Origin of the sequence: Serratia sp. BNK-23 (genome assembly GCF_047456145.1) — a bacterium.
GTDB lineage: Bacteria > Pseudomonadota > Gammaproteobacteria > Enterobacterales > Enterobacteriaceae > Serratia > Serratia nematodiphila.
The window spans coordinates 173015-403700 of sequence record NZ_CP179900.1; the positions used below are offsets into that span (position 1 = coordinate 173015).

Annotated in this window: 211 protein-coding genes, 3 tRNA genes, 4 rRNA genes, 3 pseudogenes and 1 riboswitch (2 of these 222 cut by a window edge); of the genes and pseudogenes, 142 read left to right on the forward strand and 79 right to left on the reverse strand. The window is 57.9% G+C overall.

From position 1 onward, the window contains the following. From aroB to trpS, 6 genes are all read left to right on the forward strand, one after another. Positions 1-692: the 3' portion of a 3-dehydroquinate synthase gene (aroB, locus tag ACMGF9_RS00745; protein ID WP_015379297.1), read on the forward strand. Its footprint begins 409 nt before the window's first position; only the last 692 of its 1101 coding nucleotides appear in the window; its start codon lies off the left edge, out of view; its stop codon occupies positions 690-692. A 156-nt stretch (positions 693-848) separates the two neighbouring features. Beyond that, complete coding sequence (locus tag ACMGF9_RS00750; RefSeq protein WP_021504768.1) at positions 849-1862, forward strand: SPOR domain-containing protein; 1014 nt, start codon at positions 849-851, stop codon at positions 1860-1862. Positions 1863-1946: 84 nt separating this feature from the next. Beyond that, positions 1947-2759 (forward strand): adenine-specific DNA-methyltransferase, encoded by an 813-nt coding sequence (gene dam / locus ACMGF9_RS00755; RefSeq protein ID WP_004930319.1) that lies wholly within the window; start codon positions 1947-1949, stop codon positions 2757-2759. A 51-nt stretch (positions 2760-2810) separates the two neighbouring features. Beyond that, positions 2811-3488, forward strand: a complete 678-nt coding sequence (gene rpe, locus ACMGF9_RS00760; RefSeq protein ID WP_004930320.1) for a ribulose-phosphate 3-epimerase — start codon at positions 2811-2813, stop codon at positions 3486-3488. Next, the gene (locus ACMGF9_RS00765) at positions 3481-4179 is read left to right on the forward strand and encodes a phosphoglycolate phosphatase (protein ID WP_015379295.1); all 699 of its coding nucleotides are present in this window, start codon (positions 3481-3483) and stop codon (positions 4177-4179) included. Before rpe ends, ACMGF9_RS00765 begins: the two co-directional genes overlap by 8 nt. A 2-nt stretch (positions 4180-4181) precedes the next feature. Continuing rightward, positions 4182-5189, forward strand: coding sequence for a tryptophan--tRNA ligase (trpS, locus tag ACMGF9_RS00770; RefSeq protein WP_004930324.1), 1008 nt, complete (start codon positions 4182-4184; stop codon positions 5187-5189). 51 nt (positions 5190-5240) lie between these two features. Here the strand turns inward: trpS and cysG are convergent, their stop codons facing one another. Genes cysG through nirB form a run of 4 tightly spaced genes read right to left on the reverse strand, consistent with a single transcriptional unit; the run spans position 5241 to position 10384 of the window. Further along, positions 5241-6644, reverse strand: coding sequence for a siroheme synthase CysG (gene cysG / locus ACMGF9_RS00775; RefSeq protein WP_414160480.1), 1404 nt, complete (start codon positions 6642-6644; stop codon positions 5241-5243). A 50-nt stretch (positions 6645-6694) separates the two neighbouring features. Beyond that, positions 6695-7495: a nitrite transporter NirC gene (gene nirC / locus ACMGF9_RS00780; RefSeq protein WP_021504771.1), complete on the reverse strand. Its 801-nt coding sequence runs from the start codon at positions 7493-7495 to the stop codon at positions 6695-6697. A gap of 16 nt (positions 7496-7511) precedes the next feature. After that, entirely contained in the window at positions 7512-7838 is a 327-nt protein-coding gene (nirD, locus tag ACMGF9_RS00785) for a nitrite reductase small subunit NirD (protein ID WP_015379293.1), read from the reverse strand. Then, complete coding sequence (nirB, locus tag ACMGF9_RS00790) at positions 7835-10384, reverse strand: nitrite reductase large subunit NirB (protein ID WP_075684671.1); 2550 nt, start codon at positions 10382-10384, stop codon at positions 7835-7837. The genes nirD and nirB overlap by 4 nt, the downstream gene beginning before the upstream one ends. Positions 10385-10687: 303 nt before the next feature. Here nirB and ACMGF9_RS00795 point away from each other — a divergent pair, with 303 nt between their 5' ends. Continuing rightward, positions 10688-11956 (forward strand): cytosine deaminase, encoded by a 1269-nt coding sequence (locus ACMGF9_RS00795; protein WP_033631922.1) that lies wholly within the window; start codon positions 10688-10690, stop codon positions 11954-11956. 54 nt (positions 11957-12010) lie between these two features. On the opposite strand, the gene tsgA is transcribed toward ACMGF9_RS00795, so the two are convergent. The 4 genes from tsgA to ACMGF9_RS00815 all read right to left on the reverse strand — a co-directional run bounded on the left by tsgA (position 12011) and on the right by ACMGF9_RS00815 (position 16082). Further along, entirely contained in the window at positions 12011-13195 is a 1185-nt protein-coding gene (gene tsgA, locus ACMGF9_RS00800) for an MFS transporter TsgA (protein WP_004930336.1), read from the reverse strand. Positions 13196-13386: 191 nt separating this feature from the next. Beyond that, positions 13387-14367: a LacI family DNA-binding transcriptional regulator gene (locus ACMGF9_RS00805; RefSeq protein WP_021504774.1), complete on the reverse strand. Its 981-nt coding sequence runs from the start codon at positions 14365-14367 to the stop codon at positions 13387-13389. Between the two features lie 72 nt (positions 14368-14439). Continuing rightward, a complete protein-coding gene (locus tag ACMGF9_RS00810) occupies positions 14440-15747 on the reverse strand; it encodes a 6-phospho-beta-glucosidase (RefSeq protein WP_414160481.1) in 1308 nt (435 codons plus the stop codon). Further along, positions 15744-16082, reverse strand: coding sequence for a PTS lactose/cellobiose transporter subunit IIA (locus ACMGF9_RS00815; protein ID WP_004930342.1), 339 nt, complete (start codon positions 16080-16082; stop codon positions 15744-15746). The genes ACMGF9_RS00810 and ACMGF9_RS00815 overlap by 4 nt, the downstream gene beginning before the upstream one ends. Before the next feature lie 353 nt (positions 16083-16435). Between ACMGF9_RS00815 and ppiA the strand changes: the two genes are divergently transcribed. From ppiA to btsR, 3 genes are all read left to right on the forward strand, one after another. Then, on the forward strand, positions 16436-17005 hold the full coding sequence (gene ppiA, locus ACMGF9_RS00820) for a peptidylprolyl isomerase A (protein ID WP_015379288.1): 570 nt from the start codon (positions 16436-16438) through the stop codon (positions 17003-17005). Positions 17006-17160: 155 nt separating this feature from the next. Then, positions 17161-18846, forward strand: coding sequence for a sensor histidine kinase (locus ACMGF9_RS00825; protein ID WP_004930349.1), 1686 nt, complete (start codon positions 17161-17163; stop codon positions 18844-18846). Then, complete coding sequence (btsR, locus tag ACMGF9_RS00830) at positions 18846-19571, forward strand: two-component system response regulator BtsR (RefSeq protein ID WP_004930351.1); 726 nt, start codon at positions 18846-18848, stop codon at positions 19569-19571. Before ACMGF9_RS00825 ends, btsR begins: the two co-directional genes overlap by 1 nt. On the opposite strand, the gene ACMGF9_RS00835 is transcribed toward btsR, so the two are convergent. Both ACMGF9_RS00835 and ACMGF9_RS00840 read right to left on the reverse strand, forming a co-directional pair. Beyond that, positions 19519-19848, reverse strand: a complete 330-nt coding sequence (locus ACMGF9_RS00835) for a type II toxin-antitoxin system RelE/ParE family toxin (RefSeq protein ID WP_254842465.1) — start codon at positions 19846-19848, stop codon at positions 19519-19521. The genes btsR and ACMGF9_RS00835 overlap by 53 nt on opposite strands. A 17-nt stretch (positions 19849-19865) precedes the next feature. Next, positions 19866-20135, reverse strand: a complete 270-nt coding sequence (locus ACMGF9_RS00840) for a hypothetical protein (protein WP_004930356.1) — start codon at positions 20133-20135, stop codon at positions 19866-19868. Positions 20136-20346: 211 nt separating this feature from the next. Here ACMGF9_RS00840 and ACMGF9_RS00845 point away from each other — a divergent pair. From ACMGF9_RS00845 to argD, 3 genes and pseudogenes are all read left to right on the forward strand, one after another. Then, positions 20347-21872 (forward strand): annotated as a pseudogene (locus tag ACMGF9_RS00845) (helicase HerA-like domain-containing protein). 72 nt (positions 21873-21944) lie between these two features. Continuing rightward, on the forward strand, positions 21945-22520 hold the full coding sequence (locus ACMGF9_RS00850) for an aminodeoxychorismate synthase component II (RefSeq protein WP_414160482.1): 576 nt from the start codon (positions 21945-21947) through the stop codon (positions 22518-22520). 133 nt (positions 22521-22653) lie between these two features. Then, positions 22654-23871 (forward strand): bifunctional acetylornithine/succinyldiaminopimelate transaminase, encoded by a 1218-nt coding sequence (gene argD / locus ACMGF9_RS00855; RefSeq protein WP_088381973.1) that lies wholly within the window; start codon positions 22654-22656, stop codon positions 23869-23871. Between the two features lie 40 nt (positions 23872-23911). Here argD and ACMGF9_RS00860 read toward each other — a convergent pair whose 3' ends face one another. Continuing rightward, the gene (locus tag ACMGF9_RS00860) at positions 23912-25990 is read right to left on the reverse strand and encodes a YccS/YhfK family putative transporter (RefSeq protein WP_044029976.1); all 2079 of its coding nucleotides are present in this window, start codon (positions 25988-25990) and stop codon (positions 23912-23914) included. A 50-nt stretch (positions 25991-26040) separates the two neighbouring features. Further along, on the reverse strand, positions 26041-26673 hold the full coding sequence (crp, locus tag ACMGF9_RS00865) for a cAMP-activated global transcriptional regulator CRP (RefSeq protein ID WP_004090925.1): 633 nt from the start codon (positions 26671-26673) through the stop codon (positions 26041-26043). Positions 26674-27055: 382 nt separating this feature from the next. On the opposite strand from crp, the gene ACMGF9_RS00870 reads away from it, so the two are divergent. Then, positions 27056-27463: an OsmC family protein gene (locus ACMGF9_RS00870; protein ID WP_004930372.1), complete on the forward strand. Its 408-nt coding sequence runs from the start codon at positions 27056-27058 to the stop codon at positions 27461-27463. Between the two features lie 37 nt (positions 27464-27500). On the opposite strand, the gene ACMGF9_RS00875 is transcribed toward ACMGF9_RS00870, so the two are convergent. The 3 genes from ACMGF9_RS00875 to ACMGF9_RS00885 form a co-directional block, all read right to left on the reverse strand. Beyond that, positions 27501-28370, reverse strand: a complete 870-nt coding sequence (locus ACMGF9_RS00875) for a phosphoribulokinase (protein WP_414160483.1) — start codon at positions 28368-28370, stop codon at positions 27501-27503. Positions 28371-28521: 151 nt separating this feature from the next. Then, positions 28522-28755 (reverse strand): YheU family protein, encoded by a 234-nt coding sequence (locus tag ACMGF9_RS00880; RefSeq protein WP_004930376.1) that lies wholly within the window; start codon positions 28753-28755, stop codon positions 28522-28524. Continuing rightward, entirely contained in the window at positions 28752-29732 is a 981-nt protein-coding gene (locus ACMGF9_RS00885; RefSeq protein ID WP_414160484.1) for a hydrolase, read from the reverse strand. The genes ACMGF9_RS00880 and ACMGF9_RS00885 overlap by 4 nt, the downstream gene beginning before the upstream one ends. Positions 29733-29850: 118 nt before the next feature. Between ACMGF9_RS00885 and ACMGF9_RS00890 the strand changes: the two genes are divergently transcribed. The 6 genes from ACMGF9_RS00890 to tauD all read left to right on the forward strand — a co-directional run bounded on the left by ACMGF9_RS00890 (position 29851) and on the right by tauD (position 34812). Further along, positions 29851-30453, forward strand: coding sequence for a LysE family translocator (locus ACMGF9_RS00890; protein ID WP_171404490.1), 603 nt, complete (start codon positions 29851-29853; stop codon positions 30451-30453). Positions 30454-30464: 11 nt separating this feature from the next. Continuing rightward, positions 30465-31247 carry a PhzF family phenazine biosynthesis protein gene (locus ACMGF9_RS00895; protein ID WP_411749360.1) on the forward strand — a complete coding sequence of 261 codons (783 nt, stop codon included), beginning with the start codon at positions 30465-30467 and terminating at the stop codon, positions 31245-31247. Positions 31248-31361: 114 nt separating this feature from the next. Further along, on the forward strand, positions 31362-32357 hold the full coding sequence (gene tauA / locus ACMGF9_RS00900) for a taurine ABC transporter substrate-binding protein (RefSeq protein ID WP_004930383.1): 996 nt from the start codon (positions 31362-31364) through the stop codon (positions 32355-32357). Between the two features lie 9 nt (positions 32358-32366). After that, positions 32367-33134 carry a taurine ABC transporter ATP-binding subunit gene (gene tauB / locus ACMGF9_RS00905; RefSeq protein WP_015379279.1) on the forward strand — a complete coding sequence of 256 codons (768 nt, stop codon included), beginning with the start codon at positions 32367-32369 and terminating at the stop codon, positions 33132-33134. Next, on the forward strand, positions 33131-33967 hold the full coding sequence (gene tauC, locus ACMGF9_RS00910) for a taurine ABC transporter permease TauC (protein WP_414160485.1): 837 nt from the start codon (positions 33131-33133) through the stop codon (positions 33965-33967). Before tauB ends, tauC begins: the two co-directional genes overlap by 4 nt. Continuing rightward, complete coding sequence (gene tauD / locus ACMGF9_RS00915) at positions 33964-34812, forward strand: taurine dioxygenase (RefSeq protein WP_015379277.1); 849 nt, start codon at positions 33964-33966, stop codon at positions 34810-34812. The genes tauC and tauD overlap by 4 nt, the downstream gene beginning before the upstream one ends. A 3-nt stretch (positions 34813-34815) precedes the next feature. Here the strand turns inward: tauD and ACMGF9_RS00920 are convergent, their stop codons facing one another. After that, positions 34816-36729, reverse strand: coding sequence for an ABC transporter ATP-binding protein (locus ACMGF9_RS00920; protein ID WP_414160487.1), 1914 nt, complete (start codon positions 36727-36729; stop codon positions 34816-34818). Between the two features lie 129 nt (positions 36730-36858). Between ACMGF9_RS00920 and kefG the strand changes: the two genes are divergently transcribed. The 7 genes from kefG (at position 36859) to ACMGF9_RS00955 (ending at position 43996) form a co-directional block, all read left to right on the forward strand. Continuing rightward, the gene (gene kefG, locus ACMGF9_RS00925; protein WP_004930395.1) at positions 36859-37410 is read left to right on the forward strand and encodes a glutathione-regulated potassium-efflux system ancillary protein KefG; all 552 of its coding nucleotides are present in this window, start codon (positions 36859-36861) and stop codon (positions 37408-37410) included. A gap of 2 nt (positions 37411-37412) precedes the next feature. Then, entirely contained in the window at positions 37413-39221 is a 1809-nt protein-coding gene (kefB, locus tag ACMGF9_RS00930; RefSeq protein WP_015379275.1) for a glutathione-regulated potassium-efflux system protein KefB, read from the forward strand. A gap of 14 nt (positions 39222-39235) precedes the next feature. Continuing rightward, positions 39236-39439, forward strand: coding sequence for a YheV family putative zinc ribbon protein (locus ACMGF9_RS00935; protein ID WP_015379274.1), 204 nt, complete (start codon positions 39236-39238; stop codon positions 39437-39439). Between the two features lie 112 nt (positions 39440-39551). Beyond that, positions 39552-40139: a peptidylprolyl isomerase gene (gene slyD / locus ACMGF9_RS00940; protein ID WP_004930407.1), complete on the forward strand. Its 588-nt coding sequence runs from the start codon at positions 39552-39554 to the stop codon at positions 40137-40139. Between the two features lie 92 nt (positions 40140-40231). Beyond that, positions 40232-41260: a LacI family DNA-binding transcriptional regulator gene (locus tag ACMGF9_RS00945; RefSeq protein WP_015379273.1), complete on the forward strand. Its 1029-nt coding sequence runs from the start codon at positions 40232-40234 to the stop codon at positions 41258-41260. 122 nt (positions 41261-41382) lie between these two features. Continuing rightward, on the forward strand, positions 41383-42822 hold the full coding sequence (gene nhaC, locus ACMGF9_RS00950) for a Na+/H+ antiporter NhaC (RefSeq protein WP_044029964.1): 1440 nt from the start codon (positions 41383-41385) through the stop codon (positions 42820-42822). A gap of 1 nt (position 42823) precedes the next feature. Next, positions 42824-43996, forward strand: a complete 1173-nt coding sequence (locus ACMGF9_RS00955) for a MalY/PatB family protein (RefSeq protein ID WP_413713805.1) — start codon at positions 42824-42826, stop codon at positions 43994-43996. 15 nt (positions 43997-44011) lie between these two features. Here ACMGF9_RS00955 and ACMGF9_RS00960 read toward each other — a convergent pair whose 3' ends face one another. Next, positions 44012-44239 carry a SlyX family protein gene (locus tag ACMGF9_RS00960; protein WP_004930414.1) on the reverse strand — a complete coding sequence of 76 codons (228 nt, stop codon included), beginning with the start codon at positions 44237-44239 and terminating at the stop codon, positions 44012-44014. A 356-nt stretch (positions 44240-44595) separates the two neighbouring features. Between ACMGF9_RS00960 and fkpA the strand changes: the two genes are divergently transcribed. From fkpA to ACMGF9_RS01170, 42 genes are all read left to right on the forward strand, one after another. After that, positions 44596-45435, forward strand: coding sequence for an FKBP-type peptidyl-prolyl cis-trans isomerase (gene fkpA / locus ACMGF9_RS00965; protein ID WP_015379270.1), 840 nt, complete (start codon positions 44596-44598; stop codon positions 45433-45435). A 372-nt stretch (positions 45436-45807) separates the two neighbouring features. Next, positions 45808-46530: a transcriptional regulator gene (locus tag ACMGF9_RS00970; RefSeq protein ID WP_004930418.1), complete on the forward strand. Its 723-nt coding sequence runs from the start codon at positions 45808-45810 to the stop codon at positions 46528-46530. Further along, the gene (tusD, locus tag ACMGF9_RS00975; RefSeq protein ID WP_015379269.1) at positions 46530-46919 is read left to right on the forward strand and encodes a sulfurtransferase complex subunit TusD; all 390 of its coding nucleotides are present in this window, start codon (positions 46530-46532) and stop codon (positions 46917-46919) included. Before ACMGF9_RS00970 ends, tusD begins: the two co-directional genes overlap by 1 nt. A gap of 7 nt (positions 46920-46926) precedes the next feature. Further along, the gene (gene tusC, locus ACMGF9_RS00980) at positions 46927-47286 is read left to right on the forward strand and encodes a sulfurtransferase complex subunit TusC (RefSeq protein WP_044029960.1); all 360 of its coding nucleotides are present in this window, start codon (positions 46927-46929) and stop codon (positions 47284-47286) included. A 9-nt stretch (positions 47287-47295) separates the two neighbouring features. Then, positions 47296-47583, forward strand: a complete 288-nt coding sequence (tusB, locus tag ACMGF9_RS00985) for a sulfurtransferase complex subunit TusB (RefSeq protein ID WP_004930424.1) — start codon at positions 47296-47298, stop codon at positions 47581-47583. A gap of 143 nt (positions 47584-47726) precedes the next feature. Continuing rightward, positions 47727-48101, forward strand: a complete 375-nt coding sequence (gene rpsL, locus ACMGF9_RS00990) for a 30S ribosomal protein S12 (RefSeq protein WP_004930426.1) — start codon at positions 47727-47729, stop codon at positions 48099-48101. A 96-nt stretch (positions 48102-48197) separates the two neighbouring features. Further along, positions 48198-48668 carry a 30S ribosomal protein S7 gene (rpsG, locus tag ACMGF9_RS00995; protein WP_004956203.1) on the forward strand — a complete coding sequence of 157 codons (471 nt, stop codon included), beginning with the start codon at positions 48198-48200 and terminating at the stop codon, positions 48666-48668. Positions 48669-48761: 93 nt separating this feature from the next. After that, entirely contained in the window at positions 48762-50876 is a 2115-nt protein-coding gene (gene fusA / locus ACMGF9_RS01000) for an elongation factor G (protein ID WP_004930429.1), read from the forward strand. A gap of 70 nt (positions 50877-50946) precedes the next feature. Then, entirely contained in the window at positions 50947-52131 is a 1185-nt protein-coding gene (gene tuf, locus ACMGF9_RS01005) for an elongation factor Tu (RefSeq protein ID WP_015376315.1), read from the forward strand. Between the two features lie 131 nt (positions 52132-52262). Beyond that, positions 52263-52457: a bacterioferritin-associated ferredoxin gene (bfd, locus tag ACMGF9_RS01010; RefSeq protein ID WP_015379266.1), complete on the forward strand. Its 195-nt coding sequence runs from the start codon at positions 52263-52265 to the stop codon at positions 52455-52457. A 73-nt stretch (positions 52458-52530) separates the two neighbouring features. Continuing rightward, positions 52531-53010 carry a bacterioferritin gene (gene bfr, locus ACMGF9_RS01015; protein ID WP_004929784.1) on the forward strand — a complete coding sequence of 160 codons (480 nt, stop codon included), beginning with the start codon at positions 52531-52533 and terminating at the stop codon, positions 53008-53010. 378 nt (positions 53011-53388) lie between these two features. After that, positions 53389-53700 (forward strand): 30S ribosomal protein S10, encoded by a 312-nt coding sequence (rpsJ, locus tag ACMGF9_RS01020; RefSeq protein WP_001181005.1) that lies wholly within the window; start codon positions 53389-53391, stop codon positions 53698-53700. 32 nt (positions 53701-53732) lie between these two features. Continuing rightward, positions 53733-54362 carry a 50S ribosomal protein L3 gene (rplC, locus tag ACMGF9_RS01025; protein WP_015379265.1) on the forward strand — a complete coding sequence of 210 codons (630 nt, stop codon included), beginning with the start codon at positions 53733-53735 and terminating at the stop codon, positions 54360-54362. A gap of 10 nt (positions 54363-54372) precedes the next feature. Further along, complete coding sequence (rplD, locus tag ACMGF9_RS01030) at positions 54373-54978, forward strand: 50S ribosomal protein L4 (RefSeq protein WP_004929779.1); 606 nt, start codon at positions 54373-54375, stop codon at positions 54976-54978. Further along, on the forward strand, positions 54975-55277 hold the full coding sequence (gene rplW, locus ACMGF9_RS01035; RefSeq protein ID WP_004929776.1) for a 50S ribosomal protein L23: 303 nt from the start codon (positions 54975-54977) through the stop codon (positions 55275-55277). The genes rplD and rplW overlap by 4 nt, the downstream gene beginning before the upstream one ends. Before the next feature lie 18 nt (positions 55278-55295). Further along, positions 55296-56120, forward strand: coding sequence for a 50S ribosomal protein L2 (gene rplB / locus ACMGF9_RS01040; protein WP_004929775.1), 825 nt, complete (start codon positions 55296-55298; stop codon positions 56118-56120). A 14-nt stretch (positions 56121-56134) separates the two neighbouring features. After that, a complete protein-coding gene (rpsS, locus tag ACMGF9_RS01045; protein ID WP_004929772.1) occupies positions 56135-56413 on the forward strand; it encodes a 30S ribosomal protein S19 in 279 nt (92 codons plus the stop codon). Positions 56414-56427: 14 nt separating this feature from the next. Beyond that, a complete protein-coding gene (rplV, locus tag ACMGF9_RS01050) occupies positions 56428-56760 on the forward strand; it encodes a 50S ribosomal protein L22 (RefSeq protein WP_002223844.1) in 333 nt (110 codons plus the stop codon). Positions 56761-56777: 17 nt separating this feature from the next. Further along, on the forward strand, positions 56778-57476 hold the full coding sequence (gene rpsC, locus ACMGF9_RS01055; RefSeq protein ID WP_004929766.1) for a 30S ribosomal protein S3: 699 nt from the start codon (positions 56778-56780) through the stop codon (positions 57474-57476). 12 nt (positions 57477-57488) lie between these two features. Continuing rightward, the gene (gene rplP / locus ACMGF9_RS01060) at positions 57489-57899 is read left to right on the forward strand and encodes a 50S ribosomal protein L16 (RefSeq protein WP_004929764.1); all 411 of its coding nucleotides are present in this window, start codon (positions 57489-57491) and stop codon (positions 57897-57899) included. After that, on the forward strand, positions 57899-58090 hold the full coding sequence (gene rpmC / locus ACMGF9_RS01065) for a 50S ribosomal protein L29 (RefSeq protein WP_004929762.1): 192 nt from the start codon (positions 57899-57901) through the stop codon (positions 58088-58090). The genes rplP and rpmC overlap by 1 nt, the downstream gene beginning before the upstream one ends. After that, the gene (gene rpsQ, locus ACMGF9_RS01070; protein WP_004929760.1) at positions 58091-58345 is read left to right on the forward strand and encodes a 30S ribosomal protein S17; all 255 of its coding nucleotides are present in this window, start codon (positions 58091-58093) and stop codon (positions 58343-58345) included. A 172-nt stretch (positions 58346-58517) separates the two neighbouring features. Further along, positions 58518-58889, forward strand: a complete 372-nt coding sequence (gene rplN, locus ACMGF9_RS01075) for a 50S ribosomal protein L14 (RefSeq protein WP_000613954.1) — start codon at positions 58518-58520, stop codon at positions 58887-58889. A gap of 9 nt (positions 58890-58898) precedes the next feature. Next, entirely contained in the window at positions 58899-59213 is a 315-nt protein-coding gene (rplX, locus tag ACMGF9_RS01080) for a 50S ribosomal protein L24 (RefSeq protein WP_004929758.1), read from the forward strand. 14 nt (positions 59214-59227) lie between these two features. Continuing rightward, positions 59228-59767, forward strand: a complete 540-nt coding sequence (gene rplE, locus ACMGF9_RS01085) for a 50S ribosomal protein L5 (RefSeq protein ID WP_004929756.1) — start codon at positions 59228-59230, stop codon at positions 59765-59767. 13 nt (positions 59768-59780) lie between these two features. Continuing rightward, entirely contained in the window at positions 59781-60086 is a 306-nt protein-coding gene (rpsN, locus tag ACMGF9_RS01090; protein ID WP_004929754.1) for a 30S ribosomal protein S14, read from the forward strand. A 30-nt stretch (positions 60087-60116) separates the two neighbouring features. Then, positions 60117-60509 carry a 30S ribosomal protein S8 gene (rpsH, locus tag ACMGF9_RS01095; RefSeq protein WP_004929753.1) on the forward strand — a complete coding sequence of 131 codons (393 nt, stop codon included), beginning with the start codon at positions 60117-60119 and terminating at the stop codon, positions 60507-60509. Between the two features lie 14 nt (positions 60510-60523). Next, complete coding sequence (gene rplF / locus ACMGF9_RS01100) at positions 60524-61057, forward strand: 50S ribosomal protein L6 (RefSeq protein ID WP_004929751.1); 534 nt, start codon at positions 60524-60526, stop codon at positions 61055-61057. 9 nt (positions 61058-61066) lie between these two features. Next, positions 61067-61420 carry a 50S ribosomal protein L18 gene (rplR, locus tag ACMGF9_RS01105; RefSeq protein ID WP_004929748.1) on the forward strand — a complete coding sequence of 118 codons (354 nt, stop codon included), beginning with the start codon at positions 61067-61069 and terminating at the stop codon, positions 61418-61420. A 14-nt stretch (positions 61421-61434) separates the two neighbouring features. Beyond that, the gene (gene rpsE / locus ACMGF9_RS01110) at positions 61435-61935 is read left to right on the forward strand and encodes a 30S ribosomal protein S5 (RefSeq protein ID WP_004929747.1); all 501 of its coding nucleotides are present in this window, start codon (positions 61435-61437) and stop codon (positions 61933-61935) included. A 6-nt stretch (positions 61936-61941) separates the two neighbouring features. Continuing rightward, positions 61942-62121, forward strand: a complete 180-nt coding sequence (gene rpmD, locus ACMGF9_RS01115) for a 50S ribosomal protein L30 (RefSeq protein WP_048232028.1) — start codon at positions 61942-61944, stop codon at positions 62119-62121. Between the two features lie 3 nt (positions 62122-62124). Next, entirely contained in the window at positions 62125-62559 is a 435-nt protein-coding gene (rplO, locus tag ACMGF9_RS01120; RefSeq protein WP_004929742.1) for a 50S ribosomal protein L15, read from the forward strand. A 7-nt stretch (positions 62560-62566) separates the two neighbouring features. Continuing rightward, positions 62567-63898 (forward strand): preprotein translocase subunit SecY, encoded by a 1332-nt coding sequence (gene secY / locus ACMGF9_RS01125; RefSeq protein ID WP_004929740.1) that lies wholly within the window; start codon positions 62567-62569, stop codon positions 63896-63898. Between the two features lie 33 nt (positions 63899-63931). Then, positions 63932-64048, forward strand: coding sequence for a 50S ribosomal protein L36 (gene rpmJ, locus ACMGF9_RS01130; RefSeq protein ID WP_002227352.1), 117 nt, complete (start codon positions 63932-63934; stop codon positions 64046-64048). Between the two features lie 148 nt (positions 64049-64196). Then, entirely contained in the window at positions 64197-64553 is a 357-nt protein-coding gene (gene rpsM, locus ACMGF9_RS01135) for a 30S ribosomal protein S13 (protein WP_004929734.1), read from the forward strand. Positions 64554-64569: 16 nt separating this feature from the next. Beyond that, complete coding sequence (rpsK, locus tag ACMGF9_RS01140) at positions 64570-64959, forward strand: 30S ribosomal protein S11 (RefSeq protein WP_004929731.1); 390 nt, start codon at positions 64570-64572, stop codon at positions 64957-64959. Between the two features lie 30 nt (positions 64960-64989). Next, on the forward strand, positions 64990-65610 hold the full coding sequence (rpsD, locus tag ACMGF9_RS01145) for a 30S ribosomal protein S4 (protein ID WP_004929729.1): 621 nt from the start codon (positions 64990-64992) through the stop codon (positions 65608-65610). Between the two features lie 25 nt (positions 65611-65635). Next, positions 65636-66625 (forward strand): DNA-directed RNA polymerase subunit alpha, encoded by a 990-nt coding sequence (locus ACMGF9_RS01150; protein ID WP_002919219.1) that lies wholly within the window; start codon positions 65636-65638, stop codon positions 66623-66625. A 40-nt stretch (positions 66626-66665) separates the two neighbouring features. Beyond that, positions 66666-67055 (forward strand): 50S ribosomal protein L17, encoded by a 390-nt coding sequence (gene rplQ, locus ACMGF9_RS01155; protein WP_004929726.1) that lies wholly within the window; start codon positions 66666-66668, stop codon positions 67053-67055. Positions 67056-67203: 148 nt separating this feature from the next. Next, positions 67204-67578 carry a DUF1992 domain-containing protein gene (locus tag ACMGF9_RS01160; RefSeq protein WP_088381967.1) on the forward strand — a complete coding sequence of 125 codons (375 nt, stop codon included), beginning with the start codon at positions 67204-67206 and terminating at the stop codon, positions 67576-67578. Continuing rightward, complete coding sequence (gene zntR / locus ACMGF9_RS01165) at positions 67578-68009, forward strand: Zn(2+)-responsive transcriptional regulator (RefSeq protein WP_004929722.1); 432 nt, start codon at positions 67578-67580, stop codon at positions 68007-68009. The genes ACMGF9_RS01160 and zntR overlap by 1 nt, the downstream gene beginning before the upstream one ends. Positions 68010-68084: 75 nt before the next feature. Continuing rightward, positions 68085-68291 (forward strand): alternative ribosome-rescue factor A, encoded by a 207-nt coding sequence (locus ACMGF9_RS01170; RefSeq protein WP_004929720.1) that lies wholly within the window; start codon positions 68085-68087, stop codon positions 68289-68291. A gap of 57 nt (positions 68292-68348) precedes the next feature. Here the strand turns inward: ACMGF9_RS01170 and mscL are convergent, their stop codons facing one another. The 5 genes from mscL to def all read right to left on the reverse strand — a co-directional run bounded on the left by mscL (position 68349) and on the right by def (position 73168). Next, on the reverse strand, positions 68349-68765 hold the full coding sequence (mscL, locus tag ACMGF9_RS01175) for a large-conductance mechanosensitive channel protein MscL (RefSeq protein ID WP_004929718.1): 417 nt from the start codon (positions 68763-68765) through the stop codon (positions 68349-68351). Between the two features lie 137 nt (positions 68766-68902). Beyond that, positions 68903-70279 (reverse strand): Trk system potassium transporter TrkA, encoded by a 1377-nt coding sequence (gene trkA / locus ACMGF9_RS01180; RefSeq protein WP_021505260.1) that lies wholly within the window; start codon positions 70277-70279, stop codon positions 68903-68905. 55 nt (positions 70280-70334) lie between these two features. After that, a complete protein-coding gene (rsmB, locus tag ACMGF9_RS01185; protein WP_015379262.1) occupies positions 70335-71624 on the reverse strand; it encodes a 16S rRNA (cytosine(967)-C(5))-methyltransferase RsmB in 1290 nt (429 codons plus the stop codon). 72 nt (positions 71625-71696) lie between these two features. Beyond that, positions 71697-72641, reverse strand: a complete 945-nt coding sequence (fmt, locus tag ACMGF9_RS01190; RefSeq protein ID WP_031300343.1) for a methionyl-tRNA formyltransferase — start codon at positions 72639-72641, stop codon at positions 71697-71699. 17 nt (positions 72642-72658) lie between these two features. Beyond that, on the reverse strand, positions 72659-73168 hold the full coding sequence (def, locus tag ACMGF9_RS01195) for a peptide deformylase (RefSeq protein WP_004929710.1): 510 nt from the start codon (positions 73166-73168) through the stop codon (positions 72659-72661). A gap of 133 nt (positions 73169-73301) precedes the next feature. Here def and dprA point away from each other — a divergent pair, with 133 nt between their 5' ends. From dprA to aroE, 5 genes are read left to right on the forward strand one after another with little or no spacing between them, the layout of a single operon-like run. Then, the gene (dprA, locus tag ACMGF9_RS01200; RefSeq protein WP_118892673.1) at positions 73302-74423 is read left to right on the forward strand and encodes a DNA-protecting protein DprA; all 1122 of its coding nucleotides are present in this window, start codon (positions 73302-73304) and stop codon (positions 74421-74423) included. After that, positions 74395-74868 (forward strand): DUF494 family protein Smg, encoded by a 474-nt coding sequence (gene smg / locus ACMGF9_RS01205; protein ID WP_004929707.1) that lies wholly within the window; start codon positions 74395-74397, stop codon positions 74866-74868. Before dprA ends, smg begins: the two co-directional genes overlap by 29 nt. Before the next feature lie 25 nt (positions 74869-74893). Then, positions 74894-75439, forward strand: a complete 546-nt coding sequence (locus ACMGF9_RS01210) for a type I DNA topoisomerase (protein ID WP_019456195.1) — start codon at positions 74894-74896, stop codon at positions 75437-75439. Positions 75440-75446: 7 nt separating this feature from the next. Next, positions 75447-76016 carry an L-threonylcarbamoyladenylate synthase type 1 TsaC gene (gene tsaC, locus ACMGF9_RS01215; RefSeq protein WP_015379258.1) on the forward strand — a complete coding sequence of 190 codons (570 nt, stop codon included), beginning with the start codon at positions 75447-75449 and terminating at the stop codon, positions 76014-76016. A gap of 11 nt (positions 76017-76027) precedes the next feature. Continuing rightward, positions 76028-76846, forward strand: coding sequence for a shikimate dehydrogenase (aroE, locus tag ACMGF9_RS01220; RefSeq protein ID WP_031300344.1), 819 nt, complete (start codon positions 76028-76030; stop codon positions 76844-76846). Between the two features lie 38 nt (positions 76847-76884). Here the strand turns inward: aroE and ACMGF9_RS01225 are convergent, their stop codons facing one another. Then, on the reverse strand, positions 76885-77427 hold the full coding sequence (locus ACMGF9_RS01225; RefSeq protein ID WP_118892674.1) for a gamma carbonic anhydrase family protein: 543 nt from the start codon (positions 77425-77427) through the stop codon (positions 76885-76887). Positions 77428-77934: 507 nt separating this feature from the next. Here ACMGF9_RS01225 and ACMGF9_RS01230 point away from each other — a divergent pair. The 10 genes from ACMGF9_RS01230 to aceK all read left to right on the forward strand — a co-directional run bounded on the left by ACMGF9_RS01230 (position 77935) and on the right by aceK (position 89708). After that, positions 77935-79476 (forward strand): 16S ribosomal RNA (locus ACMGF9_RS01230). 88 nt (positions 79477-79564) lie between these two features. Further along, positions 79565-79640 (forward strand) — tRNA-Glu (locus ACMGF9_RS01235). A 239-nt stretch (positions 79641-79879) separates the two neighbouring features. Further along, positions 79880-82786 (forward strand): 23S ribosomal RNA (locus tag ACMGF9_RS01240). A gap of 98 nt (positions 82787-82884) precedes the next feature. Next, positions 82885-83000: ribosomal RNA gene (rrf, locus tag ACMGF9_RS01245) — 5S ribosomal RNA — on the forward strand. A gap of 14 nt (positions 83001-83014) precedes the next feature. Then, positions 83015-83090: transfer RNA gene (locus ACMGF9_RS01250), tRNA-Thr, on the forward strand. 45 nt (positions 83091-83135) lie between these two features. Further along, positions 83136-83251 (forward strand): 5S ribosomal RNA (gene rrf, locus ACMGF9_RS01255). The 16S, 23S and 5S rRNA genes sit together here with 2 tRNA genes alongside, the layout of an rRNA operon. 381 nt (positions 83252-83632) lie before the next feature. Beyond that, positions 83633-84562: a homoserine O-acetyltransferase MetA gene (gene metA / locus ACMGF9_RS01260; protein ID WP_004936623.1), complete on the forward strand. Its 930-nt coding sequence runs from the start codon at positions 83633-83635 to the stop codon at positions 84560-84562. A gap of 374 nt (positions 84563-84936) precedes the next feature. Continuing rightward, complete coding sequence (gene aceB, locus ACMGF9_RS01265; RefSeq protein WP_414160494.1) at positions 84937-86535, forward strand: malate synthase A; 1599 nt, start codon at positions 84937-84939, stop codon at positions 86533-86535. Between the two features lie 41 nt (positions 86536-86576). Further along, on the forward strand, positions 86577-87884 hold the full coding sequence (aceA, locus tag ACMGF9_RS01270; protein WP_004936630.1) for an isocitrate lyase: 1308 nt from the start codon (positions 86577-86579) through the stop codon (positions 87882-87884). Between the two features lie 69 nt (positions 87885-87953). Further along, a complete protein-coding gene (aceK, locus tag ACMGF9_RS01275) occupies positions 87954-89708 on the forward strand; it encodes a bifunctional isocitrate dehydrogenase kinase/phosphatase (RefSeq protein WP_033631950.1) in 1755 nt (584 codons plus the stop codon). Position 89709: 1 nt separating this feature from the next. Here aceK and ACMGF9_RS01280 read toward each other — a convergent pair whose 3' ends face one another. The 5 genes from ACMGF9_RS01280 to iclR form a co-directional block, all read right to left on the reverse strand. Then, on the reverse strand, positions 89710-90351 hold the full coding sequence (locus tag ACMGF9_RS01280; protein WP_004936635.1) for a bifunctional 4-hydroxy-2-oxoglutarate aldolase/2-dehydro-3-deoxy-phosphogluconate aldolase: 642 nt from the start codon (positions 90349-90351) through the stop codon (positions 89710-89712). Between the two features lie 54 nt (positions 90352-90405). After that, positions 90406-92220, reverse strand: a complete 1815-nt coding sequence (gene edd / locus ACMGF9_RS01285; protein WP_015379254.1) for a phosphogluconate dehydratase — start codon at positions 92218-92220, stop codon at positions 90406-90408. Positions 92221-92318: 98 nt separating this feature from the next. After that, on the reverse strand, positions 92319-93656 hold the full coding sequence (gene gntU / locus ACMGF9_RS01290; RefSeq protein ID WP_197784031.1) for a gluconate transporter: 1338 nt from the start codon (positions 93654-93656) through the stop codon (positions 92319-92321). Continuing rightward, positions 93653-94192, reverse strand: coding sequence for a gluconokinase (gntK, locus tag ACMGF9_RS01295; RefSeq protein ID WP_015379252.1), 540 nt, complete (start codon positions 94190-94192; stop codon positions 93653-93655). The genes gntU and gntK overlap by 4 nt, the downstream gene beginning before the upstream one ends. A 251-nt stretch (positions 94193-94443) precedes the next feature. Then, positions 94444-95274, reverse strand: coding sequence for a glyoxylate bypass operon transcriptional repressor IclR (gene iclR, locus ACMGF9_RS01300; protein WP_004936648.1), 831 nt, complete (start codon positions 95272-95274; stop codon positions 94444-94446). A gap of 196 nt (positions 95275-95470) precedes the next feature. On the opposite strand from iclR, the gene metH reads away from it, so the two are divergent. Continuing rightward, positions 95471-99166 (forward strand): methionine synthase, encoded by a 3696-nt coding sequence (gene metH, locus ACMGF9_RS01305; protein WP_414160495.1) that lies wholly within the window; start codon positions 95471-95473, stop codon positions 99164-99166. Between the two features lie 38 nt (positions 99167-99204). Here the strand turns inward: metH and ACMGF9_RS01310 are convergent, their stop codons facing one another. Then, positions 99205-99915, reverse strand: a complete 711-nt coding sequence (locus ACMGF9_RS01310) for a UTRA domain-containing protein (protein WP_015379250.1) — start codon at positions 99913-99915, stop codon at positions 99205-99207. Positions 99916-100108: 193 nt separating this feature from the next. Here ACMGF9_RS01310 and ACMGF9_RS01315 point away from each other — a divergent pair, with 193 nt between their 5' ends. The 6 genes from ACMGF9_RS01315 (at position 100109) to ACMGF9_RS01340 (ending at position 106490) form a co-directional block, all read left to right on the forward strand. Further along, positions 100109-101170: an ABC transporter substrate-binding protein gene (locus ACMGF9_RS01315; protein WP_015379249.1), complete on the forward strand. Its 1062-nt coding sequence runs from the start codon at positions 100109-100111 to the stop codon at positions 101168-101170. An 11-nt stretch (positions 101171-101181) separates the two neighbouring features. Further along, the gene (locus ACMGF9_RS01320) at positions 101182-101991 is read left to right on the forward strand and encodes an alkaline phosphatase family protein (protein ID WP_021505156.1); all 810 of its coding nucleotides are present in this window, start codon (positions 101182-101184) and stop codon (positions 101989-101991) included. Further along, entirely contained in the window at positions 101988-102833 is an 846-nt protein-coding gene (locus tag ACMGF9_RS01325; protein WP_015379247.1) for an ABC transporter permease, read from the forward strand. Before ACMGF9_RS01320 ends, ACMGF9_RS01325 begins: the two co-directional genes overlap by 4 nt. Positions 102834-102850: 17 nt before the next feature. Then, a complete protein-coding gene (locus ACMGF9_RS01330; protein ID WP_015379246.1) occupies positions 102851-103636 on the forward strand; it encodes an ABC transporter permease in 786 nt (261 codons plus the stop codon). 4 nt (positions 103637-103640) lie between these two features. Beyond that, complete coding sequence (locus tag ACMGF9_RS01335; protein WP_414160496.1) at positions 103641-104633, forward strand: ABC transporter ATP-binding protein; 993 nt, start codon at positions 103641-103643, stop codon at positions 104631-104633. 207 nt (positions 104634-104840) lie between these two features. Continuing rightward, positions 104841-106490 (forward strand): Na/Pi cotransporter family protein, encoded by a 1650-nt coding sequence (locus ACMGF9_RS01340; RefSeq protein WP_004936675.1) that lies wholly within the window; start codon positions 104841-104843, stop codon positions 106488-106490. Between the two features lie 45 nt (positions 106491-106535). Here the strand turns inward: ACMGF9_RS01340 and ACMGF9_RS01345 are convergent, their stop codons facing one another. From ACMGF9_RS01345 to ACMGF9_RS01365, 5 genes are all read right to left on the reverse strand, one after another. After that, positions 106536-111359 (reverse strand): hemagglutinin repeat-containing protein, encoded by a 4824-nt coding sequence (locus tag ACMGF9_RS01345; protein WP_350982014.1) that lies wholly within the window; start codon positions 111357-111359, stop codon positions 106536-106538. Between the two features lie 45 nt (positions 111360-111404). Continuing rightward, positions 111405-113084, reverse strand: a complete 1680-nt coding sequence (locus ACMGF9_RS01350; protein ID WP_021505153.1) for a ShlB/FhaC/HecB family hemolysin secretion/activation protein — start codon at positions 113082-113084, stop codon at positions 111405-111407. A 385-nt stretch (positions 113085-113469) separates the two neighbouring features. Continuing rightward, positions 113470-114387 (reverse strand): ketopantoate/pantoate/pantothenate transporter PanS, encoded by a 918-nt coding sequence (gene panS, locus ACMGF9_RS01355; protein WP_021505152.1) that lies wholly within the window; start codon positions 114385-114387, stop codon positions 113470-113472. A gap of 144 nt (positions 114388-114531) precedes the next feature. Beyond that, a complete protein-coding gene (gene lysC / locus ACMGF9_RS01360) occupies positions 114532-115899 on the reverse strand; it encodes a lysine-sensitive aspartokinase 3 (RefSeq protein WP_004936686.1) in 1368 nt (455 codons plus the stop codon). A gap of 107 nt (positions 115900-116006) precedes the next feature. Continuing rightward, positions 116007-116201, reverse strand: a riboswitch (Lysine riboswitch). 52 nt (positions 116202-116253) lie between these two features. Next, positions 116254-118062: a cation:proton antiporter gene (locus tag ACMGF9_RS01365; protein ID WP_004936687.1), complete on the reverse strand. Its 1809-nt coding sequence runs from the start codon at positions 118060-118062 to the stop codon at positions 116254-116256. 229 nt (positions 118063-118291) lie between these two features. Here ACMGF9_RS01365 and pgi point away from each other — a divergent pair, with 229 nt between their 5' ends. Beyond that, positions 118292-119938 (forward strand): glucose-6-phosphate isomerase, encoded by a 1647-nt coding sequence (pgi, locus tag ACMGF9_RS01370; RefSeq protein ID WP_015379240.1) that lies wholly within the window; start codon positions 118292-118294, stop codon positions 119936-119938. Positions 119939-119999: 61 nt separating this feature from the next. Here pgi and ACMGF9_RS01375 read toward each other — a convergent pair whose 3' ends face one another. Then, complete coding sequence (locus tag ACMGF9_RS01375; RefSeq protein WP_075684494.1) at positions 120000-121436, reverse strand: capsule assembly Wzi family protein; 1437 nt, start codon at positions 121434-121436, stop codon at positions 120000-120002. 224 nt (positions 121437-121660) lie between these two features. Between ACMGF9_RS01375 and psiE the strand changes: the two genes are divergently transcribed. Then, a complete protein-coding gene (gene psiE / locus ACMGF9_RS01380) occupies positions 121661-122068 on the forward strand; it encodes a phosphate-starvation-inducible protein PsiE (RefSeq protein WP_015379238.1) in 408 nt (135 codons plus the stop codon). Between the two features lie 88 nt (positions 122069-122156). On the opposite strand, the gene malG is transcribed toward psiE, so the two are convergent. From malG to malE, 3 genes are read right to left on the reverse strand one after another with little or no spacing between them, the layout of a single operon-like run. After that, positions 122157-123047, reverse strand: a complete 891-nt coding sequence (gene malG, locus ACMGF9_RS01385) for a maltose ABC transporter permease MalG (protein ID WP_021505147.1) — start codon at positions 123045-123047, stop codon at positions 122157-122159. 11 nt (positions 123048-123058) lie between these two features. Further along, positions 123059-124636, reverse strand: a complete 1578-nt coding sequence (gene malF / locus ACMGF9_RS01390; protein ID WP_049241399.1) for a maltose ABC transporter permease MalF — start codon at positions 124634-124636, stop codon at positions 123059-123061. A gap of 57 nt (positions 124637-124693) precedes the next feature. Next, entirely contained in the window at positions 124694-125887 is a 1194-nt protein-coding gene (gene malE / locus ACMGF9_RS01395; protein ID WP_414160497.1) for a maltose/maltodextrin ABC transporter substrate-binding protein MalE, read from the reverse strand. A 358-nt stretch (positions 125888-126245) separates the two neighbouring features. Between malE and ACMGF9_RS01400 the strand changes: the two genes are divergently transcribed. The 4 genes from ACMGF9_RS01400 to malM all read left to right on the forward strand — a co-directional run bounded on the left by ACMGF9_RS01400 (position 126246) and on the right by malM (position 130644). Further along, positions 126246-127217 (forward strand): alpha-amylase family glycosyl hydrolase, encoded by a 972-nt coding sequence (locus ACMGF9_RS01400; protein WP_015379234.1) that lies wholly within the window; start codon positions 126246-126248, stop codon positions 127215-127217. After that, a complete protein-coding gene (gene malK / locus ACMGF9_RS01405) occupies positions 127210-128319 on the forward strand; it encodes a maltose/maltodextrin ABC transporter ATP-binding protein MalK (protein WP_004936708.1) in 1110 nt (369 codons plus the stop codon). The genes ACMGF9_RS01400 and malK overlap by 8 nt, the downstream gene beginning before the upstream one ends. Positions 128320-128351: 32 nt before the next feature. Continuing rightward, positions 128352-129641 carry a maltoporin gene (locus tag ACMGF9_RS01410; protein ID WP_015379233.1) on the forward strand — a complete coding sequence of 430 codons (1290 nt, stop codon included), beginning with the start codon at positions 128352-128354 and terminating at the stop codon, positions 129639-129641. A 97-nt stretch (positions 129642-129738) separates the two neighbouring features. Next, positions 129739-130644: a maltose operon protein MalM gene (malM, locus tag ACMGF9_RS01415; RefSeq protein WP_021505144.1), complete on the forward strand. Its 906-nt coding sequence runs from the start codon at positions 129739-129741 to the stop codon at positions 130642-130644. Between the two features lie 55 nt (positions 130645-130699). Here the strand turns inward: malM and ACMGF9_RS01420 are convergent, their stop codons facing one another. From ACMGF9_RS01420 to ACMGF9_RS01430, 3 genes are read right to left on the reverse strand one after another with little or no spacing between them, the layout of a single operon-like run. Continuing rightward, the gene (locus tag ACMGF9_RS01420; RefSeq protein ID WP_021505143.1) at positions 130700-131683 is read right to left on the reverse strand and encodes a nucleoside hydrolase; all 984 of its coding nucleotides are present in this window, start codon (positions 131681-131683) and stop codon (positions 130700-130702) included. Positions 131684-131705: 22 nt separating this feature from the next. Then, positions 131706-132707, reverse strand: coding sequence for a LacI family DNA-binding transcriptional regulator (locus ACMGF9_RS01425; protein WP_015379230.1), 1002 nt, complete (start codon positions 132705-132707; stop codon positions 131706-131708). Positions 132708-132731: 24 nt separating this feature from the next. Then, positions 132732-134114 (reverse strand): MFS transporter, encoded by a 1383-nt coding sequence (locus tag ACMGF9_RS01430; RefSeq protein WP_015379229.1) that lies wholly within the window; start codon positions 134112-134114, stop codon positions 132732-132734. A 392-nt stretch (positions 134115-134506) separates the two neighbouring features. On the opposite strand from ACMGF9_RS01430, the gene ubiC reads away from it, so the two are divergent. Together ubiC and ubiA are read left to right on the forward strand one after the other, a co-directional pair. Next, a complete protein-coding gene (ubiC, locus tag ACMGF9_RS01435) occupies positions 134507-135022 on the forward strand; it encodes a chorismate lyase (RefSeq protein WP_015379228.1) in 516 nt (171 codons plus the stop codon). Positions 135023-135039: 17 nt separating this feature from the next. Next, on the forward strand, positions 135040-135912 hold the full coding sequence (ubiA, locus tag ACMGF9_RS01440; protein ID WP_004936728.1) for a 4-hydroxybenzoate octaprenyltransferase: 873 nt from the start codon (positions 135040-135042) through the stop codon (positions 135910-135912). Between the two features lie 66 nt (positions 135913-135978). Here the strand turns inward: ubiA and plsB are convergent, their stop codons facing one another. After that, positions 135979-138444, reverse strand: coding sequence for a glycerol-3-phosphate 1-O-acyltransferase PlsB (plsB, locus tag ACMGF9_RS01445; protein WP_031300261.1), 2466 nt, complete (start codon positions 138442-138444; stop codon positions 135979-135981). Between the two features lie 148 nt (positions 138445-138592). Between plsB and ACMGF9_RS01450 the strand changes: the two genes are divergently transcribed. The 4 genes from ACMGF9_RS01450 to ACMGF9_RS01465 all read left to right on the forward strand — a co-directional run bounded on the left by ACMGF9_RS01450 (position 138593) and on the right by ACMGF9_RS01465 (position 141637). Beyond that, entirely contained in the window at positions 138593-138961 is a 369-nt protein-coding gene (locus ACMGF9_RS01450; protein WP_015379225.1) for a diacylglycerol kinase, read from the forward strand. A gap of 102 nt (positions 138962-139063) precedes the next feature. Further along, entirely contained in the window at positions 139064-139672 is a 609-nt protein-coding gene (gene lexA, locus ACMGF9_RS01455) for a transcriptional repressor LexA (RefSeq protein ID WP_004936736.1), read from the forward strand. A gap of 103 nt (positions 139673-139775) precedes the next feature. Beyond that, entirely contained in the window at positions 139776-141113 is a 1338-nt protein-coding gene (gene dinF / locus ACMGF9_RS01460; protein ID WP_118891644.1) for an MATE family efflux transporter DinF, read from the forward strand. Between the two features lie 314 nt (positions 141114-141427). Further along, the gene (locus tag ACMGF9_RS01465; RefSeq protein ID WP_004936743.1) at positions 141428-141637 is read left to right on the forward strand and encodes a CsbD family protein; all 210 of its coding nucleotides are present in this window, start codon (positions 141428-141430) and stop codon (positions 141635-141637) included. 102 nt (positions 141638-141739) lie between these two features. On the opposite strand, the gene zur is transcribed toward ACMGF9_RS01465, so the two are convergent. After that, complete coding sequence (zur, locus tag ACMGF9_RS01470; protein WP_015379223.1) at positions 141740-142252, reverse strand: zinc uptake transcriptional repressor Zur; 513 nt, start codon at positions 142250-142252, stop codon at positions 141740-141742. 245 nt (positions 142253-142497) lie between these two features. On the opposite strand from zur, the gene ACMGF9_RS01475 reads away from it, so the two are divergent. After that, complete coding sequence (locus tag ACMGF9_RS01475; protein ID WP_004936750.1) at positions 142498-143070, forward strand: sugar O-acetyltransferase; 573 nt, start codon at positions 142498-142500, stop codon at positions 143068-143070. Between the two features lie 30 nt (positions 143071-143100). On the opposite strand, the gene ACMGF9_RS01480 is transcribed toward ACMGF9_RS01475, so the two are convergent. Both ACMGF9_RS01480 and ACMGF9_RS01485 read right to left on the reverse strand, forming a co-directional pair. Next, positions 143101-143646 (reverse strand): RNA polymerase sigma factor, encoded by a 546-nt coding sequence (locus ACMGF9_RS01480; protein ID WP_021505140.1) that lies wholly within the window; start codon positions 143644-143646, stop codon positions 143101-143103. 18 nt (positions 143647-143664) lie between these two features. Next, positions 143665-144198 carry a tetratricopeptide repeat protein gene (locus ACMGF9_RS01485; protein ID WP_021505139.1) on the reverse strand — a complete coding sequence of 178 codons (534 nt, stop codon included), beginning with the start codon at positions 144196-144198 and terminating at the stop codon, positions 143665-143667. A gap of 202 nt (positions 144199-144400) precedes the next feature. Here ACMGF9_RS01485 and dusA point away from each other — a divergent pair, with 202 nt between their 5' ends. Together dusA and pspG are read left to right on the forward strand one after the other, a co-directional pair. Next, positions 144401-145411, forward strand: a complete 1011-nt coding sequence (gene dusA, locus ACMGF9_RS01490; RefSeq protein ID WP_019453217.1) for a tRNA dihydrouridine(20/20a) synthase DusA — start codon at positions 144401-144403, stop codon at positions 145409-145411. 155 nt (positions 145412-145566) lie between these two features. Continuing rightward, on the forward strand, positions 145567-145785 hold the full coding sequence (gene pspG, locus ACMGF9_RS01495) for an envelope stress response protein PspG (RefSeq protein ID WP_004936761.1): 219 nt from the start codon (positions 145567-145569) through the stop codon (positions 145783-145785). 300 nt (positions 145786-146085) lie between these two features. On the opposite strand, the gene ACMGF9_RS01500 is transcribed toward pspG, so the two are convergent. Beyond that, positions 146086-147069, reverse strand: a complete 984-nt coding sequence (locus tag ACMGF9_RS01500; RefSeq protein WP_015379219.1) for a quinone oxidoreductase — start codon at positions 147067-147069, stop codon at positions 146086-146088. Between the two features lie 167 nt (positions 147070-147236). Between ACMGF9_RS01500 and dnaB the strand changes: the two genes are divergently transcribed. Together dnaB and alr are read left to right on the forward strand one after the other, a co-directional pair. Then, positions 147237-148661, forward strand: coding sequence for a replicative DNA helicase (gene dnaB / locus ACMGF9_RS01505; protein WP_025160134.1), 1425 nt, complete (start codon positions 147237-147239; stop codon positions 148659-148661). A 17-nt stretch (positions 148662-148678) separates the two neighbouring features. After that, entirely contained in the window at positions 148679-149758 is a 1080-nt protein-coding gene (alr, locus tag ACMGF9_RS01510) for an alanine racemase (protein WP_414160498.1), read from the forward strand. A gap of 44 nt (positions 149759-149802) precedes the next feature. Here alr and ACMGF9_RS01515 read toward each other — a convergent pair whose 3' ends face one another. Further along, on the reverse strand, positions 149803-150570 hold the full coding sequence (locus ACMGF9_RS01515; protein ID WP_015379217.1) for a transporter substrate-binding domain-containing protein: 768 nt from the start codon (positions 150568-150570) through the stop codon (positions 149803-149805). Between the two features lie 215 nt (positions 150571-150785). Between ACMGF9_RS01515 and ACMGF9_RS01520 the strand changes: the two genes are divergently transcribed. The 5 genes from ACMGF9_RS01520 (at position 150786) to maa (ending at position 154136) form a co-directional block, all read left to right on the forward strand. Next, a complete protein-coding gene (locus ACMGF9_RS01520) occupies positions 150786-151253 on the forward strand; it encodes an Lrp/AsnC family transcriptional regulator (RefSeq protein WP_004936775.1) in 468 nt (155 codons plus the stop codon). A gap of 83 nt (positions 151254-151336) precedes the next feature. After that, positions 151337-152530: an amino acid aminotransferase gene (locus tag ACMGF9_RS01525; protein ID WP_041922290.1), complete on the forward strand. Its 1194-nt coding sequence runs from the start codon at positions 151337-151339 to the stop codon at positions 152528-152530. A gap of 125 nt (positions 152531-152655) precedes the next feature. Then, a complete protein-coding gene (locus ACMGF9_RS01530; protein WP_015379215.1) occupies positions 152656-153072 on the forward strand; it encodes a secondary thiamine-phosphate synthase enzyme YjbQ in 417 nt (138 codons plus the stop codon). A gap of 4 nt (positions 153073-153076) precedes the next feature. Beyond that, positions 153077-153430, forward strand: coding sequence for an MmcQ/YjbR family DNA-binding protein (locus ACMGF9_RS01535; protein WP_021505135.1), 354 nt, complete (start codon positions 153077-153079; stop codon positions 153428-153430). 148 nt (positions 153431-153578) lie between these two features. Continuing rightward, complete coding sequence (gene maa / locus ACMGF9_RS01540; RefSeq protein WP_053091215.1) at positions 153579-154136, forward strand: maltose O-acetyltransferase; 558 nt, start codon at positions 153579-153581, stop codon at positions 154134-154136. 31 nt (positions 154137-154167) lie between these two features. Here maa and ACMGF9_RS01545 read toward each other — a convergent pair whose 3' ends face one another. Beyond that, entirely contained in the window at positions 154168-155220 is a 1053-nt protein-coding gene (locus tag ACMGF9_RS01545) for an NAD(P)-dependent alcohol dehydrogenase (RefSeq protein ID WP_004936787.1), read from the reverse strand. A gap of 229 nt (positions 155221-155449) precedes the next feature. After that, complete coding sequence (gene uvrA, locus ACMGF9_RS01550) at positions 155450-158278, reverse strand: excinuclease ABC subunit UvrA (protein ID WP_015379213.1); 2829 nt, start codon at positions 158276-158278, stop codon at positions 155450-155452. A gap of 277 nt (positions 158279-158555) precedes the next feature. On the opposite strand from uvrA, the gene ssb1 reads away from it, so the two are divergent. The 6 genes from ssb1 to avs4 all read left to right on the forward strand — a co-directional run bounded on the left by ssb1 (position 158556) and on the right by avs4 (position 169318). Continuing rightward, positions 158556-159086 (forward strand): single-stranded DNA-binding protein SSB1, encoded by a 531-nt coding sequence (gene ssb1, locus ACMGF9_RS01555; protein WP_004936793.1) that lies wholly within the window; start codon positions 158556-158558, stop codon positions 159084-159086. 158 nt (positions 159087-159244) lie between these two features. After that, positions 159245-160492, forward strand: a complete 1248-nt coding sequence (locus ACMGF9_RS01560; protein ID WP_414160499.1) for a tyrosine-type recombinase/integrase — start codon at positions 159245-159247, stop codon at positions 160490-160492. Beyond that, on the forward strand, positions 160479-162017 hold the full coding sequence (locus ACMGF9_RS01565; RefSeq protein WP_333031554.1) for a site-specific integrase: 1539 nt from the start codon (positions 160479-160481) through the stop codon (positions 162015-162017). Before ACMGF9_RS01560 ends, ACMGF9_RS01565 begins: the two co-directional genes overlap by 14 nt. A 16-nt stretch (positions 162018-162033) precedes the next feature. Beyond that, on the forward strand, positions 162034-164067 hold the full coding sequence (locus ACMGF9_RS01570) for an integrase (protein ID WP_414160500.1): 2034 nt from the start codon (positions 162034-162036) through the stop codon (positions 164065-164067). Next, positions 164060-164479 carry a hypothetical protein gene (locus tag ACMGF9_RS01575; RefSeq protein ID WP_333031557.1) on the forward strand — a complete coding sequence of 140 codons (420 nt, stop codon included), beginning with the start codon at positions 164060-164062 and terminating at the stop codon, positions 164477-164479. Before ACMGF9_RS01570 ends, ACMGF9_RS01575 begins: the two co-directional genes overlap by 8 nt. Positions 164480-164554: 75 nt before the next feature. Beyond that, positions 164555-169318, forward strand: a complete 4764-nt coding sequence (gene avs4 / locus ACMGF9_RS01580) for an AVAST type 4 anti-phage nuclease Avs4 (protein ID WP_414160501.1) — start codon at positions 164555-164557, stop codon at positions 169316-169318. A 555-nt stretch (positions 169319-169873) separates the two neighbouring features. On the opposite strand, the gene ACMGF9_RS01585 is transcribed toward avs4, so the two are convergent. Together ACMGF9_RS01585 and ACMGF9_RS01590 are read right to left on the reverse strand one after the other, a co-directional pair. After that, complete coding sequence (locus tag ACMGF9_RS01585; protein WP_414160503.1) at positions 169874-170695, reverse strand: abortive infection system antitoxin AbiGi family protein; 822 nt, start codon at positions 170693-170695, stop codon at positions 169874-169876. A gap of 145 nt (positions 170696-170840) precedes the next feature. Beyond that, positions 170841-171926, reverse strand: a pseudogene (locus ACMGF9_RS01590) (IS3 family transposase). An 83-nt stretch (positions 171927-172009) separates the two neighbouring features. Here ACMGF9_RS01590 and ACMGF9_RS01595 point away from each other — a divergent pair. Beyond that, positions 172010-172351: pseudogene (locus ACMGF9_RS01595) on the forward strand (tyrosine-type recombinase/integrase); the annotation flags it as partial. A gap of 223 nt (positions 172352-172574) precedes the next feature. After that, a complete protein-coding gene (locus tag ACMGF9_RS01600; RefSeq protein ID WP_414160504.1) occupies positions 172575-174344 on the forward strand; it encodes a caspase family protein in 1770 nt (589 codons plus the stop codon). An 18-nt stretch (positions 174345-174362) separates the two neighbouring features. Here ACMGF9_RS01600 and ACMGF9_RS01605 read toward each other — a convergent pair whose 3' ends face one another. Continuing rightward, a complete protein-coding gene (locus ACMGF9_RS01605; protein WP_333031563.1) occupies positions 174363-174593 on the reverse strand; it encodes a hypothetical protein in 231 nt (76 codons plus the stop codon). 457 nt (positions 174594-175050) lie between these two features. Here ACMGF9_RS01605 and ACMGF9_RS01610 point away from each other — a divergent pair, with 457 nt between their 5' ends. Further along, the gene (locus ACMGF9_RS01610; RefSeq protein ID WP_414160505.1) at positions 175051-176340 is read left to right on the forward strand and encodes a putative phage abortive infection protein; all 1290 of its coding nucleotides are present in this window, start codon (positions 175051-175053) and stop codon (positions 176338-176340) included. Between the two features lie 759 nt (positions 176341-177099). On the opposite strand, the gene ACMGF9_RS01615 is transcribed toward ACMGF9_RS01610, so the two are convergent. The 3 genes from ACMGF9_RS01615 to ACMGF9_RS01625 all read right to left on the reverse strand — a co-directional run bounded on the left by ACMGF9_RS01615 (position 177100) and on the right by ACMGF9_RS01625 (position 179472). Next, on the reverse strand, positions 177100-178056 hold the full coding sequence (locus ACMGF9_RS01615) for a cyclase family protein (protein ID WP_049189118.1): 957 nt from the start codon (positions 178054-178056) through the stop codon (positions 177100-177102). 219 nt (positions 178057-178275) lie between these two features. Beyond that, entirely contained in the window at positions 178276-178488 is a 213-nt protein-coding gene (locus ACMGF9_RS01620; protein ID WP_004936800.1) for a DUF1471 domain-containing protein, read from the reverse strand. A 234-nt stretch (positions 178489-178722) separates the two neighbouring features. Then, positions 178723-179472, reverse strand: a complete 750-nt coding sequence (locus tag ACMGF9_RS01625) for a 3-oxoacyl-ACP reductase family protein (RefSeq protein ID WP_088381956.1) — start codon at positions 179470-179472, stop codon at positions 178723-178725. A gap of 127 nt (positions 179473-179599) precedes the next feature. On the opposite strand from ACMGF9_RS01625, the gene ACMGF9_RS01630 reads away from it, so the two are divergent. Continuing rightward, positions 179600-180517, forward strand: coding sequence for a LysR family transcriptional regulator (locus ACMGF9_RS01630; protein ID WP_075684486.1), 918 nt, complete (start codon positions 179600-179602; stop codon positions 180515-180517). A 55-nt stretch (positions 180518-180572) separates the two neighbouring features. Here the strand turns inward: ACMGF9_RS01630 and bhsA are convergent, their stop codons facing one another. After that, positions 180573-180833 (reverse strand): multiple stress resistance protein BhsA, encoded by a 261-nt coding sequence (bhsA, locus tag ACMGF9_RS01635; RefSeq protein ID WP_015379209.1) that lies wholly within the window; start codon positions 180831-180833, stop codon positions 180573-180575. Positions 180834-181028: 195 nt separating this feature from the next. Here bhsA and ACMGF9_RS01640 point away from each other — a divergent pair, with 195 nt between their 5' ends. The 5 genes from ACMGF9_RS01640 (at position 181029) to ACMGF9_RS01660 (ending at position 186134) form a co-directional block, all read left to right on the forward strand. Then, positions 181029-181472, forward strand: coding sequence for a lipocalin-like domain-containing protein (locus ACMGF9_RS01640; protein WP_015379208.1), 444 nt, complete (start codon positions 181029-181031; stop codon positions 181470-181472). Continuing rightward, positions 181469-182137, forward strand: coding sequence for a glutathione S-transferase family protein (locus ACMGF9_RS01645; RefSeq protein ID WP_004936814.1), 669 nt, complete (start codon positions 181469-181471; stop codon positions 182135-182137). Before ACMGF9_RS01640 ends, ACMGF9_RS01645 begins: the two co-directional genes overlap by 4 nt. 47 nt (positions 182138-182184) lie before the next feature. Continuing rightward, on the forward strand, positions 182185-182592 hold the full coding sequence (locus ACMGF9_RS01650) for a VOC family protein (RefSeq protein ID WP_015379207.1): 408 nt from the start codon (positions 182185-182187) through the stop codon (positions 182590-182592). A 333-nt stretch (positions 182593-182925) separates the two neighbouring features. Next, entirely contained in the window at positions 182926-184287 is a 1362-nt protein-coding gene (locus ACMGF9_RS01655) for an NCS2 family permease (protein ID WP_004936819.1), read from the forward strand. 197 nt (positions 184288-184484) lie between these two features. Continuing rightward, entirely contained in the window at positions 184485-186134 is a 1650-nt protein-coding gene (locus ACMGF9_RS01660; RefSeq protein WP_004936822.1) for a Na+/H+ antiporter, read from the forward strand. 74 nt (positions 186135-186208) lie between these two features. Here ACMGF9_RS01660 and ACMGF9_RS01665 read toward each other — a convergent pair whose 3' ends face one another. Beyond that, on the reverse strand, positions 186209-187096 hold the full coding sequence (locus ACMGF9_RS01665; protein ID WP_044030344.1) for a LysR family transcriptional regulator: 888 nt from the start codon (positions 187094-187096) through the stop codon (positions 186209-186211). Positions 187097-187235: 139 nt separating this feature from the next. Here ACMGF9_RS01665 and ACMGF9_RS01670 point away from each other — a divergent pair, with 139 nt between their 5' ends. After that, complete coding sequence (locus ACMGF9_RS01670; RefSeq protein WP_004936830.1) at positions 187236-187658, forward strand: CidA/LrgA family protein; 423 nt, start codon at positions 187236-187238, stop codon at positions 187656-187658. Continuing rightward, on the forward strand, positions 187651-188340 hold the full coding sequence (locus ACMGF9_RS01675) for an LrgB family protein (protein ID WP_015379206.1): 690 nt from the start codon (positions 187651-187653) through the stop codon (positions 188338-188340). Before ACMGF9_RS01670 ends, ACMGF9_RS01675 begins: the two co-directional genes overlap by 8 nt. Positions 188341-188381: 41 nt before the next feature. Here the strand turns inward: ACMGF9_RS01675 and ACMGF9_RS01680 are convergent, their stop codons facing one another. The 4 genes from ACMGF9_RS01680 to lpxO form a co-directional block, all read right to left on the reverse strand. Beyond that, the gene (locus ACMGF9_RS01680; RefSeq protein WP_414160506.1) at positions 188382-192320 is read right to left on the reverse strand and encodes a non-ribosomal peptide synthetase; all 3939 of its coding nucleotides are present in this window, start codon (positions 192318-192320) and stop codon (positions 188382-188384) included. Positions 192321-193022: 702 nt separating this feature from the next. Continuing rightward, positions 193023-193718, reverse strand: coding sequence for a CTP synthase (locus ACMGF9_RS01685; protein ID WP_206192846.1), 696 nt, complete (start codon positions 193716-193718; stop codon positions 193023-193025). Positions 193719-193833: 115 nt separating this feature from the next. Continuing rightward, on the reverse strand, positions 193834-194754 hold the full coding sequence (gene lpxP / locus ACMGF9_RS01690; RefSeq protein WP_004936843.1) for a kdo(2)-lipid IV(A) palmitoleoyltransferase: 921 nt from the start codon (positions 194752-194754) through the stop codon (positions 193834-193836). Positions 194755-195053: 299 nt separating this feature from the next. After that, positions 195054-195959: a lipid A hydroxylase LpxO gene (gene lpxO, locus ACMGF9_RS01695; RefSeq protein ID WP_004936848.1), complete on the reverse strand. Its 906-nt coding sequence runs from the start codon at positions 195957-195959 to the stop codon at positions 195054-195056. A 248-nt stretch (positions 195960-196207) separates the two neighbouring features. Here lpxO and ACMGF9_RS01700 point away from each other — a divergent pair, with 248 nt between their 5' ends. Both ACMGF9_RS01700 and ACMGF9_RS01705 read left to right on the forward strand, forming a co-directional pair. Beyond that, positions 196208-196549: a hypothetical protein gene (locus ACMGF9_RS01700; protein WP_004936850.1), complete on the forward strand. Its 342-nt coding sequence runs from the start codon at positions 196208-196210 to the stop codon at positions 196547-196549. 145 nt (positions 196550-196694) lie between these two features. Next, on the forward strand, positions 196695-196925 hold the full coding sequence (locus ACMGF9_RS01705; RefSeq protein WP_126180945.1) for a hypothetical protein: 231 nt from the start codon (positions 196695-196697) through the stop codon (positions 196923-196925). Between the two features lie 74 nt (positions 196926-196999). Here the strand turns inward: ACMGF9_RS01705 and fis are convergent, their stop codons facing one another. From fis to ACMGF9_RS01785, 16 genes are all read right to left on the reverse strand, one after another. Further along, a complete protein-coding gene (gene fis / locus ACMGF9_RS01710; protein WP_000462905.1) occupies positions 197000-197296 on the reverse strand; it encodes a DNA-binding transcriptional regulator Fis in 297 nt (98 codons plus the stop codon). Further along, positions 197278-198282, reverse strand: coding sequence for a tRNA dihydrouridine synthase DusB (dusB, locus tag ACMGF9_RS01715; protein WP_085337224.1), 1005 nt, complete (start codon positions 198280-198282; stop codon positions 197278-197280). The genes fis and dusB overlap by 19 nt, the downstream gene beginning before the upstream one ends. 393 nt (positions 198283-198675) lie before the next feature. Further along, positions 198676-199557, reverse strand: a complete 882-nt coding sequence (gene prmA / locus ACMGF9_RS01720; RefSeq protein ID WP_015379202.1) for a 50S ribosomal protein L11 methyltransferase — start codon at positions 199555-199557, stop codon at positions 198676-198678. An 11-nt stretch (positions 199558-199568) separates the two neighbouring features. Next, on the reverse strand, positions 199569-201014 hold the full coding sequence (panF, locus tag ACMGF9_RS01725; RefSeq protein WP_004936863.1) for a sodium/pantothenate symporter: 1446 nt from the start codon (positions 201012-201014) through the stop codon (positions 199569-199571). Then, complete coding sequence (locus ACMGF9_RS01730) at positions 201004-201246, reverse strand: YhdT family protein (RefSeq protein WP_004936865.1); 243 nt, start codon at positions 201244-201246, stop codon at positions 201004-201006. The genes panF and ACMGF9_RS01730 overlap by 11 nt, the downstream gene beginning before the upstream one ends. Before the next feature lie 220 nt (positions 201247-201466). Further along, positions 201467-201543: transfer RNA gene (locus tag ACMGF9_RS01735), tRNA-OTHER, on the reverse strand. 196 nt (positions 201544-201739) lie between these two features. After that, entirely contained in the window at positions 201740-202945 is a 1206-nt protein-coding gene (locus ACMGF9_RS01740) for an MDR family MFS transporter (RefSeq protein WP_004936868.1), read from the reverse strand. Between the two features lie 47 nt (positions 202946-202992). After that, on the reverse strand, positions 202993-205224 hold the full coding sequence (locus ACMGF9_RS01745; RefSeq protein ID WP_350981977.1) for a hypothetical protein: 2232 nt from the start codon (positions 205222-205224) through the stop codon (positions 202993-202995). Further along, a complete protein-coding gene (locus tag ACMGF9_RS01750; RefSeq protein WP_015379200.1) occupies positions 205224-206177 on the reverse strand; it encodes a lactate/malate family dehydrogenase in 954 nt (317 codons plus the stop codon). Before ACMGF9_RS01750 ends, ACMGF9_RS01745 begins: the two co-directional genes overlap by 1 nt. Before the next feature lie 25 nt (positions 206178-206202). Then, positions 206203-207270, reverse strand: coding sequence for a cupin domain-containing protein (locus ACMGF9_RS01755; RefSeq protein WP_004936880.1), 1068 nt, complete (start codon positions 207268-207270; stop codon positions 206203-206205). Between the two features lie 419 nt (positions 207271-207689). Beyond that, positions 207690-209039: an acetyl-CoA carboxylase biotin carboxylase subunit gene (gene accC, locus ACMGF9_RS01760; RefSeq protein ID WP_004936886.1), complete on the reverse strand. Its 1350-nt coding sequence runs from the start codon at positions 209037-209039 to the stop codon at positions 207690-207692. Positions 209040-209051: 12 nt separating this feature from the next. Next, on the reverse strand, positions 209052-209519 hold the full coding sequence (gene accB / locus ACMGF9_RS01765; protein ID WP_004936889.1) for an acetyl-CoA carboxylase biotin carboxyl carrier protein: 468 nt from the start codon (positions 209517-209519) through the stop codon (positions 209052-209054). A gap of 32 nt (positions 209520-209551) precedes the next feature. Beyond that, positions 209552-210004 (reverse strand): type II 3-dehydroquinate dehydratase, encoded by a 453-nt coding sequence (aroQ, locus tag ACMGF9_RS01770; protein WP_004936891.1) that lies wholly within the window; start codon positions 210002-210004, stop codon positions 209552-209554. A 287-nt stretch (positions 210005-210291) separates the two neighbouring features. Next, a complete protein-coding gene (msrQ, locus tag ACMGF9_RS01775) occupies positions 210292-210891 on the reverse strand; it encodes a protein-methionine-sulfoxide reductase heme-binding subunit MsrQ (protein WP_004936895.1) in 600 nt (199 codons plus the stop codon). After that, the gene (msrP, locus tag ACMGF9_RS01780; protein WP_118891646.1) at positions 210892-211893 is read right to left on the reverse strand and encodes a protein-methionine-sulfoxide reductase catalytic subunit MsrP; all 1002 of its coding nucleotides are present in this window, start codon (positions 211891-211893) and stop codon (positions 210892-210894) included. A gap of 156 nt (positions 211894-212049) precedes the next feature. Then, positions 212050-213027, reverse strand: coding sequence for an MDR family oxidoreductase (locus tag ACMGF9_RS01785; protein WP_021505125.1), 978 nt, complete (start codon positions 213025-213027; stop codon positions 212050-212052). A 203-nt stretch (positions 213028-213230) separates the two neighbouring features. On the opposite strand from ACMGF9_RS01785, the gene csrD reads away from it, so the two are divergent. From csrD to ACMGF9_RS01835, 10 genes are all read left to right on the forward strand, one after another. Further along, positions 213231-215165 carry an RNase E specificity factor CsrD gene (csrD, locus tag ACMGF9_RS01790; protein WP_015379197.1) on the forward strand — a complete coding sequence of 645 codons (1935 nt, stop codon included), beginning with the start codon at positions 213231-213233 and terminating at the stop codon, positions 215163-215165. A 413-nt stretch (positions 215166-215578) separates the two neighbouring features. Further along, the gene (mreB, locus tag ACMGF9_RS01795; protein ID WP_003855260.1) at positions 215579-216622 is read left to right on the forward strand and encodes a rod shape-determining protein MreB; all 1044 of its coding nucleotides are present in this window, start codon (positions 215579-215581) and stop codon (positions 216620-216622) included. Positions 216623-216716: 94 nt separating this feature from the next. Beyond that, a complete protein-coding gene (gene mreC, locus ACMGF9_RS01800; protein ID WP_028127540.1) occupies positions 216717-217742 on the forward strand; it encodes a rod shape-determining protein MreC in 1026 nt (341 codons plus the stop codon). Further along, positions 217739-218227, forward strand: a complete 489-nt coding sequence (gene mreD / locus ACMGF9_RS01805) for a rod shape-determining protein MreD (RefSeq protein ID WP_004936918.1) — start codon at positions 217739-217741, stop codon at positions 218225-218227. Before mreC ends, mreD begins: the two co-directional genes overlap by 4 nt. Before the next feature lie 10 nt (positions 218228-218237). Next, positions 218238-218822, forward strand: a complete 585-nt coding sequence (locus tag ACMGF9_RS01810; protein ID WP_004936921.1) for a Maf family protein — start codon at positions 218238-218240, stop codon at positions 218820-218822. A gap of 38 nt (positions 218823-218860) precedes the next feature. After that, on the forward strand, positions 218861-220330 hold the full coding sequence (gene rng, locus ACMGF9_RS01815) for a ribonuclease G (protein WP_004936922.1): 1470 nt from the start codon (positions 218861-218863) through the stop codon (positions 220328-220330). Positions 220331-220418: 88 nt separating this feature from the next. Then, on the forward strand, positions 220419-224222 hold the full coding sequence (yhdP, locus tag ACMGF9_RS01820) for an AsmA2 domain-containing protein YhdP (protein WP_076741018.1): 3804 nt from the start codon (positions 220419-220421) through the stop codon (positions 224220-224222). Further along, positions 224219-225079: a deaminated glutathione amidase gene (gene nit1 / locus ACMGF9_RS01825; protein ID WP_004936930.1), complete on the forward strand. Its 861-nt coding sequence runs from the start codon at positions 224219-224221 to the stop codon at positions 225077-225079. Before yhdP ends, nit1 begins: the two co-directional genes overlap by 4 nt. A gap of 7 nt (positions 225080-225086) precedes the next feature. Then, a complete protein-coding gene (tldD, locus tag ACMGF9_RS01830) occupies positions 225087-226532 on the forward strand; it encodes a metalloprotease TldD (protein WP_021505122.1) in 1446 nt (481 codons plus the stop codon). A gap of 150 nt (positions 226533-226682) precedes the next feature. After that, entirely contained in the window at positions 226683-227447 is a 765-nt protein-coding gene (locus tag ACMGF9_RS01835; protein WP_414160629.1) for a CDP-diacylglycerol diphosphatase, read from the forward strand. Between the two features lie 59 nt (positions 227448-227506). On the opposite strand, the gene ACMGF9_RS01840 is transcribed toward ACMGF9_RS01835, so the two are convergent. Continuing rightward, a complete protein-coding gene (locus tag ACMGF9_RS01840; protein WP_088381951.1) occupies positions 227507-229189 on the reverse strand; it encodes a PglL family O-oligosaccharyltransferase in 1683 nt (560 codons plus the stop codon). A gap of 692 nt (positions 229190-229881) precedes the next feature. Continuing rightward, positions 229882-230686: the 3' portion of a nucleoside hydrolase gene (locus tag ACMGF9_RS01845; protein WP_021505119.1), read on the reverse strand. It continues 137 nt past the right edge of the window; 805 of the gene's 942 nt are visible here — the last part of the coding sequence; its start codon lies off the right edge, out of view; it ends in the stop codon at positions 229882-229884.

The following is a 230686-nucleotide window of genomic DNA, read 5'->3' on the forward strand; positions in this document are numbered from 1 at the left end:
CTTCCGTGGGCGGCAAGACCGCCGTCAACCACCCGCTCGGCAAAAACATGATCGGCGCTTTCTATCAACCCGCTGCGGTGGTGGTTGATCTGGATTGCCTGAAAACCTTGCCGGCGCGTGAACTCTCTTCCGGCCTGGCAGAAGTCATCAAATACGGGATCATCCTCGATCGCGAGTTCTTCGTCTGGTTGGAAAACAACATCGATGCGCTGATGGCGCTGGATATGCAGGCGTTAGCCTACTGTATCCGCCGCTGCTGTGAGCTCAAGGCCGAGGTGGTGGCCGCCGACGAACGCGAAAGCGGCCTGCGCGCCTTGCTGAATCTGGGCCATACTTACGGCCACGCCATCGAAGCCGAAATGGGCTACGGCGTATGGCTGCACGGCGAAGCGGTGGCTGCGGGCATGGTGATGGCGGCGGAAACCGCGCACCGTCTCGGCCAGTTCTCCGTTGAAGATATCGAACGCATCAAAACGCTGCTGCTGCGCGCCGGCTTGCCGGTCTGCGGGCCGCAGGAAATGACGCCGGAATCCTATCTGCCGCACATGCTGCGCGACAAGAAAGTGCTGGCGGGTGAACTGCGCCTGGTGCTGCCGACCGCGATCGGTGCGGCGGAAGTGCGCGGAGGCGTAGGGCATGAGCTGGTGTTGGCGTCGATCGCCGCCTGCCTGCCTGAGCAGACGCGTAATTAAATCGGACTAAGTAACAGTGGCTTAGCCGCCATTTGCATCTATATTAATACAGTGAGCAGAGCACGACGGGTGTCGCTTTGCCATCATCGGGTTAATCTGCCCGTGCCACGGTAGGTCTACGGTGGTGGGCTTTTGCCTCTAGTTGGAGGGTTTCAGATGGACGAGTTTAAACCGGAAGACGATCTCAGACCTGATAGCAGCGATCGTCGCCCTACGCGCTCGCGCAAGCCGGCCGCAGCGCCGCGCTTCGCCGTTTCACGCCAACATTTGATGATTGGCATCGGCATTTTGGTGCTGCTGCTGCTGATTATCGGCATCGGTTCCGCCCTGAAGGCGCCGACCAAACATGAAGCGGCTCAGGAGAACGGCGCGCAAAACGGCGGAGCCCGCGATATCAACCTGTCCGGTTCTTCGTCGCTGACTACCGCCAACAACGGCGTGCCGGGCGGTACCACGGATACCCACGATAACAACGGCGTGAGCGCGACTCAGCCGCAGCAACCGCAGAACGTCAGCGTTCCGCCGATCTCCGGCACGCCGACCGAAGCGCAAACGCAGCCTCAGCAGGGCGGTGCGCAGCAGCGCGTCGATTTGCCGGGCAACATGGCGGATGCGTTGTCGCAGCAGCAGGGGCAGGTGGATGCGGCGACCCAAGGCATGACCGGCGCAGCGTCGACGTTGCCGACCGCACCGGCGACGGTGATGAGCGGCGCCGCAGCGCGCGAAGCGACGCGTCCTGTGCAGGGAACCGCGCCGCAACAGCATAAAACGCCGGCGAAAACTGCCGCCGCCAAACCGACCGCAACGCAGCATAAATCACCGACCACGGTGTATACGCCGCCGGCCAAGCCGTCTTCCACCGCGAAAGCGGGAGCGGTCGCCAGCAGCGGCAGCTCTGTGCAGTCTGCGCCGGGCAGCCACTATACCTTGCAGCTGAGCAGCGCTTCGCGTTCCGATACGCTGAACGCCTACGCCAAACAGCAGAAGCTGCAGAATTACCTGGTGTACGCCACCAAGCGTGACGGCAAGCCGTGGTACGTGCTGGTGAGCGGCAACTATGCTTCTTCTGCAGAAGCGAAGCGCGCCATTGCTTCGTTGCCGGCGGATGTGCAGGCGAAAAAACCATGGGTCCGACCTGTACACCAAGTGCAGCAAGATCTTAAAAAATAAATCATTTAAATTTGTGCGCTGATGTGCTGTCTGAAACAGAGTACAATCCGCCGCTCTGAATTGTATAAGTAGCTAATTGACGGCATGAAGAAAAACCGCGCTTTTTTAAAATGGGCTGGTGGAAAATACCCGCTGGTAGATGAGATTCGTCGCCATCTGCCGGCGGGAGACTGCTTAATCGAGCCCTTCGTGGGTGCGGGATCCGTCTTTCTGAATACGGATTACGACGCCTACATTCTCGCCGACATCAATAGCGATCTTATCAACCTGTATAACATCGTTAAGCTGCGCACGGATGACTTCGTGCGCGATGCCCGCACGCTTTTCGCCGATGAATTCAATAACTCGGATCAGTTTTACCTGCTGCGAGAAGAGTTCAATACTAGCACCGAGCCTTACCGCCGGGCGCTGCTGTTCCTGTATCTGAACCGTCACTGCTATAACGGCCTGTGCCGCTATAACCTGCGCGGCGAGTTCAATGTGCCGTTTGGCCGCTACAAGAAACCGTACTTCCCGGAAGAAGAGCTCTACTGGTTTGCCGAAAAATCGCGCAATGCCACTTTTGTCTGCGAGCATTACCGCGATACCATGGCGAAGGCCGTGGCCGGTGCCGTGGTGTATTGCGATCCGCCTTACGCGCCGCTGTCGGCGACGGCGAATTTCACCGCTTACCACACCAACAGCTTCAGCATCGCCGATCAGCAGAGTTTGGCGCATCTGGCGCACCAGCTCTCGGTAGAGAGCCAGGTACCGGTATTGATCTCCAATCACGATACCGAGCTGACGCGCGACTGGTACCAGCATGCTGCGCTGTATGTGGTGAAAGCGCGCCGCACGATCAGCCGCAATATTCTCGGCCGCAGCAAAGTGAACGAGCTTTTGGCGCTGTATCGCTAAGCCGGGGGCACCCCGGCGCATAACAACTCGACCCTACGTTTGGAGAAGCGGATGAAAAAGTTTTTGATTGCCCCGTCCATTCTGTCGGCAGATTTTGCCCGGTTAGGTGAAGATACCGCTAACGTGCTGGCCGCAGGCGGCGACGTGGTGCACTTCGACGTCATGGACAACCACTACGTGCCCAATCTGACCATCGGTCCGATGGTGTGCGAAGCGCTGCGCAACTACGGCATTACCGCGCCGATTGACGTGCATCTGATGGTCAAGCCGGTAGATCGCATCGTGCCAGATTTCGCCAAGGCCGGCGCGTCTTATATCTCTTTCCACCCCGAAGCTTCCGAACATGTCGATCGCACCATTCAGCTGATCAAAGAGCACGGTTGTAAGGCCGGCCTGGTGTTCAACCCGGCGACGCCGCTAAGCTACCTCGATTACGTGATGGATAAAATTGACGTGATCCTGCTGATGTCGGTCAACCCGGGCTTCGGCGGCCAGTCGTTTATCCACGGCACTCTGGACAAGCTGCGCCAGGTACGCAAACTGATCGACGACAGCGGTCGCGATATCCGCCTGGAAGTCGACGGCGGGGTGAAAGTGGATAACATCGCCGAAATCGCCGCCGCAGGCGCCGATATGTTCGTCGCCGGTTCCGCCATCTTTGGCCAGCCGGACTACCGCAAGGTGATTGACGAAATGCGCAGCGAGCTGGCGAAGGTTACCCATGGCTGATTTCGGCGCGATCCGCGCATTGGCCTTCGATCTGGACGGCACGCTGGTCGACAGCGCGCCGGGTCTGGCGGCCGCCATCGATATGGCGCTGGAAGAGACGGGCCTGCCGCAAGCGGGTGAGGAGCGGGTCGGCACCTGGATCGGCAACGGCGCCGACGTGCTGGTGCAGCGCGCGCTGCGTTGGGCGGAGGCGGAAGGCACGCCGGAGCAGTGCAGCCGGCTGCGTGAACGCTTCGACCATTTCTACGCGCAGACCGTCGACAGCGGCAGCCGTCTGTTCCCACAGGTGCAAGAGACGCTGGCCCGCCTGGCCGCGCACGGTTACCCGATGGCGCTGGTGACCAACAAGCCGACGCCGTTCGTGGCGCCGCTGCTGGCAGCGTTGGGCATTGGCGACTATTTCTCGCTGGTGATCGGCGGCGACGACGTGACGGAAAAGAAACCGCACCCGGCGCCGTTGTACCTGGTGCTCGGCAAGCTTGGCCTGCGCGCGCATGAACTGCTGTTCGTCGGCGACTCACGCAACGATATTCAAGCCGCTCAGGGCGCCGGTTGCCCGAGCGTCGGCTTTACCTACGGTTATAACTACGGTGAATCGATCGCCCTGAGCCACCCCGATCGGGTGTTGGAGCGCTTCGCCGATTTGTTGCCCGCTCTTGGGCTGTCATCTTTAGAGAATCAGGAAATTTAAACATGAGTAAGCCCATCGTATTTAGCGGCGCGCAGCCGTCCGGCGAACTGACCATCGGCAACTACATGGGTGCGCTGCGTCAGTGGGTGCAGATGCAGGACGACTACGACTGCATCTACTGCATCGTCGATCTGCATGCCATCACCGTGCGCCAGGACGCCGAGAAGCTGCGCAAGGCCACGCTGGATACGCTGGCGCTGTACCTGGCCTGCGGCATCGATCCGGAAAAAAGCACCATCTTCGTGCAGTCGCACGTGCCTGAGCACACGCAGCTGAGCTGGGTGCTGAACTGCTACACCTATTTCGGTGAACTGAGCCGCATGACGCAGTTCAAGGACAAATCCGCGCGCTACGCGGAGAACATCAACGCCGGGCTGTTCAGCTATCCGGTGCTGATGGCGGCGGATATCCTGCTGTATCAAACCAACCAGGTGCCGGTGGGCGAAGATCAGAAACAGCACCTGGAGCTGAGCCGCGACGTGGGCCAGCGTTTCAACGCGCTGTACGGCGACGTGTTCAAAGTGCCGGAGCCGTTTATTCCTAAATCCGGCGCGCGCGTGATGTCGCTGCAGGAGCCGACCAAGAAGATGTCCAAGTCGGACGACAACCGCAACAACGTGATCGGCCTGCTGGAAGATCCGAAAGCGGTGACCAAGAAGATCAAACGCGCAATGACCGACTCGGAAGAGCCGCCTGTCGTGCGTTACGACGTGGTCAACAAGGCGGGCGTCTCCAACCTGCTGGATATCCTCGCCGGCGTGACCGGCAAGAGCATTGCGCAGTTGGAAGCCGAGTTTGAAGGCCAGATGTACGGCCACCTGAAAGGCGCGGTGGCGGAAGCCGTCTCCGGCATGCTGGCTGAGCTGCAGGAGCGCTACCACCGCTTCCGCAACGACGAAGCCTATCTGCAGCAGGTGATGCGCGACGGCGCCGCCAAGGCCCGTGCACGCGCGCAGGAAACCCTGGCGAAGGTCTACCAGGCCGTCGGTTTCGTACCGCCGCAGGCGTAACGCCGGCGCAAATAAAAAAAGCGGCCTAAGGCCGCTTTTTTTACGTCGGTATTACGCCATTTGCGCCAGGCTGGCGGGCGATTCCTCGCAGGCGAACCAATTGAGCTTGCTGCGCAGGCTGACCACGCTGCCGACGATGATCAGGCTGGGGCTGGCGGCCTGCAGGGACAAGGCGCCCAGTTGGTGGAGCTCGCCTTCGATCACCCGCTGGCGGCAAGAGGTGCCGTTTTCCACCAGCGCCACCGGCGTGGCGGCCGGCAGTCCGTTCGCGATCAGCCGGCGCTGGATTTCCACCGCTTGCGACAGCCCCATATAGAACACCAGCGTCTGTTGCCCGGCGGCCAGCGTCGCCCAGTCCAATCCACCGTCGGCCTTGGCGTGGCCGGTCACCAGGCGGACGCTCTGCGCATGGTCGCGGTGGGTGAGCGGGATGCCGCTGTAGGCGGAACAGCCGGAGGCGGCGGTAATGCCCGGCACCACCGAGAACGGCACGTTGGCGTCCGCCAGCGTCTCCAGCTCTTCGCCGCCGCGGCCGAAGATAAAGGGATCGCCGCCCTTCAGCCGTACCACGCGTTTGCCTTGCAGCGCCTGCTGCAGCAGAATTTGGTTGATCTGTTCCTGTGGCACGCAGTGGTGCCCGGCGCGTTTGCCGACGAAGATGCGCTCGGCGTCGCGGCGCGCCAGCGCCATGATCTCTTCGGAGACCAGCCGGTCGTAAACCACCACGTCGGCCTGCTGGATCTGTTGCAGCCCTTTCAGCGTCAGCAAACCGGCATCGCCCGGCCCGGCGCCCACCAGTACCACTTCACCGCGATCTGCCGGCTGTTCGCTGAACAGCTGTTCGAGCTGGCGTTCGGCCAGCGCGGCGTCGCCGTTGGCCAGCGATTGCGCCAGCCGATCGTGAGCGAACAACCGTTCCCAGAAGCGACGGCGTGCGCCGAGGCCGCTGAAGCGTTGTTTTACCCGCTGCCGCAGCGAGCCGCCCAGCTGGGCCAGCTTGCCGAGGTGCTGCGGCAGCATCGCTTCCAGCTTCTCGCGCAGCAGTCGCGCCAACACCGGCGCTTTGCCGCCGGAGGACACCGCCACCATGATCGGCGAACGGTCGATAATCGACGGCATGATAAAGCTGGCGCGTTTCGGGTCGTCGACCACGTTGCAGAATACCCGCTGCTGGTTGGCGCATTGGTACACCCGCGCGTTGACCTCCAGCCGGTCAGTGGCGGCGATCACCAGCCATTTTTCCGCCAACAGGCTCGGGCTGAATTCGCCCTCGGCCAGCGTCACCAGGCCTTCTTCCGCCCATTGGCGGAACTGCGGGGTGAAGTCCAGGGCGTTGACGGTCAGCGCCGCGCCGGCGTCCAGCAGCAGGCGCGCTTTGCGTTCGGCGATTTCGCCGCCGCCGACCAGCAGGCAGGCTTTGTGTTGCAGTTGGCAGAAAATCGGCAGGTAATCCATCGGCACTCCTCGGGGTCATCAGGGTGGGGGCGAAAGGCGCCCCCGAAAACTCAGGCGGTCTGACGTGCGGCGGCTTTCGCCGCCTGCGGGCGTTCGGCGCGCGGCGTGGCGTACCAATACCCCAGGCCCATCAGCACCGAGCCGGACAGGATGTTGCCCAGCGTCACCCACAGCAGGTTGTGGCCGATGCCGGCGAGGGTGTAGGCCTCGCTGTGGTTGCCGAACCAGGAGAGGGCGAACAGCGTCATGTTGGCGACGGAGTGTTCGTAACCCGAGGCGATAAAGGCCAGCAGGCACCACCAAATGGCGATGAACCTGGCGGCGCCTTCAACGCGGATCGCCATCCAAATAGCCAGACAGACCAGCCAGTTGCACAGCACGCCCTTGAAGAACAGCACCTCGGCTGGCGCGGTGGTTTTCGCCAGCGCGGCGCTGTGCACCAGGCTGGTATCCACCGGCAGCAGGCTGCCGCCGCCGTAGTAATACATCAGCGCCACCAGCACCGAGCCGAGCAGGTTGCCGAGCCAGGTTTGCGGCAACACCGCCCACATCTGGCTCTGGCGGATGGTGCCGGCTTTGACGCCGAGCGTCAGGAACATCGTATGGCCGGTGAACAGCTCGGAACCGGCGATGATCACCAGCGTCAGCGCGATGCCGAAGGTGGCGCCCATCACCAGCGGCCGTATGCTTGGGTCGACCAGGTTGCCGAGGGTGAAGATCAGGATGATGCCGAGGCCGACGTAGGCGCCCGCCATCGCCGAACTGATCCAAAAGCCGAGCGGGCTCTCCTTCGCCAGGCGGACGATGCGCGCCGCGTTGGCGGCGCATTTGTTGATCGTATCGGTAAACATGTTGCCTCCCGAAAGGTTATGCCGCGACTTGCACGATGCCGTCGACCACCCGGCTGGTGAAGCTGGCGACGGAACGACTGTCATCTTCCAGACAGTGACCGTCGTACAGGCGGAAACGCTGTTTCTTCAGCGGGCTGGCGACCCACAATTCGCCCTGATGCTCGGCGATGAGGCCGCGCGACAGCACGCTGGCCTGGGCGAACGGATCGATATTGCTGATGGCGAACACCTGTTCGTCGGCATAGGGGCGGAACACCGCCACCTGCCGATCGCCGATCAGGGCGCACACGCCGGTGCCGGGCAGAATGTCGGCGACGGGACAAACGGTAATCCACTGGCTCATGCGTGACTCTCCTCGGTATCGATCAGGGTGACGGGAATGCGCTCGTCCGGGCGCGCCGGGCGGTGCTGGTCGCGTTCGGCCACCACCTGCACGTTCGGATCGCGCAGCGGGCTGTTGATGAAGTGGGCGAAGCGCAGCTGCGTTTCCGGGTGCTCGACGGTCTCTTTCCATTCGCAGACCACCGCGTCGCGCAGGCGGGCGATCTCGGCTTCCAACTGCGCGTTGATGCCGAGCTTGTCGTCGACGATCACTTTGCGCAGGTAATCGATGCCGCCTTCCAGGCTCTCCAGCCACACCGAGGTGCGCTGCAGCTTATCGGCGGTGCGGATATAGAACATCATGAAGCGGTCTAGGTAACGCACCAGGGTCTCGCGATCGAGATCGGCGGCCAGCAGATCGGCGTGGCGCGGTTTCATGCCGCCGTTGCCGCAGACATACAGGTTCCAGCCGTTCTCGGTGGCGATGATGCCGACGTCCTTACCCTGTGCTTCAGCGCATTCACGGGTGCAGCCCGAGACGCCGAACTTCATTTTGTGCGGGGTGCGGATGCCTTTGTAACGGTGCTCTAGCGTGACGCCGAAGCCGACGCTGTCGCCGACGCCATAGCGGCACCAGGTGCTGCCGACGCAGGTTTTCGCCATGCGCAGCGCCTTGGCGTATGCGTGGCCGGTTTCAAAGCCGGCGGCGAGCAGCTTGCGCCAGATGGCCGGCAGGTCGTCTTTCTGCGCGCCGAACATGCCGATGCGCTGCGAACCGGTCATTTTGGTGTAGAGGTTGTACTCCTTGGCGATTTGGCCGATGGCCAGCAGGCCGTCCGGGGTGATTTCGCCGCCGGCGGAGCGCGGGATCACCGAGTAGGTGCCGTCTTTCTGGATATTGCCGAGGAAGTTGTCGTTGGTATCCTGCAGCGGCGTATGCTGCGGCTTGAGGATGTACTCGTTCCAGCAAGAAGCCAGCAACGAGCCGACGGTTGGTTTACAGACTTCGCAGCCGTAGCCTTTGCCGTATTTGGTCAGCAGCGCCTCGAACGACTTGATGCCTTCGACGCGGATCAGGTGGAACAGCTCCTGGCGCGAATAGGCGAAGTGTTCGCACAGGTGGTGGTTGACCTCGATGCCTTGCTTGCTCAGCTCGGCGTTCAGTACCTGGGTGAGCAGCGGGATGCAGCCGCCGCAGCCGGTGCCGGCCTTGGTTTCGGCCTTCAGCGCCGCCACGGTGTGGCAGCCTTTGTTGACCGCCTGGATGATGTCGCCTTTGCTGACGTCGAAGCAGGAGCAGATCTGCGCGCTTTCCGGCAGCGAATCCACGCCGATGGCCGGTTTGCTGCCCGCATGGGCCGGCAGGATCAGGCCGTCCGGGTTTTCCGGCAGCGCGATGCCGTTCAGCGCCAGCTGCAGCAGGTTGCCGTAGTCGCTGGTGTCGCCCACCAGCACCGCGCCGAGCAGGGTTTTGTTGTCGGCGCTGACGATGAGGCGTTTGTAGACTTCTTTGCTTTCATCCAGATAGACGTAGCTGCGGGCGCCCTCGGTGCGGCCGTGGGCATCGCCGATGCCGCCGACGTCTACGCCCAGCAGTTTCAACTTGGCGCTCATGTCGGCGCCCTGGAAGCCGTTTTCGCGGCCCAGCAGGTGATCGGCGGCCACCTGCGCCATTTTGTAACCCGGCGCCACCAGGCCGAAGGTGCGATCGCGCCAGGCGGCGCACTCCCCGATGGCGTACACGTCCGGATCAGACGTCTGGCAGCTGTCGTTGATGGCGATGCCGCCGCGGCGGCCAATCTCCAGCCCGCATTGGCGCGCCAGCTTGTCCTGGGCGCGGATGCCGGTGGAGAACACGATGAAATCCACCTCCAGCAGGCTGCCGTCGGCGAAATGCAGGGTTTTGCGCGCCGTGCCGCCGCCGTTGACGATCTCCTGGGTGTTTTTGCCGGTGTGCACCTTGACGCCCATGCGCTCGATCTTGCGGCGCAGCTGGTCGCCGCCCATCGGGTCGAGCTGTTCGGCCATCAGCACCGGAGCGAACTCGATCACGTGCGTTTCCACCCCCAGGCTTTTCAGCGCGCCGGCGGCTTCCAGCCCCAGCAGCCCGCCGCCGACTACCGCGCCGCGCTTGCTGCGGCGCGCGCAGGCTTCGATGGCGTTCAGGTCTTCGATGGTGCGGTAAACGAAGCAGTCCTGGCTATCCGAGCCTTTAATCGGCGGGATCCACGGGTAAGAGCCGGTGGCCATGATCAGCTTGTCGTAATAAACGGTGCGGCCGGTGTTGGAGTGGATGACCTTCTCGTCGCGATTGATGGTGATAGCGCGCTCGCCGATCAGCACCTTCACGCCGTGTTTTTCGTAAAAGCCTTCGCGCACCAGCGACAGCTCTTCGGCGGTGTGGTGCGAGAAGTAGGAGGAAAGGTGCACGCGATCGTAAGCGATGCGCGGCTCTTCGCAAAATACGGTGATGTCGAATTGGTCTTTGTCTGCTTTATCCAACAGATCTTCGATGAACCGGTGGCCGACCATGCCATTGCCGACGACGGCAAGTTTGACTCTGCTCATTATTGCCTCAAAATTCGGGTTTCCTAGGCTTACCTTATCTCTCCCGAGGGGCAATTTATTGATGCAAATCAATCACACTCTCATATACCTCTAACGTGGTATATAGATGATTTTTCACGTTTTTTGATAAGTTGCGGATTTTATTCACCTTTAGCTGAAGCGAGTCAGTTTGCATGCAAATTACCCCGCAGGGAGTAAACGCAGGGGGTAGGCATGAAACGGTGACTTTGTCAGCGCGATCCGCTGCCAGTATGATGAAGAAAACCAGCGCAACGGCAGAGGTGAAGGGTGGCGAAACGTCCATTGAAGTTTATCGATAACCTGCGTTTAAGCGGGCATGAAGGGTTGTGGCAACTGGCGATCGAGCAGGGGCGCATCGCGCATCTGGTTCCGCAACCGGAAGGGCTGGAGTGGCGCAGCGACGTGTTGGATGCGCAGGGCGGGCTGGCGCTGCCGGCGTTCGTCGAACCGCATATTCACCTGGATACCACGCAAACCGCCGGTCAGCCGGCCTGGAACCAGTCCGGCACGCTGTTCGAGGGCATTGAGCGCTGGGCCGAACGCAAGGCGCTGTTGACCCATGAAGACGTCAAACAGCGCGCCTGGCAAACGCTCAAGTGGCAGATCGCCAACGGCGTGCAGTATGTGCGCACCCACGTCGACGTTTCCGATCCCACGCTGACCGCGCTGCGCGCTATGCTGGAGGTGAAACGGGAGGTGGCGCCCTGGGTAACGCTGCAGATCGTCGCCTTCCCGCAGGAGGGGATCCTCTCTTATCCCAACGGCGAAGCGCTGCTTGAAGAGGCGCTGCGGCTGGGGGCCGACGTGGTGGGCGCCATTCCGCACTTCGAATTCACCCGCGAATACGGCGTGGAGTCGCTGCACAAGGCGTTCGCGCTGGCGCAAAAATACGATCGGCTGGTGGACGTGCACTGCGATGAGATCGACGACGAGCAATCGCGCTTCGTCGAGACCGTGGCGGCGCTGGCGCTGAAGCTGGAGATGGGGGCGAAAGTCACCGCCAGCCACACCACGGCGATGCACTCTTACAACGGAGCTTACGCCTCGCGGCTGTTCCGCCTGCTGAAAATGTCCGGCATCAACTTTGTCGCCAATCCGCTGGTGAACATTCACCTGCAGGGGCGTTTCGACAGCTATCCGAAACGGCGCGGCGTGACGCGGGTGAAGGAGATGCTGGAGGCGGAGATCAACGTCTGCTTTGGCCACGACGACGTGTTCGATCCCTGGTATCCGCTCGGCACCGCCAACATGCTGCAGGTGCTGCATATGGGGCTGCACGTGTGCCAGCTGATGGGCTATGGCCAAATCGACGACGGGCTGAAGCTGATCACCAGCCACAGTGCGCGCACCCTTAACCTCAGCGACTATGGCCTGGCGGCCGGCAACAGCGCCAACCTGGTGATCCTGCCGGCGGAAAGCGGTTTCGACGCGGTGCGCCGCCAGACGCCGGTGCGTTATTCGATTCGCCAGGGGGCGGTGATCGCCGAAACGCGGCCGGCGGAAACCACGCTGCATTTGCAGCAGGATGAGACGGTAGATTTTCGGCGCTAAGGCGCAAAAAAAGGGCGCCTTGCGGGCGCCCTTGATGTATTTGATGCGAAGAAATCAGTGCGTCACGTGACCGTGGCTGCGGTGCTTGGTCACGAAGCCCAGCAGCAGACACATCACGAATACCGCCAGGTACAGGCCGTTGGCGGTGGTCAGCGCCGCGTGCGCGCCGCCTTTCGCCACGATCGGGCCGGTGACCACGAAGGTCAGCATGGTGCCGATGGTGCCGCAGGTCAGGATAAAGTTGACCAGCTTCGGCGAGGAGACCTTGGTCTGCAGCGAGCCGAGGGTGATCAGCGTGGTGTAGATGGCGCTGGAAACGAAGCCCAGAGCCATGATGTAGTAGCCCAGGTGTTCCGGATTGTCGGTGCTGACGAACAGGTACATCGCGCCGGTAGCCAGCGCGGCCAGTACGGTAACGATGCGCTGCAGATCGAAGAAGCGCAGGATGAAGCTGAACACCCACATGCCGACCATGTAAGAGGTCCAGAAGTCGCTCACCAGCTTACCGGCCTGGCCGATGTCCATGTTGAACGACTTGGTGGCGTACTCAGGCACCCACTGAATGAAGCCCAGCTGGCCGAGGATGTAGCACAGCGCGGCGATCGACAGGAACAGCACGCCGATGCCCCATTTTTCTTTCTCGACCGGTTGACCGGCATCGGCGCCTTTCTTGCCCAGCACCGGGAATTCGGAGCACAGGGTCAGCACGAAGATCGCCACGTACAGCAGACCGATGCAGGCGTAAACCCAGTACCAGCCGATATGGCGAGCCAGCAGCATCGCGGCGACGATCGGGAAGATCATCCCGGCCATGCTGAAGAAGGAATCGGTGAACAACAGGCGCGAACCGCGCTGGCGGCCGGCATACATGTGGGTGATCAGGAAGGTGCCGATCGACATGGTGATACCGCTAACCACGCCAAGGATAAACATGCACAGCGAGAACATGGTCAGGCTCTTGCCGAGCATCAGCCCTGCGACCGCCAGCACCATCAGGACAAAGCCGAAGATCAGCTGACGCTTCAGCGGGATGATTTCCATCAGCCAGGCATTGAGGAAGATCGAAATCAAAATACCGGCGTTGAGGAAAGTAAAGGTGTTACTCATGCTGGAAACCGGCAGATTAAAGTACTCTGCAATGTTTCCCATCACCATCCCTGTGACGATCACTAAAGCACCGGTCAGCGCGTACGAAAAGAAGCTGATCCAGGTAAGCCGTATGCGGTTACTGTCATTCATTGTATAGGCCTGAATATGTCTGTTAGAGGTTTTAACGCTGGCATAAGGCCGCTGGCTTTTCCTGGCAAACGCAGAAAAAAGTCCCGATCAGGCCACCAGGGGGCGGATCCTAGCACAGACAACGGGATTTTTTGTGATGGTTGTCGATTTTTTGATGCAACCTATGAAGGGAGGGTTCGCATTATTGTGATCTATTTGCGTACCGTCACAATGGAATCACGGTTGACGATCGTCGGCTCAAATGGGTGCGCCGGGGTGGTGGGGTCGATCAGCCTGCGCGCCGCGTATTGGGCCATCTCGCTGATGGGAAAATGTACGCTGCTCAACGCCGGGCGGACGAAGGGCGCGCGTTCGCCGCTGTCGTAACAGATCAAGGAGATATCCTGCGGCACCCGCAGGCGGTGCTCGTTGATCGCCAGCAGCGCGCCGATCGCCATCTCTTCGTTGCAGCAGTAGATGGCGCTGGGCCGTGCGGCTTGCTGCAGCAGGCGATCGGCGCAGCGGTAACCGCTTTCCAGATCGTAAACGCCCTCCAGACAGGCCACCGGCTCGATATTCGCCGCCTGCATCGCCTCTTCAAACCCTTGCAACCGCAGGCGGCTCGACGGGCGCTCGCGCGGCCCGCTGATGCAGGCGATGCGTCGGTGCCCGGCATCGAGCAGTTGCTGGGTCGCCATGCGGCTGGCGAGCGGGTGATCGAAGGTGACGCAGCGGTCTTCCAGCCCCGGCACCAGCCGATCGAGCAACACGAAATGACGTTGCTCCGCCGCCAGCTGGCGCAGCCGATCGTCGCTGAGAAAACGCACGTGCAGGATCACGCCGTCGCAGCGCAGGCTGAACAGCCGCTGCACCGCCTGCCATTCGTTTTCGGCGCTGTTGCGGCCCTGGGTCACCAGCAGCTGCTTGCCGTGGGATTCGGCCTCGGTTTGCACGAAGTCCATCAGCGCGCCGAAGAAGCCGCCGCGATATGACGTGGTCACCAGCCCGAGGGTATTGCTGTGGCTGGAGGCGAGCGCGCGGGCCGCCGGGTTGGGGGTGTAACCGAGCTGGGCGACGGCGCGTTCAACCTTCTCGCGGGTCGGCGCCTTGACGTTGCTGTCGCCGTTCACTACCCGCGATACGGTGGCGCGCGATACGCCCGCCAGCGTCGCGACATCTTCCAGTGTCACCATCGTCCAACTCCTGATTACGGCTAAAAAAATGGGTTCGGCGCGCCGAACCCCTGTCATACCGCGCGCAGGCGCTTACCTGAACTGCGGCAAATACGGCGCGTTTATCGTCAACACCTCGTCCAGCAACGGCTGCGCCAGATTGGCGTTGCCCACCAGCGGGTTGGCGATCAGCGCCAGCAAGCCGCTGCGGCGATCGCCGTGCACCGCGGCCTCGATGGTCAGGCGTTCGTAGGCTTTCACCTGCTGCGTCAGCGCCTGCATCGGCTCCGACAGCGGGCCGAACGTCAGCGGATGCGCGCCTTGGGCATCGACGATACAGTTGATTTCTATCACAGCATCGTCCGGCAGGCCATGGATTGCGCCGCGGTTTGCGGTGTTGACCACTAATTGCGTGCCGAGATTATTATGGATAGCACGAATCAGCTCCAGCGCAACCTCGGAATAGAAAGAACCGCCGCGGAAGCTGAGCTGTTCCGGTTTTGTGTTCAGTTGCGGATCGGCATACAGCTCGAACAGCTCTTTCTCCACCTGCATCACCTGCTCGGCGCGGGTGCCGCGCTCGCCGGCGGCGGCCATCTCTTCCGCCAGCATCTCACGGGTCTGGTAAAAATAGCGGTGGTACGGGCATGGGATCGCGCCGAGCGCGCGCAGGAAGTCCGGCTGCCAGGGCTCTTCCTTGATGTTGTTCATGGTCAGCGCCGCGCCGTCGCACAGCATGTCGATCACCTTGGCGGTGACGTCGCGCCCCTGCTGCGTGACCTGATGCACCCAGACCATGTGGTTCAGGCCGGCGAACTGCAGCTGCACGTCGGCGTAAGGCGCCTGCAGCATGTTGGCGATCATGTGATGCATGCTGATCGGCACGTTGCACAGGCCGATGATCTTCGCTTTGGTAAAGCGAGACACCGCCTCGGTGACGATACCGGCCGGGTTGGTGAAGTTGATTATCCAGGCGTCCGGCGCCAGCTTTTCCACCCGGCGGGCAATATCCAGCATCACCGGAATGGTGCGCAGCGCTTTGGCGAAGCCGCCGACGCCGGTGGTCTCCTGGCCGAGCAGCTGGTATTTGAGGCCCAGCCGTTCGTCGGCGGCGCGCGCCGGCAGTTGCCCGACGCGGAACTGGGTCAGCACGAAAGCGGCGCCGCGAATCGCCTCGTCCAGCGTGAAGTGCACGCTGACCTTCACCTGTTCCAGCCCGTGGCGCGCCAGCATGCGGCGCGTCAGGGCGGCGATGGTTTCCACTTTTTGCCGGCCTGGCTCAACGTCCACCAGCGCCAGTTCGGTGACCGGCAGCTCCTCGATGCGCTGGATCAGCCCATCGACCAGCTCGGGAGTGTAGCTGCTGCCGCCGCCGATCACGGCGATTTTGAGCGTGCTCATGGGCGGCCCTCCGTCAGCGACTGACGGCGATAGAGCTCGATCATGTCGTCGGCCAGATCCTGGATCACCATGGCGTTCATCAGATGATCCTGCGCATGCACGGTGATCAGATTGATCGCCAGCTTGCCGCAGCCTTCGTCCAGGCCGATCAGCTCGGTCTGGATCAGGTGCGCTTTCTTCACCCACTCTTTGGATTCGGCCATGTGTTTGGCCGCGGCGGCGAAGTCGCCGGCGCGCGCTTGTCGCAACGCCATCAACGCATTGCTGCGCGCGCTGCCGGAGAACACCAGCAGTTCCATGATGGTGCTTTCAAACTCGGGGCTGACTTCAGTCATCAATTCACTCACGTCATTTCTCCAGGGGTTGCGCGGCGATGCCGCCGTGGGATGCTTCAATATCCGTTCTTTTTATAATGAGAGCGCTCTCATTTATATAGAGTAACGACAATGCGTGTGCAAACTGGGAGGCAGATCGCAAAAACCGCCCCAGGGCGGCACGGGGCAAAAAATGCGTGATGCGGTTGGCAAAAAAGCCTTCTGCGCCCATACTTTCCGCAGCAAAATTCAGGGCCGCCTAGGATATGTCCCGTAATTGGGTAAATATAGGTAAATGGCTGGCACTTGCCGATACAGCTCTTTAGAATCAAAGCGCTTTTCCGTTGTTTGTCTCTCAGAGAAAGGACCCGTTAATGTTCAAACGTACTTTAGTGACCTTCGTCGCGCTGTGTTCCCTGTCCGCAGTGGCACCAGCCGCACTCGCCGCCGGTGAGACCCATGTCATGCTGACGACCTCGGCGGGGAATATCGAATTGGCGCTCGACAGCCAGAAGGCACCGGTTTCCACCCAGAACTTCGTCGATTACGTGAACAGCGGGTACTACAACAACACCATTTTCCACCGCGTGATCCCGGGCTTCATGATCCAGGGGGGCGGTTTCACCGCTGACATGCAGCAAAAATCCACCAAGGCGCCGATCAAGAACGAAGCCGACAACGGCCTGCGCAACCTGCGCGGCACCATCTCGATGGCGCGCACCGCCGACAAGGACAGCGCCACCAGCCAGTTCTTCCTGAACGTGGCGGATAACGCCTTCCTGGATCACGGCCAGCGCGACTTCGGCTACGCGGTGTTCGGCAAAGTGGTGAAAGGCATGGATGTGGTGGACAAGATCGCTCAGGTGCCGACCGGCAACGTCGGCCCTTACCAGAATGTGCCGACCAAGCCGGTGGTGATTCTGTCGGCCAAGGTGCTGCCGTAAATTTTTTGGCCGATCCCGCCGGGGTCGGCCGTCCTTCCTCCCGAAGCCTTGCCTTCATCACTGTTTTCTCCCGCGCCCCATGCTCTAATCGGCAGACAATAACCAGACCGGAAATCCGGCGTTCGCCCTTTGTTGTCTCTGGATGAGTTGCTGCCATGTATGAATTTAACCAGGTGCTGTTGCTGTTGCAGCAGATGTGCGTCTATCTCGTTATCGCCTATCTGCTGAGCAAAACCCCGCTGTTCATTCCGCTGATGCAGGTGACCATTCGCTTGCCGCACAAGCTGCTGTGCTACGTGATCTTCTCGGTGTTCTGCATCATGGGCACCTATTTCGGGCTGCATATTCAGGATTCGATCGCCAACACCCGAGCGATAGGCGCGGTTCTGGGCGGGCTGCTGGGCGGGCCGTCGGTGGGCTTTCTGGTCGGGCTGACCGGCGGCCTGCACCGGTATACGCTCGGCGGCATGACCGACGTGGCCTGCGCGATCTCCACGGTGTCCGAAGGGCTGGTCGGCGGCATCGTACACAGCATCGCCATGCGCCGGGGGCGCATCGAGCTGCTGTTCAATCCGCTGTTCGTCGGCGGCGTGGCGCTGGTGGCGGAAGTGCTGCAGATGGCGATCATTCTGGCGGTGGCGCGCCCTTATAACGAGGCGTTGCAGCTGGTGGAACACATCGCGCTGCCGATGATGATCGCCAATACCGTCGGCGCGGCGATGTTTATGCAAATCCTGCTGGACAGGCGCGCCATGTTCGAGAAATACACCAGCGCTTTCTCTTCCAAGGCGCTGAAAATCGCCGAGCGCACCGAGGGCATCCTGCGGCAGGGCTTCGATCAGGAAAACAGCATGAAGGTCGCCCGGGTGATTTATCAGGAGCTGGGCATCGGCGCGGTGGCGATCACCGATCGCGACAAGCTGTTGGCGTTTATCGGCATCGGTGACGATCACCACCTGCCGGGCACGCCGATCGCCTCGGTGCATTCGCACCGCGCCATCGACAACAACGAGGTGGTCTATGCCGACGGCAATCAGCTCTCTTACTGCTGCTCGATCAATCCGGCCTGCAAGCTGGGATCGACGCTGGTGATCCCGCTGCGCGGCGAAAACCAGCGGGTCATCGGCACCATCAAGCTGTATGAACCGAAAAGCCAGCTGTTCAGCACCATCAACCGTACGCTGGGCGAAGGCATCGCCAGCCTGCTGTCGGCGCAGATCATGGCCGGACAGTACGAGCGCCACAAGCAGCTGCTGGCGCAGTCGGAGATCAAGCTGCTGCATGCGCAGGTCAATCCGCATTTCTTGTTCAATGCCTTGAATACCCTGGTAGCGGTGATCCGTCGCGATGGCGAGCGCGCCTGCGATCTGGTGCAGTCCCTCTCGACCTTCTTTCGTAAAAACCTCAAGCGCTCGGATGACGAAGTCAGCCTGGCGGACGAAATTGAACATGTGAACGCCTACCTGCAGATAGAGAAAGCGCGCTTCGCCGATCGGCTGGAGATTGCGGTATCGCTGCCCGAGGCGCTGCTGGCGGCGCGGCTGCCGGCGTTTTCGCTGCAGCCGATCGTCGAGAATGCCATCAAGCACGGCACCTCGCATCTGTTGGGCGTAGGCCGCATCGAAATCGGCGCCTGCTGCGAAGGCGAGCATCTGCTGCTGCAGGTGACGGACAACGCCGGGCTGTTCCAGCCGAAACCGAACTGCAGCGGGCTGGGGATGAACCTGGTGGATAAACGCATTCGCGTGCGCTACGGCGAAGGCTATGGCGTGCAGGTGGATTGCCGGCCGGACGCCTACACCCGCATTACGCTTAATGTCCCTATGGAGAGGGCAGCCTGATGTTAAACGCACTGATTGTTGACGATGAACCTTCCGCGCGCGACAACCTGCGCCACCTGCTGGAAGCTGAAGCGGGGATCTCGATTATCGGCGAGTGCGCCAACGCCATCGAAGCCATCAGCCAGATCCATCGGCTGCAGCCGGACGTGGTGTTTCTCGATATCCAGATGCCACGCATCAGCGGGCTGGAAATGGTCGGCATGCTGGATCCCAACCGTATGCCGCACATCGTGTTTCTGACCGCCTACGACGAATACGCGGTGCAGGCATTTGAGGAGCACGCCTTCGACTATCTGCTGAAGCCGGCGGAGCCGACGCGGTTGAGCAAGACGCTGCAACGCCTGCGGCAGCGCAGTGCGCCGCAGGACGTGACGGCGCTGGATGAGAGCGCCGGCTACCTGAAATACATTCCCTGCACCGGCCACAGCCGCATCTATCTGCTGCGGTTCGATGAAGTGCTGGCGATCCGTTCCAAGCTGAGCGGGGTATTCGTGGTGCGCAGCGACGGCATGGAGTGTTTCACCGAATTGACGCTGCGCACGCTGGAAAGCCGTACGCCGCTGGTGCGCTGCCATCGGCAGTATCTGGTCAACCTGGAGCAGGTGCGCGAGATCCGCTTCGAAGAGGGCGGTGCGGCAGAGATGATCATGTCGGCAGGCGATCCGGTGCCGGTCAGCCGGCGCTATTTGAAGGCGCTGAAGGAGCAACTGGGGCTGCGGGGGTGACTATGCCGGCGGCCACCGGCGGCGAGTATGCACGATGGCCAATATGATGACGTTGAGCCGCCAATTCATAGACCAACAGATAGGACGGGGAGATGACCAGCTCGCGCGTGCCGGCTATCCGACCCGTTTTCCCGCTGGTGGGATGATGCACGAGGCGTGCCGCCGCGTCAGCGATTTTTGCATCATTTTCTGCGGCGGCGGCCGGATTTTTAAGTTCCAACCATTCATAAATCGCCAGACGATCGGCGATGGCGGGTACCGTCCATGTCAGTTTCACAAAAGTCCTTTTGTGTTTTATTGCGTTGATTTAGCTCTGCGTTCGGCGAAATAAGCAGCCACCTCTTCATCGTCGGCGAACTTGCCTTCACGCAACGCCTTGCGGCTCACCTCGACCTTTTCCTTTAACCACTGGTCGTACTCTTCCTGCTGCGCCTGGCGGCTGACAAACTCGCGCATGAAATCGCGCAGCAGTTGCGAAGCCGTGCGATCGGCGGCCTTTGCCGCGCTGGCGAAAGCGGTTTTTAACTCGTCATCCACGCGGATTACCACGGTAGATTCAGACATGGTATTTACCTCGTATATACAGCGTAATGCTCACTATAACACTGGTGCTTTATTGTTCAAGCAAAGACGCTCTGACGCTAAGCGCAATCTGAATTCATCAGGCCCCGACGGTGCCCTTTTTGTTTGTCCTTGACGGGGTTACGCGGCGCTTATAGCTTTATTGCATCAACAGGCGCGTTTCGCGCCGCGGTCAGCGTCAAAGGAACAGAAAATGAGTGAACCACGGATTATCGCCAAAGCGATGAAAGACGGAAAACCGGAACAGGATCTGGTGATTTTGCCGGCGTTGGCCAACCGCCACGGCTTGATCACCGGGGCAACCGGCACCGGCAAGACGGTGACGCTGCAGAAAATGGCCGAACAGTTCTCACGCATCGGCGTGCCGGTGTTCCTCTCGGACGTGAAGGGCGATCTGTCCGGCATCGGCGCCGAGGGCGTGCCTTCCGAAAAACTGCAGGCGCGCCTGGCGGCGATTGGCGTCACCGACTGGCAACCGCAGGCCTGCACCATTATCCCGTGGGATATTTACGGTGAAAAAGGCCACCCGATCCGCGCCACCATTTCCGATCTCGGGCCGTTGCTGCTGGGGCGCCTGTTGGATTTGAACGAGGTGCAAAGCGGCGTGCTGCAGCTGGTGTTCAAAATCGCCGATGACAATGCGCTGCTGCTGCTGGACATGAAAGACCTGCGCGCCATGGTGCAGTTCGTCGGCGACAACGCCAAACAATTCCAAACCCAGTACGGCAATATCTCTGCCGCCTCTATCGGCGCCATCCAGCGTGGATTGCTGACGCTGGAAGAGCAGGGGGCCAACCAGTTCTTCGGTGAGCCGATGCTGGACATCAACGATCTGATGAAAACCGACGCCAACGGCCACGGCGTGATCAATCTGCTGGCGGCGGACAAGCTGATCAATCAGCCGAAGCTGTATTCGGTGTTCCTGCTGTGGCTGCTGGCCGAGCTGTTTGAGCACCTGCCGGAAGTGGGCGACCCTGAACAGCCGAAGCTGGTGTTCTTCTTCGATGAGGCGCACCTGCTGTTCAACGATGCGCCGGCGGCGCTGCTGACCAAGATTGAACAGGTGGTGCGTCTGATCCGCTCCAAAGGCGTCGGCATTTACTTCGTCACCCAGAACCCGCTGGACATCCCGGACAGCGTGCTGGGCCAGTTGGGCAACCGCGTGCAGCATGCGCTGCGCGCCTTTACCCGCGCGATCAGAAAGCAGTGAAGACGGCGGCGCAAACCCTGCGCGCCAATCCGGCCTTCGATGCCGAAACGGCGATCACCGAGCTGGGGGTGGGCGAAGCGCTGGTGTCATTCCTCGACGAGAAGGGCCGGCCGAACGTGGTGGAGCGGGCGATGGTCATCGCGCCGGAATCCAAAATGGGCATGCTTGGCGCGGAAGGGCTGAACAGCGCGATCAACAAGTCGCCGCTGTATGGCCGCTATGAAGACATGATTGACCGCGAGTCCGCCTACGAGAAGCTGTCGTCGGGTGGCTTCGCCACCATCGGCACCCCGCAGCAGGGGCAACAACCGCAGACGCAACAGCAACAACAGCAGGCGGGCGGCGGCCTGATGGATGGTTTGAACGAGCTGTTGTTCGGTTCCACCGGCCCGCGCGGCGGCAAACGCGACGGCATCGTCCAGACCGCCGCCAAGAGCATGGCGCGCGATCTCGGCCGCCAGATCCTGCGCGGCGTGCTGGGCTCGATCACCGGCGGCCGTAAAAAGTAAGCGGAAATTATCGTCGGCAGCGGCGGGTTAAATCAGTAAACTATGGCGGCGTTTTTCTCTGCCGGACCTGACATGCTGCTGCTGATCGATAACTACGACTCCTTTACCTATAACCTTTACCAGTACTTCTGCGAGTTGGGCGCCGAGGTGGTGGTGAAGCGCAACGATGAGCTGCAGCTGGCCGATATCGAGCGGCTGGCGCCGCAGCATCTGGTGATTTCCCCCGGCCCCAGCACCCCGAACGAAGCGGGTATCTCGCTGGCCGCCATTCGTCATTTCGCCGGCAAGCTGCCGATCCTCGGCGTGTGCCTGGGGCACCAGGCGCTGGGGCAGGCGTTCGGCGCCGAGGTGGTGCGCGCCCGCGCGGTGATGCACGGCAAAACGTCGGCCATCCGCCACCTCGGCGTCGGCGTGTTTCGCGGCCTGAACGATCCGCTGACCGTGACCCGCTATCACTCGCTGGTGCTGAAAGCCGATACGCTGCCGGACTGTTTTGAAGTGACCGCCTGGAGCGAACGCGACGGCGTGCGCGACGAGATCATGGGCATCCGCCATCGCACTTTGGCGCTGGAAGGCGTGCAGTTCCATCCGGAAAGCGTGCTCAGCGAGCAGGGCCATCAGCTGCTGGATAACTTCCTCAACCGTTAATCCCGATGCGTTTTTTTCGCTCGTCGGGCGTTTTGCGTTTGCGCTTGATTGGTTTTTTATGCATATTTCGTGATTATGTTTTCAATCTAACATTACGATAGCGCTGAAAAACCTTCAGGGTGGAGCCGAAAAAATGACTGGAAAATCCGCAGTGAGCCGCAGCACCTTTGACCAGGTTATCCTGCCTGTTTATGCACCCGCCCAGTTTGTGCCGGTGCGCGGCAAAGGCAGTCGGGTCTGGGATCAGCAGGGAAAAGAGTACATCGATTTTTCCGGCGGCATCGCGGTAACGGCGCTGGGGCACTGCCATCCGGCGCTGGTCGAGGCGCTCAAACGTCAGGGTGAGACTCTGTGGCATACCAGCAACGTCTTTACCAATGAACCGGCGCTGCGCCTGGCGAGCAAACTGATCGACGCCACCTTCGCCGATCGGGTGTTCTTCGCCAACTCCGGCGCAGAGGCCAACGAAGCGGCGTTCAAACTGGCGCGTCATTACGCCATCACCCGCCACAGCCCCTATAAAACCAAAATCATCGCCTTCTATAACGCGTTTCACGGCCGCACGCTGTTCACCGTGTCGGTGGGCGGGCAGGCCAAATACTCCGACGGGTTCGGGCCAAAGCCGGCCGACATCGTGCACGTGCCGTTCAACGATCTGGCGGCGGTGAAAGCGGTGATGGACGACCACACCTGCGCGGTGGTGATGGAGCCGATTCAGGGCGAGGGCGGCATTACGCCGGTCGACGCCGGCTTCCTTAAAGGCGTGCGCAAACTGTGCGACCAACATCAGGCGCTGCTGGTGTTCGACGAAGTGCAAAGCGGCATGGGGCGCAGCGGCAAGCTGTTCGCCTATATGCATTATGGCGTGACGCCGGACATTCTTACCACCGCCAAGGCGTTGGGCGGCGGTTTCCCGGTCAGCGCCATGCTGACCACCGAAGAGATTGCGTCGGTGATGCAGGTGGGCACTCACGGCACCACCTACGGCGGCAACCCGTTGGCCTGCGCGGTGGCGGAGGCGGCGTTGGATGTGATCAATACGCCGGAAGTGCTGAGCGGCATCGAACAGCGCCACGCGCTGTATGTGCAGGCTTTGCAGGATATCGGCGATAAATACGGTATTTTCACCGCCATTCGCGGCATGGGGTTACTGATCGGCGCCGAACTGACGCCGCATTATCACGGCAGAGCGCGCGATTTCCTCACCGCTGCCGCCGCGCGTGGGCTGATGATCCTCAACGCCGGGCCGAACGTGATCCGCTTTGCGCCGTCGCTGGTGGTGGAGCTGCAGGACATCGAAGCCGGCATGGCGCTGTTCGAGCTGGCGGTGCAGGATGTGATCAACGTCTGAAGCTCGTGCGGCGAATAACGGGGCGCGGCATGCCGCGCCCTTATTGATCGCGCAGTTTGCGCTTGAGCCAGATGCCGTGGTGCGGGCGCTGGCGCCAGGCCAGCGACGAAATGGTATGCATCACGTTCAGGTGCGACAAAATGCGCCGCAAATGACGTTCCATCTCGGTGACGGGCATGTCCGGATGCAGATCCGGCGGCTGCATGATGCCGCTGTTGTCACTGCTCGGGCCGTCGTATTCCAACCGCTGCTGGCAGCTTTGCAGCGCAATTTCACAGGTTTGCAGATAGGCTTCCGCCAGTTTCGGCGTCAGCATGTAGTGCTCGCGCGCCAGAATGGTCATGGCGTTCAGGTGTTCGACGATGAACTGGCTGTGAGTGACCCACAGCCGCATGTCCGCCAGATAATTCGACGCGAACCCCGGCTCCTGCATCGCCTGATTGAGCGAGGTGAACAGCGCATTGTGCGCTTGGTTGACCTGCATGCGGGTATAGGCCAACGCGGTGGCATCCGGTTCCGGCTGCTTCAGCATCAGCCGCAGCGCGGCTTGATCGTTCTCCAGCGCCTGATGGGCATTCTTGCGCAGCAGCCCGCTTTGCCACTGCGGCCACAGCCAAATGGTGCCGCCGAACGCCAGCACGCAGCCTATCAGCGTATCGATCAGACGCGGCACCAGAAAATGCGAGCCGTTCAGCGCCAGCAGCTGCAGGGTGTAAACCGCCGTGACCGTAAAGCCAATCACCGACAGCCCGTAGTTCTTGCGCGAAACCAGGTAGGCCAGCAGCGTGATCACCAGCATGATGCTCAGCGTTTCTCCTTCCGGCAGCTGCAGCTGCAACAGCCCGGCCGCCAGCAATAGCCCGGCAATCGTGCCCAGCGCACGGTGCTGAATACGCACCCGGGTGGCGTTATACCCGTTTTGGCTCACCAGCATGATGGTGAGCAGGATCCAGTAAGGCTTCGGCAGGTTGAAAACCGCACCCAGGCTGCTGCCGACCGCCAGCGTCACCCCCAGCCGCGCGGCGTTGCGCAGGGCGGTGGATTTGAACGACAGGTAGCTGGCCAGCGCCGGCCAAAACGGCAGGCGGTGCTGGCCGGGCATCAGGTCGCGGCGGTACAGCGGATGCTGGGTGCGCAGCAGGCGAGCGATGCGGCTGAAGTGGTAATAACAAAACTGGCCGACCGGGTTATCGGGATGCTGCGCCGCCATTTTTTCCAGCGCCGCCAGTTCGTGGCTCATGGAGAAGCGCTTCGAATGTTGATGGTAGAGAATATCGTGCGCCACCACGCGCAGCCGGCCGGCGATCACCTGAGCGTTGCGGCGAATGATCGCTTCGGCCTGGCTCTGCTCCACCAGTTTTTGCACCTCCTCCGGCAGATGCAGGCTGACGGTGATGTGCTCCTGCAGATCCATCGCCACCTGAAAGGCGCGCTGCAGGCGCTTTTGTTCGAGGTTGTTGGCGTGCGGCAGGAAATTGAGCTGTTGGTATAAAAGGCTGATCAGATCCATCACCTTTTGTTGGCGTACCAGCAGCGGCGGCAGCGCGGTTTGCGGATCGGTGTGCTGGGTCAGCAACGAGTATTTGGCTTCGAAATAGTCAGCCAGCTCCAGATAGAGCTGGCTGAGAGTCTCGCGCATTGGCTGTTCTTTCCACAGCTTGAACCAGAACCAGGTGAATAAGCCGTACCAGACGGTGCCGATCGCGTACAGCAGTGGCGCCTGCCAGAGGGGTACCGTGCCGGCCGTGCTGAGGGCGAAAATGGCGGCCACCAGCGCCGCTGGCAACAGCCGGGCGTGCAGCGGGCTGATTTCGCCGGTGACGCCAAGCAGCAGCGCCAGGCCCAGCATCAGCGCCGGCAGCGGCACGTGCCACAGCAGTGCCTGTTGCAGCAGCACACTGCTGAAGGCGAACAGCGAGCCGCCGACGATCAGCCGTTTAAAGAAGCGCTTATGCGGCGTGTCCAGACCGGCGATATTGCAGCAGGCGGGCACCAGAGAGAACATCAGGCCGAGCTGCAGCTGGCCAATTAATAAGCCGAACAGCACCGGCAGGCACAACACCAGCGTTTGTCGCAGTGCGTAGTTGATTTCCGGGTGGTAGATCAGGCGGCGCCACATGGCAGAGAGCAGATAAAAAAACGGCGCAGACTGCGCCGTTTCTTCGGGGATTAACGGGTGCCGTAGACGACAATGGTTTTGCCGTGGGCGGAAATCAGGTTTTGATCTTCCAGCATTTTCAGAATACGGCCAACGGTTTCACGCGAGCAGCCGACGATCTGGCCGATCTCCTGACGGGTGATCTTGATCTGCATGCCGTCCGGGTGAGTCATGGCGTCAGGTTGCTTCGCCAGATTCAGCAGGGTTTGCGCGATGCGGCCGGTCACGTCCAGGAAGGCGAGGTTGCCCACTTTTTCGGAGGTGACCTGCAGGCGGCTCGCCATTTGGGCGGACAGACGCATCAGAATGTCCGGATTCACCTGGATCAGCTGGCGGAATTTCTTGTAGGAAATTTCGGCCACTTCACAGGCGGTTTTCGCGCGAACCCAGGCGCTGCGCTCCTGGCCTTCTTCGAACAATCCGAGCTCGCCGATGAAATCCCCCTGGTTGAGGTAGGACAGGATCATCTCTTTACCTTCTTCATCCTTGATCAGCACCGCGACGGAGCCTTTCACGATGTAGTAAAGCGTTTCGGCCTTTTCACCTTGGTGAATCAGCGTACTCTTCGATGGATATTTGTGGATATGGCAATGAGACAGGAACCATTCGAGAGTAGGGTCTGTTTGCGGTTTGCCGAGAACCATTCGCTGTTATCCTCTGTTGTTATCGCTGCCTTGTGTCACAGGGGTCAGAGTTCCCTGTAAAACCCGCCTGTAGCCGCAGTCATGAGCGAGGGCTACCGGCAAGTTTTGAGGCGTGTCATAAAAATACGCTGTCGCTCTAGCATATTAACTTGCCGTAAGCGCTGCAAGCTACATTCTGTTAACATACCGGTAAAGGAGCCTTTCTCTGGGCGTTTCCCTGAAATGCAGTGTCCCGGAAAGATTTATTGCGGCTCTGTTTGTAGCACAGAGTAAGGCGGGTGTCTCGTGTTGTCTCGCTTCAGCATGATTAGCATCAGGTTACGTTGCCTGTTTCTATGCGAAAGCGTACTCTGATTTTAAGAAATCAACCGGAGTGACCAGAATGCAGGCAAGAGTTAAGTGGGTGGAAGGGTTAACGTTTTTGGGTGAATCGGCCTCCGGCCACCAGGTGCTGATGGACGGCAACGCCGGTGATAAAGCGCCCAGCCCGATGGAGATGGTGCTGATGTCGGTGGGCGGCTGCAGCGCGATCGACGTGGTATCCATCTTGCAAAAGGGGCGCAACGACGTGCGCGACTGCGAGGTGAAGCTGACCTCCGAGCGCCGCGAAGAAGCCCCGCGGTTGTTCACCCATATCAACCTGCACTTCATCGTGACCGGCCAGGATCTGACCGACAAGATCGTCGAACGTGCGGTGAACCTGTCGGCGGAGAAATACTGCTCGGTGGCGCTGATGCTCAACAAGGCCGCCACGGTAACCCACAGCTTCGAGATCCGCCAACCGGCGTAATCGAGGCGGAGCGCGGCCGGCGCCGCGCTCAACGCATTTATTCGATCTTCTTGCCTTCCAGCAACCGTTGCACCAGCGGCGCCATAATCAGCTCCATCGCCAGCCCCATTTTGCCGCCCGGCACCACTAACGTATTGATGTGCGAGATAAACGATCCCTGCAGCATCGCCAGCAAGTAGGGGAAGTCGATCTGGTCCAGGCCGCGGAAGTGGATCACCACGAAGCTTTCATCCAGTGAGGGAATGGCCTTGGCGGCGAACGGGTTGGAGGTGTCCACCGTCGGCACGCGCTGGAAGTTGATGTGGGTGCGCGAGAACTGCGGCGTAATGTAGTTGATGTAGTCTTCCATCGAGCGCACCACCGAATCCATCACCGCTTCGCGGGAGTGGCCGCGTTCGCCGGTATCGCGGATCAGCTTCTGGATCCACTCCAGGTTGACGATCGGCACCACGCCGACCAGCAGATCGACGTGTTTGGCCACGTCATGGTGCTCAGTAACCACGCCGCCGTGCAGCCCCTCGTAGAACAGCACGTCGGTCGGCGCCAGCAGCGGCTCCCACGGGGTGAAGGTGCCCGGTACCTGATTGTAGGGCACCGCTTCGTCGTAGGTGTGCAGGTACTTGCGCGAACGGCCGGTGCCGTTTTTGCCGTAGTCGATAAAGCTCTGCTGCAGCAGGCCGAAGTCGTTGGCCTCGGGGCCGAAATAGCTGATGTGTCTGCCCAGATCGCGCGCCTTGCGGATCGCCGCGTCCATTTCCGGCCGGGTATAGCGGTGGAAGCTGTCGCCCTCCAGTTCGGCGGCGCGGATATTGAGCTGCTGGAAGATTTTACGGAACGCCACGCTGGTGGTGGTGGTGCCGGCGCCGCTGGAACCGGTCACCGCGATAACGGGATGTTTGGCAGACATGATGGTTGTCACTCCGTGTTGAATGCGCCGGCGTCAGGGGATTATTGTGGCTCTTGTTGACGCTCTCTATGTCAGGAAAAAATGGCGCGTGCTGGTTTGCAATGTCCCATTGTTACCTGATTTTTTCCGTCAGTCATAGAACCGGGCGCCACTAAATTTCTTCCTGCCCGGCGCGGAATTGGCCGCGCGGCATGATGTTGACGCTCTCATGCAGTTCCGACCACACCAGCACCACTTCGCCGTTTTTCAGCTGGCGGCGCACGTCCTCCACCTTCTGCTCCAGCGAGCGTTCGTGTTCGCCGTAATCGGTGCCTTCGCGCAGCACAAAGGATTCGATCAGGCTGTTCAGGGTGTCGGTTGCCAGTTCTTGCCAGGGAATAATCACGTCGGAATGTCCAGATAAGGGGAAAGCCAGGCCGGAATGCGATTCTCCAGCCACATGTGTGGTTTTTTCAGCGTGCCGCCGACGAAGCCGACGTGGCCGCCGAACTCAGTCAGCTGATATTCGATATTGCGCGGCAGGCCGGCGACGTCGGGGATCACCTCAGGGGTCATGAAAGGGTCGTCCTTCGCATGGATGATCAGCAGCGGCGTCTGGATAGACGGCAACAGCGGCAGGGCGCTGCAGCGGCGATAATAGTCGGTGGCGTCGCTGAAGCCGTGAATGCGCGAGGTGATGGCGTCGTCGAATTCGCGAATGCGTCGCAACCCGTTCAGCTGTGACAGTTTGAGCGGCAGAGTGTCCGGGTAGTGCAACAGCTTGCGGGTGGCGTTTTGTTTCAGCTGCCCCAGCAGGTAGCGCTGATAAACGCGGGAGAAGCCTTGCTCCATGCGGTAGGCGCAGGGTTCCAGCATCAGCGGCGCCGAGACCACCACCGCCGCCTGCAGCAGGCTGTCGGCGCCTTGCTGCGCCAGATAACAGGCCAGCATGTTGCCGCCGAGCGAAACGCCTACCGCCGCGGTTGGCACCTCACCGTAGCTGTCGCGCAGCCAGCGCAGGAAGAAACGCGCGTCTTCGGTTTCACCGGAGTGGTAGATGCGCTGCTTGCGGTTGGGCACGCCGCTGCAGCCGCGAAAGTGCATCACCACCCCGAGCCAGCCGCGCTCGCGCCAGGCGTTGAGCAGGCCGTGCGCGTAGGGGCTGTAGAAGCTGCCTTCCAGGCCATGAAACAGCACTGCACGCGGTTTGTCGCGCGCCTGCGCCGGATCCTCGCTCCAGGCGAGATCGACGAAATCGCCGTCGGGCAATTCCAGCCGTTGCCAATGCGGTTTCAATAACACGCGGCGGCGCACCAGCCGCGGCAACAGCGTTTGCAGGTGCGGGTTACTGGCCCCTGTCAGAGGGCGAAAGGTGTTAGGCATAGGCTGAGTAAAATGTTGTGGGCGGCTATTGTGAGATCTCTAGCGCACTGTTAGCTTCAATACCAAGAATTATCAATGATACTGCAAAAAAGCGCCTTGGGTGAGGAGCACCCGTGCCATGGAACCGAGTTTATTCCTTTCGATGCTGGGCTTCCTGTGGGTCGCCGCCATCACGCCTGGCCCCAATAATCTGCTGCTGACCACCTCCGGCGCTAACTTCGGCTTTATGCGATCGCTGTGGCTGATGGTCGGCATCATGCTCGGCATGCAAAGCATCTTGCTGCTGGTGGCGTTCGGCGTCGGCAGCCTGATCCTGGTCTACCCGTCGCTGCACCTGATCCTGAAAATCCTCGGCAGCCTGTACCTGCTGTGGCTGGCGTGGAAAGTCGCCACCGCCGCCTATGAAAAGCTGGAAACCGACGTGGCGCCACCGCAGCCGGTGCGGCTGTATCAGGGCTGGCTGCTGCAGTTCCTCAACCCGAAAGCCTGGCTGATGGCGCTGGGGGCGGTGGCGAGCTTCAGTCTGGCGGGCGATAAGTACAACGGTTCCATTGCGGCGATCGCGCTGGGCATTTTGGCGGTAAACATCGTCGCCGGCGTTATCTGGCTGGCGTTCGGCACGGTGATCGGCCGCCTGCTGCGCAGCAAAAAAGCCTGGATTATCTTCAACGTTTCCATGGGGCTGCTGACTGCAGCCTGTGTATTACTGATTTGGCATTAAGGAGCGGAACGATGGCGGAAAACTATTATCACGTGGTCGCCTTTACTGGTGAGGGGCTGCGCGGCAACCCGGCCGGGGTCTGCCTGCTGACGCAGCCACTGCCGACGGAGCGGCTGCAGGCGATCGCCAACGAGATCGGCCTGCCGGAGACCAGCTTTGTCTGGGATGACGGCGACATGACCGCCATCCGCTGGTTTACCCCGGAGCGTGAGGTCGATCTTTGCGGCCACGGCACGCTGGCGGCGGCGCATGTGATGTTCAGCGCGGTTAACCCGGCGCTGAAGGATATTCGCTTCAGATCGGCCGGCGGCGAGCTGTTCGTCAAGCGCGATGAGCGGGACGGGGAGCGGCTGGTGCTTGATTTCCCCGCCAGGCCGCCGCAGAAAGTCGCCGAACCGGCGGGCCTCGCGGCGCTGCTGGGCGTGCAGCCACAGGAAGTGTGGCAGGCGAAAGCGCTGCTGGTGGTGGTGGAAAATGAGGCGCAGGTGCGCGCGCTGCGGCCGGACATCCCGGCGCTGATCGCATTGGCCGGCCGCGCGGTGATCGTCACCGCGCCGGGTGACACCGTGGACTTCGTTTCGCGCTATTTCACGCTCGACGGCGGTGAAGATCCGGTCACCGGCTCCGCGCACTGCACGCTGATGCCTTACTGGGCGGCGCGTCTCGGCCGCCATCGGTTGCACGCCCGGCAGATTTCGGCGCGCGGCGGCGAGCTGTTCTGCGAACTGCAAGGGGACCGCACGCTGCTGGGCGGCTACGCTCACGTGTTCTTGCGCGGGACGATCGCGCTGTGATTCGTTTTAATATTACCTAAGGTAATAAAGAAGACTTTTTTATTCTTTTATCGCCCGTCATCGCTCAGATAAAACTGTCAGCAACTGAACAGATTTTTATCAACGGAGCGGAACATGGCGGGCAAACTCTTTTCTTTACGCAACGCGGCGCTGCTGGCGTTGTCGCTCAGCGCGGCCAGCGCCTACGCGGTGGACGTGACCGTGGCGTACCAGACGTCGGCGGAGCCGGCCAAGGTGGCGCAGGCGGAAAACAGCTTCGCCAAACAGTCCGGCGCGACCGTCGACTGGCGTAAGTTCGACAGCGGCTCCAGCGTGCTGCGCGCGCTGGCCTCCGGCGATGTGCAGATCGGCAATATCGGCTCCAGCCCACTGGCGGTGGCCGCCAGCCAGAAACTCCCCATCGAAGTGTTCCTCATTGCCTCGCAGCTCGGCAGTTCCGAAGCGCTGGTGGTGAAGAATGACATCAAAAGCCCGCAGGATCTGATCGGCAAGCGCATTGCGGTGCCGTTTATTTCCACCACCCATTACAGCCTGCTGGCTTCGCTCAAACATTGGGGCATCAAGCCTGAACAGGTGAAGATCCTCAATCTGCAGCCGCCGGCCATCGCCGCCGCCTGGCAGCGCGGCGACATCGACGGCGCTTACGTCTGGGCGCCGGTGGTCAACGAACTGGCCAAACAGGGCAAGGTGCTGACCGACTCCGCGCAGGTGGGCGAATGGGGCTCGCCGACGCTGGACGTGTGGGTGGTGCGCAAAGACTTCGCAGAGAAACATCCCGACGTAGTAACCGCCTTTGCCGCCAGCGCCCTGCAGGCGCAAAAGGCCTACCTGGCGGCACCGGAACAGTGGCTGAAAGATCCGAGCCATCTCAGCACGCTGGCGCGCCTGAGCGGCGTGCCGGAAGCGCAGGTGCCGGAACTGGTGAAGGGGAACCGATATCTGCCGGTGGCCGATCAGGTAGCCCAACTCGGCCAGCCGGTGGACAAGGCAATCCGCGATACCGCCGAATTCCTCAAGCAGCAGGGCAAGATCCCGCAGGTCGACAGCGACTACAGCGCTTACGTCACCGACCGTTTTGTGAAACAGGTGCAGGCTGCGCCGCAGTCGTAAGGAAGCAGGATGCTAAACGTCAATCATCTTTCAGCAGAGTATCAGGGGCGGCCCGCGCTGCGTGACGTGTCGTTCCAGATCGCCGCCGGGCAACTGGTGGTGGTGCTCGGCCCATCGGGCTGCGGCAAGACCACGCTGCTGAATTTGATCGCCGGGTTTATCGAGCCTTCAGCTGGCAGCATCACGCTGGATGGAACGCCCGTTCACGGCCCGGGCGCCGAACGGGGCGTGGTGTTCCAGCATGAGGGCTTACTGCCGTGGCGTAACGTGGTGGACAACGTTGAGTTCGGCCTGCAACTGGCCGGCGTCGGCAAGGCGCAGCGCCGCCAGGTGGCGGAGCAGATGCTGCAGCGCGTGGGGCTGGCCGGTTACGAGCGGCATTTCATCTGGCAGCTTTCCGGCGGCATGCGCCAACGCGTCGGCATTGCCCGCGCCCTGGCCGCCGATCCGCGTCTGCTGTTGCTGGATGAGCCGTTCGGCGCGCTGGACGCGTTCACGCGCGAGCAGATGCAGGAGTTGTTGTTGACCATCTGGCGAGATACCGGCAAACAGGTGCTGCTGATCACCCACGATATCGAAGAGGCGGTGTTCCTCGCCAGTGAACTGTTACTGCTGTCGCCGGGGCCGGGGCAGGTGGTGGAGCGGCTGTCGCTGAACTTCGGCCAGCGCTATGCCGACGGCGAAGCCTGCCGCGCCATCAAGTCCGATCCTGAATTTATCGCGCAGCGCGAATACGTGCTGGGCAAAGTTTTCCAACAGCGCGAGGCCTTGCTATGAGCCTGCATTCCACTATGAAGGCCGCAGCCCAGCCGCAGGGCAAAGCGACGCGCCGTTTCAGCGTGCCGCGCAACGTTTGGTTGAGCGGCGCCACGCTGTTGACGGTGTTGTTCGTCTGGTGGGGCGTGACGGCGCTGCAGCTGATCAGCCCGCTATTTTTGCCGGCGCCGCAGCAGGTGCTGCACCAGTTGATCACCATCGCCAGCCCGCAAGGCTTTATGGACGCCACGCTATGGCAGCATCTGGCGGCCAGCCTGGGGCGCATTTTGGTGGCGCTGCTGGCGGCGGTGATCGTCGGCATTCCGGTGGGCATCGCCATGGGGTTGAACGACACGGTGCGCGGCATCCTCGATCCGCTGATTGAGATCTATCGTCCGGTGCCGCCGTTGGCGTATTTGCCGCTGATGGTGATTTGGTTCGGCATCGGCGAAACCTCGAAGATCTTGCTGATTTATCTGGCGATTTTCGCGCCGGTGACGCTCTCCGCCGTGGCCGGCGTGCGCAGCGTGGCGCAGGTGCGGGTGCGCGCCGCCCGCGCGTTGGGCGCCACGCGTTGGCAGGTGCTGCGTTTCGTGGTGCTGCCGAGCGCGCTGCCGGAGATCCTGACCGGCATTCGCATCGGGCTGGGCGTCGGCTGGTCGACGCTGGTGGCCGCCGAACTGATCGCCGCCACGCGCGGCCTGGGATTTATGGTGCAATCCGCCGGTGAGTTTTTGGCGACCGACGTGGTGTTGGCCGGCATCGGCGTGATTGCGGTGATTGCATTTGGGTTGGAGCTGGGGCTGCGCGCCCTGCAGCGCCGATTGACCCCGTGGCATGGAGTACAGCAATGAACGAACGTCTGAATATCACCCCGCTGGGGCCTTACATCGGGGCGCTGGTGGAAAACGTCGAATTGGCCCGGCCGTTGGGCGACGGCCAGTTTGAACAGCTTTATCATGCGTTGCTCAAGCATCAGGTGCTGTTCTTCCGCAACCAGCCGATCACGCCGTTGCAGCAGCGCGATCTGGCCGGACGCTTCGGCGATCTGCATATCCATCCGGTCTATCCGCATGCCACCGACGTGGAAGAGATCATCGTGCTCGATACTCACGACGACAATCCGCCGGACAACGACAACTGGCACACCGACGTGACCTTTATCGAGAACCCGCCGCTGGGCGCGATCCTGGCGGCCAAGACCTTGCCTGCCACCGGCGGCGATACGCTGTGGGCCAGCGGCATCGCGGCCTACGAAGCGCTGTCGGCGCCGTTCAGAACGCTGCTCGCGGGGTTGCGCGCAGAGCATGACTTCACCAAGTCGTTCCCGGAGCACAAACATCGCGGTAGCGAAGAAGAACACCAGCGTTGGCAACTGGCGGTGCAGAAAAATCCGCCGCTGCTGCATCCGGTGGTGCGCACTCACCCGGTCAGCGGCCGACAGGCGCTGTTCGTCAATGAAGGGTTCACCACGCGGATCGTGGATGTGGAGCCGAAGGAGAGCGATGCTTTACTGAATTTCCTGTTCGCTCACATCACTAAGCCGGAGTTTCAGGTGCGCTGGCGCTGGCAGGAAAATGACGTGGCGATCTGGGATAACCGCGTGACGCAGCACTACGCCAACGCGGATTATCTGCCGCAGCGGCGCATCATGCACCGCGCGACCATTCTGGGGGATAAACCTTTTTACAAGGCCTGAGGCTTAGGCTTCGAACGCCTGCGTTAACTGCTCCAGCTGTTCCTGCGCATCCAGCCAGGTCATTTCCGTCTCTTCCAGCGCGGATTTGGCTTGGCTTTGCTTTTGCAGGCAGTCGGTCAACTCGGCCTTGCGGCTGATGTCGTACAGCGCGGGATCCGCCAGCTGTTCCTCCACCGCCGTCAGTTCGGCGCCCAGTTTTTCCATCTGCTGTTCCAGCTTGGCGATCTGCTTGCGCAGCGGTTGGGTTTGCGTACGGAACTCCGCCTCGCGGCGTTTTTGATCCTTGCGCGCCTGCGCGCTGTTGCCGCCGCTCTCTTTTTCCGGCGCGTCCTGCTGGCTTTCCTGGCGCTGCAGGTCGACAAGCCACTGCTGATAATCGTCGAGATCGCCCTCGAAAGGCTCGACCTGGCCATCGTGCACCAGGTACAGATCGTCGGTGGTGGAGCGCAGCAGGTGACGGTCGTGCGATACCACCACCAACGCGCCTTCGAAATCGATCAGCGCCTCGGTCAGCGCCTGACGCATGTCGAGATCCAGGTGGTTGGTCGGTTCATCGAGCAGCAGCAGGTTCGGGCGCTGCCAGACGATCAGCGCCAGCACCAGCCGCGCCTTCTCGCCGCCGGAGAAACGCTCGGTCATTTCGCTGACCTTGTCGCCCTGGAAGCCGAAACCGCCCAGATAGTCGCGCAGCTGCTGCTCCAGCACCCTTGGGGCGATGCGGCTCAGGTGCTGCAGCGGCGATTCGTCGGCGCGCAAAAATTCCAGCTGATGCTGGGCGAAGTAACCCAGCTTGATGCCTTTCGCCAGGCCGATCTCGCCGCTCAGCGGCTCCAGGGTGCCGGCCAGCAGTTTGATCAGCGTCGATTTCCCGGCGCCGTTGCGGCCGAGCAGGCCAATGCGCGAGCCGGGCACCAGGTTCAGCTTGATTGACTTCAGGATCACTTTATCGCCATACCCGGCGCTGACTTTTTCCATGCGCAGCAGCGGGTTCGGCAGGCTTTCCGGCGGGCGGAAGCTGAAGGTGAACGGGTTGTCGACGTGCGCCGGGGCTATCAGCTCCATGCGCTCCAGCATCTTGATGCGGCTCTGCGCCTGTTTGGCCTTGGTGGCCTGCGCGCGGAAACGGTCGATATAGCTTTGCAGGTGCGCCACTTTCTCTTGCTGGTGCTGATACAGCGACTGCTGCTGCGCCAGCTTGGTAGCGCGCTGGCGTTCGAACGACGAGTAGTTGCCGGTGTACTCGTTCATCGTCTGCTGTTCGATATGCAGGATCTTGTCGACGATCGGATCGAGGAAGTCGCGGTCGTGCGAGATCAGCACCAGCGTGCCGGGATAGCTTTTCAGCCAGCGCTCCAGCCAGATCACCGCATCGAGATCCAGGTGGTTGGTCGGTTCGTCGAGCAGCAGCAGATCGGAACGGCACACCAGCGCCTGCGCCAGGTTGAGGCGCATGCGCCAGCCGCCGGAAAAGTCGCGCACCGGGCTTTGCAGCTGTTCGTTGGAGAAGCCGAGGCCGTGCAGCAGGCTGGCGGCGCGGGAACGGATGGTCCAGGCGTCGATGGCGTCCAGCTTGCCGTGCAGGGTGGCGATGGCGTGGCCGTCGTTGCGATCGTTGGCCGCCTGCAACTCGGCTTCAAGCTGGCGAAACTCGCGGTCGCCGTCGATAACATACTCGATCGCCGGCACGTCCAGCGCCGGCGTCTCCTGGTTGACCCAGGCCAGCGCCCAGTTGCCGGGGAAGGTGAAGCTGCCGCCGTCCGCCGCGATCTCGCCCTTCAGCAGCGACAACAGCGTGGATTTGCCACAGCCGTTTTTGCCCACCAGGCCGACCTTCTGACCGGGATTAACCGTCGCCGTGGCGTTGTCCAGCAGGACGCGAATGCCGCGTCGGATTTGTAGCGAGGAGAATACAATCATAAAGCGCCGTATGTTCAGAGTATGTTAAATTATCATTAAGGTAACAGAACGCGCACCGCGCGCTGTTTTTGTCTTTGCGATGCATGGTAACGGAAAACCGCTACCCTGACGACGCTTTGGAGGGGAATGATGTCGCAGCCGCCCAAGGTCTTGCTGCTGTATGCCCATCCGGAATCCCATGACTCGGTGGCGAACCGGGTTTTGCTTCGACCGGCGCAGCAGTTGGAACATGTCACCGTGCACGATCTCTACGCGCACTACCCTGATTTTTTTATCGATATCCATCACGAACAACAGCTGCTGCGTGAGCATCAGGTCATCGTGTTTCAGCATCCTCTCTATACCTACAGCTGCCCGGCGCTGCTGAAGGAGTGGCTGGATCGCGTGCTGGCGCGCGGCTTCGCCAGCGGCGTGGGCGGCAATGCGCTGGCGGGCAAGTACTGGCGCTCGGTGATCACCACCGGCGAGCCGGAAGGCGCCTACCGTACCGGCGGTTATAACCACTATCCGATGGAAGATATCCTGCGGCCGTTCGAGCTGACCGCCGGGATGTGCCATATGCACTGGTTGACGCCGTTCGTGGTGTATTGGGCGCGGCGGCAAAAGCCGGAGGTGCTGCGCAGCCATGCGGACGCCTACGGGGACTGGCTGAGCCACCCGCTGCCGCACGGAGGACGATGATCATGGAAGGATCGACCTTACTGACCGCCATTTTGCTGTTCCTGTTTGCCGCGGTGGTGACGGTGCCGATCGCCCGTCGTCTGGGGATTGGCGCGGTGCTGGGCTATCTGATCGCCGGTATCGCCATCGGCCCGTGGGGATTGGGCTTCATTCGCGACGTTGACGAGATCCTGCACTTCTCCGAACTGGGCGTGGTGTTCCTGATGTTCATCATCGGCCTGGAGCTGAATCCCAGCAAGCTGTGGGAGCTGCGGCGCTCGATCTTCGGCGCCGGCGCCGGCCAGGTGCTGATCACCGCGGCGGTGCTGGGCGCATTGTTGTATCTGACGCACTTCGCCTGGCAGGCGGCGGTGATAGGCGGTATCGGCCTGGCGATGTCTTCCACCGCCATGGCGCTGCAGCTGATGCGCGAAAAGGGCATGAATCGCAACGAAGGCGGGCAGCTGGGTTTCTCGGTGCTGCTGTTCCAGGATATGGCGGTGATCCCGGCGCTGGCGTTGATCCCCATTCTGGCCGGCGCCGGCGGCACCAGCGACGACTGGGCGAAGATCGCGCTCAAGGTGGCGGCGTTCGGCGGCATGCTGATCGGCGGCCGCTTCCTGCTGCGGCCGCTGTTCCGCTATATCGCCGCTTCCGGCGTGCGCGAGATCTTCACTGCCGCGGCGCTGTTGCTGGTGCTCGGCTCGGCGCTGTTTATGGAGACGCTTGGCCTGTCGATGGCGCTCGGTACCTTCATTGCCGGCGTGCTGCTGGCGGAGAGCGAATACCGCCACGAACTGGAGATCTCCATCGAGCCGTTTAAAGGGCTGCTGCTGGGGCTGTTCTTTATCTCGGTAGGCATGGTGTTGAATATCGGCGTGCTCTACACCCATCTGGCCGAGGTGTTGATCGGCGTACTGGCGCTGGTGGCGGTGAAATCCGGCGTGCTCTACGGCGTGTCGCGCCTGTTCGGCCTGCGTAGTTCGGTGCGCCTGCAGTTTGCCGGCGTGCTCAGCCAGGGCGGTGAGTTTGCCTTCGTGCTGTTTTCCGCGGCGGGCGCGCAAAAGGTGCTGCAGCCGGATCAACTCTCTTTGCTGTTGGTGGTAGTGACGCTGTCGATGATGACCACACCGTTACTCATGCAGGCCATCGACCGCATTTTGGCGCGCCGCTATAACGCCAAAGGCGAAGACGAGGAGACGCCGTACGTAGAGGACGACGATCCTCAGGTGATCATCGTTGGCTTCGGGCGTTTCGGCCAGGTGATCGGCCGCCTGTTGATGGCCAACAAAATGCGCATTACCGTACTGGAACGCGACGTCAGCGCCGTCGGGGTGCTGCGGCGTTACGGATATCAGGTTTATTACGGCGACGCCACCGAGTTGGAGCTGTTGCGCGCGGCGGGCGCCGAAAAGGCCAAGTCGATCGTGATCACCTGCAATGAGCCGGAAGACACCATGGAGATCGTGCGGCTGTGCCAGCAGCACTTCCCGAATCTGAGTATTCTGGCGCGGGCACGCGGCCGCGTGGAGGCGCATGAGTTGCTGCAGGCGGGCGTGAAACAGTTCAGCCGCGAAACCTTCTCCAGCGCGCTGGAACTGGGGCGCAAGGCGTTGATGGAGTTGGGCATGCACCCCCATCAGGCCTTCCGCGCCCAGCAGCATTTCCGCCGCCTGGATATGCGCATGCTGCGTGAACTGATGCCGCCGCATCAGGGCGACGTGGCGCAAATTTCCCGCGTGAAAGAGGCGCGGCGCGAGCTGGAAGAGCTGTTCCATCGCGAAATGCAAAAAGAAAGTCGCCAGTTTGACGGCTGGGATGAATACGAATAAGCGGGAGCATAACGATGTCTGCAACACGTAAGAGATTTATCGCCGGGGCGGTGTGCCCAAGCTGTAGCGCCATGGATACGCTGGCGGTGTGGCGGGAGGATCAGGTGGAAGTGGTGGAGTGCGTCAAGTGCGGCCATCACCAGCGCCAGACCGAGCAACAGGTGGAAAAACACGTTCGCCCGCAAGAGCAGGTGATCGGCATTTTTCAGCCGAAGTAGCGTTTTTTTATCCCGGAGGGTACAGCGAGGCAGATTTCCGTTACAATCTGTCCGGAAAAGGCGCGCATCCCGATAACGGTGCGCGTCCTAGTAGCCAACGGTAGGAGATATCATGAAAGTAGCAAAAGACTTGGTAGTCAGCCTGGCTTACCAAGTACGTACAGAAGACGGTGTTTTGGTTGATGAGTCTCCGGTGAGCGCACCGCTGGACTATCTGCACGGGCATGGTTCTCTGATCGCAGGTCTGGAAAAAGCGCTCGAAGGCCACGACGTTGGCGATCGTTTTGACGTTCACGTCGGCGCGAACGACGCGTACGGCAACTACGACGAAAACCTGGTGCAGCGCGTACCGAAAGACGTCTTCATGGGCGTTGACGAACTGCAGGTCGGCATGCGTTTCCTGGCTGACACCGATCAGGGCCCGGTACCGGTTGAAATCACCGAAGTTGACGGCGACCACGTGGTGGTTGACGGCAACCACATGCTGGCCGGCCAAAACCTGAACTTCAACGTGGAAGTTGTCGCGATCCGCGAAGCGACCGCAGAAGAACTGGCGCACGGTCACGTACACGGCGAGCACGACCATCACCACGAACACGGTGAAGGCTGCTGCGGCGGTCACGGCCACAGCCACGATCACGACCATGGTCACGACCACGGTAAAGGCGGTTGCGGTAACGGCGGTTGCGGCTGCCACTAAGCAGAACGCGATCACGAGACAAGAGGGCGGCCATCGGCTGCCCTTTTTTATGCGCGGCGCACCGGGCGCCGAACGGCACAACAGGACATGCCATGGCCACCATGAAAGACGTTGCGCGGCGCGCCGGCGTTTCCACGGCCACCGTCAGCCGGGTGATCAATAATACCGCCTACGTTGAACCGGTGACCCGCGAACGCGTCGAGAAGGCGATGCGCGAGTTTAACTACCACCGCAACGCCGCCGCGCTGGCGCTGGCGAAAAGAAGCGGCAATATGCTGGGGTTGCTGACCGGCAACCTCGACGATCCGTTTTTTTCACGCCTGGCGCGGGGCGTGGAAGACATCACGCGACAGGCCGGCGTGCGTTTGATGTTGTGCAGCGGCGGGCATCAGGCCGAACTGGAAAAAAGCGGCCTCGACTTTCTCATCAATCAGGGATGCGAAGCCATCGTGGCGCACGTCACGCGCATGGGGGAGGAGGAGCTGCTGCGCTACGCCGCCCACACGCCCGCGCTGGTGCTGATCAACCGTTACCTGCCCGCCATCGCCAACCGTTGCATCTGGCTCGACAACGCCAATGCGGCGCAGACGGCGACCAAGCTGCTCATTCGTCAGGGGCATCGGAGAATCGCCTGCGTGACGACGGATCTGCCGATCGACGACCGCGCGCAGCGGTTAGCGGGTTACCGCCAGGCCATGGCCGCCGGCGGCATTGAGGTGCCCGGCAGCTGGATCATCAGCGTGCCCTTCAATGAAAGAGGGGGCGAACTGGCGGCCGAGCGCGTTCTGGCCAGCGACCAACGCTTCACCGCCGCAGTGACGTTCAACGACGTGATGGCCGCCGGCATGATGCGCACCTGCCACCAACGGCAAGTTCAGTTGCCTGAAGCGCTGTCAATCGTCGGTTTTGACGACATTGCCCTGGCGAAATATCTCCACCCCGCGTTGACCACCGTGCATTACCCCATCGAAAAAATGGCCCGCCGCGCCGCGCGTCTGGCGCTACAAATCCACAGCGGCAGCGACGTCGCGCCGCAGAACAACCGCTTTTCGGCCGAACTTATCCTGCGAGACTCCGTCGCCGATGGTGAGAGGACTGAGCAAAGCAAGCGCGGCGAATGAGAGGCGGCTCACATAACGCCATCTCATGAAACCGATTACATGGCCAGTGGCCTGCGCTCACATCCTCCGATTACCGAAGCCATTACGCTGTTGCAGTACCCCCTCTTCAACAGGAGCCGTATATGGATAATAAGAAAACGCTCAACCTTGGGCTGGCGACGCTGCCGATTGTGGCCATGCTGTTGCTGCTCATCATCGGCTATGGCCAGTTTGGCCTGCGCATTGAACCGCTGCTGCTGGTGTCCGCCGCCATCGCCGCCGCGTTGGCCTGGTGGCAAGGCTACCGCTGGGATGACATCATCGGGGCCATCGTGGCCAAGCTGGCTAAGGCGATGCCGGTGATCATGATCCTGATCTGCGTGGGCGGGCTGATCGGCACCTGGATGATCAGTGGCACAATCCCTTACATGGTGTATTGGGGGCTGAAGCTGATTAGCCCGCAATACATTCTGATCGCCGCGTTCTTCATCACCAGCGTGATCTCGGTGTGCACCGGTACCTCGTGGGGGGCGGCCGGCACCGTGGGCGTGGCGCTGATGGGCGTGGCCGCCGGTCTGGACGTGCCGCTGGCCGCCGCGGCCGGGGCGGTGGTGTCCGGCGCCTACTTCGGCGACAAAATTTCCCCGTTGTCCGATTCGACGAACTTCGCGGCTATCGTCGCGGATACCGATCTCTACAGCCATATCCAGCATCTGATGTACACGACGCTGCCGAGTTTCATCCTGGCCGCCGTGGTGTACCTGATCGCCGGCCACACCGGCGCGGTGGGCAGCGTGGCAACGCCGGAAAAAGTGACCGAAATCGTCAGCGCGCTTGAGGGGTTGTACCATTTCAATCTGCTGTTGATCCTGCCGCCGGTGCTGGTGCTGTGGGGCGCGGTGACCAAACGGCCGGTGATCCCCGTCATGCTGGCCGCCTGCGCGCTGGCGATCGCCATCGGCGTCGCGCTGCAGGGTTTTAGCCTGCAACAGGGGCTGAATGCGTTGATGGACGGTTTCAATCTGTCGATGTTCGCCAGCCAGGGCCATAACGTTGAAGGGATCGTCGCCGATGTGCCGCGCCTGCTGAACCGCGGCGGCATGTTCTCGATGATGAGTACGATCCTGCTGGTGTTCTGCGCCTTTTCCTTCGCCGGCGCCTTGACGCTGACCGGCGCGCTGACGGTGATCATCAGCCGGCTGCTGAAAGTGGTGCACACCACCGGCCAGCTGATCGCCGCTACCGTTGCCACCACCATCCTGGTGACCGGCGCGACCAGCGACGGCAAGCTGGCGCTGCTGATCCCGGCGGAGCTGTTCAAAGGGGCCTATCGACGCATGGGGCTGGACAACAAAAACCTGTCGCGCACCGTCGAAGATGCGGGCACCGTCATCGAGCCGCTGATCCCGTGGACGGCCGCCGGTATTTACATGGCGACCACGCTGGGAGTGAGCACGCTCGATCTGCTGCCGTGGGCGATCCAATGTTATGTCGCAGTGGTGTTCGCCCTGATTTATGGCTTCACCGGCTTCGGTATCGCCAAACTCCAACCTCAGAACGACTTGCAGCGTAAGGAAGCCTGACATGACGAGTCATTTCAACGCCATCATCGATCGCCACAATACCGGCTCCGTGAAGTGGGACTTCATCGACCGCTATCTGCAACTGGACGGCAGCGAATTGTTGCCGATGTGGGTGTCCGATTTCGACTTTCCATGCCCGCCGGAGGTGCAACAGGCGCTGCATCAGCGGGTGGACCACGGCGTCTTTGGCTACAGCGAACGCGACGACGCCTACTACCAGGCGGCGATCGACTGGTTTGCCAAGCGGCACGACTTGCCGCTGCGGCGCGAGTGGTTCACGTCGATTGAAGGGGTGGTGCCGGGGTTGGCGATGCTGATCCAACTGCTCAGCAAGCCGGGGGACGGCGTGGTGGTGCAGGGGCCGTACTATGGCTCGTTCGCCAAGATAGTCACCATGAACGGCAGAGAGGTGATTGAAAATCCGCTGCTGGAAACCCCGCAGGGATACCGGATCGATTTCGACCGGCTGGCCGCCTGCCTGGCGCAGCGCAAACCGCCGCTGTTGTTGCTGTGCAATCCGCACAATCCGACCGGCCGTTGCTGGTGCCGCGAGGAACTGGAGCGGCTCATGGCGATCTGCCACGCCCACGATGTCACGGTGATCTCCGATGAAATTTGGGCCGATCTGCTGCTGCCCGGCGAGACGTTTACATCGGTGTTGCATCTGGACGAGGAATATCGCGAGCGGGTGATTGCGGCGACGTCCGCCAGCAAAACCTTCGGACTCTCTTCGCTGCGCATTTCGAATTTCCTGATCCCCAATGCCCGGCTGCGGCAGGCGTTTGTCGATCGGCTGAACGCCCACGGGCTGGATGTATTCAACGCGCTGTCGATGACGGCGGCGACCGCGGCCTATCAACGGGGCGCTGCCTGGCTTGATGAGCTGCTCGACTACCTGGCGGAGAATCGGCGCTGGTTTGAGCAGGCGCTGGCGGCCGCCGCGCCCTGGTGCACGATGACCCAGGCTGAAGGGACTTATCTCGCCTGGCTGGATTGCCGTGCACTGGGTTTGAACGATGCTGACTTACAGCAGGCGCTGGTGGCGGTGGCGAAGCTGGCGCCGTCGATGGGCAGCGGTTTCGGCCCGCAGGGGAGCGGTTTTATCCGCATCAACCTGGGGTGCCCGCGCCGCTATCTCGAGCGTGCCGTCGACGGGCTGGCACGCCTGAAATAACCGAGCAGCGGGCCCTCAATAGTGCGGCGGAGGGGTTTCTTCCGATTGCGAGGCGATCATTGAGGTTTGGGTCGAGCGCAGCTTGTCGGTCAACATGCGCAGGTGTTCGCGCATCTTCAGCATTTCCATTTGATGCTGGATGACGGTCTGGTTGAGCTCTTCGATGGTGAGCTCTTGGAAGGCCTGGCGGCTCTCCAGTTCTTCAAGCCGCTGTAGCAGGCGTTGAATGTCGGCGTTGTGCATGAGGCTACCTCTGACGCGATAAAATCCTGATTCGGCGCTATGGTAACAGCTGATGCCGGGTTTGCTCGCGCTATTTCTCCAGGTGGCGCGCAACGTTGCGATCGGCAGTGTAAAGTGCTGAAAAGTTGCACGCCCGATACGCCGTTTTTTGCTAACCTCGCCGAATATTCTGCAAGAAAAATCTGATTTATCATGCGAGTAGCACACAGAGGGAAACTTCTTGGCAAAGCGGGAGTCACACTTTGACTCGATTGGTTACCTGTGCGACTGTTTTGTTTTGTTTCAGGCAGCTATAGTAGCCCGGTTATCTTACCTAATGATTGTTTGGGGCATTGCTTCAGACACTGGAGAAATGGATGAAATCTTTGTTTAAAGTCACGCTTCTGGCAACCACCATGGCTTTTGCTCTGAATGCGACCCAGGTCATGGCAGCCGATGCCGCCAAACCGGCAGAAGCCGCTAAACCAGCGGACGCGGCGGCAGCACCGAGCACCGGCAAGTTCAAAAACGACGACGAGCAAGCCGCTTACGCACTGGGCGCCTCTCTCGGCCGTTACATGGACAACTCTCTGAAAGAGCAAGAGAAGCTGGGCATCAAGCTGGACAAAGATCAGCTGATCGCCGGCGTTCAGGACGCGTTCGCCAACAAGAGCAAGCTGAACGACGCCGACATCGAGAAGACCCTTCAGGGCTTCGAAGCGCGCGTGAAGGCTTCCGCTCAGGCGAAGATGGAACAGGACGCCAAGGACAACGAAACCAAAGGCGCCAAGTACCGCGACAGCTTCGCGAAAGAAAAAGGCGTGAAGAAAACCGAATCCGGCCTGCTGTACCAGGTAGAGAAACCGGGCGCGGGTGAAGCGCCGAAAGACAGCGACACCGTGGTAGTAAACTACAAAGGCACCCTGACCGACGGTACTGAGTTCGATAACTCCTACACCCGCGGCGAGCCGCTGTCGTTCCGTCTGGATGGCGTGATCCCGGGCTGGACCGAAGGCCTGAAGCACATCAAGAAAGGCGGCAAAATCAAGCTGGTGATCCCGCCGGCATTGGCCTACGGCAAAACCGGCGTTCCGGGCATCCCGGCTAACTCCACGCTGGTGTTCGACGTTGAGCTGCTGGACGTGAAAGCGGCGCCGAAAGCCGACGCTAAAGCCGAAAAATCGGCTGACGCGAAAGCAGACGCTAAAGCGAAATAATCTCGTCGCTCTGTTTGCCACCGCCGCGGATGCCCTCCGCGGCGGTTTTCATTTCGACCGCCGCCGCTTCTCTCTCCATTGAACGCTTGACGCCTGCCGGGCATCGGGCTTAACGTCAATACCACGCGCAAACGCAAGGACTTTGCTCCGGCCGCTTTGCTAGACTAATAATTCTGACTTATCAGTCATGCGTCTGCCCCTTAGGGCGTGTACCTAAAATTGTTCCCGGCCGCCTCGCCCGCGGATGTCATCGTGCCGTTTATGCTGCTCTCAGCCAGCCGCGCTGCGGCGTGCCGACGACGGCAGCGATCCGGTCCGAGCGGTTTTAGCTGCGCCCCCTGGCACAGGCGATCTATGAGGGTGGTATCTTCGATGTCGAATTCGCTTTTATCCAGCGAAGCCAGCGAACTTGATTTGCTGAATGAACGTCCGTTTACTCAAACGGATCATGAAATCCTGAAATCCTATGAAGCGGTGGTCGATGGGCTGGCGATGTTGATCGGCGGCCACTGCGAGATCGTATTGCACGCGCTGGAAGACCTGAACAGTTCGGCGGTGCGCATCGCCAACGGGGAACATACCGGGCGTAAAATCGGTTCGCCGATCACCGACCTGGCGCTGCGCATGCTGCACGACATGGCCGGCGACGACAGCAGCGTGTCGAAAGCCTACTTCACCCGCGCCAAGAGCGGCGTGCTGATGAAGTCGGTGACCATCGCCATTCGCAATCGCGAACAGCGGGTAATCGGCCTGCTGTGCATCAACATGAACCTCGATGTGCCGTTCTCGCAGATCATGCAGACCTTTATGCCGCCGGCCACGCAGGACGTGCCGTCGTCGGTGAATTTCGCGTCTTCAGTCGACGATCTGGTGGCGCAGACGCTGGAGTTCACCATCGAAGAGGTGAATGCCGATCGCTCGGTATCCAATAACGCCAAGAACCGCCAGGTAGTGCTAAACCTCTATGAGAAAGGCATCTTCGACATCAAGGATGCGATCAATCAGGTGGCGGATCGCCTGAATATCTCCAAACACACCGTGTATTTGTACATCCGCCAGTTCAAGAGCGGCGATCTGTTGGGAAGCGACCGTTGATGCTCGATTATTGTCTGTTGGTCACCGGTCCGGCTTACGGCACGCAGCAGGCCAGCAGCGCCTATCAGTTCGCTCAGGCCCTGCTGGCGAAAGGACACCGGCTTTCCAGCGTCTTTTTCTACCGTGAAGGGGTGTTGAACGCCAACCAGCTGACCGCGCCCGCCAGCGATGAGTTCGACCTGGTGCGCGGTTGGGCGCAGCTGGCTCAGCAACACGGCGTGGCGCTCAACGTCTGCGTGGCCGCCGCGTTGCGCCGCGGCGTCACCGACGAGCAGGAGGCGGCGCAGCAGGGGCTGGCAAGCGCCAACCTGCAGCCCGGTTTTACCCTGAGCGGGTTGGGTTCCCTGGCCGAAGCGTCGCTAAGTTGCGACCGTCTGGTGCAGTTCTGAGGATAGGATGAAACGAGTCGCTTTTGTTTTCACCCATGGGCCGCACGGCGGCGCCAGCGGCAGGGAAGGGCTGGATGCGCTGCTCGCCACGTCGGCGCTCAGTGAAGATGTGGGGGTGTTTTTTGTCGGCGATGGCGTATTGCAGCTGTTGCCGGGCCAACAGCCGGAAAAGATTTTGGCGCGCAATTACATTGCCACCTTTGGCGTGCTGCCGCTGTATGACGTGGAGCGGTGCTATCTGTGCCAGGCTTCACTGCAGGAACGCGGACTGAGCCAGGTGACCGATTGGGTGCTGGACGCCGAGGTGCTGGCGCCGGACGAGCTGCGCCGCGAACTGGACGGCTACGACGCCGTGATGACGTTTTAGGATCCTCTGATGCTGTATACCCTGAGCCATTCGCCAAACCAATGTGACCTGCCTGCGCTGCTGCGCCTGACGGCGCAGGGCGACGCGCTGTTGCTGCTGCAGGACGGCGTGCTGGCAGGCCTTGCCGGCAGCGCTCATCTTGAATTGCTGCTCGCCGCCCCCATATCCCTTTATGCGCTGCAGGACGACCTGGAAGCCCGGGGATTGGTTGGTCATTTTTCGCACAAAATCACTGTCGTCGGCTATAATCACTTCGTTGAATTAACCGAACAACACCGCAGCCAAATGGCCTGGTGATGAGAGTGATGTTGTATATTTCTTGACACCCATACTGGTCAGCCATAAAATTCTGCGTCCTCGTACTTTGCCAGTAGTGCATACGAGGGGATTTATCACATGTTTACGAAGCTAGTACGAAGCAAAAACCAGGAGCTTTTTTAATGGCAACAATTAACCAGCTGGTTCGCAAACCACGCTCTGTGAAGGCTGCTAAAAGCAACGTTCCAGCGCTGGAAGCCTGCCCGCAGAAACGTGGCGTATGCACCCGCGTATATACCACTACCCCGAAAAAACCAAACTCCGCACTGCGTAAAGTTTGCCGTGTGCGTTTGACCAACGGTTTCGAAGTGACTTCCTACATCGGTGGCGAAGGCCACAACCTGCAGGAACACTCCGTAATCCTGATCCGTGGCGGTCGTGTAAAAGACTTGCCAGGTGTGCGTTACCACACCGTCCGTGGTGCACTTGACTGCTCCGGTGTTAAAGACCGTAAGCAAGCTCGTTCCAAGTACGGCGTGAAGAAGCCAAAGGCTTAATGGTTCTCCGTTAAGTAAGGCCAAACGTTTTAACTTTAATGTCAAAATAAACTCGTAGAGTTTTGGACAATCCTGAATTAACAACGGAGTATTTCCATGCCACGTCGTCGCGTAATCGGCCAACGTAAAATCCTGCCAGATCCTAAGTTCGGATCTGAGCTGCTGGCCAAATTTGTAAATATCCTGATGGTAGACGGTAAAAAATCTACTGCAGAAGCAATCGTCTATACCGCGCTGGAGACCCTGGCTCAGCGTTCTGGTAAAGATCACCTGGAAGCTTTCGAAGTCGCTCTCGACAACGTTCGCCCGACTGTAGAAGTTAAGTCGCGTCGCGTTGGCGGTTCTACTTATCAGGTACCAGTTGAAGTCCGCCCGGTTCGTCGTAATGCTCTGGCAATGCGTTGGATCGTTGATGCTGCACGTAAACGCGGTGATAAATCCATGGCTCTGCGCCTGGCGAACGAGCTGTCTGACGCAGCAGAGAACAAAGGTTCTGCTGTTAAGAAGCGTGAAGACGTTCACCGTATGGCCGAAGCCAACAAGGCGTTCGCCCACTACCGCTGGTAATCATCCGGCTGTAGTCATGCTAACCAAGCGGGCGCGTCAAATCGGCCCGCTTGGGTTAACTGAACTTGAACGCCCTAGGAATAGAGGAATCAAATGGCTCGTACAACACCCATTGCACGCTACCGTAACATCGGTATCAGTGCTCACATCGACGCCGGTAAAACCACCACTACCGAACGTATTCTGTTCTACACCGGTGTAAACCACAAAATCGGTGAAGTTCATGACGGCGCTGCCACCATGGACTGGATGGAACAGGAGCAGGAGCGTGGTATTACCATCACTTCTGCAGCGACTACTGCCTTCTGGTCTGGTATGGCCAAGCAGTTCGAACCGCATCGCGTAAACATCATCGACACCCCAGGGCACGTTGACTTCACCATCGAAGTAGAACGTTCCATGCGTGTGCTGGATGGCGCGGTAATGGTTTACTGTGCTGTTGGTGGTGTTCAGCCACAGTCTGAAACCGTATGGCGTCAGGCTAACAAATACAAAGTGCCACGTATCGCGTTCGTTAACAAAATGGACCGTATGGGCGCTAACTTCCTGAAAGTTGTAGGCCAGATCAAAACTCGTCTGGGCGCCAACCCTGTTCCTCTGCAGCTGGCTATCGGCGCAGAAGACAAATTCACCGGCGTTATCGACCTGGTGAAGATGAAGGCGATCAACTGGAACGAAGAAGACGCAGGCGTAACCTTCGAATACGAAGACGTGCCGGCTGACATGATGGATCTGGCTGAAGAATGGCGCCAGAACCTGATCGAGTCCGCTGCGGAAGCTTCCGAAGAGCTGATGGAAAAATACCTGGGCGGCGAAGAGCTGACCGAGGAAGAAATCAAATCCGCTCTGCGTCAGCGCGTGCTGAACAACGAAATCATCCTGGTTACCTGTGGTTCTGCGTTCAAGAACAAAGGCGTACAGGCGATGCTGGATGCGGTAATCGAATACCTGCCGGCACCAACTGACGTTCCTGCGATCAACGGTATCCTGGACGATGGCAAAGACACTCCGGCTGAGCGTCACGCAAGTGATGACGAGCCGTTCTCTGCGCTGGCGTTCAAAATCGCTACCGACCCGTTCGTGGGTAACCTGACCTTCTTCCGCGTGTACTCCGGCGTTGTTAACTCCGGCGACACCGTGCTGAACTCCGTTAAGGCTGCGCGCGAGCGTTTCGGCCGTATCGTTCAGATGCACGCCAACAAGCGTGAAGAGATCAAAGAAGTTCGCGCAGGCGACATCGCCGCTGCGATCGGTCTGAAAGACGTGACCACCGGGGACACCCTGTGTGATCCAGACTCTCCAATCATCCTGGAGCGTATGGAATTCCCTGAGCCGGTAATCTCTATCGCCGTTGAACCAAAAACCAAAGCTGACCAAGAAAAAATGGGTCTGGCTCTGGGCCGTCTGGCTAAAGAAGACCCGTCATTCCGCGTATGGACTGACGAAGAGTCTAACCAGACCATCATCGCCGGTATGGGTGAACTGCACCTCGACATCATCGTTGACCGCATGAAGCGTGAATTCAACGTTGAAGCTAACGTGGGCAAACCTCAGGTAGCTTACCGCGAAGCGATTCGCGCGAAGATTACCGATGTTGAAGGTAAGCACGCCAAGCAGTCTGGTGGTCGCGGTCAGTACGGTCACGTTGTGATCGACATGTACCCACTGGAGCCGGGCTCTAACCCGAAAGGTTACGAGTTCATCAACGACATCAAAGGTGGTGTAATTCCTGGCGAATACATCCCTGCCGTTGATAAAGGCATCCAGGAGCAGCTGAAGTCTGGTCCGTTGGCTGGTTACCCGGTAGTAGACATGGGTATTCGTCTGCACTTCGGTTCTTACCACGACGTTGACTCCTCTGAACTGGCGTTTAAACTGGCCGCGTCTATCGCCTTTAAAGAAGGCTTTAAGAAAGCGAAACCAGTTCTGCTTGAGCCTATCATGAAGGTTGAAGTTGAGACTCCAGAAGAGAACACCGGTGACGTTATCGGTGACTTGAGCCGTCGTCGCGGCATGCTGCGCGGTCAGGAATCTGAAGTGACTGGCGTTAAGATCCACGCTGAAGTACCGTTGTCCGAAATGTTCGGCTACGCAACTCAGCTGCGTTCTCTGACTAAAGGTCGCGCATCATACACCATGGAATTCCTGAAGTATGATGATGCACCGAACAACGTCGCTCAGGCCGTAATCGAAGCCCGTGGCAAATAAGCCGCAGGGTTAAAACCAAAGTCCCGTGCTCTCTCCAGAAGGGGAGAGCGCTATAGTAAGGAATATAGCCGTGTCTAAAGAAAAATTTGAACGTACAAAACCGCACGTTAACGTTGGTACTATCGGCCACGTTGACCACGGTAAAACTACCCTGACTGCAGCGATCACCACCGTTCTGGCTAAAACCTACGGCGGTTCTGCACGTGCTTTCGACCAGATCGATAACGCGCCAGAAGAAAAAGCTCGTGGTATCACCATCAACACCTCCCACGTTGAGTATGACACCCCGACTCGTCACTACGCGCACGTTGACTGCCCAGGGCACGCCGACTACGTGAAAAACATGATCACCGGTGCTGCTCAGATGGACGGCGCGATCCTGGTAGTAGCTGCGACTGACGGCCCAATGCCTCAGACTCGTGAGCACATCCTGCTGGGTCGTCAGGTTGGCGTTCCTTTCATCATCGTATTCATGAACAAATGCGACATGGTTGATGATGAAGAGCTGCTGGAACTGGTAGAAATGGAAGTTCGCGAACTGCTGTCCGCTTACGACTTCCCAGGCGACGACCTGCCAGTAATCCGCGGTTCCGCGCTGAAAGCGCTGGAAGGCGAAGCTGAGTGGGAAGCGAAAATCATCGAACTGGCCGAAGCCCTGGACAGCTACATCCCAGAGCCAGAGCGTGCAATCGACAAGCCGTTCCTGCTGCCAATCGAAGACGTATTCTCCATCTCCGGTCGTGGTACCGTTGTTACCGGTCGTGTTGAGCGCGGTATCATCAAAGTTGGCGAAGAAGTTGAAATCGTTGGTATCAAAGACACCGTTAAGTCTACCTGTACTGGCGTTGAAATGTTCCGCAAACTGCTGGACGAAGGCCGTGCTGGTGAGAACGTAGGTGTTCTGCTGCGTGGTATCAAACGTGAAGAAATCGAACGTGGTCAGGTACTGGCTAAGCCAGGCTCTATCAAGCCACACACCCAGTTCGAATCTGAAGTGTACATCCTGAGCAAAGATGAAGGTGGTCGTCACACTCCATTCTTCAAAGGCTACCGTCCACAGTTCTACTTCCGTACTACTGACGTGACCGGTACCATCGAACTGCCAGAAGGCGTAGAGATGGTAATGCCAGGCGACAACGTGAACATGGTTGTAACCCTGATTCACCCAATCGCGATGGACGACGGTCTGCGTTTCGCAATCCGTGAAGGCGGCCGTACTGTAGGCGCTGGTGTTGTTGCTAAAGTTATCGCTTAATCGCGAATAATTTTTCGACACAAAAAAGGGCACTTCGGTGCCCTTTTTTTATGCAATTTGTATAAATCTTAATTGAAATAAAAACCATTCCTATTTAGACTCAATGCATTGGTTAAGAAGTGAGTCTCTCTATGTATGTATGTCTGTGTAATGCGGTGACTGACAAAGCGATCCGTAATGCGGTGCGTCAGCACAACCCCCATACCATGAAGCAGCTGCGTGAACTTGTGCCGATTGGTACCGATTGTGGAAAGTGCATTCGTCAGGCAAGACAGATTATGGTGGAGGAACGCGGAACTATCATCCCAATGCATGAAGTTGCCTAACAAAGGGTAAGGTTATTTTTGACTCTTGGCTTACAGGTTCTACACTTTTAGAACTGGCCAGGAGGAGTTACCTATGAAAGGCGATAAAAAGATCATTGCTCACCTCAACAAGCTGCTCGGCAACGAGCTGGTTGCCATCAATCAATATTTCCTGCACGCCCGCATGTTCAAGAATTGGGGTTTAATGCGCCTCAACGATAAGGAATACCACGAGTCGATCGACGAAATGAAACATGCCGATCGCTACATTGAACGCATCCTGTTCCTGGAAGGAATACCTAATCTGCAGGACCTCGGCAAGCTGAACATCGGCGAAGACATTGAAGAGATGCTGCGTTCCGATCTGGCGCTGGAGCTGGCGGGCGCCAAGAACCTGCGCGAAGGTATCGCCTACGCCGACTCGATTCACGATTATGTCAGCCGTGATTTGATGATCGACATTCTGGCCGATGAAGAAGAGCATATCGACTGGCTGGAAACCGAGCTGGATCTGATCGCTCGCCTCGGCATTCAAAACTATGCCCAGGCCCAGATTTTAGAGCGCAAAGAGTAAGCCTGCCTTCCGTTCGTCATCGCCTCTCCTGCCGGCGACCGTTTTTACGGTGGGGCAGGGGAGCTGCCCGCTAAGCATAATTCATACCTTGATCGCCACCTTCATCCCGTGATCGTCGCTGAAGACGCAAAAATGACGATTTCCTGAGCATATTTCCAACTGCGGCTTGCTTCCTGGGCCATTTTGCGTATAATGCGCGGGCTTACCTAATCTTGGTAAGCCTGATTTTAGCGAATCAGTCGATTGGCAGGCCTTTTTTGCCTTTCGAACAATACTCCCGATATGGGGGTTATATGTTGACGATTACACTCCCCCATCAATCGAAATGGGTGTGAGGAGTAATTATTTACGTTTATAAATAATTGGAGCTCTGGTCTCATGCAGAACCAAAGAATCCGTATCCGCCTGAAAGCGTTTGATCATCGTCTGATCGATCAATCAACCGCGGAAATCGTCGAGACTGCAAAGCGCACTGGTGCGCAAGTCCGTGGTCCGATCCCGCTGCCAACTCGCAAAGAGCGCTTTACCGTTCTGATCTCTCCGCACGTCAACAAAGACGCGCGCGATCAGTACGAGATTCGCACTCACAAGCGTCTGGTTGACATCGTTGAGCCAACCGAGAAAACCGTTGATGCTCTGATGCGTCTGGATCTGGCTGCCGGTGTAGACGTGCAGATCAGCCTGGGTTAATCAGGTCATTGAGCGATTGAGAGGTTGAAACAATGATTGGTTTAGTCGGTAAAAAAGTGGGTATGACCCGTATCTTCACTGAAGATGGCGTTTCTATCCCAGTAACCGTAATTGAAATTGAAGCGAACCGCGTGACTCAGGTTAAAAGCCTGGACACCGACGGTTACCGTGCCGTTCAGGTTACCACTGGTAGCAAAAAAGCTAACCGTGTAACCAAGCCGGAAGCGGGCCATTTCGCTAAAGCTGGCGTTGAAGCTGGCCGTGGTCTGTGGGAATTCCGCCTGGAAGAAGGTCAAGAATTCGCTGCAGGTCAGGAAATTAGCGTAGAAATCTTCGCTGACGTTAAAAAAGTCGATGTTACCGGTACTTCTAAAGGTAAAGGTTTTGCTGGCACTGTTAAGCGCTGGAACTTCCGTACCCAAGACGCTACCCACGGTAACTCCTTGTCTCACCGCGTTCCGGGTTCTATCGGTCAGAACCAGACTCCGGGCAAAGTGTTCAAAGGCAAGAAAATGGCTGGCCACCTGGGTGATGAGCGCGTAACCGTTCAAAGCCTGGACGTAGTACGTGTTGACGCTGAGCGCAACCTGCTGCTGGTTAAGGGTGCTGTACCGGGCGCAACCGGTGGCAACCTGATCGTTAAACCAGCTGTGAAGGCGTAAGGGGATAGCAATGGAATTAGTATTGAAAGACGCGCAAAGCGCGCTGACTGTTTCCGAAACTACCTTCGGTCGTGATTTCAACGAAGCGCTGGTACACCAGGTTGTTGTTGCTTATGCAGCAGGTGCCCGTCAAGGTACTCGTGCTCAGAAGACCCGTGCTGAAGTAACTGGTTCCGGCAAAAAGCCATGGCGTCAGAAAGGCACCGGCCGTGCGCGTTCAGGTTCTGTAAAGAGCCCGATCTGGCGTTCAGGCGGCGTGACCTTTGCTGCTAAGCCACAGGACCACAGTCAGAAAGTAAACAAAAAGATGTACCGCGGCGCGCTGAAAAGCATCCTGTCCGAACTGGTACGTCAAGATCGTCTGATCGTTGTCGAGAAGTTCTCTGTAGAAGCGCCTAAAACTAAGCTGCTGGCACAGAAACTGAAAGATATGGCTCTGGAAGACGTGCTGATCGTGACCGGTGAACTGGATGAGAATCTGTTCCTGGCAGCTCGCAACCTGTACAAGGTTGACGTGCGCGATGTAGCAGGTATCGATCCGGTTAGCCTGATCGCCTTCGACAAAGTGGTTATGACTGCTGATGCTGTGAAGCAAGTTGAGGAGATGCTGGCATGATCCGTGAAGAACGTTTGCTGAAAGTGCTGCGTGCACCGCACGTATCTGAAAAAGCATCCGCTGCGATGGAAAAAAGCAACACCATCGTTCTCAAAGTTGCCAAAGACGCGACCAAAGCAGAAATCAAAGCTGCAGTGCAGAAACTGTTTGAAGTCGAAGTCAAAGACGTGAACACCCTGGTAGTTAAAGGGAAAGTGAAGCGTCACGGTCAGCGTGTTGGTCGTCGTAGCGACTGGAAAAAAGCTTACGTCACCCTGAAAGAAGGCCAGAATCTGGACTTCATCGGCGGCGCAGAGTAAGTCGGAGGAGTAAGAACAATGGCAATTGTTAAATGTAAACCTACATCTCCGGGTCGTCGCCACGTTGTTAAAGTGGTTAACCCTGAGCTGCACAAGGGTAAACCTTATGCCCCGCTGCTGGAAAAACTGAGCAAAAGCGGTGGTCGTAACAACAATGGCCGTATCACCACCCGTCATATCGGTGGTGGCCACAAGCAACATTATCGTCTGGTTGACTTCAAGCGCAACAAAGACGGTATCCCTGCTGTGGTTGAGCGTCTGGAGTACGATCCGAACCGTTCCGCGAACATCGCGCTGGTTCTGTACAAAGACGGCGAACGCCGTTACATCCTGGCGCCGAAAGGCCTGAAAGCTGGTGACCAGATTCAATCTGGCGTTGATGCTGCAATCAAAGCGGGTAACACCCTGCCGATGCGCAACATTCCAGTTGGTTCAACGGTTCACAACGTAGAAATGAAACCAGGTAAAGGCGGCCAGATGGCTCGCTCCGCTGGCGCCTACGTTCAGATCGTTGCTCGTGATGGTTCCTACGTAACTCTGCGTCTGCGCTCCGGCGAAATGCGTAAAGTTCCAGCTGATTGCCGCGCCACCCTGGGTGAAGTCGGTAACGCTGAACACATGCTTCGCGTTCTGGGTAAAGCAGGTGCTGCACGTTGGCGTGGTGTTCGTCCTACCGTTCGCGGTACGGCGATGAACCCGGTAGATCACCCGCACGGTGGTGGTGAAGGTCGTAACTTTGGTAAGCACCCGGTAACTCCGTGGGGCGTTCAGACCAAAGGTAAGAAGACCCGTAGCAACAAGCGTACTGATAAGTTCATCGTACGTCGCCGTAGCAAAAAATAATTAGAGGATAAGCCATGCCACGTTCTCTCAAGAAAGGTCCTTTTATTGACCTGCACTTGCTGAAGAAGGTAGAGAAAGCGGTGGAAAGCGGTGACAAGAAGCCTTTGCGCACTTGGTCCCGTCGTTCAACGATCTTTCCTAACATGATCGGTTTGACCATCGCTGTCCATAATGGTCGTCAGCACGTACCAGTGTTCGTTTCCGATGAAATGGTCGGTCACAAACTGGGTGAATTCGCGCCGACTCGTACTTATCGCGGCCATGCGGCTGATAAAAAAGCTAAAAAGCGCTAAGGTAGGAGGAAGAGATGGAAACTATCGCTAAACATCGCCACGCTCGTTCTTCTGCTCAGAAGGTTCGCCTTGTTGCTGACCTGATTCGCGGTAAGAAAGTGTCGCAAGCTCTGGAAACTCTGACCTACACCAACAAGAAAGCTGCTGGTCTGGTTAAGAAAGTGCTGGAGTCTGCCATTGCTAACGCAGAACACAACGATGGCGCTGACATCGATGATCTGAAAGTTACGAAAATCTTCGTAGACGAAGGCCCAAGCATGAAGCGCATTATGCCGCGTGCAAAAGGTCGTGCAGATCGCATCCTGAAGCGCACCAGCCACATTACTGTGGTTGTGTCCGATCGCTGAGACTCTGGAGACTAGCAATGGGTCAGAAAGTACATCCTAATGGTATTCGCCTGGGTATTGTCAAACCTTGGAACTCTACTTGGTATGCGAATACCAAAGAATTCGCTGACAACCTGGACAGCGACTTTAAAGTTCGTCAATTCCTGACTAAGGAACTGTCGAAAGCTTCCGTTTCTCGCATCGTTATCGAGCGTCCTGCGAAGAGCATCCGTGTGACCATTCACACTGCTCGCCCAGGCATCGTTATCGGCAAGAAAGGTGAAGACGTCGAAAAACTGCGCAAGGTCGTAGCGGACATCGCTGGCGTTCCTGCACAGATCAACATCGCCGAAGTCCGTAAACCGGAACTCGACGCTAAATTGGTTGCTGACAGCATCACTTCTCAGCTGGAACGTCGCGTTATGTTCCGTCGTGCTATGAAGCGTGCAGTACAGAACGCAATGCGTCTTGGCGCTAAAGGTATCAAAGTTGAAGTAAGCGGCCGTCTTGGCGGCGCCGAAATCGCACGTACCGAATGGTACCGCGAAGGTCGTGTTCCATTGCACACTCTGCGTGCGGACATCGACTACAACACATCTGAAGCGCACACCACTTATGGTGTAATCGGCGTTAAGGTATGGATCTTCAAAGGTGAGATCCTGGGTGGTATGGCTGCAGTTGAACAACCGGAACCGGCTGCTCAACCTAAAAAGCAGCAGCGTAAAGGCCGCAAGTAAGGAGAGTCGCTGATGTTACAACCAAAGCGTACAAAATTCCGTAAGGTGCACAAGGGCCGCAACCGTGGTCTGGCGCAAGGTACGGATGTTAGCTTCGGCACTTTCGGTCTGAAAGCTGTTGGCCGTGGCCGTCTGACTGCTCGTCAAATCGAAGCAGCTCGTCGTGCAATGACTCGTGCAGTTAAGCGTCAAGGCAAGATCTGGATCCGTGTATTCCCGGACAAACCGATCACCGAGAAGCCGCTGGAAGTGCGTATGGGTAAAGGTAAGGGTAACGTGGAGTATTGGGTTGCCCTGATCCAGCCTGGTAAGGTCCTGTACGAAATGGACGGCGTGCCAGAAGAGGTTGCCCGCGAGGCATTCAAACTGGCAGCAGCGAAACTGCCGATCAAAACCACCTTTGTAACTAAGACGGTGATGTAATGAAAGCACAAGAGCTGCGTGAAAAAAGCGTTGAAGAGCTGAATGCCGAGCTGCTCAACCTGCTGCGTGAGCAATTCAACTTGCGCATGCAGGCGGCCAGTGGCCAGCTGCAACAAACTCACCTGTTGAAACAAGTGCGTCGTGACGTCGCACGCGTTAAGACTTTACTGACTCAAAAGGCGGGTGTGTAAATGACTGAAGTTATCCGTACCCTGCAGGGTCGTGTTGTTAGCGATAAAATGGAGAAATCCATCGTTGTTGCTATCGAGCGTACTGTGAAGCACCCGATCTACGGGAAATTCATCAAACGTACGACCAAGCTGCACGTACATGACGAGAACAACGAATGTGGTACCGGCGACGTGGTGGAAATCCGCGAATGCCGCCCACTGTCCAAGACCAAGTCCTGGACGTTGGTTCGCGTTGTAGAGAAAGCGATTCTGTAATAGAGTAGCTGGCTCTCACTTAATAAACGGCTCAGAAAATGAGCCGTTTATTTTTTCTACCCATACCAAGTAAGCGGTGTTATAATGCTGCGCCCTCGGTTATGGGGCTTTTCAACGGCCTAATTTTTACTTGGGTCTTTAAAGTAGTAGTTGACATTAGCGGAGCACTAAAATGATCCAAGAACAGACTATGCTGAACGTCGCCGACAACTCCGGTGCACGTCGCGTAATGTGTATCAAGGTTCTAGGTGGCTCGCACCGTCGCTACGCAGGCGTCGGCGACATCATCAAAATTACCATCAAGGAAGCAATTCCTCGCGGTAAGGTGAAGAAAGGCGATGTTCTGAAGGCGGTAGTGGTGCGCACCAAGAAGGGTGTACGTCGCCCGGACGGTTCTGTCATTCGCTTCGATGGCAATGCATGCGTTATTTTGAACAATAACAGCGAGCAGCCAATCGGTACGCGTATTTTTGGGCCGGTAACTCGTGAACTGCGTAATGAGAAGTTCATGAAAATTATCTCTCTGGCACCAGAAGTACTCTAAGGAGCGAACATGGCAGCGAAGATCCGTCGTGATGACGAAGTTATCGTGATTACCGGGAAAGACAAAGGTAAGCGCGGTAAAGTAAAAAATGTCCTGTCTGCTGGCAAGGTCATTGTTGAAGGCATCAACCTGGTTAAGAAACACCAGAAGCCGGTTCCGGCTCTGAACCAACCAGGCGGCATTGTTGAGAAAGAAGCTGCAATTCAGGTTTCTAACATTGCTATCTTCAACGCGGCTACCGGCAAGGCTGACCGTGTAGGCTTTAGATTCGAAGACGGCAAAAAAGTCCGTTTCTTCAAGTCTAACAGCGAAACTATCAAGTAATTTGGAGTAATACGATGGCGAAACTGCATGATTACTACAAAGACGAGGTAGTCAAACAACTGATGTCTCAGTTTGATTACAACTCTGTCATGCAAGTCCCTCGGGTCGAGAAGATCACCCTGAACATGGGTGTTGGTGAAGCGATTGCTGACAAGAAACTGCTGGATAACGCCGCAGCGGACCTGGCAGCCATCTCCGGTCAAAAACCGTTGATCACCAAAGCCCGCAAATCTGTTGCAGGCTTCAAAATCCGTCAGGGCTATCCGATCGGCTGTAAAGTAACTCTGCGTGGCGAACGCATGTGGGAGTTCTTTGAGCGTCTGATCTCCATTGCTGTTCCACGTATCCGTGACTTCCGTGGCCTGTCCGCCAAGTCATTCGATGGCCGTGGCAACTACAGCATGGGCGTGCGTGAGCAAATCATCTTCCCAGAAATCGACTACGACAAAGTCGATCGCGTTCGTGGTTTGGATATTACCATTACCACTACTGCGAAATCTGATGATGAAGGCCGCGCGCTGCTGGCTGCTTTTAACTTCCCGTTCCGCAAGTAAGGCAGGGTTACTGATGGCTAAGCAATCAATGAAAGCACGCGAAGTCAAGCGCGTGAAATTAGCTGACAAGTTCTTTGCAAAACGCGCTGAACTGAAAGCTATTATCTCTGATGTGAACGCATCCGATGAAGATCGTTGGAATGCCGTTCTCAAGCTGCAAACTCTGCCGCGTGATTCCAGCCCGTCTCGTCAGCGTAAACGCTGCCGCCAAACTGGCCGTCCACATGGTTATGTGGGCAAATTCGGGTTGAGCCGTATTAAGCTTCGTGAAGCCGCTATGCGCGGTGAAGTACCAGGCTTGAAAAAGGCTAGCTGGTAATTACCAATTGAATCACGGGAGTAAAGACAGATGAGCATGCAAGATCCGATCGCGGATATGCTGACCCGTATCCGTAACGGTCAAGCCGCGAACAAAGTTGCGGTCACCATGCCTTCCTCCAAGCTGAAAGTGGCAATTGCCAACGTGCTGAAGGAAGAAGGTTTTATTGAAGATTTCAAAATCGAAGGCGACGCCAAGCCTGTTCTGGAACTGGTACTGAAGTACTTCCAGGGCAAAGCTGTGGTAGAAAGCATTCAACGTATCAGCCGTCCAGGTCTGCGCATCTACAAGAAAAAAGATGAGCTGCCAAAAGTTATGGCCGGTTTGGGTATCGCTGTTGTTTCTACCTCTAAAGGTGTTATGACCGATCGTGCAGCTCGCCAGGCTGGTCTGGGTGGCGAGATTATCTGCTACGTAGCTTAATTCGGGAGGAAAGAATGTCTCGTGTTGCAAAAGCACCCGTCGTCATTCCTGCCGGCGTAGAGGTAAAACTCAACGGTCAGGTTATTTCGATTAAGGGTAAAAACGGCGAGTTGACTCGTACTATCCACGACGCCGTTGAAGTGAAGCAAGAAGCTAACGCACTGACTTTCGCTCCGCGCGAAGGTTTTGCTAACGCATGGGCCCAAGCGGGTACCACGCGCGCTCTGCTGAACGCAATGGTTGTTGGTGTTACCGAAGGCTTCACCAAGAAGCTTCAACTGGTAGGTGTTGGTTATCGTGCTGCCGTTAAAGGCAACGTGGTGAATTTGGCCCTGGGCTTCTCTCACCCTATCGATCACCAGCTGCCGGCAGGTATCACTGCTGAATGCCCAAGCCAAACTGAAATCGTGCTGAAAGGCGCTGATAAGCAGGTAATTGGCCAGGTAGCAGCAGATCTGCGCGCTTACCGTCGTCCTGAGCCTTACAAAGGCAAGGGTGTTCGTTACGCCGACGAAGTCGTGCGTACCAAAGAGGCTAAGAAGAAGTAAGGTAACACTATGGATAAGAAATCTGCTCGTATCCGTCGTGCGACCCGCGCACGCCGCAAGCTCCAAGAGCTGGGTGCAACCCGCCTGGTGGTACATCGTACCCCGCGTCACATTTACGCACAGGTGATTGCTCCAAACGGTTCTGAAGTACTGGTAGCCGCTTCTACTTTAGAAAAAGCTATCGCGGAGCAACTGAAGTATTCCGGTAACAAAGACGCAGCAGCAGCCGTAGGTAAAGCTCTGGCTGAGCGCGCGTTGGAAAAAGGGATTGCGAAAGTATCCTTTGACCGTTCCGGTTTCCAATATCATGGTCGAGTCCAGGCACTGGCAGATGCTGCCCGTGAAGCTGGCCTTCAGTTCTAAGGAAGAGGTTTAAGATGGCTCACATCGAAAAACAAGCTGGCGAACTGCAGGAAAAGCTGATCGCGGTAAACCGCGTATCTAAAACCGTAAAAGGTGGCCGTATTTTCAGCTTTACCGCACTGACTGTAGTTGGTGATGGTAACGGTCGCGTTGGTTTTGGCTACGGCAAAGCACGCGAAGTTCCAGCAGCGATCCAGAAAGCGATGGAAAAAGCCCGTCGCAACATGATGAACGTCGCGCTGAACAGCGGCACCCTGCAGCACCCTGTTAAGGGCGCTCACACGGGTTCTCGCGTGTTCATGCAGCCTGCTCATGAAGGTACCGGTATCATCGCGGGCGGTGCAATGCGCGCCGTTCTCGAAGTTGCTGGGGTGCACAACGTATTGGCTAAAGCTTATGGTTCCACCAACCCGATCAACGTGGTTCGTGCAACTATCGACGCTCTGGCGAATATGAAGTCTCCTGAAATGGTCGCTGCTAAGCGTGGTAAATCCGTTGCCGACATTCTGGGGTAATTGACCATGGCTAAGACTATTAAAGTTACACAAACTCGCAGCTCAATTGGCCGTCTGCCGAAGCATAAAGCTACTCTGCTCGGTCTGGGTCTGCGTCGTATTGGTCACACCGTAGAGCGCGAGGATACTCCTGCTGTTCGCGGTATGGTCAACCTGGTTTCCTACATGGTTAAAGTTGAGGAGTAACAGATGCGTTTAAATACTCTGTCTCCGGCTGAAGGTGCCAAGCATGCGCCTAAGCGTGTAGGTCGTGGTATTGGTTCTGGCCTGGGTAAAACCGGCGGCCGTGGTCACAAAGGTCAGAAGTCTCGTTCTGGCGGTGGCGTACGTCGTGGTTTCGAAGGTGGTCAGATGCCTCTGTACCGTCGTCTGCCGAAATTCGGCTTCACTTCACGCAAAGCGATGATCACGGCAGAAGTTCGTCTGTCTGAACTGGCTCTGGTTGAAGGCGATGTTATCGACCTGAACGCGCTGAAAGCCGCTAACGTAGTTGGTGTCCAGATCGAATTCGCGAAAGTTGTACTTTCTGGCGAAGTCGCTCGTCCGGTAACCCTGCGTGGTCTGCGTGTCACCAAAGGCGCTCGTGCTGCTATCGAGGCTGCTGGCGGTAAAATTGAGGAATAAGTAGCAGATGGCTAAGCAACCAGGATTAGATTTTCAAAGTGCTAAAGGCGGGCTCGGCGAGCTGAAGCGCAGACTTTTGTTTGTCATCGGCGCGCTGATTGTCTTCCGCATCGGCTCTTTCATTCCGATTCCTGGTATCGATGCCACTGTGCTTGCCAAATTGCTTGAGCAGCAGAGAGGCACTATCATTGAAATGTTTAACATGTTCTCTGGTGGTGCCCTCAGCCGTGCTTCTATCTTTGCTCTGGGGATCATGCCGTATATCTCGGCGTCGATCATTATCCAGCTGCTGACGGTGGTTCATCCAGCGTTGGCGGAAATCAAGAAAGAAGGGGAGGCTGGCCGTCGCAAGATTAGCCAGTACACCCGCTACGGTACGCTGGTATTGGCCATATTCCAGTCGATCGGTATTGCTACCGGTCTGCCGAATATGCCTGGTATGCAGGGCCTGGTGTTAAACCCAGGCTTTGCATTCTACTTTACTGCGGTTGTGAGCCTGGTAACCGGGACAATGTTCCTGATGTGGCTGGGTGAGCAGATTACTGAGCGCGGTATCGGCAACGGTATCTCGATCATTATCTTCGCGGGTATTGTAGCGGGGCTCCCGCCGGCAGTGGCCCATACTATTGAGCAAGCGCGGCAAGGCGACCTGCACTTCCTCCTGCTGCTGTTGGTTGCAGTATTGGTGTTTGCAGTAACCTTCTTCGTTGTTTTCATCGAGCGTGGTCAACGTCGTATCGTCGTTAACTATGCGAAGCGTCAACAAGGTCGTCGTGTTTATGCAGCACAGAGTACACACTTACCGTTGAAAGTGAACATGGCGGGTGTTATCCCGGCGATTTTCGCTTCCAGCATTATTCTGTTCCCGGCCACGATTGCATCATGGTTTGGGGGCGGTACCGGTTGGAACTGGCTGACTACGATTTCGCTGTATTTGCAGCCAGGGCAACCGCTTTATGTGTTACTCTATGCGTCTGCAATCATCTTCTTCTGTTTCTTCTACACGGCGTTGGTTTTCAACCCGCGTGAGACAGCAGATAACCTGAAGAAGTCCGGTGCCTTCGTACCAGGAATTCGTCCGGGAGAGCAAACGGCGAAGTATATCGATAAAGTAATGACGCGTTTAACCCTGGTGGGCGCGATGTACATTACTTTCATCTGCCTGATCCCGGAGTTCATGCGTGATGCAATGAAAGTACCATTCTACTTTGGTGGTACCTCGCTACTGATCGTGGTTGTCGTCATCATGGACTTTATGGCTCAAGTGCAAACTCTGATGATGTCAAGTCAGTACGAGTCTGCATTGAAGAAAGCAAATCTGAAAGGCTATAACCGCTAGTCAGATTCGTTTGAGAAGTTACGGAGAGTAAAAATGAAAGTTCGTGCTTCCGTCAAGAAATTATGTCGTAACTGCAAAATCGTTAAGCGTAACGGTGTCGTTCGTGTGATTTGCAGCGCCGAGCCGAAGCATAAACAGCGTCAAGGCTGATTATCTCGCATATTTTTCTTGCAAAGTTGGGTTGAGCTGGCTAGATTAGCCAGCCAATCTTTTGTATGTCGCACTGCAACATTATTTGAGTATCCTGAAAACGGGCTTTTCAGAATGGTGTTGCTGTATAAAATAGTAGGAGTGCATAGTGGCCCGTATAGCAGGCATTAACATTCCTGATCATAAACATACCGTTATCGCCTTAACGTCGATCTTCGGTATCGGTAAAACCCGTTCACAGGCTATCTGTGCATCTACGGGTATTGCTGAAAATGTTAAGATCAGTGAGCTGTCTGAAGAGCAAATCGAAAAGCTTCGTGATGCAGTTGCCAAATACACCGTTGAGGGTGATTTGCGTCGTGAAATTACCCTGAGCATCAAGCGTCTTATGGACCTTGGTTGCTATCGTGGTTTGCGTCATCGTCGTGGTCTGCCGGTACGCGGTCAGCGCACCAAGACCAACGCTCGTACCCGTAAGGGTCCGCGCAAGCCGATCAAGAAATAATCGGGGTTATTGAATAATGGCAAAGGCACCTGTTCGTACACGTAAGCGTGTAAGAAAGCAAGTCTCTGACGGCGTGGCTCATATCCATGCTTCTTTCAACAACACCATCGTTACCATCACTGATCGTCAGGGTAATGCTTTGGGTTGGGCAACAGCCGGTGGTTCCGGTTTCCGTGGTTCTCGTAAGTCCACTCCGTTCGCAGCACAGGTTGCAGCAGAACGTTGTGCTGACGCAGTGAAAGAATACGGTATCAAGAACCTGGAAGTTATGGTTAAAGGACCTGGTCCTGGTCGTGAGTCTACTATCCGCGCTCTGAACGCGGCTGGTTTCCGCATCACTAACATTACTGATGTGACTCCGATCCCTCATAACGGTTGTCGTCCGCCGAAAAAGCGCCGCGTGTAACGCAGCTTTTAGGATTGTTGGAGAAAGAAAATGGCAAGATATTTGGGTCCTAAGCTCAAGCTGAGCCGTCGTGAGGGCACAGACCTGTTCCTTAAGTCTGGCGTTCGCGCGATCGATTCCAAGTGTAAAATTGAACAAGCACCTGGTCAGCACGGTGCGCGTAAACCGCGTCTGTCTGATTACGGTGTTCAGTTGCGTGAGAAGCAGAAAGTTCGTCGTATGTACGGCATTCTGGAGCGTCAATTCCGCAACTATTACAAAGAAGCAACCCGCCTGAAGGGCAACACCGGTGAAAACCTGTTGCAGCTGCTGGAAGGTCGTCTGGACAACGTTGTTTACCGTATGGGCTTCGGCGCTACTCGTGCAGAGTCACGTCAGCTGGTTAGCCACAAAGCAGTTATGGTAAACGGTCGCGTTGTTAACATCGCTTCTTATCAGGTATCTCCGAATGACGTAGTCAGCATCCGCGAGAAAGCTAAAAAGCAGTCTCGTGTTAAAGCTTCTCTGGAGCTGGCTGAGCAGCGTGAAAAGCCGACTTGGCTGGAAGTTGATGCTGCTAAGATGGAAGGCGTGTTCAAGCGTATGCCTGAACGTACCGATCTGTCTGCGGACATTAACGAACACCTGATCGTCGAGCTTTACTCCAAGTAAAGCTTAGTACCAAAGAGAGGACACAATGCAGGGTTCTGTGACAGAGTTTCTAAAACCGCGCCTGGTAGATATCGAGCAAGTCAGTTCGACGCACGCCAAGGTGACCCTTGAGCCTTTAGAGCGTGGCTTTGGCCATACTCTTGGCAACGCACTGCGCCGTATTCTGCTTTCATCTATGCCGGGTTGCGCGGTGACCGAGGTTGAGATTGATGGTGTACTGCATGAGTACAGCACCAAAGAAGGCGTACAGGAAGATATCCTGGAGATCCTGCTCAACCTGAAAGGGCTGGCGGTGAGAGTTCAAGGCAAAGACGAAGTTATTCTTACCCTGAATAAATCTGGCATTGGCCCTGTGACCGCTGCCGACATCACCCATGATGGTGATGTCGAAATCGTCAAGCCTCAGCACGTGATTTGCCACCTGACTGATGAGAACGCGGCTATCAGCATGCGTATCAAAGTTCAGCGCGGTCGCGGTTATGTGCCGGCTTCTGCCCGAATTCATTCGGAAGAAGATGAGCGCCCAATCGGTCGTCTGTTGGTTGACGCCTGCTACAGCCCTGTAGAGCGTATCGCCTACAATGTTGAAGCTGCGCGTGTAGAACAGCGTACTGACTTGGATAAGCTGGTCATCGAAATGGAGACCAATGGCACGATCGATCCTGAAGAGGCGATCCGCCGTGCGGCCACCATTCTGGCTGAACAACTTGAAGCTTTCGTTGACCTGCGTGATGTGCGTCAGCCGGAAGTTAAAGAAGAGAAACCGGAATTCGATCCGATCTTGCTGCGCCCTGTTGACGATCTGGAATTGACTGTCCGCTCTGCTAACTGCCTCAAGGCAGAAGCTATCCACTACATCGGTGATCTGGTACAGCGTACCGAGGTTGAGTTGCTGAAAACGCCAAACCTGGGTAAAAAATCTCTTACCGAGATTAAAGACGTGCTGGCCTCACGTGGTCTGTCTCTGGGCATGCGCCTGGAAAACTGGCCGCCGGCAAGCATTGCTGACGAGTAACCGGATCACAGGTTAAGGTTTTACTGAGAAGGATAAGGTCATGCGCCATCGTAAGAGTGGTCGTCAACTGAACCGTAACAGCAGCCATCGCCAGGCTATGTTCCGTAACATGGCCGGCTCTTTGGTTCGTCATGAGATCATCAAGACGACCCTGCCAAAAGCAAAAGAGCTGCGTCGCGTTGTTGAGCCGCTGATTACTCTTGCCAAGACCGACAGCGTAGCTAATCGTCGTCTGGCATTCGCCCGTACTCGTGATAACGAGATCGTGGCAAAACTGTTTAACGAGCTGGGCCCGCGTTTCGCGAGCCGTGCCGGTGGTTACACTCGCATTCTGAAGTGTGGCTTCCGCGCAGGCGACAACGCGCCGATGGCATACATCGAGCTGGTTGATCGTGCTGAGTCTCAAGCAGAAGTAGCAACTGCAGAGTAATCTGTAGACGCGTAAAAAAACCGGGCTTGCCCGGTTTTTTTACGTCCAAATCCAGCCAAATGTGCGCAATTCCCCTGCAGTGCTTAAGATCCCCGCCCCTATCCGCTATGCTAAGGCTTATTCATTAGGCTAACCGAGGCTGTCTGTCATGGGGTTGCTTGATCAATGGGCGGAGCGTCATATCCTTGATGCTCAGGATAAAGGCGAGTTCGACAACCTGCCTGGCCAGGGGCAGCCGCTGGCGCTGGAAGATGACAGCGCGGTGCCGCCCGAGCTACGCGCCGGTTACCGTTTGCTGAAAAATGCCGGTTACCTGCCGCCGGCGCTGGAAGATCGTAAAGAGGCGTTGACCGTTGCCCGCTTGCTGCAAGAGATTAATAGCGAACATCCGGACTATGTCGATCTCAGCAAGCGCATGGCACTGCTGGAGCACCGGCTGCGTCAGGCTGGGATGAGCACCGATTTCTTGCATGGCGAATATCAGCGCGCGCTTGATGACAAGTTCACCCGAGAGGAGCGGTAATGTTCAAGATAGGTCAGTTGGCCAAGCTCGCCGAAGTGACGCCGGATACCGTGCGTTACTATGAAAAGCAGGGCATGATGGATCACAATGTCCGCACCGAAGGCGGTTATCGGCTGTATACGGAGCAGGACCTGCAGCGGCTGCGTTTTATTCGCTATGCCAAACAGTTGGGTTTTACTCTGGAAACGATCGCCGAACTACTGTCGATCCGGGTTGATCCTGAACATCATACCTGCCAGGAATCGAAGTCGATCGTCGATGCTCGCCTGAGTGAAGTGGAAAGCAAGTTGGCGGAGCTGACTCGCATGCGCGAATCGTTGAAACGCCTGAGTGACGCCTGCTGCGGCACTGCCCATACCAGCAACTATTGTTCTATTCTGGAAGCCTTGGAACAGGGTGCCAGCGATGATAAAGGCAAAAAAGATTGCTGACGACACTTTAATTTTTATATTGCCGGCAGTATTATCGGCTCGTTTTATTACCCTACCTTTTACAGGAGCATTATCATGACGAAATATCGTCACACTAAAGGCCAGATTCAAGATAACGCCATTGAGGCGCTGCTGCATGACCCGCTATTCCGCCAACGAGTGGAAAAGAATGTGAAAGGCAAAGGCAGCTATCGGCGTAAAGAAAAACACAACAAAGGCGGTAACTGGGAGGCCAGTGGCAAACTATCAAACGATAATTTACCACTGGCTTTCTGGTTTTAAGGCATTAAAAAAGCCACCTTCATCGGTGGCTTTTTATTGGCATAACTTAATGCTGTTTTACAGTTTTGGCTGCTGTTGCTGGCTCAGCAAATCACGGATTTCCGTCAGCAGTTTCTCTTCTGCGGTTGGTTCTGGCGGCGCTGCTGGCGCTTCTTCCTGCTTGCGGCGCACCTTGTTCATCAGTTTAATCGCCAGGAAGATAGCGAAGGCGACAATCACAAAGTCAAATACGGTCTGGATGAATGAACCATAGTTCATTACCACCGCCGGTACGGCGCCCTGAGCTTCACGTAACACCAGATGGAACTGTTTAAAATCGACGCCGCCAATCAGTAAGCCCAACGGTGGCATGATGATATCGGCCACGAAGGACGAAACAATCTTGCCGAATGCAGCACCGATAATCACACCGACGGCCAGATCGACCACGTTGCCGCGCATGGCAAATTCGCGAAACTCTTTCAACATACTCATAGAACGCACCCCTTGCAGAATTAATAACTCAAGTTTAACAAAGCAATTTCCCTTTGCCACAAATGGAGAGAAGTTTTATCTCCTCCCAAGGCAGAGAACAACTACGCAATTATAGACCATCGCCTAATAAATTCGTTCTACAAGAAGAACGGGCTCGGTTGGAACAAGCGTTCAACGTCCGGCACGAATTTCTTGTCGGTAATAAACATGATGACGTGATCGCCCTGTTCGATTTTGCTGTTGCCGTTGGCGATGATCACGTCGTCGCCACGCACGATCGCACCGATGGTGGTACCCGGTGGCAGCTTGATGTCTTCCACGATGCGGCCGACCACTTTAGATGTGCTTTCATCGCCGTGGGCAATCGCTTCGATCGCTTCTGCCACGCCGCGGCGCAGTGACGAGACGCTGACGATATCCGCTTTGCGCACATGCCCAAGCAGCGCGGAGATGGTTGCCTGCTGCGGGGAAATGGCAATATCGATCACGCTGCCTTGCACCAGATCGACATAGGCGCGGCGCTGGATCAATACCATCACCTTCTTGGCGCCCATGCGCTTGGCCAGCATGGCGGACATGATGTTGGCCTCATCGTCGTTGGTAATGGCGATGAAAACATCCACCTGCTCGACGTGCTCTTCGGCCAGCAGCTCCTGATCGGAGGCATCGCCGTAGAATACAATGGTGTCGTGCAGCTGTTCGGCCAGTTCGGCGGCGCGTTGCTGATTCCGCTCGATCAGTTTGACGTTGTAGTCTTTTTCCAGCTTGGCGGCCAGGCCGGCGCCGACGTTACCGCCGCCGACGATCATGATGCGCTTATAGGGTTTTTCCAGCCGCTGCAGTTCGCTCATCACCGCGCGGATATGCTGTGAGGCGGCGACGAAGAACACTTCATCGCCGGCTTCGATGATGGTCGAGCCCTGCGGACGGATCGGACGATCCTGGCGGAATATGGCGGCGACGCGGGTATCGATATGCGGCATGTGCTCGCGCATTGAAGAGAGCGCATTGCCGACCAGCGGGCCGCCGTAATAGGCTTTAACCGCGGCGATGCTGACCTTGCCTTCGGCAAAGTTGACCACCTGCAGCGCGCCAGGGTATTCAATCAGCTTGTAGATATAGTCGATGACCAGCTGCTCCGGCGAAATCAGATGGTCGATTGGCACCGCTTCCGGCAGGAACAGTTTCTCCGACTCGCGGATGTATTCCGGCGCGCGGATACGGGCGATACGGTTAGGGGTATTAAACAGAGAATAGGCGACCTGGCAGGCGATCATGTTGGTTTCGTCGGAGTTGGTGACGGCGACCAGCATGTCGGCGTCTTCTGCGCCGGCTTCGCGCAGCACCCGAGGGTGGGAACCATGCCCCTGAACCACCCGCAAATCGAATTTATCCTGCAGCTGACGCAAGCGGCCGGAATCGGTATCGACGACGGTGATATCGTTGTTTTCACCCACCAGGTTTTCCGCCAGCGTCCCGCCAACCTGACCGGCACCAAGAATAATTATTTTCATCGTGTTCTCTGCTTCACACTGAAAGACTTAGGGCGCGCACGCACGCCCTGAAGCATTACATTTTAATCAGCTTAGCGTAAAAGAAGCCATCACCGTCCTCGGGATGCGGGATATTCTGTCGCCCTGGCCGCTGCGCATCACCGGTTTCAACCAGCTTGGCATCGGCGTGGCGTTGCAAGAACGCGGCGATCTGGTTGCTGTTTTCATCCGGCAGGATAGAACAGGTGGCGTAAACCATCACTCCGCCTGATTTTAGATGCGGCCAGACGGCTTCCAGAATTTCTGCCTGCAGTGCGGCGAGTTCGGCGATGTCGCGATCGCGGCGCAGCCATTTGATGTCGGGATGACGGCGGATCACACCGGTGGCGGAACAAGGCGCGTCCAGCAGGATGCGGTCGAACTGCTTGTCCCCGCACCACTGCTGCGGAGTGCGGCCATCGCCCAGTTTAACCTCTGCGTGCAAACGCAGACGCTGCAGGTTCTCTTTGACTCGCGCCAGGCGCTGTTCGTCGATATCGACCGCCATGACGTGTGCTTTCGGCGCCGCTTCCAAAATATGCGTGGTTTTGCCGCCGGGTGCGGCGCACAGATCGAGGATCTGTTCGCCGTCTTGCGGATCCAACAGATCGACACAGCCCTGGGCCGAAGCATCTTGTACGGTGACCCAGCCTTCGGCGAACCCTGGCAGATCGGTCACGGCGCAAGGCGCCAGCAAACGCACTGCATCGGCATAGTCTGCATGAGTTTCCGCGGCGATGCCGGCGTCGTTCAGCAGCTGCAGATAAGCGTCACGGGTGTGATGCAGGCGGTTGACGCGCAGCCACATCGGCGGCTTCTGGTTATTCGCGTCGACGATCTGTTCCCAGTTGGCGGGATAAGCCTGTTGAATGCGTTTCAGTAACCAGCTGGGATGCAGATAGCGGCTGTCATTGTTGGCGGCGCGTTGCAACAGCTCTTCCTGCTGGCGTTGAAATTGGCGCAAGACGCCGTTAATCAGGCCTTTTAACTGCGGGCGTTTCAGCGCTACCGCACCTTCCACGGTTTCTGCCAGCACGGCGTGCGCCGGGATGCGGGTATACAGCAGCTGATACAGGCCGACCATCAGCAAGTAGTGCAGCGTACGCTGCTTACCGGTCAGCGGCTTGGCCATCAATTGCTGAATGCACCATTCGAGCTGCGGCAGCACGCGTAACGTGCCGAAACACAGCTCCTGCAGCAACCCGCGATCTTTGTCGCTGATGGAGGTTTGCAGCGCCGGCAGGACAGTGCTGAGCGACTGCCCCTGATCCAGCACCTGGCCGATGGCTTTGGCAGCGATGCTGCGGAGATTGTAATTATTTTTCATAGGCTGAAGCTGATAACGATCGGCATTAAGAAAATAACGGCCCGGCGATGAACGGCCGGGCAGTGGGGTGACTTACAGCCGGTTACCCGGGGTAAACCATTCACGACGTGAATTTAACAGGTCCTGCGCCGACATCGGTTTCTTGCCGGCGGGCTGCAGCTGGATCAGATTGAGGATGCCGTCGGCGGTCGCCACCTGAATGCCTTGCTTGTCGGCATGGACAACGGTGCCCGGCTCCGCGTTGGCGCTTTGCGCCAGCACGCTGGCCTGCCAGACTTTTACCGGTTGATCGTCGATGGTGAAGTAGCTGATCGGCCAAGGGTTGAAGGCGCGGATGCAGCGCTCCAGTTGTGCAGCGGACAGGTTCCAGTCCAGGCGAGCTTCTTCTTTGCTCAGCTTCTCGGCGTAAGTGACCAACGCTTCGTCCTGTACTTCGCGGGTGGCGCTGCCGTCGGCCATTTGGCGCAGCGTCGTCAGCATGCCCTGCGGGCCGAGCTGGGCCAGTTTGCCGTAGAGACTGGCGCTGGTGTCGCTGCTCTCAATCGGGCAGGCGATCTTGTGCATCATGTCGCCGGTATCGAGGCCGGCGTCCATCTGCATGATGGTCACGCCGGTTTCGCTGTCGCCGGCCCAGAGCGAACGCTGGATCGGTGCCGCGCCGCGCCAGCGAGGCAGCAGCGAGCCATGTACGTTGATGCAACCGAGACGCGGCATCTCCAGCACCGCTTGCGGCAGGATCAACCCGTAGGCAACAACCACCATCACGTCGGCGTTAAGATCGGCCACCAGGCGCTGGTTCTCTTCTGGGCGCAGCGATTTGGGCTGAAATACCGGCAGTTGGTGTTGTTCAGCCAGCACTTTTACCGGGCTTGGCGTCAACTTGTTGCCGCGGCCTGCCGGGCGGTCGGGCTGGGTAAAAACGCCGACAATCTGGTGCTCAGATGACAACAGCGCGTCAAGATGACGCGCTGCGAAGTCTGGTGTTCCGGCGAAAATAATCCGTAAAGAGTCAGACACGTTGATTTCCTGATCGGTTAGGCGCGGGCTTGGAGCTTGGCCATTTTTTCCAGTTTCTGACGAATGCGCTGGCGCTTGAGCGGCGACAGGTAATCGACGAACAGTTTACCCATCAGGTGATCCATCTCGTGCTGGATGCAGATCGCCAGCAGATCGTCCGCTTCCAGCTCGAAAGATTTGCCTTCGCGATCCAGCGCGCGGATCTTCACCTGCGCGGCGCGTGGTACCAATGCACGCTGCTCGGGAATGGAAAGACAGCCTTCCTCGATGCCGGTTTCGCCGCTTTTTTCCAGCAGCTCCGGATTGATCAGCACCAGGCGCTGATCGCGATTCTCGGAGACGTCGATCACGATAATGCGCTGATGGATATCCACCTGAGTCGCAGCCAGGCCGATGCCTTCCTCTGCGTACATGGTTTCAAACATATCATCCACGATGCGCTGGATATCTGCATTGACTTCTTTTACCGGCGCTGCGACTTTGCGCAGACGCTCGTCTGGGAAATGTAATACCTGCAAGACTGACATATATCTTTAGATCTGTATCCGAGTAATGAACGAGGTTTAACCTCTATTCTAGACATTTCCCGGCCTGATTGACAGCATTGCGCACCAATTGCTCAGATTGGTAATACCACCGTTTTTGCTGAGGGAACAGAGGATGCGGCCGGAAGAGATCGCTTTACGGATGCGGGGGGTTACGGGGCTGCAGACCGTCGTGGCCAGCCGGATCGTGCGGCAGTTATCGCAAATGGGTGGCGAGCCTCGCCGCGCGTTGCGTGAACTTGGATTGAATGAACGGCAGCGAGCACAGTTCAACCAGACGGATCCCGGTTATCTGGCGGCCACCTTGCGTTGGCTGGAAGTGCCGGCGCACCGTATGCTGAACTATGCAGCGGCCGGCTATCCCGAATGCCTGGCCCAGATCGACGATGCGCCGCTGTTCCTGCTGATCGATGGAGATCCTCAGGCGCTGTTGCGCCCGCAACTTGCCATGGTTGGCAGCCGGCAGTTCAGCCACTACGGCGAGCGCTGGGCTAACCATTTCGCCGAGGAATTGGCGCGTTGCGGTTTCACCATCACCAGCGGTTTGGCGATCGGCATCGACGGCATTTGCCATCGCGCAGCGCTGGCGGCCGGGGGTTGCACGATAGCGGTGTTGGGCTGCGGGCTGGCCAATGTCTACCCGCGGCGGCACCGCCGGCTCGCAGAGCAGATAGTCGAGCAGGGCGGTGCGGTGATTTCAGATCATTTGGTCACCGATTTGCCCCTGGCTGACCATTTTCCGCGCCGCAACCGCATTATCAGCGGGCTGAGCCAGGGTGTGCTGGTCATAGAAGCCTCGTTGCGCAGCGGTACCCTGGTGACGGCTCGCTATGCGCTGGAGCAAGGGCGTGAGGTATTCGCCTTGCCGGGGCCGTTAGGGAACCCGATGAGCGAAGGCACGCACTGGCTGATCCAACAGGGCGCGCATCTGGTGACTGGGCCGAAAGATATCGCCGAATTGCTGGGAAGCGGCCTTCAGTGGTTGCCACTGAACGAAAATACAACTATTTGTGCGTCGCAGGCTGAAGTTGAATTGCCATTTGCCGATGTGTTGGCTAACGTAGGAGATGAGGTGACACCTGTTGACGTCGTCGCTGAACGTGCCGGCCAACCTGTGCCAGTGGTAGTAATCAAGTTACTCGAGCTGGAGTTAGCAGGGTGGATCGCAGCTGTACCCGGCGGCTATGTCCGAATAAGGAGGGCAAGCCATGTTCGACGTACTCATGTACTTGTTTGAAACTTATATCCACAATGAACCAGAGATGCGCGTCGATCAGGATCAACTGACCGATGATCTCGCCCAGGCGGGGTTTCATCAGGATGATATCTACAACGCGTTGAATTGGCTTGAGAAGTTGGCCGACCTGCAAGAAGGTCAAAACGCGCCTTACTTTATGGATGCCGATCCGCTGGCGATGCGGATCTATACCGAAGAGGAAAGCGCGCGTTTGGACGCCGGCTGCCGTGGTTTTCTCCTGTTCCTGGAACAGATTCAGGTATTGAACCTCGAAACCCGTGAAATGGTTATCGACCGCGTTATGGCTTTGGATAATGCGGAATTCGATCTCGAAGATCTGAAATGGGTCGTGTTGATGGTGCTGTTTAATATCCCCGGATATGAAAGCGCCTATCAGCAAATGGAAGAACTGTTGTTTGAAGTGAACGAAGGTTATCTGCATTGAGCCGATAACGCGCATAGAAGACGTTATGACAAAAAACGCGATTTTTGCCGCCAGGCAAAATGAACCCTGTCCGGAATGCGGGGCCGAGCTGGTGATCCGTAGCGGTCGCCACGGCCCCTTCCTCGGCTGTTCCCAGTACCCTGAATGCCAATATATTCGGCCGCTGAAAGCGCAGGCCGATGGGCATATCGTTAAGGTGTTGGATGGGCAACAGTGCCCGAAGTGTCAGGCGACGTTGGTGCTGCGCCAGGGGCGCTACGGCATGTTTATCGGCTGCAGCGATTATCCGCAATGCGATCACACAGAAGTGATCGACAAGCCTGACGAAACCGCCATTACCTGTCCGCAGTGCGGGCAAGGCAAGCTGTTGCAGCGCAAGTCGCGTTACGGCAAGGTTTTTCATTCCTGCGATCGTTACCCGGAATGCCAGTTCGCCCTCAACGTTAAACCCGTCGCCGGTGAATGCGCCTACTGCCATTACCCGCTGCTGATGGAAAAGCGCACGGCAAAAGGCCCCGTCCTGTGCTGTGCCAGCAAGCTGTGCGGAAAACCCGTCGCGACTACAGAATAATCACATCATGAATTCAGAATTAAGCCCGAACCTTTTATCTATCATCGATGCTTTGCATCAACAGCAGGTGATTGCGTATCCCACCGAAGCCGTATTCGGCCTGGGTTGCGATCCCGACAGCGAGCAGGCGGTCAATGCATTGCTGGCGCTGAAACAGCGGCCGTGGGAAAAGGGGCTGATTTTGATCGCCGCCGACTATGCGCAGCTTAAGCCTTATATTGACGACAGTACGCTCAGCGAACAGCAGCGCGCGACGATGTTTGCCAGCTGGCCTGGGCCGGTAACCTGGGTGTTGCCTGCTCGGCCGGAGACGCCGCGTTTGTTGACCGGGCGTTTCAGTTCACTGGCGGTGCGCGTCAGCGATCATCCGCTGGTGCAGTTGCTGTGCCGGCAGTACGGCAAGCCGCTGGTGTCGACCAGCGCCAATCTCAGTGGGCTGGAACCGTGCCGCAGTGCCGATGAGGTCACGCGGCAGTTCGGCGAAGCTTTCCCGGTATTGCGCGGCAAGGTGGGTGGCCGTCTTAATCCTTCCGAAATCAGAGACGTTCTGACCGGCGAACAGATCCGTCAGGGCTAGAGGTAATGGGCATGGAGAAGTTTGCGGTATTTGGCAACCCTATCGGCCACAGCAAGTCGCCGCGAATTCATGCGCTGTTTGCTGCCCAGACCGGCATTGAGCATCCTTATGGGACGGTGTTGGCGCCGCTGGACGGTTTTGAAACCAGCCTGCAGGCGTTTATCCGCGCCGGAGGGCTAGGGGCGAACGTCACGGTGCCTTTCAAGGAGCGTGCTTATTCGGCCGCTTCTGAGCTGAGCGAGCGCGCGGCGATGGCCGGTGCGGTCAACACCCTGAAGGTATTGCCTAATGGCGAGCTGTTGGGGGATAACACCGACGGCATCGGTTTGCTGACCGATCTGCAGCGCCAGCAATTGATTCGGCCGCAGGATCGCATTCTGCTGGTGGGCGCCGGCGGTGCGGCACGCGGCGTGATCCTGCCGCTGCTGTCTTTCGGCTGCCGGCTCACGATCACCAACCGCACTTTCAGTCGGGCCCAAGAGTTGGCCGACGCTTTCCGGCATCTGGGGGAGATCTCGGCGGCGCCGATGGATCAACTGGATCAGCAAGCGTTCGATCTGGTGATCAATGCGACGGCGTCCGGCATCAGCGGGGAGATCCCGGCGTTGCCTGCAGGCGTGGTGAATGCGCAAACCCGTTGCTATGACATGTTCTATCAGCAAGGCGTTACGCCATTTCTGGCCTGGGCGCAGCAGCAGGGCGCAACGGAATACGCCGATGGGCTGGGTATGCTGGTGGGGCAGGCGGCGCATGCTTTCCTGCTTTGGCACGGAGTGATGCCGGAGATCGAGCCGGTATTACGCCAGCTGCGCAGCGAACTGGTGGCATAAATTCTACCCCGTTCTCTTTATAGGGAACGGGGCGCCCATCAGATATCTTCCGACAGGTATTCGTCTTTCCAGCGTACATAGTTGTTAGAAGAATAAAGCAATCCCTCCAACTCGGCGGCGGTCAAAGGCCGAACCTGGCGTGCCGGGCTACCCATATAAAGATAGCCGCTGGCCAGGTGTTTGCCCGGCGCCACCAAACTGCCGGCGCCAATCATCACGTCATCTTCTACAACTACGCCGTCCAACAGGATTGATCCCATCCCGACCAGCACCCGGTTGCCGATGGCGCAGCCGTGCAGCATCGCTTTATGACCCACGGTAACGTCTTCGCCAATTAACAGGGGATAACCGTCGGGGTTATGTTCGGAGCGGTGAGTCACATGCAGCACGCTGCCATCCTGAATATTGCTGCGTGCGCCGATCTTTACCGCATTGACGTCGCCGCGAATGGCGACCAGCGGCCAGATGCTGACGTCATCCGCCAGATCGACGTCGCCGATCACGACGCTGGAAGGATCGATCAAGACGCGCTGACCGAGTTTGGGGGTGTATTGAAGATAAGAACGTACTGCATCGGACATGGTGCTTGCCTCACGTCGGGATCATATTTACCGGCAATACTAGACCCTGGCGATGGAATTACAACCAACGCCAGCGCCGGATCCTGCGGAAAATGGCCCTGATCGCACAAGATCCACCCGGAAGGGCTGAAAAGTGTGCAAACAGAAAGAAAAGATCAAAAAAGGGGTTGTGCAAAAAACTCGGATCCCTATAATGCGCCTCCATCGACACGGCGCAAGTGATTCACTTCACACAGCGGCCGGGAAGAAAGAGAAGAAATCCTGAAAATTAGGGTTGACTCTGAAAGAGGAAAGCGTAATATACGCCACCTCGAGTTAGCAAGCGAAAGCGCCTAACTCACTGCTCTTTAACAATTTATCAGACAATCTGTGTGGGCACTCCACAAGACGATATCCAGCATCTTCGGATGCAAAAAAATATCAAGTCTTGAAGAGTGACTAACTGAAGTAAAATTCATGCAGTAAATCTTTGAGCATCGCTTCTCGAGTGGAAGCAAATCAAGCTTTTAATTGAAGAGTTTGATCATGGCTCAGATTGAACGCTGGCGGCAGGCTTAACACATGCAAGTCGAGCGGTAGCACGGGGGAGCTTGCTCCCTGGGTGACGAGCGGCGGACGGGTGAGTAATGTCTGGGAAACTGCCTGATGGAGGGGGATAACTACTGGAAACGGTAGCTAATACCGCATAACGTCGCAAGACCAAAGAGGGGGACCTTCGGGCCTCTTGCCATCAGATGTGCCCAGATGGGATTAGCTAGTAGGTGGGGTAATGGCTCACCTAGGCGACGATCCCTAGCTGGTCTGAGAGGATGACCAGCCACACTGGAACTGAGACACGGTCCAGACTCCTACGGGAGGCAGCAGTGGGGAATATTGCACAATGGGCGCAAGCCTGATGCAGCCATGCCGCGTGTGTGAAGAAGGCCTTCGGGTTGTAAAGCACTTTCAGCGAGGAGGAAGGTGGTGAGCTTAATACGTTCATCAATTGACGTTACTCGCAGAAGAAGCACCGGCTAACTCCGTGCCAGCAGCCGCGGTAATACGGAGGGTGCAAGCGTTAATCGGAATTACTGGGCGTAAAGCGCACGCAGGCGGTTTGTTAAGTCAGATGTGAAATCCCCGGGCTCAACCTGGGAACTGCATTTGAAACTGGCAAGCTAGAGTCTCGTAGAGGGGGGTAGAATTCCAGGTGTAGCGGTGAAATGCGTAGAGATCTGGAGGAATACCGGTGGCGAAGGCGGCCCCCTGGACGAAGACTGACGCTCAGGTGCGAAAGCGTGGGGAGCAAACAGGATTAGATACCCTGGTAGTCCACGCTGTAAACGATGTCGATTTGGAGGTTGTGCCCTTGAGGCGTGGCTTCCGGAGCTAACGCGTTAAATCGACCGCCTGGGGAGTACGGCCGCAAGGTTAAAACTCAAATGAATTGACGGGGGCCCGCACAAGCGGTGGAGCATGTGGTTTAATTCGATGCAACGCGAAGAACCTTACCTACTCTTGACATCCAGAGAACTTTCCAGAGATGGATTGGTGCCTTCGGGAACTCTGAGACAGGTGCTGCATGGCTGTCGTCAGCTCGTGTTGTGAAATGTTGGGTTAAGTCCCGCAACGAGCGCAACCCTTATCCTTTGTTGCCAGCGGTTCGGCCGGGAACTCAAAGGAGACTGCCAGTGATAAACTGGAGGAAGGTGGGGATGACGTCAAGTCATCATGGCCCTTACGAGTAGGGCTACACACGTGCTACAATGGCGTATACAAAGAGAAGCGACCTCGCGAGAGCAAGCGGACCTCATAAAGTACGTCGTAGTCCGGATTGGAGTCTGCAACTCGACTCCATGAAGTCGGAATCGCTAGTAATCGTAGATCAGAATGCTACGGTGAATACGTTCCCGGGCCTTGTACACACCGCCCGTCACACCATGGGAGTGGGTTGCAAAAGAAGTAGGTAGCTTAACCTTCGGGAGGGCGCTTACCACTTTGTGATTCATGACTGGGGTGAAGTCGTAACAAGGTAACCGTAGGGGAACCTGCGGTTGGATCACCTCCTTACCTAAAGATATTAGTTCGCGTGGCGTGCTCACACAGATTGTCTGATGAAAAAGTAACGAGCAAAAGCGTCATAAAAGTACGGTGTCGTGTCCCCTTCGTCTAGAGGCCTAGGACACCGCCCTTTCACGGCGGTAACAGGGGTTCGAATCCCCTAGGGGACGCCAAGCTTCCGACCCACCCGGTGAAAGCGGCGGTCTTCAGTATCTGACGATACACCATATCTTAAAGATGACTTCCGAGTCATGTTTAAGATATTGCTCTTTAACAATCTGGAACAAGCTGAAAATTGAAACATGACGGCTGAAATTTATCCCTCCGTAGAAGTACTGGGATAAAGAGTAACCTGTCATAGAGTCTCTCAAATGTTTGCAGCGCGAACGATGGAAACATCTTCGGGTTGTGAGGTTAAGTGACTAAGCGTACACGGTGGATGCCTAGGCAGTCAGAGGCGATGAAGGGCGTGCTAATCTGCGAAAAGCGTCGGTAAGGTGATATGAACCGTTATAACCGGCGATACCCGAATGGGGAAACCCAGTGTGTTTCGACACACTATCATGTCATGAATACATAGTGGCATGAGGCGAACCGGGGGAACTGAAACATCTAAGTACCCCGAGGAAAAGAAATCAACCGAGATTCCCCCAGTAGCGGCGAGCGAACGGGGAGGAGCCCAGAACCTGAATCGGCTTGTGTGTTAGTGGAAGCGTCTGGAAAGTCGCGCAGTAAAGGGTGATAGCCCCGTACACTAAAATGCACAGGTCGTGAGTTCGATGAGTAGGGCGGGACACGTGACATCCTGTCTGAATATGGGGGGACCATCCTCCAAGGCTAAATACTCCTGACTGACCGATAGTGAACCAGTACCGTGAGGGAAAGGCGAAAAGAACCCCGGCGAGGGGAGTGAAATAGAACCTGAAACCGTGTACGTACAAGCAGTGGGAGCACCTTCGTGGTGTGACTGCGTACCTTTTGTATAATGGGTCAGCGACTTATATTTTGTAGCAAGGTTAACCGTATAGGGGAGCCGTAGGGAAACCGAGTCTTAACTGGGCGACTAGTTGCAAGGTATAGACCCGAAACCCGGTGATCTAGCCATGGGCAGGTTGAAGGTTGGGTAACACTAACTGGAGGACCGAACCGACTAATGTTGAAAAATTAGCGGATGACTTGTGGCTGGGGGTGAAAGGCCAATCAAACCGGGAGATAGCTGGTTCTCCCCGAAAGCTATTTAGGTAGCGCCTCGTGAACTCATCTTCGGGGGTAGAGCACTGTTTCGGCTAGGGGGCCATCCCGGCTTACCAAACCGATGCAAACTCCGAATACCGAAGAATGTTATCACGGGAGACACACGGCGGGTGCTAACGTCCGTCGTGAAGAGGGAAACAACCCAGACCGCCAGCTAAGGTCCCAAAGTCATGGTTAAGTGGGAAACGATGTGGGAAGGCATAGACAGCCAGGATGTTGGCTTAGAAGCAGCCATCATTTAAAGAAAGCGTAATAGCTCACTGGTCGAGTCGGCCTGCGCGGAAGATGTAACGGGGCTAAACCATGCACCGAAGCTGCGGCAGCGACGCTTAGCGTTGTTGGGTAGGGGAGCGTTCTGTAAGCCGTTGAAGGTGGCCTGTGAGGGTTGCTGGAGGTATCAGAAGTGCGAATGCTGACATAAGTAACGATAAAGCGGGTGAAAAGCCCGCTCGCCGGAAGACCAAGGGTTCCTGTCCAACGTTAATCGGGGCAGGGTGAGTCGACCCCTAAGGCGAGGCTGAAAAGCGTAGTCGATGGGAAACAGGTTAATATTCCTGTACTTGGTGTTACTGCGAAGGGGGGACGGAGAAGGCTAGGCTAGCCGGGCGACGGTTGTCCCGGTTTAAGCGTGTAGGGGGTGTGACCTGGTAAATCCGGTTGCATACTAACCCTGAGGCGTGATGACGATGCACTACGGTGCAGAAGTAGTTGATGCCCTGCTTCCAGGAAAATCCTCTAAGCTCCAGGTAACATTAAATCGTACCCCAAACCGACACAGGTGGTCAGGTAGAGAATACCAAGGCGCTTGAGAGAACTCGGGTGAAGGAACTAGGCAAAATGGTGCCGTAACTTCGGGAGAAGGCACGCTGGCATGTAGGTGAAGTCCCTTGCGGATGGAGCTGAAGCCAGTCGAAGATACCAGCTGGCTGCAACTGTTTAATAAAAACACAGCACTGTGCAAACACGAAAGTGGACGTATACGGTGTGACGCCTGCCCGGTGCTGGAAGGTTAATTGATGGGGTCAGCCGCAAGGCGAAGCTCTTGATCGAAGCCCCAGTAAACGGCGGCCGTAACTATAACGGTCCTAAGGTAGCGAAATTCCTTGTCGGGTAAGTTCCGACCTGCACGAATGGCGTAATGATGGCCAGGCTGTCTCCACCCGAGACTCAGTGAAATTGAACTCGCTGTGAAGATGCAGTGTACCCGCGGCAAGACGGAAAGACCCCGTGAACCTTTACTATAGCTTGACACTGAACATTGAGCCTTGATGTGTAGGATAGGTGGGAGGCTTTGAAGCGTGGACGCCAGTCTGCGTGGAGCCATCCTTGAAATACCACCCTTTAATGTTTGATGTTCTAACTCGGCCCCGTGATCCGGGGTGAGGACAGTGTCTGGTGGGTAGTTTGACTGGGGCGGTCTCCTCCCAAAGAGTAACGGAGGAGCACGAAGGTTAGCTAATCACGGTCGGACATCGTGAGGTTAGTGCAAAGGCATAAGCTAGCTTGACTGCGAGAGTGACGGCTCGAGCAGGTACGAAAGTAGGTCTTAGTGATCCGGTGGTTCTGAATGGAAGGGCCATCGCTCAACGGATAAAAGGTACTCCGGGGATAACAGGCTGATACCGCCCAAGAGTTCATATCGACGGCGGTGTTTGGCACCTCGATGTCGGCTCATCACATCCTGGGGCTGAAGTAGGTCCCAAGGGTATGGCTGTTCGCCATTTAAAGTGGTACGCGAGCTGGGTTTAGAACGTCGTGAGACAGTTCGGTCCCTATCTGCCGTGGGCGTTGGAAGATTGAGAGGGGTTGCTCCTAGTACGAGAGGACCGGAGTGAACGCACCACTGGTGTTCGGGTTGTCATGCCAATGGCATTGCCCGGTAGCTAAGTGCGGAAAAGATAAGCGCTGAAAGCATCTAAGCGCGAAACTTGCCTCAAGATGAGTCTTCCCTGGACCTTTAAGGTCCCTGAAGGAACGTTTAAGACTAAGACGTTGATAGGCTGGGTGTGTAAGTGCAGCGATGCATTGAGCTAACCAGTACTAATGATCCGTGAGGCTTAACCTTACAACACCGAAGGTGTTTTTAGAGAGATTTTCAGCGAAGTTCCGAGATTGGTTCTGATGGCGACACGAGAGTGAAGCGGTTGGAATAAAACGAATTTGCCTGGCGGCAATAGCGCGGTGGTCCCACCTGACCCCATGCCGAACTCAGAAGTGAAACGCCGTAGCGCCGATGGTAGTGTGGGGTCTCCCCATGCGAGAGTAGGACACTGCCAGGCATCAAATTAAGCGTGCTGATATGGCTCAGTTGGTAGAGCGCACCCTTGGTAAGGGTGAGGTCCCCAGTTCGACTCTGGGTATCAGCACCACTTTATTTAAAGTGGGTTTAGAAGTTCGGCAGAAAAAAGAATTTGCTTGGCGGCAATAGCGCGGTGGTCCCACCTGACCCCATGCCGAACTCAGAAGTGAAACGCCGTAGCGCCGATGGTAGTGTGGGGTCTCCCCATGCGAGAGTAGGACACTGCCAAGCATCAAATAAAACAACAAGCCTCATGCGAAAGCATGGGGCTTTTTGTTTTGTCTGTTATTTGGTGTTCTGCTCGAGCATGGGCATGCGAAAGGCCCGTCGGGAACGGGCCTTAACGCCGCTTGCGGCGGCCCCGCAGGGGAGAGTCTCAGGATGAGACGAATACTGTAGGACACTGCCAAGCATCAAATAAGCCAAGAGGCCATCCGAAAGGATGGCCTTTTTGCTTTTCATCCGCTTTACTCCCTCTGCTTATATCCCGGCGCAGGCTGCGCAATGAAACATTTTCACCTTTCCGCTGAATGCTCGACAGCGACGAAAAAAAACGCTATCTTCGGGCATCTAGAAGTCTAAACGTATAAATGGATGTGTGAGGGTTAAGCAATGCCGATTCGTGTTCCTGATGAGTTACCTGCGGTCAATTTCTTGCGCGGTGAGAATGTCTTCGTGATGACATCCTCGCGGGCAAAAACACAGGAAATCAGGCCACTGAAAGTGCTGATCCTCAACCTGATGCCAAAGAAGATCGAAACGGAAAACCAGTTTCTGCGTCTGTTGTCCAACTCGCCGCTGCAGATTGATATCCAGCTGCTGCGCATCGACAGCCGCGAATCGAAGAACACGCCGGCCGAGCATCTGAACAACTTCTACTGCGACTTCGAGGATATCCAGAATGAGAACTTCGATGGCCTGATTGTCACCGGCGCGCCGCTGGGGCTGGTTGATTTCTGCGATGTTGCCTACTGGCCGCAGATCGAGCGGGTCATTGACTGGGCCAAAAACCACGTCACCTCCACGCTGTTCGTATGCTGGGCGGTACAAGCGGCGTTGAACATCCTGTACGGCATTCCCAAGATGACGCGCGAAGTGAAGCTCTCCGGCGTTTATCCGCACCAAACGCTGCAGCAGCATGCGTTGCTGACGCGCGGCTTCGACGAAAGCTTCCTGGCGCCGCATTCACGCTATGCCGATTTCCCGACCGAGGTGATTCGCCAATATACCGACCTGGATATTCTGGCCGAATCCGAGCAGGCCGGCGCCTACCTGTTCGCCAGCAGGGATAAGCGCCTGGCGTTTGTCACCGGCCATCCTGAGTATGATGCCCTGACCCTGGCCGGGGAGTATTGTCGCGACAACGAAGCTGGCCTCGATCCTGCCGTACCGCTCAACTACTTCCCCGATGACAACCCCGCACTGACACCGAAAGCCACCTGGCGCAGCCATGGCCACCTGCTGTTTTCCAATTGGCTCAACTATTACGTCTACCAGATCACGCCTTACGATCTGCGCCATATGAATCCGACTCTCGACTGATCTTTTCTGCCTGCCGGCGGCTGAATCGAGGCCGCCGCGCTGTTGATCCTCCGCACGATCCCCTTTTTACCGGTCACTTTCCCCAAAAAACCATTGGCCAACAACGCGTTAGCCTATCTTTGCGATTCTATTGGAACCAGTTTCCTTACCTGTTGGTTATGTTATTTGTTCTAACTAATTGATAATAAAGTGTTAATAAAATATTTAATAATAAAATGGAAATGGTTTTTGATTTTTGTTTTTTGTTGAGTATTCTTAGAGCTATCGGGATGAGATCTGACCAGTTTAGGATCGTTTCATCCGCCCTGATCCACAGTGATTTCTGATGAAAATGCGCCGGTCGCTCGGGCGCAACGATGGGAAGGAGCAAGGTCATGACGCAACAGATAGCAGGCACGGAGTTAAGGTTTACCCAGGGTTTCGCCGCAGCGGAGCGCCAGGTATTAACGGATGAAGCGGTTGAATTCCTGGCGGAACTGGTGGGGAAATTCACGCCGCGGCGCAATGAGCTGCTGGCGGCGCGTGCCCGCTGGCAGCAAAATATCGATCGCGGCGAGCTGCCTGGATTTATTTCGGAAACCAATTCCATTCGTGAGGGCGACTGGCAGATCCGCGGCATCCCGCAAGACCTGCGCGATCGCCGGGTCGAGATCACCGGGCCGGTAGAACGCAAGATGGTGATCAATGCGTTGAACGCCAACGTAAAAGTATTTATGGCGGACTTCGAAGACTCCCTGGCGCCAAGCTGGGACAAAGTCATCGACGGTCAAATCAACCTGCACGATGCGGTTAACGGCACCATCTCCTACACCAATGAAGCCGGCAAGATCTACCAGCTGAAACCGAATCCGGCGGTGTTGATCGCTCGCGTGCGCGGCCTGCATTTGCCGGAGAAACACGTCTTGTGGCGTGATGAAGCCATCCCTGGCGGCCTGTTCGATTTCGCGCTGTACTTCTACCACAACTATCGTCAGCTGTTGGCCAAGGGCAGCGGCCCGTATTTCTACCTGCCGAAAACCCAGTCCTGGGAGGAAGCGGCCTGGTGGAGCGATGTCTTCAGCTTTACCGAGGATCGTTTCGATCTGCCACGTGGCACCATCAAGGCGACCGTGCTGATCGAAACCCTGCCGGCGGTGTTCCAGATGGACGAGATCCTCTATCACCTGCGCGATCACATCGTCGGCCTGAACTGTGGCCGCTGGGATTACATCTTCAGCTACATCAAAACGCTGAAGAATCACGGCGATCGCGTGCTGCCGGATCGTCAGTCGGTGACCATGGAGAAACCTTTCCTCAGCGCCTATTCACGTCTGTTGATCAAAACCTGTCATAAGCGCGGCGCCTTCGCCATGGGCGGCATGGCGGCGTTTATCCCGAGCAAAGACGCTGAGAAAAACGCCTGGGTGCTGAACAAGGTGCGGGCGGATAAAGAGCTGGAGGCCAACAATGGCCACGATGGCACCTGGGTGGCGCACCCAGGGCTGGCGGACACGGTGATGGAGGTGTTCGGCAAGGCATTGGGCGATCGCCAGAATCAGCTGGACGTGATGCGTGAGCAGGATGCGCCAATCAGCGCCGCGCAGCTGTTGGAACCATGCGACGGCGAACGCACCGAAGCGGGGATGCGCGCCAATATCCGCGTGGCGGTGCAGTACATCGAAGCCTGGATCTCCGGCAACGGCTGCGTGCCTATCTATGGGTTGATGGAAGATGCCGCGACGGCGGAGATCTCCCGTACCTCTATCTGGCAGTGGATCCACCACGAGAAGAGCCTGAACGACGGGCACCCGGTCACCAAGGCGCTGTTCCGCCAGATGTTGCAAGAAGAGATGTTGGTGGTGCGTGAAGAAGTAGGGGAAGCGCGCTTTAACGCCGGCCGGTTCGAAGAGGCGGCGCGCCTGATGGAGCGCATCACCACGCAAGATGAATTAATCGATTTCCTGACGTTGCCCGGCTATGAGCTGCTGGCCTGAACTTTCCCAATCAACCCTACATGACTGAAAGGATAAAAATTATGTCTACCTCTCGCTCTCAACAGATCCAGCAGCTGGAACAGGAATGGAAATCGGCCCGTTGGGAAGGCATCACCCGCCCTTACAGCGCCGAAGACGTGATCAACCTGCGCGGTTCGGTCAACCCGGAATGTACCCTGGCGCAAAACGGCGCCGCCAAACTGTGGGCGTTGCTGAACGGCAAGGCGCGCAAAGGCTACGTGAACTGCCTGGGCGCGCTGACCGGTGGCCAGGCGCTGCAGCAGGCTAAAGCCGGCGTCGAGGCTATCTACCTGTCCGGCTGGCAGGTGGCGGCCGACGCCAACAGCGCGGCGGCCATGTACCCTGACCAGTCGTTGTATCCGGTGGACTCGGTGCCGAAGGTGGTCGAGCGCATCAACAACACCTTCCGCCGCGCCGATCAGATCCAGTGGGCGAACCAGATTGAGCCGGGCAGCAAAGGCTACACCGATTACTTCCTGCCGATTGTCGCCGATGCGGAAGCCGGCTTCGGCGGCGTGCTGAACGCCTTCGAGCTGATGAAAGCGATGATCACCGCCGGCGCCGCCGGGGTGCACTTCGAAGACCAGTTGGCGGCGGTGAAGAAATGCGGTCATATGGGCGGCAAAGTACTGGTGCCGACACAGGAAGCGATCCAGAAGCTGGTCGCCGCTCGCCTGGCCGCCGACGTGCTCGGCGTGCCGACGCTGGTGATCGCCCGTACCGACGCAGATGCGGCCGACCTGCTGACGTCCGATTGCGATCCGTATGACAGCGCCTTCGTCACTGGCGAGCGCACGGCGGAAGGCTTCTTCCGCACCCATGCCGGCGTCGAGCAGGCGATCAGCCGCGGCCTGGCCTATGCCCCTTACGCCGATATGGTGTGGTGCGAAACCTCAACGCCGGATCTGGATGCCGCTCAGCGCTTCGCCGACGCCATTCACGCCAAATACCCGGGCAAGCTGCTGGCCTACAACTGCTCGCCGTCGTTCAACTGGAAGAAGAACCTCGACGATCAGACCATCGCCCGCTTCCAGCAGGCGCTGTCGGACATGGGCTACAAGTATCAGTTCATCACGCTGGCGGGCATCCACAGCATGTGGTTCAACATGTTCGACCTGGCGCACGCCTATGCGCAGGGCGAGGGCATGAAACACTACGTCGAGAAGGTGCAGCAGGCGGAGTTCGCCGCGGTGGATCGCGGTTACACCTTTGCGTCGCACCAGCAGGAGGTGGGCACCGGCTACTTCGACAAGGTCACCACCATCATTCAGGGCGGCGCCTCTTCGGTCACCGCGCTGACCGGTTCGACGGAAGAACAGCAGTTCTGATGCGGCAAGCTTGAAGACGTTTCACCCGGAGCCTGCATGCGCAGGCTTCTTTTTCTGGCGGGGGTAAGGATGGCGGCAAAACTGGAGTTGTTGATCGCACAGACGATCCTGCAGGGCTTCGATGCGCAGTACGGCCGCTTTTTGGAGGTGACCGCCGGCGCGCAGCAGCGCTTCGAGCAGGCGGACTGGCCGGCGGTGCAGCAGGCGATGAAAAAGCGCATCCATCTGTATGACCATCACGTCGGCCTGGTGGTGGAGCAGCTCAAATGCATCACCGGACAGAAATATTTCGACGCCGACTTCCCCAGCCGGGTCAAAGCGGTTTATATCGATCTGCTGCCGGACTACCCGCGTTTCGAGATAGCCGAAAGCTTTTTTAACTCGGTCTACTGCCGGCTGTTCAAGCATCGCGATCTGACGCCGGACAAGCTGTTCGTGTTCAGTTCGCAGCCGGAACGGCGATTTCGCGACATTCCGCGTCCGCTGGCGCGCGATTTCACCTCCAATGGCGATCTGCCGGCGATGCTGCGCAGCGTGCTGAGCGATCTGCCGCTGCGGTTGCCGTGGGAAGATTTGACGCGCGATATTCGCTACATCACTCAGGCGCTGCAGCGCGCCTTCAGTCCGCAGCAACTGGCGGGGGCCACCTTTCAGATCGCCAACGAACTGTTCTATCGCAACAAGGCCGCCTGGCTGGTCGGCAAGCTGCGCCTGGCCGACGGCGTTTACCCGTTCTTGCTGCCGATCCACCACAGCGAGTCGGGCGCGCTGTTTATCGATGCCTGCCTGACCGGTAAGGCCGAGGCCAGCATCGTCTTCGGCTTCGCCCGTTCTTATTTCATGGTCTACGCGCCGCTGCCGGCGGCGATGGTCGAGTGGCTGCGCGAGATCCTGCCGGGCAAGACCACCGCCGAGCTGTACATGGCGATCGGCTGCCAGAAGCACGGCAAAACTGAATGCTACCGCGAATACCTGACCTTTATGGCGCAGTCGCAGGAGCAGTTCATCATCGCGCCGGGGGTGAAGGGCATGGTGATGCTGGTGTTTACCCTGCCGTCCTTCGATCGGGTGTTTAAAGTGATCAAGGACGAATTCGCCCCGCAAAAAGAGGTGACGCAGGCGCAGGTGATGGCCTGCTATCAGCTGGTGAAAGAGCACGATCGCGTCGGGCGTATGGCGGATACCCAGGAGTACGAAAATTTCGTCGTCGACAAGGCGCGCCTCAGCCCGGAACTGTTGGCGGAGCTGCGGCGCGAAGTGCCGGGCAAACTGGAAGATCTCGGCGATCGCATTGTGATTAAGCACCTGTATATGGAACGGCGCATGACGCCGCTGAATCTGTATCTGGAGCAGGCCAACGACCAGCAGATGCGCGATGCGATTGAAGAGTACGGCAACGCGATCAAACAGTTAGCCGCCGCCAATATCTTCCCCGGCGACATGCTGTTCAAGAACTTTGGCGTGACGCGCCACGGGCGGGTGGTGTTCTATGACTACGACGAGATTTGCTACATGACCGAGGTCAACTTCCGCGATATCCCGCCGCCGCGTTATCCGGAAGATGAGTTGGCCAGCGAGCCGTGGTACAGCATCGCGCCCAACGACGTGTTCCCGGAAGAGTTCCGCCACTTTCTGTGCGGCGATCGGCGCATTCGGCAGGTGTTTGAAGAGCTGCACAGCGATCTGTTTACCGCGGAGTATTGGCGCGGGTTGCAGCAGCGCATCCGCGAAGGGCATGTGGAAGACGTATTTGCTTATCGCAAGAAGCAGCGGTTCAGCCAGCGCAGCGGGGCGGCGCTGCCGGCCGCCACCGCTGCGATGTAAATCAGGCCTCGGCGCCCGCGACGGCGGCGCGCGCCAGTTCAGTGATGCGCGCGTAGTCGCCGCTTTCGAGCGCGTCCGCCGGCACCAGCCAGGAGCCGCCGATGCACAGCACGCTTTTCAGCGCCAGATAGCTGCGGTAGTTGTCCGGTGAGATGCCGCCGGTCGGGCAAAAACGCACCTGCGGGAACGGGCCGCCGATCGCCTGCAGCGCTTTTACGCCGCCGTTGGCTTCCGCCGGGAAGAATTTAAACTCGCGCAGGCCGTAATCCATGCCCTGCATCAGTTCGGAAACGGTGCTGATGCCCGGGATCAAGGGAATGGAACCGGCGGTGGCGGCTTTGAGCAGCTCGTCGGTCAGGCCTGGGCTGATGGCGAACTGCGCACCGGCTTCGGTTACTTCCCGCAGCTGCTGCGGATTGATCACCGTACCGGCGCCGATGATCGCTTCCGGCACCTCTTGGGCGATGGCGCGAATGGCGTCCATGGCGCAGGCGGTGCGCAGCGTCACCTCCAGCACCCGCACGCCGCCGGCGACCAGCGCTTTCGCCAACGGCACCGCATGTTCCAGCTTGTTGATCACGATGACCGGCACCACCGGCCCCGCCGTCAGGATCTGCTCGGCGCTTGTTGTCCACTTGTTCATGCTGACGTTCTCCTCTGTGGCCGCCGCCAGGCGGCGATGCGGCCAGGCTATCGATTAAAATTTGATGCAGCAGGCGCCCTGCTCGGCGCCGGACAGCTGGCTGCGCAGCGCGCCGAACAGCTCGCGGCCGCAGCCGATGTGTTCCGCGCTCAGATCGGGTTGGCATGGCGTGCGCCGGGCCAGTTCGTCGGCGTCGACCAGCACCTGCAGCTCGCCGCTGCGGCCGTTGACGCGGATCGGATCGCCGTCGCGCACTTTCGCCAGCAGGCCGCCGGTATAGGCTTCCGGGGTGACGTGGATGGCGGAAGGCACCTTGCCGGAGGCGCCGGACAGGCGGCCGTCGGTCACCAGCGCCACTTTGAAGCCGCGATCCATCAGCACGCCCAGCGGCGGCATCAGCTTGTGCAACTCGGGCATGCCGTTGGCCTGCGGCCCCTGGAAGCGCACCACCACCACGCAATCGCGATCCAGCTTGCCGGCTTCGAACGCCGGCACGATATCGTGCTGGCTGTCGAACACCACCGCCGGCGCTTCGATGATCTGGTTATCAGCGGGCACCGCCGAGGTTTTCATCACCGCGCGGCCCAGATTGCCGGCCATCACTTTGGTGCCGCCGTGATGTTCGAACGGCTGGGCCACGCTGGCGATCACGCTGGCGTCGAGCGAGCCGGCCACGCCTTCGCGCCACACCAGTTGGCCGTTATCCAGCCACGGTTCCTGGGTGTAGCGGCGCAGGCCGAAACCGGCCACGGTATGCACGTCTTCGTGCAGCAGGCCGTGTTGCAGCAGCTCGCGCACCACCAGCGGCACGCCGCCGGCGGCCTGGAACTGGTTGATGTCGGCCGGGCCGTTCGGGTAGATGCGGCACAGCAGCGGCACCGCCTCCGACAGCTCCGAGAAATCGTCCCAGGTAATGATGATGCCCGCCGCCCGCGCCATCGCCACCAGATGCATCGTCAGGTTGGTGGAGCCGCCGGTCGCCAGCAGCGAGACGATGCCGTTCACCACCACTTTCTCGTCCACCAGGCGGCCGATCGGCAGGTAGTTGCCGGCGGTATCGGTCAGTCGGGTCACCTGGCGCGCGGCGGCGTCGTTCAGCGCGTCGCGCAGCGGCGTGTCAGGATGGACGAAGGAGGCGCCCGGCAGATGCAAACCCATCACTTCCATCACCATCTGGTTGGTGTTGGCGGTGCCGTAGAAGGTGCAGGTGCCGATGCCGTGATAAGAGGCTGCCTCGGCTTCCAGCAACGCCAGGCGGTCGGCCTTGCCCTCGGCGTACAGCTGGCGCACGCGCACTTTTTCCTTGTTCGGCAGGCCGCTGCTCATCGGGCCGGCCGGCACGAACAGCGCAGGCAGGTGGCCGAAGGAGAGGGCGGCCATCACCAGCCCCGGCACGATCTTGTCGCAGATGCCGAGGAACAGCGCGCCGTCGAACATATTGTGCGACAGGCCGACAGCGGCCGACATGGCGATCACGTCACGGCTCATCAGCGACAGCTCCATACCGTCCTGCCCCTGGGTCACGCCGTCGCACATCGCCGGCACGCCGCCGGCCACCTGGCCCACGGCACCCACCGCCTTCAGCGCCTGTTTCAGCCGCTGTGGGTAATGTTCGTACGGCTGGTGGGCCGACAGCATGTCGTTGTAGGCGGTGATGATGGCGATATCGCTGCGCACCATGTTTTTCAGCGACGCCTTGTCATCGGGCTGACAGGCGGCGAAACCGTGGGCCAGGTTGCCGCAGGCGAGCTGCGCGCGGTGGACGGTTTGGGAGCGGGCCGCCTCGATACGCGCCAGATAGGCGGCGCGGCTGGCCTGGGAACGGTCGATGATGCGCTGTGTGACACGGGACAAGGTTGGATTAATCATGCCTTCCTCACATTGCTGTTGTTATAGTCGCCGCCTGTGGCGGTGCCCCCGGGGGTGATTTGCAGCCCTGGTGTGCAAGGCCGGGGGCGATTTGGGATTTAAAACATCGTGAATGCAATCATGCCGATGGCGCCGCCGACGCTGCCCAGAATGGTTTCCATCACCGTCCAGGTTTTCAGCGTTTGCAGTTCGTTGGCGCCGGTGAATTTGCCGAACAGCCAGAAGCCGGCGTCGTTGACGTGGCTCAGCACGATGGAGCCGCCGGCGATGCAGATGGCCAGCGCGGCCAGTTGCCCGCCGCTGAGCCCGAGCTGGCTGGTGACCGGCAGCACCAGGCCGACGGTGGTCAGGCAGGCGACGGTGGCCGAGCCCTGGATCACCCGCACCATGGCGGAGAGCGCAAAGGCGGCCACGGCGATCGGCAGGCCGGCGCCGATCATGGCGTCACCCAGCGCCGGCCCGACGCCGGAATCCACCAGGATCTGCTTGAACACCCCGCCGGCGCCGGTCATCAGCAGGATGATCCCGGCCGGCTGCACCGCGGCGGAGCAGATGGCCAGCGTCTGTTCGTTGCTCATGCCGCGCGGCTTCGCCAGACCGTAAATCACGATCAGGCAGGCCAGCAGGATGGCGGTGAACGGGTGGCCGATAAACTCCAGCCACTGCTGCAGCTGCGAGCCGGGGGGGACCAGCCGCGCGCCGATGGTTTTCATGCCGACCAGCACCAGCGGGCACAGCACCAGCGCCAGGCTGAAGCCGAACGACGGCAGATTGCCCTTGGTCAGCGTCGGCTCATTCTCTTCCGGCGGCATAGGCCAGTTGACGAAACGGCTGATAAAGCTGCCGTACAGCGGGCCGGCGATCAGCATGCCGATCACCGCCGCTACCAGGCCGATGGCGATCATCCAGCCGAAATCGGCCTTCATCTGCGACGCCAGCAGCATCGGCACCGGCCCCGGCAGCAGGAAGGAGGCGGCGGCGGCCACGCCGGCGAACAGCGGAATAGCCAGCTTGACGATATTGCCGTCGGTGCGGCGCGCCACGGCGAATACGATGCCGATCAGCAGCACCACCGCCACGTCGAAGAACAGCGGCAGCGCGCAGATCAGCCCGGCGATGCCGAGCGCGTAGTGCGCCTTGCTTTGTCCGAATCGTTTCAGCAATTGCGCCGCAATTTGATCGAGCGCGCCGACCTCATGCAGGATCTTGCCGAACATCGCCCCGAGCGCCACCACGATCGCCAGGAAGCCCAGCGTGTCGCCCATGCCTTTTTGCATGGTGTCGGCGATGTGTTCCAGCGGCATGCCGGAGAAAATGCCGGCGGCGATGGACACCAGCATCAGCGCGACGAAGGCGTGCATGCGCGCCTTCATCACCAGGAATAACAGCAGTAAAACCGAGCCGACTGCGGTACCGACCAGCGTTACGGTACTCACGCGCACACGTCCTGCGGCAGGAAGCTCTGGATATGGCGCACGGTATCGGCGATCACCGCGTCCAGCGGCTGATTGATGTCGATCGCCATCACGTCGTTCTCGTCGGCGCCCGGTTGCTCCAGCGCGGCGAACTGGGTGACCAGCATCTGCGGCTTGAAGAAGTGGCCGTTGCGCGCCGCCAGGCGGGATTCGATCACCGGGAACTCACCGTGCAGATAGATGAATGACAGGTTGCCGTTGCCGGCGCGCAGGCGGTCGCGATACTGCTTTTTCAACGCCGAACAGACGATGATCGACACGCTGTTGGTGCGCTGCATGGCGAAGGCGGCGTCGTTGAGCGCGGCCAGCCACGGCGCGCGATCGTCGTCGTTCAACGCCTCGCCGGCGGCCATCTTCAGGATGTTGCTGCGTGGGTGCAGGAAGTCGCCGTCGAGGAAGCCGGCGGAGAGTTGGCGGGCCGCGGCGGCGGCGACGGCGGACTTGCCGCTGCCGGAAACGCCCATAACGACGTAAATGCGATTTTGATTGTTGGTCATGGCTTAGCTCCAAAACACCGGGTGACGTTACCTTCGTTCAGTTTGATTGTTACCGGTAACATGTTATCGGTAACATTGTCGAAGGAAGTTTGAGCGGTTGCAATGGGCTTTCGCCGTGAGGATCGTTAACTGTGATCGGCTTCAAGCTTTTTTCCTGTGCGCTAAACAGGATGCCGACAGCCTGTTACATGCTGACAACAGAGCATGGCAGGGGAGCAGGGGCGCGCTGGGGCGCCCCTCGGATGATCGGATTAACGCACGCCGCCGTAGGCCAGGCTGATCTCTTTCGCCGCGTGGATCACCAGCGCGCCCAGCTCGATCACGCGATCGTCGGTGATGCGCGATACCGGGCCGGAGATGGAAATGGCGGCGAAGGCTTCGCGATGCTCGTCGAAAATGCAGGCCGCCACGCAGCGCAGGCCGAGCGCGTGCTCTTCGTCGTCAAATGAGAAGCCCTGCTTGCGGATCTGCGCCAGTCCCTCTTTCAGGTTGTGCGGCGTCAGGGTATGCGGCGTGTAGGTGTGCATGCCTTTCTTGTGCAGCAGTTTGGTCACCTGATCGTCCGGCAGGGTGGCGAGGAATGCTTTACCGGCGCCGGAGGCGTGCATCGGCAGTTTGCCGCCGATCGGCGCCGACATGCGCATCAGCGCCGTGCACTGCACCTGATCGATGATGATCGCCTGGTACTCGCTGGTATCCAGCACCGCCAGGTTGACGGTTTCGCCGGACTCTTCCATCAGGCGGCGCAGCGTCGGATGCACCATCGCCAGCAGGTTGCGGCTTTGCAGGAAGCTGCTGCCGACCACAAAGGCGTGCGAACCGATGGTCCACAGGCCGAGATCGCCGACCTGGCGCACGAATCCCTGCTGCTGCATGGTGGTGAGCAGGCGGTGAGTGGTGGAGTTCGGCAGGCCGGCTTGCTGGGCCAGATCGGTCAGGGCCACGTTGCCCTGGGCTTCCGAAATGTATTCCAACAGTTTCAGGCCACGGGTCAACGATTGTACCTGACCGGTCGCCGCACTGGCGGCGGGGGCTGCTGCGCGGGGCTTCTTGCCGCGCTTGGCGGGAGCAGGGGTGGCCATGGGTGAGATTCCTTTTTCCGTATGATGGAATTCATTTTCGTTTTTTGTCGATGAATTGCAAGCCGCCGTCAGCTCATCGGAGGTGTTGGCGCACAACCTGAAAAACTCTCAATTGTCGCCTGGCCCTTTGTCCTTACAAGCTGTGCTAGGATGACTCGTTGGTGTTTGCGGCAGTTGAGCAATGGGCTGGATGGCAATGGAAGGGGTTACAGTGACGAATCGAGTAGAACAACTGCGCCGCCAGTTAGCGCAGCGCATTTTGGTGTTGGACGGCGGCATGGGCACCATGATCCAGAGCTATCGCTTGGACGAGCGCGATTTCCGCGGTGAGCGTTTCGCCGATTGGCGCAGCGATCTGAAAGGCAATAACGATCTGCTGGTGCTGACCAAGCCGGAAGTGATCACCGCCATTCATTACGCCTATCTCGAGGCGGGCGCCGATATCCTTGAGACCAATACCTTCAACGCCACCTCTATCGCCATGGCCGACTACCATATGGAGTCGCTGTCCGCCGAGATTAACTATCAGGCCGCCTGCCTGGCGCGCGCCTGCGCCGACGAATGGACGGCGCGCACGCCGGAAAAACCGCGCTACGTCGCCGGGGTGCTGGGGCCGACCAACCGCACCGCGTCCATCTCGCCGAACGTCAACGATCCGGCGTTCCGCAACATCTCGTTCGATGAACTGGTGGCGGCTTACCGCGAATCGACCCGCGCGCTGGTGGAAGGCGGCGTCGATCTGATCATGATCGAGACCATCTTCGACACCCTCAACGCCAAGGCCGCCGCTTTTGCGGTGGAAACTGAATTCGAAGCGCTGGGAGTGGAACTGCCGATCATGATTTCCGGCACCATCACCGACGCCTCCGGCCGCACCCTGTCCGGCCAGACCACCGAAGCGTTTTACAATTCGCTGCGCCACGTCAAGCCGCTGACCTTCGGCCTGAACTGCGCCCTGGGGCCGGATGAGCTGCGTCAGTACGTCGCCGAGCTGGCGCGCATCTCGGAGACCTACGTCACCGCGCACCCGAACGCCGGTTTGCCGAACGCCTTCGGCGAGTACGATCTGGATGCGGCCGAGATGGCGCGCCAGGTTGGGGAGTGGGCGCAGGCCGGCTTCCTCAATATCATCGGCGGCTGCTGCGGCACCACGCCGGAACACATCGCCGCGATGGCCAAGGCGGTTGAGGGCGTGCCGCCGCGCCGGCTGCCGGAGATCCCGGTCGCCTGCCGTCTGGCCGGTCTTGAGCCGTTGACCATCGACGCCAACACCCTGTTCGTTAACGTCGGCGAGCGCACCAACGTCACCGGTTCGGCGCGTTTCAAACGCCTGATCAAAGAAGAGAAATACAACGAGGCGCTCGACGTGGCGCGCCAGCAGGTGGAGAGCGGCGCGCAGGTCATCGATATCAACATGGACGAGGGGATGCTCGACGCCGAAGCGGCGATGGTGCGCTTCCTCAACCTGATCGCCGGCGAGCCGGATATCGCCCGGGTGCCGATCATGATCGACTCCTCCAAGTGGTCCGTTATCGAGAAAGGCCTGAAATGCATTCAGGGCAAGGGCATCGTCAACTCGATCTCGATGAAGGAGGGCGAAGAGGCCTTTATCCATCACGCCCGGCTGGTGCGCCGCTATGGCGCCGCGGTGGTGGTGATGGCGTTCGACGAAGTGGGCCAGGCGGACACGCGCGAGCGCAAGTTCGAGATCTGTCGCCGCGCCTATAAAATTTTGACCGAACGCGTCGGCTTCCCGCCGGAAGACATCATTTTCGACCCGAACATCTTCGCCGTCGCCACCGGCATCGAAGAGCACAACAACTACGCCGTCGACTTTATCGAAGCCTGCGCCGACATCAAAACCCACCTGCCGCACGCGATGATCTCCGGCGGCGTGTCCAACGTGTCGTTCTCGTTCCGCGGCAACGATCCGGTGCGCGAGGCGATCCACGCGGTGTTCCTGTATCACGCCATTCGCAACGGCATGGACATGGGCATCGTTAACGCCGGGCAGCTGGCGATTTACGACGATCTGCCTGGCGAGCTGCGCGAGGCGGTAGAAGACGTGATCCTCAACCGTCGTGAGGACGGCACCGAACGCCTGCTGGAGCTGGCGGAAAAGTACCGCGGCAGCAAAGACGGCGAAGCGGCGGTGCAGCAGGCGGAGTGGCGCGGTTGGCCGGTGGAAAAGCGGCTGGAATATTCGCTGGTGAAGGGCATCACCGAGTTTATCGAGCTGGACACCGAAGAAGCGCGGCAGCAGGCCGAACGCCCGATCGAAGTGATCGAGGGGCCGCTGATGGCGGGGATGAACGTGGTCGGCGATCTGTTCGGCGAGGGCAAGATGTTCCTGCCGCAGGTGGTGAAATCCGCCCGCGTGATGAAGCAGGCGGTGGCCTACCTGGAACCGTACATCGAGGCCAGCAAGCAGCAGGGCACCTCCGCGGGGAAAATCCTGCTGGCGACGGTGAAGGGCGACGTGCACGACATCGGCAAGAACATCGTCGGCGTGGTGCTGCAGTGCAACAACTATGAAATCGTCGATCTTGGCGTGATGGTGCCGACGGAGAAAATCCTGCGCACCGCGCGCGAGGAGAACGTCGACATCATCGGCCTGTCGGGGCTGATCACGCCGTCGCTCGACGAGATGGTCAACGTGGCCAAAGAGATGGAGCGCCAGGGCTTTACGCTGCCGCTGCTGATCGGCGGCGCCACCACCTCCAAGGCGCACACCGCGGTGAAAATCGAGCAGAACTACAGCGGCCCGACCACCTACGTGCAGAACGCCTCGCGCACCGTGGGCGTGGTGGCGGCGCTGCTGTCCGCCACCCAGCGCGATGAGTTTGTGGCGCGCACCCGCAAAGAGTATGAAACGGTGCGCATTCAGCACGCGCGCAAAAAACCGCGCACGCCGCCGGTCGATTTGCACAAGGCGCGCGCCAACGCCATGGCGCTGGACTGGGCCGACTATCAGCCGCCGGCGCCACGGCAGCTTGGCGTATTCCCGGTGTCGGCCGGCATCGAGACGCTGCGCCATTATATCGACTGGACGCCGTTCTTCATGACCTGGTCGCTGGCGGGCAAATACCCGCGCATCCTGGAAGACGAGGTGGTGGGGGAAGAGGCAAAGCGCCTGTTCCACGACGCCAATCAGATGCTGGATCGGTTGGCCGCTGAGCGCAGCCTCAACCCGCGCGGCGTTTACGGCCTGTTCCCGGCCAACCGCGTCGGCGACGACGTGGAAGTGTACCGCGACGAACAGCGCGGCGAGGTGCTGGCGGTGAGCCGCCATCTGCGCCAGCAGACGGAAAAAACCGACTTCCCGAACTACTGCCTGGCGGACTTCGTGGCACCGAAAAGCAGCGGCAAGGCCGACTACTTCGGTGCCTTCGCGGTGACCGGCGGGCTGGAGGAGGACGCGCTGGCGGCGGCGTACGACGCACAGCACGACGATTACAACAAAATCATGATCAAGGCGCTGGCGGATCGTCTGGCGGAGGCTTTCGCCGAATACCTGCATGAACAGGTGCGCAAGTTGCACTGGGGTTATGCCGCCGACGAGAACCTGAGCAACGAAGAACTGATCCGCGAAAACTATCAGGGCATCCGGCCGGCGCCGGGCTACCCGGCCTGCCCGGAGCACACCGAAAAAGCGACCATCTGGCAGCTGCTGGACGTCAACCGCCACACCGGCATGGAACTGACGGAGTCCTTCGCCATGTGGCCGGGGGCGGCGGTGTCCGGCTGGTACTTCAGCCATCCTGAGAGCAAGTACTTCGCGGTGGCGCAGATCCAGCGCGATCAGGTGGAAGACTACGCGGCGCGTAAAGGGATGAGCGTGAGCGAGGTCGAACGCTGGCTGGCGCCAAACCTCGGCTACGACGCCGACTGACCTTCCTCTTTAAGGGCGCAGCGATGCGCCCTTGTCATTTACAGCGCTTCCACATCGATGTGCAGCGCGTCGTACCGCCAATACTCCAGGTCGCAATCGATCACCCGGTCATGTTGATCGCGATTCACCCGCGTAATGAACAGCGCCGGGCTGCCGTAGGTCACCTTCAGCATGGCGGCGGCCTGCTGCGGCAGCAGGGTGGGCAGCATGTCGAAACGTACCCGGCCGTAGTGAATGCCGTAGCGTGCGGCGTACAGCGCGGTCAGCGACTGGGTCAGATCTTCGTCCAGAATACCGGGGAAATAGGCAGGATTGAGGTAGTGCTCGCAGTACAGCACCGCGCGCCCGTCGATGTAGCGCAGCCGACGAATGCGATAGGCCTGCGCGCCGGGAGGCAGCGCCAGGCGGCCGGCCAGCGGCGCGTCAAGTGTGACGACCGCGCTGTCGATCGCTTCGGTATGGGCGGCGCGCCCCTGCTGCTGCGCCATGGCGTGAAAATGGCTGCGCTGCAACGGGTTGTAGATCAAACGTGGCGGCGAGATAAACCAGCCGCGCCGCACCTGGCGGTAGATGACGCCCTGCGCCTCCAGCTGGCCGAGCGCCTCCTGCAAGGTAATGCGGGTGGTGGCGAACTGTTCGCTCAGGGCGCGCTCGGAGGGCAGCTTGCCGCCCGCGGCGAACTCGCCGGCGGTGATGCGGGCGCTCAGCGTTTGGCAGATGGTGGCGACGGTCGTCGGTGCTTCACTCATACAGCGGGTGTCCCGTTTCAGTGCGTTTGGCCTTCCTTAAGGTAGACCAGCGTCGCGTTTTCGCCGTTGCAATGGGTGATAAAACTGTCGCTTTTTTAAGCTGACATATAATTATCACATTCGTCCGTTAGATTGGTTTGGTCCTTGCTGGACTAGTCCAGCCATCCCCACACTACCACCTGGAGCATCAGTTATGAAACGTTTGTGCGCTTCTGTGTTAACCAGTGCCATCGTGTTATCCAGCCAGATGAGCTGGGCCGCGGATACCGATCTGGCGGCGCTGGAGCAGGCCGCGAAGAAAGAAGGCGAAGTCAACAGCGTCGGCATGCCGGACAGCTGGGCCAACTGGAAAGGCACCTGGCAAGATCTGTTGAGCAAGTACGGCCTGAAGCATGTCGATACCGACATGAGCTCCGCACAGGAGATCGCCAAATTCGATGCGGAAAAGAACAACGCCACGGCGGACATCGGTGACGTCGGCGCGGCCTTCGGCCCGGTGGCGGTGCAGAAGGGCGTAACGCAGTCGTACAAACCGTCTACCTGGGATCAGGTGCCGGAGTGGGCGAAAGACAAAGACGGCCACTGGGCGCTGGCTTACACCGGCACCATCGCCTTCATCATCAACAAGCAGCAGGTGAAAGACATCCCGCACAGCTGGGCCGATCTGCTCAAGGGCAGCTATCAGGTCACCATCGGCGACGTCGGCACCGCGTCGCAGGCGGCCAGCGGCGTGCTGGCGGCCACCTACGCCATGGGCGGCAACGAGAAAAACCTCAAGCCGGGCCTGGAATTCTTCGGCAAGCTGGCCAAGGCCGGCCGCCTGAGCCTGAGTAACCCGGTGATCGCGTCGCTGGAGAAGGGGGAAGTGCAGGTTGGCGTGGTATGGGACTTTAACGGCCTGAACTACCGCGATCAGATCGACAAAACCCGCTTTGAAGTGCTGATCCCGTCGGACGGTTCGATCACTTCCGGCTACACCACCATCATCAACAAATACGCCAAGCACCCGAATGCCGCCAAGCTGGCGCGCGAATACATCTTCTCCGACGCCGGTCAGATCAACCTGGCGCGCGGCTATGCCCGCCCGATCCGCGCCGAACATCTGACGCTGCCGGACGACGTCAAGGCCAAGCTGCTGCCGGCCGAGCAGTACAAGAATGCGCACCCGATCGCCGATCCTGCGGCCTGGGAACAGAGCGCCAAAGCGCTGCCGCGCCTGTGGCAGGAAAACGTCATTATGTTTATGCAGCAGTGAGTTAACGCACCATGAAAACGATCCTCGTGCTGCTGGACGGCCTCAACTACCGGGTGGCGCACGACGCCATGGGTTATCTGCAGGCCGAATGCGCGGCGGGACGCGGGCGGTTGTACCTGCTGGAGAGCGAGTTGCCCTCGCTCTCCCGGCCGCTGTATGAATGCATCCTCACCGGCGTCACGCCGGTGGAGAGCGGCGTGGTGCACAATCACGTCTCGCGCCTTTCTCATCAACAAAGCGTGTTTCATTACGCGCGCGCCGCCGGGCTGACCACCGCCGCTGCCGCGTATCATTGGTTCAGCGAATTGTATAACCGCACGCCGTTCGACGCCGCGCGCGACCGCCATACCGACGCCCCCGAGCTGCCGATCCAGCACGGGCATTTCTATTACGACGACGGTTATCCCGACAGCCATCTGTTTGACGACGCCGAAAGCCTGCGTCTGCGTCATCAGCCAGACTTTCTGTTGATCCATCCGATGAACATCGACGACGCCGGCCACCGCTTTGGCCTCTCTTCGCCGCAGTACCGCAACGCGGCGCGGCGCGCCGACGGCTCGCTGTCGCGCTATCTGCCCGAGTGGCTGGCGGCCGGCTATCAGGTGCTGGTTACCGCCGACCATGGCATGAACGACGATCGCAGCCACGGCGGCGTATTGCCGGAAGAGCGTCAGGTGCCGCTGTTCGTATTCGGCGCGGGCTTCAGCCTGGATGACGCCGATCCGCAGCAAACCGAGCTGTGCGGCACGATCTGCGATCTGTTGCAGGCGCCGCACGACAAGCCGCGCTGCCGGGCGCTGCTGGCGCAGGATGCGCGATGAACAGCAAAACCAAATGGATCGCCGCGCTGTGCCTGCTGCCGTTTATCGTGCTGTTCGGCGCGTTTCAGATCGCCCCGCTGGTGTGGATCGCCGTTCACAGCTTTTTCAGCGAGACCAGCGGCTGGGGGTGGGGCAACTATGTCGATATCCTCACCTCGCCGTTCTACCTGCAGGCGTTTCAGTTCTCGCTGGAGATCTCGCTATGGTCGAGCGTCTACGGCTTGCTGATCGCATTAGTTGGCAGTTACTCACTGCGTCAGCTCGGCCAGACGCGGTTTCATGACTTCGTAATGTCGTTCACCAACATGACCAGCAACTTCGCCGGGGTGCCGCTGGCGTTCGCCTTCGTCATTCTGCTGGGGCTGAACGGTTGCCTGACGTTGCTGCTGCGCAAATACGGCCTGATGGAGAGCTTCAACCTCTATTCGAAGAGCGGCCTGATCGTGCTGTATACCTACTTCCAGATCCCGCTCGGGGTGCTGCTGCTGTATCCGGCATTCGACGCGCTGCGCGCCGACTGGCGCGAATCGGCGGCGCTGCTCGGCGCCGGCCCCTGGCGCTACTGGCGGCATATTGGCCTGCCGGTGCTGGCGCCGGCGCTGATGGGCACCTTCGTCATCCTGCTGGCCAACGCGCTGGGCGCCTACGCCACGGTGTATGCGCTGACCACCGGCAACTTCAACGTGATCCCGATCCGCATCTCGGCGCTGGTGGCGGGGGACATCTCCCTCGATCCGAACCTGGCCAGCGCGCTGGCGATGCTGCTGGTGGTGATGATGGCGTTTATCACGGTGATCCACCAATGGATGCTGCGCAGGAGCTACCTCAATGCGCGCTCATAACCGGCTGGAGAATGCTCATGTCGCGTGTTGAACGCTTGTACCACCGCACGGTGACCGGCCTGCTGCTGTTGATCCTGCTGCTGCCGCTGGCGGCGACGCTGATTTACGCGCTGGCTACCCAGTGGGGCGCCACCATTTTGCCGGACGGTTTTACCCTGAAGTGGCTGACGGCGCTGTGGAGCGACCCGCGCTTTTTGCAGGCGCTGTGGCACTCGCTGCTGATCTGCTTCGGCACGCTGCTGCTGTCGGTGGTGGTGATCCTGCCGGCGATGTTTGTGATCGCTTACTACTTCCCCAAGCTGGACGCGGTAATGAACGTGCTGATCCTGCTGCCGTTCGCCGTGCCGCCGGTGGTGTCGGCGGTGGGGCTGATGCAACTGTTCGCCGCCGATCCGCTGCCGCTGCTCGGCACCCCCTGGATTTTGGTGGGCTGCTATTTCACCATCGCGCTGCCGTTTATCTACCGCGCCATCAGCAACAACATGCAGGCGATCAACCTGCGCGATCTGATGGACGCCGCGCACTTGCTCGGCGCCAGCACCTGGCGGGCGGCGCTGTGGGTGGTGCTGCCAAATTTGCGCAAGGGCGGAACGATCGCCGTGTTGCTGTCGTTCTCGTTCCTGATCGGCGAGTTCGTGTTCGCCAACCTGCTGGTGGGCAGCCAGTATGAAACGCTGCAGGTCTACCTGTTCAACATGCGCAACGGCAGCGGGCATTTCACCAGCGCGCTGGTCATCTCCTATTTCGCCGTGGTGCTGCTCGTCACCTGGCTGGCGAACCTGCTGAATAAAAACAAGGGTTAACCCGATGGCTTATCTCAACGTCACCCGCCTGAACAAACACTATGGCCAAACCCAGGTGTTTCAGGATATCGATTTCACCGCCGAAGAGGGGGAGTTCGTCACCCTGCTCGGGCCAAGCGGCTGCGGCAAGTCGACGCTGTTGCGCTGTCTGGCCGGCCTGACTCCGGTCGACAGCGGGCAAATTTTACTGCAGGGCCAGGATCTGGTACCGCTGGCGCCGCAAAAGCGCGGCATCGGCATGGTGTTCCAAAGCTATGCGCTGTTTCCCAATATGACGGTGGAAGGCAACGTGGCCTTCGGCCTGAAAATGCAGAAGCTGGCGGTCGGGCAGATCGGCCAGCGAGTGCAGGAGGTGCTGGCGCTGGTGGAGCTGAGCGATCTGGCGAAGCGCTATCCGCACCAGCTGTCGGGCGGCCAGTGTCAGCGCGTGGCGCTGGCGCGATCGCTGGTCACTCGCCCGCGTCTGCTGCTGCTCGACGAACCGCTGTCGGCGCTGGACGCGCGCATCCGCAAACATCTGCGCGAGCAGATCCGGCGCATTCAACGCGAGCTGAACCTGACGGCGATCTTCGTCACCCACGATCAGGAAGAGGCGCTGACCCTGTCGGATCGCATCGTCCTGATGAACAAGGGGCAGATCGTGCAGAGCGGTGATGCGGAAACCCTGTATACCCAGCCGGCGGACGCCTTCGCCGCCGGTTTTATCGGCAACTATAACCTGCTGAGCGCCGAACAGGCCGGCCGGCTGACCGGGCGCAGCTATGCCGGCAAGGTGGCGATCCGCCCAGAGTCGATCGGGCTGTTGCCGGCCGGACAGGGGATCGGCGGGGTGATCCTTGGCCACAGTTTGCTCGGGAATGTGGTACGCTATCGGATTCAGGTTCGCGAGGTAGAGTTGCTGGTTGACGTGCTCAACCGTTCGGTGGCCGATCTGCGGCCCGACGGCGCGGAAATTGGGCTACACTTGGAACCTGTTGTATTGCGGGAAGTTGCATGACTTCGCAGCGCGGCGCCGGGGCTCTCCCACCGCCGCCTTAACCCTTCTCTTCTGCGGTCTGCCGCCCGCCCGCTGTCCTGCCAGACCCACGCCCGGCAGGCGGGACCGCGCGCTGTACCCGTCATCCTTTGGCTCGCCTCTGTGCTTCGCGTGACAGGCATCGGGTATCAGCCTCCTTTGGCCGGGCGTTAATGGAGCGTATCTTCCGTGCTGACCCTTCTTCACCTGCTTTCGTCCGTGGCGTTGTTGGTGTGGGGCACCCACATCGTGCGCACCGGGATTATGCGGGTTTATGGCGCCAATCTGCGGCGCGTGTTAAGCGACAGCGTTGAGAAAAAACCGCTGGCGTTCGTTTCCGGCATCGGCGTGACCGCGCTGGTGCAAAGCAGCAACGCCACCGCGCTGCTGGTGACCTCTTTCGTCGCGCAGGGGCTGGTGGGGCTGGCGCCTGCGCTGGTGATCATGCTGGGCGCCGACGTCGGCACCGCGCTGATGGCGCGCGTGCTGACCTTCGATCTTTCCTGGCTGTCGCCGCTGCTGATCCTGGTCGGTGTCTTCCTGTTCCTCAGCCGCAAACAGATGCGGATCGGCCAGATCGGACGCGTTCTGATCGGTCTGGGGCTGATCGTGCTGGCGCTGGAACTGATCGTGGCCGCCGCCACGCCGATCACCCAGGCGGCCGGGGTGAAAGTGCTGTTCTCGTCGCTGACCGGCGATGTGATGCTGGACGCCCTGACCGGCGCGCTGTTCGCCATCGTCAGCTATTCCAGCCTGGCCGCGGTGCTGCTGACCGCCACCCTGACCGCCACCGGCGTGATTTCGCTGAAGGTGGCGCTCTGTCTGGTGATCGGCGCCAACCTCGGCAGCGGCCTGCTGGCGATGATCAACGCCAGCGGCCAGAACGCCGCCGGGCGGCGCGTGGCGCTCGGCAGCCTGCTGTTCAAATTGGTGGGCTGCATCCTGGTGTTGCCGTTCGTCTCCTATCTGGCGGATGTGATGGCTCAACTGCCGGGCGGCAGCGAAGAGCTGGTGATCTATTTCCACGTGTTCTACAACCTGATCCGTTGTCTGGTGATGATCCCGCTGGCCGGGCCGATGGCGACGCTGTGCGAACGGCTGATCGTCGACGTGGCGGCCGACGACCCGCGCATGCGGCCGCGTCATCTGGACGCCAGTGCGCTGGATACGCCGACGCTGGCGTTGGCCAACGCGGCGCGCGAAACGCTGCGCATGGGCGACGTGGTGGAACACATGATGATCCTGCAGCGCGAAGTGCTGCACGGTAAGCAAGGCGTGGATAAAGAGGTGCGGCGACTCGACGATGACGTCGACGTGCTGTACACCGCCATCAAGCTGTATCTGGCGCAGATCCAGAAGGAGGATCTGGGCGAGGAAGACTCGCGCCGCTGGGCGGAAATCATCGAAATGGCGCTCAATCTGGAACAGGCGGGCGACATCATCGAGCGCATGGCCGGCGATGTGGGCGCCAAATCGCACGCCGCGCGCCGCGCCTTCTCGGCGGAAGGATTGGCGGAACTGGACGGGTTGCACGAACGGCTGATCGGCAACCTGCGTCTGGGGCTGTCGGTGTTCCTGTCCGGCGACGTCACCAGCGCCAAGCGCCTGCGCCGTTCCAAGCACCGTTTCCGCATTCTGGATCGCCGCTATGCGCATGCGCACGTCGATCGTTTGCATCAGCAAAACGTGCAGAGCATCGAGACCAGTTCGCTGCATTTGGGATTGTTGGGGGACATGAAGCGCCTGAACTCGCTGTTTTGCGCCGTGGCCTACAACGTGTTGGATCAGGATGCGAAAGACGACGATCGCGACTGGGAAGACACCCCGAGCACGCTGTAAAAAAACGCCCCCGGAAAACCGGGGGCGTTGCGTAGGGGAGGCGCGTTATTTGCCGCTGAACACGCCGGCTTTGGTGTCCGCCTGCTGAGTTGAGGCATGGCCGCTGGCGAACGGCACGTTGCCGTTGACGCTTTGCTTCGCCGCGCCGCCTAACAGTCCACCTACCGTGGCGGCCGCATCGACGCGGCCGCCGCCCTGATAGCGCTGGCCGCTGACGTCCTGCTGGCTGACCTGGCTACCGCCCAGTTCCACCTTGCCCTGCTGGCTGCGGATTTCGCCGCCGGTCAGCTGGGTTTGGCCGCCGACCTGCAGCGCCACGCCGTGCTTACCGGCAATCGCCGATTGCTCGCCGACCGCATTGTTGTTCACCACGTCGGCATTGACCTTGAGCTGCCCCTGGCGACCCGCCGGCCCGGTGATGCTGTCTTTCACCGCGCCGCCGACGGTGCGTGCGCCGCGATCCCACAGTGGGCCCTGCGGTTTTTCGCCGGCCGGCGTTTCCGGCAGCGTGACTTTGCCGTCAGCCTTGCTGAAGCTGACTGCACCGGTGGTATCCTGCTGCGGATCGAGGCGACGCGCCACGCTGTTGTACTTGTCGGTGGTGGCGTCGGCCACTTTGTTCACCCCGGCTTCCAGTTTCTCTTTCACTTTACCGGCGTAGCGCGGCGTGCCGACCTTCGACAGCTTGGAGGTGATGCTACTGCCCGGATCGTTGCTGTGGCTCAGACCGGCATCCACATCCACCTTCACGCCTGTCTCGACGTCTTTGCGGCTTTCAACGCGCAGATCGCCGCCCACCTTGCCCTGTACGCTGTCGGCGTCGACGCGCGCGCCGGCAAGGCGGGTGTCTTTGCCGCTGTTGAGCGCCACGTCGCCCGCGGTGATGCCGGTATTGGCGTGGGTGGTTTTATCCTGCTGCTCCACGCCGACTTTCAGACCTGCGCCCAGCGTGTGGGTGTCTTTGCCGGTGTTCGGATCGACCTTGCCGCCTGCGTCCTTGTTGAAGGTTTGACCGCCTCTGGCGTTGGCTTTGATGCCCAGATTCCAGTTGTCCTTATGCTGCTCGTTCTTGGCGGATTCCAGCAGGATGCCGCCGTTTTTCGCTTCGAGCGCGGCGCTGCCGCCGCTGACTTTGGCCCCCTGCAGATGCAGCGCGTCATCGCCTTTGCCGTTGGCGGACAGGGTGACCTTGCCGTCTGAGGCGATAGTGGCACCCTGGCGCTCGGTCGTGGACTCATTGACCTTGGCGATGTCGAAGGCGCCGCCGGCGGAGAGGCTGCCGCCGGTTTTTTCCTTGCTGTCGCTGCTGCCGGCGCCCAGATCGATATTGCCGGACAGCTTGCTTTCCTTACGCGTTTGGGTCGATTCCGCCGCCTGCAGCGCGACCTTGTTGCCCGCGTTCAGGCTGACGTCGCCCTGGCTCTTGACGTTGGTGCCCTGCAGCGTCAGATCGCGGCCCGCCTTCAGCGCCACACCCTGGCCGTTGACGTTGCCGACCTGCGCGGTGCTGCTGCTGCTTTCACCGTTGTTGGTGCCGCCGCCGAAACCGGCGCCGAAGTTTTTGCTGTCGGCGGTGAAGCCGCCTTTGGCGGACGCTTTGACGTTAAAGCCGCTGTGGTTCTCGCTCTGTTTGTCGCTGGCCTGATCGAAGCGGATATCGCCGCCGGCGTTGACGGCGGTTTTACCGCTGCCGCCGTTCAGCGCGGTACCCTGATAGACCGCGTCTTTTTTCACGTTGACGTTGATGCCGTTGGCCGCGTCGATCGAGCCGGCCACCGCCTGGCTGGCGCTGCTGTTGCTGCGCTGGGTGCCGCCTTCGCCCTTGGCGTCCACGGTCAGATCGCTGCCGGTGGTGGTGTAGACGCGCACGCCGGCGCTGCCGCGGGTGTCGCGGCTCTGCTCGTCCTGACGGTTTGCCGCGGCTTCGCTGCGGTGGCTGTCCGCCGTCAGGTTGACCGCGCCTTTGCTCGCCTGGTACTGCGTGCCCTGATCGCGCACTTCGCCTTTGGCATTGATGTCGATGCTGCCGGCTTTCACCGAGCTGACCACCGCCTGCGAGCTGCTGCTGTGTTTTTCGCTGTTGCCGCCCTGTGCGCCGATATCCAGGCCGACGTTAGGCGCGCCGATGCCGCCGATGTCGTTGATAACGCCGGTAGCGTCCAGCTTGGCTGCCTTGCCGACCGCGCGCTCGACCGGACGGGTCACGGCGCTGTAATCGACGTTGGCGCCGATGTTCACGCCGACGTCGGTTTTGGTGGTGGTGGTGCTGGCGGTGTCGGCAGCGGCAAGGTGATCGACGCCGGCGGCGTTTTCTTGATAGGCGCCGCCGACGCTGTGCTGCGCGCCTTGCTGGGTCAGCTTGTCGCGGGCGTTGATCGTCAGGTTGCCTTTGACGTCGCTGCCGGAGGTGATCGCCTTGCTGCTTTGCGTCTGGGTTTTGCTGTTCTCGTAGCCGGCTTCCACGCCGCTGCCGAGTTTGTCGATGCCGCCGGTGTAATAGAAACCGCCGCCGATCTTGGTTTGCTCGGTGTTTGAGACCGTTTTGTCGTCGGCCGCCAGGAACGAAACCTTGTTGCCGCTGACGCTGGCGTCGCCTTTGTCGGCGACCAATTGAGAACCGCTGAAGGTCACGTCCTTCTCCGCCTTGAGCTTCACGCTGCCGCCGCTGAGGCTTGAGGCGCTATTCTCGGTGCGGGTGGTTTTCTCGCTGTCGCGGGTGTGCTCGATGCGCAAACCGGCGCGGTACTGCTTGTCACCGGCTTCTTTGGCGTAGCCGTTAACGGTGAGCGCGGTCTTTTGCTCGTCGATGTTCTGCTGCCGCTCGGCCGCCTTGACGTTGATGTTGCCGGTCTTCGACTCGACGCTCAGCTCACCGCCGCTGGCGACCTGGCTGCCGATCACGTCGGCATCCTTGTGGCTGACCAGCGTCAGGTTGGTGTCGGACTTCAGCTCGCTGGCGGTGCTGCTCTGGTAGCTGTTGTCGGCCTTGTGCGAACTGCTGGTGATGTTGAAGGCGGTGCCGGTGCGCGCGTCGATTTTGTCCACGGTGGTGCTCAGCGCGTTGTCGATGCGCAGGCCGCCGTGGGTGGCGGTGACTTCGCCGCCTTTCTGGCCGCGCGCCTTGCTGCCGGTAATGGTGACGCCTTGCTGGCCGTTCAGGCGCAGGGTGCCGCCGCTGGTCAGCTCGGAAGCGTGGCTGATCTCGCGGCGATTGCTGTTGTTTTTGTTGTCGCCGCCGCCGATGCCGCCCCAGGAGGTTTTGTCATCGCGTACCGCTTTGGCGTTGGCGGTTTTCTGCACCCCGACCTGGATCTGGCTGTCTGCATCGATCGTCAGATCGCGCTGGGCATGGATCTTGGCGCCCTGAGTCGAGACATTGCGACCGGCTTTCAACGTCAGTTCGCCCTGGCTGCGCAGTTCGCTGGCCTTCAGGCTTTCGCTTTCGTCGCTGCTGCTCCATCTGCCGGTGCGCAGGCTGGAGGTGTGATTGCGCTGGTAGCCGCGCTCGCTGGATTTATCCTTCTCCACCAGCCCGGCAAGGTGTACGTCGCGCGCCGCTTTGACGCTCAGCGCACGCTCGGCGCTGACATTGGCGCCCAGCAGCTTCACGTCTTCCTGGGTGCTGATGAGTTTGGCGCTGCCGTTGGCGGCGACGGTGCTGCCCGCCTGCTGCAGCTGCTCGCGTTCGCGGGTGACGTCGTATTGCCAGGAGTAGAACCAGCGATCGTCGGTATGGCCTTGCGTCTGCTTCAGCTGCTGGCCGTCGAGCGTCAGCTTACCGCCCTGCAGCGTAATGTCTTCGCCGCGGATATCGGTGGCGGTGAGGTGCGCATGATTATCCGCCACCAGGCTGATGTTCTTGCCTTTCAGCTCGGTGCGGGTCAGCTTCTGGCTGCTGCTGCGATCGTTGACGTAGATGCCGCCACGGTAATTTTGATAGTTATCGCCGCCGTTTTTGTTGCTGCTGGCGTCGTCGACGCGGCTTTCGCTGCGGATATCATAGGCTTTCACCTTGAGTTCATCGCCGGCGTTCAACGAGCCGGCCAGTTTCACGCCGCTGCCCTGCGCGGTGTTGATGATGTTGATGCGCCCGGCCTGCATGCTGCCGAGGTAGTAGCTGTCCAGCGCGGTCGGCGTCTGTTGGCTGGCCTGCACCGTGCCGTCGCGCGCTACCCGGTTAAGGCCGCTGATGGCGTTGATCGTCGCCGAGGTCACTTTACCATTCGAATGTTTGAAATCTTGCACGATCACTTCGCCGCGGCTGTCGATCTTCGGCGCGATCAGATCCAGTACGCCGCCGGCGTTCAGGGTGCCATTGAGGCTCAGCGTGTTGCGGTTGCCGAAGGTGCTGTAACCCTGCAGCACGCCGTTTTCCACCAGCGGGTTGCCGACCACCAGTGAGGAATGGCTGGTATTGATGAATCCGCAGCCCTGACAGCTGATGCCGTTCGGGTTGGCCAGCACGTAGTCGGCCGCCATGCCGAAGATCTCTTGCTGGCCATGCAGCAGCGACGGGTTACGGCCGATCACCTCGTTGAGGATCACGCTGGCTTCATGCCCGCCCAGATTGGGGTTGGCGCCCAGTTGGCCGGCCAACTGCGACAGTCCCGCCTCGCGGGAGTTGTTCAGCACCGCGCCGGGCTGGTTGACGTTGAAGTCCTGATATTGGTTGTGCGACAGCCCGTTGCCGTTCGGCGCGACGATATCGACCACCTGCGCACCGGTGGCGGCGGTGGAGACGCCGGGGCCGTTGGCGCCGTTGGCCGCAACGATCTCTGCGGCGTAGGCGCCGGCGGAAGCGGCGAGAATAATCGCCAGCGCGGCGGCCAGTTTGCCTGCCGCCGAAAGTCTGAAGTTATTATTTTTCATCCATGTATCTCCGTATATTGCCGTGGGGTCCTGCAAAACTGTTGATTAAAAGGTGTAAGAAAAGCGGGCCAACACCTGAACGGGATCTTCCGGCGTAGCGTGGTTAGACAAAATCCAGCCGCGGCTGACCTCGAGATCGACCAGCGCCTGCCGGTAGCGTAACGTGGCGCCGCTGCTCACCCCGGCGCTGCTGCGCCAGCCCGAGTTGTCCTGACGCGGCAGAATGCGGCCGACGTCGGCGCCAAGGCGCGGCGTCAGCGTGGTGGCGCCCAGATTGAAACTGCGCGACAGCGTGTTCTGCAGATACCAGCCGTTGTCGCCGGACTGGGTGCTGCGGCTAAAGCCGCGTACGGCGCTGCGATCGGTGAGGCTAAGCCACTCCACGCCGGGCAGCGGGTCGCGGCTGTACTGGCCGTAGAACAGATTGTTGAGCTGATAGGTGGCATCACCCAGCTTGAGGCGCTGGCTCAGGTTGGCGAACAGCTTGCCCTTGGTGAACTGGCTGTCGAGGTGCACCGAACTCGGGTGGCGATCGGCGCCCAGCCAGGGCAGGCCCTGCTCGACGCTGAGGTTGGCGCTGAACACGCCATGGGGCAGAATTTGCAGGTGGCTGGCGCTCAGTTCGGCCAGGGTCAGCGTTGGGCTGCTGACCTCAAGGCGCACGCTTTCGAAGTAGTTGTCGATGCGCTTGTAGGTCAGCTGGCCGCTCAGGCTGTCTATCTGATCGTGATCGCGATAAAACACGTAGTCGCTGCGCAGCCCGTACTGTTGGGTCTGGCCGTGCAGTTTGACCACGTTGTGCGGCAGCTGCTGGTGGTTTTCATAGGACGAGAAGCTGGCGAACCCGCTGAAGGTGAACGCGCCGTACGGCAGCGAATAGAGCAGGGTGTAGGCGCGATTATAGCGGTGAGCCGGGTTTTCCAGCGTGCTGTTGGCGTTCAGGCTGACAAAGTCCGACAGGCCAAACGGGCTGTCTAACGTGGCAGTGGCGCGCGCCAGCCACCGGCCGGTGCTTTTTTGGCCGTAATTATCCGTGCCGGCGGTAATCAGCCAGGGCTTGGCATGTTGATTGCGCAAACGAATAACCGAACCGCCAACCTGGCGGCCGGGCAATATATCCAGCTTGGTGGTATTTGATTGCAAACGGTTGGCCTGATCCAATCCCTGATCGAGCTCGGTTAATTTCAACGGCTTGCCTTCCAGCCCCGGAAATAATAAACGGCTGTTGACCCAGCGATCGCCGCCTTCTATTTTCTCGATAAATCCTTCCGTCACGCTTAACCCCAATTCTCCTTGTGAATTAGGGCGAACAATTTGCACGCGCGCGGTGATATAGCCCTTTTGCACATAAAGGCGCGTTAATTCACGGGTCAGGCGATTGATATCGTTGCTGCTGATGCAGTTTTCCGGCAGCGCGCTCAGCGCAGATAAATCACCCGGTGAGAGCAGGGTAATGCCTTGCAGATAAACGCCGGCGATCGGCAGGCACTGCGCGGACTGCGGCAGTGCGGGCGCGGCCGGTTCCGGTTCCGCCAGCAGGCGCTGTTGCTTCAGCTGCTGGTAGCGGCGTTGCTCAATCAACTGGTTGACTTCACGCGTGCTGTCTTGCAACGCGCGCCGTGATTCCCCCATCGACATGTCCATCATCATGTGGGAGTCCGGCAGGGTTTCGGCGGAAAGGGCCGTGCTGACCAGCAGTGTCAAGGCGGTGATTTTTTTTATCATTGTAATCCATTCTGAGAGGCCGCCGGGGCAGCCAGCCCAATCCATGAGGTTAACCACGGGCGGCCGACGGCCGGCCCGAAATAATGAGCGACATGCACATTGCGAGGTATCTTGATTTGCCGCAGCAAATAAGACGGTGGGTATATATCTAAATAATAATTAGGCTGCTTCTTTTATGGCGGGCAACCCTGGTGACTTAATTAATTAAAAAAAGTGGAGCGTCTCTTCCTCTTGCCAACATTATCGGCATGGATAGGAAGAATCTGAATTTTTATTTTTCACGGATGATAGGGGATGAGGGGAATTATGACAATCCGACCAGTGGGAAATACGAAATTTCGCAGGAAAGAAAAGGGACGCAATTGTTTGCGTCCCTACAGGCGGTTTATTTCTTCTTGATAGGGCGGCCGGACCAATAACCCGCCAGCAGTGAACCGGAGAGGTTGTGCCAGACCGAGAACAGCGCGCCTGGCAGCGCGGCCAGCGGCGAGAAGTAGATTTTGCCCAGCGTGGCCGCCAACCCGGAGTTCTGCATGCCCACTTCGATCGCCAGCGTGCGGCAGGTGGACTCGTCGAAGCCGAACAGTTTACCGCCCCAATAGCCGCTCAGCAGACCGATGCCGTTGTGCAGGATCACCGCGATGATAACGACCAGGCCGACCGAAGCGATATGGCTTTGGCTGCCCGCCACCACCGCGCTGATGATCGCCAGAATGCACACCATCGACAACGCCGGCAACAGTGGCTCGATGCGTTTCACTGCCTTGGTCAGGGTATGGTGGACGATCAGGCCCAGGCCGATCGGGATCACCACAATCTGCAGAATGCTGAGCAGCATGCCCATGATATCGACGCTGATCTTGGCGTCGACGTACAGACGGGTCAGCAGCGGCGTGGCGAACACCCCCACCAGCGTCGAGACCGCCGAGATGGTCACCGACAGCGCCACGTCACCCTTGGCCAGATAGATCATCACGTTGGAGGCGGTGCCGCTGGCCACGCTGCCCACCAGCACCATGCCGGCGGACAGATCCGGCGGCATGCGGAACAGCATCGCCAGGATCCAGGCCGCCAGCGGCATGATCAGATAATGCAGGAAGATGCCTGCCGCCACCGGGCCGGGGCGCGCCAGCACGCGTTTGAAGTCGTCGAGCCGCAGCGTGACGCCCATGGCGAACATGATCAGCATCAGCAGCGGGCTGACGTAGGGGCCGATACCGGTAAAGGTGGTCGGCGTGTAATACGCGGCGACGGACAGCAGTATCGCCCAGAGGGGGAATAAGCGCGTGAGTAGTGCCAGCATGCAGGTTTTCCTTAGCCAGATTGAGAACGGTGGATGTGGTTGTGTTTTTATTGCGGGCTCAACATGCTGAACCCCTGCAGGTTTTGAACGGATTTTTTAGACGCAGGGGCGCAGCATGCTGCGCCCGCAATCAGGGATAATGACTTATTCGAACAGGTTGTGATGCAGGGTACGCACCACCTGCTCGGCTTCTTCGCCCGGCACCAGGAAGCACAGGTTATAGCTGCTGGCGCCGTAGCAGATCAGGCGGATATTGAACGGATCGAGCACGCCGAACACCTCTTTGCCCACGCCGCAGGCGCGCGACAGCTGGTTGCCGATGATCGCCACCAGCGCCAGGTTTTCTTCCACTTCCACCCGGCACAGCGACGACAGTTCGGTCAGCAGTGAGGTGGTCAGCAGGCTACCGCCGACGGAGGTGGCGCCGGTGGTGTCCATGGTCAGCGCGATGCTGACTTCCGAAGTGGTGATCAGATCGACGGAGACATTATGGCGCGCCAGGATGTTGAACACCTCGGCCAGGAAACCGCGCGCGTGCAGCATGTTCAGGCTGTGCAGCGTCAGCAGCGTTTGCTTGCGGCGCAGCGCCAGCGCGCGGAACAGCGGCGGGTTCTCGGTGGTGTTGCACACCAGCGTGCCGCCGGCCGCCGGATCCTTGCTGGAGCCGACGAACACCGGAATATCGCTGCGCACCGCCGGCAACAGGGTGGCCGGATGCAGCACTTTAGCGCCGAAGGTGGCCATTTCCGCCGCCTCTTCGAAACCGATTTTGTCGATGCGCTTGGCCGCCGGCACCACGCGCGGATCGGTGGTGTAGATGCCCGGCACGTCGGTCCAGATATCCACCCGGCCGACGCCGAGCGCTTCGCCGAGCAGCGCGGCGGTATAGTCGCTGCCGCCGCGGCCGAGCGTGGTGGTGCGGCCCTTCGGCTCGCTGCCGATAAAGCCTTGGGTGACCACCAGCGCTTCCTGCAGGCGCGGCTGCAACTGCGCCCGGGCCAGTTCGCTGAGCGCGGCGCTGTCCGGCACGGCGCGGCCGAAGTGATCGTCGGTGCGCATCACTTTGCGCACGTCGAACCATTCGGCCTGCACGTTGCGGGCGCGCAGGATTTCAACGAACAGCAGGGTGGACATCAGCTCCCCATGGCTGACCAGTTCGTCGGTCAACGCCGTCGAGGTGGCCAGCGACGCGGCTTCCGACAGCATGGCGATGTTTTCCAGCAGGCGGTCTATTTCGTCGCGGATCACCGCCGGCGCCGCGAGGCGATCGAGGATGGCGTATTGGATACGCCGGATTTCATCAAGCTGGTAATTGCGCTTGTCGGCCTCGCAACCCTCGGCCAGGGCGACCAACAGGTTGGTGACGCCCGCCGAAGCGGACAACACCACCAGGCGGACCTGCGGGTTGGCCAGCACGACGTCGGCACTGCGGTTCATGGCTTCAAAGTCGGCGACGCTGGTGCCGCCGAACTTGGCTACCACGGTGGAATTCTGGGGTGCTGCTTGGTTCATCTAGAAACCTCGTGTCAGGGATGCCCGTTTGGGGCACTGTAATTCCATAGCCTTGGCACAAGGGGAGAGCGGTAAACAGGGGGCAGGCGTAGAGGTCAGGCTACGATACACCCAGAAGCGCCCCACCTTGTCGATCGCCCTGCGGGCGATCCCCTGGTGACAACCCAGGGGATTCAGCCCCTGTAGTCGATACGATAATGGCCGGCCATTACCCTACCTCGGCGTCGCTCCCCCTCGGGTGCCGTCAACGGAGAAACGGCTCCTCTGACACTCTACCTGGGCGACGCGCCTCTTCTGGCTTGCGCACCGGGTGCGCAAGTAGGCTGTTAGGAATAGCCGGTTATCGCCATTCTGTCAACGTACAGACGGTGAGGGATTTTCATCTTGCACCAGCGCGATAAGCGTACAGGGCATCGCGGGCGTGGAACCGGCGCCAATCGGTTGCAGAGAACCGTCTTCCTTTTGGCTGAATAGCGGAATAACGCCCTGATGTTTCTCCAAATACTCCAGCCAACCGAAATTTTCGTTCAATTTGGTCGCTTTGATGGTGGCCCCCCTGGCGAGCAGGCTGCTCAGGCGGCCGTAGGTGGCTTCCTGATTAAATAAAATTTCATGCCGGCGGAAACGCGAACTTTCCGCGCTGGCGCCGCGCCCTTTCAACGGCGCCCCCGAACGGATGGCGAACACGTGATCTTCGCCGAAGAGATGGCCGAAGTGGTAGACCGCCAGCGCGTTCTGGTGGCGATTGGGCGACAGCGCCAGCACCTGGGCGATATTGCTCAGATCGAGGTAGTTCTCGGCGTGTTCGGAGTAGGCGTGGCCATAGTAGGCCGGAATGCCGTCCATGCGCGCCTGACGGTAGTATTCCCAGCTGCTGTCGGTGACGATCACCGGCACGTTCAGCTTGATCAGCGCCTGCGCCAGCATGCGCGCCACGCTGTTGGCGCCGACGATCAGCACGCCGCGCGGTTTCTGCTGCTGCACCCGCAGCCAGCGCGCCATCATGCCGCTGGTCAGGCTTTGCAACACCACGGTGCCGATGATGATGGCGAACACCACGGTCACCAGCCGGTCGGCGCCCTGATAGCCGCTGCGCTGCAGCGTCAGCGCGAACAGCGAACTGACCGCCGCGGCCACGATGCCGCGCGGGGCGATCCAGCACAGCAGCAGCCGATCGCGCCAGTGCAGGGAAGAGCGCCAGGTCGACACCGCGATGCACAGCGGCCGGGCGATGAACTGCACCGCCAGCAGCAGCAGCAGCAGCGGCCAGCCCATGTTCCACAGCGCCTGGATGTCGAGCCGCGCCGCCAGAATGATGAACAGCGCCGAGATCAGGATCGCCGACAGCTCCTCTTTGAACGCCAGAATATCGCTGGTGTCCACGTCGCGCATATTGGCCAGCCAGATGCCCATCACCGTGACGGTCAGCAAACCGGATTCGTCGGCGATGGCGTTGGAAACGCCGAAGGCGGTCAGCATAATAGCCAGCACCGCCAGGTTCTGCAGGTAGCGCGGCAGCCAGACGCGGCGCAGCGCCAGGCCGAGCAGGTAACCGAACAGCGCGCCGGCGATCAGGCCGACGGCGGCGGTCACGCCCAGCGTCCAAAACAGGTGGGTATAGGATTCCGCATTCTGCTTCAGCACGATGAACTCGAACACCAGCAGGGTGAAGATGGCGCCGACCGGATCGATGACGATCCCTTCCCAGCGCAGCACCTGGTTAATGTTGGCGTTCGGCCGCACCACGCGCATCAGCGGGGCGATTACCGTCGGCCCGGTCACCACCGTCACCGCGCCGATCAACGCCGCCAGCTCCGGCGGGAAATCCAGCAGCCACCAGCTGGCGAGGCTGATGACCAGAAAGGTGACCAGCATGCCGACGGTGACCAGGTTGCGCACCACGCCGCCGAGGCCGCGTATCTCCTCGAAACGCAGCGTCAGCGCCCCCTCGAACAGGATGATCGCCACCGACAGCGACACCAGCGGAAACAGCAGATCGCCGAACAGCAGATCCGGCTGCACCAGATGCACCGTCGGGCCGAGCACGATGCCGAACAGCAGCAGCGGCAAGATGGCCGGCAGGCGCAGCAGCCAGGCCAGCCACTGCGCCAGCAGCGACGCCAGGCCGATAAGCACCAACATGAGTGGGGCGGATAATTCCATAAGCGAGATCCCTTTCAAATGACGAAATAAGCGACGATGACACAGCCTGATGACAATTCGGCAACTCCGATAACAGGCCGTTAGCCAAAAGTATAGAGTGAAAGCTGAAACGAGGCGGCAATGCGTTGACAGTTAGCACCTATCGCAAGAAAAGCGATCATAATCACAGTCGAACAGGCTACAATCGGACAAACGCGTCATTTTTATTCTCAAGCCTAAGAGTGTTGCTATGAAAAATATCAATCCTAGTCAAACCGCTGCTTGGCAAGCCCTGCAGCAACATTATGCACAGATGAAAGACGTACGGATCGCCGACCTGTTCGCCGAGGACAGCGATCGTTTCTCCAGGTTCTCCGCGACCTTCAACGATCAAATGTTGGTGGACTATTCCAAGAACCGCATCACGCAGGAAACTCTGGAGAAGCTGCAGGCGTTGGCGAAAGAAACCGATCTGCAAGGCGCCATCAAATCGATGTTCGCCGGTGAGAAGATCAACCGCACCGAAGATCGCGCGGTGCTGCACATTGCCCTGCGCAACCGCAGCAACAGCCCGATCCTGGTCGACGGCAAAGATGTGATGCCGGAAGTGAACGCGGTGCTGGCCAAGATCAAACAGTTCTGCGCGCGCGTCATCGGCGGCGAGTGGAAAGGCTACACCGGCAAGCCGATCACCGACGTGGTGAACATCGGCATCGGCGGTTCGGATCTCGGCCCTTACATGGTGACCGAAGCGCTGCGCCCTTATAAAAACCACCTGAACATGCACTTCGTCTCCAACGTCGACGGCACCCACATCGCCGAAACGCTGCAGCCGCTGAATCCGGAAACCACGCTGTTCCTGGTGGCCTCCAAAACCTTCACCACTCAGGAAACCATGACCAACGCCCACAGCGCGCGTGACTGGTTCCTGAGCAGCGCCGCCGATCAACAGCACGTGGCCAAGCACTTCGCCGCGCTGTCCACCAACGGCAAAGCGGTAGCCGAGTTCGGCATCGATACCGACAACATGTTCGAATTCTGGGACTGGGTCGGTGGCCGTTACTCCCTGTGGTCGGCGATCGGCCTGTCGATCGCGCTGTCCATCGGTTATGACAACTTCGAGCAGCTGCTGAGCGGCGCGCACGCTATGGACAAGCACTTCGCCGAAACGCCGGCGGAGAAAAACCTGCCGGTGCTGCTGGCGCTGATCGGTATTTGGTACAACAACTTCTTCGGCGCCGAAACCGAAGCCATTCTGCCGTACGATCAGTACATGCACCGTTTTGCCGCTTACTTCCAGCAGGGCAACATGGAATCCAACGGCAAGTACGTCGATCGCAACGGCAACCCGGTGGATTACCAGACTGGCCCCATCATTTGGGGTGAGCCGGGCACCAACGGCCAGCATGCTTTCTATCAGTTGATCCACCAGGGCACCAAGCTGGTGCCGTGCGATTTCATCGCGCCGGCCATCAGCCATAACCCGCTGGGCGATCATCACGCCAAACTGCTGTCCAACTTCTTCGCTCAGACCGAAGCGCTGGCGTTTGGCAAGTCGCTGGAAGTGGTGGAAGCCGAGTTCGCGGAGCAGGGCAAAACCCCTGAGCAGGTCAAGCACGTGGCGCCGTTCAAGGTGTTTGAAGGCAACAGGCCGACCAACTCGATCCTGCTGCGTGAAATCACCCCGTTCAGCCTGGGTAGCCTGATCGCGCTGTACGAGCACAAGATCTTCACCCAGGGCGCGATCCTGAACATCTTCACCTTCGATCAGTGGGGCGTGGAGCTGGGCAAACAGCTGGCTAACCGCATCCTGCCGGAGCTGGCGGGCAGCGAGAAAATCAGCAGCCATGACAGCTCGACCAATGCGCTGATCAACCGCTTCAAGGAATGGCGCTAAGCGCCTGAGCTGAAGCCAATAAAAAACCCGCCGCGGCGGGTTTTTTTACGTCTGTAACAAATTACAGATTGATCGGCACTTCGAAGCTGACGCCGGCGCCCACGTCGTCGGCGGTGCTGTGATCGTTGTCGGTGTACCACAGGCTGGTATCGAACTTAACCTGGGACGGGAAGGTGTAACCCCAACCGACCTGGACGCCCTTCAGCGTATCGGATTTCGGGAACGCCTGGTTGATGCTTTGGCTCAGCGGGTTCACCTTGGCGTAAACCACGCGGGTGCTCCAGCGCTGGCTGTCGTCCAGCACCAGCTCTACGCGGCCGGACAGCATCTGGCCGTCGCCGCCCATGGCGTGGCCCAGCGGGTAACCCTGCTGGTAGTAGCCGCCTTTGTAGGTATAGTGTGTGTACACATAGTTTTTGCGGCTCATATCCGAACGGGTGTCTGACCCTTCGATATACCAGTTAATGGTGGTCGGGCCCCATTCCGGGTGGCCTTCCAAACCGAGCAGATAGGTGTTTTGCGATGGCAGATAACCTGCCTCATCTTCACCCACCAATTGACCATACAGGCTAACCGGCAGGCCGATCAGCGGCTGCATTTTCAGTTTGAAATCGAAACCGGCGAGCTGGTTGCCCGGATCGTTGCCTTTACCTGAATCATCGTTATCTTTACCGGTGAAGCCGTCCCAGAACGAGCTCCACGACTGCGGTCGGCCCTCGCCACCCCACATCATGATGCGTGAAGCGCCCAGTTCCAGGAAGTCGGTCGGCATCATGGTGAAACGGCCACCGATCAGTTTGGTGTGCGGTACAGAACTGTACTGCGACAGCTGGCCGGCGGACAATTGATATTGCCAGCGGCCGATCCACGACAGCCACGGGGTTTCAAACGGCGATTGGTCGGCGCGCTGCAGCATAAAGCCCGCGACCGGGCGCGCGGCGTCGGAGCGGATCAGGCTGCCGTCGTAACCCGGGCCCCACCACTGGGAAACCTCGCCGAAGGAGAGCCATTGGTTCCAGATTTTCACTGCGCCGTAGGAGCCGTTCATGTTGAATTTGGAACCGTCGCTGACGCGCTGATCGCCTTCCACCGAGCCCTGCAGACGCACGTCCCAGAACTCGCCGTTGGCGCCGGCGCCGATGGTCAGGCGATCGTCGGCGTACTCGTTTTGGCCGAAGCCTTGCGGGGTGCCAGGTTTATCGGTCGACGCGTAACCGCTGACGCGGATGTTGGCTTTCAGGGCATCGACGCGGCGTTGCACGCGGTCGATGACGTTTTTCTCGGTGTTGGTCACCGGCTTGGCCTGCGCGATAACGGAACTGATCTCTTCCTGACTCAGCGGCCAAGTGGACAGGCTGACGTTGATGACGCCGCGGTCAGACAACCAGGCGAGATCGTTACGCAGATCGTTGTCAGGGGCTACCAGGCCGGCGGCGTGGCCGGACAATGCACAGGTAAACAGGCCTGCAGCGACCAGTCCGTTAAGTTTAGCGCGCATAAAGAATTCCCTTGTTAATTCGAGGTTATTGGTTTTATGTAAAGATCTCTGTGACCCATGATAGTTGACATTTCGATTTGCTACAAATCTATAAGCCAGAAACATCTTATTATAACGTGATGAATTAAATGGGGTTTAAAGTGCTTTCGCGAAGGGCGGAATTTTTAGGACAATGCCTATATTGGCACGGTTGAATCATATAAGCGGTATTCAGGAGAGGTTTTATGGCAAAAACGTCGCGTTCGATCATGATAGCGAAGGGGCTGCAGCGGGTGCTGAACGTGGGCTTGTTGCTGCTGGCGGCAATTCTGGTGGTGTTTCTGGTCAAGGAGACCATCCATCTGGCGAAGGTGTTATTTATTAATAGCGAAGAGTCGTCCTCTTACCTGTTGATTGAAGGCATCGTGATTTATTTTCTGTACTTTGAATTTATCGCCTTGATCGTCAAGTATTTTGAGTCGGGTTATCATTTCCCGCTGCGTTATTTTATTTATATCGGCATTACCGCGATTATTCGTTTGATTATCGTGGATCACAAAAATCCCATCGACACCCTGATCTACGCGGCGGCGATATTGGTGCTGGTGGTGACGCTCTATCTGGCCAACACCGACCGGCTGAAACGGGAATAGCGGAGATAAAAATGGCGGCCAAAGGCCGCCAAAGACACAGGATTACCGCTATCGCGGAAAAACATCAAACGCACTGCAGTGGCACAAATTACCCCTTCACGCCGCCGGCCGTCAGGCCGCCCACCAGCCAGCGCTGCGCCAGCAGGAACACGGCGGTAATCGGTATCGCCGACAGCACCGCAGCAGCGGCGAAGTCGCCCCACAGGTAGTTCTGCGGGTTAAGATATTGCTGCATCCCCACCGCCAGCGTGTAGCTGTTCACATCGCGCAGCAGCAGCGACGCCACCGGTACCTCGGTGATGGCGGCAATAAACGACAGAATGAACACCACCGCCAGAATTGGCACCGACAGCGGCAACAGCACCAGACGGAACGCCTGCCACGGCGTGGCGCCATCCAGCGCCGCCGCTTCTTCCAGCGAATTGTCGATGGTTTCGAAATAGCCTTTGATAGTCCAGACGTGCAGCGCAATGCCGCCCATGTAGGCGAAAATCACGCCGCCGTGGGTGTTCAGGCCGATAAACGGAATGTACTGGCCCAGGCGGTCGAACAGGGCGTACAGCGCCACCAGCGACAGCACCGCCGGGAACATCTGGAAGATCAGCATGCTTTTCAACAGCGTGCTCTTGCCGCGAAAACGCATGCGGGCGAAGGCGTAGGCGCAGGTGGTGGACAGCGTCACGATGCCGATGGCGGTGATCGCCGCGATCTTGACTGAGTTCCACAGCCACAGCAGCACCGGGAACGGCGGCGGCGTCACGCTGCCGTCGGCGTGGGTGACGCTGAAGCCGAGCGCCAGCCGCCAGTGATCCCAAGAGAGGGTTTCCGGTATCAGGCTGCCGGTGGCGAAGTTGCCGGAGCGCAGCGAGATGGCGACCACCATCAGCAGCGGAAACATGATCAGGGCGATAAAGCACAGCATCAAGATATGGGTGATCCACAGGCGCAAGCGCTGGGATTTGGGTTGAACCATGGCCATCGTTATTCTCCCTAATCGAAGTTCATCTTGCTGGCTTTCAAATTCAGGATCGCCAGCGCGCCCACCAGCAGGAAGATCAGCGTGGCGATGGCGGCCGCCAGGCCGAAGTCTTGCCCGCCGCCGCCTTCGAAGGCGATGCGGTAGGTGTAGCTGACCAGCAGATCGGTATAGCCGGCCGGCGTGGTGGTGCCGATCATGTCCGGGCCGCCGTTGGTCAGCAGCTGGATCAGCACGAAGTTGTTAAAGTTGAAGGCGAAGCTGGCGATCATCAGCGGCGTCAGCGGCTTGATCAGCAGCGGCAAGGTGATGCGGAAGAAGTTTTGCCACGGGTTGGCGCCATCCATCGCCGAGGCCTCGTACAGATCGTCCGGGATCGCTTTCAGCAGCCCCATGCACAGGATCATCATGTACGGGTAGCCGAGCCAGGTGTTGACGATCAGGATCATGCTCTTGGCGGTGAGCGGATCGCTGAACCAGGCGGGTTTGATGCCGAACAGATGGCTGAGCATCATGTTGATTTCGCCGAAGCTCTGGTTGAACAACCCTTTGAAGATCAGGATCGAAATGAACGACGGCACCGCATAGGGCAGGATCAGCAGCACGCGGTAGATCGCCTTGCCTTTCAGCGCCTCCCACTGCACCACGCAGGCCAACACCATGCCGACCGCCACGGTGAGGATCACCGTCATTACCGAGAACACGATGGTCCAGATGAAGATCGACACGAACGGTTTCTTGATGCCTTCGTCCTGCAGCACCCGCAGGAAGTTTTTCCAGCCGGTGGTGACGGTATAGCCGGGGCTCAGGGTTTCCTGCGCCCAGCCGCCGTCGGCGTTGATCGCCTGATAGAAGCCGATGTCGCCGTTCGGCCGATAGCGCACCTGGGTCTGGTTATTGGTCAGCGTGCTGCCGTCTTTGTCCAGCGCATACAGCGGACGGGTGCCGGAGAATTGGCGAAGAGAGCTCATGCGCAATTCACCGCCGTCGGGCAGTTGCGCCACCAGCTGGCTCAGCGCTTGCCGGTTCTGGGTGATCACTCGCAGCGTGGCGCGTTCGCCCTGCGGCGCGGCGCTCTGCGTGGTCAATGTCAGGGTTTGCGGCGCAGCGGCGTCGAGGCGGAAAGGCTCGGAAATCATCGGCTGTTCACTGTCCGGCGAGGTTAATTGCAGGCGCCATTGCTGATTTTCCGCCGGGTAGAGGCCGAAGGTGAAGGTTTTGCCGCTCTGGAACTGGCGTTGCATCAGCACCGATTGCGCGCGCTCAAAGGTCAGCTGGTTGGTGCTGCTGTAGTTGGTAAAGGCGATGGCGATGGTGCAGATCAGCGGGAACAGGACGAACAGTCCCATGCCGGCGACGCCGGGATACACATAGCGCCAGGCGTAGGCGCGGCGGTTGGCGAAGACGTAAAGTCCGGCGCTGACCAGGATCAGCGTCAGGATGGCGAACAGGTATTCACCCTGTGCATACATCAACACAATCAGGTAGCAGGTCACCAGGCTGAACAGGCCGACTACCAGCCATTTCAGCGCGTCGCTTTGCCACCACTTCGATTTTTTACGCGCAGGCGTCCCGGCGTGAGCGAATTGCATAGGGCGTTCCTTTCTGTGAAGCAATGGCGGGGCGCCACGGCGCCCCGCACGACGTCGTTACTTGGTGATGCGGGTCTGCACGTCGTCCAGCGCGGCTTTCACCGTCTGACGGCCGCTGACGGCGTTGATCACTGCACTGCGTTCGGCGTACCAGAAGGCGCTCATCTGCGGGATGTTCGGCATAATCTCCCCGTTTTGCGAGTTCTGCATGGTGGCGGCGATCTTCGGATCTTTGGCCAGCGCCTCCTGATAAGACTTCAGTGCCACCGCGCCCAGCGGTTTGTCTTTGTTGACGTCCGCCAGCCCTTCGTTGGTCAGCAGATAGTTCTCGAGGAACTCGGTCGCCAGTTCTTTATTCGGGCTGGCGGCGTTGATACCGGCGGTCAGCACGCCGACGAACGGTTTGGACGGTTTGCCTTTGAAGGTCGGCAGCAGCGTCACGCCGTAGTTGATTTTGCTCTGCTCGATGTTGTTCCAGGCCCACGGGCCGTTGATGGTCATCGCGGCCTGGCCTTTGTTGAACGCGGCCTCGGCGATCGAGTAATCGGTATCGGCGTTGATGTGTTTGTTTTTCACCAGATCGACGATGAACTGCAGGCCGGCCTGCGAACCGGCGTTGGCGACGCCGACATCCTTGATGTTGTATTTGCCGTTCTCATACTTGAAGGCATAACCGCCGTCGGCGGCGATGATAGGCCAGGTGAAGTAGGGTTCCTGCAGGTTCCACATGATGGCGCTCTTGCCGGCGGCGCGCAGCTGTTTGTCCAGCGCCGGGATCTCTTCCCAGGTCTTCGGCGGCTGTTTGACCAAGTCCTTGTTGTAAATCAGCGATAGCGCTTCGACGGCGATCGGGTAGCCGATCAGCTTGCCGTCATAGCGCACGGCGTCCCAGGTGAACGGGAACAGCTTGTCCTGGAAGGCTTTGGACGGGTGGATTTCGGCCAACAGGCCGGACTGCGCATAGCCGCCGAAGCGGTCGTGGGCCCAGAAAATGATGTCAGGACCGTCGCCGGTGGCGGCCACCTGCGGGTATTTTTCTTCCAGTTTGTCCGGGTGCTCGACGGTAACCTTGATGCCGGTGTCTTTTTCGAATTTCTTGCCGACTTCCGCCAGGCCGTTATAGCCCTTGTCGCCGTTGATCCAGATAACCAGTTTGCCTTCCTCAATCTTGGCGAAGGCGGAAGAAGAGAGCACCAGGGTGGCCAGTGCCGAGAGCGCCAGCGTGCGGGCGAGGGTAATGCTGCGAGTCATAATCCAGTCCTTCTTTTTGTGGGCACATAAATCAAGGAGAGACGTTTCGCGGTAATAGTGGGTCACAACGCGACATATTCTCATCCTCCCCCCCTCTACGCCCCTAAGATGAGGAGTGTGATCCAGTTAACGTTGTGCTCTATTCTGTGGCGTCAGGCACAAAATAGGGGGGCGATTTTTGCCAGCCGGATCACAGATTTGCCTTAAGCGCGGAACTTCTCATCGCCGCGGTCGTTCTCTCATCCTCCCGCCTCCTCCCCCATGAAAAATCCTGTTACGGATGATTACCCTTTCCGGTGACTCCCGCACTATCGGCACATCGATTTTTAACGCTACGCGCAGCAGGGATACCGGATTTATGTCGTCAATGCCTATCGCCACTCAGCCCACCCTGTACCGGATCCATCCGGCCAGTTTCCGTGACGGAAACGGGGACGGCGTGGGCGACGCACACGGCATGCTTGCGGCGCTGCCGTACCTGAAAGCGCTGTCGATCGACGGCCTGCTGCTGCCGCAGACGCTGGCGCCGGAGGCCGAGGCGACGGTGACGGGCGAAGGGCTGACGCTGTGGTACGGCGATGAAGCCAACCGCGTTCGCAATGCCGTCGCGCCGCAGCGGTTCGCCCACGGCGCGCTGGCGCTGGACGTGATGCCGTTCAGCGCGGAGAAGCTGGCGGCGGTGTTGCACGCCCGCCGCGCCACGTTGGCGGACAGCCTGTGGAGCACCGGGGACGCCGAGCAGCCAAGAGTGGTCAGCCGCTGGGGGCAAGGCGATCTGCGTTCCGCCGCCGCCTTTTTGACGCTGTTGGCGATGTTGCCGGCGCCGATCTGCCTGTATCAGGGCGAAGAGCTGGGGCTGCCGCATGCCGCCGGCCTGCAGGATCCGCGCGGCGCGCAAACGCCGATGCCGTGGCATGAAGCCCCCGAACAGGTCACCGCCGGGGAGATCAGCTGGTATCAGCAGGTGGCGATCGAACACCGCGCATTGGCCATCAGCCGCCAACAGCACGACAGCCACTCCACCTTACGTTACTGCCAGGCGCTGTTGGCTCTGCGCCGTTCGCCGCTCATCCAGCGCGGCGAGCTGAACGCGGTCAGCCAGCGGGACGGCGTGGTGCGCTTACTTATTACCCATCAGGATCAATGCCTTGAAGCGCTGATAAACCTGCAGCCTTATACTCAGGCGGCCGCGCCGTCTGAGGCGACCTTGCCGTTGGCATGGCAGCACGGCGCGCAGCAAGAGGGTCATCAATGGGTTTTGGCGGGCTTTGCCTCCGCCATTTTCACACGACATGTTAACTGCGAAAGCAGGGGAGTAACGCATGGCTAGCGTGACACTGCGCAGCGTTTATAAGGCCTTCGGTGAGGCCGTGATTTCCAAAGACGTCAATCTGACCATCGAAGACGGCGAGTTTGTGGTGTTCGTCGGGCCGTCGGGCTGCGGCAAATCGACGCTGCTGCGCATGATCGCCGGGCTGGAGGACATCACCTCCGGCGACCTGCTGATCGGCGAGAAACGGATGAATGAGGTGCCGCCTTCCGAGCGCGGCATCGGCATGGTGTTCCAGTCCTACGCGCTGTATCCGCACCTGTCGGTGGCGGACAACATGTCGTTCGGCCTGAAGCTGGCCGGCGCCAGGAAAGCGGAAATCAATCAACGGGTGAACCAGGTCTCCGAGGTGCTGCAGCTGGCGCACCTGCTCGATCGGCGGCCGAAGGCGCTGTCCGGCGGGCAGCGTCAGCGCGTGGCGATCGGCCGCACGCTGGTGGCCGAGCCGGACGTGTTTCTGCTCGACGAACCGCTGTCCAACCTCGATGCCGCGCTGCGGGTGCAGATGCGCATCGAGATCTCCCGTCTGCACAAGCGCCTGCAGCGCACCATGATTTACGTCACTCACGATCAGGTCGAAGCGATGACGCTGGCCGACAAGATCGTGGTGCTCGACGCCGGTCGCGTGGCGCAGGTCGGCAAGCCGCTGGAACTGTACCACTACCCGGCCAACCGCTTCGTCGCCGGGTTTATCGGCTCGCCGAAGATGAACTTCCTGCCGGTCAAGGTGACCGCTGCGCAGCCGCAACAGGTGCAGGTCGAACTGCCCAACCGTCAACTGGTCTGGCTGCCGGTGGAAGGCGCGGGCGTTCAGCCCGGCGCCAACCTGTCACTGGGCATTCGCCCCGAACATTTGCTGCCCGGCGAAGCCTCTGAAGTGCGGCTTACCGGCGACGTACAGGTGGTGGAGCAGCTCGGCAACGAGACGCAAATCCACATCCAAATCCCGGCCATCCGTCAAAACCTGGTGTACCGCCAGAACGACGTGGTGCTGGTAGAAGAAGGTGCCACATTCGCCATCGGCCTGCCGCCTCATCGTTGCCACCTGTTCCGTGAAGACGGTACGGCATGTAAACGGCTGCACCAGGAGCCGGGCGTTTAAAGCATCAAAGTCGGTATAACAGGAGAATAATGATGACTACTCTGCGCAAACTTCCTCTGGCACTGGCTGTCGCCGCCGGTGTTCTCTCTACTCAGGCGCTGGCCGTGGATTTTCACGGTTACGCCCGTTCCGGCATCGGCTGGACCGGCAGCGGCGGTGAGCAACAGTGCTTCAAGGCCACCGGCGCCGCGAGCAAATACCGTCTCGGCAACGAATGTGAAACCTACGCCGAACTGAAACTGGGGCAGGAAGTGTGGAAAGAAGGCGACAAGAGCTTCTATTTCGACACCAACCTGGCCTATTCGGTCTCGCAACGTTCCGACTGGGAAGACGTGACGCCGGGCTTCCGCGAAGTCAACGTGCAGGGTAAAAACCTGATCGACTGGCTGCCGGGCTCCACGCTGTGGGCCGGTAAGCGTTTCTATCAGCGTCATGACGTTCACATGATCGACTTCTACTACTGGGATATCTCCGGCCCGGGCGCTGGTCTGGAGAACATCGATCTGGGCTTCGGCAAGCTGTCCGCCGCCGTGACCCGCAACTCCGAATCCGGCGGCTCTTACGGCTATCTGGATAACGAATGGAAACAGCGTCCGACCGTCAACGATACCTTCGACCTGCGTCTGGCCGGCCTGGAGCTGAACCCGGGCGGCACCCTGGAGCTGGGCGTGGACTACGGCCGCGCCAATGCGCAGGACAACTACCGCCTGGCGGACGGCGCCAGCAAAGACGGCTGGATGTTCACCGCGGAACACACGCAGAGCATCCTGAACGGTTACAACAAGTTCGTGCTGCAGTACGCCACCGACTCGATGACCTCGCAGAACAACGGCCGCAACGAAGGCGCCACCATCGATAACAACGGCAAGATGATCCGCGTGCTGGATCACGGCGCCATCGACTTCAACGATCAATGGGCGCTGATGTACGTCGCCATGTTCCAGGACATCGACCGCGACAACAACAACGGCACCACCTGGTACACCGTGGGCGTGCGCCCGATGTACAAATGGACGCCGATCATGAGCACCTTGCTGGAAGCCGGCTATGACAACGTCAAATCCCAGCGCACCGGCGATCGCAACGGCCAGTATAAAGTGACCCTGGCGCAACAATGGCAGGCGGGCAACAGCATCTGGTCGCGTCCGGCCATCCGCCTGTTCGCCACCTACGCCAAGTGGGATGAGAAGTGGGGCTACGCCACCGGCGATGATACCGGGTATAACGCCGGCACCGCTTACAACGACACCAGCATGCATACCTTCAGCCGCGGCAAGGATGACGAAGTCACCTTCGGCGCCCAGATGGAAATTTGGTGGTAACGACAGGACGGGGAGGGCCGCAGGCTCTCCCCCAATCGCATTCGCCGCGGCCGGATCTCTTGCCTGATCCATCGCGGCGCTGAAAGAGGATATAACGATGAAAAAGAATCTGCTGTCACTCTGCCTGTCGCTGGCGCTGACCGTCGGCGCGCCTTTGGCGGCCAATGCCGATACGCCGGCCAACGTTTCCGTCGCGCCGGCCATCAGCGCCGCCACGCTGCAAAGCCTGCCGTGGCAGCCGTTGCAGCCGCCGGTGTCGCAAGAGGTGAAGCTCGACGCCGTCAGCCCGCAGCTCAATCAGGGCGAGATCCAGGGGGCGATCGCCGCCTATACGTTGCCGGCCGATCGCGGTTCGCTGGAAGTGACGCTGAGCAGCCTCGCCAAAAACAATTCGCTGTACGCGCCGAGCGTGCTGGTGCTGGACGAGCATCTGCGCCCGGCGGCGTATTACCCGAGCAGCTATTTCCCTTACCAGCCGCCGGGGGCGATGTCCTCCGATCGTCTCGAAGGCACGCTGAAGCTGACGCCGGCGCTCGGTCAAAAACAGATTTACCTGCTGGTGTACACCACTCGCCAGGATTTGGTGAAAACTACGCAGCTGACCAACCCGGCCAAGGCCTATGCGCAGGGGGTGGGCAACGCGGTGCCGGATATCCCGGATCCGATCGCCGGCCACGCGACGACCGGCACGCTGAAGCTTAAGGTCACCGCTGAACAGGGCACCGGCAACGTGATGATCGGCATGCTGCAGCCTGCGCCGACCGTGGCGCCGGTGGTGGTGGGGTCGAGCACCCCGGCCGCGGCGGCGGCACCGATGCCGACGCCGGAGAAACCGGCGGAGCCGATGCTCAACGATACCGAAAGCTACTTCAATAACGGCATCAAGCAGGCGGTGAAGGCGGGCGATATCGACAAGGCGCTGAAGCTGATGAATGAGGCCGAGAAGTTGGGCTCTACCACTGCGCGTAAAACGTTTATCAGCAGCGTTAAAGGCAAGGGGTAACACCCGGCGCTGCCGATGCTGGCTCGATGATTGGTGCGCCTTGGCGCACCTTTTTTCATCCGCGCGCCAGCGTTGCGCCGATCAACGCCAGCAGACGGGTGTTGTCCACCTGCTGCATGATGCGCACCGGCTTGCCCTGCGGCGGCGGCATACCGACCGTCAGGCGCAGGCCGCCCGGCCGCCAACGGCGTGAGCTGCCGCGCGTCAATGCCCCTTCCAGCGCCACATCCACATGGAACATTTCGGTCGTGACCAACTGCGGTTCCAGCAGCCAGGCGATCACCAGCGCATCATGGATCCAGCAGCCCGGCAGGCGCCGCGTATGGCGCGAATAGTCGATCCACGGCTGCGTGGTGGCGCGCAAATAACGGCACAGCGGGGTATCCGGCTGGGTCAGCGCGGCCAGATCCGCCTGGGTCAGCATGGTCTGGGTGGTGACGTCCAGCGGCGCCAGCGTGATATTGGCACCGCTGTTCAACACCAGCCGCGCCGCTTCCGGATCCAAACCAAAATTGGTGTCCTTGATGTATCCTTCGACGTTGAACACGCCGCCCATGATCACGATCTCTTTCACCGCCTGCGCCATCTGCGGGTAAAGCTGCATGGCGTGCGCAACGTTGGTCAGCGGGCCGATCGCCGCCAGCGTGATCTCGCCGGGATGCCGGCAGATCAGTTCGCCGATGGCGATGGCGGCGTCCGGTGCGGGCGCGTTGGCCAGCGAGGGGGCGGGCAAGTCGCGCCACAGCGCCGCCAGCTGCGGATCGGCGATCGGGCGGTCCAGATGGGCGCGCCACGGCTCCGGCGGCTCGCTCAGGGCGCGCGCCGCGCCGAGGGCGACCGGTACCCGGTAGCCGCTCTGCGCCAGCAGATCGGAGGCGACGGCGAAGCCCACTTCACGCGGGGTATTGCCGGCCACGATGCTGATCAGCTCCAGTTGCAGCTGCGGTTTGGCCGCCAGCGCCAGAGCCAGCGCCAGACCGTCATCGACGTTGGCGCCGGGAACGCCGTTGCCGGGATCGCAATCAATGATTAAACGCATAGTAAGGTGTCCTGAAAAACCGCTAGCAGCCGCACGAGTGGCGGATGCGCAGTTGAAAAGCGAATTCATGCAGCTCGGCGGGCGCGGCGCCGGCGGCTAGCATGGCGATGGCCCGCTTGGCCATGGCGTCGATCGGCTGCTCGACCGCGCTGAGCGGCGGCACGCTGAATTCGGATTGCTGCGTGCCGTTAAAACAGATCAGCGCCAGATCGCCCGGCGCGCGCAGCCCATGTTCCGCCAGCGCCGACAGGCAGCCGAGCGCCTGCTGCTCGTTAGAGGTGAAAACGGCGCGCGGGCGCGGGCCTTGCACCAGGCGCTGGGTGGCCTGGTAACCGCCCTGGCGGGTGTAGGGCACCTCGAAAATCCATTCGTCGCGCGGCGCGATGCCCGCTTCCAGCAGCGCATCGCGCCAGCCGTTCAGGCGATCCTGTGCGTTGAGCATGGTCAGCGGGCCGATAAAAATGCCGATATCGCGATAGCCGTGCTGCAGCAGATGGCGGGTCGCCTGGCAGGCGGCGTCGCGCTCGTCGACGCGAATGGCGCAGACGCCGGCCTGGCTGTCGATGGTATCTATCATCACGCAGGGCGTGCCGGAGGCGCGGATCAGATCGAACCACGGATGGCGATCGACGCTGGTGTACAGCAGGCCGTCGACCTGGCGGCGCAGCAGGTTGTTGATCAGCTCATATTCGCGCTGCCGGTCGTCGCCGGCGTCGCCCAGCAGCAGCACGCGGCCGCGGCTGAAGGCCTCCTGCTGCAGCGCCCGCGCCAGCGTGGCGAAGAACGGGTTGGAAATATCCGGCACCACCAGCCCGTAGGTTTGCGTGCTGCCGGAGGCCAGCGCTCGCGCGATGTCGTTCGGCCGGTAGCCGGTCTGCTCGATCGCCGCCAGCACGCGCAGCCGGGTGGCTTCCGCCACCGGGCGCGGACCGTTGTTGATCACATAGCTGACCACGGCGACGGAGGTGCCCGCTATGCGAGCCACGTCGGCGCGGGTAACGCGGCGCGCGGAGTGATTATCCAAATTGAGGTCCTGTTCGCCTTCCCGCTACGCGGCATCCTGCGGCAGGTTGAGATCGCGGCCGCGGGTTTCGGGAGCAAAGAAGGTGGTGATTAAGCCGATGGCCGCCATTACAACAAAATAGCAGGCGACAGGCCACCAGTGACCGAAACCGGACAGCAGCGCGGTGGCGATCAGCGGCGCGGTGCCGCCGGAGAGGATCGACCCGAGCTCCTTGGCGAACGCCATTTTGGAGTAGCGGTTCTTCACGCCGAACAGTTCGACGCCGTAGGCCGCCTGCACGCCGAAGATCCCCAGCGATGCGATGCACATGCCGACCACGATCACCGAGATGACGATCGCCGGCTCACGGCTGTCGAGCAACCAGAACGCCGGGAAAGCGTACAGCACCAGCAGCAGGCAGAACCACCGGTAGGTGATGCGGCGGCCGAAACGATCGGAGAGCCAGCCGGCCAGCGGGATCACCAGAAAACCGCACAGTGAGGCGATCAGCACCGCCAGCGCCGGCACCGATTTATCGACCATCAGCACCTTGGCGACGTAGCCGACGATAAAGCCCTGGCACAGGTAGGAGGGGCCGTTTTCGCCGATGCGCAGGCCGAGCATCACCCAGAACGCCTTGGTGCGCTGCAGGTAGCTGCGCGTATCCGGCGCGGCCTGGGCGGCGTCCAGCATGCGCTGGTGGTTTTGCTGCAGCTCGCGTTCGAACACCGGCGTTTCCCGCACGTGGCGGCGCAGATACAGCGCCACCCCGGCTATCAGGATGCTGGCGAGGAACGGAATGCGCCAGCCCCAGCTCATCAGGTCTTCCTTGTCGAGCTGCAATACCAGCAGCCACACCAGCGACGCCAGCAGGGTGCCACTGTTGGAGCCGATGGCGATGATAGACGCCACCAGCCCGCGCCGCTTGGCCGGCGCGTATTCCGCCAGCATCACCGCCCCGCCGGACAGCTCCGCACCGGCGCCGAACCCCTGCGCGAAGCGCAGGATCACCAGGCAGGCGGGCGCCCAGACGCCGATTTGCGCATAGGGCGGGATCAGGCCGATCAATGTGGTGGAGAGGCCCATCAGCGCCACGGTGGTGATCAGCACCACGCGGCGGCCTTTGCGATCGCCGATCCAGCCGAACACCAGCGCGCCGATCGGCCGCGCGACGAAGCCGACGGAGTAGGTGGCGAAGCTGGCCAGCAACGCCACCAGCGGCGTGGCTTCGGGGAAGAACACGTCGCCGAACACCATGCCGGCCGCCAGGCCGTACAGCGCGAAGTCGACGTATTCCATGGCGGTGCCGAGCCAGCAGGAGAAGGTGGCGCGCCAAAATTGGCTGCGCCCCTCTTTGGTTGCCAGGCGTTCATCGGCCGCCAGCGCGGCGTCGGCGGTCTGTGAAGGGGCAAGCGTTGTTTCGCTCATGGCAGTGCTATCCTCTTTTATTCTGCGCCTGGAGGGGCGCGGTTAAAGATGGTTTCCCTGGTGCCGGCAACAAAGGTGTGCCGACAAATCATGTCGGACGCATGGCGATTCAACGCTGCCGTATCAGGGTATCTACGCGCGTAGATAACACAACGCGAGGAAGCTGAAACTTTGCGGGCGATCACAGAATCGTCAGCGCGCCGGGAAATGAAGATAGAGAATGCGGATGGCAAAAAGATGACAGAACCCCGGTTTTTCCGGCCGACAGACCTGCCGTTTTCGCCACGAATCAGCCTGCCGCTTTCGCATTTCTGCGCTACAATGGGGGCCTGTTAACAGTTTGTATCGTCTGGCGCGCCGTACCGGCTGCGGTTCAGGCGAGGAGTAAAGCAATGTCTGGCATCAGGGATTCCATCCTGCCGCCGCTGGAGTGGTTATCCGAACAGGATCCTCCGGCGCCCGCCGCCGTCAGCGACTGGCTGATGGAGTTAGGCTCCATGACCCGACGATTTGAACGCCATTGCGCCCAGGTGCGCGTTGAACCGCAGCGCGAATGCTTCGTCACGCGCGAGGCGCTGGGCGACGAGGCGAACCACCTGCCCGATAGCCCGCGCTACTGGCTGCGCGAAGTGGTGCTGCTGGGCGACGGCCAGCCCTGGCTGCTGGGGCGCACGGTGATCCCGGAACATACGCTGACCGGCCCCGACCAGGCGCTGGTGGATCTGGGGACGCTGCCGCTGGGGCGCTATTTGTTCAGCAGCGGCGATCTGACCCGCGACTATATCCATATCGGCCGACAGGATGCGCTGTGGGCGCGTCGTTCACGGTTGCGGCTGGCGGGCAAGCCGCTGCTGCTGACCGAACTGTTTTTACCGGCTTCGCCGCTGTATTCAGCGGTCCCCGCATAAGAGAGGAGAGCAAGACGTTGGAGGGAAGCGTGACTCAAAGTAAATGGCGGGCTTACAGCCATTTGATGCGCATTGATAAACCGATTGGCACGCTGTTGCTGTTGTGGCCGACGCTGTGGGCACTGTGGCTGGCCGGAAAAGGCGTGCCGCCGCTGTCGATTTTGCTGGTGTTCGTGCTCGGCGTGTTCCTGATGCGCGCCGCCGGCTGCGTGGTGAATGACTATGCCGATCGCGCGGTGGACGGCTACGTGAAACGCACCGCCGGGCGGCCGATGCCGAGCGGCCGGGTGAGCGCGAAAGAGGCCAAGGTGCTGTTCGTGGTGCTGGTGCTGATCTCGTTCTGCCTGGTGTTGACGCTGAATGCGATGACCATCTGGCTGTCTCTGGCGGCGCTGGCACTGGCCTGGGTGTATCCGTTTATGAAGCGGGTGACCAACCTGCCGCAGTTCGTGCTGGGCGCCGCGTTCGGCTGGGGCATTCCGATGGGCTATGCGGCGGTCAGCGAATCGCTGCCGCTCAGCTGCTGGCTGCTGCTGCTGGCGAACATCTGCTGGACGGTGGCCTATGACACGCTGTATGCGATGGTCGATCGCGACGATGATCTGAAAATCGGCATCAAGTCCACCGCTATCCTGTTCGGGCGTTATGACAAGCTGATCGTCGGGCTGTTGCAGTTCGCGACGTTGTTGCTGCTGGTGTGGGTCGGTTATCTGGCGCAGCTCGGCGGCGCGTTTTACTGGTCGCTGCTGCTGGCGGGCGCACTGTTCATTCACCAGCAGAAGCAGATCGCCGGGCGCGAGCGCGACGCCTGCTTCAAGGCCTTTCTGCAGAACAACTATGTCGGGCTGGTGGTGTTTATCGGCATCGCGCTGAGCTATCTGCCGGCGTAACGGTTCCCTGCCGCAAGAAAAAAGGCACCCCAAGGGGTGCCTTTTGTGTTTCCGCGCCGGGCGAAATCACTCGTCTTTCTCTTCTTCCGCATCGGTTTGCGGCAGAGCGTTGGTCTCTTCCGGCATGTTGACGCTTTCGATGGTCAGCTTGATTTCCGGCGTGATCAGATCGCTCAGCATGCTGTACACCTCGAGGGTGTGCTCGCGGATCGCATCGCCGCTGTCGTTGATGTAGCCTTCTTCACGCAGCGTCGCCACCAGGGTGGAGAACACCGCCTTGTCGAAGAACTCCGGCGCATTGATGCCGTGCAGCACCGACAGACGTTGCGCCATGATGCGGCTCTCTTTCTCCAGCGCGCCGCGGTTGATGCTCGGGTTGGCGCTGAGGATCGACATGGTGATGGCGTAGCGTTGCAGGGTTTCGCGCACCCCGGCGGCCAGCAGCTGCAGCGGGCGAATGCGCGCCGGGTTGAGCACCAGATCGTCGCCTTTGTCGCAGATCAGCTGTTGACGGATCAGCTCGTCGATCATCGGCCGCAGCACCTCCGGCAGCTGTTCCTTGTCGTTATGCAGGAACAGCTCGGCTTTCAGCATCGGGTAGATCATGCCGATCTGGCGCAGCAGCTCGGCGCGCGACACCCGGCGATGATGCATCACGATGCTGGCGATCAGCGACGGCAACACCAGCAGATGGTGGATGTTGTTGCGGTAATAGGTCATCAGCACCGCCTGCTCGCGCGGCAGGATGATGATGTCGCCGATGCTGTCCTTCTCCACCTCGAACTTGTTCATGTTCAGCGCGTGATCCAGCAGCTCATCCGGCGTTTGCGTCGGCACGGTGACGTCACGCGCGTAAGGCGCGTTGCGCATCAGCTGCAGGTAGCACTCGAGCTGCTCGACCAGCTGCTCGCGGGTCAGCGAACGCTGACGCGAGGCCAGCAGCGCGGTGGAACACAGGTTCATGGCGTTGGCTGCGGCGGCATTGTTGATGCGCACCATGATCTGGCCGGCCAGATCGTTGACCGTCGGCGTCAGCCAGCTTGGACGCTGAGCCTCGATCGGATCGATCGATTCGCGCCACTGCGGCACGTTCTGGTTGAGGTAAGCCGTCAATGGCAGCGGTTCGCCGAAGTTGACGTATCCCTGGCCCAGGTTGCGCAGCTTGCGCAGGCCGCGCAGCATCTGCGGCAGGCTCTCTTTTTCCTTGGTGGCGCCGCGCAGCTCTTTGGCGTAGGTACCCACTTCCATCACGTGTTCGTAACCGATGTAAATCGGCACCAGCGTGATCGGACGGGTGCCGCCGCGCAGCATCGCCTGGATGGTCATCGACAGGGTGCCGGTCTTCGGCTCCAGCAAACGCCCGGTGCGGGAACGGCCGCCTTCCACGAAATATTCCACCGAGTAACCGCGGGTGAACAGCTCGCCGAGGTATTCACGGAACACCGTCGAATACAGCTTGTTGCCTTTAAAGGTGCGGCGGATGAAGAACGCGCCCAGGCGACGGAAGATCGGGCCCGCCGGCCAGAAGTTGAGGTTGATGCCCGCAGCGATGTGCGGCGGCACCAGGCCCTGGTGATACAGCACGTACGACAGCAGCAGATAGTCCATGTGGCTGCGGTGGCAGGGCACGTAGACGATCTCGTGGCCGTCCTGCGCCAGCTGGCGCACGCGCTCGGCGTTGGTGACGTTGATGCCCTGATACAGCCGGTTCCAGGTCCAGCTCAGCACGCGGTCGGACAGGCGCACGGTTTCGTAGGAGAAGTCGGCGGCGATCTCTTCCATCAGCGCGATGGCGTTCTGCTGGGCCTTCTCGTGCGAGATCTTCTTGCTGCGCGCTTCGTCCTCGACCGCTTTTTCGATCGCTTTGGACGCCAACAGCTTGTTGAACAGATCCTGACGGGCCGGCAGACTCGGGCCCACCGCGGCCAGGCGCTGACGCGAGAAGTGCATGCGCGCCACGCGCGCCAGTTTCTGCGCGATGGTTTTATCCGTGCCGTGTTCGGTAGCCATGCGGCGCAGCGACACGGTGTTGGAGAAACGCACGAAGCTGTCGCGGCCGAGCCACAGCACGGCGAAGAATTTCTGCACGCCGTTCAACAGACGCAGGTGCGGCGTGCCGTGGCCTTCGCGGCCCGGCGAACGGCCGAACATCACCGAAACCGGCAGCATCTGAATGTCGAGATCCGGGTTGCTGCGATGCAGATCCAGATAGTCGTGGAACAGCTTTACCGACTCTTCTTTTGGGGTGTAATAGCGGAATACGCGCGGGCCGTCGTGAATGAACACGTAGCTCGGCAGCACGGTGCCGTCGATCTCCAGCGAGTTGAGCGGATCGGGCAGATCCTGCGCCAGGCACTGGGTGCGCAGCGTCAGCAAATCCGCCTTGGAATTGTAAGGTAAAACATACAAAATCGGCCGTGAGGGATCCAACCCTAGCTCGGTAACCGGATCTGAAGGGATGACCTTACTTCTTACCAACAATTTAAGTGGTAAATTCAATATTTTATAATAAATTTTACGCCAACCTGACATAACAACGTGAAGCCTCTTGTTAGCAATGCGCCGCAAGCATACCAGAAACCGGGTAGCAGATCTGTGGTGTTCGAAAACCGAGAGCCGTCAGCGCGGACTGTTCTAGACTCTTTTTATTATGACCGACCTCTGAGAAAGGCACGAAAACATGGCAAACCAAGCAACCGGACTGACCCGCATCATCAAGGCAGCCGGCTATTCTTATAAAGGGCTATCCGCCGCCTGGCAGCACGAAGCGGCTTTCCGCCAGGAACTGGTGGTCACCCTTCTGGCTATCATACTGGCTGTCTGGCTGGATGTGGGTGCGATAGCGCGCATTTTATTGATCGGATCGGTAGCGCTGGTGATGATCGTCGAGATCCTGAACAGCGCGATCGAGGCGGTGGTGGATCGCATCGGCAGCGAACATCACGAGCTGTCCGGGCGGGCCAAGGACATGGGATCGGCGGCGGTGTCGCTGGCGATCGTGCTGGCGCTGTTCGTTTGGGGCACGGTCTTATGGCAGCATTTCGGCTGACGAAAAGCGCCTACTGACTGATTTTTATTTATTCTTCGGTTCCCAATCCGCGCTTACCTGTATATACTCACAGCAAGACTGTATAAACAAACAGGGGGCGGAATGAAAGCACTAACTACCAGACAGCAAGAGGTCTACGATCTGATTCGCGAGCACATTTCGCAAACGGGCATGCCGCCAACGCGTGCCGAGATCGCGATGCGTCTGGGGTTCCGTTCGCCTAACGCCGCCGAAGAGCACCTGAAGGCGCTGGCACGCAAAGGCGTGATCGAAATCGTCTCCGGTGCCTCGCGCGGTATCCGTCTGCTGATGGAAGAAGAAGAAGGGCTGCCGCTGATCGGCCGCGTCGCCGCCGGCGAGCCGCTGCTGGCGCAGCAGCACATCGAAGGGCACTACCAGGTGGATCCTTCCCTGTTTAAACCGAGCGCCGATTTCCTGCTGCGGGTGAACGGCATGTCAATGCGCGACATTGGCATTCTGGACGGCGATCTGCTGGCGGTGCACAAAACGCAAGACGTGCGCAACGGCCAGGTCGTGGTCGCGCGGATCGAAGACGAAGTGACGGTCAAGCGCTTGAAAAAGCACGGCAACGTGGTTGAACTGCTGCCGGAGAACAACGAATTCCAACCGATCGTGGTCGATCTGCGTCAGCAGAATTTCACTATCGAAGGGCTGGCGGTCGGCGTGATCCGCAACGGCGACTGGATTTAATCGCCGCGCCATCACCGCCGCTCCCTGTATCAATCGCCCCTGTTTTGGGGCGTTTTTGTTTCTGACTTCGCCCTTTGTCACTCAGTCACAGGAACATCCCATCATGCGCCTGATTTCCGCTTTCACCAGCGACACCGATAAAGCCCTGTGGCGCCTCGCCCTGCCGATGATCTTCTCCAATATTACCGTGCCGCTGCTCGGGTTGGTGGACACCGCGGTGATCGGCCACCTCGACAGCCCCATTTATCTGGGGGGCGTGGCGATCGGTGCGGTGGCGACCAACTTCCTGTTCATGCTGCTGCTGTTCCTGCGCATGAGCACTACCGGCCTGGCGGCGCAAGCGCTGGGGGCGCAGAACCCCCAGGCGCTGGCGCGCGCCTTTATGCAACCGCTGCTGCTGGCGCTGTTGGCCGGGGTGGCGATCGTCCTGCTGCGCTATCCGCTGATCGAACTGGCGCTGCGGATCGTCGGCGGCGATGCCGACGTGCTGGAACAGGCGCGGCGTTTTCTTGAGATCCGCTGGTTAAGCGCCCCGGCGGCGCTGGCCAACCTGGTGCTGCTGGGCTGGCTGCTTGGCGTACAGTACGTGCGGGCGCCGGTGATCCTGCTGATCGTCGGCAACCTGCTGAACATCGTGCTGGATATCTGGCTGGTGATGGGCCTGGGCTGGAACGTGCGGGGGGCGGCGGCGGCAACCGCCATCGCCGAATACGCTACGCTGCTGCTCGGCCTGTGGTTGGCGTGGCGGGTGATGCGCCTGCGCGGTATTACCCTGCAGATGCTGCGCCAGGCCTGGCGTGGCGATCTGCGTCGCCTGCTGGCGCTCAACCGCGACATCATGCTGCGTTCACTGTTGCTGCAACTGTGCTTTGCGTCGTTGACCATTTTCGGCGCTCGCCTGGGAAGCGAGGTGGTGGCGGTCAATGCGGTATTGATGAATCTGCTGACGTTCACCGCCTATGCGCTCGACGGTTTCGCTTATGCGGTGGAGGCTCATTCGGGCCACGCCTACGGCGCCCGGGACGACAGCCAACTGCGCAAAGTGTGGCACGCGGCCTGCAGGCAGGCAGGGCTGGTCGCGTTGGCCTTCGGCCTGGCGTATGCCGTTACCGGCCAGCAGATCGTGGCAGCCTTGACCTCTTTGCCGGAACTGCGTGCGTTGGCCGCCCATTATTTACCCTGGCAGGTCATTCTGCCGCTGGTTGGGGTGTGGTGCTATTTGCTGGACGGCATGTTTATCGGCGCCACGCGCGGCGCCGAGATGCGCAACAGCATGGCGGTGGCCGCGGCGGGATATGGTATTGCGCTGTTCAGCGTGCCGCTGCTTGGCAACCACGGGCTTTGGCTGGCGCTGGCGGTGTTTCTGGCGCTGCGCGGCCTGGCATTGGGCTGGATTTGGCACCGTCACCAGGTGCGCGGCAGCTGGTTTACTGCCCATTAAACCGGACGTCTTGTTGGGTTAATGGTTAGTTTTTCTTATGATTTTGATCATGTTTGCTTACATGTTTTCAGCCTTGGTCTGTTCGCGTTAGTTCGTTGTTTGTTAGCGTTTTTTGTTTTTATCTTGTTTGTTAATGGTTTTTTATCCTGTGTTTTGGCTTTTTTATTTCCATGTTTAACTAGAATGAATCATGTGGCTGGTAAATGAAGGGGAGCGGTGCTTCTTAAGGTGAAGGGAGCATCCGCCAGAAAAACTTCTGGTTAACCCGGCCGGCGACAGGGATCACTGATTCACCACAGGTTAACGGAGAGACTATGAATAAAGATCAAGCCGACGGTAACTGGAAGCAGCTGAAAGGCAAAGTGAAAGAGAAATGGGGCAAGCTGACCGATGACGATCTGACGGTCATCGAAGGGAAACGCGAACAGCTGGTCGGCAAAATTCAGGAGCGCTACGGTTACCAGAAAGAGGCGGCCGAAAAAGAGGTGAAGGCCTGGGAAGATCACACCAAACACCGCTGGTAACACGCAGGGCCGCCACTGACGGCGGCCGGCAACAGCGCAGGCCGGCGTCGCTCCATCCTCTGGCGCCCCGGCCGCAGGTACAGGGAAGTACCTGACTTCGTCTTACTTCTTCTTGATGGCGATGCTGTGATCGTGTTCGGCGCAGTCATGCTTGCTGTCACAAGCTTCAACTTCAACGCAACCGGCGCACAGGCCATGCGCTTCCACCACGCTGTGCCGCAGCGCAAATCCGGCTTCCTGCGCCAGCTTCTGCAGCGTCTCCTCCACGCCTTCGGTGGTGCGTTCGGTCACCTGGCCGCAGCGATCGCAGATAAACAGCGCGGACGTATGCATCGGCTGTTCGAAGTGGTGGCACAGCACGTAGCTGTTGGCGGACTCCACCCTATGGATAAACCCTTGCTCCAGCAGAAAATCCAGCGCGCGGTAGACCGTCGGCGGCTTGGCCTGCGGTTCGGCGACGCGCAGCAGATCGAGCAGGTCATAAGCGCTGATTGCACCGGGTTGCTGAGTCATCAGACGCAGCACTTCCAGCCGTTGCGGCGTCAATCGCACATTGCGTTGCTGGCAGAGGCGTTCCGCCTGCGCCAGCAGCTTTTCCTGGGTGGTTGAGTTCATCGCAAATATCCCGGTACGTAAAAAAGCCGATTTTACCATGATTACGGCGAATCGCCGAGAGTTGCCCCCTTTTCCCCTGAGGATAGCGCAGAGAAAGGCGCGCTGAGTGCGCTAAAAGAGAGATGCATCACAACTTTTCCCCTCCGCCGGGCGGTAGATCAACGTTGCCGGTTTTAGCGCTGGAGAGCGGGGGGCGAGAGCGGTATAACGCCTTTCACCCGCGTGATGAGCAGGAGCCCTGTGTGATGACGGAAAGAGAGAAACTGTTAAGCGGCCTGGAATACAACAGCCGCGATGAAGAACTGATCGCCCTGTACCATCGGGCGAGGGCGTTGACCAAAAGCCTGGGGGCGCTGGACTCGCATCAGGCGGACGAGAAAAATCGCCTGCTCGGCGAGCTGTTCGGCAACTGGGGTGAGGCGAGCTGGATCGAAACGCCATTCTGGTGCGACTACGGGCAGCATGTCCGCATCGGTAAAAACTGTTTTATCAACGTCAATGCGGTGTTCCTCGACTGCAACACCATCACCATCGGCGACAACACGCTGATCGGCCCCAACGTACAAATCTACACGCCGAGTCATCCGCTGAAGGCCGGTGAACGCTTTACCGGTGACCCGGCTTTTCCTTTCCGCACCTCGGCGCAGCCGGTGTCTATCGGCAGCAACGTCTGGATCGGCGGCAACGTGGTGATCCTGCCGGGAGTGACCATCGGTGACGGCACGACCATCGGCGCGGGCAGCATCGTCACCGGCGACATTCCGGCCAATGTGCTGGCGCTGGGGCAGCCGTGCCGGGTTATCCGCGCGTTGGAATAGGCCGCTTAACACGAATTGGCGGCCAGCGGTTTATCGGCGAGTGCGGGGCAAGGGCGGAGGAGGGGGCTTCTTACGGTGCGAATCGTCGTTTGGCAACTGGCGGTCATCGGCCAAGGCCAGGCGTGCGGCCGCCAGGCGGCTCATGACGGTGCCGATTGGCACCGCCAGCACTTTCGCCGCTTCCCGGTAGGACAGCCCTTCGACATACACCAGAAACAGCGCGTTGCGCTGGGCCGCCGGCAACCGGCTTACGCGCCGCATCACTTCATTGAGCCAGACCGGCTGTTCACCGTTGTCCGCATCGCCAAGCTCTTCCGCCGCCATGCAGCCTTGCCCCTGACGACGATGCTGGGCGCGAACTTCATTGAGCCAAATAGAGTGCAAGATGGCAAACAACCAGCGATCCAGGTGTGAACCGGGGGTGAATTGCGCGGCGCGCTCCAGCGCACGCACGCAGGTTGCCTGCACCAGGTCGTCGGCGACATCCCGCCGGTGCGAAAGCACCAGCGCATAGCGCCACAGGCGGGAGAGATAGTGGCCGAGTTCATCGCGTATCGCATCGCCGCTGATAGTCACCTCCGCAGGCGCGTCGGATCAAGATTCCGGTTGGCGGTCGATGGCTGCCGCCAAATCTCGGTACTCCTCGCACCCGGTGCCGCACAGCGACTGGATCACCAGCAGCTGTTGGCGCGCCAGGTCGGGCCGCCCTTTCAGCATATAGGCTTCTCCCAGGTACTCGCGCACTTTGGGGTATTTCGGATCGAGGGCCACTGATTTTAAATAATAGCCGATACCCTCATCGGTGCGGCCCAGTTTGCGCGTGGCGTAGCCGCGATAATTCAGTGCGACGGCGGTGTTGGGATTTTGCAGCGTGTTGAGCATATCGATCGCTTCCTGATAGCGGCCGCTTTTCGCCAGTGCATAGGCATAGTTAGTGCGGTCGGCGTCGTCGACTTTGCTGCCTTTATCCACCGTGCAGGTCTGGGTTTTACTGTCGTAAACCTGGCCTTTCGGACAGGTCGGCGGGGTTTGGCCGCTGCCGTCGCCGCCCATCGCCAGCGCCGCGCCGGAAAACAGCAGGCAGCCGGCAATGGCCGATGCCAGCAGGCGTTTAATGAAGCTGTTCATGGTTGTGTCCTCAAGGCAGAGGCGCCGTGCGCGCCCGTAATGAGATAACACCTGAACGAGTGAATTTATTCGCCTTACTCCCGCTTATTTACGCCACCGGCAAGGCGGTTTTCCCAACGGCGTCGATTGTCGTTATAATAGCCGTTTGCGGCCGCGCGCCGTTCGTTGAACCCAGACAGACTCAGGTAGCCAGTAACTCAGCATGACGAAAGACAACCACGCCCCAACCTACGCCGCCAATCGCTTCTCCATCGCGCCAATGCTCGACTGGACCGATCGTCATTGCCGTTACTTCCACCGCCTGCTGACCAAGGAAACGCTGTTGTACACCGAAATGGTGACCACCGGCGCGATCATCCACGGCAAGGGCGACTATCTGGCCTATAGCGAAGAAGAGCATCCGGTGGCGCTGCAGCTGGGCGGCAGCGATCCGGCCGCGCTGGCGCACTGCGCCAAACTGGCGGAGCAGCGCGGTTATGACGAGATTAACCTCAACGTCGGCTGTCCGTCCGATCGGGTGCAAAACGGTATGTTCGGCGCCTGCCTGATGGGGCAGGCGACGCTGGTCGCCGACTGCATCAAGGCGATGCGCGACGTCGTATCGATTCCGGTGACGGTGAAGACCCGCATCGGCATTGACGATCAGGACAGCTACGCTTTCCTGTGCGACTTTATCCAGACCGTCGCCGGGCGTGGCGAGTGCGACATGTTCACCATCCACGCTCGCAAAGCCTGGCTCTCCGGCCTCAGCCCGAAAGAGAACCGCGAAGTGCCGCCGCTGGACTACCCGCGCGTTTATCAGCTGAAGCGGGATTTCCCGGCGCTGACCATCGCCATCAACGGCGGGGTGAAAACGCTGGAAGAGGCGCAACAGCACTTGCAGCATCTGGACGGCGTGATGATGGGGCGCGAGGCTTACCAGAATCCGGGCATCCTGGCGCGGGTCGACAGCGAACTGTTCGGCGCGCAGACCGCGGTGCCGGACAGCGTGGCGATCGTCGAAGCGCTGTATCCGTATATTGAGCGCGAGCTGTCCAACGGCACCTATCTCGGCCACATTACTCGCCATATCCTCGGTCTGTTCCAGGGCGTGCCGGGCGCGCGCCAGTGGCGTCGCCATCTGAGCGAGAACGCCCACAAGCCGGGCGCCGATGCGCGGGTGGTGGAGCAGGCGCTGGCGTTGGTGCGCCAGCCGCGTGTCGAAATGGCGTAGCCGAAAAAATTTGACCAACAGTTAGTCTTTTTCACCAGGCATTTGGCGCGCTGCCGGATGCCTTCCCCATTTTTTCAATAGGTTAGCCCTTCCGCCATTCTGGCACGCTTCTTGTAATTCACTCTGCAGATACGTTGCATTGCAAAGGAGCAATCATGTTGGAAATCTTCTTTCTCATTGGCTTTGTGGTGATGCTGATGGTGACCGGCATCTCGCTGCTGGGGATCTTCGCTGCGCTGTTGGCGGCGGCGGCGTTCATGTTGTTGGGCGGGTTATTCGCGGTGGTCATCAAGCTGCTGCCGTGGCTGATTTTGGCGGTGGTTGGGGTATGGATTTACCGTTCAATGCAGAAACCCCAGGTCAGGCGTTACTGATTTTTTGCTGAATAATCAGTCAGTCGCGATGAAACTTGCATAACTACCCACCACGCTAATGCGGCAGCGATCACAGCTTGGCAGTTTTCCCCGGCGATGTGGCACATAAAGCGTGTTTTTTGCCGGACGGGGCTGTTAGGATGTTGGTCGATGCAGTGATGCGACCCATTTCATCACCGTGAGAGACACCTAAAATTCGTGTTGCTAAAGCAACCCCCTGTCTCTGGCGGACTCTGCTCTACCCCTACAAAACGCAGTAACAGAAAGGGCTCCGCAAGGAGCCCTTTTCTTTGGCTGCTATCAGGGGATCAGCAGGCTGGAACCGCTGGTGCTGCGGCTTTCCAGCACCTGGTGCGCACGCTGGGCGTCGGCCAGCGCGAATTTCTGCTCGTCTCTCACTTCCACCCGAATGGCGCCGCTGCCGATCAGCGAGAACAGCTCATTGCTGGCGTACTGCAGCTCGGCGCGGTTGGTGATGTAACCGTTGAGGGAAGGGCGGGTGACGTACAGCGAGCCCTTCTGATTCAGCAGCGCCAGATCGACTCCCGTCACCGGGCCGGAGGCGTTGCCGAAGCTGACCATCAGGCCGCGCCGCTTCAGGCTGTTGAGCGAGGCCTGCCAGGTGCTTTGCCCCACCGAATCGTACACCACGCCAACCTTCTCGCCGTGCGTCAGCTCGGCCACCCGCTGGGCGATATCCTCTTTGTGGTAGTTGATGGTGGCCCAGGCGCCGGCCTGTTTCGCCAGCGCGGCCTTCTCGTCGGAGCCGACACTGCCGATCAGGCGTGCGCCCAGCGCTTTGGCCCATTGGCAGGCGATCAGCCCGACGCCGCCGGCGGCGGCATGGAACAGGAACACTTCACCCGGTTGCACGTCGTGGGTCTGGCGCAGCAGGTAATGCACCGTCAGCCCTTTGAGGAAAGAAGCGGCACCCTGCTCAAAGCTGAGGTTGTGCGGCAGCAGCGCCACTTTTTCTTCCGGCACATTGTGGACTTCGCTGTAGGCGCCGAGCGACGACTGCGCATACACCACCCGGTCGCCCGGTTTGATCGCGCTGACCCCGGCGCCAACCTTGACCACCACGCCGGCCGCCTCGGTGCCGAGGCCGCTCGGCAGGCTGGCCGGCGCGTACAGCCCACTGCGCACATAGGTGTCGATGTAGTTGATGCCGATCGCTTTGTTCTCGATCTGCACTTCGCCAGCGGCGGGGTCGAGCGGTGTAAAATCAACGTATTGCAAGACTTCCGGCCCGCCGGTGGCGGAAAACTGAATGCGCTTGGCCATATCGTTACCTCGTTTGAGTGTCTGATTTCACCCTATTCTTTTTAGTATCGGAGATCCAGTTCACCCGTGCGGGATTCAATACCTTTTTTGCATCGGTTATGACGCAAAAATCACGTATACTCTCGCGTCAAGATCCTTCATTCGCAACCGGATAAAGACTACGTTTCATGGCAGGAAAAAAACCAACCAACAAAACAAACGCGGACGAAACCAGAGAGCGTTCCAGAGATCGTCAGATGGAAGGGCTGAAGATGCCGCCGCACTCGCTGGAGGCCGAGCAGTCGGTGTTGGGCGGTTTGATGCTGGATAACGAGCGTTGGGACAACGTGGCGGAGCGCGTGGTCGCCAACGACTTCTTCAGCCGCCCGCATCGCCTGATCTTTACCGAGATGCAGCGTCTGCTGGAGATGAGCAAGCCTATCGACCTCATCACCCTGTCCGAATCGCTGGAGCAGAAGGGCGAGCTGGACTCGGTGGGGGGCTTCGCCTACCTGGCCGAGCTGTCGAAAAACACCCCGAGCGCCGCCAACATCGGCGCCTACGCCGACATCGTGCGCGAGCGCGCGGTGGTGCGCGAGATGATCTCGGTGGCTAACGAGATCGCCGACGCCGGCTACGATCCGCAGGGGCGCAGCAGCGAAGACCTGCTCGATCTGGCGGAATCCCGCGTATTCCAAATCGCCGAGAACCGCGCCAGCAAAGACGAGGGCCCGAAGGGCATCGAGCGCATCCTGGAAGACACCGTGTCGCGCATCGAGCAGCTGTATCAGCAGCCGCACGACGGCGTGACCGGGGTCGATACCGGCTATCAGGACCTCAACAAGAAAACCGCGGGCATGCAAAAGTCCGATCTGATCATCGTCGCCGCCCGTCCTTCGATGGGGAAAACCACCTTCGCCATGAACCTGTGCGAAAACGCCGCGATGACCCAGGAAAAACCGGTGCTGATCTTCAGCCTGGAGATGCCCGGCGAACAGATCATGATGCGTATGCTGGCGTCGCTGTCGCGTGTGGATCAGACGCGCATCCGTACCGGCCAGCTCGACGATGAGGACTGGGCGCGCATTTCCAGCACCATGGGCATCCTGCTGGAGAAGCGCAACATGTACATCGACGACTCCTCCGGCCTGACGCCGACCGAAGTGCGCTCGCGCGCGCGGCGCATTTTCCGCGAGCACGACGGGCTTAGCCTGATCATGATCGACTACCTGCAGCTGATGCGCGTGCCGGCCCTGTCCGACAACCGTACGCTGGAGATCGCCGAGATTTCGCGCTCGCTGAAGGCGCTGGCGAAAGAGCTGCAGGTGCCGGTGGTGGCGCTGTCGCAGCTGAACCGCAGCCTGGAGCAGCGCGCCGACAAACGCCCGGTCAACTCTGATCTGCGTGAATCCGGCTCCATCGAGCAGGACGCCGACCTGATTATGTTCATCTATCGTGATGAGGTGTATCACGAGAACAGCGATCTGAAAGGGATCGCGGAAATTATTATCGGTAAGCAGCGTAACGGCCCGATCGGCACCGTGCGCCTTACCTTTAACGGCCAGTGGTCGCGTTTCGATAACTACGCGGGGCCACAATACGATGACGAATAATCAGCTAAGGAACTGAAATGAAAGCGGCAACCGCTGTAATCGACCGCCGCGCTCTGCGACATAATCTGCAACAGGTGCGCCGCCAGGCGCCGCAAAGCCGCCTGATTGCCGTTGTGAAAGCAAACGCTTATGGACATGGCCTGCTGGAAACAGCACACACCCTGCAAGACGCCGACTGCTACGGCGTGGCGCGCATCGGCGAGGCGCTGATGCTGCGCTCCGGCGGCATCGTCAAGCCGATCCTGTTGCTGGAAGGCTTCTTCAGCGCCGAAGACCTGCCGGTGCTGGTGGCGAACAACATCGAAACCGCGGTGCACAGCATCGAACAGCTCGAGGCGCTGGAGCAGGCCGAGCTGGCGCGCCCGGTGCCGGTGTGGATGAAGCTCGATACCGGCATGCATCGGCTGGGGGTGCGCCCCGAACAGGCGGAGGCGTTTTATCAGCGCCTGTGCGCCTGCCGCAATGTGGCGCAACCGGTCAATATCATGAGCCACTTCAGCCGCGCCGATGAGCCGGAGTCCGACGCCACCCTGAAACAGATCGCCTGCTTCGAGCAGTTCGCGCGCGGTAAACCGGGCCAGCGCTCGGTCGCCGCCTCCGGCGGCACGCTGCTGTGGCCGGATGCCCACAACGAGTGGGTGCGTCCCGGCATCATTCTGTACGGCGTCTCGCCGCTGGATAACGGCAGCGGCGCCGGGTATGGCCTGCTGCCGGCGATGACGCTGAAATCCAGCCTGATCGCGGTGCGCGAGCACAAGGCCGGTGAAGCGGTGGGCTATGGCGGCACCTGGGTAAGTCCGCGCGATACTCGCCTTGGCGTGGTGGCGATGGGATACGGCGACGGTTACCCGCGCAGCGCGCCGACCGGCACGCCGATCCTGATTAACGGCCGCGAAGTGCCGATCGTCGGCCGGGTGTCGATGGACATGATTTCGGTCGATCTCGGGCCGGACGCCGCCGATAAGGTGGGGGATGAAGCGGTGCTGTGGGGGCCGGCGTTGCCGGTCGAGCGTATCGCCGCCTGTACCGGCATCAGCGCTTATGAACTGATCACCAAGCTCACGCAGCGCGTGGCGATGGAATACATCGGTGACTGATGCGCCGCAGGGGCCGACGTGCGTCGGCCCCGTTTCTCAGCGCGTTACTTCTTTACCGCCAACCACTTGTCGATAATTTTCTGATACTCGCCGGTCGCCTTGGCCAGGTGCAGCCACTGATCCACATACAGTTTCCAGCTCAGATCGTCGCGCGGCAGCATGTAAGCCTTCTCGCCGTACTGCATCGGTTTGGTCGGATTCACCGCGCACAGCTTCGGATAGCGCTTTTGTTGGTACAACGCCTCGGAGGCGTCGGTGATCATCACGTCCGCCTTGCGATCCACCAGCTGCTGGAAAATGCTCATGTTGTCGTGCGTCAGCGTCAGTTTGGCCTTCGGCAAATAGGCGTGCACGAAGGCTTCATTGGTGCCGCCCGCCGGTTCCAGCAGGCGCACCGACGGTTTGTTGATCTGTTCTATCGTGCGGTATTTCTTCACGTCGGTGCAGCGCACCAGCGGGATTTTGCCATCGGTATCCAGCTTGTCGGCGAAGAACACCTGTTTTTGTCGCTCCAGCGTGACGGAGATGCCGCCCATGGCGATGTCGCACTTGCCGGAGACGAAGTCCGGCGTCAGGGTTTTCCAGCTGGTTTTCACCCACTTCACCTTGGCGCCCAGGCTCTTCGCCAGCGATTCCGCCATGTCGATATCGATGCCTTCATAGCCGCCGTCTTCCTTGAGGAAGGTGTAGGGCTTGTAGTCGCCGGTGGTGCAGACCTCCAGGGTCTTTTGCTGCAGCACTTTGTCCAGGTGGGATTGCGCGCCGGCGCTGCCGGCGGCGAGCAGCAGCGCGAGAGGGAGTAACTTTTTCATCTGGCGTCCTTTTTATACATTCGTGGTTTTATGCGTTACTTCGCCGTTAATTGTCGTTTGCCTGCATGAGTTAGCCGTTTTTTATGCCGCTTACCGGCGAAAACGCCGGGCGTTGCTGCTGTACGCGATTTAAGCGCCAGGGTGTGACGTCGGCAACGGTAAAAAAACTGGTAGGCTGTAACGTCAACATTTATTAACACAGTTTACAGGTGGCTATGTACAACATTGACGATTTTGATATGAAAATCCTGACGCTGTTACAGGCCAACGGCCGTCTGACCAATCAGGAGCTGAGCGAGCTGGTGGGGCTCTCCGCCTCCCAATGTTCGCGGCGGCGCATCAGCCTGGAGCAGGCGCAGCTGATCCGCGGTTACCACGCGCGGCTGGCGCCGGAGGCGGTCGGCCTGGGGCTGGTGGGGCTGATCGAAGTCAGCCTGATCACGCACGCGCAGGAGCAGATCGACAGCTTTCATCAGATGCTGGAGGAAGTGGACGCGATCCTGGACGCTTACAAGACCACCGGCGACGCCGATTACCTGCTCAAAGTGGCGGTGGCGGACCTGCCGGCGCTGAGCGAATTCATCAGCCAGACGCTGTCGCCGCACAAAAGCGTGGCGCATATCAAAACGGCGGTGGTGCTCAATCGCATCAAGGAAAACGGTTTATTGCCGGTGGCGAGATAAAGCTAAAACCGAATGCGCTTTTCCGTCTATATTAGGAACGTAACGCTGTGCCCAAAACCACAATAAACCAGGAGAAAAACCCCGTGTTCCAGAACGTTGACGCCTATGCCGGCGATCCCATTCTGTCGCTGATGGAAAAATTCAAACAAGACCCGCGCGCGCACAAGGTGAACCTGAGCATCGGCCTGTACTACGATGCGCAGGGCATCATTCCGCAGATGCGGGCGGTCGCCGCGGCGCAAGCGCAGTTGAACAGCGTCGAGCATGGCGCCTCGGTATACCTGCCGATGGAAGGGCTGCAGTCTTACCGTTCCGCCATCCAGCAGCTGCTGTTCGGCGCGCAGCACCCGATGCTGCAGCAGGGGCGCATCGCCACCATTCAGACCGTCGGCGGTTCCGGCGCGTTGAAAGTGGGCGCCGACTTCCTGAAAAGCTATTTCCCGGATTCGCAGGTGTGGGTCAGCGATCCGACCTGGGAAAACCACGTCGCCATCTTCAGCGGCGCCGGTTTCAAAGTGAATACCTATCCATATTTCGACAGCGAAAGCCTGGGCGTGAAGTTCGACGCCATGCTGGCTGCGCTGAAACAGCTGCCGAAGCACAGCATTGCGCTGCTGCACCCGTGCTGCCACAACCCGACCGGTTCCGACCTGACTCCCGCCCAGTGGGATGAGGTGGTCAAGGTGATCGCCGAACGTGAAATCATTCCGTTCCTCGACATCGCCTATCAGGGCTTCGGCGGCGGCATGGAGCAGGACGCCTACGCCATTCGCGCCATCGCGGCGGCCGGTTTGCCGTGCCTGGTGAGCAACTCGTTCTCGAAGATCTTCTCGCTGTACGGCGAGCGCGTCGGCGGCCTGTCGGTGGTGTGTGAAAGCGAAGAGGCGGCCGGGCGTGTGCTGGGCCAGCTGAAGGCCACCGTGCGCCGCAACTACTCGAGCCCGCCGAACTTCGGCGCGCAGCTGGTGGCCAAGGTGCTGAACGACGCCCAGCTCAAAACCCAATGGCTGGACGAAGTGGAGAGCATGCGCACCCGCATTCTCGAGATGCGTCACGCGCTGGTGGACACCCTGAAGAGCGCGCTGCCGCAGCGCAACTTTGATTACCTGTTGGCGCAGCGCGGCATGTTCAGCTACACCGGCTTCAGCGCGGCGCAGGTCGATCGTTTGCGAGAAGAGTTCGGTGTCTACCTGATCCACAGCGGCCGCATGTGCGTGGCCGGCCTGAACCACAACAACGTGCGTCAGGTGGCCGAGGCGTTTGCCGCAGTGCAGTAACGCCTGTTAGTCTGAACGGACGTTGATCGGGAGCGATAGCGATATCGCTCCTTTTTTATTGCCGGCGCGCCGCCGAAGTTGCCGCAAACCGGAGAGAGAATATACTGATTGAGGGGCGCTCACTCATGTGGCATCAGCAAACGCTAATCCTCAGCGCAAAAGCGCGTGGCTTTCATCTGGTTACCGACGAGATAGTCAACCAGTTAACCCACTTACACCGCCTGCAAACCGGCCTGCTGCATCTGTTGCTGCAGCACACCTCGGCCTCGCTGACGCTCAACGAGAACTGCGATCCCACGGTGCGAGCCGATATGGAGCAGCATTTCCTGCGTCAGGTGCCGGAAAACGCACCCTATCAGCATGACTACGAAGGGCCGGACGACATGCCGGCGCACATCAAATCCTCGCTGCTGGGCGCTTCCTTGACGCTGCCCGTCAGGCACGGGCGGCTGATGTTGGGCACATGGCAGGGCATCTGGCTGGGGGAGCACCGCATCCACGGCGGATCACGCCGTATTGTGGCCACGTTACAGGGGGAATAACCCAATGAATAACAGCGCATTGCTGGAGTACTGCATGGCGAAGCCGGGCGCGGAGCAGAGCGACCAGAACCAGTGGCAGGCCAGCCAGATCAAGGTGGGTGACGTGATGTTCGCCATGGTGTGCGAGGTCGAAGGGCGGCCGGCGCTGGCGGTCAAGTCCAGCCCAGAGCTGGCGGAAAGCCTGCGTGAACACCATCCGGAGATCGTCGCCTGTAACGGCCTGAACAAGGCGCACTGGAATACGGTGTTTCTCGACGGCAACCTGCCGAACTCGCAGTTTTACACGCTGATCGACAGCTCCTATCAGCTGGTGGTGGACGGCCTGCCCGAACACGTGCGCCAGGAACTGCGCGCCTGATTGCCGGGCGGCGGCGCCGCCCGTTTTTCTTCTGTTTTTTTCATGTTAAAGCGTGATCGCGACCTGGGTTTGGGAACGTTCCCTTTTTATTGCGGCACTAAAACAGCTACGCTTGGGCATTCAAGACACGCGGATGAAGGAGGCCGACATGGCCATGAGCGAAGAAAAGCGCAAGATGATCGCCGGGGAACTGTACGACGCCGGCGATGAACTGCTGCGCAGCGAACGCCGGCGCGCACGCCAGCTAACGCATCGCTATAACCACTCCTCGCCGGAAGAGGGCGAGCTGCGCAAACAATGGCTGGGTGAGTTGCTGGGTTGCTATCAGGGCGGCACCATCGAGCCGACCTTCCGCTGCGATTACGGCTATAACATCTATCTCGGCAAGAACTTCTACGCCAACTTCGATTGCGTGATCCTCGACGTATGCGAGGTGCATATCGGCGACAACTGCCTGCTGGCGCCGGGCGTGCATATCTATACCGCCACCCATCCGCTGGACGCCGAGACTCGCGTCGGCGGGGCGGAGTTCGGTAAGGCTGTCAGGATTGGCGACAACGTGTGGATCGGCGGGCGTGCGGTGATCAATCCGGGAGTGACCATCGGCGATAATGCGGTCGTGGCCTCCGGCGCGGTGGTGACCAAAGACGTGCCGGCCAATTGCGTGGTGGGCGGCAACCCGGCCAGGATCATCAAGCAGCTATAAAAAAACGGGCGCCGCCGGGCGCCCGCCGTCATCAGGCGCGCAGCGAGTCGATATCCACCACGAAGCGGTACTTCACGTCGCTTTTCAGCATGCGTTCATAGGCCTCATTAATTTGCTGCATCGGGATCAGCTCGATATCCGACGTGATGCCGTGCTGCCCGCAGAAGTCCAGCATCTCTTGCGTTTCCGCGATGCCGCCGATCAGCGAACCGGCGATGCGGCGGCGCTTCATGATCAGGTTGAACACCTGCGGTGACGGATGATCGTGCTCCGGCGCGCCGACCAGCGTCAGGGTGCCGTCGCGGCGCAGCAAGTTGAGGAACGGGTTCAGATCGTGCTGAGCCGCTACCGTGTTGAGGATGAAGTCGAAGCTGTTGACGTGCTGTGCCATCTCATCCGGGTTGCGCGAAATCACCACTTCATGGGCGCCGAGGCGCTTGGCGTCTTCGATTTTCGACGGCGAGGTGGTGAACAGCACCACATGCGCGCCCATCGCTCGCGCCAGTTTGACGCCCATGTGCCCCAGCCCGCCGAGCCCGACGATGCCGACCTTTTTGCCTGGCCCCGCGCCCCACTGGCGCAGCGGCGAATAGGTGGTGATGCCGGCGCACAGCAGCGGCGCGACGCCGGCCGGATCGAGGTTTTCCGGCACGCGCAGCACGAAGTCCTGATCCACCACCAGATTGGTGGAGTAGCCGCCGTAGGTCACGGCGCCGGTGTGGCGATCCTGGCCGTTATAGGTGCCGGTAAAGCCGTTTTCGCAATACTGTTCCAGCCCCTCATCGCAGCTCGGGCAGCTGCGGCAGGAATCCACCATGCAACCGACGCCGACCAGATCGCCGATCCGGTAACGCGAGACATGGTCGCCGACGGCGCTAACGCGGCCGACGATTTCGTGGCCCGGCACCACCGGGTAAATCGTATTGCTCCATTCATTGCGCGCCTGGTGCAGATCCGAGTGGCAGACGCCGCAGAACAACACCTGAATTTGCACATCGTGGTCGCGCAGGGCGCGCGGCTGGTAATCGAAAGGCACCAGCGCAGACTTCGCGTCATGCGCGGCATAGGCATGGGTAATGTTCATGGTCGCTCCAGTTATCAATGTAGGGGGGACAACGTTTGACCGGCAGCGAAGTGCCGGCGAGACGCGGCCTGAATCAGACAGGGCGGCCGCCGAGGGAACATTGATGATAGAAGCGGTGAGCGCGGAGGGAAATGCCTGAAAATGTCGAAATCTTGCCTGTTTCTGTTCGATTGCGGGGAAACGGGGCAGCGTGCGGACCGCCTGAACGACGGCCCGCACGCCGGCGACATTACTGGTTCAACAGCGGCTTCAGGAAGCGTGCAGTGTGCGATTTCTCGCAGTCGGCGACCGTTTCCGGCGTGCCGGCGACCAGGATCTCGCCGCCGCCGCTGCCGCCTTCCGGCCCCAGATCGACGATCCAGTCGGCGGTCTTGATCACGTCCAGGTTATGCTCGATGACCACGATGGTGTTGCCCTGATCGCGCAGCTGATGCAGCACCGCCAACAGCTGTTGGATATCGGCGAAGTGCAGACCGGTGGTCGGTTCGTCGAGGATATACAGCGTTTGGCCGGTGCCGCGCTTCGACAGTTCGCGCGCCAGCTTGACGCGCTGCGCTTCACCGCCGGAAAGCGTGGTGGCCGACTGGCCGAGGCGGATGTAGGACAGGCCGACATCCATCAGGGTCTGCAGCTTGCGCGCCAGCGCCGGCACCGCGTCGAAGAAATCGCGCGCTTCTTCGATGGTCATCTCCAGCACTTCGTGGATGCTCTTGCCCTTGTACTTCACTTCCAGCGTTTCGCGGTTATAACGCTTGCCCTTGCACTGGTCGCACGGCACGTAGATGTCCGGCAGGAAGTGCATCTCGACCTTGATCACCCCGTCGCCCTGGCAGGCTTCACAGCGTCCGCCCTTGACGTTGAAGCTGAAGCGGCCCGGCGTGTAACCGCGGCTGCGCGATTCCGGCACGCCGGCGAACAGCTCGCGCACCGGGGTGAAGATACCGGTGTAGGTGGCCGGGTTGGAGCGCGGTGTGCGGCCGATCGGGCTCTGATCGATGTCGATCACCTTGTCGAAATGTTCCAGGCCGGTCACTTCGCGGAACGGCGCCGGTTCGGCGATGGTGGCGCCGTTGAGCTGGCGCTGGGCGATCGGGAACAGCGTATCGTTGATCAGCGTCGATTTGCCGGAGCCGGACACGCCGGTGATGCAGGTAAACAGACCGACCGGCAGCGTCAGCGTCACGTCTTTCAGGTTGTTGCCGCGCGCGCCGCTCAGCTTCAGCACCTTGGTCGGATCGGCCTGCACGCGCTGCGCGGGGATGGCGATCTCGCGCTTGCCGCTGAGGAACTGGCCGGTCAGCGATTCCGGCTGCGCCATGATGTCGTCGACGGTGCCTTCCGCCACCACCTGGCCGCCGTGTACGCCGGCGCCGGGGCCGATGTCGATCACGTGATCGGCGGCGCGGATGGCGTCTTCGTCATGCTCCACCACGATCACCGTGTTGCCGAGGTTGCGCAGGTGGATCAGCGTTTCCAGCAGGCGCTCGTTGTCGCGCTGGTGCAGGCCGATCGACGGCTCATCCAGCACGTACATCACGCCCACCAGGCCGGCGCCGATCTGGCTGGCCAAACGGATTCGCTGCGCTTCGCCGCCGGAGAGCGTCTCCGCCGAGCGAGACAGTGACAGGTAGTTCAGGCCGACGTTCACCAGGAATTTCAGGCGGTCGCCGATCTCTTTCAGCACTTTCTCGGCGATTTTGGCGCGCTGGCCGCTGAGCTTCATGTTCTGGAAGAAGGTCATCGCATGGCCGATGCTCAGATCGGAGATCTCCGGCAGCGTGGTGTCTTCGACAAACACGTTGCGCGCTTCTTCACGCAGGCGAGTGCCGTGGCACGAGGCGCAAGGGCGGTTGCTGATGAACTTCGCCAGCTCTTCGCGCACCGCGCTGGACTCGGTCTCTTTATAGCGGCGCTCCATGTTGTGCAGCACGCCTTCGAACGGATGGCGGCGCACGGTGGTGTCACCGCGATCGTTGATGTATTTGAACTCGATAGACTCTTTGCCGGAGCCGCTCAGCACCGCCTTCTGCACGTTGGCGCTCAGGGTGTTGAATGGCGCTTCGACATCGAACTCATAGTGCTCCGCCAGCGAGCGCAGCATCTGGAAGTAATAGAAGTTGCGGCGATCCCAGCCGCGGATCGCGCCGCCGGCCAGCGACAGCTCGGGGTTTTGCACCACGCGATCCGGATCGAAGAACTGCTGCACGCCCAGGCCGTCGCAGGTCGGGCAGGCGCCGGCCGGGTTGTTGAAGGAAAACAGGCGCGGTTCCAGCTCGCGCATGCTGTAGCCGCAGATCGGGCAGGCGAAGTTGGCGGAAAACAGCAGCTCGTCCGCTTTTTCGTCGTCCATATCCGCCACCACCGCGGTGCCGCCGGACAGTTCCAGCGCGGTTTCGAACGATTCGGCCAAGCGCTGCGCCATGTCGTCGCGCACCTTGAAACGGTCGACCACCACTTCGATGGTGTGTTTCTTCTGCAGCTCCAGCTTCGGCGGATCGGACAGATCGCACACTTCGCCGTCGATGCGCGCGCGGATATAGCCCTGGGCGGCCAGGTTTTCCAGCGTTTTGGTGTGCTCGCCCTTGCGGTCTTTCACCACCGGCGCCAGCAGCATCAGGCGCTTGCCTTCCGGCTGGCTCAGCACGTTGTCGACCATCTGGCTGACGGTCTGCGCCGCCAGCGGAACATGGTGATCCGGGCAGCGCGGCTCGCCGACGCGGGCGAACAGCAGGCGCAGGTAGTCGTGGATCTCGGTAATGGTGCCGACCGTGGAGCGCGGGTTGTGCGAGGTGGATTTCTGCTCGATGGAGATCGCCGGCGACAGGCCTTCGATATGATCGACGTCCGGTTTTTCCATCAGCGACAGGAACTGGCGCGCATAGGCAGAGAGTGATTCGACATAGCGCCGCTGCCCTTCGGCATACAGCGTATCGAAAGCCAGCGAAGACTTGCCGGAACCGGACAGGCCGGTGACGACGATCAGTTTGTCACGCGGGATGATCAGGTTGATGTTTTTCAGATTATGGGTTCGAGCACCACGAACTTCGATATTGTCCATTTACACTTCCCGTCTTGATGATACACCGCGCCTGTCGCGATTTTTGCGGGGGATTTTGTGATGGATCTCGCAAAAAACCGGCACAGCCTGGTCGAAACGCATAATTATGACACAAAAAAACCTGAATGAATATCCAGTATGCGAATGCAACAAGGTCGATCGAAAAGACAATTCTGGAATGCAATTCGCACTTATCAACACGGGTGTGGTTTCGTACTCAGCGTGGTAAACTGACGCGTTTATACTGTGTAGAAATCAATCATCGGGAGAAGTGCTCATGGCCAGCAGAGGCGTAAACAAAGTAATTCTGGTCGGGAATCTGGGTCAGGATCCAGAAGTCCGTTACATGCCGAACGGCGGCGCAGTGGCCAACATTACCCTGGCGACCTCCGAAAGCTGGCGTGACAAGGCGACCGGCGAACAGAAAGAGAAGACCGAGTGGCACCGTGTCGTGCTGTTCGGCAAACTGGCCGAAGTGGCGGGTGAATACCTGCGTAAAGGCTCTCAGGTCTACATCGAAGGCTCCCTGCAGACCCGTAAATGGCAGGATCAGAGCGGCCAGGATCGCTACACCACCGAGATCGTGGTTAACGTCGGCGGCACCATGCAGATGCTGGGCGGCCGTCAGGGCGGCGGCGCACCGGCCGGTCAATCTGCCGGTGGCCAGGGCGGTTGGGGCCAACCTCAGCAGCCACAGGGCGGCAACCAGTTCAGCGGCGGCCAGCAGCAGTCTCGCCCGGCGCAGAACAGCGCACCGGCGACCAGCAACGAACCACCAATGGATTTCGACGACGATATTCCGTTCTAGAGTTAACTTGTGAGTCATTTGTAACGAATTCATACGCAGGCCCCTGTTAATTCAGGGGTTTTTTGTTTCTATCGTCGGAAAAAGTGTCTTGTATAAATTGGTGATATTTCACATAAAGTGTACCTTGTAATTGTGTAATGTTTATGGGGTGTGAGTGCATGGAAAAGAACTACAGAGTTACAACATTTGTCATGGATAGTGGCGAGCGCTATTGCATGGTAGTGGATCGTGCTTCTGGGCTTCCCATGTATTACCCCACTCTGTTTCTAACAACTCAAATCCGCAATAGAGGGGATGCTTTTTCAACAATGTTGGCGGCGGCTAGCAACCTGGTTATGATGTTACGTTTTGTAGAGAGTCGCGACATTGACCTTGAGCAGCGGTTTTTGACCAAAGACTTCTTCAAGCCACATGAGCTGGATGATCTGCGAGATTTTGCTCAGTGCAAACAAAGAAAGGGACCATTAACTGTGTCCTCTACCTCTTGGTTGGCAGATGCGATGACCGATATCGTTGATAACGGGACACAGCATTCCCGGCTAACAACGTTTGCCAACTATTTACACTGGTATGCGATGCATATCTTAAAGACGACAGAACTGGAAGTTGTCGAAAAGATCAATGCTATGGCGGCGCAGATAAAGACGCGCCGACCATCTAAAAAGCGCAGAAACCACGACTTACAAGACAGGTCATTGAGTGATGTTCAATTGGACGCGCTATTTGAAGTCGTCCAGCCTAGATCAGAGTTAAACCCTTTCTCAATAGATGTGCAGCGCCGCAATCGGCTGATGATCTTGCTTCTGTTTTATCTTGGCATCCGAGGTGGTGAATTATTAAATATAAGAATACAGGACATAGATTTTAGCGCTAACAGGATCCGTATCGTTAGGAGAGCAGATGAACAAGCTGACTCTAGAACCAATGAGCCTAATGCTAAAACTAGAGAACGGCTCTTACCGTTGGCTGAATCCTTAGCTCAAGAACTGCATAGTTATATCCTCCAAGATCGCCGGAAAGTCAGAAATGCGAAGAAAAATGACTATCTGTTTGTAACTTACAAGAGTGGACCAACTCTGGGAAATCCTATCTCCAAAGGGGGATATCATAAAATTTTTTCCGTAGTCAGGTCTATATCACCGCAATTGTATGCAGCGACAGGACATTCGCTCCGCCACACTTGGAATCGCAAGTTTTCAGAAAGAATGGATGCCATGAATGAGCAAGTCAGCGAGGAACGCCAAGAGCAACTTCGTTCGTACTTAATGGGCTGGAGAGATGGCTCGGGAACCGCAGCGACTTACAACAAGCGTTTCCTTCGGCAAAAAGGTTTTGAGGCCGCTTTGGCATTACAAGCAGGTAACGGCACTAGCTGGCCAGAGGACTTCAAGGATGACCATGAATAACCTCTTACTTGGGTTAGTACCAGAACGAATCCGTGCCAGGGCCAATGGCTACTCTTTTCTGTTGTATGACACATCGTGGACATTGGATAGAAATATCACTATTAATCTTGCTGATATTCACCATTACTTGTCAGATGGGACGCTAGATGGCTGCCTGCGCACACTGGCGTTTTATGCATCCAATCGTTCTTCTTCTCATACAAAAAATATTCTTGAACGGTTTCAGCACATGCTGCGTGAGACTGACGCGAGAGAAATTACTGATACGGTATTGATTAATTATCGGTCGATGCTGTCGCCTGCAACAGAATGGTATCTAGCAACCATCCGTGGCTTTCTTCGATCCTGGCACGAACTGGGCTATCCCGGCATCAGTAAGGAGGTGAACCGCTTGCTAGATGGCTGGACGCTAAAGGGTAATCGTAAGGGGGATGCGGTTAAGCGCATGGATCCTCAAGAGGGGCCACTGACGGATAATGAGCTGACAGCGTTTAACGAGGGGGCTGTTCGGGCTTATGAAAAGAGCTTAATTACTATAGCTGAGTTGGCTATGGCACTTGGCACCAGTCATACAGGACGTCGTCCCATTCAGATCTCGCTGCTTCGTGTAGTCGATGTCCTTTGTGATAAAAATGAAAAGGGAGAGCCCTTCTATGTGTTGAATGTGCCGCGAGCCAAGCAGCGCAGCAGCTCTTTCCGAATAAACTTCAAGCCATTTGCAATATCACTGGAACTATGGGCAATCCTGAGTGCTCAGGCAAGAAATGCGATTGCGCAGGTTGAAAATCGTTTGGAGTTTGAATTGCAGGAAGATGACCGGCAGCAAATCCCTCTTTTTCCTGATCTTGATGTGTTAGATGCCGTCCAATCTCCTTATGAATTCCGCCAACTGCTTGCTACCGACAAACTCCACATTCCCGCCACAGAGATAACCGACACCCTCCAATACATCGTAGAAAAGTCTGGCATCCGGTCGGAACGTACCGGTGAGCTATTACATATCAATGCTCGTCGTTTTCGTTATACCACAGGCACACGAGCTGCCCGGGAAGGCTTTGGCGAGCTGGTGATTGCGGAACTGCTTGACCACGTGGACACCCAAAACGCAGGCGTTTACATCAAGAATATCCCCGAGCATGTGAAAAAGCTTGATGAGGCGGTTGGCTTCCAATTAGCACCATACGCTCAGGCCTTCGTCGGGGCACTTGTCGATTCAGAGAGAGACGCGCATCGAGGTAACGACCCTACCAGTCGTATTCGGACCGAAATGGGTCAGGGTGTTGGTACTTGTGGAGAACATGGCTTTTGTGGTGCCAATGTTCCTATTCCTTGCTACACCTGTATGCATTTCCAGCCTTGGCTGGACGGCCCACATGAAGATGTCTATCAAGGACTGCTCAACGAACGTGAACGGGTGAAAGAAATAACTGGCGACATCCAGATTGCTGCCGTACTTGATCGCAGTATTATCGCGCTGGCAGATGTGATCATGCGTTGTGCAAAACGTCGTGAAGAGCTTAGTTAACAGGGAGCAATAACCAATGGCTGAGATTTTCCTGTTTAAGCCAAAGGCTACGCTGACAGCAGCAGAAAACCTTGAAGCATTCATATCCCAGTGCCGATATCAATTGACTGTATTCGGCTCTGATCTCAATTGGGAAGCTCCTGTTTGGCCAAACATGACTGTATTTGCCAAGTTGGGCATTATTACGAGAAAACCCATACTGGGAGAGACGCAAGACCCTGCTTTCATTGATTTTGCCAAAGCCTATTTCCGTTACCAGCAGGGGCATAGCCTCTCTAGGGCAAAGAATGAAAGTAAAGCCCTCCGTGCGGTTGAGGCGGCTTTGCTTCAAGTAAACGGAAACGCAAATATTGATGGCCTGTCGATTTCTGTGCTGGATGAAGCAGCTGAATTGGCAAAGCATTACTACTCCGATGGCTCCGCATATCATTGTGGCCGTGAGATTGAGCGCCTGGCTAAGTTTGTAGCTGAAAACCAGCTTGTATCAAGTGCTGTACAAAATTGGGTCAATCCAATTAAACGTGCAGAGGATAAGAACAAAACGAGCAGAGAGGCGAAGAAAAATAGGGAAGATAAACTTCCGAGTGATATTGCTCTTAATGCATTGGCGGAAATTTTTGCCAACGACCCAATTCATGAGCGAGACATATTTACAACATCGGTTTTTGCCATGTTGATGTCGGCACCTTCACGTATTACTGAGGTGTTAGCACTGCCTGTGGATTGCGAGGTATTTGAAACGGATCGTGAAGGGATAGAACGATATGGTTGGCGTTTTTTTGCGGGGAAAGGCTATGAGGGTGATATCAAATGGATACCCACCGTGATGGTCGGTATAGCTAAGACAGCCGTAGCTAGAGTTAGAGTGCTCTCTGAAAATGCACGACAACTGGCCAAGTGGATCGAGAAACACCCGAATAAGTTTTACCGCCATGCTAACTGTCCCAGTGTAGCCGATGATGAGCCATTGACGATGAAGCAGGCTTGTATGGCGCTCGGTTTTGCACATCACTCTAAAAAGACGTGCAGGTCGTGTCTTGGTAATCGAGGTTTAGCTAAAGAGGATGGTGTACATACGCTAAATAGCCTGTGGCAGCACACAATAGCGCGTTTACCGGATGGCTTTCCGTGGTTTGATAAAGACAAGGGAATTAGGTACAGCAATGCCTTGTTTGTACTGAACGTAAATCAGTTTCACGGGAACAGAGGATGCATACCAGTTGAGTTACATAAGCCAACCAATAATTTCTTCAACAGTGATCTGACGCCTCGTCTGTCCTTGAAAGGAAAACACGCCAGTATCTTTGATCGCCATGGTTACCATGCTGTAAACGGAGAGCCGGTGAAATTAACCTCACATCAGGCTCGACACCTGCTCAACACCATTACCCAGCGCGGTGGCCTGTCAAACTTGGAAATTGCCAAGTGGTCGGGGCGGGCAGATGTGAAACAGAATCGAACTTACAACCACATGACTGAATACGAACTGGTTGGCATGGCTGAACGCCTTGATCCCACAACAGCGCTATTTGGGCCTGTTGGCGAGGTGGCAAAGCATCTGCCCGTGACTATGCAGGAGTTCAATACCTTAGAGCATGCCGCAGTCCATGTGGCGGAGTATGGCTACTGTGTGCATGATTACACCATGAGTCCTTGTGAGAAATTCCGAGATTGCGTCAATTGTACCGAACAGGTTTGCATTAAAGACGATGATGCTGAAAAGTTGGATCGCATTAAGATACGTCTGGAGAAGTTGGAGCGACTGTTTTTTCTTGCTGACGCAGCAGTGGAAAGTGGTGAGATAGGAACTGATCGCTGGTATCAGTACCACAAGAAAACTGTTACCCGGTTTCGTGAACTAGTGGCTATTTTAGAGAATCCAGACATTGAAAATGGTGTCCAGATTAAGCTCCGGGGCAATGATTTCAGCCAGCTTCGCCGTGTTGTCGCAAAGACGTCTATTGTGACCATCGAGCAAAAAGGCAAAGAAAGTGAAGAAGCTGTGATGTTAGATGATTTGACAACTTTGTTAGGAGGTGGCCTTGGCTAAGCATCTGGACAATAGAGACATTAACGCCATCGTAAATCTAATTCGAGGATGGAAGGAACCAAAACTGTCCTGGTCAGCAATTTGTGAGGCGGCAGAACCATTGGTCGGAAAGTTGCCGTCAAGACAGTCCCTTAATGCACATGAGGCAATAGTGACTGCCTATCAAACAAAGAAAGAGGCGCTTAAAGGCCGTGGCCCCAAAAATCCGCGCCCAGCTAGTTTGAACATTGCAGCCGCGAGGATTGTGAATCTTGAAAGCGAAATCGAAGAGCTTAAGGAAGAGAACCGGAGGTACAAACAACAGTTTGTGATCTGGCAATACAATGCATACAAACATGGAATGACAGAACATCAACTTAATGCGCAGCTGACAAAGATTGACCGTGAGCGCTCTGATGGAGAAAGAAGATAGTTGCTGAGTACGATATCGAGGGTGCATTTCTCTGTGTAGGGGCAGTTATTTACAAAAAAATAGGAGAATAATTAAATGGTCAAACCAAACTGGGGTAACTTTAAAGCTAAATTTAGTGAGAATCCTCAAGATAATTTTGAGTGGTTTTGCTACTTGTTGTTCTGTCAAGAATTCAAAATACCCGCAGGTATATTTAGATATAAGAATCAATCTGGTATCGAAACTAATCCAATAACCAAAGATAATGAACTTATCGGTTGGCAATCTAAATTCTATGACACAAAATTGTCGGATAACAAAGCTGATCTTATAGAAATGATTGGGAAAAGCAAAAAGGCTTATCCAGGATTAAGTAAAATCATTTTCTATACTAATCAAGAGTGGGGGCAGGGGAGAAAGTCCCATGAACTTGAAGACGATAAGAACGCTGATAATTATTCGGAAACTGTCGGAAATAGTAACGATCCCAAAATAAAAATTGAAGTTGATCAGAAAGCATATGAGTCGGGTATCGAAATAGTATGGAGAGTTGCTAGTTTTTTTGAATCACCGTTTGTAATAGTTGAGAATGAAAAGATTGCAAAACATTTCTTCTCCCTTAATGAAAGCATCTTTGATTTATTAGAAGAAAAGCGCAAGCACACAGAAAATGTTTTATATGAAATTCAAACCAATATAGAGTTCAAAGACAGAAGTATTGAAATTGACAGACGACAATGCATAGAACTTCTAAATGAGAATCTAGTTCAGAAAAAAATTGTCATCGTCAGCGGAGAAGGCGGGGTTGGAAAAACAGCAGTTATCAAAAAAATTTATGAAGCAGAAAAACAATGCACTCCTTTCTATGTCTTTAAGGCTAGCGAGTTTAAAAAGGACAGCATTAATGAGCTATTCGGTGCGCATGGCTTAGACGATTTCTCTAATGCTCATCAAGACGAATTACGTAAAGTCATAGTCGTAGATTCTGCTGAAAAGCTTTTAGAACTGACCAATATCGATCCTTTTAAAGAATTCCTGACTGTTTTAATAAAGGATAAATGGCAGGTTGTTTTCACAACCCGTAACAACTACTTGGCAGATCTGAACTATGCTTTCATAGATATTTATAAGATAACTCCTGGAAACTTAGTAATAAAGAACCTTGAACGCGGCGAGCTAATAGAGTTATCTGATAACAATGGATTTAGCCTTCCTCAAGATGTTCGATTATTAGAACTAATCAAAAATCCATTTTATTTAAGTGAATATCTGAGGTTCTATACCGGTGAAAGCATCGATTATGTGAGCTTCAAAGAAAAGCTTTGGAATAAGATTATCGTCAAAAATAAACCTTCTCGGGAGCAGTGTTTCTTAGCGACTGCTTTTCAGCGGGCTAGTGAGGGCCAATTTTTTGTCTCCCCGGCATGTGATACTGGAATTTTAGATGAGTTAGTTAAAGACGGAATTGTCGGCTATGAAGCTGCTGGTTACTTCATTACACATGATATATACGAGGAATGGGCATTAGAAAAGAAAATTTCTGTCGATTATATCCGTAAAGCGAACAATAACGAGTTCTTCGAAAAGATAGGAGAATCACTTCCTGTTCGCCGTAGTTTTCGGAATTGGATATCTGAACGATTGCTTTTAGATGACCAGTCCATAAAGCCTTTTATCGCAGAAATAGTCTGTGGAGAAGGAATATCAAAATTTTGGAAAGACGAGTTATGGGTAGCTGTCCTTCTTTCCGACAATTCAAGCATATTTTTTAATTACTTTAAACGATATTTACTTAGTAGTGACCAGAATCTTTTAAAAAGACTTACTTTCTTATTGAGGCTTGCTTGCAAGGACGTTGATTACGATCTTCTTAAACAGTTAGGTGTAAGTAATTCAGATCTGCTTTCCATTAAATATGTTCTTACTAAGCCTAAGGGAACTGGTTGGCAGAGTGTGATCCAATTTATCTATGATAATTTAGATGAAATCGGGATCAGAAATATTAATTTTATACTTCCGGTGATTCAAGAGTGGAATCAAAGAAACAAAGTGGGTGAAACGACTCGATTATCTAGTTTGATAGCCCTAAAATATTATCAATGGACTGTAGATGAGGATGTCTATTTATCCGGAAAGGATAATGAGAAAAATATTCTGCATACGATTCTTCATGGGGCGGCCATGATTAAACCTGAAATGGAAGAGGTTTTAGTTAAGGTTCTTAAAAATAGGTGGAACGAGCACGGTACCCCTTATTTCGATCTTATGACCTTAATCCTTACTGACTTAGATTCACATCCGGTTTGGGCATCTCTCCCGGAATATGTTCTACAATTGGCAGATCTGTTCTGGTATCGGCCACTTAAAGAAAAAGGCGAACGTTATCACAGTATGGATATTGAAGATGAGTTCGGTCTATTTAGGTCTCATCACGACTATTATCCAGAAAGTCCATATCAGACTCCTATATATTGGTTACTACAATCACAGTTCAAAAAAACAATAGACTTTATTCTTGATTTTACGAACAAGACAACGATATGTTTTGCCCACTCCCACTTTGCTAAAAACGAAATTGAAGAAGTCGATGTCTTTATTGAGGAAGGAAAGTTTATAAAGCAATATATATGCAATCGTCTGTGGTGCTCATATCGAGGAACACAGGTCTCTACCTACTTACTTTCATCAATTCATATGGCATTGGAAAAATTTTTTCTTGAGAATTTTAAAAATTCAGACTCGAAAGTGTTGGAAAGTTGGCTTCTCTTTTTGTTAAGAAATACCAAGTCAGCTTCTATTTCCGCAGTAGTTACGAGTATTGTACTTGCATTCCCTGAGAAGACATTCAATGTAGCTAAAGTACTATTCCAAACAAAGGATTTCTTCCATTTTGATATGAATCGAATGGTTCTAGACAGAACACATAAAAGTTCATTAATCTCCCTCAGGGATGGCTTTGGCGGTGCAGATTACAGAAACTCTTTGCACGAAGAAGATAGAATTAAAGCTTGCGATGATGTGCATAGAAATACTTATCTTGAAAATCTTGCCTTGCATTATCAAATTTTCAGGAGTGAAAATGTAACGGAGAAAGATGCCATTGAAAGGCAACAAATGCTCTGGGATATTTTCGACAAATACTATAATCAGCTTCCAGATGAAGCTCAAGAAACTGAAGCCGATAAGACGTGGAGGCTCTGCTTGGCAAGAATGGATCGGCGAAAGATGAAAATAACTACTAAGGAGAAAGATGAAGGGATTGAGATATCATTCAATCCTGAGATTGACCCTAAACTAAAGCAATATAGTGAGGAAGCAATAAAGAAAAATTCCGAGCATATGAAGTATGTGACGCTGAAACTATGGGCAAGCTATAAAAGAGAAAAGGATGAACGTTATAAGAATTATGGAATGTATGAGGACAATCCGCAAATTGCTTTACAAGAGACCAAAGAAATAATAAGCAAGCTTAATGAGGAAGGGGATGAAGATTTCCGACTATTAAACAGTAATATACCAGCAGACGTTTCTTCTGTATTACTATTAGAATATTTTAATCAGTTGAATAATGAAGAGAGAGAATACTGTAAAGATATTGTTCTAGCGTATTCTAAACTTCCGTTGAAGGAAGGCTATAATTATCAGGTACTAGATGGAACAACCTCGGCAATTTCAGCCTTACCTGTGATTTATCATAATTATCCAATGGAAAGGGAGACTATAAAAACAATATTACTTTTAACACTGTTTAATGACCACTCTATTGGAATGGCAAGTGGGCGCTACTCAGTATTTCCTAGTATGGTGATTCATAAATTATGGCTAGACTATTTTGATGATATGCGGTCTCTATTGTTTGGTTTTTTGATTTTAAAGCCAAAATATGTAATCCTTTCAAGAAAAATCATTCATGAAAGTTATCGTCAAGTAGACTATGACATTAAAAAAATAAATATTAATAAGGTGTTTTTAAATAACTATAAGCATTGCATATCAAATGTCATCGATAATAAAATATCTATAGATGATTTGGGAAGTATGGATAAAGTTGATCTGCATATTTTGAACACAGCTTTCCAATTAATTCCAGTTGATACTGTTAATATTGAACATAAGCAATTGGTTTCCTTAATTGTTAAAAGATTTTCTACAAGCCTATTGTCAAGTGTTCGAGAAGATAGAGTTGATTACGCTCTTCGGCAGTCTTTCTTGGAAAGATTTGCCTACTTTACGCTTCATGCGCCCGTGAGCGATATTCCCGATTATATAAAACCTTTTCTTGATGGTTTCAACGGTTCAGAGCCTATTTCAGAGTTATTTAAAAAATTTATTCTCGCCGAAGATAGAATAAATACTTACACCAAATTTTGGAAGGTTTGGGATTTGTTTTTTGATAAAGTGGTTACTTTGTGCAAGGATGGAGATAGGTATTGGTATGTAGATAAAATTATAAAAAGTTACCTTTTTGCTGAATCTCCATGGAAAGAAAATTCTAATGGTTGGCACACATTTAAAGATAGCAATAGTCAATTCTTTTGCGATGTATCTAGGACTATGGGTCATTGCCCTTCAACTGTATATTCTCTTGCCAAATCTTTGAATAACATTTCCAGTTGCTATCTTAATCAAGGTATAACCTGGCTTTCAGAAATATTGTCGGTTAATAAAAAGTTATGGGAAAAGAAATTGGAAAATGATACTGTTTATTATTTAGAATGTTTGGTTAGGCGGTATGTTAACACTCAGCGTGAGCGAATTAGACGAACCAAACAGTTGAAAGAAGAGGTCTTAGTAATATTAGATTTTTTGGTAGAGAAAGGATCGGTTGTTGGTTATATGTCACGGGAAAATATTCTGTGATGTAGTTGAAAGTAATAGTTTTAATGAGCGCTTTTCCAATTTAGGCTCCAGGGATTGGAGCCTTTTTATTATCGAATAGATTAAGATTATATAAATCAATCAGTGAAAAGCAGCAAGGCTCGACGCTCTTGAATGTTCACTCCATGATGAATTCTTTGATTGCCACATAAATAACAAGAGCAAGCACAAGGTGTGCAATAAATTTTCCCTAAAACTTTCGGCGATTTATCCACTCCAGTTCGGTATTTTTCTCGCTTGAATTTTAAACGAGATATATGGTGACGGCGCCATGCCCGATTTCTAGCCATTTCCATCCACTCCAACCTTCTAACGCGGCGTTATACCGCGTCCTTATCAATCTTCGGAGTTTGATATCAACCTGATTTTCCATGAGTTCCTCGGCATAAATCAATAAAGTGAGTATTATGTCAAAATTAAATTTATGGATATATTGGATGTTATTACTTTTAATCTATCATTCAAGCTGATCTCTATAAGGTTGATTACTTGAACTAGTAATGGTAAATTTATTAACAAATGTGCTAAGTAGATGTGCTAGAAATCTTGTTTTACTTTATCCATTGTTAAAATTTTACTTATTATAGAAGGTTTGTAGCTCTCTGTGCTCATAAGGCAAGTTATCAATCTAGAAATGTGACTATCATCTGGGATAAGTATATATTTAATATCTTCGAAACAAAAATTAATACCAAATTCAGAAAACTTTCTACTTAAATTAGCCTTCTCTTCAGGTTCCACCACTTTCTCTAAACTTAGGCTAGGCCATAAATCGCCAATAAATGGATGTGGGACATATCTCCATTCTTTTTCGTCAGCGTAGATATAATTTTCAATAGGTTTTTTGTTTGGCCGTTCTAATTTTCCTTTATAATTTTTCATATAGCGTAATAAATTATAAAGGTCAGCGTACTCTTCTTTAAGATTTTCAAAGTGCTTACGCTCTTTATTATCAAGGGTATATCGCCTCGACCATAGAGGAATCAAAACATCCTTTAGTTTTCTTATTCTTTTATTATACTTTGAAAACAACTCACTGCCTTGATTCATATATAGAACAGGATGAAGATCATTTTTCTCAGCCCATTCTTTTGTTAATCCAAATCCAAATCCACCATATTTGCTGCTATGATCTTGAATTTGAGAAAGCTTAATATCACAGAATGAAACCATTGGCACCGCGAAATCTCTTCTTCCTTTTACTCCAACTATTCGCTCACGGGCAAGGAATGGTTTAAAATAAAGTTCTGTTAAAATGCTATAGAATGCCTCTTCATTTTTAGTAAAGTGAAACAACGTTGTTGGATGTAAACTGTTAACTGCTTGTATAACTATTTCTTGGTTTTCTATAGCACTCATATATTACCTGTTCCATAGCGTAAAAACCGACTTAGGAGAGGTTATCATAGTTGTCTTTGTACTGTAAGCACACCTGTTTTAGTTCCGCGCACTTTTTGAGCATTTTTGGTTTTTGACCCTGGCCCAAAATCAATTCAATGCTAAATCAGAGATCTTCGTCTTTCTGGAGACTTTGGATAAATTCAGCCGGAGTCATGTCATTTAATGATGAAAGTGCTCTCTCATGATTGTATTCCCTGCGCCAGTTGTCGAGTTTGTCCTGCTCATCTTCCAGTGACAGAAACCAGTGAATGTTCAGACATTCGTCCCGTAGGCTACCGTTAAATGATTCAACAAACGGGTTATCTGCCGGTTTTCCGGGACGTGATAAGTCCATTGTGACACCGTGTTCATACGCCTATTTATCCAGACTTTTCGTGCCGTTATCCGTCTGAATGCTTACTGGAAGGTGCTTATCCAGCACTCGTAATGCTTCCATTATGCTGACTACATTCTCGCCTTTCAGCGATTTTCCGGCGTGGATCGCCAGACACTCCCGACTAAAAATATCCACTACAGTCAGCGCCCGAAAACGCCGCCCATTAAACAGATTATCCGACACGGAATCCATACTCCAGCACTGATCGACACCGGTCAGGATGGGGCGCTGTTGACGATGTGCTGCACTGACATGCCTGTGCGAGCGCTTTCTGCGCAGATTGAGGCCTTCCAGACAGTAAATCCGGTGTGTTTTCTTGTGGTTAACCCGCCAGCCTTCCCGCCGTAACTGAATATGAATACGCGGGAAACCGTAGCGGATCCGGGTTTCCGCTATTTCCCTGATGCGTAGGGTAATCGCCCGATCATCCCGCCGACTCTGCCAGTGGTAAACGGTTCTGCTCTGCATCAGCAGTCCACATCCCCGATGGACACTGATACGGTAAGCCTCCCGCAGGAAATGTACCGCCTGACGCTTCTAAGCCGGCCTCAGAACTTTTGCTTCAGTACCTCCTGGTCATCTCTTTGTCCAGACTCAGGTCAGCCACGAGCTTTTTCAGCCGCTGATTTTCATCCTCCAGCTGTCGCAAACGACATAGTTCTGTCAGGTTCAGACCAGCGAATTTCTTCTGCCAGTGTAAAAAGTGGCCTTAGAAATACCCATCTTTCTGCAGACTTCCCCGACGCGAGTACCGGTTTCGGCCTGTTTCAGCGCAAACGTGATCTGTTCTTCGGTATAACGGGTCTTTTTCATGGTGATGTGCCTCTCTGTGAGATGGAAGAAAGACCGGAAACTTCAGTTTAGCATGGCACTGTTTTCAGGGAGGAGATCAATGTGATGTTGCATGTGGTGGCTCTGTTTCAAGCAGAGCTATGGTGTTGCAACAAAAAACCGGTAGCTCTGTGCAATTTGACATAACCAAAGGGACAAGAGAGGCTGTTGCTGCATTGATAAAGCTTGGCAATTTGCTTAGTAAAGACTTCTTGTTTCGGTCTCGGGGCGGAACTAATCAGCACATATCAACCCGACAATACAACCGAATTTTTCATGGGTGGGTAGAACAGCTTGGTCTCGAAAATTCGCTTTACAGCACACATTCCATGAGAAGAACAAAACCTTACCTGATATACAAGAAAACTAAGAATCTCCGGGTGCTCCAACTTCTATTTGGCCATTAGAAATTGGAAAGCACAGTCCGTTACCCCCTTAGTTAAGGGCGGGAGATTAGCTGAAGTGCACCGGTGAGGATTCATGTTGGGTATGCGGTTTTGTTTACATAAATTGCTAAAAATCTGGCGACTGGCATAAAGATGATTGAAAAATTGCCGTTAAATTATGATATTAGAGACAATTAACATTGTCGTGGCTACTACAAAGGTCTTTAGAGCGGGGTTAAAGTTGATGAGCAAAAGGCATGCGATTTTAATAAGTAATAGTGTTTATGACCTTGAGGATTTAAATTTAGAAACTCCAGATAATGATATTGCAGCAGTAGAGCATTCTCTGTTGAGTAGAGGGTTTACCGTTGATAAATATCACAATCTAAAAATACAATGTTTTGAAAACATCTTTGAAAATTTAAGAAATAGTCCAAAATATGAATTATTATTTTTTTACTACTCTGGCCATGCACTTGAAATAAATGGTCGAGGGTATCTATTGCCAGTGGATCTTTCAGGAAAAACGGCATATCAAATAGCCATGTATACATACCACCTAGATAAGCTGTTAATGGCAATCGAAAAAAAAGCAAAAGCGAAGGTGGTTGTTTTGGATTCTTGCCGCAATCGTGTAGGAGGTTGGGAAGATAACGATTACACATCATTTGCTAGCCATATCGGCTTTGAGCCAAATATTGATACATACAAAAATCTTGCGATTGCCTATTCAACCAGTTCAGGAGCGAAAGCCTTCGAGGGGCAAGGGATTAGTCTTTATGCGAAAAATTTAAGTGAATACATTCTCAAACATAATATAGGTATAGACGATGTGTTCAAAACAATTGGTGCTAAAGTTACTAAATTATCTCCAGCAGATCAACGGCCGTGGTTTTACTCATGCCTTGATGAATCCCTAACCTTTGGCGATTTGCCTAACTATGAATATGTCCATGCCATTAGGACTCCCTTTAGTGGGGAAGAGATTGGCATCAGCTTATTGGACAGGAAGCAAGTAGTGTATGGTAATTTTCATGCAATATTTGCAGTTAATCAAACTTATGCATACAATATTTATAAATTAAAGGAGGAAATTATACTCGGGGTCGATTATAGCTCTAATACAGGTATGGTGTTAGCCATTGATGATAATTCGATCCTAGTTGGAAATACGAGAGTAAACCCAGATTTTGACTTTAGGAATTTTAGATGTATCCAAGTGTCACCAAATGGCAAATACACCATTTTAGTAGGCATGACAGAATTTGTTATCTTGGATAATATAAATTTCATCGAACACAAGGAAGTTATTTATAGTGATAATTTATACGTAGCAAAATTTATTGATGACTATACTGTATGGATAGGTTCTGATAATGGTGTCCATTCGGTTTCATTAGCTGGAAATGGGATTGTTTATAATAATGTTGATATTGATAGTTTATTATACGTCTATGGTATAGATGTTATTGATTCTGAGACTGTCACACTCTCGTGCTCAAGTGGTAACATTTTCTTTGTTAACAACAACACATTTGAAGTCAAGAGGGTTTTATCTCTTGGTGAAACCGTGCGCTCATTTTCTACGAGGCGAGATTCACTGATACACATAACAAATGATGATCAATTAATACAAGATTTTTTATATAAACCGTGGACCCTAGATAGAGATGCCAACTCCTTCTTAAAAGAACACCTATCTGACAATGCAATAGTTTTTATAAAAGTCTCGCCTATTGACCCACTTATAGTTGCTGCTAGCGATGAAGGGATTTTATATTTCATTGATTATCGTACTTTTGACGCTTATGAGACTATATCAGTTGGTACGCCTCAGAATAAAATTCAAGGTGTTTCTTTTGAGCCCGATGGAAACATCTTAATTCTAACTAATGATGGTTTTGTACATTTTTACTGTAGGGGAGAAACTGATCATAAACAGGCTGTAAAATACGTTGATAAAATTGGGACAAGAAAAAAAAGAACCCAAAAAATCGCTCAGGGAGTTAAGTAACACCCTGAACGGCAAACTTTATCGTTCTCTTTTGACCTTGTACTTCTCTTCAACCGCCGTGTTCATTTGCAGCGCGCGGCGGGCATCCATTTTCATAACAGTACTCTCTGGTGGATTACCGTATAACGTCAGATTGTTGACTAAATTTTGCCAGCCAGTTAAATCCAGCGTCTGGCATGAAGTCGCGATTCCGAAAGTCGAGAAGGATCCGCGTGAAGCGTCCTGGACTGACCCCATATCAGTAGACAAATTCTGTCCTCACGACGAGGCTATTGGCCTGGACTATAGGAGTGTTCCTCGCTCCGCATTTGAAGTTTACCGTGCTCAATGTCTGGAGAGAGCTGATACTCCCAACTCCTTGGCTGAACTGTTTCGTACGATTGACAACGTCTTCATACGTGCCGAGCTGAAACGGCGGGGAATCGGCTGACAAACTTAATCCCCGAACCAATATTCACGCAATAGTTAAACTCAACGACACCCGCTTAATGCGGGTTTCGCAGATTAAATTCCATCTTTCGTATTCACACCACATCCAGACTTCCACCTTGTGGAGTCTCATTTACAAGGTATCTAACCTGCCAAATGAAGTAGTAAAAAGCATGAATATTCGGAAGAATAATACGTGTAACATGCATTCACAGTTTCAATATTGGTTCAGCTTTTTACCGGACCGTGCAGCAATAGTTTTGGAAGGAAATAATAAATGTGCATTGATACTTTTATGGCTTGGTGGGATCTCATCTGGACAGAGTACTATAAAACTCCAGACCCATATGTTGGTATTGCCACTGCAATAGGTGCTCTCGTCACTGCCCTAGCATTAGTCTACACGGCAAAAGCTGCTAAAGCAGCATCCATAAGCACTAAAGTAGCCCAAGATTCACTCGACCATACAATGAACAACACGCGCCGCGATGAGTTTGCCCGCCATTTCACACTATTACTTGAGCTGCACAATGAGCAGCATGAGATTGTGAAGAAATATTTGGATAGTGTCCATGGGAAATCTTTTTTTGAGTCGGTCAGAGCGCCTATAACTTTAAAGGAAGCTCATCAATTAATGCATGGGCAAAGCTTTATAAGCCCTTACATGAGAATTCTCTATCATGCATTAAAATATATTAACAATAGTTATTATGACCCTAAGGCTGACTTAAAAGAGAAAAAGAAATACTCATCTCTGATCCGCTCCCTCATAAGGAATGATGTTCTTTACCTGGTTGCATTAAACTCAGCCTTCACCAACGACAAAGGCGTACCTAACCAATATGTTGAATATCAGTCTTTACTTCATAAATTTTCCTTTTTTGACCATGCTCAGTTCTATAAAACATTGGCCAATGAGGATGCGAGTGCAAAAAGTGTTTTCGACGCCATTAAAACCAAAAATGATGGGGCTATTGCACTTATCATTCACGATATTTTGCACAATACCAAACAGTTTGAAGAGAAAATAGAAATGCCTCTCCCACTTATAGTTTCGTCACTATACCAGAATTCGGCATATGAATATTCTAGTGATTATTTGTTTAATTTGCATAATGAATTTTCTGAGATATATTCAAAGAGGAAATCCATTTACCTTATGAAGTTAAAAAAAGATTTAAAAATTGAGGCGAGCTTTAAATTCTACATTGGCATGTTTATGACTTCAAATCCAAAAGATGAAATTTTGAAATACCGGAACAAAAAAATCACTCACAAAATAGAGTCCTACCCTGTTGTTGATACTTCATACATAGAAAATGCTCTGGTGAACTTCAAAGATTCTGACTACAAAAGCGATATAAACTTAAGCTTTTTCAATATTAATAATTATGGATATGTTTCATTTTTCGAATCATGGAACTTTGATCAGGACTGTCGTGAATATATACTTGACATGCAACACAAATCCGACGTAGAAGAAGATAAATACTGGCCTGAGGTCGAGTCTCACATTGATTTTTGGAAAAGCTATGAAGGTGAAATATCTGCCAAACGAGTTTCTTAATTTGTAGTCTGAAACCTAACATTAAAGGGTGGCTCTCACGAGCCACCTAATTTATTTCAAGAGGACCCGAGTGTGTCCACTAGCAACGCAAATTTCGATTCATAGAAATGCGGCTGCGTCTGTCTGGTGTTCCCCGGTGAATTCAGGCTTTTGCCGTACAGCAGCCCGTCCTTTATTAAACTCTAGAAATGCTTCACTCCACGCTTGCTGGCGCTTGTCTTCAGCTCCACAATGCCCAGCTCTGCCAGACGTGCGTAAGCCTTCTTTGGAGAGAGTCGAGCCAGCAACTCCCGGAGGCTGGCTGTGGGTTCGCTGCTGGACCAGTTGCATCCGGTGGAGCATCGATAGCATACGCGGGAAGCAGGTCAGGCAAACCAGCGGCGTTCTACAGAATACGGAGGCCAGCCAGCATCGAGCTATCGGTGCTGAGTCTGAACTTCTGCTTGGCCACGGGACTGCCTCCGTTGTCAGGAGATGCGTGGTCTGATCCTTAAACTCAGAAAATGTTCGATTTATTCAATAAAGCCCTATTAAATTTGTAATGTTTTGAGAGTTGATACGGCTAAAATTTGACATAAAATTTAACGATTTAACATAAGGCATATTTTATCATGTTGATAATTATAAATTTTCGGTCATTTATCTATAATTTATGGTGAATATAACCGTTCTAAGCCTGGCGACAGCGCTAAAAAAACCCCGCTCAGGCGGGGTTTTTTGTGTTCGTTAGCCGCTGATTTTCTGCGGCGGTGTCGCCAGTCAGTAAATTGCTACCGGGTTGATATTGACCTGGGTTGAACCGACATACAGCGGTTGCCCCAGTACGAACAGGAATTCCCAGGTTTTCGTGCGTACCAGCGGGCGGCTGTCGATCAGCTCCAGGTTATAGACGCCGCGTTTGGCCAGCAGGTACTGGTTGACCGGGAACTCTTCGTCATTTTTCGGGTTAGGGTAAACTTCGGAGGCCCAGGTATCACCGCCGAAGGCCACGATGCCTTGGTCGGCCAACCATTTCGCCGCTTCCATGCCGATGCCCGGTTCAACTTCCAGGAACTTTTTATTGTCTTTGCCAATCAGCTCCAGCCAGCCGGTGTTGAACAAGACAACGTCGCCTTTGCGTAAACTGATGCCCTGCTTTTTAAGCACCGCTTGAATATCCGCAACGGAAAATTCGGTGCCGCCCGGAACGATCGCTTTATTATAATAAGCCGTCATATCGAGTACGACGCCGCGTGTGACCATGGGCGGCACTTTTTCCACGCCCAATTTTTTCACGCCATCTACGGTGACGAAATCCGCCGCCTTATTGCCGTTATAATAAACATTGTCGATGCCGATATGGCCAATGCCATTCAACTGAGTGCCGACGCCGGTCCAGGCATTCACCAATTCATCATTAAAGGTGAATTTATTTGGGCCAAGCGTTTTACCATCCTGTTGACCAGGCTGAATATTATATAAGCGGAAGCTGCGGTGGCGGAACGCTGGGAAATCTTTATCGACGGGCACCGCCAATGGCAATGTCTTGCCTTGTTTTACCAACTGCACGGACTGTAATACGACCTCAGGCGTGAGCAGGTTGGCCGCGCCGATTTCGTCTTTTGCGCCGTAAACGGAAGGATACCAGTCTGACGACTGCGCGGCGGATTCTGCGGCGTGCGTGGGCACTGCGGCCAGCAAGGGCAGCAAGAGGGAGAGGCGATACAATGATTTCATCAGTGACTCATCCTTATAACGGAGTATTGCAGGGCGAATGAAAGTGAGCCTCCGGAAATTGGCGGCGTGAGGCCGCCGAATAATAACCGGTGAGGGAACGGCTCATTTTTTCTGTGTACTGGGTATGCCAGCGTGATTTTTAAAAAGGCGCCCGGCGATGATTTCCTTAATCATGCGGCAATGAATAACGCCGTATGCACGGCGTTATCGCTAAACGCATTATTTTTTCAGTTCTGCACTCATAGTGACGAAATTGCCCATGTAGGCGCTGGTAATTTTGTAGCCGCTTGCGCCGGCTTCTTGCGCTTTTTTAGCGATGAGGGCTTCGGTGGAATCCAGTGTTCTGCCGGTTGCGGTCACGCTTTCTGCCGCGGCGTTAAACGACAGCATGGAAAACAGAGCGAGTGAAATAACGGTGGTCATGGTTTTCATATCTTTATCCTGTGTTCGAAGGTTCGAAAAATAAGGGTGTCCGGTACGACACGATGGAGCGAAGGATAAAGACGTCGGGCTGGTGAATAAATAACAGAATCGTCAATAAACTATTCCATTTTTGCGCATAAACTAATTCTATTATTGTCTTTCAAGGCCGAATATGCCGTGCGAGGTGAGAAGCGGTCGTCGGGGAGCGAATGAAAAAAAAAGCCCCTTGCGGGGCTTTGAGCGCTACGCCGAGAAGCCGCCGTCGATGCTCAGACTGGCGCCGGTGATATAACCCGCCTGCGGGCCCGCCAGGTAGGCGACGAAACCGGCGATTTCTTCATCTTTGCCGTAACGGCCGATCGCCATCAGCTGCTTGAGCTGATCGGCGAACTCGCCGGCGTCCGGGTTCATTTCGGTGTCCACCGGGCCGGGCTGCACGTTATTGACGGTGATGCCGCGTGGGCCGAGATCGCGCGCCATGCCCTTGGTCAACCCGACCAGCGCCGATTTGCTCATCGCGTACACCGCCGCGCCGCCGAACGGCACGCGCTCGGCGTTGGTGCTGCCGATGTGGATGATACGGCCGCCGTCGTTCATGTGGCGCGCCGCCTCCTGGCTGGCGACGAATACGCTGCGTACGTTGACCGCCAGCATGCGATCCAGGTCGTCCAGCGCCAGTTCCTCGGTGCTGCCCAGCGTAAATACCCCGGCGTTGTTCACCAGAATATCCAGGTTGCCGAAGTGACTCACCGCCTGGCGAACCGCCTGCTGCAGCGCCGCAGCATCGGCGCTGTCGGCCTTGATGGCGAGGGCTTTGCCGCCGGCGGCGGTAACGGCGCTCGCCACCGCTTCGGCGCGATCGGCCGAGGCGGCGTAGGTAAAGGCGACGGCGGCGCCCTCGCTCGCCAAGCGTTTCACGATGGCGGCGCCGATGCCGCGGGAACCGCCCTGAACGAATGCGACTTTGCCTTGCAGTGGGAGTGCTGTGGTCATGTTATTTCTCCAGAGTGGATGAGGGTAAAGTGTCGGCATTCAGTATCGGAGATCGCTTGCACGGCCACTAGCCACAAAGAGCTATAATCAGTTAAAACCATTAGTTTAAAATCCATAAGGAAAAAGCATGCTGGGACATCTGGAGTGCTTCGTCAGCAGCGCGGAAAACGGCAGTTTCTCCGCCGCCGGCCGCAAGCTGGGCCTCAGCCCGGCGGCGGTAAGCAAGAATGTCACCCGGCTGGAGGCGGTGGTCGGCGTGCGGCTGTTTCAACGCAATACCCGCAAGTTGATCCTCACCGAAGCAGGCGAGCGTTTTCTCGGTGAGGTGAGCGGCGGGTTGCAATCGATCCAGTGTGCATTGAAGGGGTTGAGCAGCGGCGGCGGCGCGGCGGCCGGCGGCTTGAAGGTCAGCATGGGCACCGCCTTCGGCCTGCACTTCGTGTTGCCGATGCTGCCGATGTTTTTGACGCAGTACCCGGCGATTGTACCGGACTGGCATTTCGACAATCGCCAGGTGGATCTGATCGGTGAGAACTTTGACGCTGCGCTGGGCGGCGGCATCGAGTTGGCGCAGGGGATGATTGCTCGCGAGCTGGCGCCCGCGCATGGCGTATTGGTCGCTTCGGCAGAATACTTGCGGCAGCGGCCGCCGTTGACGGAGCCGGAGCAACTGGCGCAACACGCCGGGATTTTCATCCGTTCGCCGCAGACCGGGCGCATTCGCCACCAGCCGCTGCGAAATGCCCAGAATGAGCAGCGTGCGCCGGGGATGACGGTCAGCATGACGGTCAATGAACCGGAAGCGGCGGCGCGGGCGGCGGAAATGGGATTGGGCATCGCGCTGATCGGCATGCCGAATGCGGCGCCTTATCTGGAAAGCGGCCGTCTGGTGCGGGTTCTGCCGGGCTGGTATGTCGATCGCGGCAGCGTGTATCTCTATTTCCCCACCACCAAATTCTTACCGACCAAAACCCGGGTGTTTGTCGATTTCATCACCGAACAGTTCCGCCTGCAGAAGTTGGCGGCGCGCTTTGACGCCCGCTAAAACGAGAAAAGCCCCTTGCGGGGCTTCTTTCTTCCGTCGGTTGGCTGTCCGACGATCAGTTGAAGATTTCTGCGGTGCCGTACAGTTTGTTCTGACCACCGGCGGCGACGATGCGGTAGGCGCTGGCGCCCGACGCGGCGGCTTTGCTGGCCAGTTCGCTTTCCAGCGCGCTCAGGTTAGCGGCGCCGCTCACGGTGACGACGCCGATCTTCTGGGCGTCTGCAGCAGGTTGGCTGGAAGGCAGGTCAGCGGCGAAGGTAGCGAAAGAAGCGGTAGCCAGCAGTGCAGCGGTAGCAAAAATTTTGATGTTTTTCATGATGCGTTCCTCAGAGTGTTTGTTAGGTGAGAGCCCGTTGTCTCTCGATGTGTTAAATACTAGTGCACCGGATGTGAATAAAAAATCGGAGAGTTTTGAGTATCTCTGTCAAATAAATTGATTATTTTTCATCCGCTGGCGCGGGGCAACAATCGCCACTACCCTTTACAGACGATCCTTAACCGGAGAAGCGTCATGACGATGAATGCGTTTATCGGCAGTTGGGCGTTGGTGTCGTCGGCGTTCAAAAACCAGAACGGCGAGCTCAATTACCCGCTGGGCGAGCAGGTGTTGGGGCGCATCCACTATGAGGCCAACGGCACGATGGCGGCGCAGCTATACAGCGCCGTGCGGCCGCGTTTTGTCGCCGACGATTTGACGCAGGGATCCGAGCGGGAGATCCATGCCGCCTTCATCAATATGATTTGCTACTTCGGCCGTTATCAGGTGGAAGAAAGTGAGCAACGGGTGGTGCATCAGGTTGAAGGCTGCTCGTTCCCCAATTGGATAGGCAGCCGTCAGGTGCGTTTTTACGCCTTTAACGCCGATCGGCTGACGTTGCGCACGGTGCCGCTGCAGCTCGGCAACGGCGTGCAGGTTGGCGAACTGGTGTGGCAGCGGACAGGAGCGTCGTCATGATCATCGTTCATCATCTCAATCACTCGCGGTCGCAGCGCATTCTGTGGTTTCTGGAAGAGCTGGGCGTGCCCTATCAGGTGCAACGCTACGAGCGCGATCCCAACACCATGCTGGCGCCGCCGGCGCTGAAAAAGATCCACCCGTTGGGCAAATCGCCGGTGATCGTCGATGGCGATCTGACACTGGCGGAATCCGGCGCCATTATCGAATACTTGCAGGAAGCCTACGACGCACAGGGCATGTTTATGCCAACCGACTTCCACGCGCGTCAGCAATACCGCTACTGGCTGCACTACGCCGAAGGATCGCTGATGCCGCTGTTGGTGATGAAGCTGGTGTTCAGCCGTCTCGGCCAGCCGCCGATCCCCTGGCTGCTGCGGCCGGTGGCCGGCGCGATCGGCAAAGGCGTGCAGCGGGAATACCTCGACAAGCAGATCGCGCCGCACTGCGAATTCCTCGAACAGCACCTGAATAAGGGCAGTTGGTTCGTTGGCAACGACTTCAGCGCGGCGGATATTCAGATGAGCTTCCCGCTGGAGGCGATGGCGGCGCGCGGCGCGTTGGATGATTGCCCGAAACTGCGCGGCTTCCTGCAGCGCATTCACGCCCGGCCCGCCTACCAGCGGGCATTGGAGCAGGGCGGCCCTTACGACCTGCTGAGTTAAGCGGATGGGCTATACTCGATGGGGTCATTCTTCATCGGAGGTAGCCCATGGCTACGCAAATCTTCGTTAACCTGCCCGTACGCGATCTGCCCGCCTCAATGGCGTTTTTCACCCAGCTCGGCTTCAGCTTCAACCCGCAATTTACCGACGATACCGCCGCCTGCATGGTGGTCAGCGACACGATTTACGTGATGCTGCTGACCCACGACAAATTCAGGATGTTTACCCCGAACCCGATCGGCGACGCCAAACAGGCCACCGAAGTGTTGGTGTGCCTGTCGCAACCCAGCCGGGCGGCGGTGGACGAACTGGTGCGCAAGGCAATCGCCGGCGGCGGCAATACCTATCATCCGCCGCGGGACTATGGCGTGATGTACGGCCACGGATTTCAGGACCTGGACGGCCATATCTGGGAATTGATGTATATGGATCCCGCGGCGGTGCAGGCGCAATAAGCTCGCCGTGAAGCAGGTCGGCAGGGGCGCCGGATCGCCCTGTCTTTTCGCGCAGAAGCTATTCCCGCCGTTTTCTGCATAAATTGCCGCGATCTTTAGTTGATTAGACGCTAGGGAAGGCAGGATAATCGTTTGCCTTGAATAAACCACCATAAATCACCCGTACCGCGCGCTGCGAGTTAAACGTTTGCCTGGGTGCGCATCGCCGTTGGCGGTGTGGCATAAGGGCAGGGATGCGGAACGTGACGTAAACGATTACGTGGCGATCGGGCGCGGGCGAGATTACAGGCCTGCTGTGACGGGCCGATTCATGAAACACAGGGGAAGTAACCTATGTCGAACTCTCAAGCGAACCACGCCGCAAAACCAACCGGCGGGCTTGATGGCTATTTTAAAATTTCCGCGCGCGGCAGCAGCGTGCGTCAGGAGGTGGTGGCGGGGCTGACCACCTTCCTGGCGATGGTGTACTCGGTGATCGTGGTGCCGAGCATGCTGGGCAAAGCGGGTTTCCCGCCGGCGGCGGTGTTTGTCTCCACCTGCCTGGTGGCCGGTCTGGGGTCGCTGTTGATGGGGCTGTGGGCTAACCTGCCGATGGCCATCGGCTGTGCGATCTCGTTGACCGCCTTTACCGCCTTCAGCCTGGTGCTGGGCCAGCACATCAGCATTCCGGTGGCGCTGGGCGCGGTGTTCCTGATGGGCGTGCTGTTTACCATTATCTCGGTCACCGGCATCCGCGCCTGGATCCTGCGCAACCTGCCGATGGGCGTGGCGCACGGCACCGGCATCGGCATCGGGCTGTTTCTGCTGCTGATCGCCGCCAACGGCGTCGGCCTGGTGGTGAAGAACCCGCTGGATGGCTTGCCGGTGGCGCTCGGCGCGTTCACCTCTTTCCCGGTCGTCATGACGCTGGTCGGCCTGGCGGTGATCTTCGGCCTGGAGAAACTGCGCGTGCCCGGCGGCATTCTGCTGGTGATCATCGCCATTTCCATCATCGGCCTGATCTTCGACCCGGCGGTGAAATACCAGGGGCTGTTCGCCATGCCGAGCCTGGCGGACGCTGACGGCAAATCGTTGATCTTCAGCCTGGATATCATGGGCGCATTGCAGCCGGTGGTGTTGCCGAGCGTGCTGGCGCTGGTGATGACCGCGGTGTTCGACGCCACCGGCACCATCCGCGCGGTGGCCGGGCAGGCCAACCTGCTGGATAAAGACGGGCAGATCATCAACGGCGGCAAGGCGCTGACCTCGGATTCCCTGAGCAGCATCTTCTCCGGCCTGGTGGGCGCCGCGCCCGCTGCGGTTTACATCGAGTCCGCCGCCGGCACCGCCGCGGGCGGCAAGACCGGCCTGACCGCCACCGTGGTCGGCATTCTGTTCCTGCTGATCCTGTTCCTGTCGCCGCTGGCCTATCTGGTGCCGGTTTACGCCACCGCGCCGGCGCTGATGTACGTCGGCCTGCTGATGCTGAGCAATGTCACCAAGCTGGACTTCAACGACTTCGTCGACGCGATGGCCGGCCTGCTGTGCGCCGTGTTCATCGTGCTGACCTGCAACATCGTCACCGGCATCATGCTGGGCTTCAGCTCGCTGGTCATCGGCCGCATCTTCTCCGGCGAATGGCGCAAGCTGAACATTGGCACCGTGCTGATCGCCGTGGCGCTGGTGGCGTTCTACGCCGGCGGCTGGGCGATTTAAGCCGCTTGGGTTTCCCTCGCCCGCCGGGCGGGGGAGCCTGTTACGGCAATTCCCTTCTTAAGATAAGTCTTCTTCTGCTCTGCACCGCGTTTTGAAAGGCACAACAAGCTTTAACGGCTGTAAAAAAAGTGATCTACTATCGTGACCAACGCAGGCCCTGAGCCGATGTCGTCTGAATCGTAGAGTCTAAGGAAAGCATGGAAATCTTTTTTACAATCCTCATTTTGATCCTGGTGGTCTCCCTGTCCGGGGTGGTGACGCGCATGTTGCCGTTCCAGGTGCCGCTGCCGCTGATGCAAATCGCCATCGGCGCCCTGCTGGCCTGGCCGCATTTCGGGCTGCACGTCGATTTTGATCCCGAACTGTTCCTGGTGCTGTTCATCCCGCCGCTGCTGTTTGCCGACGGCTGGAAAACACCGACGCGCGAATTCCTGCATCACGGGCGTGAAATTCTCGGCCTGGCGCTGGTGCTGGTGCTGATCACCGTGGTCGGCGTCGGTTATCTGATCTACGCCATGGTGCCGGGCATTCCGCTGGTGGCGGCCTTCGCTCTGGCGGCGGTGCTGTCGCCGACGGATGCCGTGGCGCTGTCCGGCATCGTCGGCAAAGGGCGGATCCCCAAGCCGATCATGGGCGTGCTCGAGGGCGAGGCGCTGATGAACGACGCCTCCGGCCTGGTGTCGCTCAAGTTCGCCATCGCGGTGGCGATGGGCACCATGGTGTTCACCGTGGGCGGCGCGACCCTTGAATTCCTCAAAGTGGCGATCGGCGGCCTGCTGGCCGGCGTGGCGGTCACCTGGACCTACAGTAAATCGCTGCGGGTGATGAGCCGCTGGAGCGGCGACGATCCGGCGACCCAGATCGTGTTCCTGCTGCTGCTGCCGTTCGCGTCCTACCTGATTGCCGAACATATCGGCGTTTCCGGCATCCTGGCGGCGGTGGCGGCGGGGATGACCATCAGCCAGTCCGGCGTGATCCGCAATGCGCCGCTGGCGATGCGCCTGCGCGCCAACAGCGTGTGGGCGATGCTGGAATTCGTGTTCAACGGCATGGTGTTCATCATGTTGGGCCTGCAGCTGCCGGGCATTCTTGAAACCTCCATCCTGCAGGCGGAGCTGGATCCGACCATCCAGACCTGGTACCTGTTCGCCGACGTGGCCACCATCTACGCCGCGCTGTTGGTGCTGCGTTTCACCTGGCTGTGGGTGATGAAGAAGGCCAGCAACCGCTTTATGAAAAAGCGTCCGCTGCAGTTCGGCGATTACAGCACGCGTGAGCTGTGGGTGGCATCGTTCGCCGGGGTGCGCGGGGCGATTACCCTGGCCGGTGTGCTGTCGATACCGCTGTTGCTGAGCGACGGCACCGCCTTCCCGGCGCGCTATCAGCTGGTGTTTATCGCCGCCGGGGTGATCCTGCTGTCGTTGATCGTCGGCGTGCTGGCGTTGCCGCTGCTGCTGCGCGGCGTGCAGGTGACCGATAAGAGCGCCAGCAAGCAGGAAGAGCGCATGGCGATCGCCATGGCGGCCGAAGTGGCGATTGAGAGCGTGAATAAAATGGAAGAGCGCCTGGTTGCCGATACCGAAGAAAACCTCGATCCGCAGGTGTTGAAAGAGGTCAGCTCGCGGGTGACGGGCATGCTGCGGCGGCGCATCGCGTCGAAAGACGATATCGAGAATGCGCTGGCGATGGAAAACCTCGAGCGACGTTTCCGCCTGACGGCGCTGCGCGCCGAGCGCGGCGAGCTGTATCACCTGCGCGCCACGCAGAAAATCAGCAACGAGACGCTGCAAAAACTGCTGCACGATCTCGACCTGCTCGAAGCGCTGTTGATCGAGCGCGAGGGGTAAACGCAGAGGGAGGAATAAACGTTTTTCCTCGTTATCCCCATCCTGAAGGGCCGCCTGTGCGGCCCTTTTTTTGGCTACTTGACCGGCGGCCAGTAGTCGCGGCAGCAGGCGATCCAGGCCTGCGCGCTGTGCGACAGGTAGCTGCCCTGGCGCCAGATCAGGCCGATTTTCCACTCCATGCGCGGCTCCAGCGGCAGCCAGACCAGGTTTTCCTTGTCCAGCCAACGACAAACCGGCTCCGGCAGCATGGCGATGCCCACGCCGGCCTGCACCATCGAGGCGAGAAAGTCCCATTGGCCGCTGCGCACCGCGATTTGCGGTTCAAAGCCGGCCAGGCGAAACGCCTTCATCAGCATCTTGTACAGCGCAAAGTCTTCGTTATAAATCAGGATCGGGCTGTCGGCCAATTCGGCGATATTGATGCTGGTGCGGTTGAGCCACTGCGGCGTGCGCGGCGCCACCACGCACATCGGATGGCCCAGCAGCGGCAGAAAGGTCAGCGGCTGCGCCGAATCGAAGGGCAGCACCGTCATCGCCAGATCCAGTTCGCCGGACATCACCGCCTGTTCGACCGACAGCCCGCCCAGCTCGGAAATCTTTAATTCGATGCCGGGGTAGGTCTGGCGAAAGCGGCGGATCAGATCGGCGATCTGCCTGCCGACCATCGGCGGAATGCCCAGCCGCAGCACGCCCTTTTTCACCGAGCTGATGTCTTCCAGCTCCGCCTCCAACTGGCGGAACTCGTCGAGGATCGTCAGGCCGCGCTGGTACACCGCCTGGCCGCTGTCGGTCAGGCGCAGCTTGCGGCCTTCGCGGATCAGCAGCGTGCATTCCAGCTCTTCCTCCAGATGCCGCAGCATTTTGCTGATGGTGGGCTGGGTGACGAACAGTTTTTCCGCCGCGCGGGTGAAGCTTTGCTGGCGCACCACTTCAACGAAGTAGCGCAGGGTGCGGACATCCACGTTAGGGTTCTCCTTGGGGACGCTACCGGCGAGAAACTATTCCCGGACGGCATGATGTCGATAATTTTAATTCATTTCAGGCGTGGTTTCCCGGCTGCGTATACTGTAGGCCGTCAATTATTGTTTGAGGTCATCTTTCATGTCTCTGGCGTTACGCCGCGTTGCCCCCTCCCTGCTGACCCGTTTGCAGGTGCCGATTCAGGTGGCGTTGTATGCGGCGCTGTTCCTGATCGCCGATCGCCTGGTGCAACAATTCCACCTGCCGCTCCCCGCCAATATCGTCGGCATGCTGATGCTACTGGCGCTGATCCTGCTGCGCATTCTGCCGCTGAGCTGGGTCAAGGCCGGCTCCCGCTGGCTGCTGGCGGAAATGCTGCTGTTTTTCGTGCCGGCGGTGGTGGCGGTGGTCAACTATGCCCAGCTGCTGATGGTCGAGGGCTGGAAGATCTTTCTGGTGATCGCAGTCAGCACCATGCTGACGCTGGGCGCCACCGGGCTGGTGGTGGACAGGGTGTATCGGCTGGAGATTTGGCTGCAGCGGCGGAAGCAGCGCCATGAATGATTTTATCCTTAGCCTGGCCTGTTTTCTGGCGACGCTGGCGCTCTATTTCGCCAACAAGAAACTCTATCGCCGCCGCCGCACGTTGCTGCTGATGCCGCTGGTGCTGACGCCGATGATTCTGGTGTTGCTGCTGGTGGTCACCCACATCTCCTATCAGGACTACATCGGTGAAACCCACTGGCTGCTGTGGCTGCTGGGGCCGGCGACCATCGCCTTCGCGGTGCCGGTGTACGAGAACCTGCATATCATCCGTCGCCACTGGCTGTCGCTGAGCGCCGGGGTAACGACCGCAGTGCTGGTGGCAGTGTACAGCTCGGTGTGGCTGGCGCGCCTGCTGACGCTGCCGGAAGAGGTGCAGCGCAGCCTGGCGGTGCGGTCGATCACCACGCCGTTCGCGCTGGAGGCCGCCAAGCAGATGGGGGGCCAACCGGACCTGGTGGCGTTGTTCGTGGTGATCACCGGGGTGTTCGGCATGGCGGTGGGCGACATTCTGTTTTTGCGGCTGGCTGTACGCAGCCGCCTGGCGAAAGGGGCCGGATTTGGCGCATCGTCGCACGGCGCCGGCACCGCCCGCGCCTATGAACTGGGGCCGCAGGAGGGCGTAGTGTCGAGCCTGGTGATGATGTTGGCCGGCATTATCACGGTGGTGGCCGCGCCACTGATCGGCCGGCTGATGTGGTGAGGAGGCGGTCTGCGGCGAACGGCGCCGCAGACCGTAGAGCGTCAAGGAAGGTTGCCGAGCATCGCCGGCGTGCGCGATGACTGTCGCAAGGCGTGTCCTATCTCCTCGTGGCTGAAGATAATGGAGTGATGATTGCAGGGCAACGGATGCACCTGCAGATGTTGACCGATTGCCGACAGGCCATTGTCGGCAATCGCCAGCAGTTCACGCTCATCGCCCAGGCCGGTGATATTCAGATTTGCATCTTCGGTCGCCTTGAACAGCGTGATGCGTGCATGTTGCAACGGTGCGCTGAGCGTTTGTTTTGCCAATGCCAGCTCCGTCGGCTCTGCCTTTAAGGCCCGGTCGGCGGCCTCGCCGTCAATACCCAACATGGCCAGCATCGCCGCCAGCATGCCCGGCTCGCTGCGGATCTGGAATGGGGTTCGGTAGAAGGTATCAAGCAGGAACAGTTGGATATCGCGATAGCCCTGGCTTTCCAGTTGAGCGGCCATCTCCAGCGCGATCAGGCCCCCTAGCGACCAACCCAACAGACGGACGGGGCGCGCCGGCGACAGCCGCATATGGCCGAGATAATACGCCGCCAGCTCGCGTAGCGAAGTGATGTGCGGCTGTTGGAACAGGTTGTAATTGTTGATGCCTAACACATTGAAATCTTTCTCTAAATAGTTCGCCAGATCGCGATAAACATCGCAACCGGTGACGGCAGGATGGATCATCCAAACGCTGTCGGGGGTGATGGCGTGGTTCAGGCGCTCTACCTGTTTAAAGGTAAAACTGGCCTGATTCAGACGGGTCAACAGCTGCTGCAGGGGTTCGGAGGTGGCTGGAGCCATTGCGGGCACGCCGTCGGTGAGAATACGGGCCTGGCCGCGCAGCGTCGAGTGAGCAAACAGCGTTTTAATGCCTAACGAATGCCCGTGTCGCTTCAGTTTAACCAGCAGTTGAATGGCGTGCAGCGAATGGCCGCCCAGCGCGAAGAAATCATCGTCGCGGCCAATGCGCGTTGTGCCCAGCAGTTCGCTCCACAGTTCGGCCAACTGCTGTTCCTGCTCGCCTTGCGGGGCTTCATAAGCAGCGGTTTCCTGCATGTTGGCTGGTGCCGGTAACGCTTTGCGATCCAGCTTGCCGTTGGGCGACAGCGGAAAAGCATCCAGCCGGATAAAACAGGACGGCACCATAAAGTCCGGCAGGTGTTGCTGCAATTGCCGACGCCATTCGGCGGCGTCGGCCGTTTGCTCTGGGGCGATGACATAGGCGACCAGGCGCTTGCCGCCGCTTTCGTCTTCCCGTGCCAGAATGGCGGCGTCTTCAACCCCTGAACACTGTCTGAGCTGTTGCTCGATCTCGCCTAATTCAATGCGCAGGCCGTGGATTTTGACCTGGAAATCGTTTCTGCCCAGATACTCAATGTTGCCATCCGGCAGCCAGCGGGCCAGATCGCCGGTTTTATACAGGCGAGCCTGCGGCTCGGCGCTGAAAGGATCGGCGATAAATCGCTCGGCGCTCAGCGCCGCGCGGTTCAGATAACCACGGGCAACCTGAATACCACCGATATGCAATTCGCCGGCGATGCCGGGCGGTAACGGTTGCAGTTGGTCATCCAGAATATGGAGCTGGGTATTGGCGATCGGTTTACCGATCGGTACCAGTGGGCGAGGATCATCGGGCAGGCATTGCCAGCTGGAAACGTCTACGGCGGCTTCCGTCGGGCCGTAGAGATTGTGCAGTTCCGCCTGCGGCAACTGCTGCAGGCAGCGTTGTACCGTCGCGAGCGGCAATGCCTCGCCGCTGCACATAATGCGTTTCAGAGAGGCACACTGCGCCATATCGCCGTGGCGCAGAAACAGTTGCAGCATCGAGGGGACGAAATGCAGTGTGGTCACGCCGTGCTGCGCGATGCAGGCGCTGAGATAATCCGGTTCCTGGTGACCGCCCGGTTTGGCGATGGCCAGCCGGGCGCCGACCATCATCGGCCAGAAAAACTCCCAGACAGAGACGTCGAAGCTGAACGGCGTTTTCTGCAGCACGACATCATCCGGCGTCAGTGTATAAGCCTTTTGCATCCACAGGAGTCGGTTGATCACCCCGCGGTGTTCGTTCATTACCCCTTTGGGTTTCCCCGTCGAGCCGGAGGTGTAAATCACATAAGCCAGGCTGTGCTGTGGATCGGCGGCCAGCGGCGGCGGGTTGCCATCCGGCGCTTGCCGCCACAGATGGCTCTCACGCTGAAGATGCAATCGCGGCACGGCGATATCGCGCAGCGGGTGCAGCGCGTGTTCGCCGCCATCGTCGATCAGAACGAATCTGGCGCCGCAATCTTGCAGCATGTGGCGTAGGCGGTCTTGTGGATAGTCGGGATCGAGCGGTACATAGGCGGCGCCCGCCTTCAGGATGGCGTACAGGGCAATCACCATATCCGGGCTGCGGTTGACGCATACCGCGATGCGATCGTCAGGCTGTAATCCCTGCAGCCTGAGAAAGGCAGCCAATCGATTCGCCCGCAGATTCAGCTGTTGATAACTGATCTCGTGGTCCTCGTAGCACAGCGCCGGCGCTTCTGGCGTCAGCGCGGCCTGCCGTTCCAGGAATTGATGTACGCCTTGCGGCATGTCTGCCCATGTTTGTCGGGTTTCATTCCATTGATGGAAGATTTGCTGTCTTTCCTGCGGCAACAGCAGCGGTAACTGCCCCAGCGGCAGCGCCGGATCGCCGTCCAGTAGCGTGTTCAGCAGGTGCAGCATGCGGGCGGCGATGCGCTCACCGTCTTCCTGACTGAACCAGGCCTGATTGAGGTTGAACTCCAACAGCGGGTCGTCGCCCGGATGGTAATGGCGCAGGTAGACGCCGAGGGGCAGCTGTTCCTGACCGTGGTGCAGGTTTTCCACCTTGAACTGGCTGCCTTCCAGTTCGATGTCGGTCGGAAAAACCTCCAGAGAAAAGCTGATGTCGAACAGCTGGCGCCGCTCCTGCTGATGCAGGTTCAACTGGCGGTTGAGTTCGGCAATGGGAAAACGCTGGTGACGATAACACTGGCGCAGCTCGCTGCCGATTTGCCGCAGTAAGTGGCCGAAGGATTGCTGTGAATCGACCGTGATGCGCAGTGGGATCATCGAGGAAAACATGCCCAATGTTTGCTTATGTTCGGCGGTACTGCGGTTATGTACCGGCACGCCCAGCGTGAATTGATCGGTTTGCCAAATCCGGGCGAACCAGGTGGCCAGCAAAGCGCTAAAAAAATGCATTGCAGAACCGCCCTGCGCGGCGGCGTATTGTTCCAACTGTAGGAAACGCTCGCGTGGCAACCGCTTGATTATCTGATGGCTGGGGTAGGTTTGTTGCCCAGAGTGATTTTGGCGGCGTTCCAGCATGGAGGGGGGCGCGTCGATGAAACGCTTCAACCAGAAATCACGATCGCGCTCGTAGCGTGGAGACTGCTGATAGGTGCGATCGCTGATGACGAAGTCTTGGTAACGCGAGTGGGGGGCTTCGTTTTTTATCCCTGCTTTTAATTGCTTATAGCGCTCCATGATCATTTTGCTCAGCAGGGAAATTGAGGTGCCGTCCGCGATCAGGTGATGGGAAGCAAGCAGCCATAGCGTGCTGGATCCGCTGACTTTGGCCAGGTGGCAGCGCCAAAGCAGGCTGTCATACAGTGAATAAGGCTGCAGGAATTGAGAACGAAGGTGTGTTTCTGCCAGGCTGATGGCATCTTGTCTGTGCGAAAAATCGTGGTAATGCAGGTCGATATAGGCCCGGTCGCAGGTTTCCTGGGTAATGCCTTGCGGCGTTTCTTTCAGCGTGGTTTGCAACGCATCATGTTGTTGCTGTATTTGCCGTATGGCTTCTTGAAACAGCGGTAGCGAAATCTCGCGCTCTACGCGCCATAAACACCCAACGTTATATAAGGGGATATCGGGGTTTAAAGATTGGTCTAGCCACACGGCTTGTTGCACGGTCGTCAGGGAATAAGCGGACACGGAACCACCTCCACAAATAAGGAATGAATCGAATTAAATAAAGTGAGTCGCAGCCAAGCACTCGAACATTATAAAAGGTGATTATTAAGTTGGCCTGTTTTCACATTAAATATTTTTAATGGTTTTATTTTATTATAATAAATGCAATTATTTTGGCGTTAATGATTTGTATTTTATTTATTTTTAAACTGGTTTTTTGCCATTGCTTTTGTGGCGTGTTAATCACGATTGACTGGCTTTTATTCGTGATATTAGTAAGCGAAATCATGTAATTTATTGTTTTATTTGTGATTTTTTATTTTTGGTAAAAGGGGGGCGGAGCTGAGGCGGTTCGTAAGCGATAACGGAGTGGTATCTCAGCGGGCAAGTTCGGTTGCTTCTCTGCAAGAGATAACAGGCTGAATCATAAAAAATTATAAAGAATCCCTTATGTTGTATTATTATAAAAGAAATAATAATGAATAATAAGAAGTAAAGCTTATTGTGATTTCATGCATTTCTTTATTCGTAATTCTGCTGTTAACTTTCATAGGAGTATGACGTTTCAATTAAACTGCGATGAATGATCCGTTATTGGGCAATTAATGGATTAACTTTAATGAGATAATAAATGTGAAACGTTGATGCCGAGTGATACCCGAAATGAAAGGCGCAACGAGAACCCTGTCTCGCTGCGGCTCGATCCTACGGGGAGGTAGCAGGTTAGCAGATGGCGGCTTTGACGAGTTCCACCACCAGCGGCGAAAGCTCGCCGCGCAGTGCAGCGCGTTCTGATTGGAACAGCGTGGCGACGTAAAAACGCCGCTCCGGCAGTTCGATGGCGCGCACGTCGCCTTCGGCATCGTGGCCGCTGATAATCAGCGGGAAGCGCTCAAGGTCGGCGACGAAGTCCGGAGCCACGCCAAAGTTGCAGTGGTAGCCTTCATGGGTGCTCAGGCTGCCGTAGGCCTGCGCGACACGGGTGTCAGGCTGAAAAACGATGTCGCCGGTTTTTTCCACCAGCGAGCAGCTCAGCGGGGCGATCACCAGCCGGCCACCGCTGTCGGTTTCCGCATGGCCGGCGTCGTGCCAGCCCATCACGTTGCGGGCGTACTCGATGATGGCGTACTGAAAGCCGCCGCAGGAACCGAGGAACGGCACGTCGTTTTCCCGCGCATGCCTGATCGCCATAAAGGCGCCGTCGTCGTGACAATATGGGCTGCCTGGCACCACCCAGATGGCATCGAAATCTTGCAGGACATCGGGGGAGGTCAGGGTTTCGGTCGGTAGCCACTGGGGCTGCACGTCGATGTCGAGATGGGCGGCGGTGAGCTGGAGCGCCACGGGGATGGCCTGATGGGCCACGGCTTGCGGGTTGTAATCACCGACCAGAGCAATGCGGACTTGAGCTTTCATCATTTCCTTTCCTGTGCGGGTAAAGAAGGAGATTACAGGAAAGCGACATGTTGAGCCGCAGATTTTTTAAACGCGGCGCACAAAAAAGCCCGGCGTCGGCCGGGCTGGAAAACGGGGCTCAGTACAGCGACGGCGCGCCGACCGGCCGGGTTTTGAAGCGGCGATGTAGCCACAGATATTGCTCCGGCGCCCGCATGATCTCTTTCTCGATCACTTTGTTCATATAAGCCGCCGCCGCCTGTTCGTCGCTGAGCGGGTAGTCTTCCAGGGCCGGCTGGATCAGCAGGTCGTAGCCGCGGCCGCCTTCACGGCGGATCAGCACCACCGGCACCAGCGCCGGGTTGGCCATGCGCGCCAGCATGAAGGTGCCGCTGGTGGTGGCGGCCTGATCGACGGCGAACAGCGGCGCGAATACGCTGCCGCGCGGGCCGTAATCTTGATCCGGCGCGAACCAGACCGCCTCACCGCGCTTGAGTGCGTGCACCATGCCGCGCAGATCCTTGCGATCGATCATCGCCTTGTTGGAGCGCATGCGGCCCTTGGTTTGCGCCCACTCCATCGCCTTGTTGTTGTGCGGGCGGTACATCGCCATCATCGGTTGGCACAGGCCCATTGCCCGGCCGCCCAGCTCAAGCGACATAAAGTGCACGCCGATCACCAGCACGCCGCGGTCGTCACGCTGCGCCATTTTGAGGTGGTTGATGCCGGAGACGTTAAACCAGCGCTTAACGCGTTTATCCGACCAGAACCAGGCCATGCCGGTTTCCAGCAGGCCCATGCCGAGGGACTCAAAGTTGCCCACTACTTTACGCTCGCGCTGCGCTTCGTCCATCTCGGGGAAGCACAGTTCGAGGTTGCGACGGGTGATGGCGACGCGACGCTTAAGAAAGCGCATCGAGGTGCGCCCCATCCATACGCCAAGGCGGTTAAGCAGCGGGTAGGGGAGTTGCACCAGCAGGAACAACAGGGCCAGACCGAACCAGGTCAGCCAGTAGCGCGGGTGCAGCAAGGAAAGTTGAAATCTCTTTTGGCGTTTCATAGCAGCTCGTTTATGCGTTAGGGGGGTAGCAACCTGTAGCGCATAAAGGATCCACTCGATAGCGATACAACGACTCAGACACCCGGGGACGGCCAGGGTTTAGTCAGAATTCCATAATTGACTAAACATTTACATTCGAAGGGCGGTTTGCGCTGCTATCAGGCTTCGGAGGGATAGCTGTTGGCCAGCGGAGGCGGCTCTAGGAATGCGTATGTTAACACAGGGTACGGGGTTCAGAGGAAGAGAGGCATGCGAATATTCTCATTCGCATTGCCTCTGGATTGACGATTGGCGACGGTTTACAGGCTGGGGAGGATGATGGCGGCGAAAATGGCGGCGATCACCAGCCATTTCAGCAGGTAGTAACCGCGGCGATTACGCGCCTTCAGGCGCTGGCCGGCGTCGCGCACCGCGTTGACGTATTTGAAGATGCGGTTGATGCCGCCGGTGCGGTCCTGATCGTCGTTCGGCGAACTGGCCGCCGACATCAGCGTAGCGCCGACCCAGTGGTTGACCGCCTGCGCCCAGCGCCATTTCATTGGCCGCTCGACGTCGCAAAACAGAATGATGCGCGTCTGGTCGGTGGCGTTTTGCGCCCAGTGCACGTAGGTTTCGTCGAAGATCACCGCTTGGCCGTCGCGCCAGCTGTGCTGCTCGCCGTCCACTTCGATGAAGCAGCGATCGTCGTTAGGCGTCATCAGCCCCAGGTGGTAGCGCACCGAGCCGGCGTAAGGATCGCGGTGTTTACCCAAATGGCTGCCGGGCGGCAGCTCGGCGAACATCGCCGCCTTGACCGATGGGATGCGGTTGAGCAGCTCGACGGTTTTCGGGCACAGCGTTTGCGCCGAAGGGTGGCTGTCGCTGTACCATTTCAGATAGAAACGTTTCCAGCCGCGTTTGAAGAAGGTGTTGAAGCCGGCGTCGTTGTGCGACTGCGCCTTTTTGATGTGATCCTGCAAACGCACGGCTTCCTCGCGGATCACCTGCCAGTTGTCGGTCAGCGTTTGCAGCTCCGGGAAGCCTTTTTCGTCGAAATAGGGCTGTTTGGCGGGCAAACGCGAGAAACCGGTCATAAACATGTTGATCGGCCCCATAAACGTGGAGTGATCGAACAGCTGACGGGTAAGCTTTTGTTTCTCTTTGCCGCGGGAGTGTGCGTAGAGGAAGCTGATGATAAAAATGCCGATAATGATCGCGGCAACCATAGAATCCATCCCTGTTGGAGCTTGTTAAAAATTCGTACAAATTATAGTTTTATGACAGGAAAAATTTAACTTTTTCGTGCGCTTTCCCTGCGTGTGCTGCTTGTTGGCATAAAAAATCAATAAAATGATTTGTAATGAAATTTTATATCGATTTTTTTGGTTTTAGTCCTATTCTTAAATCGTTCAAGGGGTGTTTCATGCCATCTTGTTTCATGACGAATGGCACGTATCTGAGAAAAGAGGGACTTATGAAAAAATCAATCATTGCCTTGTCTGCACTGCTGCTCGCTTCCCCGGTGTTCGCTGCTGAAACCGCGACCGACACCGCCGCTCACGCCAGCAACGAAGTTGTCGCCGAGGCGCACAAAGGGGCGGATACCGCCAAAGAAAAGCTGCACCAGTCTCAGGACAAGGGTGAAGAGCTGAAGCTGAAAGCCAAGCATGCCGCCGAAGGCAAGAGCGACAGCGTCGGCAGCAAAGTGAGCGAAGGTTCGCAAAAGGCCTGGCACTCCACCAAACAGGGCTCGGAGAAGGCTTGGGACAAGACCAAGCAAGGGGCGGAAAGCCTCAAGAACAAAGTGACCGAGTAAGGTCTCCGCTTTACCCCAAGGGCCGCGCTGCGGCCTTTTTTATTGCCTGCAATCCAGAGCCGATGCCTCGCTTTGTCGCCCCGATTAAAACGTGAGAGTATTCTTCATCGATTGGCGACTCAATCGTAAGCAAGAAGGAAGCGCTATGAAATCCCACTGGATAAGGCGGTTATTGACACCCCCACCAGCCTGGACAGGCAGAGCATCGGTTATCTTGGGCCTGCTGGTGTTTGTTGTGTTGAGCGGGCTGGATAGCCTGGGCGTGGATTTGGACGGGTGGAAGCGCTACGTGATGATCGCGGGCGTGGCGGGTATTTGCTATTTCTTTGCCGGATATATAGATAAGCGCATTCCGCGCAAATCCTTGCCAATGTAGGCACAAGTCAGAAAAAGAAAAAGGCGCTTATCAAATGAGATAAAGCGCCTTTTCAACACGTTAACTGACTAGTATCAGTTCATGCCGTATTTTTTCAGCTTCTTGCGCAGCGTGCCGCGGTTGATGCCCATCATCAGGGCTGCGCGGGTCTGGTTGCCACGGGTGTATTGCATCACCATGTCCAACAGTGGCTGTTCAACTTCAGCCAGTACCAGCTCATACAGGTCATTTACGTCTTGACCGTTCAGTTGAGCAAAATAGTTCTTCAGTGCTTGTTTAACCGAGTCACGCAGAGGCTTTTGAGTCACCTGATCTTGTGAGTTAACGGTAGAAACGGTCAGTACGTCAGAATTTACGCGTTGTTCGAACATAGTTCTGTCAGCTCTTTTTTTACGCTAAGATTTTCGAAATATGCCTCCAACGCCTCCAGCTGTTCGCTGGCATCCTCTATGGCGTTGAATGTGCGCCGAAACTGGTCATTCGGAGCGTGTTCCTGGAGATACCAGGACACGTGCTTACGAGCAATCCGGAATCCCTTGCCTTGGCCATAGAAGCCGTGCAATTCCCGAATGTGCCCAATCAACAAGCGCTTCACCTCGCCAAGCGGCAGCGGCGGCAGCAACTCCCCAGTGTCCAGATAATGCTGGATTTCCCGGAAGATCCAGGGTCTCCCCTGAGCAGCGCGGCCTATCATCAGGGCATCGGCCCCGGTGTAGTCGAGCACTGCTCTGGCTTTATGCGGGTCAGTAATATCCCCATTCGCGATAATCGGAATGGAAACACTCTGCTTAACTGCCCGAATGCTGTCGTATTCCGCGTCGCCGTTAAACAGACAGGCGCGGGTTCGGCCGTGAATCGTCAGGGCCTGAATACCACAGTCTTCGGCCAGTTGGGCAATCTCTACACAGTTACGGTGCTCTGGCGCCCAGCCGGTGCGAATCTTCAGCGTTACCGGCACATCCACCGCGTCAACCACCGCGTGGAGGATCTGTTTTACCAGATCCGGGTACTGCAACAAGGCGGACCCGGCAAGCTTCCGGTTCACTTTTTTGGCCGGGCATCCCATATTGATGTCGATGATCTGCGCGCCGCTGGCCACGTTGATACGCGCGGCGGCGGCCATATCATCAGGATCGCATCCGGCAATCTGCACGGAGCGGATCCCTGGTTCATCGCTATGCACCATACGCAGACGCGACTTATCCGTCCGCCACACCTCCGGGTTGGAGGAGAGCATTTCGGATACAGCCATCCCAGCACCCATTGCATGACAGAGGGTTCTGAACGGGCGATCTGTAATACCGGCCATCGGGGCCGCAATCAGGCAATTAGTAAGCTGGTGGTGTCCAATGCGCATAGACAAAGAGTGACCATACTGTGTCCGCAAGGGCGCGTATATTACGCATTTTTGCGCCGAGATGAAAGGCCAAACTTTAACCAATTGGCTCGCTATTAGGGCAAAAAATGCGCTGCGCAGTGATTCATAAAAATATTGTATATATTTTACAATGAGTTGACGAAAAGTGCTTATTTTGTGTGCGGTAAAATATTCGCCTTTGCGCAGGATATTATCTGCATTCGCCCGCTATTTTTGCCGGGATAACCTGCCTGGAAGGCGCATTGTCAGGGCGATCCATCGTTGAAAGGCAAAAAATTGCATAAAATTTTGTCTTGCCCGTGGGTCGATCGCCGGACAAAAAAAATCCACCGGCGCGGGGCCGGTGGATGAGGGAGCAATATACCGTGACGCTTACTTACGGCGGCCGGTGATGCGGCACCACTCTTCACGCTCGGCGACCGGATCGAGCGTGAACTTCTCTTCGTAGGCTTGTGCAACGCTGCTCGCCTGGCTGGCCAGCACGCCGGACAGCCCCAAATGACCGCCGGCCTTCGGCAGGCAACCGATCAGCGGCGCCAGTTCGCGCAGCGGGCCGGCGAGGATGTTGGCGACCACCACGTCCGCCAGCAGGTCCGCCGGCTGGTCTTTCGGCAGATACAGCTCCAGACGCTCTGAGACGCCGTTACGCTGCGCGTTGTCGCGGCTGGCCTGAATGGCCTGGGGATCGATGTCGATGCCGATAGCGCGCGCCGCACCCAGCTTCAGCGCGGCGATCGCCAGGATGCCTGAACCGCAGCCGAAATCGATGACGGTTTTGCCGGCCAGATCGAGGCCGTCCAGCCACTGCAGACACAGCGCGGTGGTCGGATGGGTGCCGGTGCCGAACGCCAGGCCCGGATCGAGCATCACGTTGACCGCGTCGGGATCCGGCACGTCGCGCCAGCTCGGGCAGATCCACAAGCGCTCGCCGAAGCGCATCGGGTGGAAGTTGTCCATCCATTCGCGCTCCCAGTCCTTGTCTTCCAGCTGCTCTATCTTGTGGCGGAAACCGGCGCCCAGCAGCGGGTGCTGTTCCAGCATCGCCACCACCTCGGTCATATCGGTTTCCGCGTCGTACAGGCCGATCACATCGGTATCGCCCCACAGCAGGGTTTCACCCGGCAGCGGCTCGAACACCGGGTTATCGTGGGTGTCCTGGAAGGTCACCGACACGGCGCCGCTTTCCACCAGCGCGTCGCTCAGGTCTTCCGCCTGGCTGCCGGTGGTGTTCAGTTTGAGTTGGATCCAAGGCATAGCAATTCTCTTCAAGAGGGTAATGATGACGCCGCCCGGCGCTTTTCGCCGACGACGTTACCGAGATAAAACGCCAACAGGCTGAGCAACAGCGAAGGCACGATAGGATGCAGCCCCGCCGGTTGCAGGTTGAAGCTGGCCAATAGCGTATAGCATACCGCACCCGACACCATTGAGCTAAGCGCTCCCTGAGCATTGGCGCGTTCCCAATACAGGCCCAGCACCAGCGGCCACAGGAAGACCGCCTCCAGCCCACCGAAAGCCAGCAGGTTGAGCCAGATAATCATCTCCGGTGGGCGCCAGGCCGCCAGCAGCACCAGCAGGCCGAGGATCAGCGTGGTCAGGCTGGAGAAGCGCTTGATCAGCCGCTCATTGTGGATCTGCTGCGGACGCACGCCAAGGTAGAGATCCTTGATGATGGTGGCGGAGGATTGCAGCAACTGGGCGTTGATGGTCGACATGATCGCCGCCATCGGCGCCGCCAAAAAGATCCCGGCGGCGTACGGCGGCAGCACGGTGATCATCAGCGTCGGGATCACCTGGTCGGGGATCTTGAGATCCGGCAACACCGCGCGGCCGAGCGCGCCGGCCAGGTGCATGCCGAACATCAGCACCGCCACCACCACGGTGCCGAGCAGAATACCGCGATGCACCGCCTTGCTGTCCTTGTAGGAGATGCAGCGCACGGCGGTGTGCGGCAGGCCGATCACCCCGAAGCACACCAGGATCCAGAATGACGCCATAAACGGCAGGCTGAGGATCTGATCGCCGCCCTGCGGCGACACCAGCGCCGGATCGATCTGCTGCAGTTTGCTCACTGCGCTGTCCAGTCCGCCGGCGGCATGGATCACTGCCACCAGCAGCAGCACGGTGCCGAGCAGCATCACCAGCCCCTGCATGGCGTCGTTCAGCACGCTGGCGCGGAAGCCGCCGAAGGCGGTGTACAGCGCGATGCTGATGCCGAAGATCAACAGGCCGGTGTCGTAAGGAATGCCGGCGGCGGTCTCCAGCAGGCGTGCGCCGCCGATGAACTGCACCGTCATGGCGCCGAGGAACGCCACCAGCAGGCTGAGGCTGGCCAGCCACACCAGCAGGCGGCTTTGGTAGCGGCCATACAGCATGTCATTGAGAGTAATGGCGTTGTAGCGCCGCGCCAGGATGGCGAATTTCTTGCCCAGCACGCCGAGCGACAGCCACACCGCCGGCAGTTGGATCATCGCCAGCAGCACCCAGCCCAGGCCGTATTTGTAGGCGGCGCCCGGCCCGCCGATAAACGAACTGGCGCTGATGTAGGTGGCGGTCAGGGTCATCGCCAGCACAAAGCCGCCCATCGAGCGGTTGCCGAGGAAATATTCGCTGAGGAAGTTTCCGTTCTGGCGGCGCCGATAGGCGTACACCGACAGGCCGAACACCAGCAACAGGTAGGCGACCAGCGGCAGGATCACTTCAGTTTGCATCGCGGTCCTCCAGCGAAATGTCGCGGAACACCGTGCGCACCATCAGCCAGCACAGGCCGATGAACAGCAGCGGCACCAGCAGGCAGGCCATTTCGAACCAGTGCGGCAGGCCGGTGACGCCGATGGCGCTGTCCGGCAGGTAGGCCGCCAGCCCCCAGGCCAGCAGGTAGAGCAGCGTCAGCCCCAGCGCCCAGCGCGCTTCGCGGTGCGCCTGAATAAAGCGTTTGTCCATCAGTGTCCCCCATAGGTTTACGATGATGGCTTGTGACAAGAACAGATGAAGGAACAGGATTGTACGGAATGTGCGGCGTTTGGCTAATAAATTATTCACCTTTCCGGTGAACGCAACGGGGCGATGGAAAGAAAAGAGGGGGGTAAATATATAAATTTTTACCGGTTTATTTCGATGAGAAAATAATTAAAGAGAATGGGAAAAGGAATGGGTTTTATATTGGTTGGCGCAACCGGAATCGAACCAGGTGACCTCTGTGAAGTATGACACAGCGCTCTACCACTGAGCTACACGCCTGCAATAAACAAATTTATAACATCTCCTAATCATTCATGTAAATAGATTTATTTTATTTTTTAGCATTAAATAAATCATTCGATTAAATAATGACCTGCATATCCTTCGCTATTTATTTACTGTGATTAATATCACGATAAAGCCGCCCCGTTAATACGTTTAAACAAGGGCGGCGTTAATTAGCGGGTTAACAATGTCACGCGGTTATCGTTCTTTTCTCAGATATTCTTTCCGAAATAGTATAAAGAACGATGACGCCGATGCATAAAAAGAACATCACGGCATACAGGGCGCCACCGCCACCTTGTTTTAACAGCAAACCGCCGACAAAAGGGGCGAGCGCCAGGCCAAATTCGTAAAACGTGGCGGCACCGAAGTAAGCCCCTTTTAGGTTAGCCGGCGCCATACGATCAATTTGTATATTGAGCGTAGGGAACAGGATGACTTCGCCGAGGCTGAGCAGGAACATGGCGACCAACCACAGCAGCCAGCTTTCACTGGAAACCAGCAGGAAGACAATTTGTGAAAGCGCGAGAAAGAACACGCCCAGGCTGGTTTTCAGTGCCAATGACATGCGGCGGGTAAAGCGCTCGGTGAAATACTGCAGCGTTATCACCGTGGCTGCATTGATGAATATCAGCACGCTGAGCAGGTATTCGGGGTTGTACACCTGGCTGATCATGAGGTATTGCGGCAGCGTCACGTCGATCTGCCCGTAGACCAGCATCACCAAAATGTTGGCGACTACCAACACCTTGAACGCCTGATCGTTCCAGATAATCCGCAAAGAGCCAATGAATGAGAAGGTGGCGTTGCGCGTTTCTTTACCGTGCCCCGCTTTGAATACCGCGAGCACCAGCAGCAAATAGCAAAGGAACGACAATGCGGTAACGAAGAAGGTGGCCTTCTGCGCCGTCAGCCCGAGAGCGACACCCACTAATGGGCCTACGGCTGCGCCCACGTTCATCAGGAAGTAGCGGATGTTCAACGCGCGTTCTCGCTCTTGCCTGTCATGGAGAATATCGCCGATCACCGCTTTGCTGGCGGGTTCGATCAATGAGCGCGAAATGCCATTGAGTAAAATACCGACAAAATACCACGCCGGTGAGTTGGCCAACGCAAGTACGCTAAATGAAATGATAGCGGCAATTGCACCAAGAATAATCAACGTGCGACGGCCATATTTGTCTGATGCGCCACCGAAGAGATAGCCGAAAGAAATAGACACGATAAGTGATACGCTCATCATGACGCCGATTTCCACCGGCGTCATCGCGTAGTTATTTCTCATGAGAATGGTAATGAATGGCCAAATCATGAAAAAGCAGGCGCGCGTCAAAAACGTCCCGATAAAGATAACCCATATTTCTTTTGGGAAATAAGGGATGAATGTTGACCTCAAGGCGGTTTCTCCTTAAATGTTGCTCGTCGTCTGTTGAACCGAGAGTATTACACCTTTTCCAAACTTTCCTTTTCCCATCGGTTAGCCAGAGTGAGTAATGGCGTCACTCCGGCTTCTCTAATCCTCGCGATGAGATTTTTCCGCTGATCGAAGATAACCGGATGCGGGCTGATGCCTTGAATAATCGCGGCGACAGTCGCCGAGACTGGCGCGCTATGCGCCAGCGTTGGAATCGCCAGAACGTTCATGCAGTATTCGAACATGGAATCGACGGAGTTCAATTTACCCAACATCAAGAACGTCATTTCATCTCCGACGAGGGTAGCGCCAAGGCTGTCGAATATCATTTTGACTTGCACCACGGGCTTCTCTTTCAGATGGAAACTGAGCAGTGCGCGGAACTGGTCGCGATTCAGACGGCCCTGTTTCATCTCGTCATTCAGCATGGCGAGTGCCTGGCGTACATAATTTTCCTCTTCGTTGAACAGATCTGCCGAAGCACAGCGGAAATGCTGTTTGAGGAAATACCAGTGAAAGACATATTTGCCGTCGAATTCAAGGCGAACAACGTTGGTGAAGTCTTCCAGATCGTGCCGTTCCGGGTGGAAGTCGCTGAGATCGCAACGAATATCGATGCCGGAAGAGGAGGCGATTCGGCGGCAAATGGTGGTGATATCAGCTTCGCCCAATAGCGCTTGCAGCATATGCTGCATGTTGTTGCCGCCGGCGGCCAACTCGCAATAGGCGTCTTTACCTGGCGTCAGGTATTTGATTCGGTTGTCGCGCGCATTGAGTGATGAGGCAATTTCAGCCCACTGGTTATGTACTTCCTGGCTTCTGATCGTTTCCAAACGAGGGTTTTTTTCATAGAACGCGATGACGCGCGGATCGACAGCCAGACCGCTGCGTTTGAGTATTCCGGCGTCAAGCTGCGCGCTTGCTTGGTTTTTCACCAGGACATTGATGAAGTTGCGCAGCGAACTCTCCCCGCAATCTGAGAACGAGACGTCAGAATCCGGCGCGGGGCGGCAGGTTTTGGTGATGCACAGCGGCGGAAAATAGCGGCCGTACACTTCGCGATCGTAATAGTCATGGCAGCGATCGGGGAAGTGCGTCTCGCCCGTCGCCGTTTCGCCGAACAGCTCCCCGCTCAGTTCCCGCAGTTGCTGCATGTAGGCGGTCAATTTGCCGAAGTTACCCTTGCATTTCAGCCACAGCGCCGCGTTGAGCAAATGAAACACCTCTCTGTCGTGCTCGGCGGTGCGGCTGGCCGCGATCAGTAAACGACATAAATTGTGCAACTCGGCCAGCAAGCTGTCGCGATCGGCACAGTGGATACCGACGTAATCCTGCACACGTCGCGGCAGATAGCGGTGATACTTGTTGAAAGGCAGATGCAATGCAATGAAGTCAGCGCTGAATCCCTCGGTTTGCAGCCGTGCGACGGTGCTTTCGGTAAAATTTTCCGCCAGCATGCTGGCGCGCAAGGTGGCTTCATCTTTTTGCTGGCGGGCATGTTCGACGGCGGCCTGCGCGTTTTGCCAGGCGGGGAATAGGCCGGCTTGATGCACGGCTTCTTGCTGCGCCGCATTCAGGCGTGCTTCCAGCTCGGTGATTTCGGCATTGAGCGCCAGCAGCTGCGCCTCTTTATTCTCAGCAGCGCTTTTGCCCAGCGTTTTTTTGCCGGCTTTGAGCGCGGCGATCGCGGCTCGACATTGTTGGATCGGCACCTGCTGCGCTTTAACGGCGTTTTCCGCCTGTTGCAGGATCTGATTCAGCGCTTTTTCTTGCGCTTTCAAATGGGCGCCGAGGGAGAGCGCTTCGCGTTCTGCGGCTGCGATCTGCGCTTTTGTGTCCTCGAACTGTTGCAGTACGCTGTCGCAAAGCCGGCGTATTTGCACAGAAAGCCGATGTTGCTGCTCAATGGCAGCGTGAAAGTCCGTTTCATCTCGTACATGCTGATATAACGAGGCGATATCATTGTCGGTGAAACGCGGGCTGCTCATGAAAGCCACCAGCCGTGCAAGGGTAGAGGGGGAAAACCAGGTGAACGGATTCTTCACCTCTTTGCTTACGTCAAACTCGACCAGGTCAGTACGGTAGAACAACGCGCGCGCCACCTGGCCGATCGGGTGTTCGGCGCCAAGAAAACGGTAATACTTTTCCGCGAGTTCGTTGTTGCACCACAGCACCCCGTACAGTGGCGAAAGAAAACGATACTCAGGGCGTAACGGCATGTAGAGATCGCGGAAAATCTGTCTGGTTTGATCGGTCGTCATCAGCTAAAACCTTGGATGATGTTTTTTAACTTGAGCGCCGCCTGGTGGATTTGTTGTTGCTCATCCTGATTGGGCATCAGCGACAGCGGCGTAAAGACGCCGTCGCGCAGAGCCAGCGGCCAGGACATGAACACGCCCAGTTCCGGCAGCCAGACCGAACCGCAGCAGGGGGTTTCGTCCCGTTGGATGATGCGCTCAAGCAAGATAAGAATGGAGGCGGCCGGGCCATATTTAGGAGGGCGCCGCATTTTGTGAAATATGTCCAACCCTTGATTGCGGGTATCGGTGACGATTTGCGCCAGCGCCTGCGCCGAAAGTAGCTGGTTCAGCGGTCCCTCGTCGGTTGTTACCTGGCTGAGCAAGGGCACCAACCCGGCGCCGTGCTCGCCGCAGACTGTCAGGCTACGCGCGTCGATGCGCTGCATGTCGATCCCGGAAATGCGGCAGATGCTTTTCAGCAGCCTGGCGGTGTTGTGCGCGGCGCCGATGCCTATCACCCGGCAGCGAGAGTCGAGCAGGATTTTATCGATGTAATAGCTGATGCTATCCACCGGATTGACCGCATTGATGATGTGACAGCCGGGAGCAATGAAGGGTTTGGCTCGGCTAAAAATGGCCTCGCTGAGCCGTACGTGATCGTCCAGCAACGCCTGGCGGTCATGCATCGGAAAGGTTGAAGGCACGCCATAGCAACAGAGGATCACGTCAGCCCCGTCGATGTGGCGGTAGTCATCCGTCACAACAATCTTGGGTAAAGACGTTCGGTTATGGCGTGAGAAGAGCGCTTCCGCCAGCAGGCCATCAAGAATATCTTCGCAAACGGCTGAATACTTTTCGGTATTTCGGCAGATGATCACGACTTCATTGACGCTGCCACGTCGCTCGGTCGTACTTAACAGCGCGTTTAGCGTCTCTTGCCCAATGCCGCCGAATCCCAATAAAACAATTTTCATGACCGCTCCTGATGACCTGCCCGGCTTATGCTTCGATCAGTTCGGCCAGTCTTGCATACTGCTTCTCAACCATACTCCACCCTTTATCGAGTACGGCTTTGACACGCTGGAATTGTTCTTCGGTCATCCCCTTGAAGAACGCTTTATCCACTTCCTGATGATCGCCATCGAATTCGGAGTGATCCTCGAAATGGTTCTGTTTGCTCGGATCGAACACGTGTTTGATGTTGTTATAGAACACGAAAGCCGAACCTTCGATGACAAAGTGCACCAGGATAGCCTGTTCCAGATTATCCAGCGTGATCATCTGATGGTTGAACCAGATGCACAGTGCTTCAAAGATCGCGTCTTCGCGAACCTGGAGGTTGTCGCGGCTGTTGCGCAGCACCTCGTCATGGCCGAATTCTTCTTTCAGATGTTCACTGAAGAAACGCGAGAAGCGAACGTCTTCACACAGTGCGCTACGCAGCAGCACCATTTTTTGGAACTGATCGGACAGGATCTGCAGGTAGTCCAGGAACAAGGATTTTTTCGCCTCGGAGAACGTTTTATCCTTGGCGAATGCGGTAAAGATCGGGTTGTCCTGGTAGCGCTCGATGTAGCGGGCGTTATGCGCTTTAAGCTGATGGTAGTAAGCGTAGGGATCTTGATCGAAAGTCACCAGCGGTTTGCTGGGATCTTCATAGAGCCCGCGCTCCTCAAACTGGATTGACAGCCCCCAGTAGCCGTTGTCGCCTGCGCCGATGAAGCCGTGATCCGCGCCTGGCGGAATGCAGATGACATCGCCTGGAACGGCCCGGCGGTCAACGCCGTCTCCCAGCAGGATCGCTTCCCCTTCACAAATGATATACAGCGAAGATATTGGATGAACATGCACATCCAGCTTTTCGTTTTTCGCCAGACGCACCCAGCTTACTGCCAGGCGTGCCTGTTCGGGAATAAAGCGGTTCATTTCCTCATTGGCGCGGAAATTCTTCACTTCGCCCAAAAGCTTCTCAATCCCGTTTTCCTTAATGCTTTTTATGGTTTCCATGTCAGCACGGTGGTACAGGGAAAACACGGGCTTACGGTCGTATTCAGTTACATGGCTCATTAAGACATTACTCATCTAAGTCAATAAAAAGGATAAATAAAAAGAGAAAAAGAGCGCGCTGCATTCGATCGACGGCGACAATAGCACGGGCTATCACCGAGCGGATGTGATCGGGGTCAAGCTTTGTAATTAATACGTTAATTTTGTTAAAGCTTATGGCGTGTGAAAATGCGATGGATTGAGTTTTTCTCTTGCTAATATTTATTTGTAAGCTATGAGTTAAATATTTTTTGTTTAAAAACAGATTATTATGTTTTTTGTAGTGATGTGGGTGGAGGGCTGGATGAATGTGAAGAGAAAGTTATCTGTGAAGATTTGATTCTATTTTGCGCGGTTGAACGAAAAAATCAGGCGGGCGCGAGAAAAGAAAAAGGCCGGTGATTAACCGGCCTTTTGTCAGACGATGCTGCGTGGCTGCCTTAGGTTTCCTGCAGACCCAGCTTCTTCTCCAGATAGTGGATGTTGGTGCCACCGTGCTGGAAGTTTTCGTCGTTCATGATCTTCTGCTGCAGCTCAACGTTGGTTTTGATGCCGTCGATGATCAGTTCAGCCAGGGCGTTTTTCATGCGGGCGATCGCCACGTCACGGTTTTCGCCGAAGGTGATCAGTTTGCCGATCATGGAGTCATAGTACGGCGGTACGGTATAACCGGCGTAGATATGAGATTCCCAACGCACGCCGAAACCGCCTGGCGCGTGGAAGCGGGTGATCTTGCCCGGGCTCGGCAGGAAGGTGTTCGGATCTTCGGCGTTGATGCGGCATTCTACCGCGTGGCCGTGGATCTTCACTTCTTCCTGTTTGATCGACAGCGGCTGACCGGCAGCGATGCGCAGCTGCTCTTTGATCAGATCCACGCCGGTGATCATTTCGGTAACCGGGTGCTCTACCTGAATACGGGTGTTCATTTCGATGAAATAGAACTCGCCGTTTTCATACAGGAACTCGAAGGTGCCCGCACCGCGGTAGCCGATTTCCACGCAGGCTTTCGAGCAGCGCTCGCCGATGTAGCGGCGCATTTCGCTGGTGATGCCCGGCGCCGGCGCTTCTTCGACCACTTTCTGGTGGCGGCGCTGCATGGAGCAGTCGCGCTCGGCCAGATAGATGGCGTTGCCCTGGCCGTCGGCCAATACCTGAATCTCGATGTGACGCGGATTCTCCAGGTATTTTTCCATGTACACCATGTCGTTGTTGAAAGCCGCTTTGGCTTCCGCTTTCGTCATGTTGATGGACTGCTCAAGGTCTTTGTCGCTGCGCACCACGCGCATGCCGCGACCGCCGCCGCCGCCGGAGGCCTTGATGATCACCGGATAACCGATGCGCTTGGCGAAGGCACGGTTTTTATCCATGTCGTCGGTCAGCGGGCCGTCGGAGCCCGGCACGCATGGCACGCCGGCTTTTTTCATGGCGTTGATCGCGGAAACCTTGTCGCCCATCAGGCGGATGGTTTCGGCTTTCGGGCCGATGAAGATGAAACCGGAGCGTTCAACCTGCTCGGCGAAGTCGGCGTTCTCGGACAGGAAGCCGTAGCCCGGGTGGATCGCCACCGCGCCGGTGATTTCCGCCGCCGAGATGATGGCCGGGATGTTCAGGTAGCTTTTTACCGATGGCGCAGGACCGATGCAGACGGTCTCGTCGGCCAGCAGCACGTGTTTCAGATCGCGGTCGGCCGCGGAGTGAACCGCAACGGTCTTGATGCCCAGTTCTTTACAGGCACGCAGGATGCGAAGCGCGATCTCGCCGCGGTTGGCGATAACAATTTTATCAAGCATGGGGGCGCCTCGTTATTCGATGACGACCAGCGGCTCGTCATATTCGACCGGCTGGCCGTTTTCCACCAGGATGGCTTTCACGACGCCGGACTTGTCCGCTTCGATCTGGTTCATCATTTTCATGGCTTCAACGATGCACAGGGTATCGCCGGCGTTCACTTTCTGGCCCACTTCCACGAAGGCTTTCGCGTCCGGGCTTGGGGTGCGGTAGAAGGTGCCTACCATTGGGGAACGAACGACGTGGCCACTCACGGCCGCCGGTGCTGCAGGGGTTTCTGCCGCAGGCGCGGTGGCAACGGCGGTAGCCAGGGCTGGCTGCTGCTGTGCCGGCATCGCGTAAGCCTGCTGCATGACGGGATAAGCCTGCGCCGGTGCGGCACGGCTGATGCGAACCGATTCTTCGCCTTCAGAGATTTCCAGTTCAGAAATGCCTGATTCTTCAACCAGTTCGATCAGTTTCTTGATTTTACGAATATCCATGAGTGTGATTCCGTACTCTTTTTGTGGAGCAATTAGTGGGTTTTCGACAGACGGTTAACCGCTGCCTGTAAAGCGAAAGCGTAGCCATCCGCGCCGAGGCCGCAAATCACGCCTACCGCTACGTCTGAGAGATAAGAGTGATGGCGGAAAGGTTCGCGGGCGTGCACGTTGGACAGGTGGATCTCGATGAACGGGATCTGCACCGCCAGCAACGCATCGCGCAACGCCACGCTGGTGTGCGTGAACGCCGCCGGGTTTATCAGAATGAAATCGGTGTTGCCGCGCGCCTGATGGATGCGATCGATCAGCTGATGCTCGGCGTTGGACTGCAGATGGCTCAGGGTAATATCCAATGCGGATGCCTGGTTTTCCAATCCGTTAACAATCTCTGTCAGCGTCGTGCTGCCGTACTTCTCCGGCTCACGCGTCCCCAGCAGATTGAGATTGGGGCCGTTCAGAAGCAAAATGTGAAACTTATCCGCCATTGTGCTGGTATCTCCGGCAATAAAACCATCATCGTAGAAAATAACCCGATGTTACCGATTTGTCACCTGTTAAGGGGCAAATTCACCCTGAGAACAGAAACAAGGTCGGGCATTATAACGATATCGTAGCAATTCGCAGCTAAATACTGGTCTTATCAGCGAAGATATTCAACCCCAAATCGACCAACTCGGGGTTCCGTGACAGGAATATGAGCGCTGGAACACAGAAAAAGTTCCCGCCGGCGGCGTGCGTTTTTCAACGACAATCCCGCGCGCCGCCGCGCGATTCAGCGCCACCAGGCGCGGAATTTCTTGTAGCGCAGGCCCAACAGCGCCACCGCCAGCAGCGCGTAAATGAACGGCTGGGGGGAAAAGGTTTTGACCGACCACAGGTAGTGGATGGGGGCGAGGATCGCCGCCAGATAGACGAAGTTGTGCAACGTTTGCCATTTGGCGCCCAGTTTGCGCATCGCCCACAGCGTCGAGGTGGCCGCCAGCGCCAGCAGGATCAGCCAGGTGAGGATACCGAGCGTCAGATACGGGCGGTTCACCAGCTCGCTGCCCAGCAGGCCGAGATTGCTCAGCCCCAGCTCCAGCGTGGAGTAGCTTATCAGGTGCAGCGTGCCCCAGGCAAAACACCACAGCCCCACCAGACGACGGCAGCGGATCAGCAGCGGCTGGCGGGCGTAGCGCGCCAGCGGGGCGATCATCAGCGTGGCCAGCAGCAGTTTCAGCGTCATCCTGCCGGTAAAATGCTGGATGTCCTTGGACGGATCGGCGCTGAACCAGCCTTGATCCACCGCCAGTACCAGCCAGAGAAAGGGCAAAAACGCCGCCAGATGCAGGGCGGCTTTCAGCCATTTGATGTGAACAGGCGTCAGGCGCACTTAGAAATTCTCCCGCAGATCCATGCCGCGATACAGCGACGCCACCTGATCGGCATAGCCGTTGAACAGCAGCGTCGGTTGGCGTTTGACGTCGAGAATGCCGCCGGAGCCGATGAAGCGCTCGGTGGCCTGCGACCAGCGCGGATGATCGACGTGCGGATTCACGTTGGCGTAAAAACCGTACTCGTTCGGCGCGGATTGGTTCCAGGTGGTCGGCGGCTGATCGCGCACCAAGCGGATATGCACGATCGATTTGATGCCTTTGAAGCCGTATTTCCACGGCGTGATCAGTCGCAGCGGCGCGCCGTTTTGCGGCGGCAGGGTTTTGCCGTACACGCCGACGGTCAACAGCGCCAGCGGATGCATCGCCTCGTCCAGCCGCAGCCCTTCGACGTAGGGATATTTCAGGCCGCCGCCGATAAAGCGATCTTTCTGGCCGGGCATCTGCTCCGGAGCGTACAGCGTCTGGAAGGCTACGTAACGCGCGTTGCTGTTCGGTTCGGCCAGCTTGAGAAGCTTGCCCAGCTCGAAACCGATCCACGGCACCACCATCGACCAGGCCTCGACGCAGCGCATGCGGTAAATGCGCTGCTCCAGCGGGAAACGCTTCATCAGATCGTCGATATCCAGCGTTATCGGTTTCGCCACTTCGCCGTCGATGCGCACTTTCCAGCCTTCGGTTTTCAGCCCGCCGGCGTTGGCGGCCGGATCGGCTTTGTCGAGGCCGAACTCATAGAAGTTGTTGTAGCCGGTCACCTTGTCTTCCGGCGTCATCGCCAGCTGCGCCTGCCAGGCGGCCGGTTTGCTGAATGCCAGCGCTTTGCCCGGCGGCGCCTTGGGGCGATCGTTGCCCTTGAACCACGACAGCAGGTCCGCCCGCGCGCCGGCAGGCAGCGCCAGCGTAGCGGCGCTGATGCCGAGCGCCTGCAGCACCTTGCGCCGCTGATGGAACACGCTCTCCGGCGTGACGTCGGCCTCGGTTAATTTCGGGTGTTTGTTCATGCTTATGTTCTCCGCGACTGATTCCCGCCGCCTGTAAGCGGCAAACGGGTCTCCATGAAATAAGCATGGCGCTAAAGCCGGCCGGAAGCGAGGGGGCGCGGGAAAATATGAAATTTCGCAGAAGCGGGAACTCCCCCCGTCGCCGAGGGGAGAAGGTCAGCGGATTTTCACCAGGGTGCGGCCGGTGATTTGGTTGTTCAGCAGCGCGGCGGCGGTGGCCGGCGCCTGTTCGAGGGTGATTTCGTGCGTGGCCTGCTGATAGAAACTGTCCGGCAGAATGCCGGCCAGCCGTTCCCAGGCGGTTTGGCGGCGGTGCAGCGGCGTATGCACTGAATCCACGCCCTGCAGACGCACGTTGCGCAGAATGAACGGCATCACGGTGGTCGGCAACTGATAACCGCCCGCCAGGCCGCAGGCGGCGACGGTGCCGTTATAGTTCATCTGTGCCAGCACCCGCGCCAGCAGTTTGTCGCCGACGGTGTCCACTGCGCCGGCCCACAGCTGTTTCTCCAGCGGACGCGGCGTGTCGATATAGCCATCGCGCGACATCACCTCTTTGGCGCCGAGCGCTTTCAGGTACTCGGTATTGCTGTCGCGGCCGCTGATGGCGGTCACCCGGTAACCCAGCGCTGCCAGCAGGGCGATAGCGGTGCTGCCCACGCCGCCGCTGGCGCCGGTGACCAGGATATCGCCGTCGTCCGGGTGCACGCCGCCTTCCTCCAGCGCCATCACGCACAGCATGGCGGTAAAGCCGGCTGTGCCGATGATCATCGCCTTGCGCTCATCCAGCCCGTTCGGCAGCGGCACCAGCCACTCACCGGAGACGCGCGCCTGCTCGGCCAGGCCGCCCCAGTGGTGTTCGCCTACGCCCCAGCCGGTGAGCACCACGCTTTGCCCCTCTTTGAAGCGATCGTCGCGGCTGTGGCGCACGGTGCCGGCGAAATCGATGCCCGGCACCATTGGGAAGTTGCGCACGATCTTGCCTTTGCCGGTGATCGCCAGCGCATCCTTATAATTTAGGCTGGACCAGTTGATGTCGACGGTGACATCGCCTTCCGGCAACCGATCGCTGCCGATATCTTTGATATGAGCCAGAGTTTGGTCGTCTTGTTGTTCCAATAACAGTGCACGCATGTCACTCTTCCTCTCGTTTACACTTTTCTATCAATGGCTGAATCACATTTATTTGACTATATGCATAATAAGCGGCCCAAGTCCTGATAAAGGACAAAAACGGCGCTTGCAGGTTTTATTCCTCGGCAAGGCTTGTTAGGGTTGGACGGCTCCTTTTGGCTACAGGGGCACACTCACTTAACCATAGCGGACAAGGCACAGGGATGCGATTTACCACCAAACTCTCTGCATTGATCACTCTGTTGGTCGCACTGGCGATGTTTTTGATGCTGATGGGATGCTCATACAGCTTCTTTTACGTTACCCAGGATCGCCAGGAGCGCCGCTTGGATTCGCTGGTTACCACTCTCGATCAAGCCATGCTGAGCGAGCCGCCGCAGGAGCAGGAGAAATGGTTGCCCATCGTCATGCGCACGCTCGGCATCGTGTCGATCCGCATAGAGGCCGGGACCAGCCAACTGCTCGACTATAAATTGCCGACGGTCAAAAAAGAGCACTGGGATGCGCTGAACGGCTATCGTCAGGTCTCGCGCCCCCTGTTGCAGCACCCGGGCAGCACGCTGTACATCACCTACCTCGATCCCTTCGCCAGCGATGTGCGCACGCTGCAATCCACCGCCGCCGTCACGCTGTCGATCGTCGTCATGGTGGTGATTTTGCTGTTCAGCCTGCGCTGGCTGCGTGAGCAGGCCGACGGCGAAGATCGTCTGGAACGCCGCGCGCGGCGCATTCTGAACGGCGAGCGTGAAAACGTCATGCAGGGCGACGTGCGTGAGTGGCCGGCCAATGTCAGCGGCGCGCTCGACCGCCTGCTGGCCGATCTGGCGGAAGCGCGGGAAGAGCGCAGCCGGGTCGATACGCTGATCCGCGCCTTCGCCGCGCAGGACGCCAAAACCGGGCTGAATAATCGCCTGTTCTTCGATAACCAATTGACCACTCAGTTGGAAGATGAAGGCTCGCACGGCATCGTGATGATGGTGCGGCTGCCCGATTTCGAGACCCTGCGCGAGACGCACGGCAGCGTGGCGGTGCAGGAGCTGATGTATTCGCTGGTCAACCTGCTGTCTACCTTCGTGATGCGCTACCCGTCGGCGCTGCTGGCGCGCTACTTCCACAGCGATTTTACCGTGTTGTTGCCGCATCGAACCCTGAAGGAGGCCGACGGCATCGCTTCACAGCTGGTCAACGCCATCGATGCATTGCCTTCCACGGCGCTGATCGATCGCGAGGCCTTCCTGCACATCGGCATCGTGGCGTACCGCAGCGGTCAAACCACCGAGCAGGTGATCGACTATGCGGAGCAGGCGACGCGCCACGCTACGCTGCAGGGCGAAAACGGGTGGTATGTGTACGACAGCCAGGTGCCGGAAAAGGGGCGCGGCAGCGTCAAGTGGCGCACGCTGCTGGAACAGGTGCTGGCGCGCGGTGGCCCGCGGCTGTATCAGAAACCGGCGGTGACCGTGGAAGGCGAGGTGCACCATCGCGAGATCATGAGCCGGATCTATGACGGCACCCAGGAATTGCTGCCGGCGGAATATATGCCGCTGGTGCAGCAGCTGGGGTTGGCGGAGAGTTACGATCGCCAACAGGTGAGCCGCATCATTCCCTTGTTGGCGCAGTGGCCCGAGGAAACGCTGGCGTTCCCGCTGTGCGTAGACTCGATTTTGCAGCGCTCTTTCCAGCGCTGGCTGCGGGATACGCTGTTGCAGTGCGAAAAAAGTCAGCGTCGACGAATTCTGATTGAACTTGCGGAGGCAGATGTGTGTCAACATATCGACCGTTTGCGTCCGGTGCTGAGGCTGTTGTCAGGGCTGGGCTGCCGCCTTGCGGTGTCCAAAGCGGGTTTAACCGTGGTCAGTACGTCTTATATCAAGTCGCTGCAGGTGGAGATCGTCAAGCTCCACCCGGGGTTGGTGCGGAGCATCGATAAGCGGGACGAAAACCAGCTGTTCGTGCAGAGCCTGACCGGCGCCTGCGCGGGTACGCGCGCGCAGGTGTTCGCCGCCAGCGTACGTACGCGCAACGAATGGCAGACGCTGAAAGAGCGTGGGATCCATGGCGGGCAGGGCGACTTTTTCGCGTCGCCGGAACCGATCGACGCGGGGCGTAAAAAATATTCACGTCGTTATCGCGTTTAAGCTGATTGCCGGACAAAAATTGACGTAGAATGAGCGCCGGATCCATCTGGGCCATGTCACCCGTCATTTTGGAGTTTTCTCCAATCTGCCTGCGACAATGACGCCTATTTGAGATAGGCTCTTGTCAGCTTTTATCTGGTTGGCGTTGGTAGGTGCTTACCATCGGCGGCAATCAGGGAATATGTTAGATTTTATGAGCTGTGTTACGCCGTTTCGTGCGTTGACAGGGTGGTAAACTGAGCCTTTGTTCAGGGAATTCAGGCCTCATCCAATTTCCGTGCATTCGAGCAGAAACAATACAGACTATTTTTCACCGAAGTAGAACGTTTTTGCGCCTTGTCGCTGCTTCGTGTGGTTGGTAAAGTAGGCGGATTTTATTTTCCGCCCCCAGCTTGCAGGATTATCCTTTCGTTATGTTTAAGAAATTTCGTGGCATGTTTTCCAACGACTTGTCCATCGACTTGGGTACCGCCAATACCCTGATTTATGTTAAAGGGCAAGGCATCGTACTGAATGAACCTTCGGTGGTTGCCATTCGTCAGGATCGTGCCGGCTCCCCAAAGAGCGTTGCGGCCGTCGGTCATGACGCCAAACAGATGCTGGGCCGCACCCCCGGCAACATCGCGGCTATTCGCCCGATGAAAGACGGCGTGATCGCCGACTTCTTCGTGACCGAAAAAATGCTGCAGCACTTTATCAAACAGGTTCACAGCAACAGCTTCATGCGCCCAAGCCCGCGCGTGCTGGTCTGTGTGCCGGTCGGCGCGACCCAGGTTGAACGCCGCGCTATCCGCGAGTCCGCCCAAGGGGCCGGCGCGCGCGAAGTGTTCCTGATTGAAGAGCCGATGGCGGCGGCGATCGGTGCAGGCTTGCCGGTTTCCGAAGCGACAGGCTCCATGGTGGTGGATATCGGTGGCGGTACCACTGAAGTGGCGGTGATCTCGCTGAACGGCGTGGTGTACTCCTCTTCCGTGCGCATCGGCGGCGACCGTTTCGATGAAGCCATCATCAATTATGTGCGCCGCAACTATGGCTCGCTGATCGGCGAAGCGACCGCCGAGCGCATCAAGCACGAAATCGGTTCTGCCTATCCGGGTGACGAAGTGCGTGAAATCGAAGTCCGTGGCCGTAACCTGGCCGAAGGCGTACCGCGCGGCTTTACCCTGAACTCCAATGAAATCCTCGAAGCCCTGCAAGAGCCGCTGACCGGCATCGTCAGCGCGGTGATGGTGGCGCTGGAGCAGTGCCCGCCAGAATTGGCCTCCGACATTTCCGAACGCGGCATGGTATTGACCGGCGGCGGCGCGTTGCTGCGCAACCTCGATCGCCTGCTGATGGAAGAAACCGGCATCCCGGTCGTGGTGGCGGAAGATCCGCTGACCTGCGTGGCGCGCGGCGGCGGCAAGGCGTTGGAAATGATCGACATGCACGGCGGCGATTTGTTCAGCGAAGAATAGTCAGCCCCTGGAAGGAGGAATCGTATCGGATGAATGCGCACAGCGAGAATCGGGTACGGTTCCTCTTTCTGTTGTCGAGGAACTCGCATAATTTATGAAGCCGATTTTTAGCAGGGGGCCTTCCCTGCAACTGCGACTTTTTTTGGCGGTGATTGCGGCCATTGGCCTGATCGTTGCCGACAGCCGGCTCGGCACGTTCGTGAAGATACGCAACTACATGGACACCGCAGTCAGCCCTTTCTATTTTCTGGCCAACGGGCCGCGTAAAGTTTTGGACAGCGTGTCAGAGACGCTGGCCACCCGCCAACAGCTGGAGCTGGAAAACCGCGCTCTGCGGCAGGAACTGCTGCTGAAAAACAGCGATATTCTTCTTCTTGGCCAATTCAAGCAGGAAAACGCCCGCTTGCGCGAGCTGCTGGGTTCCCCGCTGCGTCAGGACGAACACAAGATGGTCACCCAGGTGATCTCCACCGGTTCCGATCCGTATAGCGATCAGGTGGTGATCGACAAAGGGTCGGACAACGGCGTCTATGAAGGCCAGCCGGTGATCAGCGACAAGGGCGTGGTCGGTCAGGTGGTGGCGGTGGCGAAAGTCACCAGCCGCGTGCTGCTGATCTGCGACGCCTCGCATGCGCTGCCGATCCAGGTGCTGCGCAACGATATTCGGGTGATCGCCGCGGGCAGCGGCTGCGCCGACGATCTGCAACTGGAGCATCTGCCGAACAACACCGACATCCGCGTCGGCGACGTGCTGGTCACCTCCGGCCTCGGCGGCCGCTTCCCTGAAGGGTATCCGGTGGCGGTGGTCTCCTCGGTCAAGGTTGACAACCAGCGTGCTTACACTGTGATTCAGGCGCGGCCGACCGCCGGTCTGCAGCGCTTGCGTTATCTGTTGTTGTTGTGGGGCGCCGATCGCAACGGCGACATGCCGCTGCCGCCGGACGAAGTGCACCGCGTGGCCAATGAACGCCTGATGCAGATGATGCCGCAGGTGCTGCCGCCTGCCGGTTCCGTCGGGCCACAGCTGCCGGCTCCGGCCACCGGGGTGGCGCCGCAAACCACGGCACCGGCCTCTGCTCAGCCTCAGGTTCAGCCCGCGGCGGCGGGGGTGGTGCAATGAACAGCTACCGCAGCCACGGGCGCTGGATAATCTGGCTGTCGTTCCTGGTGGCGTTGGTGCTGCAAATCATGCCGTGGCCGGAGCAGATCTACATGTTCCGGCCTTCCTGGCTGGTGCTGATCCTGATCTACTGGGTGATGGCTTTGCCACATCGGGTCAACGTCGGCACCGGCTTCGTGCTGGGGCTGATCATGGATCTGATCCTCGGTTCCACGCTGGGCGTGCGCGCGCTGGCGCTGGGCATCATCGCCTATCTGGTGGCGTTCAAATTCCAACTGTTCCGCAATATGGCGCTGTGGCAACAGGCGCTTATCGTCGTGTTGCTGTCGCTGTCGATGGATGTGGTGGTGTTCTGGGCTGAGTTTTTAGTGATCAACGTCTCTTTCCGCCCAGAGGTGTTCTGGAGTAGTGTGGTAAACGGCATTTTGTGGCCGTGGTTATTCCTGTTGATGCGTAAAATCCGCCGTCAGTTCGCCGTACAGTAAGGGTATATCAATGACTTCGCTTTATCTGGCCTCCGGCTCCCCACGTCGACGTGAACTGCTGACCCTGCTGGGCGTGTCGTTCGACATTCTGCTGACGCATACCGAAGAGCAGCGCCGGGAAGGCGAAGCCGCAGAAGCCTATGTGCGCCGCCTGGCGCAGGACAAGGCCAAAGCGGGCGTGGCGCTGGCGCAGGAAGATCGGCCGGTGCTGGGCGCCGACACCATCGTGGTGCTCAACGGCCGGGTGCTGGAGAAGCCGCGCGACGAAGCCCATGCGGCGGACATGCTGGCGGCCCTGTCCGGCAAGCAGCATCAGGTGATGACGGCAGTGGCGATCGCCGATCGCCACGACGTGCGTTGCCAGCTGGTGGTGACCGACGTGACGTTCCGCAGCCTGTCACAACAGGATATCCGCGACTATATTGCTACGGGCGAACCGATGGATAAGGCGGGCGCCTATGGAATTCAAGGAAAGGGTGGTTGTTTCGTCAGAACGATAACCGGGAGTTATCACGCAGTGGTCGGTCTGCCGCTGGTCGAAACACATGAGCTGCTCAGTAATTTTGTCGCATTACGTGATGTAAGAACCGGTTGATGGGCGCTGCCATTATCGACCGGCTCTGAGGAGAAGGCATGACAGCTGAGCTACTGGTTAATATCACACCGTCTGAAACGCGGGTCGCCTATATCGATGGCGGCATTCTGCAAGAGATCCATATCGAACGCGAATCCAAACGCGGCATCGTCGGCAATATCTATAAAGGGCGCGTCAGCCGCGTCCTGCCGGGCATGCAGGCGGCGTTCGTCGACATCGGCCTCGATAAGGCCGCCTTCCTGCACGCCTCTGACATCATGCCGCATACCGAATGCGTCGCCGGCGACGAGCGGAAAAACTTCCACGTGCGCGACATCGCCGAGCTGGTGCGCCAGGGGCAAGACCTGATGGTGCAGGTGGTGAAAGATCCGCTTGGCACCAAGGGCGCGCGTCTGACCACCGATATCACGCTGCCTTCGCGTTATCTGGTCTTCATGCCGGGTGCGGCGCACGTCGGCGTGTCGCAGCGCATCGACAGCGAAGCCGAGCGCGAGCGCCTGAAGGCGATCGTGGCGCCGCACTGCGACGAGCTGGGCGGCTTTATCATCCGCACCGCGGCGGAAGGCATCGGCGAGGAAGAGCTGGCGCAGGACGCCGCATTCCTCAAACGGCTGTGGACCAAGGTGATGGAGCGCAAGAAGCGCAACCAGACCAAATACAAGCTGTACGGCGAGCTGGCGTTGGCGCAGCGCATCTTGCGCGATTTCGCCGGCGCGGCGCTGGATCGCATCCGCGTCGATTCGCGGCTGACGCACGATCTGCTGGTGGAGTTCACCGGTGAGTACATCCCGGACATCACCAACAAGCTCGAGCTCTATACCGGCAGTCAGCCGATTTTCGATCTGTACGATGTGGAAAACGAGATCCAGCGCGCGCTGGAGCGCAAGGTGGAGCTGAAGTCCGGCGGCTATCTGATCATCGATCAGACCGAGGCGATGACCACGGTCGACATCAACACCGGCGCCTTCGTCGGCCACCGCAACCTCGACGAAACCATCTTCAATACCAACATCGAGGCGACGCAGGCCATTGCGCGCCAGCTGCGGCTGCGCAACCTGGGCGGCATCATCATCATCGACTTTATCGATATGAACAACGAAGAGCATCGCCGCCGGGTGCTGCACTCGCTGGAGCAGGCGTTGAGTAAAGATCGGGTAAAAACCACGATCAACGGCTTCTCTCAGCTAGGCTTAGTTGAAATGACGCGTAAACGAACGCGTGAAAGCATTGAACATGTGCTCTGTCACGATTGTCCTACTTGCAATGGGCGCGGCACCGTGAAAACGGTGGAAACCGTGTGCTACGAGATCCTGCGCGAGATTGTGCGCGTGCATCACGCTTACGATTCCGATCGCTTCCTGGTGTACGCCTCTGCGGCGGTCGGCGAAGCGCTGAAGAGCGAAGAGTCGCATGCGCTGGCCGAAGTGGAGATTTTCGTCGGCAAACAGGTGAAGGTGCAGATCGAACCGTTGTACAGCCAGGAGCAGTTCGACGTCGTCATGATGTAGCCCGCCCGACATCGGTAGGGGCCCGGCACGCCGGGCCCGTCAGTGCATAGATATTCCCGTTGCCAGGCAGCGGAGCAAGGAGAACTGCGTGAGGCGACTGCCTGGGATTCTGTTAGCAACAGGCGCCACCCTAATCGTGATTGTGGCGCTGCTGATCAGCGGGCTGCGCCTGATGCTGCCGAAGCTGAACGACTACCGTCCCCAACTGCTGGCGCAGGTGGAGAAGCTGTCCGGCGTGCCCGTGCAGATGGATTTCCTACAGGGCAGTTGGGAAACCTTCGGCCCGCAGCTTGAAGTGCGTAACCTGAGCGTTACGCTGCCCAAAAGCGATGTGCATATCGAGCGCGTGACGCTGGCGCTGGATGTGTGGCAGTCGCTGTTGCACTGGCGCTGGCAGTTCCGCGATCTGACCTTCTATCAATTCCGGCTCGATTTGAACGCCACGTTGGGCGGCGATCGGCAGGGCGAAGGCCTTGAGCCGGGTAAAATCAGCGATCTGATGCTGCGCCAGCTCGACCATTTCGATCTGCGCGACAGCCGTATTTCATTCCTGACGCCCGCCGGCGCGCGCGCCGAATTCGACATTCCCCAGCTGACCTGGCTCAACGGCCGCGATCGCCACCGCGCCGAGGGGCAGATCAGCCTGTCGACGCTGAACGGCCAGCACGGCGTGGTGCAGCTGCGCATGGACCTGCGCGATAATCAGGGCCTGCTGGACACCGGCACGGTCTATCTGCAGGCCGACAACATCGACATGAAACCCTGGTTTACCCGCTGGCTGCGCGCCAACACCGGGCTGGAAAGCGCCGACTTCAGCCTGGCTGCCTGGCTGCAGGTGCAGAACGGCGAGATCGCCGGCGGCCATGCGTTGCTCAAGCAAGGGGCGGCCAACTGGAATACCGGCGCCGCGCAGCACCGGCTGGACGTGGATAATCTGGCGCTGTCGCTGCGCCGCCAGGGCACCGGTTGGCAGCTCGACGTGCCGCAACTGCGGTTGAGCACCGACGGCCAGGCCTGGCCGCAGGGCGCGCTTTCCGCGCTGTGGCTGCCGGAAAACACCGAATTCATGGGGCCGGCGCAGAATGAAGAACTGCGTGTGCGCGCGACTGATATTCAGCTGGAGCGTCTGTCGGCGCTGCTGCCGACCTTCTCCTTCCTCAGCCCGGACGTGCTCGAGCGCTGGAACGATCTGCAGCCGCAGGGGCAATTGGAAGCGCTGGCGCTGGACATTCCGCTCAAGCAGCCGGAAAAGAGCCGTTTCCAGGCGCTGTGGCGCGATGTCAGCTGGCAGCGTTGGGAACTGCTGCCGGGCGTTAACCACTTCTCCGGGGCGTTGAGCGGCGGGGTGGAGAACGGCCGCCTGACGCTGGGGCTCACCGACAGCACCCTGCCTTACGGTGACATGTTCCGCGCCCCGCTTGAAATCAGCAGCGCGCGCGGCGCGCTGACCTGGCGTTACAACGATCAGGGCTGGGAGCTGGCGAGTCAGGGGCTGGACGTCAAGGCGAAGTCGCTGTGGGTCAACGGTGATTTCCGTTATCAGCAGCCGGCCAAGGGCGATCCGTGGCTGAACATCCTGGCGGGCATCCGCCTGTATGACGGCGCCGACGCCTGGCGCTATTTCCCGGAACCGTTGATGGGCAAGCATCTGGTGGACTACCTGAGCGGCGCCATTCAGGGCGGCCAGGTGGATAACGCTACGCTGATTTATTCCGGCGATCCGCAGCACTTCCCGTATCGTAAAAACGAAGGGCAGTTTGAAGTTTTCGTACCGCTACGTCACGCCACCTTCCAGTTCCAACCGGGCTGGCCGGCGCTGACCGATTTGGCGATCGATCTCGATTTCGCCAACGAGGGATTGTGGATGCATGCGCCGCAAACCCGATTGGGTAAGGTGGCGGGTAAAAATATCAGCGCGGTGATCCCGGATTACCTGAAAGAGCGGCTGCTGATCGACGCCGAAGTCGCGGGTGCGGGCAGCGACGTGCATGACTACTTCATGCAGACGCCGTTGCACGATTCGCTCGGGGCGGCGCTGGAGCAGCTGCAGATTGGCGGTGATGTCAGTGGGCGCTTACATCTTGATATTCCCCTGGACGGCGAGCAGGTCAGAGCCACCGGCGAAGTGGCGCTGAACAACAATTCGTTGCTGATAAAGCCGCTGGACAGCGAACTGCAAAAGCTCAGCGGCAAGTTCCGCTTCGACAACGGCAACCTGCAGAGCGACCCCCTGTCGGCCAACTGGTTCGGGCAGCCGGTGGCGGTCAACTTTTCCACGCAGGAAGGCGATCGCGATTACAAGATCAATGTCGGCCTGAAGGGCGACTGGCTGCCGGGCAAGTTCCCCGGCCTGCCAAAAGAGGCCGCTGATGCGCTCAGCGGCAGCGCGCCCTGGCAGAGCCAGGTGGCCATCACGCTGCCGCATCAGGGCTCGGCCAGCTATGATATCGGCATTGACGCGGATTTGAAGAAAGTGAGCAGTCACTTACCTTCACCGCTGGACAAGGCACCGGGCGAGGCACTGCCGGTGAACGTCAAGGTCAAAGGCGGTCTGAACGGTTTCATGTTGACCGGCAGCGCGGGCAAACAGAACCGCTTCAACAGCGAATGGAACTTCGATAAAAAACAGGTGAATCTGGCGCGCGCCGCCTGGCAAACCAACGGGGGCGGCACGCCGCCGCTGCCGGCCGGCAAGTCGATGACGCTGAATCTGCCGGCGCTGGACGGTGAGCAGTGGCTGGCGCTGCTGGCGCCGGCACTGAAACAGGGCGGCGGCAGCGGTCAGGTGGGCGGTTTCAGCTTCCCTACCACCGTGGCGCTGACTACGCCGCAGCTGCTGTTGGGCGGCCAGGCCTGGCATAAGCTGACGCTATCGGCCGAAAAACAGCTTGGCGCTACCCTGGTGAGCGCCAAGAGCGACGAAGTGGACGGCAGCCTGCGGGTGGCCGATCGCGGGCCGTGGCGCGCCGATATCAACTACCTGTATTACAACCCACAGTTCGCCGAGACGAAAAACGCGGCGGGCGCACCGTCGCCGTCGACCGAGAAAGTTTCCTTCCGCGACTGGCCTTCGCTGATGCTGCGCTGTAAGTCGTGCTGGGTGCTGGGGCAGAACCTCGGCAAGGTCGAGGCGGATCTGACTAATCGGGGGGATACCCTGACGCTGGATCACGGTCTGGTCGATACCGGTAAAGGGCGTATGAGCGCCACCGGCCTGTGGAAACAAAACGCGCAGGAAGAGCGCAGCTCGCTGAAAGGCAAACTGCTCGGCGGCAAGATCGATGAAACCGCCGCCTTCTTCGGCATCACTATTCCGCTGAAGGGGGCGCCTTACGACGTGGACTTCGATCTGTACTGGCACGGCGCGCCGTGGCAGCCGCAGGTCGATACGTTAAGCGGCGCGCTACAGGTCAAGATGGGCAAGGGCGAGATCGACAGCATGGGCGGCGGCCGCGCCGGCCAGCTGCTGCGGCTGGTCAGCTTCGACGCCCTGCTGCGCAAGCTGCAGTTCGATTTCAGCGATACCTTCGGCAAAGGTTTCTACTTTGATTCCATCCGCAGCACCGCCTGGCTGAAAGATGGCATAATGCATACTGATAATCTATTGATCGACGGCCTGGCGGCGGACATCGCCATGAGCGGCCAGATCGATCTGGCGCGCCGCCGCATCGATATGGAGGCGGTGGTGGCGCCGGCGATTTCGGCGACCGTCGGCGTGGCCACGGCGTTTGTCGTCAACCCGATCGTCGGCGCGGCGGTATTTGCCGCCTCGCAGGTGCTGGGGCCGCTGTGGAGCAAGATTTCGCTGATTCGCTACCATATCGGCGGCGATCTCGACCAGCCGAAGATCAATGAGGTACTTCGTAAGGCAAAGGAGGATAAGGCGTCATGAGGAATGCTAACGTTGCGTTGTTGCAGTTGTGCAGTGGCGATCAGGTGCGCGATAACCTGGCCCAGATTGAACAGCAGATTAAGCAGCTCAATGCCGGGGTAAAACTGGTCATGACGCCGGAGAACGCGCTGCTGTTCGCCAACTCCGCGGCCTACCGCCAACAGGCGGAAAAACAGGGCGATGGCCCGCTGCAGAACGCGGTGCGTGAGCTGGCGCGCCGCTATGGGGTGTGGTTGCTGGTGGGCTCGATGCCCTTGATCAGCCGCGAAAACCCGGAACTTATCACTACCAGCAGCCTGTTGTTCGACGAGCAGGGCGAGATCCGCGCCCGCTATGACAAACTGCATATGTTCGATGTGGATATCAACGATGCGCACGGCCACTACCGCGAGTCGGATACCTACCAGCACGGGCAGCACCTGACGGTGGTGGATACGCCGGTCGGGCGCTTGGGCATGACCATATGCTACGATCTGCGCTTCCCCGCGCTGTTCCAGGCGCTGCGGGCACAGGGCGCCGAACTGATTTCGGTGCCGGCGGCGTTTACCCGGGTCACCGGCGAGGCGCATTGGGAAATCCTGCTGCGCGCCCGGGCGATCGAAAACCAGTGCATGATCCTGGCGCCGGCGCAGGTGGGGCGCCACGGACCGACTCGTCGTACCTGGGGCCACACGCTGGCTGTTGACGGCTGGGGCAAGGTGCTGGCCGAGAACGCGGACGCCGTGGCGGCGCTGAAGGTGCGCGTGGACACCGCAAGCCTGAAAAATATTCGTGCGCAGATGCCGGTGCTGCAGCACAACCGATTCCAGACGTCGCTGACGGCGCCGTCTGACAAGCTATCCTCCAATCAAGAGTGAAACCATTATGAGCCTGACGTTTGTCAGTGAGCAGTTACTCGCTACCAACAAGCTGAGTCATCAAGACCTGTACAGGGTACTGGGTCAACTGGCAGAACGCCGTATCGACTACGCCGATCTCTATTTTCAGTCCAGCTATCACGAAGCCTGGGTGATCGAGGACGGCATCATCAAGGATGGCTCTTACAATATCGACCAGGGCGTCGGCGTGCGCGCCGTCAGCGGTGAGAAGACCGGCTTCGCCTATGCCGATCAGATCACCCTGAATGCGCTGCAGCAGAGCGCCCAGGCGGCGCGCAGCATCGTGCGCGAGCAGGGCGACGGGCGGGCGCATACCCTGGGCGAAATCGGTTACCGGGCGCTGTATCCGCTGCTCGATCCGCTGCAAAGCCTGCCGCGCGAAGAGAAAATCGCCCTGTTGCACCGCGTCGACAAGGTGGCGCGCGCCGCCGATGCGCGGGTGCAGGAAGTGAACGCCAGCATCACCGGCGTTTACGAGCAGGTGTTGGTGGCCGCCACCGACGGCACGCTGGCGGCGGACGTTCGCCCGCTGGTGCGTCTTTCCGTCAGCGTGCTGGTGGAGCAGGACGGCAAGCGTGAGCGCGGCTCCAGCGGCGGCGGCGGCCGTTTCGGCTATGACTACTTCCTGGAAACCGTCGACGGCGACGTGCGCGCCGATGCCTACGCCAAAGAAGCGGTGCGCATGGCGCTGGTCAACCTCGGCGCGGTGGCGGCGCCGGCCGGCAATATGCCGGTCGTGCTGGGCGCCGGCTGGCCGGGCGTGCTGCTGCATGAGGCGGTGGGCCACGGCCTGGAAGGCGACTTCAACCGGCGCGGCACCTCGGTGTTCAGCGGCCATATGGGCGAGCTGGTGGCGTCCGAGCTATGTACCGTGGTGGACGACGGCACCCTGCAAGGGCGCCGCGGCTCGCTGGCGATCGACGACGAAGGCGTGCCGGGCCAGTACAACGTGCTGATCGAAAACGGCGTGCTGAAAGGCTACATGCAGGACAAGCTCAACGCGCGGCTGATGGGCGTCGCCCCGACCGGCAACGGCCGCCGCGAGTCCTACGCGCATCTGCCGATGCCGCGCATGACCAATACCTACATGCTGGCGGGCCAATCGACGCCGGAAGAGATCATCGCCAGCGTCGAGTACGGCCTGTACGCGCCGAACTTTGGCGGCGGCCAGGTGGACATCACCTCCGGCAAGTTTGTATTCTCCACCACCGAAGCCTACCTGATCGAGAAGGGACGCATCACCAAACCGGTGAAAGGGGCGACGCTGATCGGCTCCGGCATCGAGGCGATGCAGCAGATCTCGATGGTCGGCAACGATCTGGCGCTCGATAAAGGCGTGGGCGTGTGCGGCAAGGAAGGCCAGAGCGTGCCGGTGGGCGTCGGCCAACCGACGCTGAAACTGGACACGCTCACCGTCGGCGGCACGGCGTAATCTTTCCTCAAGGGGCCACGCGTTGGCCCCTCACCATGCTCCATTTCGCGGCCTTTCTCGCATTCGTAACGCTAAGCGCGGCAGGACGCCGTAGCCTGCACGACATAATGGAATGAAATTGACGTGGCGAAAAAACAGAGCACGACAAGAATGACGCGCCTGGCATTATCCGCTCGGCGTTGGCTGCTGGTGCTGGGCGTTCTGTCCCTGACGGGCTGCGCCCGTTCCGATGCGCTGTGGGGCGTGGTCGATAAACTCTGCATGGCCAACTATCAGCAAAAACGCAATCCGGCCCCGTGCGAGCAGATTTATATGCCGCAGGGGAAGGCCCTGGGCTTTAGCGTGCTGCAGAACCCGCGTTACCCTTATCACTTTATCCTGGTGCCGACGGCGCCGCTCTCCGGCATTGAAAGCCCGCAGCTGCTGGTTGGAGAACGGACGGACTATTTTGGCTATGCCTGGCTGATGCGTTACCAGCTGGCCGCCGAGTATGGCGGGCCGGTGCCGGATGATATGTTGGGCATGGCGATCAACTCCGCTTACGGCCGCAGCCAAAACCAGTTGCACATTCACCTGACCTGTCTGCGCGAGGACGTGCGGCGCCAATTGCAGGCGGAACGCCCCTACATACAGGAACAATGGCGGCCTTTGCCGGATAAGTTGTTGCGCCACACCTATTATGCTCGCCGCGTGATGCAGCCAGCCGTGATGGGCATCTACCCGATTAAGGATTTGGCGGATTATTTCCATCTGTCGCCGCCGCAGCTGGCGGAATATGGCGTGGTCGTCGTTCCGACGATGTTTGCCGGCCGGCAAGGGTTTATCTTGCTGGCCTCGAAGCGCGGCTGGGACGTCGGCAATCGTGCGTCGGTAGAGTCGCTGCTGGATAAAGAGTGCGCGATATTGCCACGTTGATTTTGCTACATAAATGACGGAGGTGAGAGCGACGAGGCATCGCTCTCACCTTGTTGTCCCTACCTAAACCGCGCATCCCGCGTAAACAGGAAAGCGGCTTCCCGCAGGCGAGCGTCGGCTTGTGCCTGATCCCCCTGATAGCGCAAGATCATAATCAGCGTGGCGTAGACGTTGGCGTCGATGCGGTGCTGCAGATAGGCATTGGCCCACTGCCGATAGCCGGTCAACAGGGCATCATCACGCGTCTGGTTGTAGACCAGCAACGCGTGAGATTGCTCGTCGAAGGTTTTGCGCTCCCGGTAGATCCAGGCGGCCGGCGACGGCATCTGCTCGATGCTGTCGATGTTGGCCAGCATAGTGCGCTCCGACTGGGTGAGCGCCATGCGCCCTTGCCAGGCGAAGACCGCCATCACCAGCACGCCGAGCGCCGCAAACGCCACCGGCAGGCTCAGGGCTTTGGCGAACGGCAGCGGGCGGGGCTCGCCGGTTTGGCCGTCCAGCAGCGCCAGCAGCAGCAGAAACGCCAGCCAGTGCGGCGCAGACAGATAGAAAGGGTATTCCAGCTGGGTGTGTATCAGCATCGGCAGCAGCACCAGGAACAAGCCGACGCGCGCACCGTTCGGCTGTTCTCGATCCCGTTGCCAGGCGCTTTTCAGCAGCCGTGCGCCGGCGACAAGGACGATAGCGATACCTGCCAGCGCCGGCAGGCCACCCTCAATCCACCACAGCAGGATTTCATTGTGCGGATGCCCGGCGACTTCCAACACTTCTCGCCAGGGCATTTCCTGCAGGCGAAAGTGCGCGAAGCTGTATTCAAAACCGCCGTAACCCCAGCCCAGCAGCGGCTTGGCCAGGATCATGGCGCCGACGTCATGCAGCATGGTGAGGCGAGCGCTATTGGACAGCTCCCGACCGATCAGACCCGCGCGGCCATCCAGGCCGAAACCGGTGAATAGCACCGCCAGGCCGATCGCCACGCCCAGCAGCAGCGCGCCGCCGGCCCAGCGGCTCGCGGCCGGGCGCCGGCGGGCAAAACGGCACAGCAGCAAAGCCGCCGCCAAGGCGCCGCCAAGCCAGGCGGCGCGCGACTGGATCAGTACCAGCAGGGCGGAGAAAACGGCCAGCAGCGCGAGCAGCGGGATTTGCCGCCGCCACGTTGGCGCTGAGAGGGGAGCAAGCAGCAGCCAGAGCGCCAAGGCCAGCCCGGTGGCGATAAAGCTGCCCAGCACGTTCGGTTGCTGAAAGACGCCGTAGACCCGGCTGCCGTTAGGGGCTACCCAGGCCAGCGTGGGGGCGAACAGCTGCAGCGCCGCCAGCAACGCCTGAACGCCGATGGCGAACAGCAGACCGTACAGCAGCAGCTCGCGCTGTCGGGCGGTTAGGCGCAGCTGCAGGCAGGCGACATAGAACAGCCAGCCGCCGAGCAAACCGGCGCAGCGCCACAGGGCATCTTCGCGCCACTCGAGGCGGGTATACAGCAGCGGCAACGCCAGTACGGCGATGCCGAGCAGCAACCGCCGGGCGGTGGGGGTCAGCGAAAAACGGATGCGACCCAGGCAAACGGTAAACGTCACGATCAGCGTGGTGAGCGCCATGACGCTCCAGGCCAGAATGTTTTGCGGCAGCGCCAGACCGTCGCCGCCCATGTTGGGGTAATAAACCGGCAGGACCGCCGCCATCCAGATCAGCAGCAGGGGCAGCACGGCGATGGTCGCTGCGTTAGCGGGAGATTTATCGGCCATGGTTAACCTGCCATGGCCTGATAGCGTTTATGAAATGCATGTTTTGATTATTCCCTATCCTTTATCCTGATGTTGAAATGCGTGTAATGTTCAATTCGAAAATGTCTCATGGGAAATTTAATCCGTCTTCATGGTGAAGCGATAAATAATGTTTACCCTGAGAATGCGCGAGACCGTGTGCCTAAAGAAAGGTTAAGCCGTATTTTTCACCCGCAAAAGGCATTTTTGTTGTTTGCAAAAACAGATGCGCTATTTTCTCAAATCCATTGTGATTCAGTCAAATTTTAATCTAATATTATTTTTATTCATTTAAATCAGTTAGTTGAGGGTTGTCTTGACGTGTGTGAATATCGTGGGGCATCTCGGCGATGGCCTATGTCGGCAGTCAATGTGAAGAATAAAATAGGTATCTTATTGTTTAATTTATTTCGTCAGCGGCGGCGTGACGGCGGAGATTTATTCCATCGTTTTCCATTGCTGGTTTTTAAATTCAATGTGATTTTTATGGTTTTATTTTTATTAAGATTCTTCTTGTCTTTACCTGTTTTTTTTAATTTTTATAAAATGATTTATTGTTAGGATTGTTCTGCTGTATTGGAAATAAAAGAGGTTATGGCCTGAGCCTCCCGTTGCCGCGGCAGAATACGGACTAACGCGCCTATAAAAGCGCGTTAATCTCGTCTCTCATTCGCTTACTCCACCTCCCCGATCCGCTCCAGCGCATCCACCACCAGATCCCAGAATTTATCCTGATCCAGTTTGACCGCTACCTGGGTGTGGCAATCCGGCGGCGGCGGCGCGCGGAAGTCCGCGACCGTCATGCCTAAGGTGAGGGTGCCGGTCAGCTCTATATTTACCGGCGCTTTGCGCACCGACATGACGCTCGGATCGATCACATAGGCCACCGCGCATGGATCGTGCACCGGCGGGGCGCTGAAGCCTTGCGCCTGTTGGTACATACGGCCAAAGAATGCCAGCAGCTCGCCGACGAAGGCGGCCGGCCGGGTGCCGAGGGCGGCGATGCGTTCGCAGACTGCCGGCGTGGCCAGCGCCTGGTGGGTGAGATCCAGCCCGACCATGGTGAGCGGCCATTTTTCGTTGAACACGATGTGCGCCGCCTCGGGATCGATTTTGATATTGAACTCCGCCACCGCGCTCCAGTTGCCCACATGATAGCCGCCGCCCATCAGCACCACTTCCTTGACCCGTTCGGCAATGCGCGGCTCTTTACGCACCGCCATGGCGATATTGGTCAGGCCGCCGGTCGGCACCAGCGTCACGCTGCCCGGTGGGTGGGCCATCACGGTCTCGATGATCAGGTCTACCGCGTGGCGTGAGTCCAACTGCAGGTGGGGTTCCGGCAGCACCGGGCCATCGAGGCCTGAGTCGCCGTGAATGTCGGGCGCCACTTCGATATTGCGCACCAGCGGACGCGGGCAGCCGGCGGCGAAGGGGACGCCGGTGATATTGGCGATACGGGCCACCGCCAGGGCGTTG

What these genes read in the sequence shown, in the direction of transcription:
- ACMGF9_RS00750 (WP_021504768.1), top strand. Translation starts at nt 849, where the DNA reads ATGGACGAGTTTAAACCGGAAGACGATCTCAGACCTGATAGCAGCGAT.
- dam (WP_004930319.1), top strand. Translation starts at nt 1,947, where the DNA reads ATGAAGAAAAACCGCGCTTTTTTAAAATGGGCTGGTGGAAAATACCCG.
- rpe (WP_004930320.1), top strand. Translation starts at nt 2,811, where the DNA reads ATGAAAAAGTTTTTGATTGCCCCGTCCATTCTGTCGGCAGATTTTGCC.
- ACMGF9_RS00765 (WP_015379295.1), top strand. Translation starts at nt 3,481, where the DNA reads ATGGCTGATTTCGGCGCGATCCGCGCATTGGCCTTCGATCTGGACGGC.
- trpS (WP_004930324.1), top strand. Translation starts at nt 4,182, where the DNA reads ATGAGTAAGCCCATCGTATTTAGCGGCGCGCAGCCGTCCGGCGAACTG.
- cysG (WP_414160480.1), bottom strand. Translation starts at nt 6,644, where the DNA reads ATGGATTACCTGCCGATTTTCTGCCAACTGCAACACAAAGCCTGCCTG.
- nirC (WP_021504771.1), bottom strand. Translation starts at nt 7,495, where the DNA reads ATGTTTACCGATACGATCAACAAATGCGCCGCCAACGCGGCGCGCATC.
- nirD (WP_015379293.1), bottom strand. Translation starts at nt 7,838, where the DNA reads ATGAGCCAGTGGATTACCGTTTGTCCCGTCGCCGACATTCTGCCCGGC.
- nirB (WP_075684671.1), bottom strand. Translation starts at nt 10,384, where the DNA reads ATGAGCAGAGTCAAACTTGCCGTCGTCGGCAATGGCATGGTCGGCCAC.
- tsgA (WP_004930336.1), bottom strand. Translation starts at nt 13,195, where the DNA reads ATGAATGACAGTAACCGCATACGGCTTACCTGGATCAGCTTCTTTTCG.
- ACMGF9_RS00805 (WP_021504774.1), bottom strand. Translation starts at nt 14,367, where the DNA reads ATGGTGACACTGGAAGATGTCGCGACGCTGGCGGGCGTATCGCGCGCC.
- ACMGF9_RS00810 (WP_414160481.1), bottom strand. Translation starts at nt 15,747, where the DNA reads ATGAGCACGCTCAAAATCGCCGTGATCGGCGGCGGCAGCAGCTACACT.
- ACMGF9_RS00815 (WP_004930342.1), bottom strand. Translation starts at nt 16,082, where the DNA reads ATGACTGAAGTCAGCCCCGAGTTTGAAAGCACCATCATGGAACTGCTG.
- ppiA (WP_015379288.1), top strand. Translation starts at nt 16,436, where the DNA reads ATGTTCAAACGTACTTTAGTGACCTTCGTCGCGCTGTGTTCCCTGTCC.
- ACMGF9_RS00825 (WP_004930349.1), top strand. Translation starts at nt 17,161, where the DNA reads ATGTATGAATTTAACCAGGTGCTGTTGCTGTTGCAGCAGATGTGCGTC.
- btsR (WP_004930351.1), top strand. Translation starts at nt 18,846, where the DNA reads ATGTTAAACGCACTGATTGTTGACGATGAACCTTCCGCGCGCGACAAC.
- ACMGF9_RS00840 (WP_004930356.1), bottom strand. Translation starts at nt 20,135, where the DNA reads ATGTCTGAATCTACCGTGGTAATCCGCGTGGATGACGAGTTAAAAACC.
- ACMGF9_RS00850 (WP_414160482.1), top strand. Translation starts at nt 21,945, where the DNA reads ATGCTGCTGCTGATCGATAACTACGACTCCTTTACCTATAACCTTTAC.
- argD (WP_088381973.1), top strand. Translation starts at nt 22,654, where the DNA reads ATGACTGGAAAATCCGCAGTGAGCCGCAGCACCTTTGACCAGGTTATC.
- ACMGF9_RS00860 (WP_044029976.1), bottom strand. Translation starts at nt 25,990, where the DNA reads ATGTGGCGCCGCCTGATCTACCACCCGGAAATCAACTACGCACTGCGA.
- crp (WP_004090925.1), bottom strand. Translation starts at nt 26,673, where the DNA reads ATGGTTCTCGGCAAACCGCAAACAGACCCTACTCTCGAATGGTTCCTG.
- ACMGF9_RS00870 (WP_004930372.1), top strand. Translation starts at nt 27,056, where the DNA reads ATGCAGGCAAGAGTTAAGTGGGTGGAAGGGTTAACGTTTTTGGGTGAA.
- ACMGF9_RS00875 (WP_414160483.1), bottom strand. Translation starts at nt 28,370, where the DNA reads ATGTCTGCCAAACATCCCGTTATCGCGGTGACCGGTTCCAGCGGCGCC.
- ACMGF9_RS00885 (WP_414160484.1), bottom strand. Translation starts at nt 29,732, where the DNA reads ATGCCTAACACCTTTCGCCCTCTGACAGGGGCCAGTAACCCGCACCTG.
- ACMGF9_RS00890 (WP_171404490.1), top strand. Translation starts at nt 29,851, where the DNA reads ATGGAACCGAGTTTATTCCTTTCGATGCTGGGCTTCCTGTGGGTCGCC.
- ACMGF9_RS00895 (WP_411749360.1), top strand. Translation starts at nt 30,465, where the DNA reads ATGGCGGAAAACTATTATCACGTGGTCGCCTTTACTGGTGAGGGGCTG.
- tauA (WP_004930383.1), top strand. Translation starts at nt 31,362, where the DNA reads ATGGCGGGCAAACTCTTTTCTTTACGCAACGCGGCGCTGCTGGCGTTG.
- tauB (WP_015379279.1), top strand. Translation starts at nt 32,367, where the DNA reads ATGCTAAACGTCAATCATCTTTCAGCAGAGTATCAGGGGCGGCCCGCG.
- tauC (WP_414160485.1), top strand. Translation starts at nt 33,131, where the DNA reads ATGAGCCTGCATTCCACTATGAAGGCCGCAGCCCAGCCGCAGGGCAAA.
- tauD (WP_015379277.1), top strand. Translation starts at nt 33,964, where the DNA reads ATGAACGAACGTCTGAATATCACCCCGCTGGGGCCTTACATCGGGGCG.
- ACMGF9_RS00920 (WP_414160487.1), bottom strand. Translation starts at nt 36,729, where the DNA reads ATGATTGTATTCTCCTCGCTACAAATCCGACGCGGCATTCGCGTCCTG.
- kefG (WP_004930395.1), top strand. Translation starts at nt 36,859, where the DNA reads ATGTCGCAGCCGCCCAAGGTCTTGCTGCTGTATGCCCATCCGGAATCC.
- kefB (WP_015379275.1), top strand. Translation starts at nt 37,413, where the DNA reads ATGGAAGGATCGACCTTACTGACCGCCATTTTGCTGTTCCTGTTTGCC.
- ACMGF9_RS00935 (WP_015379274.1), top strand. Translation starts at nt 39,236, where the DNA reads ATGTCTGCAACACGTAAGAGATTTATCGCCGGGGCGGTGTGCCCAAGC.
- slyD (WP_004930407.1), top strand. Translation starts at nt 39,552, where the DNA reads ATGAAAGTAGCAAAAGACTTGGTAGTCAGCCTGGCTTACCAAGTACGT.
- ACMGF9_RS00945 (WP_015379273.1), top strand. Translation starts at nt 40,232, where the DNA reads ATGGCCACCATGAAAGACGTTGCGCGGCGCGCCGGCGTTTCCACGGCC.
- nhaC (WP_044029964.1), top strand. Translation starts at nt 41,383, where the DNA reads ATGGATAATAAGAAAACGCTCAACCTTGGGCTGGCGACGCTGCCGATT.
- ACMGF9_RS00955 (WP_413713805.1), top strand. Translation starts at nt 42,824, where the DNA reads ATGACGAGTCATTTCAACGCCATCATCGATCGCCACAATACCGGCTCC.
- ACMGF9_RS00960 (WP_004930414.1), bottom strand. Translation starts at nt 44,239, where the DNA reads ATGCACAACGCCGACATTCAACGCCTGCTACAGCGGCTTGAAGAACTG.
- fkpA (WP_015379270.1), top strand. Translation starts at nt 44,596, where the DNA reads ATGAAATCTTTGTTTAAAGTCACGCTTCTGGCAACCACCATGGCTTTT.
- ACMGF9_RS00970 (WP_004930418.1), top strand. Translation starts at nt 45,808, where the DNA reads ATGTCGAATTCGCTTTTATCCAGCGAAGCCAGCGAACTTGATTTGCTG.
- tusD (WP_015379269.1), top strand. Translation starts at nt 46,530, where the DNA reads ATGCTCGATTATTGTCTGTTGGTCACCGGTCCGGCTTACGGCACGCAG.
- tusC (WP_044029960.1), top strand. Translation starts at nt 46,927, where the DNA reads ATGAAACGAGTCGCTTTTGTTTTCACCCATGGGCCGCACGGCGGCGCC.
- tusB (WP_004930424.1), top strand. Translation starts at nt 47,296, where the DNA reads ATGCTGTATACCCTGAGCCATTCGCCAAACCAATGTGACCTGCCTGCG.
- rpsL (WP_004930426.1), top strand. Translation starts at nt 47,727, where the DNA reads ATGGCAACAATTAACCAGCTGGTTCGCAAACCACGCTCTGTGAAGGCT.
- rpsG (WP_004956203.1), top strand. Translation starts at nt 48,198, where the DNA reads ATGCCACGTCGTCGCGTAATCGGCCAACGTAAAATCCTGCCAGATCCT.
- fusA (WP_004930429.1), top strand. Translation starts at nt 48,762, where the DNA reads ATGGCTCGTACAACACCCATTGCACGCTACCGTAACATCGGTATCAGT.
- bfd (WP_015379266.1), top strand. Translation starts at nt 52,263, where the DNA reads ATGTATGTATGTCTGTGTAATGCGGTGACTGACAAAGCGATCCGTAAT.
- bfr (WP_004929784.1), top strand. Translation starts at nt 52,531, where the DNA reads ATGAAAGGCGATAAAAAGATCATTGCTCACCTCAACAAGCTGCTCGGC.
- rpsJ (WP_001181005.1), top strand. Translation starts at nt 53,389, where the DNA reads ATGCAGAACCAAAGAATCCGTATCCGCCTGAAAGCGTTTGATCATCGT.
- rplC (WP_015379265.1), top strand. Translation starts at nt 53,733, where the DNA reads ATGATTGGTTTAGTCGGTAAAAAAGTGGGTATGACCCGTATCTTCACT.
- rplD (WP_004929779.1), top strand. Translation starts at nt 54,373, where the DNA reads ATGGAATTAGTATTGAAAGACGCGCAAAGCGCGCTGACTGTTTCCGAA.
- rplW (WP_004929776.1), top strand. Translation starts at nt 54,975, where the DNA reads ATGATCCGTGAAGAACGTTTGCTGAAAGTGCTGCGTGCACCGCACGTA.
- rplB (WP_004929775.1), top strand. Translation starts at nt 55,296, where the DNA reads ATGGCAATTGTTAAATGTAAACCTACATCTCCGGGTCGTCGCCACGTT.
- rpsS (WP_004929772.1), top strand. Translation starts at nt 56,135, where the DNA reads ATGCCACGTTCTCTCAAGAAAGGTCCTTTTATTGACCTGCACTTGCTG.
- rplV (WP_002223844.1), top strand. Translation starts at nt 56,428, where the DNA reads ATGGAAACTATCGCTAAACATCGCCACGCTCGTTCTTCTGCTCAGAAG.
- rpsC (WP_004929766.1), top strand. Translation starts at nt 56,778, where the DNA reads ATGGGTCAGAAAGTACATCCTAATGGTATTCGCCTGGGTATTGTCAAA.
- rplP (WP_004929764.1), top strand. Translation starts at nt 57,489, where the DNA reads ATGTTACAACCAAAGCGTACAAAATTCCGTAAGGTGCACAAGGGCCGC.
- rpmC (WP_004929762.1), top strand. Translation starts at nt 57,899, where the DNA reads ATGAAAGCACAAGAGCTGCGTGAAAAAAGCGTTGAAGAGCTGAATGCC.
- rpsQ (WP_004929760.1), top strand. Translation starts at nt 58,091, where the DNA reads ATGACTGAAGTTATCCGTACCCTGCAGGGTCGTGTTGTTAGCGATAAA.
- rplN (WP_000613954.1), top strand. Translation starts at nt 58,518, where the DNA reads ATGATCCAAGAACAGACTATGCTGAACGTCGCCGACAACTCCGGTGCA.
- rplX (WP_004929758.1), top strand. Translation starts at nt 58,899, where the DNA reads ATGGCAGCGAAGATCCGTCGTGATGACGAAGTTATCGTGATTACCGGG.
- rplE (WP_004929756.1), top strand. Translation starts at nt 59,228, where the DNA reads ATGGCGAAACTGCATGATTACTACAAAGACGAGGTAGTCAAACAACTG.
- rpsN (WP_004929754.1), top strand. Translation starts at nt 59,781, where the DNA reads ATGGCTAAGCAATCAATGAAAGCACGCGAAGTCAAGCGCGTGAAATTA.
- rpsH (WP_004929753.1), top strand. Translation starts at nt 60,117, where the DNA reads ATGAGCATGCAAGATCCGATCGCGGATATGCTGACCCGTATCCGTAAC.
- rplF (WP_004929751.1), top strand. Translation starts at nt 60,524, where the DNA reads ATGTCTCGTGTTGCAAAAGCACCCGTCGTCATTCCTGCCGGCGTAGAG.
- rplR (WP_004929748.1), top strand. Translation starts at nt 61,067, where the DNA reads ATGGATAAGAAATCTGCTCGTATCCGTCGTGCGACCCGCGCACGCCGC.
- rpsE (WP_004929747.1), top strand. Translation starts at nt 61,435, where the DNA reads ATGGCTCACATCGAAAAACAAGCTGGCGAACTGCAGGAAAAGCTGATC.
- rpmD (WP_048232028.1), top strand. Translation starts at nt 61,942, where the DNA reads ATGGCTAAGACTATTAAAGTTACACAAACTCGCAGCTCAATTGGCCGT.
- rplO (WP_004929742.1), top strand. Translation starts at nt 62,125, where the DNA reads ATGCGTTTAAATACTCTGTCTCCGGCTGAAGGTGCCAAGCATGCGCCT.
- secY (WP_004929740.1), top strand. Translation starts at nt 62,567, where the DNA reads ATGGCTAAGCAACCAGGATTAGATTTTCAAAGTGCTAAAGGCGGGCTC.
- rpmJ (WP_002227352.1), top strand. Translation starts at nt 63,932, where the DNA reads ATGAAAGTTCGTGCTTCCGTCAAGAAATTATGTCGTAACTGCAAAATC.
- rpsK (WP_004929731.1), top strand. Translation starts at nt 64,570, where the DNA reads ATGGCAAAGGCACCTGTTCGTACACGTAAGCGTGTAAGAAAGCAAGTC.
- rpsD (WP_004929729.1), top strand. Translation starts at nt 64,990, where the DNA reads ATGGCAAGATATTTGGGTCCTAAGCTCAAGCTGAGCCGTCGTGAGGGC.
- ACMGF9_RS01150 (WP_002919219.1), top strand. Translation starts at nt 65,636, where the DNA reads ATGCAGGGTTCTGTGACAGAGTTTCTAAAACCGCGCCTGGTAGATATC.
- rplQ (WP_004929726.1), top strand. Translation starts at nt 66,666, where the DNA reads ATGCGCCATCGTAAGAGTGGTCGTCAACTGAACCGTAACAGCAGCCAT.
- ACMGF9_RS01160 (WP_088381967.1), top strand. Translation starts at nt 67,204, where the DNA reads ATGGGGTTGCTTGATCAATGGGCGGAGCGTCATATCCTTGATGCTCAG.
- zntR (WP_004929722.1), top strand. Translation starts at nt 67,578, where the DNA reads ATGTTCAAGATAGGTCAGTTGGCCAAGCTCGCCGAAGTGACGCCGGAT.
- ACMGF9_RS01170 (WP_004929720.1), top strand. Translation starts at nt 68,085, where the DNA reads ATGACGAAATATCGTCACACTAAAGGCCAGATTCAAGATAACGCCATT.
- mscL (WP_004929718.1), bottom strand. Translation starts at nt 68,765, where the DNA reads ATGAGTATGTTGAAAGAGTTTCGCGAATTTGCCATGCGCGGCAACGTG.
- trkA (WP_021505260.1), bottom strand. Translation starts at nt 70,279, where the DNA reads ATGAAAATAATTATTCTTGGTGCCGGTCAGGTTGGCGGGACGCTGGCG.
- rsmB (WP_015379262.1), bottom strand. Translation starts at nt 71,624, where the DNA reads ATGAAAAATAATTACAATCTCCGCAGCATCGCTGCCAAAGCCATCGGC.
- def (WP_004929710.1), bottom strand. Translation starts at nt 73,168, where the DNA reads ATGTCAGTCTTGCAGGTATTACATTTCCCAGACGAGCGTCTGCGCAAA.
- dprA (WP_118892673.1), top strand. Translation starts at nt 73,302, where the DNA reads ATGCGGCCGGAAGAGATCGCTTTACGGATGCGGGGGGTTACGGGGCTG.
- smg (WP_004929707.1), top strand. Translation starts at nt 74,395, where the DNA reads ATGTTCGACGTACTCATGTACTTGTTTGAAACTTATATCCACAATGAA.
- ACMGF9_RS01210 (WP_019456195.1), top strand. Translation starts at nt 74,894, where the DNA reads ATGACAAAAAACGCGATTTTTGCCGCCAGGCAAAATGAACCCTGTCCG.
- tsaC (WP_015379258.1), top strand. Translation starts at nt 75,447, where the DNA reads ATGAATTCAGAATTAAGCCCGAACCTTTTATCTATCATCGATGCTTTG.
- aroE (WP_031300344.1), top strand. Translation starts at nt 76,028, where the DNA reads ATGGAGAAGTTTGCGGTATTTGGCAACCCTATCGGCCACAGCAAGTCG.
- ACMGF9_RS01225 (WP_118892674.1), bottom strand. Translation starts at nt 77,427, where the DNA reads ATGTCCGATGCAGTACGTTCTTATCTTCAATACACCCCCAAACTCGGT.
- metA (WP_004936623.1), top strand. Translation starts at nt 83,633, where the DNA reads ATGCCGATTCGTGTTCCTGATGAGTTACCTGCGGTCAATTTCTTGCGC.
- aceB (WP_414160494.1), top strand. Translation starts at nt 84,937, where the DNA reads ATGACGCAACAGATAGCAGGCACGGAGTTAAGGTTTACCCAGGGTTTC.
- aceA (WP_004936630.1), top strand. Translation starts at nt 86,577, where the DNA reads ATGTCTACCTCTCGCTCTCAACAGATCCAGCAGCTGGAACAGGAATGG.
- aceK (WP_033631950.1), top strand. Translation starts at nt 87,954, where the DNA reads ATGGCGGCAAAACTGGAGTTGTTGATCGCACAGACGATCCTGCAGGGC.
- ACMGF9_RS01280 (WP_004936635.1), bottom strand. Translation starts at nt 90,351, where the DNA reads ATGAACAAGTGGACAACAAGCGCCGAGCAGATCCTGACGGCGGGGCCG.
- edd (WP_015379254.1), bottom strand. Translation starts at nt 92,220, where the DNA reads ATGATTAATCCAACCTTGTCCCGTGTCACACAGCGCATCATCGACCGT.
- gntK (WP_015379252.1), bottom strand. Translation starts at nt 94,192, where the DNA reads ATGACCAACAATCAAAATCGCATTTACGTCGTTATGGGCGTTTCCGGC.
- iclR (WP_004936648.1), bottom strand. Translation starts at nt 95,274, where the DNA reads ATGGCCACCCCTGCTCCCGCCAAGCGCGGCAAGAAGCCCCGCGCAGCA.
- metH (WP_414160495.1), top strand. Translation starts at nt 95,471, where the DNA reads ATGGAAGGGGTTACAGTGACGAATCGAGTAGAACAACTGCGCCGCCAG.
- ACMGF9_RS01310 (WP_015379250.1), bottom strand. Translation starts at nt 99,915, where the DNA reads ATGAGTGAAGCACCGACGACCGTCGCCACCATCTGCCAAACGCTGAGC.
- ACMGF9_RS01315 (WP_015379249.1), top strand. Translation starts at nt 100,109, where the DNA reads ATGAAACGTTTGTGCGCTTCTGTGTTAACCAGTGCCATCGTGTTATCC.
- ACMGF9_RS01320 (WP_021505156.1), top strand. Translation starts at nt 101,182, where the DNA reads ATGAAAACGATCCTCGTGCTGCTGGACGGCCTCAACTACCGGGTGGCG.
- ACMGF9_RS01325 (WP_015379247.1), top strand. Translation starts at nt 101,988, where the DNA reads ATGAACAGCAAAACCAAATGGATCGCCGCGCTGTGCCTGCTGCCGTTT.
- ACMGF9_RS01330 (WP_015379246.1), top strand. Translation starts at nt 102,851, where the DNA reads ATGTCGCGTGTTGAACGCTTGTACCACCGCACGGTGACCGGCCTGCTG.
- ACMGF9_RS01335 (WP_414160496.1), top strand. Translation starts at nt 103,641, where the DNA reads ATGGCTTATCTCAACGTCACCCGCCTGAACAAACACTATGGCCAAACC.
- ACMGF9_RS01345 (WP_350982014.1), bottom strand. Translation starts at nt 111,359, where the DNA reads ATGAAAAATAATAACTTCAGACTTTCGGCGGCAGGCAAACTGGCCGCC.
- ACMGF9_RS01350 (WP_021505153.1), bottom strand. Translation starts at nt 113,084, where the DNA reads ATGATAAAAAAAATCACCGCCTTGACACTGCTGGTCAGCACGGCCCTT.
- panS (WP_021505152.1), bottom strand. Translation starts at nt 114,387, where the DNA reads ATGCTGGCACTACTCACGCGCTTATTCCCCCTCTGGGCGATACTGCTG.
- lysC (WP_004936686.1), bottom strand. Translation starts at nt 115,899, where the DNA reads ATGAACCAAGCAGCACCCCAGAATTCCACCGTGGTAGCCAAGTTCGGC.
- ACMGF9_RS01365 (WP_004936687.1), bottom strand. Translation starts at nt 118,062, where the DNA reads ATGGAATTATCCGCCCCACTCATGTTGGTGCTTATCGGCCTGGCGTCG.
- pgi (WP_015379240.1), top strand. Translation starts at nt 118,292, where the DNA reads ATGAAAAATATCAATCCTAGTCAAACCGCTGCTTGGCAAGCCCTGCAG.
- ACMGF9_RS01375 (WP_075684494.1), bottom strand. Translation starts at nt 121,436, where the DNA reads ATGCGCGCTAAACTTAACGGACTGGTCGCTGCAGGCCTGTTTACCTGT.
- psiE (WP_015379238.1), top strand. Translation starts at nt 121,661, where the DNA reads ATGGCAAAAACGTCGCGTTCGATCATGATAGCGAAGGGGCTGCAGCGG.
- malG (WP_021505147.1), bottom strand. Translation starts at nt 123,047, where the DNA reads ATGGCCATGGTTCAACCCAAATCCCAGCGCTTGCGCCTGTGGATCACC.
- malF (WP_049241399.1), bottom strand. Translation starts at nt 124,636, where the DNA reads ATGCAATTCGCTCACGCCGGGACGCCTGCGCGTAAAAAATCGAAGTGG.
- malE (WP_414160497.1), bottom strand. Translation starts at nt 125,887, where the DNA reads ATGACTCGCAGCATTACCCTCGCCCGCACGCTGGCGCTCTCGGCACTG.
- ACMGF9_RS01400 (WP_015379234.1), top strand. Translation starts at nt 126,246, where the DNA reads ATGTCGTCAATGCCTATCGCCACTCAGCCCACCCTGTACCGGATCCAT.
- malK (WP_004936708.1), top strand. Translation starts at nt 127,210, where the DNA reads ATGGCTAGCGTGACACTGCGCAGCGTTTATAAGGCCTTCGGTGAGGCC.
- ACMGF9_RS01410 (WP_015379233.1), top strand. Translation starts at nt 128,352, where the DNA reads ATGACTACTCTGCGCAAACTTCCTCTGGCACTGGCTGTCGCCGCCGGT.
- malM (WP_021505144.1), top strand. Translation starts at nt 129,739, where the DNA reads ATGAAAAAGAATCTGCTGTCACTCTGCCTGTCGCTGGCGCTGACCGTC.
- ACMGF9_RS01420 (WP_021505143.1), bottom strand. Translation starts at nt 131,683, where the DNA reads ATGCGTTTAATCATTGATTGCGATCCCGGCAACGGCGTTCCCGGCGCC.
- ACMGF9_RS01430 (WP_015379229.1), bottom strand. Translation starts at nt 134,114, where the DNA reads ATGAGCGAAACAACGCTTGCCCCTTCACAGACCGCCGACGCCGCGCTG.
- ubiC (WP_015379228.1), top strand. Translation starts at nt 134,507, where the DNA reads ATGTCTGGCATCAGGGATTCCATCCTGCCGCCGCTGGAGTGGTTATCC.
- plsB (WP_031300261.1), bottom strand. Translation starts at nt 138,444, where the DNA reads ATGTCAGGTTGGCGTAAAATTTATTATAAAATATTGAATTTACCACTT.
- ACMGF9_RS01450 (WP_015379225.1), top strand. Translation starts at nt 138,593, where the DNA reads ATGGCAAACCAAGCAACCGGACTGACCCGCATCATCAAGGCAGCCGGC.
- lexA (WP_004936736.1), top strand. Translation starts at nt 139,064, where the DNA reads ATGAAAGCACTAACTACCAGACAGCAAGAGGTCTACGATCTGATTCGC.
- dinF (WP_118891644.1), top strand. Translation starts at nt 139,776, where the DNA reads ATGCGCCTGATTTCCGCTTTCACCAGCGACACCGATAAAGCCCTGTGG.
- ACMGF9_RS01465 (WP_004936743.1), top strand. Translation starts at nt 141,428, where the DNA reads ATGAATAAAGATCAAGCCGACGGTAACTGGAAGCAGCTGAAAGGCAAA.
- zur (WP_015379223.1), bottom strand. Translation starts at nt 142,252, where the DNA reads ATGAACTCAACCACCCAGGAAAAGCTGCTGGCGCAGGCGGAACGCCTC.
- ACMGF9_RS01475 (WP_004936750.1), top strand. Translation starts at nt 142,498, where the DNA reads ATGACGGAAAGAGAGAAACTGTTAAGCGGCCTGGAATACAACAGCCGC.
- ACMGF9_RS01485 (WP_021505139.1), bottom strand. Translation starts at nt 144,198, where the DNA reads ATGAACAGCTTCATTAAACGCCTGCTGGCATCGGCCATTGCCGGCTGC.
- dusA (WP_019453217.1), top strand. Translation starts at nt 144,401, where the DNA reads ATGACGAAAGACAACCACGCCCCAACCTACGCCGCCAATCGCTTCTCC.
- pspG (WP_004936761.1), top strand. Translation starts at nt 145,567, where the DNA reads ATGTTGGAAATCTTCTTTCTCATTGGCTTTGTGGTGATGCTGATGGTG.
- ACMGF9_RS01500 (WP_015379219.1), bottom strand. Translation starts at nt 147,069, where the DNA reads ATGGCCAAGCGCATTCAGTTTTCCGCCACCGGCGGGCCGGAAGTCTTG.
- dnaB (WP_025160134.1), top strand. Translation starts at nt 147,237, where the DNA reads ATGGCAGGAAAAAAACCAACCAACAAAACAAACGCGGACGAAACCAGA.
- alr (WP_414160498.1), top strand. Translation starts at nt 148,679, where the DNA reads ATGAAAGCGGCAACCGCTGTAATCGACCGCCGCGCTCTGCGACATAAT.
- ACMGF9_RS01515 (WP_015379217.1), bottom strand. Translation starts at nt 150,570, where the DNA reads ATGAAAAAGTTACTCCCTCTCGCGCTGCTGCTCGCCGCCGGCAGCGCC.
- ACMGF9_RS01520 (WP_004936775.1), top strand. Translation starts at nt 150,786, where the DNA reads ATGTACAACATTGACGATTTTGATATGAAAATCCTGACGCTGTTACAG.
- ACMGF9_RS01530 (WP_015379215.1), top strand. Translation starts at nt 152,656, where the DNA reads ATGTGGCATCAGCAAACGCTAATCCTCAGCGCAAAAGCGCGTGGCTTT.
- ACMGF9_RS01535 (WP_021505135.1), top strand. Translation starts at nt 153,077, where the DNA reads ATGAATAACAGCGCATTGCTGGAGTACTGCATGGCGAAGCCGGGCGCG.
- maa (WP_053091215.1), top strand. Translation starts at nt 153,579, where the DNA reads ATGGCCATGAGCGAAGAAAAGCGCAAGATGATCGCCGGGGAACTGTAC.
- ACMGF9_RS01545 (WP_004936787.1), bottom strand. Translation starts at nt 155,220, where the DNA reads ATGAACATTACCCATGCCTATGCCGCGCATGACGCGAAGTCTGCGCTG.
- uvrA (WP_015379213.1), bottom strand. Translation starts at nt 158,278, where the DNA reads ATGGACAATATCGAAGTTCGTGGTGCTCGAACCCATAATCTGAAAAAC.
- ssb1 (WP_004936793.1), top strand. Translation starts at nt 158,556, where the DNA reads ATGGCCAGCAGAGGCGTAAACAAAGTAATTCTGGTCGGGAATCTGGGT.
- ACMGF9_RS01560 (WP_414160499.1), top strand. Translation starts at nt 159,245, where the DNA reads ATGGAAAAGAACTACAGAGTTACAACATTTGTCATGGATAGTGGCGAG.
- ACMGF9_RS01565 (WP_333031554.1), top strand. Translation starts at nt 160,479, where the DNA reads ATGACCATGAATAACCTCTTACTTGGGTTAGTACCAGAACGAATCCGT.
- ACMGF9_RS01570 (WP_414160500.1), top strand. Translation starts at nt 162,034, where the DNA reads ATGGCTGAGATTTTCCTGTTTAAGCCAAAGGCTACGCTGACAGCAGCA.
- avs4 (WP_414160501.1), top strand. Translation starts at nt 164,555, where the DNA reads ATGGTCAAACCAAACTGGGGTAACTTTAAAGCTAAATTTAGTGAGAAT.
- ACMGF9_RS01585 (WP_414160503.1), bottom strand. Translation starts at nt 170,695, where the DNA reads ATGAGTGCTATAGAAAACCAAGAAATAGTTATACAAGCAGTTAACAGT.
- ACMGF9_RS01600 (WP_414160504.1), top strand. Translation starts at nt 172,575, where the DNA reads ATGAGCAAAAGGCATGCGATTTTAATAAGTAATAGTGTTTATGACCTT.
- ACMGF9_RS01610 (WP_414160505.1), top strand. Translation starts at nt 175,051, where the DNA reads ATGTGCATTGATACTTTTATGGCTTGGTGGGATCTCATCTGGACAGAG.
- ACMGF9_RS01615 (WP_049189118.1), bottom strand. Translation starts at nt 178,056, where the DNA reads ATGAAATCATTGTATCGCCTCTCCCTCTTGCTGCCCTTGCTGGCCGCA.
- ACMGF9_RS01620 (WP_004936800.1), bottom strand. Translation starts at nt 178,488, where the DNA reads ATGAAAACCATGACCACCGTTATTTCACTCGCTCTGTTTTCCATGCTG.
- ACMGF9_RS01625 (WP_088381956.1), bottom strand. Translation starts at nt 179,472, where the DNA reads ATGACCACAGCACTCCCACTGCAAGGCAAAGTCGCATTCGTTCAGGGC.
- ACMGF9_RS01630 (WP_075684486.1), top strand. Translation starts at nt 179,600, where the DNA reads ATGCTGGGACATCTGGAGTGCTTCGTCAGCAGCGCGGAAAACGGCAGT.
- bhsA (WP_015379209.1), bottom strand. Translation starts at nt 180,833, where the DNA reads ATGAAAAACATCAAAATTTTTGCTACCGCTGCACTGCTGGCTACCGCT.
- ACMGF9_RS01640 (WP_015379208.1), top strand. Translation starts at nt 181,029, where the DNA reads ATGACGATGAATGCGTTTATCGGCAGTTGGGCGTTGGTGTCGTCGGCG.
- ACMGF9_RS01645 (WP_004936814.1), top strand. Translation starts at nt 181,469, where the DNA reads ATGATCATCGTTCATCATCTCAATCACTCGCGGTCGCAGCGCATTCTG.
- ACMGF9_RS01650 (WP_015379207.1), top strand. Translation starts at nt 182,185, where the DNA reads ATGGCTACGCAAATCTTCGTTAACCTGCCCGTACGCGATCTGCCCGCC.
- ACMGF9_RS01655 (WP_004936819.1), top strand. Translation starts at nt 182,926, where the DNA reads ATGTCGAACTCTCAAGCGAACCACGCCGCAAAACCAACCGGCGGGCTT.
- ACMGF9_RS01660 (WP_004936822.1), top strand. Translation starts at nt 184,485, where the DNA reads ATGGAAATCTTTTTTACAATCCTCATTTTGATCCTGGTGGTCTCCCTG.
- ACMGF9_RS01670 (WP_004936830.1), top strand. Translation starts at nt 187,236, where the DNA reads ATGTCTCTGGCGTTACGCCGCGTTGCCCCCTCCCTGCTGACCCGTTTG.
- ACMGF9_RS01675 (WP_015379206.1), top strand. Translation starts at nt 187,651, where the DNA reads ATGAATGATTTTATCCTTAGCCTGGCCTGTTTTCTGGCGACGCTGGCG.
- ACMGF9_RS01685 (WP_206192846.1), bottom strand. Translation starts at nt 193,718, where the DNA reads ATGATGAAAGCTCAAGTCCGCATTGCTCTGGTCGGTGATTACAACCCG.
- lpxP (WP_004936843.1), bottom strand. Translation starts at nt 194,754, where the DNA reads ATGAAACGCCAAAAGAGATTTCAACTTTCCTTGCTGCACCCGCGCTAC.
- lpxO (WP_004936848.1), bottom strand. Translation starts at nt 195,959, where the DNA reads ATGGTTGCCGCGATCATTATCGGCATTTTTATCATCAGCTTCCTCTAC.
- ACMGF9_RS01700 (WP_004936850.1), top strand. Translation starts at nt 196,208, where the DNA reads ATGAAAAAATCAATCATTGCCTTGTCTGCACTGCTGCTCGCTTCCCCG.
- ACMGF9_RS01705 (WP_126180945.1), top strand. Translation starts at nt 196,695, where the DNA reads ATGAAATCCCACTGGATAAGGCGGTTATTGACACCCCCACCAGCCTGG.
- fis (WP_000462905.1), bottom strand. Translation starts at nt 197,296, where the DNA reads ATGTTCGAACAACGCGTAAATTCTGACGTACTGACCGTTTCTACCGTT.
- dusB (WP_085337224.1), bottom strand. Translation starts at nt 198,282, where the DNA reads ATGCGCATTGGACACCACCAGCTTACTAATTGCCTGATTGCGGCCCCG.
- prmA (WP_015379202.1), bottom strand. Translation starts at nt 199,557, where the DNA reads ATGCCTTGGATCCAACTCAAACTGAACACCACCGGCAGCCAGGCGGAA.
- panF (WP_004936863.1), bottom strand. Translation starts at nt 201,014, where the DNA reads ATGCAAACTGAAGTGATCCTGCCGCTGGTCGCCTACCTGTTGCTGGTG.
- ACMGF9_RS01730 (WP_004936865.1), bottom strand. Translation starts at nt 201,246, where the DNA reads ATGGACAAACGCTTTATTCAGGCGCACCGCGAAGCGCGCTGGGCGCTG.
- ACMGF9_RS01745 (WP_350981977.1), bottom strand. Translation starts at nt 205,224, where the DNA reads ATGACGACCGATCAAACCAGACAGATTTTCCGCGATCTCTACATGCCG.
- ACMGF9_RS01750 (WP_015379200.1), bottom strand. Translation starts at nt 206,177, where the DNA reads ATGAAAATTGTTTTATTGGGATTCGGCGGCATTGGGCAAGAGACGCTA.
- ACMGF9_RS01755 (WP_004936880.1), bottom strand. Translation starts at nt 207,270, where the DNA reads ATGAGCCATGTAACTGAATACGACCGTAAGCCCGTGTTTTCCCTGTAC.
- accC (WP_004936886.1), bottom strand. Translation starts at nt 209,039, where the DNA reads ATGCTTGATAAAATTGTTATCGCCAACCGCGGCGAGATCGCGCTTCGC.
- accB (WP_004936889.1), bottom strand. Translation starts at nt 209,519, where the DNA reads ATGGATATTCGTAAAATCAAGAAACTGATCGAACTGGTTGAAGAATCA.
- aroQ (WP_004936891.1), bottom strand. Translation starts at nt 210,004, where the DNA reads ATGGCGGATAAGTTTCACATTTTGCTTCTGAACGGCCCCAATCTCAAT.
- msrP (WP_118891646.1), bottom strand. Translation starts at nt 211,893, where the DNA reads ATGAACAAACACCCGAAATTAACCGAGGCCGACGTCACGCCGGAGAGC.
- ACMGF9_RS01785 (WP_021505125.1), bottom strand. Translation starts at nt 213,027, where the DNA reads ATGCGTGCACTGTTATTGGAACAACAAGACGACCAAACTCTGGCTCAT.
- csrD (WP_015379197.1), top strand. Translation starts at nt 213,231, where the DNA reads ATGCGATTTACCACCAAACTCTCTGCATTGATCACTCTGTTGGTCGCA.
- mreB (WP_003855260.1), top strand. Translation starts at nt 215,579, where the DNA reads ATGTTTAAGAAATTTCGTGGCATGTTTTCCAACGACTTGTCCATCGAC.
- mreC (WP_028127540.1), top strand. Translation starts at nt 216,717, where the DNA reads ATGAAGCCGATTTTTAGCAGGGGGCCTTCCCTGCAACTGCGACTTTTT.
- mreD (WP_004936918.1), top strand. Translation starts at nt 217,739, where the DNA reads ATGAACAGCTACCGCAGCCACGGGCGCTGGATAATCTGGCTGTCGTTC.
- ACMGF9_RS01810 (WP_004936921.1), top strand. Translation starts at nt 218,238, where the DNA reads ATGACTTCGCTTTATCTGGCCTCCGGCTCCCCACGTCGACGTGAACTG.
- rng (WP_004936922.1), top strand. Translation starts at nt 218,861, where the DNA reads ATGACAGCTGAGCTACTGGTTAATATCACACCGTCTGAAACGCGGGTC.
- nit1 (WP_004936930.1), top strand. Translation starts at nt 224,219, where the DNA reads ATGAGGAATGCTAACGTTGCGTTGTTGCAGTTGTGCAGTGGCGATCAG.
- tldD (WP_021505122.1), top strand. Translation starts at nt 225,087, where the DNA reads ATGAGCCTGACGTTTGTCAGTGAGCAGTTACTCGCTACCAACAAGCTG.
- ACMGF9_RS01835 (WP_414160629.1), top strand. Translation starts at nt 226,683, where the DNA reads ATGACGCGCCTGGCATTATCCGCTCGGCGTTGGCTGCTGGTGCTGGGC.
- ACMGF9_RS01840 (WP_088381951.1), bottom strand. Translation starts at nt 229,189, where the DNA reads ATGGCCGATAAATCTCCCGCTAACGCAGCGACCATCGCCGTGCTGCCC.